This window comes from Aminobacter sp. BE322, from assembly GCF_050433525.1.
Taxonomy (GTDB): Bacteria; Pseudomonadota; Alphaproteobacteria; order Rhizobiales; family Rhizobiaceae; genus Aminobacter.
Map to the genome: position 1 here is coordinate 110,716 of NZ_JBNPXB010000004.1, position 191,939 is coordinate 302,654.

Annotated in this window: 186 protein-coding genes, 2 tRNA genes, 1 pseudogene and 1 riboswitch (1 of these 190 running past the window's edge); of the genes and pseudogenes, 102 read left to right on the plus strand and 87 right to left on the minus strand. The window is 65.6% G+C overall.

The window, feature by feature from the left end; translation table 11 throughout:
• From J2X50_RS08615 to J2X50_RS08640, 6 genes are all read left to right on the plus strand, one after another.
• Nucleotides 1-112, plus strand: partial view of a glycine betaine ABC transporter substrate-binding protein gene (locus tag J2X50_RS08615; protein ID WP_429093948.1) — the 3' end only. The gene continues 776 nt to the left of window position 1, outside the view; 112 of the gene's 888 nt are visible here — the last part of the coding sequence; its start codon lies beyond the left edge, outside the window; it ends in the stop codon at nt 110-112.
• A gap of 214 nt (nt 113-326) precedes the next feature.
• Nucleotides 327-1,331: an ornithine cyclodeaminase family protein gene (locus J2X50_RS08620; RefSeq protein WP_429093950.1), complete on the plus strand. Its 1,005-nt coding sequence runs from the start codon at nt 327-329 to the stop codon at nt 1,329-1,331.
• Between the two features lie 7 nt (nt 1,332-1,338).
• On the plus strand, nt 1,339-2,154 hold the full coding sequence (locus tag J2X50_RS08625; protein ID WP_429093952.1) for a phosphate/phosphite/phosphonate ABC transporter substrate-binding protein: 816 nt from the start codon (nt 1,339-1,341) through the stop codon (nt 2,152-2,154).
• 90 nt (nt 2,155-2,244) lie between these two features.
• Nucleotides 2,245-2,874, plus strand: a complete 630-nt coding sequence (locus J2X50_RS08630; protein ID WP_429093954.1) for an ABC transporter permease — start codon at nt 2,245-2,247, stop codon at nt 2,872-2,874.
• Entirely contained in the window at nt 2,874-3,509 is a 636-nt protein-coding gene (locus J2X50_RS08635) for an ABC transporter permease (RefSeq protein WP_429093956.1), read from the plus strand. Before J2X50_RS08630 ends, J2X50_RS08635 begins: the two co-directional genes overlap by 1 nt.
• Nucleotides 3,510-3,530: 21 nt before the next feature.
• Nucleotides 3,531-4,472, plus strand: coding sequence for an ABC transporter ATP-binding protein (locus J2X50_RS08640; RefSeq protein WP_429093958.1), 942 nt, complete (start codon nt 3,531-3,533; stop codon nt 4,470-4,472).
• Nucleotides 4,473-4,554: 82 nt separating this feature from the next.
• Here J2X50_RS08640 and J2X50_RS08645 read toward each other — a convergent pair whose 3' ends face one another.
• The 5 genes from J2X50_RS08645 to J2X50_RS08665 all read right to left on the minus strand — a co-directional run bounded on the left by J2X50_RS08645 (nt 4,555) and on the right by J2X50_RS08665 (nt 10,076).
• Nucleotides 4,555-5,475, minus strand: a complete 921-nt coding sequence (locus J2X50_RS08645) for an ABC transporter permease (protein WP_429093960.1) — start codon at nt 5,473-5,475, stop codon at nt 4,555-4,557.
• Nucleotides 5,475-6,542, minus strand: a complete 1,068-nt coding sequence (locus tag J2X50_RS08650; protein WP_429093962.1) for an ABC transporter permease — start codon at nt 6,540-6,542, stop codon at nt 5,475-5,477. Before J2X50_RS08650 ends, J2X50_RS08645 begins: the two co-directional genes overlap by 1 nt.
• The gene (locus tag J2X50_RS08655; RefSeq protein WP_429093964.1) at nt 6,526-8,070 is read right to left on the minus strand and encodes an ABC transporter ATP-binding protein; all 1,545 of its coding nucleotides are present in this window, start codon (nt 8,068-8,070) and stop codon (nt 6,526-6,528) included. The genes J2X50_RS08650 and J2X50_RS08655 overlap by 17 nt, the downstream gene beginning before the upstream one ends.
• Nucleotides 8,071-8,161: 91 nt before the next feature.
• Nucleotides 8,162-9,256, minus strand: coding sequence for a BMP family ABC transporter substrate-binding protein (locus J2X50_RS08660; RefSeq protein ID WP_429093966.1), 1,095 nt, complete (start codon nt 9,254-9,256; stop codon nt 8,162-8,164).
• A gap of 49 nt (nt 9,257-9,305) precedes the next feature.
• Nucleotides 9,306-10,076: a GntR family transcriptional regulator gene (locus J2X50_RS08665; protein WP_347967061.1), complete on the minus strand. Its 771-nt coding sequence runs from the start codon at nt 10,074-10,076 to the stop codon at nt 9,306-9,308.
• A 243-nt stretch (nt 10,077-10,319) separates the two neighbouring features.
• Here J2X50_RS08665 and J2X50_RS08670 point away from each other — a divergent pair, with 243 nt between their 5' ends.
• The 6 genes from J2X50_RS08670 (at nt 10,320) to fghA (ending at nt 16,776) form a co-directional block, all read left to right on the plus strand.
• On the plus strand, nt 10,320-11,186 hold the full coding sequence (locus J2X50_RS08670) for an aromatic ring-hydroxylating dioxygenase subunit alpha (RefSeq protein WP_429093968.1): 867 nt from the start codon (nt 10,320-10,322) through the stop codon (nt 11,184-11,186).
• Between the two features lie 26 nt (nt 11,187-11,212).
• Nucleotides 11,213-12,118: an aromatic ring-hydroxylating dioxygenase subunit alpha gene (locus tag J2X50_RS08675; RefSeq protein ID WP_429093970.1), complete on the plus strand. Its 906-nt coding sequence runs from the start codon at nt 11,213-11,215 to the stop codon at nt 12,116-12,118.
• 36 nt (nt 12,119-12,154) lie between these two features.
• Nucleotides 12,155-13,921, plus strand: a complete 1,767-nt coding sequence (locus tag J2X50_RS08680) for a Rieske 2Fe-2S domain-containing protein (RefSeq protein WP_429093972.1) — start codon at nt 12,155-12,157, stop codon at nt 13,919-13,921.
• A gap of 11 nt (nt 13,922-13,932) precedes the next feature.
• Nucleotides 13,933-14,580, plus strand: a complete 648-nt coding sequence (locus tag J2X50_RS08685) for a glutathione S-transferase family protein (RefSeq protein ID WP_429093973.1) — start codon at nt 13,933-13,935, stop codon at nt 14,578-14,580.
• Nucleotides 14,581-14,641: 61 nt separating this feature from the next.
• The gene (locus tag J2X50_RS08690) at nt 14,642-15,769 is read left to right on the plus strand and encodes an S-(hydroxymethyl)glutathione dehydrogenase/class III alcohol dehydrogenase (RefSeq protein ID WP_429093974.1); all 1,128 of its coding nucleotides are present in this window, start codon (nt 14,642-14,644) and stop codon (nt 15,767-15,769) included.
• Nucleotides 15,770-15,942: 173 nt separating this feature from the next.
• Complete coding sequence (gene fghA / locus J2X50_RS08695) at nt 15,943-16,776, plus strand: S-formylglutathione hydrolase (RefSeq protein WP_429093976.1); 834 nt, start codon at nt 15,943-15,945, stop codon at nt 16,774-16,776.
• Between the two features lie 174 nt (nt 16,777-16,950).
• On the opposite strand, the gene J2X50_RS08700 is transcribed toward fghA, so the two are convergent.
• Nucleotides 16,951-18,192, minus strand: a complete 1,242-nt coding sequence (locus J2X50_RS08700) for a porin (RefSeq protein WP_429093978.1) — start codon at nt 18,190-18,192, stop codon at nt 16,951-16,953.
• Between J2X50_RS08700 and J2X50_RS08705 the strand changes: the two genes are divergently transcribed.
• A complete protein-coding gene (locus J2X50_RS08705) occupies nt 18,140-19,111 on the plus strand; it encodes an ABC transporter permease (RefSeq protein WP_429093980.1) in 972 nt (323 codons plus the stop codon). The two genes, J2X50_RS08700 and J2X50_RS08705, sit on opposite strands and share 53 nt — an antisense overlap.
• A 49-nt stretch (nt 19,112-19,160) precedes the next feature.
• Here the strand turns inward: J2X50_RS08705 and J2X50_RS08710 are convergent, their stop codons facing one another.
• Both J2X50_RS08710 and J2X50_RS08715 read right to left on the minus strand, forming a co-directional pair.
• Nucleotides 19,161-19,922, minus strand: coding sequence for a DUF1194 domain-containing protein (locus J2X50_RS08710; RefSeq protein ID WP_429093982.1), 762 nt, complete (start codon nt 19,920-19,922; stop codon nt 19,161-19,163).
• Between the two features lie 277 nt (nt 19,923-20,199).
• Nucleotides 20,200-20,275 (minus strand) — tRNA-Ala (locus tag J2X50_RS08715).
• Nucleotides 20,276-20,555: 280 nt separating this feature from the next.
• Between J2X50_RS08715 and J2X50_RS08720 the strand changes: the two genes are divergently transcribed.
• Together J2X50_RS08720 and J2X50_RS08725 are read left to right on the plus strand one after the other, a co-directional pair.
• Nucleotides 20,556-20,846, plus strand: a complete 291-nt coding sequence (locus J2X50_RS08720; protein ID WP_429093984.1) for a YggT family protein — start codon at nt 20,556-20,558, stop codon at nt 20,844-20,846.
• Between the two features lie 11 nt (nt 20,847-20,857).
• Entirely contained in the window at nt 20,858-21,190 is a 333-nt protein-coding gene (locus J2X50_RS08725; protein ID WP_429093985.1) for a DUF167 family protein, read from the plus strand.
• Nucleotides 21,191-21,259: 69 nt separating this feature from the next.
• Here the strand turns inward: J2X50_RS08725 and ppa are convergent, their stop codons facing one another.
• From ppa to J2X50_RS08750, 5 genes are all read right to left on the minus strand, one after another.
• The gene (gene ppa / locus J2X50_RS08730; RefSeq protein ID WP_429093987.1) at nt 21,260-21,796 is read right to left on the minus strand and encodes an inorganic diphosphatase; all 537 of its coding nucleotides are present in this window, start codon (nt 21,794-21,796) and stop codon (nt 21,260-21,262) included.
• A gap of 111 nt (nt 21,797-21,907) precedes the next feature.
• Nucleotides 21,908-22,414 carry a GNAT family N-acetyltransferase gene (locus J2X50_RS08735; RefSeq protein WP_347966317.1) on the minus strand — a complete coding sequence of 169 codons (507 nt, stop codon included), beginning with the start codon at nt 22,412-22,414 and terminating at the stop codon, nt 21,908-21,910.
• A 139-nt stretch (nt 22,415-22,553) separates the two neighbouring features.
• Nucleotides 22,554-23,192, minus strand: coding sequence for a TPM domain-containing protein (locus tag J2X50_RS08740; RefSeq protein ID WP_429093990.1), 639 nt, complete (start codon nt 23,190-23,192; stop codon nt 22,554-22,556).
• A gap of 7 nt (nt 23,193-23,199) precedes the next feature.
• Nucleotides 23,200-24,063 carry a TPM domain-containing protein gene (locus J2X50_RS08745; protein ID WP_429093991.1) on the minus strand — a complete coding sequence of 288 codons (864 nt, stop codon included), beginning with the start codon at nt 24,061-24,063 and terminating at the stop codon, nt 23,200-23,202.
• A 181-nt stretch (nt 24,064-24,244) separates the two neighbouring features.
• Entirely contained in the window at nt 24,245-24,880 is a 636-nt protein-coding gene (locus tag J2X50_RS08750; RefSeq protein ID WP_429093993.1) for a LemA family protein, read from the minus strand.
• Between the two features lie 100 nt (nt 24,881-24,980).
• Here J2X50_RS08750 and J2X50_RS08755 point away from each other — a divergent pair, with 100 nt between their 5' ends.
• The 4 genes from J2X50_RS08755 to J2X50_RS08770 are packed head-to-tail and all read left to right on the plus strand — an operon-like array spanning nt 24,981 to nt 27,336.
• Nucleotides 24,981-25,238 carry a hypothetical protein gene (locus J2X50_RS08755; protein WP_429093995.1) on the plus strand — a complete coding sequence of 86 codons (258 nt, stop codon included), beginning with the start codon at nt 24,981-24,983 and terminating at the stop codon, nt 25,236-25,238.
• A gap of 4 nt (nt 25,239-25,242) precedes the next feature.
• Nucleotides 25,243-26,148, plus strand: a complete 906-nt coding sequence (pdxY, locus tag J2X50_RS08760; protein ID WP_429093997.1) for a pyridoxal kinase PdxY — start codon at nt 25,243-25,245, stop codon at nt 26,146-26,148.
• A complete protein-coding gene (locus tag J2X50_RS08765) occupies nt 26,145-26,903 on the plus strand; it encodes a DUF429 domain-containing protein (RefSeq protein WP_429093998.1) in 759 nt (252 codons plus the stop codon). The genes pdxY and J2X50_RS08765 overlap by 4 nt, the downstream gene beginning before the upstream one ends.
• Nucleotides 26,904-26,928: 25 nt before the next feature.
• Entirely contained in the window at nt 26,929-27,336 is a 408-nt protein-coding gene (locus tag J2X50_RS08770) for a nuclear transport factor 2 family protein (protein ID WP_429094000.1), read from the plus strand.
• Between the two features lie 119 nt (nt 27,337-27,455).
• Here J2X50_RS08770 and J2X50_RS08775 read toward each other — a convergent pair whose 3' ends face one another.
• Complete coding sequence (locus J2X50_RS08775) at nt 27,456-28,709, minus strand: multidrug effflux MFS transporter (RefSeq protein ID WP_429094002.1); 1,254 nt, start codon at nt 28,707-28,709, stop codon at nt 27,456-27,458.
• Complete coding sequence (locus J2X50_RS08780; protein WP_429094003.1) at nt 28,706-29,182, minus strand: MarR family winged helix-turn-helix transcriptional regulator; 477 nt, start codon at nt 29,180-29,182, stop codon at nt 28,706-28,708. Before J2X50_RS08780 ends, J2X50_RS08775 begins: the two co-directional genes overlap by 4 nt.
• A 130-nt stretch (nt 29,183-29,312) precedes the next feature.
• On the opposite strand from J2X50_RS08780, the gene J2X50_RS08785 reads away from it, so the two are divergent.
• The 3 genes from J2X50_RS08785 (at nt 29,313) to typA (ending at nt 34,474) form a co-directional block, all read left to right on the plus strand.
• Nucleotides 29,313-31,361, plus strand: coding sequence for a M3 family metallopeptidase (locus tag J2X50_RS08785; RefSeq protein ID WP_429094005.1), 2,049 nt, complete (start codon nt 29,313-29,315; stop codon nt 31,359-31,361).
• Nucleotides 31,362-31,561: 200 nt separating this feature from the next.
• Nucleotides 31,562-32,521, plus strand: a complete 960-nt coding sequence (locus J2X50_RS08790; protein WP_429094006.1) for a small ribosomal subunit Rsm22 family protein — start codon at nt 31,562-31,564, stop codon at nt 32,519-32,521.
• Between the two features lie 132 nt (nt 32,522-32,653).
• The gene (gene typA / locus J2X50_RS08795) at nt 32,654-34,474 is read left to right on the plus strand and encodes a translational GTPase TypA (protein WP_429094008.1); all 1,821 of its coding nucleotides are present in this window, start codon (nt 32,654-32,656) and stop codon (nt 34,472-34,474) included.
• 72 nt (nt 34,475-34,546) lie between these two features.
• Here typA and J2X50_RS08800 read toward each other — a convergent pair whose 3' ends face one another.
• Nucleotides 34,547-34,861, minus strand: coding sequence for a YciI family protein (locus J2X50_RS08800; RefSeq protein WP_429094010.1), 315 nt, complete (start codon nt 34,859-34,861; stop codon nt 34,547-34,549).
• Nucleotides 34,862-35,274: 413 nt separating this feature from the next.
• On the opposite strand from J2X50_RS08800, the gene J2X50_RS08805 reads away from it, so the two are divergent.
• Together J2X50_RS08805 and J2X50_RS08810 are read left to right on the plus strand one after the other, a co-directional pair.
• Complete coding sequence (locus J2X50_RS08805; RefSeq protein WP_429094012.1) at nt 35,275-40,077, plus strand: NAD-glutamate dehydrogenase; 4,803 nt, start codon at nt 35,275-35,277, stop codon at nt 40,075-40,077.
• A 117-nt stretch (nt 40,078-40,194) separates the two neighbouring features.
• Nucleotides 40,195-41,571 carry an MFS transporter gene (locus J2X50_RS08810; protein ID WP_429094013.1) on the plus strand — a complete coding sequence of 459 codons (1,377 nt, stop codon included), beginning with the start codon at nt 40,195-40,197 and terminating at the stop codon, nt 41,569-41,571.
• 36 nt (nt 41,572-41,607) lie between these two features.
• On the opposite strand, the gene purH is transcribed toward J2X50_RS08810, so the two are convergent.
• The 4 genes from purH to htpX form a co-directional block, all read right to left on the minus strand.
• On the minus strand, nt 41,608-43,224 hold the full coding sequence (gene purH / locus J2X50_RS08815; RefSeq protein ID WP_429094015.1) for a bifunctional phosphoribosylaminoimidazolecarboxamide formyltransferase/IMP cyclohydrolase: 1,617 nt from the start codon (nt 43,222-43,224) through the stop codon (nt 41,608-41,610).
• Nucleotides 43,225-43,356: 132 nt separating this feature from the next.
• On the minus strand, nt 43,357-45,087 hold the full coding sequence (locus tag J2X50_RS08820; RefSeq protein WP_429094017.1) for a heparinase II/III family protein: 1,731 nt from the start codon (nt 45,085-45,087) through the stop codon (nt 43,357-43,359).
• A gap of 102 nt (nt 45,088-45,189) precedes the next feature.
• Nucleotides 45,190-46,599: an RsmB/NOP family class I SAM-dependent RNA methyltransferase gene (locus tag J2X50_RS08825; RefSeq protein ID WP_429094019.1), complete on the minus strand. Its 1,410-nt coding sequence runs from the start codon at nt 46,597-46,599 to the stop codon at nt 45,190-45,192.
• Complete coding sequence (htpX, locus tag J2X50_RS08830; protein ID WP_347966335.1) at nt 46,590-47,600, minus strand: zinc metalloprotease HtpX; 1,011 nt, start codon at nt 47,598-47,600, stop codon at nt 46,590-46,592. The genes J2X50_RS08825 and htpX overlap by 10 nt, the downstream gene beginning before the upstream one ends.
• A 99-nt stretch (nt 47,601-47,699) precedes the next feature.
• Here htpX and J2X50_RS08835 point away from each other — a divergent pair, with 99 nt between their 5' ends.
• Nucleotides 47,700-47,912, plus strand: a complete 213-nt coding sequence (locus J2X50_RS08835; RefSeq protein WP_429094021.1) for a DUF1674 domain-containing protein — start codon at nt 47,700-47,702, stop codon at nt 47,910-47,912.
• A gap of 68 nt (nt 47,913-47,980) precedes the next feature.
• The gene (locus tag J2X50_RS08840; protein ID WP_429094023.1) at nt 47,981-48,250 is read left to right on the plus strand and encodes a PepSY domain-containing protein; all 270 of its coding nucleotides are present in this window, start codon (nt 47,981-47,983) and stop codon (nt 48,248-48,250) included.
• A 446-nt stretch (nt 48,251-48,696) separates the two neighbouring features.
• Here J2X50_RS08840 and acs read toward each other — a convergent pair whose 3' ends face one another.
• A complete protein-coding gene (acs, locus tag J2X50_RS08845) occupies nt 48,697-50,652 on the minus strand; it encodes an acetate--CoA ligase (protein WP_429094025.1) in 1,956 nt (651 codons plus the stop codon).
• Nucleotides 50,653-50,961: 309 nt separating this feature from the next.
• Here acs and J2X50_RS08850 point away from each other — a divergent pair, with 309 nt between their 5' ends.
• The 3 genes from J2X50_RS08850 to J2X50_RS08860 all read left to right on the plus strand — a co-directional run bounded on the left by J2X50_RS08850 (nt 50,962) and on the right by J2X50_RS08860 (nt 53,848).
• A complete protein-coding gene (locus J2X50_RS08850) occupies nt 50,962-51,234 on the plus strand; it encodes an usg protein (protein ID WP_429094027.1) in 273 nt (90 codons plus the stop codon).
• Between the two features lie 110 nt (nt 51,235-51,344).
• A complete protein-coding gene (locus tag J2X50_RS08855) occupies nt 51,345-52,472 on the plus strand; it encodes a phospholipase effector Tle1 domain-containing protein (protein WP_429094029.1) in 1,128 nt (375 codons plus the stop codon).
• Nucleotides 52,473-52,741: 269 nt separating this feature from the next.
• A complete protein-coding gene (locus tag J2X50_RS08860) occupies nt 52,742-53,848 on the plus strand; it encodes a branched-chain amino acid ABC transporter substrate-binding protein (protein ID WP_429094031.1) in 1,107 nt (368 codons plus the stop codon).
• Between the two features lie 71 nt (nt 53,849-53,919).
• On the opposite strand, the gene J2X50_RS08865 is transcribed toward J2X50_RS08860, so the two are convergent.
• The 3 genes from J2X50_RS08865 to J2X50_RS08875 form a co-directional block, all read right to left on the minus strand.
• On the minus strand, nt 53,920-54,321 hold the full coding sequence (locus tag J2X50_RS08865; RefSeq protein ID WP_429094033.1) for a type II toxin-antitoxin system VapC family toxin: 402 nt from the start codon (nt 54,319-54,321) through the stop codon (nt 53,920-53,922).
• Entirely contained in the window at nt 54,321-54,575 is a 255-nt protein-coding gene (locus tag J2X50_RS08870; RefSeq protein WP_429094035.1) for a type II toxin-antitoxin system Phd/YefM family antitoxin, read from the minus strand. Before J2X50_RS08870 ends, J2X50_RS08865 begins: the two co-directional genes overlap by 1 nt.
• A 79-nt stretch (nt 54,576-54,654) precedes the next feature.
• Nucleotides 54,655-55,317, minus strand: coding sequence for a YggS family pyridoxal phosphate-dependent enzyme (locus J2X50_RS08875; protein ID WP_429094037.1), 663 nt, complete (start codon nt 55,315-55,317; stop codon nt 54,655-54,657).
• 143 nt (nt 55,318-55,460) lie between these two features.
• Between J2X50_RS08875 and leuS the strand changes: the two genes are divergently transcribed.
• From leuS to J2X50_RS08890, 3 genes are read left to right on the plus strand one after another with little or no spacing between them, the layout of a single operon-like run.
• Nucleotides 55,461-58,079, plus strand: a complete 2,619-nt coding sequence (leuS, locus tag J2X50_RS08880) for a leucine--tRNA ligase (RefSeq protein ID WP_429094039.1) — start codon at nt 55,461-55,463, stop codon at nt 58,077-58,079.
• The gene (gene lptE, locus J2X50_RS08885) at nt 58,066-58,629 is read left to right on the plus strand and encodes an LPS assembly lipoprotein LptE (protein ID WP_429094041.1); all 564 of its coding nucleotides are present in this window, start codon (nt 58,066-58,068) and stop codon (nt 58,627-58,629) included. The genes leuS and lptE overlap by 14 nt, the downstream gene beginning before the upstream one ends.
• Nucleotides 58,630-58,654: 25 nt before the next feature.
• On the plus strand, nt 58,655-59,785 hold the full coding sequence (locus tag J2X50_RS08890) for an AAA family ATPase (protein WP_429094042.1): 1,131 nt from the start codon (nt 58,655-58,657) through the stop codon (nt 59,783-59,785).
• On the opposite strand, the gene J2X50_RS08895 is transcribed toward J2X50_RS08890, so the two are convergent.
• Nucleotides 59,782-60,681 (minus strand): DMT family transporter, encoded by a 900-nt coding sequence (locus J2X50_RS08895; RefSeq protein WP_429094044.1) that lies wholly within the window; start codon nt 60,679-60,681, stop codon nt 59,782-59,784. The genes J2X50_RS08890 and J2X50_RS08895 overlap by 4 nt on opposite strands.
• Nucleotides 60,682-60,812: 131 nt before the next feature.
• On the opposite strand from J2X50_RS08895, the gene J2X50_RS08900 reads away from it, so the two are divergent.
• Nucleotides 60,813-61,250, plus strand: coding sequence for an Lrp/AsnC family transcriptional regulator (locus J2X50_RS08900; protein ID WP_429094046.1), 438 nt, complete (start codon nt 60,813-60,815; stop codon nt 61,248-61,250).
• 62 nt (nt 61,251-61,312) lie between these two features.
• Here the strand turns inward: J2X50_RS08900 and fsa are convergent, their stop codons facing one another.
• Complete coding sequence (gene fsa / locus J2X50_RS08905) at nt 61,313-61,966, minus strand: fructose-6-phosphate aldolase (RefSeq protein ID WP_429094048.1); 654 nt, start codon at nt 61,964-61,966, stop codon at nt 61,313-61,315.
• Nucleotides 61,967-62,052: 86 nt separating this feature from the next.
• Between fsa and J2X50_RS08910 the strand changes: the two genes are divergently transcribed.
• Nucleotides 62,053-64,236, plus strand: a complete 2,184-nt coding sequence (locus J2X50_RS08910) for a primosomal protein N' (RefSeq protein ID WP_429094050.1) — start codon at nt 62,053-62,055, stop codon at nt 64,234-64,236.
• Nucleotide 64,237: 1 nt separating this feature from the next.
• On the opposite strand, the gene J2X50_RS08915 is transcribed toward J2X50_RS08910, so the two are convergent.
• The gene (locus J2X50_RS08915) at nt 64,238-64,804 is read right to left on the minus strand and encodes an SAM-dependent methyltransferase (RefSeq protein ID WP_429094052.1); all 567 of its coding nucleotides are present in this window, start codon (nt 64,802-64,804) and stop codon (nt 64,238-64,240) included.
• 94 nt (nt 64,805-64,898) lie between these two features.
• Here J2X50_RS08915 and J2X50_RS08920 point away from each other — a divergent pair, with 94 nt between their 5' ends.
• From J2X50_RS08920 to lepB, 8 genes are all read left to right on the plus strand, one after another.
• Nucleotides 64,899-65,294: a DUF4345 family protein gene (locus J2X50_RS08920; RefSeq protein WP_429094053.1), complete on the plus strand. Its 396-nt coding sequence runs from the start codon at nt 64,899-64,901 to the stop codon at nt 65,292-65,294.
• A gap of 238 nt (nt 65,295-65,532) precedes the next feature.
• The gene (locus tag J2X50_RS08925; protein WP_429094055.1) at nt 65,533-66,093 is read left to right on the plus strand and encodes a F0F1 ATP synthase subunit delta; all 561 of its coding nucleotides are present in this window, start codon (nt 65,533-65,535) and stop codon (nt 66,091-66,093) included.
• Complete coding sequence (gene atpA, locus J2X50_RS08930; RefSeq protein WP_340038047.1) at nt 66,093-67,622, plus strand: F0F1 ATP synthase subunit alpha; 1,530 nt, start codon at nt 66,093-66,095, stop codon at nt 67,620-67,622. Before J2X50_RS08925 ends, atpA begins: the two co-directional genes overlap by 1 nt.
• A gap of 16 nt (nt 67,623-67,638) precedes the next feature.
• Nucleotides 67,639-68,523: a F0F1 ATP synthase subunit gamma gene (locus J2X50_RS08935; RefSeq protein ID WP_429094057.1), complete on the plus strand. Its 885-nt coding sequence runs from the start codon at nt 67,639-67,641 to the stop codon at nt 68,521-68,523.
• A gap of 60 nt (nt 68,524-68,583) precedes the next feature.
• Nucleotides 68,584-70,125, plus strand: coding sequence for a F0F1 ATP synthase subunit beta (gene atpD, locus J2X50_RS08940; RefSeq protein WP_429094059.1), 1,542 nt, complete (start codon nt 68,584-68,586; stop codon nt 70,123-70,125).
• 1 nt (nt 70,126) lies between these two features.
• Nucleotides 70,127-70,366 (plus strand): hypothetical protein, encoded by a 240-nt coding sequence (locus J2X50_RS08945; protein ID WP_429094060.1) that lies wholly within the window; start codon nt 70,127-70,129, stop codon nt 70,364-70,366.
• Nucleotides 70,366-70,764 (plus strand): F0F1 ATP synthase subunit epsilon, encoded by a 399-nt coding sequence (locus J2X50_RS08950; RefSeq protein ID WP_429094062.1) that lies wholly within the window; start codon nt 70,366-70,368, stop codon nt 70,762-70,764. Before J2X50_RS08945 ends, J2X50_RS08950 begins: the two co-directional genes overlap by 1 nt.
• 85 nt (nt 70,765-70,849) lie before the next feature.
• Nucleotides 70,850-71,815: a signal peptidase I gene (gene lepB, locus J2X50_RS08955; RefSeq protein WP_429094064.1), complete on the plus strand. Its 966-nt coding sequence runs from the start codon at nt 70,850-70,852 to the stop codon at nt 71,813-71,815.
• 16 nt (nt 71,816-71,831) lie between these two features.
• On the opposite strand, the gene J2X50_RS08960 is transcribed toward lepB, so the two are convergent.
• The 3 genes from J2X50_RS08960 to J2X50_RS08970 all read right to left on the minus strand — a co-directional run bounded on the left by J2X50_RS08960 (nt 71,832) and on the right by J2X50_RS08970 (nt 74,092).
• The gene (locus J2X50_RS08960; RefSeq protein ID WP_429094066.1) at nt 71,832-72,932 is read right to left on the minus strand and encodes a CaiB/BaiF CoA transferase family protein; all 1,101 of its coding nucleotides are present in this window, start codon (nt 72,930-72,932) and stop codon (nt 71,832-71,834) included.
• Nucleotides 72,933-73,016: 84 nt separating this feature from the next.
• Nucleotides 73,017-73,487 carry a nucleoside deaminase gene (locus tag J2X50_RS08965; protein WP_429094068.1) on the minus strand — a complete coding sequence of 157 codons (471 nt, stop codon included), beginning with the start codon at nt 73,485-73,487 and terminating at the stop codon, nt 73,017-73,019.
• Nucleotides 73,488-73,498: 11 nt separating this feature from the next.
• On the minus strand, nt 73,499-74,092 hold the full coding sequence (locus tag J2X50_RS08970) for an ankyrin repeat domain-containing protein (protein WP_429094070.1): 594 nt from the start codon (nt 74,090-74,092) through the stop codon (nt 73,499-73,501).
• Nucleotides 74,093-74,747: 655 nt separating this feature from the next.
• On the opposite strand from J2X50_RS08970, the gene rfbA reads away from it, so the two are divergent.
• From rfbA to J2X50_RS09010, 8 genes are all read left to right on the plus strand, one after another.
• Nucleotides 74,748-75,629, plus strand: coding sequence for a glucose-1-phosphate thymidylyltransferase RfbA (gene rfbA / locus J2X50_RS08975; RefSeq protein ID WP_429094072.1), 882 nt, complete (start codon nt 74,748-74,750; stop codon nt 75,627-75,629).
• Nucleotides 75,622-76,185, plus strand: a complete 564-nt coding sequence (gene rfbC, locus J2X50_RS08980) for a dTDP-4-dehydrorhamnose 3,5-epimerase (RefSeq protein ID WP_429094074.1) — start codon at nt 75,622-75,624, stop codon at nt 76,183-76,185. Before rfbA ends, rfbC begins: the two co-directional genes overlap by 8 nt.
• Nucleotides 76,182-77,261 carry a dTDP-glucose 4,6-dehydratase gene (rfbB, locus tag J2X50_RS08985; protein ID WP_429094076.1) on the plus strand — a complete coding sequence of 360 codons (1,080 nt, stop codon included), beginning with the start codon at nt 76,182-76,184 and terminating at the stop codon, nt 77,259-77,261. The genes rfbC and rfbB overlap by 4 nt, the downstream gene beginning before the upstream one ends.
• On the plus strand, nt 77,258-78,160 hold the full coding sequence (rfbD, locus tag J2X50_RS08990; protein WP_429094078.1) for a dTDP-4-dehydrorhamnose reductase: 903 nt from the start codon (nt 77,258-77,260) through the stop codon (nt 78,158-78,160). Before rfbB ends, rfbD begins: the two co-directional genes overlap by 4 nt.
• Nucleotides 78,161-78,172: 12 nt before the next feature.
• Nucleotides 78,173-79,156, plus strand: coding sequence for a rhamnan synthesis F family protein (locus tag J2X50_RS08995; protein ID WP_429094080.1), 984 nt, complete (start codon nt 78,173-78,175; stop codon nt 79,154-79,156).
• A complete protein-coding gene (locus J2X50_RS09000; RefSeq protein ID WP_429094082.1) occupies nt 79,153-79,989 on the plus strand; it encodes a glycosyltransferase family 2 protein in 837 nt (278 codons plus the stop codon). Before J2X50_RS08995 ends, J2X50_RS09000 begins: the two co-directional genes overlap by 4 nt.
• Nucleotides 79,990-79,991: 2 nt before the next feature.
• On the plus strand, nt 79,992-81,251 hold the full coding sequence (locus tag J2X50_RS09005) for a glycosyltransferase WbsX family protein (RefSeq protein WP_429094084.1): 1,260 nt from the start codon (nt 79,992-79,994) through the stop codon (nt 81,249-81,251).
• A gap of 149 nt (nt 81,252-81,400) precedes the next feature.
• Nucleotides 81,401-81,640 (plus strand): hypothetical protein, encoded by a 240-nt coding sequence (locus J2X50_RS09010; protein WP_429094086.1) that lies wholly within the window; start codon nt 81,401-81,403, stop codon nt 81,638-81,640.
• 126 nt (nt 81,641-81,766) lie between these two features.
• Here J2X50_RS09010 and J2X50_RS09015 read toward each other — a convergent pair.
• Both J2X50_RS09015 and J2X50_RS09020 read right to left on the minus strand, forming a co-directional pair.
• Nucleotides 81,767-81,856, minus strand: a tRNA-Ser gene (locus J2X50_RS09015).
• A complete protein-coding gene (locus J2X50_RS09020) occupies nt 81,835-81,981 on the minus strand; it encodes a hypothetical protein (RefSeq protein WP_429094088.1) in 147 nt (48 codons plus the stop codon). Before J2X50_RS09020 ends, J2X50_RS09015 begins: the two co-directional genes overlap by 22 nt.
• Nucleotides 81,982-82,284: 303 nt before the next feature.
• On the opposite strand from J2X50_RS09020, the gene rplU reads away from it, so the two are divergent.
• From rplU to J2X50_RS09035, 3 genes are all read left to right on the plus strand, one after another.
• Nucleotides 82,285-82,716, plus strand: coding sequence for a 50S ribosomal protein L21 (gene rplU, locus J2X50_RS09025; RefSeq protein ID WP_347966367.1), 432 nt, complete (start codon nt 82,285-82,287; stop codon nt 82,714-82,716).
• A 24-nt stretch (nt 82,717-82,740) separates the two neighbouring features.
• The gene (gene rpmA, locus J2X50_RS09030; protein WP_429094090.1) at nt 82,741-83,010 is read left to right on the plus strand and encodes a 50S ribosomal protein L27; all 270 of its coding nucleotides are present in this window, start codon (nt 82,741-82,743) and stop codon (nt 83,008-83,010) included.
• Nucleotides 83,011-83,129: 119 nt separating this feature from the next.
• Complete coding sequence (locus J2X50_RS09035) at nt 83,130-83,717, plus strand: GNAT family N-acetyltransferase (RefSeq protein ID WP_429094091.1); 588 nt, start codon at nt 83,130-83,132, stop codon at nt 83,715-83,717.
• A gap of 12 nt (nt 83,718-83,729) precedes the next feature.
• Here J2X50_RS09035 and J2X50_RS09040 read toward each other — a convergent pair whose 3' ends face one another.
• Complete coding sequence (locus J2X50_RS09040; RefSeq protein ID WP_429094093.1) at nt 83,730-84,590, minus strand: endonuclease/exonuclease/phosphatase family protein; 861 nt, start codon at nt 84,588-84,590, stop codon at nt 83,730-83,732.
• 121 nt (nt 84,591-84,711) lie between these two features.
• On the opposite strand from J2X50_RS09040, the gene obgE reads away from it, so the two are divergent.
• The 4 genes from obgE to J2X50_RS09060 all read left to right on the plus strand — a co-directional run bounded on the left by obgE (nt 84,712) and on the right by J2X50_RS09060 (nt 89,111).
• Nucleotides 84,712-85,749 (plus strand): GTPase ObgE, encoded by a 1,038-nt coding sequence (gene obgE, locus J2X50_RS09045; RefSeq protein ID WP_429094094.1) that lies wholly within the window; start codon nt 84,712-84,714, stop codon nt 85,747-85,749.
• A gap of 17 nt (nt 85,750-85,766) precedes the next feature.
• Nucleotides 85,767-86,909 carry a glutamate 5-kinase gene (proB, locus tag J2X50_RS09050; protein WP_429094269.1) on the plus strand — a complete coding sequence of 381 codons (1,143 nt, stop codon included), beginning with the start codon at nt 85,767-85,769 and terminating at the stop codon, nt 86,907-86,909.
• A gap of 4 nt (nt 86,910-86,913) precedes the next feature.
• Nucleotides 86,914-88,194: a glutamate-5-semialdehyde dehydrogenase gene (locus J2X50_RS09055; RefSeq protein WP_429094095.1), complete on the plus strand. Its 1,281-nt coding sequence runs from the start codon at nt 86,914-86,916 to the stop codon at nt 88,192-88,194.
• Nucleotides 88,195-88,469: 275 nt separating this feature from the next.
• Entirely contained in the window at nt 88,470-89,111 is a 642-nt protein-coding gene (locus tag J2X50_RS09060; RefSeq protein ID WP_429094097.1) for a nicotinate-nucleotide adenylyltransferase, read from the plus strand.
• Between the two features lie 52 nt (nt 89,112-89,163).
• On the opposite strand, the gene J2X50_RS09065 is transcribed toward J2X50_RS09060, so the two are convergent.
• Nucleotides 89,164-89,994, minus strand: a complete 831-nt coding sequence (locus J2X50_RS09065) for an AraC family transcriptional regulator (RefSeq protein ID WP_429094099.1) — start codon at nt 89,992-89,994, stop codon at nt 89,164-89,166.
• 211 nt (nt 89,995-90,205) lie between these two features.
• On the opposite strand from J2X50_RS09065, the gene J2X50_RS09070 reads away from it, so the two are divergent.
• The 10 genes from J2X50_RS09070 to J2X50_RS09115 all read left to right on the plus strand — a co-directional run bounded on the left by J2X50_RS09070 (nt 90,206) and on the right by J2X50_RS09115 (nt 99,817).
• Nucleotides 90,206-91,456: an MFS transporter gene (locus tag J2X50_RS09070; protein WP_429094101.1), complete on the plus strand. Its 1,251-nt coding sequence runs from the start codon at nt 90,206-90,208 to the stop codon at nt 91,454-91,456.
• 177 nt (nt 91,457-91,633) lie between these two features.
• The gene (gene rsfS / locus J2X50_RS09075; RefSeq protein ID WP_340038112.1) at nt 91,634-92,011 is read left to right on the plus strand and encodes a ribosome silencing factor; all 378 of its coding nucleotides are present in this window, start codon (nt 91,634-91,636) and stop codon (nt 92,009-92,011) included.
• A gap of 15 nt (nt 92,012-92,026) precedes the next feature.
• Entirely contained in the window at nt 92,027-92,509 is a 483-nt protein-coding gene (gene rlmH, locus J2X50_RS09080; protein ID WP_429094103.1) for a 23S rRNA (pseudouridine(1915)-N(3))-methyltransferase RlmH, read from the plus strand.
• A gap of 145 nt (nt 92,510-92,654) precedes the next feature.
• Entirely contained in the window at nt 92,655-93,974 is a 1,320-nt protein-coding gene (locus J2X50_RS09085) for a murein hydrolase activator EnvC family protein (RefSeq protein WP_429094104.1), read from the plus strand.
• A 1-nt stretch (nt 93,975) separates the two neighbouring features.
• Nucleotides 93,976-95,304, plus strand: coding sequence for a S41 family peptidase (locus J2X50_RS09090; RefSeq protein ID WP_429094106.1), 1,329 nt, complete (start codon nt 93,976-93,978; stop codon nt 95,302-95,304).
• 108 nt (nt 95,305-95,412) lie between these two features.
• Nucleotides 95,413-96,570 carry a divergent polysaccharide deacetylase family protein gene (locus tag J2X50_RS09095; RefSeq protein WP_429094108.1) on the plus strand — a complete coding sequence of 386 codons (1,158 nt, stop codon included), beginning with the start codon at nt 95,413-95,415 and terminating at the stop codon, nt 96,568-96,570.
• Between the two features lie 6 nt (nt 96,571-96,576).
• Nucleotides 96,577-97,095, plus strand: a complete 519-nt coding sequence (locus tag J2X50_RS09100) for an RNA pyrophosphohydrolase (RefSeq protein ID WP_429094110.1) — start codon at nt 96,577-96,579, stop codon at nt 97,093-97,095.
• A 351-nt stretch (nt 97,096-97,446) separates the two neighbouring features.
• Nucleotides 97,447-97,875 carry a nucleoside diphosphate kinase regulator gene (gene rnk / locus J2X50_RS09105; RefSeq protein ID WP_429094112.1) on the plus strand — a complete coding sequence of 143 codons (429 nt, stop codon included), beginning with the start codon at nt 97,447-97,449 and terminating at the stop codon, nt 97,873-97,875.
• A 65-nt stretch (nt 97,876-97,940) separates the two neighbouring features.
• Complete coding sequence (locus J2X50_RS09110; RefSeq protein WP_429094114.1) at nt 97,941-98,483, plus strand: nucleoside-diphosphate kinase; 543 nt, start codon at nt 97,941-97,943, stop codon at nt 98,481-98,483.
• Nucleotides 98,484-98,563: 80 nt separating this feature from the next.
• Entirely contained in the window at nt 98,564-99,817 is a 1,254-nt protein-coding gene (locus J2X50_RS09115; protein ID WP_429094115.1) for a D-amino acid dehydrogenase, read from the plus strand.
• Between the two features lie 3 nt (nt 99,818-99,820).
• Here J2X50_RS09115 and J2X50_RS09120 read toward each other — a convergent pair whose 3' ends face one another.
• Nucleotides 99,821-100,210, minus strand: a complete 390-nt coding sequence (locus J2X50_RS09120; protein WP_429094117.1) for a hypothetical protein — start codon at nt 100,208-100,210, stop codon at nt 99,821-99,823.
• 60 nt (nt 100,211-100,270) lie between these two features.
• Nucleotides 100,271-101,152 carry a LysR family transcriptional regulator gene (locus J2X50_RS09125; RefSeq protein ID WP_429094118.1) on the minus strand — a complete coding sequence of 294 codons (882 nt, stop codon included), beginning with the start codon at nt 101,150-101,152 and terminating at the stop codon, nt 100,271-100,273.
• 184 nt (nt 101,153-101,336) lie between these two features.
• Here J2X50_RS09125 and J2X50_RS09130 point away from each other — a divergent pair, with 184 nt between their 5' ends.
• The 4 genes from J2X50_RS09130 (at nt 101,337) to J2X50_RS09145 (ending at nt 104,335) form a co-directional block, all read left to right on the plus strand.
• Nucleotides 101,337-102,833 carry a CoA-acylating methylmalonate-semialdehyde dehydrogenase gene (locus J2X50_RS09130; protein ID WP_429094120.1) on the plus strand — a complete coding sequence of 499 codons (1,497 nt, stop codon included), beginning with the start codon at nt 101,337-101,339 and terminating at the stop codon, nt 102,831-102,833.
• 374 nt (nt 102,834-103,207) lie between these two features.
• Entirely contained in the window at nt 103,208-103,525 is a 318-nt protein-coding gene (locus J2X50_RS09135; RefSeq protein WP_429094122.1) for a hypothetical protein, read from the plus strand.
• Between the two features lie 124 nt (nt 103,526-103,649).
• A complete protein-coding gene (locus J2X50_RS09140) occupies nt 103,650-103,889 on the plus strand; it encodes a type II toxin-antitoxin system Phd/YefM family antitoxin (protein ID WP_429094124.1) in 240 nt (79 codons plus the stop codon).
• Nucleotides 103,889-104,335, plus strand: a complete 447-nt coding sequence (locus J2X50_RS09145) for a PIN domain-containing protein (protein ID WP_429094126.1) — start codon at nt 103,889-103,891, stop codon at nt 104,333-104,335. The genes J2X50_RS09140 and J2X50_RS09145 overlap by 1 nt, the downstream gene beginning before the upstream one ends.
• 109 nt (nt 104,336-104,444) lie before the next feature.
• On the opposite strand, the gene J2X50_RS09150 is transcribed toward J2X50_RS09145, so the two are convergent.
• The gene (locus tag J2X50_RS09150) at nt 104,445-105,092 is read right to left on the minus strand and encodes a GntR family transcriptional regulator (RefSeq protein ID WP_429094128.1); all 648 of its coding nucleotides are present in this window, start codon (nt 105,090-105,092) and stop codon (nt 104,445-104,447) included.
• 829 nt (nt 105,093-105,921) lie between these two features.
• Between J2X50_RS09150 and J2X50_RS09155 the strand changes: the two genes are divergently transcribed.
• The 7 genes from J2X50_RS09155 to pyc all read left to right on the plus strand — a co-directional run bounded on the left by J2X50_RS09155 (nt 105,922) and on the right by pyc (nt 115,956).
• A complete protein-coding gene (locus J2X50_RS09155) occupies nt 105,922-106,824 on the plus strand; it encodes a branched-chain amino acid ABC transporter permease (protein WP_340038006.1) in 903 nt (300 codons plus the stop codon).
• 5 nt (nt 106,825-106,829) lie between these two features.
• The gene (gene livM / locus J2X50_RS09160) at nt 106,830-108,248 is read left to right on the plus strand and encodes a high-affinity branched-chain amino acid ABC transporter permease LivM (RefSeq protein WP_429094130.1); all 1,419 of its coding nucleotides are present in this window, start codon (nt 106,830-106,832) and stop codon (nt 108,246-108,248) included.
• Nucleotides 108,248-109,969, plus strand: a complete 1,722-nt coding sequence (locus tag J2X50_RS09165; protein WP_429094131.1) for an ATP-binding cassette domain-containing protein — start codon at nt 108,248-108,250, stop codon at nt 109,967-109,969. The genes livM and J2X50_RS09165 overlap by 1 nt, the downstream gene beginning before the upstream one ends.
• Complete coding sequence (locus J2X50_RS09170; protein WP_429094133.1) at nt 109,966-110,694, plus strand: ABC transporter ATP-binding protein; 729 nt, start codon at nt 109,966-109,968, stop codon at nt 110,692-110,694. The genes J2X50_RS09165 and J2X50_RS09170 overlap by 4 nt, the downstream gene beginning before the upstream one ends.
• A gap of 11 nt (nt 110,695-110,705) precedes the next feature.
• Nucleotides 110,706-111,053 carry a DUF6867 family protein gene (locus J2X50_RS09175; RefSeq protein ID WP_429094135.1) on the plus strand — a complete coding sequence of 116 codons (348 nt, stop codon included), beginning with the start codon at nt 110,706-110,708 and terminating at the stop codon, nt 111,051-111,053.
• 133 nt (nt 111,054-111,186) lie between these two features.
• Nucleotides 111,187-112,305: a branched-chain amino acid ABC transporter substrate-binding protein gene (locus J2X50_RS09180; protein ID WP_429094137.1), complete on the plus strand. Its 1,119-nt coding sequence runs from the start codon at nt 111,187-111,189 to the stop codon at nt 112,303-112,305.
• Nucleotides 112,306-112,497: 192 nt separating this feature from the next.
• Nucleotides 112,498-115,956, plus strand: a complete 3,459-nt coding sequence (pyc, locus tag J2X50_RS09185) for a pyruvate carboxylase (protein ID WP_429094139.1) — start codon at nt 112,498-112,500, stop codon at nt 115,954-115,956.
• 108 nt (nt 115,957-116,064) lie between these two features.
• Here the strand turns inward: pyc and J2X50_RS09190 are convergent, their stop codons facing one another.
• Nucleotides 116,065-116,913 (minus strand): hypothetical protein, encoded by an 849-nt coding sequence (locus J2X50_RS09190; protein ID WP_429094140.1) that lies wholly within the window; start codon nt 116,911-116,913, stop codon nt 116,065-116,067.
• 366 nt (nt 116,914-117,279) lie between these two features.
• Between J2X50_RS09190 and J2X50_RS09195 the strand changes: the two genes are divergently transcribed.
• Entirely contained in the window at nt 117,280-118,467 is a 1,188-nt protein-coding gene (locus J2X50_RS09195; protein ID WP_429094142.1) for an MFS transporter, read from the plus strand.
• 64 nt (nt 118,468-118,531) lie between these two features.
• Here J2X50_RS09195 and J2X50_RS09200 read toward each other — a convergent pair whose 3' ends face one another.
• The 6 genes from J2X50_RS09200 to J2X50_RS09225 form a co-directional block, all read right to left on the minus strand.
• Nucleotides 118,532-118,678, minus strand: coding sequence for a DUF3309 family protein (locus J2X50_RS09200; RefSeq protein ID WP_429094144.1), 147 nt, complete (start codon nt 118,676-118,678; stop codon nt 118,532-118,534).
• Between the two features lie 96 nt (nt 118,679-118,774).
• Nucleotides 118,775-121,933: an efflux RND transporter permease subunit gene (locus tag J2X50_RS09205; RefSeq protein ID WP_429094146.1), complete on the minus strand. Its 3,159-nt coding sequence runs from the start codon at nt 121,931-121,933 to the stop codon at nt 118,775-118,777.
• Between the two features lie 3 nt (nt 121,934-121,936).
• A complete protein-coding gene (locus J2X50_RS09210; RefSeq protein ID WP_429094148.1) occupies nt 121,937-123,067 on the minus strand; it encodes an efflux RND transporter periplasmic adaptor subunit in 1,131 nt (376 codons plus the stop codon).
• A gap of 256 nt (nt 123,068-123,323) precedes the next feature.
• Complete coding sequence (locus J2X50_RS09215) at nt 123,324-124,442, minus strand: patatin-like phospholipase family protein (protein WP_429094149.1); 1,119 nt, start codon at nt 124,440-124,442, stop codon at nt 123,324-123,326.
• A gap of 28 nt (nt 124,443-124,470) precedes the next feature.
• Nucleotides 124,471-125,253: a 3-hydroxybutyrate dehydrogenase gene (locus tag J2X50_RS09220; RefSeq protein ID WP_429094151.1), complete on the minus strand. Its 783-nt coding sequence runs from the start codon at nt 125,251-125,253 to the stop codon at nt 124,471-124,473.
• Between the two features lie 115 nt (nt 125,254-125,368).
• Nucleotides 125,369-125,950 (minus strand): hypothetical protein, encoded by a 582-nt coding sequence (locus J2X50_RS09225; protein WP_429094153.1) that lies wholly within the window; start codon nt 125,948-125,950, stop codon nt 125,369-125,371.
• A gap of 113 nt (nt 125,951-126,063) precedes the next feature.
• On the opposite strand from J2X50_RS09225, the gene J2X50_RS09230 reads away from it, so the two are divergent.
• The 3 genes from J2X50_RS09230 to J2X50_RS09240 all read left to right on the plus strand — a co-directional run bounded on the left by J2X50_RS09230 (nt 126,064) and on the right by J2X50_RS09240 (nt 129,002).
• Nucleotides 126,064-126,795, plus strand: coding sequence for a class I SAM-dependent methyltransferase (locus tag J2X50_RS09230; protein WP_429094155.1), 732 nt, complete (start codon nt 126,064-126,066; stop codon nt 126,793-126,795).
• A gap of 99 nt (nt 126,796-126,894) precedes the next feature.
• The gene (gene ispG / locus J2X50_RS09235; protein WP_429094157.1) at nt 126,895-128,148 is read left to right on the plus strand and encodes a flavodoxin-dependent (E)-4-hydroxy-3-methylbut-2-enyl-diphosphate synthase; all 1,254 of its coding nucleotides are present in this window, start codon (nt 126,895-126,897) and stop codon (nt 128,146-128,148) included.
• Nucleotides 128,149-128,150: 2 nt separating this feature from the next.
• Entirely contained in the window at nt 128,151-129,002 is an 852-nt protein-coding gene (locus tag J2X50_RS09240) for a lytic transglycosylase domain-containing protein (RefSeq protein ID WP_429094159.1), read from the plus strand.
• A gap of 6 nt (nt 129,003-129,008) precedes the next feature.
• Here J2X50_RS09240 and J2X50_RS09245 read toward each other — a convergent pair whose 3' ends face one another.
• The 4 genes from J2X50_RS09245 to J2X50_RS09260 form a co-directional block, all read right to left on the minus strand.
• A complete protein-coding gene (locus J2X50_RS09245; RefSeq protein ID WP_429094161.1) occupies nt 129,009-129,479 on the minus strand; it encodes a PTS sugar transporter subunit IIA in 471 nt (156 codons plus the stop codon).
• 2 nt (nt 129,480-129,481) lie between these two features.
• A complete protein-coding gene (locus J2X50_RS09250; protein WP_429094163.1) occupies nt 129,482-129,673 on the minus strand; it encodes a hypothetical protein in 192 nt (63 codons plus the stop codon).
• A 185-nt stretch (nt 129,674-129,858) separates the two neighbouring features.
• Nucleotides 129,859-132,186 (minus strand): response regulator, encoded by a 2,328-nt coding sequence (locus J2X50_RS09255; protein WP_429094165.1) that lies wholly within the window; start codon nt 132,184-132,186, stop codon nt 129,859-129,861.
• Nucleotides 132,187-132,303: 117 nt separating this feature from the next.
• Nucleotides 132,304-133,221, minus strand: a complete 918-nt coding sequence (locus J2X50_RS09260) for a polyprenyl synthetase family protein (RefSeq protein WP_429094167.1) — start codon at nt 133,219-133,221, stop codon at nt 132,304-132,306.
• Nucleotides 133,222-133,350: 129 nt separating this feature from the next.
• On the opposite strand from J2X50_RS09260, the gene mtgA reads away from it, so the two are divergent.
• From mtgA to J2X50_RS09275, 3 genes are all read left to right on the plus strand, one after another.
• Nucleotides 133,351-134,058, plus strand: a complete 708-nt coding sequence (gene mtgA / locus J2X50_RS09265) for a monofunctional biosynthetic peptidoglycan transglycosylase (protein ID WP_429094169.1) — start codon at nt 133,351-133,353, stop codon at nt 134,056-134,058.
• 155 nt (nt 134,059-134,213) lie between these two features.
• Nucleotides 134,214-134,396 (plus strand): 50S ribosomal protein L32, encoded by a 183-nt coding sequence (gene rpmF / locus J2X50_RS09270; protein WP_008834724.1) that lies wholly within the window; start codon nt 134,214-134,216, stop codon nt 134,394-134,396.
• 159 nt (nt 134,397-134,555) lie between these two features.
• The gene (locus tag J2X50_RS09275) at nt 134,556-134,969 is read left to right on the plus strand and encodes a hypothetical protein (protein ID WP_347966408.1); all 414 of its coding nucleotides are present in this window, start codon (nt 134,556-134,558) and stop codon (nt 134,967-134,969) included.
• Nucleotides 134,970-135,013: 44 nt separating this feature from the next.
• Here J2X50_RS09275 and J2X50_RS09280 read toward each other — a convergent pair whose 3' ends face one another.
• Both J2X50_RS09280 and phaR read right to left on the minus strand, forming a co-directional pair.
• Nucleotides 135,014-135,442: a GlcG/HbpS family heme-binding protein gene (locus J2X50_RS09280; protein WP_429094176.1), complete on the minus strand. Its 429-nt coding sequence runs from the start codon at nt 135,440-135,442 to the stop codon at nt 135,014-135,016.
• A 233-nt stretch (nt 135,443-135,675) separates the two neighbouring features.
• A complete protein-coding gene (gene phaR / locus J2X50_RS09285; protein ID WP_429094178.1) occupies nt 135,676-136,278 on the minus strand; it encodes a polyhydroxyalkanoate synthesis repressor PhaR in 603 nt (200 codons plus the stop codon).
• Between the two features lie 297 nt (nt 136,279-136,575).
• Between phaR and J2X50_RS09290 the strand changes: the two genes are divergently transcribed.
• The 4 genes from J2X50_RS09290 (at nt 136,576) to J2X50_RS09305 (ending at nt 141,455) form a co-directional block, all read left to right on the plus strand.
• Complete coding sequence (locus tag J2X50_RS09290) at nt 136,576-137,760, plus strand: acetyl-CoA C-acetyltransferase (RefSeq protein WP_429094180.1); 1,185 nt, start codon at nt 136,576-136,578, stop codon at nt 137,758-137,760.
• Nucleotides 137,761-137,856: 96 nt separating this feature from the next.
• Entirely contained in the window at nt 137,857-138,579 is a 723-nt protein-coding gene (locus J2X50_RS09295; protein ID WP_429094182.1) for a beta-ketoacyl-ACP reductase, read from the plus strand.
• Between the two features lie 361 nt (nt 138,580-138,940).
• Nucleotides 138,941-139,675 (plus strand): GntR family transcriptional regulator, encoded by a 735-nt coding sequence (locus tag J2X50_RS09300; RefSeq protein ID WP_429094183.1) that lies wholly within the window; start codon nt 138,941-138,943, stop codon nt 139,673-139,675.
• A gap of 697 nt (nt 139,676-140,372) precedes the next feature.
• Nucleotides 140,373-141,455 carry a porin gene (locus tag J2X50_RS09305; protein ID WP_429094185.1) on the plus strand — a complete coding sequence of 361 codons (1,083 nt, stop codon included), beginning with the start codon at nt 140,373-140,375 and terminating at the stop codon, nt 141,453-141,455.
• Nucleotides 141,456-141,587: 132 nt separating this feature from the next.
• On the opposite strand, the gene aqpZ is transcribed toward J2X50_RS09305, so the two are convergent.
• Nucleotides 141,588-142,277, minus strand: a complete 690-nt coding sequence (gene aqpZ / locus J2X50_RS09310; RefSeq protein WP_347966415.1) for an aquaporin Z — start codon at nt 142,275-142,277, stop codon at nt 141,588-141,590.
• A 744-nt stretch (nt 142,278-143,021) separates the two neighbouring features.
• Between aqpZ and J2X50_RS09315 the strand changes: the two genes are divergently transcribed.
• The 4 genes from J2X50_RS09315 (at nt 143,022) to J2X50_RS09330 (ending at nt 148,027) form a co-directional block, all read left to right on the plus strand.
• The gene (locus tag J2X50_RS09315) at nt 143,022-146,219 is read left to right on the plus strand and encodes a helicase-related protein (protein WP_429094187.1); all 3,198 of its coding nucleotides are present in this window, start codon (nt 143,022-143,024) and stop codon (nt 146,217-146,219) included.
• Nucleotides 146,220-146,224: 5 nt separating this feature from the next.
• Entirely contained in the window at nt 146,225-146,608 is a 384-nt protein-coding gene (locus J2X50_RS09320) for an RNA-binding S4 domain-containing protein (RefSeq protein ID WP_429094189.1), read from the plus strand.
• 147 nt (nt 146,609-146,755) lie between these two features.
• Nucleotides 146,756-147,094, plus strand: a complete 339-nt coding sequence (gene fdxA, locus J2X50_RS09325; protein ID WP_340037973.1) for a ferredoxin FdxA — start codon at nt 146,756-146,758, stop codon at nt 147,092-147,094.
• Nucleotides 147,095-147,448: 354 nt separating this feature from the next.
• Nucleotides 147,449-148,027, plus strand: a complete 579-nt coding sequence (locus J2X50_RS09330; protein WP_429094191.1) for a CarD family transcriptional regulator — start codon at nt 147,449-147,451, stop codon at nt 148,025-148,027.
• 96 nt (nt 148,028-148,123) lie between these two features.
• Here the strand turns inward: J2X50_RS09330 and J2X50_RS09335 are convergent, their stop codons facing one another.
• The 3 genes from J2X50_RS09335 to J2X50_RS09345 all read right to left on the minus strand — a co-directional run bounded on the left by J2X50_RS09335 (nt 148,124) and on the right by J2X50_RS09345 (nt 150,459).
• A complete protein-coding gene (locus tag J2X50_RS09335; RefSeq protein WP_429094192.1) occupies nt 148,124-148,891 on the minus strand; it encodes an amino acid ABC transporter ATP-binding protein in 768 nt (255 codons plus the stop codon).
• The gene (locus J2X50_RS09340; protein WP_347966421.1) at nt 148,888-149,568 is read right to left on the minus strand and encodes an amino acid ABC transporter permease; all 681 of its coding nucleotides are present in this window, start codon (nt 149,566-149,568) and stop codon (nt 148,888-148,890) included. Before J2X50_RS09340 ends, J2X50_RS09335 begins: the two co-directional genes overlap by 4 nt.
• A 117-nt stretch (nt 149,569-149,685) precedes the next feature.
• Nucleotides 149,686-150,459 (minus strand): amino acid ABC transporter substrate-binding protein, encoded by a 774-nt coding sequence (locus tag J2X50_RS09345; protein ID WP_429094194.1) that lies wholly within the window; start codon nt 150,457-150,459, stop codon nt 149,686-149,688.
• A 251-nt stretch (nt 150,460-150,710) separates the two neighbouring features.
• Between J2X50_RS09345 and J2X50_RS09350 the strand changes: the two genes are divergently transcribed.
• Nucleotides 150,711-151,580, plus strand: coding sequence for an RNA polymerase factor sigma-32 (locus J2X50_RS09350; RefSeq protein ID WP_429094196.1), 870 nt, complete (start codon nt 150,711-150,713; stop codon nt 151,578-151,580).
• Between the two features lie 3 nt (nt 151,581-151,583).
• On the opposite strand, the gene J2X50_RS09355 is transcribed toward J2X50_RS09350, so the two are convergent.
• The 4 genes from J2X50_RS09355 to thiB all read right to left on the minus strand — a co-directional run bounded on the left by J2X50_RS09355 (nt 151,584) and on the right by thiB (nt 156,817).
• Nucleotides 151,584-153,050 (minus strand): M48 family metalloprotease, encoded by a 1,467-nt coding sequence (locus J2X50_RS09355; RefSeq protein ID WP_429094198.1) that lies wholly within the window; start codon nt 153,048-153,050, stop codon nt 151,584-151,586.
• 197 nt (nt 153,051-153,247) lie between these two features.
• Nucleotides 153,248-153,973, minus strand: coding sequence for a thiamine ABC transporter ATP-binding protein (gene thiQ / locus J2X50_RS09360; RefSeq protein ID WP_429094200.1), 726 nt, complete (start codon nt 153,971-153,973; stop codon nt 153,248-153,250).
• Entirely contained in the window at nt 153,970-155,586 is a 1,617-nt protein-coding gene (thiP, locus tag J2X50_RS09365; protein ID WP_429094201.1) for a thiamine/thiamine pyrophosphate ABC transporter permease, read from the minus strand. The genes thiQ and thiP overlap by 4 nt, the downstream gene beginning before the upstream one ends.
• Before the next feature lie 226 nt (nt 155,587-155,812).
• Nucleotides 155,813-156,817, minus strand: a complete 1,005-nt coding sequence (gene thiB, locus J2X50_RS09370; RefSeq protein WP_429094203.1) for a thiamine ABC transporter substrate binding subunit — start codon at nt 156,815-156,817, stop codon at nt 155,813-155,815.
• A 44-nt stretch (nt 156,818-156,861) separates the two neighbouring features.
• A riboswitch (TPP riboswitch) is annotated at nt 156,862-156,982 on the minus strand.
• A 97-nt stretch (nt 156,983-157,079) separates the two neighbouring features.
• Between thiB and J2X50_RS09375 the strand changes: the two genes are divergently transcribed.
• Genes J2X50_RS09375 through J2X50_RS09390 form a run of 4 tightly spaced genes read left to right on the plus strand, consistent with a single transcriptional unit; the run spans nt 157,080 to nt 160,144 of the window.
• Entirely contained in the window at nt 157,080-157,724 is a 645-nt protein-coding gene (locus tag J2X50_RS09375) for a thiamine diphosphokinase (protein WP_429094205.1), read from the plus strand.
• Between the two features lie 3 nt (nt 157,725-157,727).
• Nucleotides 157,728-159,542 carry an ABC-F family ATP-binding cassette domain-containing protein gene (locus J2X50_RS09380; RefSeq protein ID WP_429094207.1) on the plus strand — a complete coding sequence of 605 codons (1,815 nt, stop codon included), beginning with the start codon at nt 157,728-157,730 and terminating at the stop codon, nt 159,540-159,542.
• A gap of 60 nt (nt 159,543-159,602) precedes the next feature.
• The gene (locus J2X50_RS09385) at nt 159,603-159,845 is read left to right on the plus strand and encodes a type II toxin-antitoxin system CcdA family antitoxin (RefSeq protein WP_429094209.1); all 243 of its coding nucleotides are present in this window, start codon (nt 159,603-159,605) and stop codon (nt 159,843-159,845) included.
• Entirely contained in the window at nt 159,845-160,144 is a 300-nt protein-coding gene (locus J2X50_RS09390) for a CcdB family protein (protein WP_429094211.1), read from the plus strand. The genes J2X50_RS09385 and J2X50_RS09390 overlap by 1 nt, the downstream gene beginning before the upstream one ends.
• A gap of 40 nt (nt 160,145-160,184) precedes the next feature.
• On the opposite strand, the gene J2X50_RS09395 is transcribed toward J2X50_RS09390, so the two are convergent.
• Both J2X50_RS09395 and J2X50_RS09400 read right to left on the minus strand, forming a co-directional pair.
• Nucleotides 160,185-161,696, minus strand: coding sequence for a hypothetical protein (locus J2X50_RS09395; RefSeq protein WP_429094213.1), 1,512 nt, complete (start codon nt 161,694-161,696; stop codon nt 160,185-160,187).
• 74 nt (nt 161,697-161,770) lie between these two features.
• Nucleotides 161,771-163,069, minus strand: a complete 1,299-nt coding sequence (locus J2X50_RS09400) for an adenylosuccinate synthase (protein WP_429094215.1) — start codon at nt 163,067-163,069, stop codon at nt 161,771-161,773.
• A gap of 196 nt (nt 163,070-163,265) precedes the next feature.
• On the opposite strand from J2X50_RS09400, the gene J2X50_RS09405 reads away from it, so the two are divergent.
• Nucleotides 163,266-164,180, plus strand: coding sequence for a DMT family transporter (locus J2X50_RS09405; protein WP_429094217.1), 915 nt, complete (start codon nt 163,266-163,268; stop codon nt 164,178-164,180).
• A gap of 79 nt (nt 164,181-164,259) precedes the next feature.
• Here the strand turns inward: J2X50_RS09405 and serA are convergent, their stop codons facing one another.
• Complete coding sequence (gene serA, locus J2X50_RS09410; protein ID WP_429094219.1) at nt 164,260-165,858, minus strand: phosphoglycerate dehydrogenase; 1,599 nt, start codon at nt 165,856-165,858, stop codon at nt 164,260-164,262.
• Nucleotides 165,859-166,036: 178 nt separating this feature from the next.
• On the minus strand, nt 166,037-167,212 hold the full coding sequence (locus J2X50_RS09415) for a phosphoserine transaminase (RefSeq protein ID WP_429094221.1): 1,176 nt from the start codon (nt 167,210-167,212) through the stop codon (nt 166,037-166,039).
• Between the two features lie 582 nt (nt 167,213-167,794).
• Between J2X50_RS09415 and J2X50_RS09420 the strand changes: the two genes are divergently transcribed.
• Nucleotides 167,795-168,451, plus strand: coding sequence for an outer membrane protein (locus J2X50_RS09420; RefSeq protein ID WP_429094223.1), 657 nt, complete (start codon nt 167,795-167,797; stop codon nt 168,449-168,451).
• 85 nt (nt 168,452-168,536) lie between these two features.
• On the opposite strand, the gene J2X50_RS09425 is transcribed toward J2X50_RS09420, so the two are convergent.
• The 24 genes and pseudogenes from J2X50_RS09425 to J2X50_RS09540 all read right to left on the minus strand — a co-directional run bounded on the left by J2X50_RS09425 (nt 168,537) and on the right by J2X50_RS09540 (nt 188,623).
• Entirely contained in the window at nt 168,537-169,376 is an 840-nt protein-coding gene (locus J2X50_RS09425; RefSeq protein ID WP_429094225.1) for an outer membrane beta-barrel protein, read from the minus strand.
• 194 nt (nt 169,377-169,570) lie between these two features.
• On the minus strand, nt 169,571-170,350 hold the full coding sequence (locus J2X50_RS09430; RefSeq protein WP_429094226.1) for an outer membrane protein: 780 nt from the start codon (nt 170,348-170,350) through the stop codon (nt 169,571-169,573).
• 211 nt (nt 170,351-170,561) lie between these two features.
• A complete protein-coding gene (gene glmM, locus J2X50_RS09435) occupies nt 170,562-171,914 on the minus strand; it encodes a phosphoglucosamine mutase (protein WP_429094228.1) in 1,353 nt (450 codons plus the stop codon).
• Nucleotides 171,915-172,045: 131 nt separating this feature from the next.
• On the minus strand, nt 172,046-172,858 hold the full coding sequence (locus tag J2X50_RS09440; RefSeq protein ID WP_429094230.1) for a hypothetical protein: 813 nt from the start codon (nt 172,856-172,858) through the stop codon (nt 172,046-172,048).
• 125 nt (nt 172,859-172,983) lie between these two features.
• A complete protein-coding gene (gene ftsH / locus J2X50_RS09445) occupies nt 172,984-174,918 on the minus strand; it encodes an ATP-dependent zinc metalloprotease FtsH (protein ID WP_429094232.1) in 1,935 nt (644 codons plus the stop codon).
• Nucleotides 174,919-175,022: 104 nt separating this feature from the next.
• On the minus strand, nt 175,023-176,375 hold the full coding sequence (tilS, locus tag J2X50_RS09450) for a tRNA lysidine(34) synthetase TilS (protein ID WP_429094234.1): 1,353 nt from the start codon (nt 176,373-176,375) through the stop codon (nt 175,023-175,025).
• Nucleotides 176,369-177,433 carry a tol-pal system protein YbgF gene (gene ybgF, locus J2X50_RS09455; RefSeq protein ID WP_429094236.1) on the minus strand — a complete coding sequence of 355 codons (1,065 nt, stop codon included), beginning with the start codon at nt 177,431-177,433 and terminating at the stop codon, nt 176,369-176,371. The genes tilS and ybgF overlap by 7 nt, the downstream gene beginning before the upstream one ends.
• A gap of 161 nt (nt 177,434-177,594) precedes the next feature.
• A complete protein-coding gene (gene pal / locus J2X50_RS09460; RefSeq protein WP_340037945.1) occupies nt 177,595-178,101 on the minus strand; it encodes a peptidoglycan-associated lipoprotein Pal in 507 nt (168 codons plus the stop codon).
• A 243-nt stretch (nt 178,102-178,344) separates the two neighbouring features.
• Nucleotides 178,345-179,622, minus strand: coding sequence for a Tol-Pal system beta propeller repeat protein TolB (gene tolB, locus J2X50_RS09465; protein ID WP_429094271.1), 1,278 nt, complete (start codon nt 179,620-179,622; stop codon nt 178,345-178,347).
• Between the two features lie 77 nt (nt 179,623-179,699).
• Entirely contained in the window at nt 179,700-180,767 is a 1,068-nt protein-coding gene (locus J2X50_RS09470) for a hypothetical protein (RefSeq protein WP_429094238.1), read from the minus strand.
• Nucleotides 180,768-180,775: 8 nt separating this feature from the next.
• Entirely contained in the window at nt 180,776-181,219 is a 444-nt protein-coding gene (tolR, locus tag J2X50_RS09475; protein WP_340037943.1) for a protein TolR, read from the minus strand.
• Between the two features lie 10 nt (nt 181,220-181,229).
• Nucleotides 181,230-181,943 carry a protein TolQ gene (gene tolQ, locus J2X50_RS09480; RefSeq protein ID WP_429094240.1) on the minus strand — a complete coding sequence of 238 codons (714 nt, stop codon included), beginning with the start codon at nt 181,941-181,943 and terminating at the stop codon, nt 181,230-181,232.
• 359 nt (nt 181,944-182,302) lie between these two features.
• On the minus strand, nt 182,303-182,776 hold the full coding sequence (gene ybgC, locus J2X50_RS09485) for a tol-pal system-associated acyl-CoA thioesterase (RefSeq protein ID WP_429094242.1): 474 nt from the start codon (nt 182,774-182,776) through the stop codon (nt 182,303-182,305).
• A gap of 118 nt (nt 182,777-182,894) precedes the next feature.
• Nucleotides 182,895-183,935, minus strand: a complete 1,041-nt coding sequence (gene ruvB / locus J2X50_RS09490; protein WP_429094244.1) for a Holliday junction branch migration DNA helicase RuvB — start codon at nt 183,933-183,935, stop codon at nt 182,895-182,897.
• The gene (locus J2X50_RS09495) at nt 183,932-184,336 is read right to left on the minus strand and encodes a PIN domain-containing protein (RefSeq protein WP_429094245.1); all 405 of its coding nucleotides are present in this window, start codon (nt 184,334-184,336) and stop codon (nt 183,932-183,934) included. Before J2X50_RS09495 ends, ruvB begins: the two co-directional genes overlap by 4 nt.
• Complete coding sequence (locus J2X50_RS09500) at nt 184,333-184,614, minus strand: AbrB/MazE/SpoVT family DNA-binding domain-containing protein (protein ID WP_429094247.1); 282 nt, start codon at nt 184,612-184,614, stop codon at nt 184,333-184,335. The genes J2X50_RS09495 and J2X50_RS09500 overlap by 4 nt, the downstream gene beginning before the upstream one ends.
• A gap of 67 nt (nt 184,615-184,681) precedes the next feature.
• Nucleotides 184,682-184,765: pseudogene (locus tag J2X50_RS09505) on the minus strand (Holliday junction branch migration protein RuvA); the annotation flags it as partial.
• A 90-nt stretch (nt 184,766-184,855) separates the two neighbouring features.
• Complete coding sequence (locus tag J2X50_RS09510) at nt 184,856-185,365, minus strand: HEPN domain-containing protein (protein WP_429094249.1); 510 nt, start codon at nt 185,363-185,365, stop codon at nt 184,856-184,858.
• A complete protein-coding gene (gene ruvA, locus J2X50_RS09515) occupies nt 185,362-185,982 on the minus strand; it encodes a Holliday junction branch migration protein RuvA (RefSeq protein ID WP_347966449.1) in 621 nt (206 codons plus the stop codon). The genes J2X50_RS09510 and ruvA overlap by 4 nt, the downstream gene beginning before the upstream one ends.
• A gap of 13 nt (nt 185,983-185,995) precedes the next feature.
• Nucleotides 185,996-186,409 (minus strand): type II toxin-antitoxin system VapC family toxin, encoded by a 414-nt coding sequence (locus J2X50_RS09520; RefSeq protein WP_429094251.1) that lies wholly within the window; start codon nt 186,407-186,409, stop codon nt 185,996-185,998.
• A complete protein-coding gene (locus J2X50_RS09525; protein ID WP_429094253.1) occupies nt 186,390-186,659 on the minus strand; it encodes an AbrB/MazE/SpoVT family DNA-binding domain-containing protein in 270 nt (89 codons plus the stop codon). Before J2X50_RS09525 ends, J2X50_RS09520 begins: the two co-directional genes overlap by 20 nt.
• Before the next feature lie 53 nt (nt 186,660-186,712).
• Nucleotides 186,713-187,234: a crossover junction endodeoxyribonuclease RuvC gene (ruvC, locus tag J2X50_RS09530; RefSeq protein ID WP_429094254.1), complete on the minus strand. Its 522-nt coding sequence runs from the start codon at nt 187,232-187,234 to the stop codon at nt 186,713-186,715.
• 86 nt (nt 187,235-187,320) lie between these two features.
• Nucleotides 187,321-187,854, minus strand: a complete 534-nt coding sequence (locus tag J2X50_RS09535) for a DUF1465 family protein (protein ID WP_429094256.1) — start codon at nt 187,852-187,854, stop codon at nt 187,321-187,323.
• Nucleotides 187,855-188,233: 379 nt separating this feature from the next.
• Nucleotides 188,234-188,623, minus strand: a complete 390-nt coding sequence (locus tag J2X50_RS09540; protein ID WP_429094258.1) for a hypothetical protein — start codon at nt 188,621-188,623, stop codon at nt 188,234-188,236.
• Between the two features lie 456 nt (nt 188,624-189,079).
• Between J2X50_RS09540 and J2X50_RS09545 the strand changes: the two genes are divergently transcribed.
• The gene (locus tag J2X50_RS09545) at nt 189,080-189,631 is read left to right on the plus strand and encodes a DUF2269 family protein (protein ID WP_429094260.1); all 552 of its coding nucleotides are present in this window, start codon (nt 189,080-189,082) and stop codon (nt 189,629-189,631) included.
• Between the two features lie 34 nt (nt 189,632-189,665).
• Here the strand turns inward: J2X50_RS09545 and J2X50_RS09550 are convergent, their stop codons facing one another.
• Nucleotides 189,666-191,303 (minus strand): acyl-CoA synthetase, encoded by a 1,638-nt coding sequence (locus J2X50_RS09550; protein WP_429094261.1) that lies wholly within the window; start codon nt 191,301-191,303, stop codon nt 189,666-189,668.
• 206 nt (nt 191,304-191,509) lie between these two features.
• Between J2X50_RS09550 and J2X50_RS09555 the strand changes: the two genes are divergently transcribed.
• Entirely contained in the window at nt 191,510-191,800 is a 291-nt protein-coding gene (locus J2X50_RS09555; protein ID WP_429094263.1) for a hypothetical protein, read from the plus strand.
• Nucleotides 191,801-191,939 lie beyond the last annotated feature (139 nt).

Here is a 191,939-nt window from a genome sequence, read left to right on the forward strand (position 1 = left end):
GAAACTCGACAACGCCACCATGCGCGCCCTCAACGCCCGCGTCGAGAACGACCGCGAGGAGCCTCGCGACGTCGCCGTGTCCTTCCTGAAGGACAAGGGCCTGCTCGACTAGGCCATGGCCCTTCTTCCGGCCGGGACACGTGCCCGGCCGGAGATGGCGCGCCGCACCGACAACCGAAAGCCGGGCAATATCCGGGCCGGGTCGTCCCCGGCCAGGCCACGGCCCTCCCTTGGGCTGCGCCCGGCCATTCCGATCCGCCTTCCCGGCGTGCCTGGGACGGCATGGAGCCCCAAGTTCCATTCGAACCGAAACGAAGAGACAGGACATGCAGGAAATCTGGATCGATTACATCAACGCCCTGGACACCAAGGCGCTGCAACTGACCAACGACGAAATCCTCGAAGCGGTGTCGGAAGCGCTGGCCGCCCAGGGGCGCGGCGAGACGGTGATCGAGCCTAGGGTTCATCTCGTTCCGGAAAGCTCCGACAAGGGCCATTTCAACGTGCTCAGGGGCTACGTGAAGCCGCTCGACTTCGCCGGCGTGAAGGTGGTGGGCGATTTCGTCGACAACTACAAGGTCGGCCTGCCCTCGGAACTCGCGGTCCTGAACCTGTTCGATCCGCGCACCGGCATGCCCAAGGCCATCATCGACGCCACGGCCATCACCGACATGCGCACCGGCGCGATCACCGCCCTCGGCGCCAAGCACCTGGCGCGCAAGGACAGCAAGATCCTGGGTCATGTCGGCGCGCGGGGCACTTCGTACTGGAACATCCGCCTGCTCGACCATCTGTTCGACTTCGACGAGATCCGGGTGCATTCGCGCCGCCCCGAGAGCCGCGAGAGCTTCGCCGCCCGCCTGTCGAAGGACCTCGGCAAGAAGATCATCGTGACCGACAACTGGGAAGACTGCCTGAAGGGCGCCGATATCATGGTCGAGGCCAGCCGCCTGCCCGAGCCCGCGCCGCTGTTCAAGACCAGCTGGGTGAAGAAGGGCGCCTTCGTGGTTCCCTACGGGACGATGAGCGCGCTGGAGTTCGATCTCACCGACATCATGGACAAGGTCGTCGTCGACGACTGGGGCCAGTGCCAGCCCGGACGCCCTTTCGGCGCGCTGCGCCGCCATGTCGACGAGGGCAAGGTGACGCTGGAGACGCTGCACGCCGAGATGGGCGAGATCGTCTGCGGCGCCAAGCCGGGCCGCGAGAGCGACGACGAGACGATCCTGTTCTGGCATCGCGGGTTGAGCAGCACGGACGTGGCCCTGGGCGCTGCGATCGTTGCCAAGGCGCAGCGCATGAATGTCGGCCAGAAACTCCGTTTTGCCTAACCCGATCATGAACGACGCCAAACTCATCGCCTGTTCGCGAATGTACAATGTCTCGGCAGGCGTCCGCGCCCGCTGGGACGATCTCTTCGCATGGCTGAGCGCTCAGGCTGGGGTGGCACTCGACATCGTCGCCCACGCCTCGCCCGCACCGCTGTCCGAACTCTGGGAACGGCCCGACATGGGGGCCGTGTTCATGTGCGGCTATCCGCTGTCGCGCTGGTGGGACGCGGAGCGTCCCACCATCCTGGCAGCACCCGTGGCGCAGGCGTCCTGGGCCGGCGGGCGTCCCTACTATGCCAGTCACATCGTGGTGGCCGCCGACGGTCCGATAAGGTCGGCCTCGGGGCTGGCGGCTGCGACCTGGGGCTGGACGGTGCGGGATTCCCAATCCGGCTACAACGCGCCGCGCGGCTTCCTCGCAGGTCTCCTGTCCGGAAAGACGCCCGAGCGGCGCACGGTCGGACCGCTGCTCAACCCCACCGGCGTAGTTGAGGCCCTGCGCAGCGGGCGCATCGAGGTCGGCGCCATCGACGCCTACGCCTACGAGCTCATGGCCATGCACGAGCCGGATACCTTGGCGGGACTGCGGATCATGGCCACGACGGAGCCGACGCCCTGTCCGCCGCTGGTCTCGTCGCCCGGGGCGCCGGCCGAAATGGTGTCCGCCCTGCGGCAGGCGCTGCTGCGGGCCCACGACCGCGAGGACGGACGCGCATTGCTGCACCAGCTCGGCCTGGCACGGTTCGAGCTTCCCGACGTGGCCGCCTACGGGATCCTTGCCGAGCGGGCGGAAGCGGTCGACCGGAGGCTTGCGGCATGGTGACGCCAGGAGCTCGCGGCAAGTGCCGCGTTAGTGAATCGGAAGAGGTAGCGAGCGGGTCCACCCAGACGCCCGACAGGTAGGAGCAACGTTTTGACTTGGGTTCCAAAGAACATCCCCCGGCTCTTCGAAGCATTGATGGAGCATTTGTATCTGGTCTTCTCCTCGGTGGGGATCGCTTTGGTGATTTCGCTTGCCGTCGGCATCTGGGCATCGAGGCGCCCGAAGACCTTCACCACCATCATTCTCGTGACGAGCATCCTTTTCGCCATCCCCAGCCTCGCCCTGTTCGCCCTGCTCATCCCCGTGATGGGCATCGGGGCGGCACCGGCGATCCTGGGTCTCGCCGCCTATTCGCTAATGATCCTGGTCCGCAATATCGGCACGGGGTTCCAGTCGATCCCGCATGAAATCCTCGAGGCGGCGCACGGCATGGGCTACGGGACCGCGCGCCGGATCTGGGAGGTCGAGTTGCCGCTTGCGATGCCCTACATCGTCGGTGGAATCCGTATCGCCGTGGTGACGGTCATCGGGATTGCGACGGTCGCCGCCTACATCAATGCCGGCGGCCTCGGCGTCATCATCTTCCAGGGTATCGACCAGCGCTTCCCCGAGAAGATCATCGCCGGCGGGCTCATGACCTCGGTCTTGGCGCTGTCCGCGGATTTTCTCCTGACTTCGCTGGAAAAGGCGCTTCGCCGCCGCAACGGGAGGCAAGCCTGATGATCGTCGTCGAAGCCTTTCAGTGGATCGCCGCAAATCTCGGGACGTTCACCAGCGCCTTCAACCGGCACATGGTGATGAGCCTGATTTCGCTTGGCATCGCGCTGGCCATCGCCCTTCCCGTGGGGATTGCCGTGGCGCGGTCGCCCCGGTCGGCCTTCGTGACGATCAACGTCGCCGGCGCCGCGCGCTCGATCCCGAGCCTCGCCATCCTGGCGGCGGCCATGCCGATCATGGGCATCGGGCTCTGGCCATCGGTGATCGCGCTCGTCGTGCTGGCCGTCCCGCCTTTGCTGCTCAACACCATCATCGGCATTCGCGAGGTCGATCCGGCCATTCTCGACGCCGCCAACGGCATGGGCATGGGGCGGGCGGAAATCCTCTGGCAGATCGAGTTGCCGCTTGCCGTCCCCTCGATCCTCTCCGGCGTCCGCACGGCGGCCATCCAGGTCATCGGCGGAGCCGCCCTTGCATCTTTCATCGGCGGAGGCGGCCTGGGCGACTTCATCAACGCCGGCATTGCCATCATGGACATGCCGCGTCTCCTCGTGGGGGCCATTCCGATCGCGTTTCTCGCGATCTTTGCGGAGCTGGCCTTCGGCTGGCTCGAACGCAGCGTTTCCTACCGGCGCTGACAGCGGAATACGGATATTGAGATGATACGAATTGAACATGTGACCAAGAACTTTGCCGGCAGCAATCGCCCGGCGGTGGACAATCTCGACCTTCACATCGAAGAGGGCACGACCGTCGCCATGATCGGCCCGTCGGGCTGCGGCAAGACGACCACCATGCGGATGATCAACTGCCTGGAAACCCCGACCCGCGGGCGGGTTCTGGTGAACGGCAACGACGTTGCCAATGCCGACCCCAAGCAGCTGCGCCGGACCATCGGCTACGTCATCCAGCAGGTCGGCCTGTTCCCGCATATGACGATCGCCCGCAACATCGCCACGGTGCCGCGCCTGCTGGGCTGGGACAAGGCGAAGACCGATCGCCGCATCGACGAGTTGCTCGAACTCGTCAGCCTCGATCCGGCCGTGATGCGCAACCGCCTGCCGCACGAGCTGTCGGGCGGCCAGCGGCAGCGCGTCGGCTTCGCCCGGGCCCTGGCGGCCGATCCGGCGATCATGCTGATGGACGAGCCCTTCGGCGCCATCGACCCGATCACCCGTGTCCGCCTGCAGGACGAGTTCCGGCAGATCCTGAAGAAGGTCAGCAAGACGGTCGTCATCGTCACGCACGACATCGACGAGGCGATCAAGATGGGCGATCGGGTCGCGATCATGCGCGACGGCCAGTTGCTGCAATACGATAGCCCCGAGGCGATCCTCGCCAATCCGGCCAGCGAGTTCGTCAAGAACTTCCTCGGGCCGGACAGGACGATCAAGCGGCTCAGCCTGATCAATGTCGCCAGCGTGATGACGGCGCCACGGGCCAACGCCGAGGGGACCCCGATCGCGCCGGAGGCCAACCTGCATGTCGCGCTGGCATCGATCCTGGACAATAACCTCCAGGGCCTGGACGTCAGGGCGCCGGACGGCACCGTCATCGGCTATCTCGACCGCGATGCCATCCTGGCCTGCCACACGCGCTGACCGGTAGCCCCGAGGGCTCCGCCATAAACGAGAACGGCCGGGCATTGCCCGGCCGTTCTCGTTGCTTGCCGGCTCTCCGGCCTCACGTTGCCGGGCGGAACGGCTTGGCCAGCGATGCCGGGAAGTGCAGCGCCAGCATCTGGCGGTTCTGCGAGATGATGACCAGCACGACGATGGTTGCGAGGTAGGGCAGGGCGGAGAGCAGTTCGGAAGGCACCGCCAGCCCCAGCGCCTGGCCCTGCAGCTGCAGGATGGTCATGCCGCCGAACAGCCAGGCACCGAGCAGCACGCGCATCGGCCGCCAGGTGGCGAAGACCACCAGCGCCAGCGAGATCCAGCCCTTGCCGGCGGTCATGTTCTCGACCCACAGCGGCGTGTAGGCAACCGACAGATAGGCGCCGGCAAGACCGGCCATCAGCCCGCCGAACATCACCGCGAGGTAGCGGATGCGGATCACCGGATAGCCGATGGCGTGCGAGGTCTCGGGCGATTCGCCGATGGTGCGCAGGATCAGCCCACCCTTGGTCCGGTACAGGAACCAGCTGATGACGAAGAACATCAGGATGGCGAAGTAGACCATCGGGTCGAAGCGGAAGAACATCGGTCCGATGACCGGGATGTCCGACAGGATCGGGATGCTGACCCGGTCCAGCGCGTCGATCGGGGCCGAGCCGAAGCCACGGCCGAGAAAGGCCGACACGCCCGAGCCGAAGATGGCGAGCGCCAGGCCGGCCGCGTACTGGTTGGTGAGGAAGGTCAGCGCCAGCACGCCGAACAGCAGCGAGGCGGCAGCCCCGCCGAGCGCCCCGGCGAGGATGGCGACCGGCATCGGCAATCCTACGATGACGGCCCAGAAGGCGAAGGCCGCCCCCATCAGCATCATGCCCTCGATGCCGAGGTTGAGGACGCCGGATTTTTCGACGACGAGCTCGCCGAGGGCGGCGAAGATCAGTGGCGTGGCGGCGATGATCGTGCCGGTGAAGATGGCGATGAAGAGGTCCATCAGGCGTGCTCCGGAATGCGGCGAAGCCGGTAGAAGATGAAGAAGTCGGCGGCGAGCAGGAAGAACAAAAGGATGCCCTGGAAGATGCGGGTCAGCGACGAGGACAGACCGAGGTTCATCTGAACCGCCTCGCCGCCGAGGAACAGCAGCGACATCAAGAGCCCGCCGAGCACGATACCGAAGGCATTGAGCCGGCCGATGAAGGCGACGATGATCGCGGCAAAGCCGTAGCCGGGCGAGATCTGCGGCGACAGCTGCCCGAGCGGGCCGGCGACCTCGGCCATGCCGGCGATGCCGGCTGCGGCCCCACCTGCAAGCAGGCCGGTCCAGACCGCCGAGCTCTCGCGGAAGCCGGCGTAGCGGGCGGCGAGCGGGGCGGCACCCGAGACCTTCATCTTGTAGCCGAGGAAGCTGCGGTCGGTGAACAGCCACATCAGCACCACCGCCACCACGGTGATGAACACCGAGGGGTTGATACGGTAGGCATAGTCGAAGGGCTCGAACATGGCGGCTGCCGGCAAAAGGGCCGTCTGCGGATAGTTGAAGCCCGCGGGGTCGCGCCACGGCCCGTGCACCAGCCACGACAGGAAGAGTGTTGCGATATAGGTCAGCATCAGCGTGACCAGGATCTCGTTGGTGTTCATCCGCGCCCTGAGGAAGGCTGGGATGGCGGCCCAGGCCATGCCGGCGGCGGCACCCGCCAGGAACATCAGCGGCAGAAGGATCGGGCTTTCCGGATTGGGATAGAACAGGCCGACCCCGCAGGCGGCGATGGCGCCGATGATGAGCTGGCCCTCGGCGCCGATGTTCCAGACATTGGCGCGGAAGCCGACGGCAAGGCCGCACGCGATCAGGATCAGCGGCGAGGCCTTGAGCAGAAGCTCCGACAGGCCGTTGATCGAGTTGACCGGGGTGATGAAGAACGCCTGCAGCGTCGTCGCCGGGTCATAACCGAGGCCCGCGAACATCAGCGAGCCGACGAACAGCGTGAGCACCGTGGCGATCACCGGGGCGGCGATGCGCATCGAGGCGGACGGTTCCGGCCTCTGTTCAATCCTGTACCGCAACTTCGCCTCTCCCGTTCGTTCCGTTGCCGCGGTCGACCCTGGTCATCAGCAGGCCGATTTCCTCGCGGTTGGTTTTTGTCCTGATCAAGGGTGGCGACACCTGGCCCTGGCAGATGACGAGCAGCCGGTCGCAGATCTCGAACAGCTCGTCGAGTTCCTCCGAAACCACCAGCACGGCAGCACCGGCGCGGCTGAGGTCGACGATGGTCTGGCGGATGAAGGCGGCCGCACCCACGTCGACGCCCCAGGTCGGCTGCGCGACGAGGAACAGCTTGGGCTGCAGGGCGATCTCGCGACCGACGATGAATTTCTGCAGATTGCCGCCCGACAGGCTCTGCGCGCTCGACTGGGGACCGCTGGCCTTGACCTTGAAGCGTTCGATGACGGCGCGGGCGAAGCCGGTCGCCTTGCCGCGATCGACCATGCCGTGGCGCACCAGCCCGCCGTGGCGGTTGGCGGTGAGCACCGCGTTCTCCCAAAGCGCATGCGGCGGCACCGCGCCGCGGCCGAGCCGCTCCTCCGGCACGAAGGCCATGCCGAGCTTGCGCCGTTCGCTGGCGTTCAGATGCGCCGCCGCCTTGCCGCCGATCTGGACCGCAAGGGCATTGGGATGGGTGCGCTCGCCGCTGAGCAGCGCGATCAGCTCGGCCTGGCCGTTGCCGGAAACGCCGGCCAGGCCGACGATTTCGCCGCCGCGCACCTCGAACGACACGTTCTTGAGCTCGACGCCATACTTGTCGCGGGCAGGGGCCGAGAGGCCGCGCACCTCGAGAACAGACTTTTCGCTCGGTGCCGACGGGGTGACATGCATTTCGGGTAGCTTCGAGCCAACCATCATGCGGGCGAGTTCGAGCGAGGTGCTCTGCTTGGGCTTTGCCGTGCCGGTCACCTTGCCGTTGCGCAGCACGGTGGCCGAGTCGCAGATCTCCTGCACCTCGTCGAGTTTGTGGCTGATGTAGACGATCGAACAGCCTTCGGCGGCAAGCTGGCGCAGCGTCTCGAACAGCTTCACCACCGCCTGCGGCGTCAGCACCGACGTCGGTTCGTCGAGGATCAGGAGCTTCGGCGCCTGCAACAGGCAGCGCACGATCTCGACGCGCTGGCGTTCGCCGACCGACAGGTCGTGCACCCGGCGGTGCGGGTCGATGGGCATGCCGTAGCGGTTGGACAGCTCGGTGATCTGGCGGGCGAGGGCGTCGAGGTCGAAGGTGCTCGACACCGAGAGCGCGATGTTCTCGACCACGGTGACGGATTCGAACAGGGCAAAGTGCTGGTAGACCATCTCGATGCCGAGCGCCCGCGAACTTGCGGGGTTGTGGGCCTCGATCAGCTTGCCGTCGCACCAGATCTCGCCGGAATCGGCCTGGGCCGCGCCGTAGATGATCTTCATCAGCGTCGACTTGCCGGCGCCGTTCTCGCCGAGCACGGCGTGGATTTCCCCGGGCATGATCGACATGGAGATGTCGTCATTCGCAACGATGCCGGGATAGCTCTTGGTGATGTTGCGCAGTTCTAGGCGCGGGGTCATAGCCGGTCCTGCCGTTTGGGTTGGACGGAGCGCAGCCGCAGGCCACCGGGGCGGATTTCCACCCCGGTGGGTACGATTGCAGGGCGGTCGGTCAGCCGAGCTTGCCGATCATTCCCTTGACGAACCAGTTCATGCCGCGGATGTCGGCATCCGCAAGCACCGATCCGGAGGCCACCTTGACGTTGCCGTCCTGGTCCTTCAGCTCGCCGGAATAAGGGTGGACCTTGCCGGCGCCGATGTCGGCCTCGAGCTGCTTGAGCTTGGCGATCACGTCGGCCGGGATCGCCTCGTTGTAGGGCGCCATCTTGACCACGCCGCCGGCGAGGCCGTCCCAGCGCGCCTCGGGCTTCCAGGTGCCGTCGGCAACGCCCCTGGCGGCGCGCAAATAGTCGCTCGACCAGTCGAGGGTGAAGGCGGTGAGCTGCTTGCCCGAGCCGAACTTGGCCATGTCGCTGGCATAGCCGATCGACCAGGCGCCGCCCTCGCCGGCGACCTGCACGCCGGTGGCGGTATCGGTCATCGAGCAGATGACGTCGCAACCCTGCGACAGCAGCGTGTTGGCCGCTTCCTTCTCCTTGCCCGGGTCGAACCAGGAATTGAGGAAGATGGCGTTGCAGGTGATGTCGGGATTGACGCTCTGGGCGCCGAGCAGGAGCGCATTGGCCGGGCCGACGATGTCGGGGATCGGGAAGCCGCCGATGAAGCCGATCTTGCCCGACTTGCTCATATGCGCGCCGGCGGCGCCGGCGACGAAGGTGCCTTCGTAGTACTTGGCCTCGAAGGTGCCGAGATTGGCGAGGTGCACGATGCCCGAGCAGTGCTCGAAGGCGACCTTGGGGAAGCGTGGCGCGACCTTCTGCATCGGCGTGCCGTGCGAGAACGAGGTGCCGAAGATCAGCTGGTTGCCCGAGGCGGCGAGTTCGCGGAACACGCGCTCGGCGTCCTGCGGCATGAAGATGTTGTCGATGACGGTGATGGCGACCTTGTCGCCGAACTCCTGCTTGATGGCCTCGACGCCGAGGCTGTGCTGCTTGGTCCAGCCGATCTCGGCGATGGGGGAGACGTAGACGACCCCGACCTTGAGCGGCTCCTGGGCGCGGGCTGCGCCAGTCAGGCCGCCAGTGGCGAGCGCGGCACCTGCCGCTCCCGAATAATGTAGAAACTTGCGTCTAGTGAGATTGAGCATGATGGTAACCCTCTGTTGGTAGATGCGGCGCCCGGCTTGTCTGCCGGGTCTATTTAGCGGCGTGGTCGTGGGCGTGCGCCCTCGCCTTGCCATTGTCTCCCGTCTTTTTTCTTGGTGCAGGCTGCGGCGCCTCGCCGGCCTTGGTGTCCAAGTAGGGCTCGAGCGCCTCGCGCGGCGTCAGCTCCGGAAATACCTGCCTGTCCATGATGTAACCGCGCACGACGCTCCGGTGATGCGCGTCGATCAGCTCCATGGCCTGCTTCAGCCGGCCCTTTTCGAGCAGTTCGATCACCCGTGCATGGTCGTCGAGAAGGTTGCAATAGTCGAAGTCGGCGGTGATCAGCGAGCGCAGCAGCGTCGTGCGGCGCACGAGTTGGGCGTGTATCTCCTGCATCACCTTGTTGCGGCTGAGCCGCACGAAGACGGTGTGGAACTCCTGGCCGAGCACGTCGGCGAGCGCGTCGTTGCCGGAGGCCACCGCCTGGCGCTGGCGCTCGACATGCTGGCGCAACTCGGCCCACCCGGCGGGGCCGAGACGGTCGCTGAGTTGGGCCGCCACGCCCTGTTCGACCAGGGTGAGCGCGTCGTAGATCTCCATCGCGTCCTGCATGCTCGGACGCGCGACGAAGGCGCCGCGATTGCGCTCGATCTGGGCGAGGCCGTCGTCGGCGAGACGGATCAGCGACTGGCGGATGACGATGCGGCTGACGTCGAATATCTCCGACAGCTCGCGCTCGCCGAGCTTGCAGCCGGGCACGAGCCGGTGATCGAGGATCGCCCGGGTCAACATGTCGGCAATCGCCTGCGAGCGGCTGCTCATGACAACTTCCTCCCCCCGCCAGCGCCTTTGGTCTGCTTGGCGGTCAGCCTCGGCTTGCATGGCGCCAGCGGCACCACTTGTCCCGGGTTACGAATTCCATATCGGTATTCAATCAATTTCGCCTGTCAATCAAAATTCTAATCTGGGTATGCAATTTCTTATTGATTGATATCCAATCCTGTGGTTCCAATGTGGCCATAACAGAGCTAGGTTCATGGGGAAGTGCTAGCCAGGGAGGGTGCGATGAGCAAATCAGCCCTTTGCAGCGACAGAGTCCTTCTTGACGATTGGCATGTGGTCGCGGACCTGACGAACCTGTCGTCGGCCGCGCCGTTCCAGACCCGGCTTCTCGGGGTCGATCTCACCATTCACTGCCGCGGCCGCTACAACAAGGAAGTGGTCCGCAACGACACCGGCGAGGTGGTCAATTCGACCAAGCGCTACGGCTTCCTCTGGGCCTGCCTCGGCAAGCCGGAGCGCGACATCGTCTTCGTGCCCGAGGCCGAGGAGGGCGACCGCTACCTGGTCACCGGCGGGTCGATCGCCGTCAGGGTGTCGGGCCTGCGGGCGGTCGAGAACTTCCTCGACATGGGACACTTTCCCTTCGTCCACACCGGCTGGCTGGGTGAAGAGCCGCATACGGAGGTTGCGCCCTACAAGGTCGAGTTGACGCCGAATGACGAACTGGTGGCGACGGAATGCAAGTTCTACCAGCCCGTCGCATCGCCGACGGCCAAGGAAGGCTTCGTCGTCGATTACGTCTACAAGGTGATCCGGCCCTATACGGTGGCGCTCTACAAGAGCAATCCGGTGCAGAAGCACCGGCTCGACGTCATCACCCTGTTCGTCCAGCCGGTCGACGAGGACAATTGCGTCGCGCACTCCTTCCTCTGCTACCTCAAGGAAGGCGTCGACGAGGCGGGGATCCGCAGCTTCATGCAGTTGATCTTCGCCCAGGACAAGCCGATCCTCGAAAACCAGGTGCCGAAGCGCCTGCCGCTCGATCCGCGCGCCGAAACGCCGATCCGGGCAGACGCCGTCGCCGTGCTCTACCGACGCTGGCTGCGCGACAAGTCGGTAACCTACGGCGCGATACCGGCGCGGATGTGAGCCGCGTCCCCATGAAGGAACCGCATATGACCAAGACGCGATGCACGGATCAGGTGATCCTCGACCTCTGGCACCCGCTGGCGGCCGTGGCCGAAGTACGGGCAGGTGTCGTCGCCGATACGGTGCTGCTCGAGGAGCGCCTCAGCTATGCAGTCGATGGCAAGGGCAATGCCGCCGTCTGGCGCGACCGCGCCGACCTCGCCGAGGGCAGCCCGGTGGACATCGCAGCCGTGGCCGACCGGCTGCCGCTGAAGCTCGCCTATGGCTACATCTGGACGTCGCTCGGCAATCCGCCGGCCGAGCTGTTCCCGATCCCGGAATTCGACGAGGCCGACCGCCGCAAGCTCAATGCCGCCACCGTCGGCGTCAACGTGTCGGCGCCAAGGGCAATCGAGAACTTCCTCGACATGGGGCATTTCCCCTATGTCCACACCGACATCCTCGGCGCCGAGCCGCATACCGAGGTGAAGGAGTACGACGTCGAGATCTCCGTCGACCGCGACGAGATCCTGGCGACGCGCTGCCGCTTCTACCAGCCGATGGCCTCGACCACCTCGGACGGTGGCGCCGACGTCGACTACATCTACCGCGTGCCGCATCCCTATTGCTCGGTGCTCTACAAATCGAGCCCGATGGACGAGAGCCGCCGCGATGTGATCGCCGTGTTCCTGCAGCCTGTCGACCAGGAGCACGTCCGCGCCCACATGATGCTGTGCATCCTCGACGAGGACAATGAGGACAAGGTCATCAAGCGCTTCCAGCAGACCATCTTCGGGCAGGACAAGCCGATCCTGGAAAACCAGTTCCCGAAGCGGCTGCCGCTCGATCCACGCGCCGAAACGCCCATCCGTGCCGACAAGTCGGCCATCGCATACCGCCGCTGGCTCAGTCAGAAGGGCGTGACCTACGGGGTCATTCCCGCCGCTACCTGAGCGTGAGCCGCGCGAAACCCAGTTCTGGAGACAACAATGCTCGATACCGCCAAGACCAGATGGCATCCCATCGCCGCGTCTTACGACCTGCCACTCCGCCATGTCTTCCACGGCCAGCTTCTCGGCCGCGAATTCGCCGTGTGGCGCGCCGACGACGGCTACATCAACGTCTGGGAAAACCGCTGCCTGCATCGCGGCGTGCGCCTTTCCATCGGCATCAATGACGGCCGCGAGCTGAAGTGCCAGTACCATGGCTGGCGCTATTCGAACCGCACCGCCGGCTGCACCTACATCCCCGCCCACCCGGCCGATGCGCCGGCCCGCACCATCACCAACCGCACCTTCGCGGCGGTCGAGCGCTACGGCCTGGTCTGGTCGGCCGAGGAGCCGCAGGGCGAAGTGCCCGAAGTGCCGGGTCTCGCCGAGGGCGAACTGCTCACCCTGCGCGGCATCCCGGTCAACGCGCCGGCTGACGTGGTCGCGGGCAGGCTCAAGGGCTACCGCTTCCAGCCGAACGGCCGGATCGACGGCAGCGACGCCAAGGTTTCGGTCGAAGCGTCGAGCGACTTTTCGGTCGCGCTGCGTGCCACGGATGGCGATGCCGCGACGCTCGCCATCTTCTTCGTCCAGCCGGTCGATTCCAACCGCTCGGTGATCCGCGGAGTGCTCGACGGCAAGGTCGAGGGCAAGGCCCGGCTGGCAGTCCTCCATCACCACAACGACCTTCTGTCGAAGCTGCGCGACATCGTCGAGCGCGAGGCCGCGCTTGAGCCGGCGCCGGCGCCGCTGGAACCGGTCATCGAACGCGTCTCGGCCGAACTCGCCGAGATGCCCGAAGAGACCAAGCACGGCCGCAAGGCAACGATCCGCGTCGAGGTGGCGAGGAAGTGGCAGGCAGCCGACGGCATCGCCGGCTTCGAGCTCAGGCCCATCAAGGGACTGTTGCCGACGTTCCAGCCGGGCGCCCACATCGACGTGCACATGCCGAACGGGCTGATCCGGCAATATTCGATCACCAACGGTCCGGGCGAGAGCGACAGCTACGTCATCGGCGTCAAGCTCGAGCGCGACTCCAAGGGCGGCTCGACCTGCATGCACGAGACGGTGCGCCAGGGCGACGTGCTGGCGATCTCGGAGCCGCGCAACAACTTCCCGCTGCGCCGCGACGCGGTGAAGACCATCTTCGTCGCCGGCGGCATCGGCATCACGCCGCTCTTGGCAATGGCCCAGGCGCTCAAAAACCAGAATCTCCGCTTCGACCTGCACTATTTCGCCCAGAACGATGCCCAGCTTGCCTTCCCCGAGAAGACGGCAAGCCTCGGCGCATCGCTCAAGCCGCATCTCGGGCTCACGCCGGAACAGACCGGCGCGCAGTTGCGCGAGATCCTCGCCGGTTACCGGCCCGACACGCATCTCTATCTCTGCGGTCCGGGCCCGATGCTGGAGGCGGCGCGCCATCTGGCGGCCGAGGCCGGCTGGCCGGAAGCGGCGGTGCATTTCGAATACTTCAAGAACACCAACGTCATCGACGACAGCTCGAGCTTCGAGGTGGCGCTGGCCCGCTCTTGCGTCACCCTCAAGGTGCCTTCGGGCAAGACCATCCTCGAGGTGATGCGCGAAGCCGGCATCGACATGCCGTCGTCCTGCGAGCAGGGCGCCTGCGGCACCTGTCTTGCGACCGTCATCGAAGGCGAGCCCGACCACCAGGACGTCTACCTCAACGATGCCGAGCGCAAGTCCGGCACGAAGATCATGACCTGCGTGTCGCGCGCCAAGTCGGCGCGGCTTGTGCTCGACCTCTAGGAGTTTCCCCGATGATCACGCTTTACGACTACGAACTGTCGGGCAACTGCTACAAGCTGCGCCTGCTGATGACCATGCTGGGCGTCGACTGGAAGACGGTGCCGATCGACTTCTACCCCGGCCGCGAGCACAAGTCGGAATGGTTCCTCAAGATCAATCCGCTCGGGCAATTGCCCGTGATTGAAGACGATGGCACGGTGTTGCGCGACGCCCAGGCGATCCTCGTCTACCTCGCCTCGAAATACGACGCGTCAGGCACCTGGTACCCGCGCGACAATCCGGCCCTGCTCGGCGAGATCAGCCAGTGGCTGGCCTTTGCAGACGGCATCACCGGCACGGCCTCAGCGGCGCGTCTTCACGATGCGCTGTTCTATGAACTCGACGTCGAGACTGCCCGGGCCGGGGCCCATCGCCTGTTCCGCATCCTCGACGAGCATCTGTGGTTCGGCGAGCAGGAGGGGCGGGAGTGGATCTGCTCGGCCGCGCATCCGACCATCGCCGACATCGCCTGCTTCCCCTACATCATGCTGTCCGAAGAGGGCGGCATACCCAGGCAGGATTATCCGGCGATCCGCCGCTGGTGCGACCGCGTCAAGCGCCTGAAGGGTTTCACCGTGATGTCGGGCGTGTTCCCGGCGGGCCCGGCCAAGGCTGCCTGATCCCGTTCAACATAATTCAGTCGGGCAGAGGCCCGGCATTCGAGACATTGGGAGTGAAAGAATGAAAACCCGCGCCGCCGTCGCCGTTGGAGCAGGCAAGCCGCTCGAGATCATGGAGGTGGACCTCGAGGGCCCGCGCGAGGGCGAGGTGCTGGTCGAGATCAAGGCGACCGGCATCTGCCACACCGACGAGTTCACCCTGTCGGGCGCCGATCCCGAAGGCATCTTCCCGGCCATCCTTGGCCATGAGGGTGCGGGCGTCGTGGTCGACGTCGGCAAGGGTGTCTCCTCGCTCAGGAAGGGCGACCACGTCATCCCGCTCTACACGCCCGAATGCCGCTCCTGCCCGTCCTGCCTCAGCCGCAAGACCAACCTCTGCACCGCGATCCGCTCGACGCAGGGGCAAGGCCTGATGCCGGACGGCACCAGCCGCTTCTCGATCGGCAAGGACAAGATCTTCCATTACATGGGCTGCTCGACGTTCTCGAACTTCACCGTGCTGCCCGAGATCGCGCTCGCCAAGGTCAACCCCGACGCCCCGTTCGACAAGATCTGCTACATCGGCTGCGGCGTGACCACCGGCATCGGCGCGGTGATCAACACCGCCAAGGTGGAGATCGGATCGACGGCGATCGTCTTCGGCCTCGGCGGCATCGGCCTCAACGTCATCCAGGGCCTGCGTCTGGCGGGTGCCGACATGATCATCGGCGTCGATCTCAACAACGACAAGAAGCAATGGGGCACCCGCTTCGGCATGACCCATTTCGTCAACCCGAAGGAGGTCGACGGCGACATCGTGCCGTATCTGGTCAACATGACCAAGCGTGGCGCCGACCAGATCGGCGGCGCCGACTACACCTTCGACTGCACCGGCAACGTCAAGGTGATGCGCCAGGCGCTCGAAAGCGCCCATCGCGGCTGGGGCGAATCGATCGTCATCGGGGTCGCGGGCGCCGGCCAGGAGATCTCGACGCGGCCGTTCCAGCTGGTCACCGGCCGCACCTGGAAGGGCACCGCCTTCGGCGGCGCGCGCGGCCGCACCGACGTGCCGAAGATCGTCGACTGGTACATGGAGGGCAAGATCCAGATCGACCCGATGATCACCCACACCCTCAAGCTCGAGGACATCAACAAGGGCTTCGACCTGATGCATGCCGGCGAGAGCATCAGAAGCGTCGTCGTCTACTAGCAGGATACGCCCTGGCTTTTCGCGGGGCCTCAAGCCTCCCAGCTTGCCCTGCGTGTTCCCAAAGCCCGGCGTCGGCCGGCGGTGCGTTCCGGGGTCTCCACAACGCCCCCGACGCGCCGCCGGCCCCTTTGCCGTTTGGCCTACTGGCCGGCTGAAATCGAAAGGCAGAACCGATGAAGACCGTTTCCACGTCGAAGTCGCATGGCGGCGTCCAGGGTGTCTATGTGCATGCGTCGGAGGCGTGTGCCTGCGACATGACGTTTGCGGTGTTCGTGCCGCCGCAGGCCAAGGACGGCCCGGTGCCGGTGCTGTGGTATCTGTCGGGCCTGACCTGCACCCACGCCAACGTCATGGACAAGGGCGAATACCGGCGGCTGGCCGCCGAACTCGGCCTGATGGTGGTCTGCCCCGACACCAGCCCGCGCGGCGAAAACATTGCCGACGAGAAGGACAACTGGCAGTTCGGCTCGGGCGCCGGCTTCTATGTCGACGCGACCCAGGCGCCGTTTGCCGCGAACTACCGCATGTACAGCTATGTCACCGAGGAACTGCCGGCGCTGATCGCCAGGAACTTCCCGGCCGACATGGCGCGTCAGGCGATCTTCGGCCATTCGATGGGCGGCCACGGCGCGCTGACGATCGCCCTGAAGCACCCGGAACGGTTCAAGAGCTGCTCGGCCTTCGCCCCCATCGCCCAGCCGTCGACGGCGGGCTGGTCGAAGCCGGCGCTGGAGAAATATCTCGGCAGCGACGAAAAAACCTGGCGCGGCTATGACACGACGCTCTTGATCGCGGACGGCAAACGCTTCCCCGAATTCCTGGTCGACCAGGGCACATCCGACGGCTTCCTCGAAGAAGGCCTGCGGCCGTGGCTGCTGGAAGAGGCGTGCACCAAGGCCGGTATCGGGCTCACCCTGCGCATGCAGGACGGCTACGACCATTCCTACAACTTCATCTCCACCTTCATGGACGATCACCTCAGGTGGCACGCCGGACGGCTGGGCTGAGGGATCTGGAGCGCTTCCGCTTTTCTTCGAATCGCGGAAACGCTCCATCTCTTTGTTTTGACGCAATTCCGGACGGAAAACCGCTGCGCACTTTTCCTGGAATTGCTCTAAACGAAAACGGCGCCCGGTGCAGGCTCCGGACGCCGTGACGGGCAGCCTGGGAGGATGCTTCCGTCAGAAATCCGCCTGGATGCGGACGAAGCCGCCGAGCGCATCGGCGTCGGCCAGGTCGAAATTGTCGTAGTAGCCGACTTCCGGTGAGACGGTCAGGCCGTCGACCACCTTCCAGGCGATGTTGGCGTCGTCGGTCTTGGCGCCGGCCATGGCCCAGAGCGAGATCCTGTCGCTGACGGTCAGGTCGAGCCTGAGCTTTCCGGTCCATTCCTCTGCGACTGAATCGTAGCCCGCGACGGCGGTCACGCTGCCCCAGTCCTGTGCGTAGGCTCCGCCGATCACGACGCGCGGCATATAGCTGTCGATGACGTCTTCACCCCAGCCGCCTTCGAGCGCGGCTGCCAGCGTCAGCCCGTTCGAGCCGGTGTAGGTGTAGCCGAGCATGGTGGTGGTGAACGGCCCGTAGCCGACGATCGCGTCGTTGGACACGGCGCCGGCATAATAGGTCTGGGTGATGAACAGCGAGTCGTTGACGCCGGCAAAGAAGCCGCCGAGCTCGATCATCGCCATCTCGATCTCGGCGCTATGGACAGCTTCGGCAGCGTCGCGCTTTTCCTGGAAATTGATGTTGGCATAGGTGCGGAACGTGCCGAACTCGGTCTCGGCCCGGGCATCGGTCTGCAGCTGGAAGCGGGCGAGCGTGTAGTAGGCGTCGCGGTCGCGGTCGCCGTCGACATCGATGCCGAAGAGCGGGCCGAAGCCGGTTTCGAGACGGAGATAACCGCCGACCCTGAGACAGGTCTCGACGAGATCAACGCCTTCTTCGCAGGCGCCCGGCAGATGCGCGCCGACATCAAGCAGCGCGTGGCCTTTGTCGAGTCCTGGTACGATCCGGGCAAGGCCGCCGAATACACCAACGCCCAGGTGGCGACCGGCGTCGACGGCATCCTGCAGCTCACCGGCAATTTCGAGGCGTGCAAGCTCAACAAGGTCTACTGCTTCGGCAGCAAGGCCGACGAGAACTACTTCGCGCCCATCGACTATGTCTACCGCCAGCTGCTGGCCAAGAAGGCAGAGGGTTTCGGTATCCTCCTGGCCTCCGAGGAACTCGAAGACCTGATGAAGCTCTGCGACCGCATCGCCGTCATCCACCGCGGCAGGATCGTCGGCGTGGTCGAACCGGCCGCGACGACCCCGCAGCATCTCGGCCTGATGATGGCCGGCCAGGCCATTCCGGGAGGTGAAGCCCGTGCACATTAAGCTCGAACAACGCCATGCCTCCAGCCTGCTCTGGCAGGGCATGTCCTATGGCCTCGCGATCATGGCGGGCTTTGCCGCCACCGCCGTGCTGCTGAAACTGTCGTCGGCCGATGTCTCCACTGCCTTCGCCGCCCTGTTGCGCGGCGCTTTCGGCAGCCAGCGTGCCGTCTTGCGCACGCTCGTCGATGCGACGCCGCTGATCCTCACCGGGCTCGCCGCACTCGTCGTCTTCCGTGCCCGCATATGGAGCATCGGCCAGGAGGGCCAGGTCTATGCGGGCGCGATGGGCGCCTACTGGGTCGCCTCTTCGCTGCCGGACGCGCCGCTTCTTGTCGTCGGACCGCTGGCGATTGCCGGCGCCATGCTCGGCGGCGCGACGATGTCCGGCATCGCGGCCGTGCTGCGCAACCGCTACGAGGTCAACGAGATATTCTCGACGGTCATGCTCAACTACATCGTCGTCTATCTGCTCTCCTGGCTCCTGGCCGGCGAACCGTGGACCGAGGCGGGCACGACCGTCGCCTACCACCAGACCCAGCTTTTGGCGCAATCGGCCTGGCTGCCGCAATTGTCGGGACCTCTTCATGCCGGCATCCTGATCGCGATTGCCGCAGCGATTGCAGACCACCTCCTGCTTGAGCGCACCTCGGCCGGCTACGACATGCGGGCGCTGGGCGCCAACCAGACGGCGCTGCGCTTCATGGGCATGGACGTGCCGCGCGTCGTGCTGGTCACCATGCTCCTTTCAGGCGCGCTTGCCGGCCTCGCCGGCGGGGTGGAACTGCTCGGCGTCCAGCAAGCTGCGGCTGCGACGGGCGCGCCAGCTGATCGAGCTCACCGACATGCCGATCACCGACATCGCCATCGCCTGCGGCTTCATCTCGCCGTCCTATTTCTCCAAGAGCTTCAAGGACCACTTCAGCGTGCTGCCGAGCCAGCTCCGCTGCTGCTGAAGCTCTGATTGGGATGCGGAGCGGCAAACGTCTCCTGGCAGTGCATCCGATGGCCGCTCACCGCGTCTCCGGCATAGCCAGCAGAGCGACCGAACCGACGCTGCCCATCGGTTTGGCCAGGCTGATCTCCTTCACCAGTTTCTGGCGCAAGGCCGACGTGTAGAGGCTCGGACTGTTTAGCGGCATGACGAAGGCATTTGGACCGCCAATGACGTTGTCGGCGAAGTAGCGGGAGAGGTCCTGCCGAACACCAAGCCGGATCTCCGGAAGCGCTATCGCGTTGATCGTGCAGCCGGCGGCGATCGCGCGCTGCCGGCTTTTGTCGACCGACAGTCCGTCGTTGTTGATGCCGTTGGCGGAGATGTCGATGATCTTGTTGGACGCGTTTCCCGCGTAGCTGTCCAAGAGCCCGACGCTCAGGTCGATGGCGAAGGAGATGGAGGTCTGGCACATGGCTTCGCAGGAAAGGCCCCTGTCGCCGCCCTTGCGGATGGCGGACGCCACGGCTTGCGCCTCTTCGGTTCCGCAGACTTTCGTCCATGGCACGACCGAGCGCATCTGGCCGTAGCTGGACCATTCGACATAGGTGATCGCGACACAGCCGGCGTGGGTGCGGGCGATGGCAGAAAGGACAGCCTGCGAAGAGATCGCTTCGGCATGACCCTCGCGCTGCATCTCGGCCGTGGCCGGATCGACCGAGCCGGAGACATCGACCGCAAACACGATGGCGGTGTCGATTTCGGTGGCAGGGGCTTCCGTGCCGCCCCAGGCCAGGACAACCGCGATCGCCAATGATCCGACAAGGGAGCTCAAGCCCATGGCCGTGCTCCTCCAAAGAGCGTTGCCTCGATGGGATGAAGGTGCGTCCAGCAATTCCTGGTGGTATGGGGGCGATGCTACACCGCGAGGCGGCCGCCCGACAGGTGGCCAAAGGAGCTAGCGCTTTTGGGGTTGGTGGCGGCGGCGATCGTCACCGTGCCTTCGAAGCCCGCTCGGCTGCTTGCAAACCCAAGCCAGATCGAACTGCGCCGTATCGCCGTAACGGATCGGCTCCATTCCGAGACGGGGCAACAAAGCAGTTTCGAGGAAATTCCGCTGGTGGAGCTGAGGGGGATCGAACCCCTGACCTCGTCATTGCGAACGACGCGCTCTCCCAGCTGAGCTACAGCCCCGTCCAGCGGATGGCGCATTTATTGGTGGTGCGGGGCGGATGTCAAGCGAGGTTTGATCCGCGACCGACTTGGCTTGTCAGGTGCGGGGAGAGGGCCCTCCGGACATCGTCCGTCTTCCCAACTCGCTGTATCTGGCAAGGTCGCGCCGGGAGCGATCGTGCGGCCGAGGGCCGGCGCCCGATACGGTACCCGGCGCCCGGTGACGAGGGGAGGCGGTTGCGGCGGGGCTTGCCGCTCAGGCGTGCAATGTCTAAATGTCGGCAATTCATTGGAGAACGGCATGCTCGCCCTCATTCAGACGATCGTCCTGGCCCTCGACCTCTATTGGTGGATCATCATCGCTTCGGCGATCTTCTCCTGGCTCTATGCCTTCAACGTGGTCAACCCGCGCAACCAGTTCGTCGGCACCATCGGCAACATGCTGTTCCGCCTCACCGAGCCGGCGCTGCGGCCGATCCGCCGCTTCATGCCCGATCTCGGCGGCCTCGACATCTCCCCGATCATCCTTTTGCTCGCCCTGTTCTTCGTCAGGCAATTCATCGTCACGACCATCGCGCCGATGGTGCTCTGACCGGGGCTACGGTGTCCGGCTTCTTCCGTGAGCGCGGCGACGGCGTCGATCTCTTCGTCAGGCTGACGCCGAGATCGGCGAAGGATGCGGTCGAAGGGGTGGAGACGGCGGCCGACGGGCGCAGCCACCTCGCCGCGCGGGTGCGCGCCGTGCCGGAGAACGGCGCGGCCAATGCGGCGCTGGAGAAGCTGCTCGCCGCGGAACTCGGGCTTCCGAAAAAGTCGGTGTCGGTCGTGGCCGGCGGCACGTCGCGGCTGAAGACCGTGCGGATCGCTGGTCTGGCCAGCGAGCTTGCCGGCAAGCTCGCCGGACTTGCGCAGGCATCCCGCCGAACGGCTGGATAGGAACCGGGCGGCACGCCGCCGACGCGCCTTCTCCGCTCGGCAGAGAAGGCGCGTGTTCGATAGGCCGTATCAGGCCTTGAGCTGCTTGGCGCGCTCGATGGCCTCGACGATCATCTTCTTGGCGTAGGCGGCATCGTGCCAGCCGCCGATCTTGACCCACTTGCCGGGCTCGAGATCCTTGTAGTGCTCGAAGAAGTGCTCGATCTGCTGGAGCGTGATCTCCGGCAGGTCGGTGTGGTTGAAGACGTTCTCGTAGCGGCGGGTCAGCTTCGGCGACGGCACGGCGATGACCTTCTCGTCCTGGCCGGCATTGTCTTCCATGACCAGCACGCCGATCGGGCGAACGTTGATGACGCAGCCGGGGATGAGCTGGCGCGTGTTGCAGACCAGCACGTCGATCGGATCGCCGTCGCCGGAGAGCGTGTGCGGCACGAAGCCGTAATTGCCCGGGTAGGTCATCGGCGTGTAGAGGAAGCGGTCAACGACCAGCGTACCGGCTTCCTTGTCCATCTCGTACTTGATGGGCTGGCCGCCGACGGGCACCTCGACGATCACGTTGACGTCTTCAGGCGGGTTCTTGCCGATCGCGATGGCATCGATGCGCATGAGGGGAAGCTCCAGATTTAAGGTGCCTCCCGATAGCCGCGTTGGGCCGCGCGTGCAATGCAATATTGATTTCGGTCGATTGCGACGAAAGGCGAGGGTGCCTCGCCAGGGTCACTCCCAGACGAAGGCGACCTTCTTCAGCGCCTTCTGGTCGAACACCTCGACGCCTTCGGCGACGTCGCGGCCGCCGGCGCCGGTGTAGAAGGCGAGCGCGTTGTCATTCTCCTCCAGCGCCCAGACCACCATGCCCTTGAGGCCATGGTCGGCGAGCCGCTGGCGTGCCGCGGCGAAGAGGCGGGTGCCGAGGCCGATGCCCTGGCACTCGGGGCGGAGGTAGAGTTCGTAGATCTCGCCCTGCTGCTTCAGCTCGCGTGCGCGGTTGCGGCCGAGCGTGGCATAGCCGGCGATCTTGCCGCCGATCTCGATGACCAGCACGGTCGCGGCGCGTCGGATGGCGTTGGCCCACCACTCGCCGCCGCGACGGTTGATCATGGCCGTCAGCGCGCGGTGCGGGATGATGCCGGCATAGGCGCCGCGCCAGGCCTCGTGATGGACCTCGGCGATGGCATCCGCGTCGCGGGGCTCGGCTTTCCTGATATCGATCGTCAGCGTGTTCATGATTTCTTAACCATAAACCGCGTCGCGATCCTTGCAAAGAGTCGACCGCTGCGGCACCCCCGCTTTCGGGGCTGCGGCTGCGCGTCGCGCCGTGGGTGAGTCCAATTGGACACACCCGGCCGCTGGGCTTGGGCCGGCTTCAGATCTCTACGAGATGGTCGTCCAATTCGTTGGCGTCGCCTTGCTGGACCGGAAAGTGCCGGGCCAGGAGGGTGCCCACGTTGGCGATGGCGGCGACGAAGCCGTCGGCGAGCCGATCGTCGCGCGCATGGCCGATGAGTTCGGCGACGATGCCGTCCCATTGGCCCTGCTCCACCTTGGCGTTGATGCCGGCGTCGGCGATGACCGCGGCGTAGCGCTCGGCGATCGAGACGAAGACGAGAACGCCGGTGCGCGCATTGGTCAGGTGGATGTTGCGGGCATAGAACTGGCGGAGCGCATTGGCGTGCGCTGAGCGCCAGAGCAGGCTGCGCGGCACCAGCCACAGCCTGAGGCCGGGGAACAGCCATATGAGCGCGCAGGCAGCCGCGGCCGCAAGAACCTGGACGATGACGAAGTGCGGCAAGCGCACCGCGATCCACCAGTATTCGAGCGCCGCTGCGGCGGCCAGGCTCACCAGCAGGATCCCCAAGGTGACGGAAAAGGCCGCGGGAAAGAAATAGCCGTCGCTGCGGCGTGCGACGACGCAATAGATCTCGCCCGATGTTTGCGATTCGGCACTGCGGATCGCCGCGGCGATGCGGTCGTGGTCGCCCGGGTTGAGGGTTGGTGCCGTCATCTCGTCCCTACCAGCTTCCCGAGGAGCCGCCGCCGCCCGACGAGCCGCCCCCGCCGGAGAAACCGCCGCCGGACGACCAGCCGCCGCCTCCGCCGCCCGACCAGCCACCGCCGCCCGAGGTCCAGCCGCCGCGCGACGACCGCGAACGTTGAGTGTAGTCGAAGGTCATGCCGAGCCATTCGTAGCGGCCTGGGCCGAGCTTGCGGCCATAGATGCGCGGCAGGATCGACGTTGCAATACCGCCGAAGAAGATCGCGGCCCAGAGCGCGAGGAAGATGAAGAAGATGATCTCGTCTTCGCTCCAGCCCGATAGGGCCGTCTGTTCGTTGCGCCTGGCCCGGGCTTCCAGCTCGGCGCCGTCGCCCTCGATCACCATGATGATGTCGTCGACGGCTTTCGTGATGCCGCCGGAGAAATCGCCGGCGCGGAAGGCCGGCACCATGGTGTTCTCGATGATGAGCTTGGTGTGCAGGTCGGTGAGCGAGCCTTCGAGGCCGTATCCCACCTCGATGCGCATGCGTCGGTCGTTGGGCGCCACGATCAGCAGCACGCCATTGTCCTCGCCGGCCTGGCCGAGCTTCCAGGCGCGGAACAGCCGATTGGCGTAAGGCTCGATCTCCTCGCCGTCGAGGCCGGGTATGGTGGCGACGACGATCTGGTCGGAGGATTTCTGCTCGAAGGCCGCGAGTTTTTGAACCAGCTCCGCCTCGGTCGACGGATCGATGATGTTGGCTTCGTCGACGACGCGGCCGGTGAGGGTGGGGAGTTCGGCGGCGAGGGCGGGGGCTGCGAACAGCAAAAGCAGGAATGCTAGAATCGCAAGGAAGTGCTTGAGCACCCCCCTCTGGCCTGCCGGCCATCTCCCCCGCAAGGGGGGAGATTGGCAGCCTTGGCCGCGGTGCTGGGCCTTCAGTCTTTGTGATGGGCGCAGGCCGTGCGTCCGCGTGATCTCCCCCCTTGCGGGGGAGATGGCCGGCAGGCCAGAGGGGGGTGTCCAGGCGCCCGCTTGCATGTTGATGTCAGCCAAATCGCTGCGACGTCAGCCTGCCCGATCACCCGCCCTGGCTCGTGCCGAAATTCACCTTGGGCGCCTGGAGCTTGTCTTCGGCGACCGTGAAGTTCTGGAACGGCTCGCTGCGGAACCAGAAGGTGTTCCACAGCATGGCCGGGAAGGTCTTGAGCGAGGTGTTGTAGACGCGGACGGTCTCGATGTAGTCGCGGCGGGCGACGGCGATGCGGTTTTCGGTGCCTTCGAGCTGCGCCTGCAGGGCGATGAAGTTCTGGTTGGCCTTGAGGTCGGGATAGTTCTCGACCACGGCGAGCAGCCGCGACAGCGCGCTGGTCAGGCCGGCCTGGTTGTCCTGGAAAGTCTTGAAGGCGTTGGGGTCGGTGAGCGTTTCGGGCGTGACCGTCACCTGGGTGGCTTTGGCGCGGGCTTCGACGACGCCTTCGAGCGTGTCCTTTTCATGCGCGGCATAGCCCTTCACCGTCTCGACCAGGTTGGGGATGAGGTCGGCACGGCGCTGGTACTGGTTCAGGACCTCGCTCCAGGCCGCCTTGGCCTGCTCTTCCTGGGTGGGAATCGTGTTGTAGCCGCAAGCCGACAAGAGCGGCAGGGCGAACAGCATGAAGATGAAAGCTGGAAGGAGGCGGAAGGCGGGAAGTGCCGACGAAGCGCGCATCTGCATGTGAATGTCCTCGACAAAGCAACTGATGGCAAAGCATTATCACAAACGCGTCAGGAGAAAACCGGGCGCAGACGGCAAAGTCGCCGGGAGACATTCGACGATGGCGTCGCCCAGAAACAGCGATGGCGAGAAGGAATCGCGCCGCATCCTCGACCGCGTGGCGCGGGAGAGCGAGGCCGGCGGCGGGGCCTTCGTCAGGCGCAAGGCCGGCGAGATGCGCGACCACCTCGGCGCCGCCGACGTCGACAGGTCCGACCGCATCGAACATATCGGCACGCGCATCGGCCGCATCCTCGGCTTCGTCCTGACCATCGGGCTGATCCTGTGGCTGGTGAATTTTCTGGTGCGGGGCGGATGACCTCATGACCGTTCGGGCCGAACAAGCCGCGCCGCGCGCGGTCATCGTCGTGTCGAGCCATGTGGCGAGGGGATCGGTCGGCAACCGCGCGGCGGTGTTCGCGCTGGAGACGCTCGGCTATCCGGTCTGGGCGGTGCCGACCGTCATCCTGCCCTGGCACCCCGGTCATGGCAGGGCCACCCGCATCGTGCCGCCGACCGAGCAGTTTGCGGCGCTGATGGCCGATCTCGAACGCGCGCCGTGGCTCGGCGAGGTGGCGGCCGTGCTGTCGGGCTATCTCGGCGAAACCGGACAGGTCGAGGCGGTGGCATCGCTGGTCAGGGCCGTGAAGGTGAGGAACGCGCAGGCGCTCTATGTCTGCGATCCCGTCATCGGCGACTCCGGCGGGCTCTACGTCGCCGAGGCGCTGGCCGCGGGTATCCGCGATACGCTTTTGCCGCTGGCCGACATCGCCACCCCCAATCGTTATGAACTGGAATGGCTGACCGGCACCTCGCTCGAGGACATGCGCGCGACGATGTCGGCGGCGCTTGCCGCACCGCCGGCGACGATGCTGGTGACGTCGGCGCCGGCGATGATGGCGAGCGGTACCGGCAACCTGCTGGTGACGGCCTCGCAGGCGATGCTGGCCGAGCACCGCATCGTCGAAAGCCCGCCCAACGGCCTGGGCGACCTGACGGCCGCGGTGTTCCTGGCGCGGCTGCTCGGCGGCCAGCCGATGGCCAAGGCGCTGCAGACGACCACGGCGTCCGTCTACGAAATCCTCGCCCGCACCTCCAGGCGCGGCGGTGACGAACTGCAGCTCGAAACCGATGCGCAGAGCCTGTCGCATCCGATGGCGCAGGTGGAGCTCAGGACGCTCATCCATCCGTCGCGGAGCCGAAAACCCGGTACGGAAACAGGCGCGTGACGGTGGCCGGCGTCGACGGCTGCAAAGCCGGCTGGATCGCGGTGATCCGATCCGACGCCGGCGTGCTGCCCGAGGCCAGGGTGTTCGCCAGTTTCGCGGGGTTGCTCGCCGCGCTGCCGGACGATGCGACCGTCGCCGTCGACATGCCGATCGGCCTTCCCGAGCTTTCGGGAAGGGGCGGTCGCGGGCCGGAGGCACTGGTGAGGCCGTTGCTTGGCGAACGGCAATCGAGCGCTTTTTCGATCCCGTCGCGGGCGGCGGTGCACGCCGATACCGCCGCGTTCACCGATCTCGACGCCTGGTATGCGGCGCACCGGCGGGCAAGCGAGGTCGCGATGCGGACTTCGTCGCCGCCTCGTGGCGTGTCGATCCAGGCCTTCGGCATATTCTCCAAGATCCGCGAGATCGACGCGCTGATGATTGCGCGGCCGGACCTGCGCGGGCGGGTGATCGAATCGCATCCCGAGGTGGCCTTCTGGAGGCTCAACGGCGAGTGCGCGATGAGCCTGCCGAAGAAGATCGGGAGCAGGGTCAACCCTGCCGGCATGGAGGAGCGCAAGGCGCTGCTGGCGCGGGTGGGACACGACCGGGCCTTCCTCGACCGGCCGCCGCCGCGGGGTGCTGCGACCGACGACTTCCTCGACGCCTGCGCGATGATGATGGTTGCCGAGCGCCACCGGCGCGGCGAAACCGGAAGCTTTCCGACCCCACCGCAGCACGATGCCCATGGCATTCCGGTGGCGATATGGGCCTGATCCCGGTTCGAGGAGGAGGCCGTCCGTGAGGACCGTGTCGAGGCTTGTCGCAGCCGCCGCCCTGCTGGTGGCCGCCCTTGCCTCCGCCCAGGGAGGCGATGTCGTGGACCGTTGGTACGAGGCGCTGCTCCAGGCCGACCGGGCGGCGCTCGCCGGCCTGCTTGCCGACAATGCCGAGATCCGTCTCGATGACGTCGGCGTTACCCAGACCAAGGCCGAATTCATTGCGTCGATGGACGAGTGGGAGACGGCCGTGGCGGGCGCCGCCATCCGCCACAAGGTCGAGGCCAGGGACGGCGACGTCACGACCGTGCTCGCCTGCTACGATTTCCCCAGCAACGAAGCGCTGATGCGGGAGACCTTCACCATCAGGGGCGAGCGGGTGGTCGCCAGCACTCAGATTGCGATCGGCGAGGACTGCAACGGCATCTAGAGCGGCGGGCATTCTGACGAATGCCATTGCGCCGCCCAGCTGCTTTTCTTAGCCGCATTTGTGCGACGCCAGACGTTTCCGTCTGGCTGCAAAATGCTCTAGCTGCCGTTGCGCGGAGGCTATTTCAGCCGCGTCAGGATGGACGGTTCGGGCAGTCGGCTCCAGCCCAACCACGACACGATCGCCATCAGGCCCATGCAGGGGATGACGGTGGCAAGTGCCGTCACCGGATCGCCGATCATCGCCGAAATCGTGCCGCCGACGAGGCCCGCGCCCATCTGGAAAAAGCCCATCATCGCGGAAGCCGCGCCGGCATTCTTGGGGAAGGGCGCAAGGGCTGCCGTCATCATCGCCGGCAGGACCATGGCGATGCCGAAGGCATAGATGCCGATTGGGCCCATGACGAGCAGGAAGGTCGGCTCGTACATGCGCAGCAGCACCGCCATCGAGATCGAGCCCAGGGCGACGAAGACCAGGCCGAACGGCACAAGGCGAGCCGCGCCGAAGCGCGGCATCAGCCGGCGCGTGATGAGCGCGCCGAGCATGAAGCTCGCCGTCTGCATCAGCATGCCTATGCCGAACTGGGTCGGCGTCAGGCCAACGCGGTCCATAAGGATGAAGGCCAGCACCGTCGCCTGGGTGTAGATGGCACCCGAAGTGCCGGCGACGACCAGGCTGCACAGGATGAAATAGGGGCTGCGCAGCAGCGACCCGTAGGAGCGGATGAGTGCGCCCGGCCGGATGCGGCTCAGGTCGCGCTGCACCGTCTCGCGCAGGGCAAAGATCGTCACCAGCATGACGACGACGCCGAGCAGCACCATGACGATGAAGATGGCGTGCCAGCCGAAGAGTTCCATCGTCATGCCGCCGAGGGTGGGCGCGATCGCCGGACCGAGCGCCAGAAGGATGCCGATCATGTTCATGATGCGGGCCGAGCGTTCGTGGGTGAAGACGTCGCGGACGACCGCGCGGGATACGGATACGCCTACTGCCGCGCCCACCCCCTGGAGGAAGCGGGCGGCGACCAGCGTCTCGATGTTGGGCGCGACCAGGGCGAGCACACTGGCGGCGAGGTAGATGGCCATGAAGGCAAGCGTGATCGGCCTTCTGCCAAAGCCGTCCGAGAGCGGTCCGCAGACCAGCTGGGCGAAGGCGAAGCCGCCGAAATAGAGCGACAGCGTCATCTTCACCGCCGCCTCGGTGGTGCCGAAGGCGTTGACGATCTCCGGCATGGCCGGTGTGAAGAGGGCAAGCGAGATCGGACCGATGGCGACCATCAGGCCGCCGATCAGCGACACGCGCCGCTCGCTCATGATCGGTTCAGGGGCCGGTTCCACTGCATCGTCCGCGGCGATTTCGGTACGCATGTTCATGCCGCAGCGCTCTCGCCGGACTGTGCCTCGGCCCGGAGCGCGAGCAGGTTTTCGCGCGAAGTCCTGAGGGCGGCGAGAACGCGCTGCCAATCGTCGGGATCGATGCCGCGTGCGGCATCGCTGCGGATGCCGGCGGCGATCGGTTCGATCCGGGCGACCACGCTGGTACCGGCCTCGGTCAGCGTCACCAGCTTGGCGCGGCGGTCGGCCGGGTCGGGCTGGCGCTCGACGTAGCCCTTGCCCTCGAGGCGGTCGATCAGCCCGCTCAGCGTCATCGCCTCGATGCCGAGGCGCTCGGCGAGGGCCGACTGGCGGATCGGGCCGGCGCGGCGAACGTTGAACAGCACCCGGCCTTCGCCGGTCGTGAGCCCGAGCCCTGCCTCGGTGGTGCGGTGATCCATTTCGGCGCGGATCAGCCGGGCGATATCGGTGACGATGAAGCCGAAGGTCTCGGTTTCGCTGCTGGCAGCCATATTAGTAAGCAATCCTTATTATATGGGTTGCTTAGTTTATCGGATGCGGCGCGTCAAGGCGGTTGCGCAGTCCCGGCCGCAGCCCTACATCGGGACGGTCCGCACCGAACGCCAATCAAGGAAGCTGTTCATGTCCGCCACGATCGATCTCGCGCGCCATCCGCTGACCCATTGGACCGGGCCGCTCGGCCTGCCCGACTTCACCAGGATCGAGGACGGCGATTTCGGGCCGGTGTTCGATGCGGCACTTGCCGCGCATGCCGCCGAGGTCGAGGCGATCGCCAACAATCCGGAACCTGCGACCATCGCCAACACGCTCGCGGCGCTGGAGCTGGCGGGCGAGGCGCTCGACCACGTGTCGGCGATCTTCTGGTGCCGCGCCGGCGCCCACACCAACGACGCGATCCAGGCGATGGAGCGCGAGATTTCACCGAAAATGGCCCGCCATTTCTCTGAAATCTCGATGAACGAGAAGCTGTTTGCCCGCATAGACGACCTCTATTCCCGCCGTGCCTCGCTCGGCCTCGATGCCGAGACGCTGAGGGTATTGGAGAAAAGCTGGAAGGGCTTCGTCCGTTCGGGTGCCAAGCTCGACCCCGAGGGCAAGAAGCGGCTGGCGGCCATCAACGAGGAAGCGGCGTCGCTCGGCGCCAGGTTCGGCCAGAACGTGCTTGCCGACGAGAAGGAGTGGGTGTTGTTCCTCGACGAGGGCGACCTCGCCGGCCTGCCGGAGTTCGTGCACGGGGCGATGGCCCAAGCTGCCGAGACGCGCGGCCAAAAGGGCAAATATGCCGTCACCCTTTCGCGCTCGATCTATGAGCCCTTCACCACCTTCTCCGAACGGCGCGACCTGCGCGAGAAGGCGTTCAAGGCGTTTGCCGGACGCGGCGAAACCGGCGGTGCGACCGACAATGGCGGCGTCGTGCGCGAGACGCTTCGCCTGCGCGCCGAGAAGGCGAAGCTCTTGGGCTACGAGAGCTATGCGGCGCTCAAGCTCGACGACACCATGGCCAAGACGCCCAAGGCGGTGATGGAGCTGCTGGAGCCGGTGTGGAACAAGGCGCGCGAGAGGGCGGCTGCCGACGAGGCCGAGCTGCAGCGCCTGGCCGCTAGCGCCGGCAGCAACGACAAGCTGGCCGCCTGGGACTGGCGCTTCTACCAGGAGAAGCTGCGCGCCGAGAAATACGCCTTCGACGAGGCGGAGCTGAAGCCCTACCTCCAGCTCGAACGCATCATCGACGCCTGCTTCGACGTCGCCACCCGCCTGTTCGGCATCACCTTCAAGGAAGTGCCCGGCATCGCCGCCTGGCATCCCGACGTGCGCGTCTTCGAGGTGTTCAACGCCGGCGGCAGCAAGCGCGGCCTGTTCCTGGCCGATTATTTCGCTCGTCCCTCGAAGCGTTCCGGCGCCTGGATGAGCTCGCTGCAGTCGGGCTACAAGCTGGGCCACGGCGCCACGCCGATCATCTACAACATCATGAACTTCGCCAAGCCGAAGGAAGGCGAGGCGGCACTGCTGTCGCTCGACGAAGCCAAGACGCTGTTCCACGAATTCGGCCACGCCCTGCACGGCATGCTGACCGACGTCACCTGGCCGTCGGTCTCGGGCACCTCGGTCAGCCGCGATTTCGTAGAGCTGCCGTCGCAGCTCTACGAGCACTGGCTGACGGTGCCGGCGGTGCTGGAGAAGCACGCGCTGCACTACAAGACCGGCAAGGCGATGCCCAAGGAGCTGCTCGACAAGATGCTGGCGGCCAAGACCTTCGGCGCCGGCTTCGCCACCGTCGAGTTCACCTCCTCGGCGCTGGTCGACATGGCCTATCACGCGCGTCCCGATGCGCCCGCGGAACCCGCCGCGTTCGAGGCGGAGACGCTGGAAAAGCTCGGCATGCCCGAGGCGATCGTCATGCGCCACCGCACGCCGCACTTCCTGCACGTGTTCTCCGGCGAGGGCTATTCGGCCGGCTATTACTCCTACATGTGGTCGGAGGTGCTCGACGCCGACGCCTTCGCGGCCTTCGAGGAAACGGGCGACGCCTTCAACGCCGACATGGCCGAGAAGCTGCGCAAGCACATCTATGCGGCCGGCGGTTCGGCCGATCCGGAAGAGCTCTACAAGGCCTTCCGCGGCAAGATGCCTTCGCCCGAAGCGATGATGGAAAAGCGCGGGCTGAACTGATCCTTGGGTTGGTAGAACGGTGGGAAATTACCCCCACCCCTACCCCTCCCCACAAGGGGGAGGGGAACTTGTCAGCGCCAGAAACGGCGGCCACCCTTCGCGGTTGGGCGATGAGGCCGGCGTCCCCTCCCCCTTGTGGGGAGGGGTAGGGGTGGGGGTATTAATGCCACCAAAAATATTGGCCGGGAGCCGGATAAAAAATGGAATTACCGGCAGCATTGCGGGCGGCGGTGGACCGGACGCTGGAAGGCGTGCCGCTCGCCGAGCTGCAGCGTGCTGCCGACACGTTGTCGCGGCGCTATCGGGCCGAGGTGCGTGACGGCCGCCTGCACCTGTCGGACGAGATGTTCGCCCGCGCCTATCTGGCGACGCGGCTGCCGGCGACCTTTGCGGCCGTCAGGGCGAGCCTCGAAAGCGCTGCCGAACTGATCCCGGATTTTGCGCCAAAGACCCTGCTCGACGTCGGCGCCGGCCCGGGCACGGCGCTTTGGGCGGCCGCCGATTGCTGGCCGTCGCTGGCTTCGGCCCGGATGCTCGAGGCCAGCGCCTCCATCCGGAAGGTCGGCGAATCCCTGTCGGCCCATGCCGGGCTCGAGAGGGTCGAGTGGACGTCGGCCGACGCCAGCAAGGCCATCGAGGCGGGAAAGGCCGATCTGGTGACGCTCGCCTATGTGCTGGACGAACTGTCGCCGGCCGAGGGGCTGGCGCTGGTGGAAAGGCTCTGGGCGGCGACTGACGGCTTGCTGGTCATCGTCGAGCCGGGCACCCCCGCCGGCTGGAAGCGCGTGATGGCCGTACGGGCGCTGCTGATCGAGCGCGGGGCGCGTCTGGTCGCTCCCTGCCCGCATTCAAAACCTTGCCCGCTCGCCGAGCCCGACTGGTGCCATTTCTCGCGCCGCGTGGCCCGTTCGCGCCTGCATCGGCTGACCAAGCGCGGCGACGTGCCGTGGGAGGACGAGAAGTACATCTTCGTCGCGGCCGCCCGCCAGCCGGCCGAATCCTTCGACGCCAGGGTGCTTGCGCCGGCCCGTGGCGGCTCGGGCAAGGTCGACCTCAAGCTTTGCCTGGCCGACGGTTCGGCCGAGCAGCGGCTCCTGACCAAGCGCGACGGCGACCTGTTCAAGCGCGCCCGCCGCGCCGGCTGGGGCGACATCTTGTAGCCTTGCCGGCGCGCATAACCTCAGCCGATTTGTCCGCCCCCCTTTCGCATTTGCGAAAAAACCTGTATGAGCCCGCCAACCCAAAAAGCGGCGCGTCGACAGGCTGTGCCGGCAACGCTCCCGAGTTATCATATGACCCTCCGCAATATCGCGATCATCGCGCACGTCGACCATGGCAAAACCACGCTCGTCGATGCGCTCCTCAAGCAGTCCGGCTCGGTCCGCGACAACCAGCGCGTCGCCGAACGCGTGATGGACTCCAACGATCTCGAAAAGGAACGCGGCATCACCATTCTGGCCAAGGCCACCTCGGTCGAATGGAAGGGCACGCGCATCAACATCGTCGACACCCCCGGCCACGCCGACTTCGGCGGTGAGGTCGAGCGCATCCTGAACATGGTGGACGGCGCCATCGTGCTGGTCGACGCCGCCGAAGGCCCGATGCCGCAGACCAAGTTCGTGGTCGGCAAGGCGCTCAAGGTCGGCCTGAAGCCGATCGTGGCGATCAACAAGATCGACCGTCCGGACGCCCGCCACCAGGAAGTCATCAACGAGGTGTTCGACCTGTTCGCAGCACTCGACGCGACCGACGAGCAGCTCGATTTCCCGATCCTCTACGGTTCGGGCCGCGATGGCTGGATGGCCGCCAATCCGGAAGGTCCGAAGGACCAGGAACTGGCGCCGCTGTTCGACCTCGTGCTCAAGCACGTCGAGGCGCCGAAGGTTGCCGAAGGTCCGTTCCGCATGATCGGCACCATCCTCGAGGCCAACCCGTTCCTCGGCCGCATCATCACCGGCCGCATCGAAGCCGGCACGCTGAAGCCGAACCAGCCGGTCAAGGTGCTGCACCATGACGGCTCGCTGCTGGAAAACGGCCGCGTCACCAAGATCCTCGCCTTCCGCGGCATCGAGCGCCAGCCGATCGAGGAAGCGCATGCGGGCGACATCGTCGCCATCGCCGGCCTGTCGAAGGGCACCGTCGCCGACACCTTCTGCGACCCCTCGATCTCGGTTCCGATGGCAGCCCAGCCGATCGATCCGCCCACCGTCACCATGTCCTTCATCGTCAACGACTCGCCGCTGGCCGGCACCGAAGGCGACAAGGTCACCAGCCGCGTCATCCGCGACCGCCTGCTCAAGGAAGCCGAGGGCAACGTCGCGCTGAAGATCGAGGAATCGGCCGACAAGGATTCGTTCTACGTGTCGGGCCGCGGCGAATTGCAGCTCGCCGTGCTGATCGAGACGATGCGCCGCGAGGGCTTCGAACTCGCCGTGTCGCGCCCGCGCGTCGTCATGCAGAAGGACGAAGCCGGCAACCTGCTCGAGCCGGTCGAGGAAGTGGTCATCGACGTCGACGAGGAGCATGCCGGCGTCGTCGTGCAGAAGATGAGCGAGCGCAAGGCCGAGATGGTCGAGCTGCGTCCCTCCGGCGGCAACCGCCAGCGCCTGGTGTTCCACGCTCCGACGCGCGGCCTGATCGGCTACCAGTCGGAACTTTTGACCGACACGCGCGGCACGGCAGTCATGAACCGCCTGTTCCACTCCTACCAGCCTTACAAGGGCGAGCTGCCCGGCCGCACCAACGGCGTGCTGATCTCCAACGAGCAGGGCGAGGCCGTGGCCTACGCGCTGTGGAACCTGGAAGACCGCGGCCCGATGGTCATCGACGCCGGCGTCAAGGTCTACCAGGGCATGATCATCGGCATCCATAGCCGCGACAACGACCTGGAAGTGAACGTGCTCAAGGGCAAGAAGCTGACCAACATCCGCGCCGCCGGCAAGGACGAGGCAGTCAAGCTGACCCCGCCGATCCGCATGACGCTGGAGCGCGCCCTGGCCTGGATCCAGGACGACGAACTGGTCGAGGTGACGCCGAAGACCATCCGCCTGCGCAAGCTCTATCTCGACCCGAACGAGCGCAAGCGCTTCGAGAAGTCGAAGGGCGCGGCATAAGCCTCGGCTCGGAAGAAATTCGAAAGGGCGCCTCCATCGGAGGCGCCCTTTTCATTTGCGGATCCGCTTCGCCTACATCTGGATGATGGGCGCGACCTCGATCGAGCCGCCGGCATCGAGGATCGGGCAGCCTTTGGCGATGCGCGCGGCATCGGCCGGATCCCTCGCGTCGATGACCGAATAGCCGCTCGCGGGATTGGCGCCGCCGTCATTGGCGACCGAACCGCCCGGCGAGACCGTCTGCGACTTGCCGACCGGCGCGCCGCCGTCGACGACGGCAGCGCCTAGGCCGGCGAACCAGTCCGTCCAGGCTTTCATCACCCGGGCGCCTTCTTCCTCGGACTGCGGCATCGAGCCGCCGTGATAGACGTAGAGAAACTTGGTCATGACCTGCCTCCCTGGCGCCGTCATGCCGGGTCTTCCGGCATCCGCCGGCGCAGCGCAACCATCCGCCCGAAGCGAGTCACGGACAAGCCCGGATTGTGCGCGTCGTGCAAATTCAGACGGGCAAGGCGTGCCGGCTTCCGCGCGGCAGACGGGGCGGTGCGATTCGCGAATCGGGTGATTGCGACCACTGGCGGGGGCGGCCGCAGCTATCGCGGCGCGATCCTGACGCTTTTGTCGGCAACCTGGCGTGGCGGCATGCCTTGCGGACGCTGCGTCAGCCTGTCGAATAGGCAGCCTCCGCCTATCGGGCAGGCATTTTTCCATACCTTTCGTCAAACCTTTGTCGCTAACGGCAGGCCTTCTGCTACGATAGTCGTAAAAGCATTTATGACGGGACGGGAGATTCTGACGTCATGGCCGCATCCGTGAAGTCCAAGGCAAAAACCGCCAAGGCCGCTTCTTCTTCGCATTCCACCAAATCCGCCAACCGGCCGCCTCAGCTTCTCGAATTGCTGCTAGCCCGCGCCCCTGCCGAGGACGTGGCCGACTACGAGCCCGGCATGCTGGAGCGCGCGGCGCAACTGGCCGAGAAGGCGGTGATGAAGCACCGCAAGGGCTCATCCGTGATCGACATCGAGACCGAGGCCGGCGTCGTGCGCCACGGCCGGCCGGTGACGGTGGTGACCGTCGTCAACGACAACATGCCGTTCCTGTTCGATTCGGTGCTCGGCGAAATCACCGACGCGGCGGGCGAGCCCGTGTTCGTCACCCATCCGGTCATCCATGTGCGCCACGGCCGCTCGAGCGTCGAAGAGATCCTGAGCGACGGCGGCGGCCACAGGGGCGACGATGCCGCCGACAAGGTCAGCGTCATCCACGTGCATATCCCGGCCCAGGGCAAGGATGCGGCGGAAGCGCTGCGCGAGCGCCTGAAGAAGCTGCTCGCCCAGGTGCGTGCCTGCGTGACGGACTGGAAGCGCATGCTGGCGCGGCTTGACCAGGCGATCTCCGAGTTCCGCTACGCGCCGATCCCGCTCGACAAGAATGCGGTGACGGAAGCCATCGCCTTCCTCGAATGGCTGCGCGACGACAATTTCACCTTCCTCGGCATGCGCGAGTTCAAATACACAGGCGGCGAGAAGAGCGGCACTCTGGAGCGGGCCGAAAAGCCGGGCCTTGGCATCCTCGCCGACCCGGACGTGCTGGTGCTGCGCCGCGACACCGTCGACGCGACCTCGACGACGCCGGAGATCCGCGCCTTCCTGCATGGCCCGGACCCGCTGATCGTGACCAAGGCCAACGCCAAGTCGGCCGTGCATCGCCGTGCCTATCTCGACTACATCGGGGTCAAGACCTACGACGCCAAGGGCCAGCTTTCGGGCGAACTGCGCATCGTCGGCCTGTTCACCTCGACCGCCTACACGCGCTCGGTGATGAAGATCCCCTACCTGCGCTCCAAGGCGGAGACGGTCATCCACAAGTCGGGCTTCGATCCCGCCGACCATTCGGGCAAGGCGCTGATCAACGTGCTCGAATCCTATCCGCGCGACGAGCTGTTCCAGGTCGCAGTGCCGACGCTGCGCAGGCATTCCGAGGCGATCCTAGGCCTGGTCGAGCGTCCCCGCGTCCGCGCTCTCGTGCGCGTCGACCAGTTCGACCGCTTCGTTTCCGTCCTCGTCTTCGTGCCGCGCGATCGCTACGATTCGGTCGTGCGCGAGAAGATCGGCGCCTATCTCAGGACGGTGTTCGAAGGCCGGCTGTCGGCCTATTACCCGGCCTTCCCCGAGGGCGGGCTGGCCCGCGTCCATTTCATCATCGGCCGTTCCGGCGGCAAGACGCCCAAGGTCGAGCAGTCGACCATCGAGGCGGCGATCCGCGACATGGTGCGCACCTGGGAGGACGGACTGCGCGAAGCGTCCGCCGAGGCCGGTTCCCCGGCATCGCTGGTCAGCCTCGCCAATCATTTCCCGCAGGACTACCAGAACAGCTTCTCGCCGGCGGCGGCACTGGTCGATGCCGAGCGGATCACGACGATCGGCGCGTCGAACCCCATCGTCATCGACTGCTACCGCGATACCGGCCAGGCGCCGGAACAGGCGTCGCTGAAGATCTATCACCATGGCGCGCCGGTGGCGCTGTCGCGGCGCGTGCCGCTGCTCGAAAACATGGGCTTCCGCGTCATCAGCGAACGCACCTTCGAGCTCGGCGAAAAGGGCGAGGACCAGATCTTCATCCACGACATGGAGCTGGAGAACGCCTACGGCCAGCCGATCGACCTCAACGACGGGGGCGCCCTGTTCGAGGAGGTGTTCCTTTCGGTCTGGAACGGCGACGCCGACAATGACGGCTACAACGCACTTGCCCAGACGGCGGGCCTGGGTTCCAACGAGATCGTCATCCTGCGCGCCTATGGCCGCTATCTGCAGCAGGCGGGCATTCCGCAGAGCCAGGATTTCATCGCGGCAGCGCTCAACCGCTATCCCGACATCGCGCGCGGGCTGCACCAACTGTTCCTTGCCCGACTCGACCCGGCGCAGGAGAAGGACGGGCTGGTCACGGCCAAGCATCTCAAGGCCAAGATCAAGGACGCGCTGGAAGGCGTGCCCAACATCGACGACGACACCATCATCCGGCGCTACGTCAACCTGATCGAGGCGTCGCTCCGCACCAACCACTTCGTCGCCGGCAAGAAGGAGCGCGGCCAGTCGCTGGCGATCAAGCTCGATTCGCGCAGCGTCGACGGACTGCCGGAACCGCGCCCGTGGCGCGAGATCTTCGTCTATGGCTCCGAGGTAGAGGGCGTGCACCTGCGCTTCGGCCCAGTCGCCCGCGGCGGCCTTCGCTGGTCGGACCGCGCCCAGGACTACCGCACCGAGGTGCTCGGCCTGGTGAAGGCGCAACAGGTCAAGAACGCCGTCATCGTGCCGGTCGGCGCCAAGGGCGGGTTCTTCCCCAAGCGCCTGCCCGTCGGCGGTAGCCGTGACGCCGTCTTCGAGGCCGGCAAGGCGGCCTACATCAACTTCGTCTCTTCGATGCTGTCGATCACCGACAATCTGGACGGCGACAAGGTGGTGCCGCCGGCCGGCGTGATACGGCGCGACGTCGACGATCCCTATTTCGTCGTGGCAGCCGACAAGGGCACGGCGACGTTCTCCGACACCGCCAATGCGATCAGCGAAGGTCACGGCTTCTGGCTCGACGACGCCTTCGCCTCGGGCGGCTCGGCCGGCTACGACCACAAGAAGATGGGCATTACCGCACGCGGCGCCTGGGAAGCGGTCAAGCGGCATTTCCGCGAGATGAATCGCGACATCCAGACCTCGCCCTTCACCGTCGTCGGCGTCGGCGACATGTCGGGCGACGTGTTCGGCAACGGCATGCTCCTGTCCGAGCAGACCCGGCTGATCGCCGCTTTCGACCACCGCGACATCTTCATCGACCCGGATCCGGACCTGGCGGCGTCGTTTGCCGAGCGCAAGCGCATGTTCGCTCTGCCGCGCTCGAGCTGGCAGGATTACGACAAGTCCAAGCTTTCGTCGGGCGGCACGATCGTGTCGCGGTCGCAAAAGTCGGTGACGCTGTCGCCGGCCGCTGCGGCTGCGATCGGGCTCGAAAAGACTACGGCCTCGCCGACCGAGATCATGAACGCCATCCTCAAGGCGCCCGTCGATCTCTTGTGGTTCGGCGGCATCGGCACCTATGTGCGGGCGATGGGCGAGACCAACCAGGAGGTCGGCGACCGCGCCAACGACGCCATTCGCGTCACCGCCGGCGAGTTGCGCGCGAAGGTGATCGGCGAGGGCGCCAATCTCGGCGCGACGCAGCGGGCGCGCATCGAGTTCGGGCTCAAGGGCGGGCGCTGCAACTCGGATGCCATCGACAATTCCGGCGGCGTGAACTCCTCCGACGTCGAGGTCAACATCAAGATCGCCCTGGCTTCCGCGATGCGGAAGGGCTCACTCCAGCGTCCTGCCCGCAACAAGCTTCTGGCCGAGATGACCGAGGAGGTCGCGGGCCTGGTGCTTGCCAACAACTACGAGCAGACGCTGGCACTGTCCCTGGCACAGCGGCGCGGGCTGCAGGACATCGCCCACCAGGGCCGGTTCATGAGCACGCTCGAAGGGCGTGGCCTGCTCGACCGCGGGGTCGAAAACCTGCCGAGTGCCGCAGCACTTGCCGAGCGCCAGGCGCGCGGCGAGCCGTTGACGCGGGCCGAACTCGGCGTACTCCTGGCCTATGCCAAGATCGTGCTGTTCTCGGACATCATCGCCAGCGACCTGCCCGACGACGCACATCTCGCGCGCGACCTCATGGGCTACTTCCCCGAGCGGATGGCGAAGAAATACGATGCCGAGATCGGCGGCCACCGGCTGCGGCGCGAGATCATCACGCGCGTGCTCGTCAACGACCTCGTCAATCGCGGCGGGCCGTCCTTCGTCAACCGCCTGCAGGAAGCCAGCGGACGGACGGCGGCAGAAGTGGCACGTGTGTTTGCGGTGGTGCGCGACGGCTTTGCGCTGCCCGCGCTCTATGCCGAGATCGATGCGCTGGACAATGTCGTCGACGGCATGACCCAGCTCGACCTCTATCAGGCCGTGAGCCGGCTCCTGTTTGCGACCAGCGGCTGGTACCTCAGGAACGAGCACGGCGATGCTCGGCTGGCGAGCCGCATCGAGGAGCTGCGGCAGGCGCGCACGGCGCTCGAGCACAAGTTCGAGGGCATGCTGCCCGGTTACACCCGCGACCGCATCCAGAGCCGGAAGGCGGGCTTTGCCGCCGCAGGCGCACCGGAAAAGCTCGCCGAGCGGCTGTCGCTGCTCGAGGTGGGCGAGCTTGTGCCCGACATCGCACTGGTGGCGAAGACCGCCGGCGCCGACATCGTCGCCGCCGCGAGGGCATTCTTCGGGGTCAGCGAGGCGTTCCGCATCCCGCGCATCGAGGATGCCGCACACGCGATCTCGACCGCCGACTACTACGAAGGCATGGCTCTGGCACGGGCGTCCGACACCATCGGCGCCGCGCGCCGCGGCATCGCGGTCGCCGCGCTGACGGGCTTCGGCAGTGCCGCCGACCCGGTGGCGGCATGGCTCGAGGCAGGCGGCGAGCGCATCGGCCGCATCCGCGAGAGGCTGCAGGCATTGACCGAGGGCGGCGACATCAGCGTGTCGCGGCTGACGGTGGCCGCCGGCCTGATGAGCGATCTCTCGGCTAGGTGACCACCTGCCCAATTGGCCTGCCGCGGTTGCCGCGGCGGGCCTCTTCGTCCAGGATCGTGCAAGCCTGCGGCGCTAGGAAGGTATCCGGCGCGGGGCGCCCACGTTCGTGGAGGGACCATGGCTGAGACGATTGTTGCCGGGCGCACGCCCCGGCGCGGCATCTGGGGCTGGATGCTGTTCGACTGGGCGGCCCAGCCCTTCTTCACAGTGGTCACGACCTTCATCTTCGGACCATATTTCGTTTCGCGCATGGCGACCGACCCGGCGATAGGGCAGGCCGCCTGGGGCTACGGCATTGCCGCTGCCGGCCTGGTCATCGCCATCCTGTCGCCGGTGCTGGGTTCGGTCGCCGACCAGACCGGCCCGCGCAAGCCATGGATCGGCTTCTTCGCCACCATCAAGATATTCAGCCTGTGCATGCTCTGGTTCGCGGCGCCCGGGTCGGCGCTGGTGCCCGTCGTGCTGCTCTTCTCGCTCGCATCGGTGGCGGCGGAGTTCTCCATCGTCTTCAACGATTCGATGATGCCGCGGCTGGTGTCGAAGGGGGAAATCGGCAAGGTTTCCAACATCGCCTGGGGCCTGGGCTATCTCGGCGGCATGATCGTGCTGATCTTCGTGGTGGCATTCCTCGCCGGCTCGCCCGATACCGGCAAGACCATCATCGGTGCCGATCCGCTGTTCGGGATCGATCCCAAGCTGGGCGAGGATGCCCGCGCCACCGGGCCGATCTCGGGGCTGTGGTACTTCATCTTCATCCTGCCGATGTTCCTGTTCACCCCCGACAGCGGCAAGGGCATGGCCATGGGGCCGGCGGTGCGCGAGGGGCTGGCGGAGCTCAAGTCGACGCTCGGCGAGGTGCGCAAGCGCAGCGGCATCTTCCGTTTCCTGATCGCGCGCATGGTCTACCAGGACGGCGTCAACGCGCTGCTGGGTCTCGGCGGCGCCTTTGCAGCTGCCATGTTCGGCTGGACCATCACCGAGATCGGCATCTACGGCATCATCCTCAACGTCATTGCCATCTTCGGCTGCCTGGTCGCCAGCCGGCTCGACACGGCGCTGGGGTCGAAGGCCGTCGTGGTGATCTCGCTGGTGCTGCTGACGCTTGCAACCATCGGCATCGTCTCGACCGGCCCCGGCTACACGCTGTTCGGTCTCTGGCAGATGCCGGGCGCCGACGGGCCCGGTCTGTTCTCCACGCCTGCGGAAAAGGCCTACATCGCCTTCGGCCTGCTCATCGGCATCGCCTTCGGCCCGGTGCAGGCTTCGTCGCGATCCTACATGGCGCGCAGCGTCTCGGCCGACGAGGCCGGCCGCTACTTCGGCATCTATGCGCTGTCGGGCCGGGCGACGAGCTTCCTCGCGCCGTTCCTGGTCGCCAGCGTGACGGCCGCGGCCGGTTCGCCGCGGCTCGGTATGGCGATGATCATCCTGTTCCTGCTCGGCGGGCTCTTGGTGCTTCTGGGCACGCCCTATCCGGCCGACGAGGTGGAGTGAGGATTACCCTCCCTACAAGGGGGGAGGGTAAGCAGTTCAATGCCTGAAGTGCCTCACGCCGGTGAAGACCATGGCGATGCCGTGCTCGTCGGCGGCGGCGATGACGTCGTCGTCGCGCATCGAGCCGCCCGGCTGGATGACGGCGGTGGCGCCGGCCTCGACGGCGGACAGCAGCCCGTCGGCGAAGGGGAAGAAGGCGTCGGAGGCGACCACGGACCCCTTGGTCAGCGGCTCGGCGAGACCGGCTGCCTCGGCGGCGTCGAGCGCCTTGCGAGCGGCGATGCGGGCCGAATCGACGCGGCTCATCTGGCCGGCGCCGACGCCGACGGTGGCGAGGTCGCGGGCATAGACGATGGCGTTCGATTTGACATGCTTGGCGACGCGGAAGGCGAACTTCAGGTCCTCCAGCTCGCGCTGGCTGGGCGCGCGCCTGGTGACGACCTTGAGGTCGAGATTGTCGACGACCGCGTTGTCGCGCGACTGCACGAGCAGGCCGCCCGCCACCGACTTGACCGCAAGCCCGGCTGCGTGCGGGTTGGGCAGGCCGCCGGTGACCAAGAGCCGCAGGTTCTTCTTGGCGGCGACGATGGCCTGTGCCTCGGGCGTGGCGTCGGGCGCGATGATGACCTCGGTGAAGATCTTGACGATCTCCTCGGCGGCCTCTGCATCGAGGATGCGGTTGAGCGCGACGATGCCGCCGAAGGCCGAGACCGGATCGCAGGCGAGCGCCTTCTCGTAGGCCTCCCGTAGCGACGCTCCCTCGGCAACGCCGCAGGGGTTGGCGTGCTTGATGATGGCGACGGCGGCGGTGCGGACCGGATCGAACTCGCCGACGAGCTCGAAGGCGGCGTCGGTGTCGTTGATGTTGTTGTAGGAGAGCTGCTTGCCCTGCAACTGGGTCGCGGTGGCGACGCCGGGACGCTTGTCGCCGCTCAGGTAGAAGCCGGCCGACTGGTGCGGGTTCTCGCCGTAGCGCATGACGCTGTCGAGGCGGCCGCCGAAGGCGCGCCAGTCGGGGTTCTCGATCTCCAGCGCATCGGCGAACCAGCCGGAAATGGCTGCGTCATAGGCGGCTGTGCGGGCGAAGGCCTTGGCGGCGAGCGTCTTGCGGAAGGCGAGCGGCAGGGCGCCGTTGTTGGCGACGACGGCTTCGAGCACCTGCTTGTAGTCGGCCGGATCGGTGACGATGGCGACATAGGCGTGGTTCTTGGCCGAGGCGCGCACCATGGCGGGACCGCCGATGTCGATGTTCTCGACGATCGAGGCGTAGTCGCCGCCTGAGTTGCGGACTTCCTCGAAGGGGTAGAGGTTCACCACCACCAGGTCGATGGGCTCGATGCCGTGCTGGGCCATGGCCGCGGCATGCTCGGGGTCGTCGCGAACGCCGAGCAGCGCGCCGTGCACCGAAGGGTGCAGGGTCTTGACGCGGCCGTCCATGATCTCCGGGAAGTTGGTGAGTTCGGAGACGTCGCGGACGGCGATGCCTTCGGCGGCGATGCTCTTGGCCGTGCCGCCGGTCGAGACCAGTTCGACGCCGATGTTGGCGAGGCTCCGGGCAAAATCGATCAGGCCCGTCTTGTCGGAGACCGACAGCAGCGCGCGGCGCACGGGTACGAGGTCGGGGGCGGGAATCTTCTTTGACACGACGGCCATGCGCGGGGCCTTTCACGGCTGGGTTGGGAAGATGCGTCTCTCGCGGGCGGCCTAGCACATGAGGCCCGGAAATCAAGGCGCGACCCTATGCTTCAGCCTGCTTTCCCGCGATGGCGGGCGCGTGAAGTCCGTTCAGCCGCGGGGGCTGTCGACCCGGTTGATGATGCGGGTGCGCGAGAACTGCCAGTGCACTTCCGAAATTTCCGAAGCCCGGAAGGACAGCACGATCTGGCGGGTGCGGCGCGGCCCGGCCAGGCCGGCGAAGAAGATCGACTCCTCGACCTCGGCCGGCACGTCGGGCGAGACGAAGACCCAGGTGTCCAGGTCGGGACCGGTCAGCACCAGTCGCTCCTTCTGGTCGCGGAAGAGCTGGACGTCGGGATGGACGTGGAAGCGGACGGTGACGGCCTCGGGGCCGTTGCGCCTCGATTGCGAACCGCCGGAACGCAGGATGCGGTCGCAGCCGGAAAGGATGCTGCCGCCGGCCGAGAGCGAGATCTCGCGCTCGTGGTGGAGGCCGAAGCGCTGGGCGTAGCCGTCGTGGCTGGCGATGAAACCCTGCAAGCCGGGCTTGTCGGTGCGCTGGCAGGGCACCGATCGCGGCCCGCCGACCAGGGGGCTGCCGAGCAGGTCGCTGAGACGCTGCGAATGCGCGAAGCTGGCCGACGAGGTGTCGTTGATGGTGACGGTCGAATGCGCGGCGGTGGCGCGGGCCAGCAGCCGGAAGTCCGCAACGCCGTAGGTGTCGATGCCGGCATTGACGATGTAGTGCTGGCGGCCGGACGACATCTCGAAGGCGAGGCAGCCCGCGTGGGCGTGGTTCGACACCTCGACCGGCGGCGGCGTGCCCGTGTCGGCGATGACGGTCGTGCCGCCCATGGACAGGCGCTCGTAGCCCGAGTGGGTGGCGTGCAGCGGCGGCGAGCCGCCGGTGTCGTCGTGGCGGAGGATCGCGGCGATGCGGTCCTGGATGGTGGCGCCCATGCCGTTGAAGCGGGCCAGGCTTCCGTCCTGGTGGCGGAAGAAGCGCAGCGCCGGCAGCATGCGGTCGACCGCGTGGATCAGTGCGGCCGGCGGCTGCTCCGCCTGGTTGGCGTAGGTGTGGCGCAACGGCAGAAGGTCGGCCAGGATCTCGAGCACCACCATGGGGTTGCGCGACACATGTCCGCCGTCGGGCAGGATCTGGCGGTCGAGTTCGTCGGCCAGGTTGCGGGTGGCCGAGCGCAGGGCGGTGGACGGCACGGGCAGCGAAAGCGCGGCGAACGCAAGGGCTACCCGCGCCCTCAGCCGGTCCTTGCCGTCGGGCATCTCGCGCGCCATGGAGCGCAGGTAGCGGATCTGCATCGCCAGGGAGCGCAGGAAGGCGCGGTAGAAGGCGAACTCCGCGCCTTGCAGCACGACGGACGAATGCTGCAGCCAGGCGATGATGCGCTTGGCCGTGGTGGCCGGCTCCCAGGCGACGCCCGCGATACGGTTGCCATGCATGGTGATCCAGTCGGAGACGAGCGCGCGGGCGTTCGCCGCAGCGAGCTCGGTGCCTGCGGCGCGCATGTGGCGCAGCCAGCGGAAGCCGTGCAGGCTGCGCTGCCAGCCGCGGTTCGGCACGTCGACGAGGAAGGGCGACTGGCCGCCGGTCTCGACCAGATGGCCCGACAGCGGGAAGCGGCCGTAGTAGATCTCGAGCGCGATCTGCGGGTCGGCCAGGCGCAGGTCGGGCGGGGCGATCAGCACGCGCTCGGGCGTGCGCCCGGAGTAGCGCCAACGATAGATCGGACCGGCGCGCAGGCGCCGGCGCGTCTTGCGCCAAAACTCCCTGGCGACGAGCGCCCAAAGGCGCGTCGTGTTGTCCGCCGCGATCGACATTTCCCTCCTGAACACCCAGGCCCGGCCACGTTAGGTGGTTTCAGAGGCGCGCGCGAGAGTGAATTTTGCGTTAACAACCGCTGGATGAATTAGCCCGGCCTTTCAGGCCGCGCGGCGGAACCGTGCGGCGAAGAAGCCATCGAGGCCCGAAATCGCCGGATTGCCGAGATCGAGCCCTGCCGGGGTGGTGCGCAAATAACCCTCGGTTGTGACGAAGGCGGAGATGCCGGGCACCTCGTCGGGCCGAATCGGGTCGAGTTCGATCCTGCCGCGGTGGTCGGCGAGGAACGCGGCGACGAGCGCCTCGCCTTCCTCCCGATCGAGCGAGCAATTGGAGAAGACGATCGTACCACCGGGCCTCACGAGCCTGACCGCGCCGTCGAGCAGCTTGCGCTGCACGGTGGCCAGCTTGGCGACGTCTTCAGGCGACTTGGTCCACAACACGTCGGGATGGCGGCGAACCGTTCCGGTGGAGGAGCAGGGCGCGTCGAGCAAGACGGCGTCGAAGGGTTCCGCCGGCTCGTAGGCGAGCAGGTCGGCATTCACCTTCTCGGCGCCGAGGCCGAGCCGATCGAGGTTGGCGGCGAGGCGGGTGAGCCGGTTCTTGGAGGCTTCGACGGCCGTCACCTTCGCTCCGGCGAGCGCGAGTTGGGCGGTCTTGCCGCCAGGGGCGGCGCAGAGGTCGGCGACGCGCTTGCCGGCGATGTCGCCGAACAGCCTGGCCGGCAAGGCTGCAGCAGCGTCCTGGACCCACCATTGGCCGTCGGCAAAGCCCGGCAGGTCCGACACCGGCCCGCCCAGCTTCTCGATGCGGACGGTGCCCGTCGGGAGCACGATGCCGCCGAAAGCCGCGGCCCATTTTTCGGGATCGGATTTGACGGTGAAGTCGACGGGCGATTCCAGCCGGTGGGCGGCCAGGATCTTGCTTGCCTGGTCCTCCCCGTAGGCTGCGACAAGCCGGGCGACGAACCATTCGGGCGCGTCGTCCGTGTCTGCCATCGCCTGCGGCAGTTCGGCATCCTTGGCGCGGGCGAGCGCCCGCAGCACGCCGTTGACGAGACCGGAAAAACGCACCGTGCGCGGGTCGGACTTGGCGTGGGTGACGGCAAGGTCGACGGCCGCGCTGTCGGGTACGTCGAGGAAAAGGATCTGCGCCGCCCCGACATGCAGGATGTGGGAAAGCGCCGTCGCATTGGCCGGCAGCGGCTTTTCCAGTCGGCGCGCGATCAGCTTCTCGATGGTCAAGCGATGGCGCAGGGCGGTGGCGAGGATGGCGCGCACGAGGCCGCGATCGCGCATGTCGAGCGCACGGAACTGCGGATGGCCGTGGTCGTGGTCGGTCAGCCCGTCGAGCGGGGTCCTGGCGTCGATGGTCGCGGCGAGCAGGCGCGCTGCCGCCATGCGCGCAGCCAGGCCGGGGGCATTGGGCGCAGTGTCCAGTCTCGGCGGTCTCTTGGTGCCGGCGTTCGGGCGATGGCGCGGGCGGCCGCGTGTCGCGTCCGTCACGACCACGGGCCTTTCGGCCCGGAGGGATTGCGGCCCCAGGGACCGGACTGGCGCGGCTGCTCGGGCTGCGGCTGCTCGGCGGGACGACCGCCCCACGGGCCGGCGTCCGAAGGCGCGGCCTGGCTCGGCTGCGGCTGGGCCTGGCGGGCTGCCGGACGGCCAGCGCCGTCCTGCGCCATCGCCTGCAGCGCGGCGATGCGATTTTCGGTGTTGGGGTGAGTGGAGAAGAGATTGTCCATGCGCTCGCCGGAAAGCGGATTGATGATGAACAGCGGCGCCATGGCGGGATTGCGCTCTGCTTCGGGATTGTGGATGCGTTCGACGTTGCGGGCGATCTTGTCAAGGGCGGATGCGAGCCAGAGCGGGTTGCCGCAGATCTCCGCGCCGCGCCGGTCGGCGGCGTATTCGCGGGTGCGGCTGATCGCCATCTGCACCAGCATGGCGGCCAACGGCGCGACGATCATCGCCACCAGCACGCCGACGAAGCCGAGCGGGTTGTTGTTGTCGCGGTTGCCGCCGAAGAAGAAAGCGAAGTTGCCGAGCATGGAGATGGCGCCGGCTAGCGTCGCGGTGATCGTCATGGTCAATGTGTCGCGGTTCTGCACATGCGCGAGTTCGTGGGCCATGACGGCGGCCACTTCCTCGCGGCCGAGACGCTGCAGCAGGCCGGTGGTCGCGGCGACCGCGGCATTGTCGGGATTGCGGCCGGTAGCAAAGGCGTTGGGCTGCGGATTGTCGATCAGGTAGACCTTGGGCATCGGCAGGCCGGCATTGGCGGCGAGCCCGCGCACGATGGCGTAGTATTCGGGCGCATTGCGCTCGTCGACCTCGACGGCGTTGTTCATGCGCAGCACCATCTTGTCGGCGTTCCAGTAGCTGAACAGGTTCATGCCCGCCGCCAGGAAGAAAGCGATGGTCATGCCGCCGCTGCCGCCGATCAGATAGCCGACGCCCATGAACAGCGCCGTCATCGTCGCCAGCAGCATCGCCGTTCGCATCATGTTCATCGTCAACTCCCGTAGCCGCGCGGGGGTGCAGATCGCGCCAGCCTTCGCTATATGATGGGAGAGGGCAGGTTCCGTTTCAATCATCTTCACAGGAATCCGATGAACGACTTCAAGCCAGAAACCGACACGGAGACGCCGGCGCCGAAGGAGCTTTCGCCTGCCGCCAAGTGCGCGCTGGCGGAGGCCGAGGCACGGCGCCAAGCCTACAGGGCACAGGAAGGCAAGGTCGCCAGGGAACTCGGCGGACGCGGCGGCCTCGAGCCGGGACGCTACGGCGACTGGGAGATCAAGGGCCTGACCAGCGACTTCTGAGCATCCGTTCGGGAACCACCGAAGGTTGTCGTTCGTTTCCCTCGCACATTGTGAAGGAGGGGAAGGCCATGACCAGATCGACAGTCCTTGCGGTGCTCATCGTGGCCCTTTTCGTGGCCACCCAGGTGCAGGCCCAGACCAAGGAGCCGCCCATCCCGCCTGAGAAATCGCTGAAGCTGTCCGAGATCATCGCCAGGATCGAGCAGCGCAGCCAGTTCCGCTATGTTTCGGAAGTGGAGTGGAACCGCGAAGGCTATTACGACGTGATCTACTACACGACGGACAAGGCCAAGGTCGAAATCAAGATCGACGTGGCGAGCGGCGAGCCGCGGCTGTAGGCGATTGCCAATCCAACGAAATAGGTAGCATTTCTTCGATTCGCGAAAACGCTCTATCTCCCTGTCTTGACGCAATCCCGGACGGAAAACCGCTTCGCACTTTTCCTGCAATTGCTATGGCGCCAAGAAGAAAGGCCGCCCTTCTTGGCGAAGGAGCGGCCTTTCCCGTGTTTCGTCCGTGGCGCGGCCCTCAGCCGTGATGCCTTGGCATCACCGACCGCACGTCATGCATAGCTCAGGAAGGCTGCTTCCCGAGAAGGCAATCCGCAGAGGCCACGTTCAGGAAAACGAAATCACTCGACATCGGATCACCTCCTTTCAGTTCGTTGAACACGGACGCAAAGGTGGGGTGCTTTTGCCGATTGCGCAAGTACCCAAAAGGCACAGGTCGCATCAATGACGAGGAAGTCCCCTCGCGCCCTTCGGCGCGAGGGGAGGGAAAGCCGTCAGGCCTTCTTGTTCTGGCGGTTGGCGACGAGGTCGTCGACCACGGCCGGATCGGCCAGCGTCGAGGTGTCGCCGAGGGCGCCGAAATCGTCTTCGGCGATCTTGCGCAGGATGCGGCGCATGATCTTGCCCGAGCGCGTCTTGGGCAGGCCCGGCGCGAACTGGATCTTGTCGGGCGAGGCGATGGCGCCGATCTCCTTGCGGACATGGGTGACGAGTTCCTTGCGCAGGTCCTCGGTCGCCTCCACGCCTGCCATCAGCGTGACGTAGCTGTAGATGCCCTGGCCCTTGATGTCGTGCGGGTAGCCGACGACCGCCGCCTCGGAAACCTTGTCGTGGCTGACCAGTGCAGACTCGACCTCGGCGGTGCCCATACGGTGGCCGGAGACATTGATGACGTCGTCGACGCGGCCGGTGATCCAGTAGAAGCCGTCGTCGTCGCGGCGGCAGCCGTCGCCAGTGAAGTACTTGCCCTTGTAGGTCGAGAAGTAGGTCTGGATGAAGCGCTCGTGGTCGCCATAGACCGTGCGCATCTGGCCCGGCCAGGAATCGGTGATGCAGAGATTGCCGTCGGCCGTGCCCTCGAGCACCTTGCCCTCGTTGTCGACCAGTTCCGGCTTGACGCCGAAGAACGGCCGCGTCGCCGAGCCGGGCTTGAGGTCGGTGGCGCCCGGCAGCGGCGTGATCAGGATGCCGCCGGTCTCGGTCTGCCACCAGGTGTCGACGATCGGCACCTTCTTCTCGCCGACGACGTCGAAATACCATTGCCAGGCCTCGGGGTTGATCGGCTCGCCGACCGAACCCAGCACGCGCAGGCTCTTGCGCGAGGTCTTCTTCACGTTCTCGTCGCCGGCGCCCATCAGGGCGCGGATGGCGGTGGGGGCGGTGTAGAAGATGTTGACCTTGTGCTTGTCGACGACGTCCCAGAAGCGCGAGGCCGACGGATAGTTCGGAACGCCCTCGAACATCAGGGTGGTGGCGCCGTTGGCGAGCGGGCCGTAGACGATGTAGCTATGGCCCGTCACCCAGCCGACATCGGCCGTGCACCAGTAGATGTCGCCGTCATGGTAGTCGAAGACGTACTGGTGGGTCATCGAGGCGTAGACGAGATAGCCGCCGGTGGTGTGCAGCACGCCCTTGGGCTTGCCGGTCGAACCCGAGGTGTAGAGGATGAACAGCGGATCCTCTGCCTTCATCTTCTCGGGCTTGCATTCAGGCTTAACCGAGCGGACCTCGTCGTGGTACCAGTGGTCGCGGCCCGGCGCCCAGCCGACCTTGCCGCCGGTGCGGCGCACCACCAGCACGTCCTTGACCAGGACATGGCTCTTGGCGGCGATGTCGATCGCCTTGTCGGTGTTCTCCTTCAGCGGAATCGTCCTGCCGCCGCGCAGACCTTCGTCGGCGGTGATGACGAAGGTCGATTCGCAGTCGACGATGCGGCCGGCGAGCGCGTCGGGCGAGAAGCCGCCGAAGACGATCGAATGGATGGCGCCGATGCGCGTGCAGGCGAGCATCGCATAGGCCGCTTCCGGGATCATCGGCATGTAGATGGTGACACGATCGCCCTTCTTGACGCCGTGCTTCTTCAGCACGTTGGCGAGGCGGCAGACGTGCTCGTAGAGATCGTTGTAGGTGATCTTCTTGTCGTCGTAGGGATTGTCGCCTTCCCAGATGATCGCTACCTGGTCGCCACGCTTCTTCAGGTGGCGGTCGATGCAATTGTAGGAGACGTTGGTCAGGCCGTCCTCGAACCACTTGATCGCCACCTTGCCGGTGAAGGAGGTGTTCTTGACCTTGGTGTAGGGCTTGAACCAGTCGATGCGCTTGCCGTGCTTGCCCCAGAACTTGTCGGGGTTCTTCACGCTGTCGGCATACCATTTCAGATAGGTGTCGTTGTCGATCAGCGCATTCTTCTTCCACGCCGGCTGGACGCGGTGGACACGGACTTCGGACATTTTTCTCCCTTCCTCCCGGAAACGATCCGGCGGCGCCTGACGGCCGGCGGACGGCGGCGTCGGAGCCGCGTTGGCGCGCATTATTATCAATTCGCGCCTCGCCACAATATTAGACCTTGGATTTGGCCGCGGTCATTCCGCAGCGGCAAATCGCCGCCGCTATATAGCTATCAGCAAGGCCCGAGGTCGAGTGCTAAACTGCTGATTTCTTGGAACTATCATATGCGATTTTCGTTGATTTAGCGGACGGTTAACCATCGCGGCGCAGGCTGTGCCGAGGAGGAGCCGTTTGACACGGAAGGGCTTGCGATGCGCGACGCTTCTGAACTGGAACTGATGCTCAAGGGCTACGGCCTGACGACGGCAGAGATATTCTACCGACTGCCCGACCATCCGCATCTGCTGCAGACCTATATCTGGCAGGACTATGACTTGGCGCCGAAGTTTCCGATCCTGTTCGGCTTCATCGAGTTCTGGCGCGCCAAGCTCGACGGCCCGCTGCACTCGGTGCACTACACCCACCGCAAGCTGATCGCGCCGAACGAATGGCGCCGGGTGGATGGCGAGCTTCTCCTGCATTAGGTCCGCGCAGTTCCGAAGACGCCCTTCGTTCAACTCATGAATTTGGCGGATATTGATATACAACTTCAAATTGTGATATAGCCCGATCGGGGTCAATCGCGGAAACCGGCATGCCTGAGTCCGCAAGCGCTTGGGTACTCATCTTCTCCGACGGGACGGGGCAGCGCGGCGTGCGCGCCGACGACGGCGCCGAGCCCGAATTCTGCAACGTCAGGCACACCAACGTGTTCCAGATGTATGCGGCGATCGACGGCCGGCCGGGCGTGTGCGCCTTCTACGATGCCGGGCTCGGCGCCCCGGAGGCGGGCACATGGGGTTGGACACGAACGCTCCGCAATCTCTGGAGCAAGGCCACAGGCTGGGGCATCACGGCCAACATCGTCGACTGCTACGAAGCCCTGATGCTCGCCTGGGAGCCGGGCATGAAGATAGGCTGCTTCGGCTTCAGCCGCGGCGCCTACACGGTTCGCTGCCTCGGCGGCGTGCTGGCGACGTGCGGGATAGCGACTTCCGACAATGGCGCCCCGGTCTCGCGGGACAAGGAGGGCGCCGGCGCCAGGCGGCGGCGCGCCATCGCCGACGAGGCGGTCGCCACATACAAGATCAAGGAAAAGCCGAAGCGGCAGGCTGCAGGTGCTGCGTTCGTCGCAAGCTACGCCGCGGCTGAGGCCACGCCCGACGTGATCGGCGTGTTCGATACGGTGAGGGCGCTCGGCCTGCCCGGCATCATGAACGTCGTGAACCCCTTCAGGCACGAGTTCCATGACAACGAACTCTCGGTGCGGATTCCCGTCGGGCTGCATGCGCTGTCCGTCGACGAGAATCGCAAGTCGTTCGCGCCGGTGCTCTGGGAGGATGTCGATGCCGCGGGCCGGGCCCGCGGGCAGGTCATCGAACAATGCTGGTTTCCCGGCGTGCACTCCGACATCGGCGGGGGATACGACGATGACGACAGGCTCTCCCACGTCAGCTTCGGCTGGATGCTCGACCGGGTGCAAGCTCTGGCTGGTCTCGACTTTCCGCTGGCCGTCGATCTCAAGGGCAAGCTGCAGGGGGCGGCTCACGACGAGCGCACGGGGTTCGGCATCTTCTGGCGGCCCGCTGAGCGAACCGTGCGGACGCAGACGGCCGACATCGATCGGCTCTGCCCGGACATCGAACAGCGCTTCGAGCACTATGTTCCGGACTACCGGCCCGAACCGCTGAGGCAGCACCCGCATGTGAAGCACTACTATTGACGTCGCGGCCGGAACTCGGCGGTTCCGGTATCCCCCTGGAATGCTGGCACAATCCAATTCCCCTCCCGGCGGTGCTGGGCCGATTGCCGTGCGGTCGTTGGCACGCTATTTGCCGCGACAGTGCGCTTTCCGGGCGGGCGCGTTCGCTCGCAGGAGGAAAGAGCGCCTTGTCAAAGTGGCAGAGCGCGCGCCGTCGTCACCTCGACGCACGCTGCTCTACAACTTCCGCCGAACCCTGTGGGCACGGCGGCTCAAAGGGAGATAACGTCATGAAATTGAAGACTTTTGCGGGCGTTTCGCTCGTCGCGATGCTTGCCTTCGCATCGGCCGCGCGCGCCGACATCACCATCGGCCTGGTGGCGCCGCTGACCGGCCCTGTGGCGGCCTATGGCGACCAGGTCAAGAACGGCGCCCAGGCGGCCGTCGATGCCATCAACGAGAAGGGCGGCATCCTCGGCGAGAAGGTGGTGCTGAAGCTCGCCGACGATGCGGGCGACCCCAAGCAGGGCGTCTCGGCCGCCAACCTGCTCGTCGGGGAGGGCGTGCAGTATGTCGTCGGCCCGGTCACCTCGGGCGTCGCCATTCCTGCTTCCGACGTGTTCGCCGAGAACGGCGTCCTGATGGTCACCCCGACCGCCACCGCGCCGGACCTCACCAACCGCGGGCTGACCAACGTGCTCCGCACCTGCGGCCGCGACGACCAGCAGGCCGAAGTCGCCGCCGCCTATGTGCTCAAGAACATGAAGGACAAGCGCGTCGCGGTGATCCACGACAAGGGCACCTACGGCAAGGGCCTGGCCGACGCCTTCAAGGCTGCGATCAACGCGGGCGGCGTGACCGAAGTGCAGTACAACTCGCTCACCCCGGGCGAGAAGGACCTCTCGGCGCTCATCACCCGCCTCAAGGCCGACAATGTCGAGGTCATCTACTTCGGCGGCTACCATCCCGAAGGCGGCCTGCTGGCGCGCCAGCTGAAGGACGGCGGCGTCAATGCGCTGATCATCGGCGGCGAGGGCCTGTCGAACACCGAGTTCTGGGCGATCGGCAACGAGGCGGCAGCCGGCACGCTGTTCACCAACGCCTCCGACGCGCTGAAGAACCCGGCCTCGGCCGACGCGGTCAAGATCCTGAAGGACAAGGGCATTCCGCCGGAGGCCTTCACGCTCAACGCCTATGCGGCGGTCGAGGTGCTCAAGGCCGGCATCGAGAAGGCCGGCAAGGCCGACGACACGGCAGCGGTCGCCACGGCGCTGAAATCGGGCGAGCCGATCACCACCGCCATCGGCAACCTCACCTACGGCGAAAGCGGTGACCTCACCTCGCCGAGCTTCTCGCTGTTCAAGTGGGAAGGCGGCAAGATCGTCGCGGCCGAGTAAGTCAAGGCGACCTGATCGAAAAGGGCCGGGGCGCAAGCTCCGGCCTTTCTCGTTCTTGCAACTGAGAGGCTCTAGAGGCTCCAGGGATTCAACAACGACACCCCGGTGTCGTCGAAATCGGCCACGTCGCGCGTCACGAGAACGAGATCGTGAACCAGCGCCGTGGCTGCGATGAGCGTGTCGGCGCTGCCTCTCGTGCGCCCTGCTGACAGTCGGCCCCATGTGAGCGCGACTTCCTCGGTAATCGGGAGGATTCGACTTGCGTTTTGATGACGCAATTCGCGCTGCCACAGTTCCAATCGCATCGCCCGCTCGGCGTCATGCTGCCTCAGCTTTACGATGCCGCGTTCAATCTCGCCGATGGTGATTACACTCAGGCTGACCGATTCCGGATCGATCGAGGCAAGCCAAGCCGTGGGCTTGGGCAGGCGCCGTTGGACATCCGAGACGATGTTGGTATCGAGCAGATACATCAGAGCTCGACATCGCGGATCATCGTGTCGGAGCGTCGCTCCACCTCCGCTGCGAACTCCTCGTCCCAACCCGGTCCGGAAAGCAGGTACTCCCCGAGAGTTTTGCGCTTGCCGACGAGCTTCTCGTACTCTTCCGTCGACAGCACGACCACGGCCGGTTCGCCGCGCACGGTAACCGTCTGCGGCCCTTCCTTCCGGGCGCGCTGGACCAGCTTGGAGAAATTGTTCTTGGCGTCCTGCAGATGCCAGTTCATCGTCGTCACCTGGCTAGCTTGGCTAGCCAGAATATAGTGCAGGACGACTGTCGGCTCAACGGCCGGTCGTGACGGAGCGCTACCGGCTGCCGAATATCGCCGAGCCGACGCGCACGCTGGTGGCGCCGAAGGCGATGGCGAGTTCGTAGTCGCCGGACATGCCCATCGACAGCTTTTCGACGCCGGCCTCGCGTGCGAGCTTGTCGAGCAGCGCGAAATGCGGGCCGGGGTTCTCGTCTGCCGGCGGTATGCACATCAGGCCTTCGATCTTCAGCCCATGGACTTCGCGGCACCGCCTGACGAAGGCGACCGCCTCGCGCGGTTCGATGCCGGCCTTCTGCGGCTCGGAGCCGGTGTTGACCTGCACGTAGAGCCTTGGCGCGCGGCCCTGGCGTTCGATTTCCCTGGCGAGCTCGGCGGCGATCTTCTCGCGGTCGACCGTCTCGATCACGTCGAACAGGGCGACTGCTTCCCTGGCCTTGTTGGACTGCAGCGGGCCGATGAGGTGCAGTTCGATGCCGGGGAATTCGGCCTTCAGCGCCGGCCACTTGCCTTGCGCTTCCTGGACGCGGTTTTCGCCGAAGACGCGCTGGCCGGCCTCGATGACGGGGCGGATGTGCTCGGCGTCGAAGGTCTTGGATACGGCAACCAGCGTTGCCGAAGCTTCAGGCCTGTTGGCCTCGCGCTCCGCCGCACCTATCTTGTGCTTCACCAGCGCTAGCTGTTCGACCGACTTTTCCATGCCGCTGGCCCTGCTGCTTTTTGCCCGCCCCCTGCCTGCCGGAGTTGACGGGTCCGGGAATCCATGATGAACACCCGACAACGATTTCCTGAACCGCGGGTTTTCGCCCCGGTCCATGCACGCTTTTAAGTGAAAAACATCCGATGGCAACCGAACGATACAATCCGCGCGCGTCCGAACCCAAATGGCAGAAGGCCTGGGCCGACGCAAAGCTCTTCGAGACGAAGAACGACGATCCGCGGCCCAAATACTACGTGCTCGAGATGTTCCCCTATCCGTCGGGGCGAATCCACATGGGTCACGTCCGCAACTACACGATGGGCGATGTCGTGGCGCGCTATCGCCGCGCCATGGGATGCAACGTGCTGCATCCGATGGGCTGGGACGCCTTCGGCATGCCGGCGGAAAACGCCGCCATGCAGAACAAGGTCCATCCCAAGGACTGGACCTACCAGAACATCGACACGATGCGCGGCCAGCTGAAGTCGATGGGCCTGTCGCTGGACTGGAGCCGCGAGTTCGCCACCTGCGACGTCGACTACTACCACCGCCAGCAGATGCTGTTCATCGACTTCGTCAAGAAGGGCCTGGTGACGCGCAAGTCGTCGAAGGTCAACTGGGACCCGGTCGACATGACCGTGCTCGCCAACGAGCAGGTCATCGACGGCCGCGGCTGGCGTTCCGGCGCACTGGTCGAGCAGCGCGAGCTGACGCAGTGGTTCTTCAAGATCACCGACTTCGCCCAGGACCTGTCGGACGCGCTGGAAGGCCTCGACGAGTGGCCCGAGAAGGTCAAGCTGATGCAGCGCAACTGGATCGGCCGGTCGGAAGGCCTGTTGATCCGCTGGCCGCTGGCCAAGGGCACGGCACCCGCCGGCGAGACCGAGCTGGAAGTCTACACGACGCGCCCGGACACGATCTTCGGCGCCTCGTTCATGGCGATCTCGGCCGACCATCCGCTGGCCAGGAAGGCAGCCGAGAACAACTCCGATCTCGCCGCTTTCATGGAAGACGTGCGCCGCATGGGCACGTCGGTCGCGGCACTCGAGACTGCCGAGAAGAAGGGCTTCGACACCGGCATCCGCGTCGTCCACCCGTTCGACGACAGCTGGACGCTGCCGGTCTATGTCGCCAACTTCGTGCTCATGGACTACGGCACGGGCGCCATCTTCGGCTGCCCGTCGGGCGACCAGCGCGACCTCGACTTCGCCAACAAATATGGCCTGCCGGTCATCCCGGTGGTGATGCCCGAGGGTGGCGACGCCACGACCTTCCAGGTAACCGAGGAGGCCTACACCGACGACGGCGTGATGATCAATTCGCGCTTCCTCGACGGCATGAAGCCCGAGGCAGCGTTTAACGACGTCGCAACGCGCCTGGAGCAGATCTCGATCGGCAACCGGCCGATGGCCGAGCGCAAGGTGCAGTTCCGCCTGCGCGACTGGGGCATTTCGCGCCAGCGCTACTGGGGCTGCCCGATCCCGATGATCCACTGCGACGATTGCGGCGTCGTGCCGGTGCCGAAGGCCGACCTGCCGGTCAAGCTGCCTGACGACATCGACTTCGACCGTCCCGGCAATCCGCTCGACCGTCACCCGACCTGGCGGAACGTTGCCTGCCCGAAATGCGGCAAGGACGCGCGCCGCGAGACAGACACGATGGACACGTTCGTCGATTCGTCGTGGTATTTCGCGCGCTTCACCGCGCCATGGGAGAACGAGCCGACCGATCCGATGGCCGCCAACGAATGGCTGCCGGTCGACCAGTATATCGGCGGCATCGAGCATGCGATCCTGCACCTGCTCTATTCGCGCTTCTTCACCCGCGCCATGCGCGAGGCCGGCCACCTGAACCTCGCCGAGCCGTTCAAGGGCCTGTTCACGCAGGGCATGGTCGTGCACGAGACCTACAAGGGTCCGAACGGCTGGGTGACGCCGGCCGAGATCAAGATCGAGGATGTCGACGGCAAGCGCCGGGCGGCGCTGCTGTCAGATGGCACGCCCATCGAGATCGGCTCGATCGAGAAGATGTCGAAGTCGAAGAAGAACGTGGTCGATCCCGACGACATCATCGCCAGCTACGGCGCCGACACGGCGCGCTGGTTCATGCTGTCGGATTCGCCGCCCGAGCGCGACGTGATCTGGACCGAGGCCGGCGTCGAAGGCGCCCACCGCTTCGTCCAGCGTGTCTGGCGCCTGGTGTCCGAATCGGCCGAGGCGCTGGCCAAGGCCGAGCCGAAGGCGGCGCATGACGGCGACGCGGCGGCAGTCTCCAAAGCGGCGCACAAGGCGCTGAAGGCGGTCGGCGAGGACATTGGCAAGCTCGCCTTCAACAAGGCCGTCGCGCGCATCTACGAGCTCAGCAACGCGCTGCAGGGGCCGCTGGCCGACGCTGCCGCCGGCAAGGCTCCGGCCGAGACGGTTTCGGCGCTGCGCGAGGCGATCGACATCCTCATCGTCATGATCGCGCCGATGATGCCGCACCTCGCCGAAGAGTGCTGGGTGGCGCTCGGCGGGAAGGGTCTCGTGGCCGATCGGCAGTGGCCGGCCTTCGATGCGGCGCTCGTCGTCGACAACGAGATCACCTATCCGGTGCAGATCAACGGCAAGAAGCGGGCGGATTTGACAATTGCCCGCGACGCAGATCAAGTGGCGGTCGAAAAAGCGGCGCTGGCTTTGGAAGCAGTGCAGAAGGCACTCGACGGCAAGGCTCCGCGCAAGGTGATCGTTGTTCCGCAGAGGATCGTCAATGTCGTTGCCTGAGGCGCGGAGAACTCCGCGTTCGTCGCGATTTGCTGCCGGGATCGCCCTGACAGCGTCGCTTGTACTGATTTCCGCCTGCACGGTTCGTCCGCTCTATTCGGACGGCCCGGCGTCGGCCGGTGTCGAAGCCGGCACGGCCACGCAGCTGGCCTCGATCAACATCAAGCCGGTCAACACCCGCTATGGCCAGGAAGTCCGCAATCAGCTGATCTTCCTGTTCAACGGCGGTGCGGGCCAGCAGGCAAGCGCGCCCTATACGATGGAGCTTTCCGTCTCGGAACTCACCGAAACGGCGCTGCTGGCACCGGTGACGGCCGAAGACGACGAGCCCACGGCGGGTACGGTCACGCTGACCGGTACCTATGTCGTCACCGAGAACCGCACCGGCAAGCGCATGGCTGCCGGCAAGCGCAACGTCTCGGCATCCTACGACCGGCCGCGCCAGGAGTTCGCCAACATGCGGGCGCAACGCGACGCTTCCAACCGGGCGGCGCGCGAACTGGCCGAGTTGCTGAGGCTGGCCATAGCCCAGGACATGTCCAGGGGCTGAGACGGGCGAAGGGCGGGATCGCTCGATGCGGTTGACGTCATTTTCGGCTGCCGGCTACCGCTCGCTGCGGTCCATCAGGCTCGACATCGGCCAGGTCTCGGTCTTCGTCGGCGAGAACGGCGTCGGCAAGTCCAACCTCTATCGCGCCCTGCAGCTCATCAAGGCTTCGGCCGAAGGCACGCTTGCCCGCGAGATCGCCGGCGAGGGTGGCATGAGTTCGGCGCTATGGTCGGGCCGGCGGCGGACCGGCCAGCAGGTCCGTGTGGTCATCGACGCCGAGTTGCTCGATGACGAAACGGCTGCGCGCTACGCCTACAAGGTCGAGATCGGCCTGCCGCCCCCGGTCTCCGCCGGCTTCGCCTTCGAACCCCACGTCAAGGAGGAGTCCCTGAGCGTCGATGCGGGCAGGCGCCCGGTCGAGATGATGTCGCGCAAGGGCCAGGCAGTCTTCGCCCGCGACGCCGACGGCCGCCGGGTCGAGCATCCCGAGCGCGTGCTGAATTCCGAGACGGCGCTGGCGCTGCTCGGCGGGGCAGGGCGCTATCCGGAGGTCGGCGACATGCGTGCCGCCGTCGGCGGCTGGCGCTTCTATCACGGCTTCCGCACCGACGCGGAGTCGCCGGCGCGGCGGGCGGCGCTCGCGACCACATCGCCGGTGCTGGACGAGGACGGCGCCAATCTGGCTGCTGTGTTCGCCACGCTCAAGCACATCCGTGGCGACACGGTCGAACTCGACCGCTGCATCGCCGAGGCGATGGGCGGGGCGCAGCTCGACGTGCCGGTGCCGGCCGAGACGGCGACCTTCGGGCTGGTGCTGCCCGAATTCCCGCAGCGCATCTTCCGCCCGCAGGAGCTTTCCGACGGGCAGATCAGGTTCCTGGCGCTCGCCGGGGCGCTGATGTCCTACCGCCTGCCGAAGCTCATCGCGCTCAACGAGCCGGAGGCGAGCCTGCATCCGCGCATGATGCCGGCGCTGGCCGACATGATCGCGGCGGCGGCCGAGCGGACGCAGGTCTGGATCGTCACCCACTCGCGCGAACTGGCGGACCTCGTGCGCAATCGCTCGGGCGCCCGTTCGATGACGGTGGTACGCAACGATGGCGCGACCAGCATCGAGGGCATGCGCATCACCGGCGAGATGCCCGACGACGACTAGCCGGCTTCCGAGCAGGTCGCTTGCCGTCGGGAAAATGTCCAGCCCAGCGTCATGGCCGCTGCAGCGAGCAGGATGGTGGCGGCACCCGCGAACTGCAGGACCTGCAGGCGCTGGCCGAAGGCGATGTAATCCGCTGCAATCGCCACCAGCGGGTAGATGAAGGATAGCGCGCCGACGAGGTTGGTCGGCAGTTTCTGGATCGCACCGTAGAGCAGGATGTACATCAGCCCGGTGTGGATGACGCCGATGGCCGCGAGCAGCGCCCAGCTGCGCGCGTCGGCCGGCGGGTGGTCGAGGCCGGCGAAGGGCGCCAGCATGACGACGCCGACCACGACCTGGATCAGCGCGATCAGGTGCGGTGGCACGCCTTTGAGCTTCTTCGCGACGATCGCGGCGATGGCGTAGAAGAAGGCGGCCCCAAGCGCGAGCAGGATGCCCCCGATATAGTCGGTACCGTCATGGGCAACGCCCGACTTGCCCTGTACGATCAGCAGCATGCCTGTGAACGCCACCAGCAGCCAGCCGAGCTTGGCAAGCGTGATGCGTTCGCCGAACAGCAGGGCGCCGAGCGCCACCAGCATGAAGGGCTGGGTGTTGTAGACGGCGGTCGCGATGGAGATCGAGGCGCGCGGGAAGGCGGCGAAGAGCAGCATCCAGTTGGCGACGATGGCCACGCCGCCCAACGCCGCATAGGCGATCTGGGTGCGGGAGATGATGTCCTTGCGGAACAGGCCGAGCGCGGCGCAGATCACGAGCAGCGTCGCCGCGCCGAAGGCGCAGCGCCAGAACACCACCGACATGACAGGTTGGCCGGAGAGGACGACGAACAGTCCGATCGTGCCCGAGATCACCATTGCCGCGGTCATCTCGACCGTACCGCGCGTCGTATCCGTCATGGCCTGCTCCTTGCTACGTCATGTGCATTATCCGCGGGGGTAGAGCTGAAAACCATGGCGTGGGGGAGCTGTTTACCCAGGTATGCCTGATAATGTAAGGTTGTTTCGGGGTTTTGCCTTCGGAGCGTGGCATGCTTGATGATATCGACCGGCGCATCGTCGAAATCCTGGTCGAGGATGCCAGGATTTCGCTGAAAGAGCTGGCCCAGCGGGTCGGCCTGTCGTCGCCGAGCGCATCGGAAAGGCTGAAGCGGCTGGAGGAGCGCGGGGTCATCCGCGGCTTCACCATAGAGGTGGACCCGACAGCGCTTGGCTACACGCTGCAGGCCATCGTCCGCATCCGGCCGCTGCCTGGCAAGCTGCATGTGGTGCAGGACCTGATTCAGCAGATCCCGCAATTCTCCGAATGCGACAAGGTGACGGGCGACGACTGCTTTATCGCCCGGCTGCACATCCGCTCGATCGACGAGCTGGACAAGATCCTCGACCAGATCACCGACAAGGCTGAAACCAACAGTTCGATCGTCAAGGCGCAGCCGGTGAAACGGCGGTTGCCGCCGCTTCGCTGAAAAGCGGGCACAAAAAAGCCGGCGCTGATGGCGCCGGCTTCTTGCTGTCTTGGCTGGAAGGATCAGCCGATCTTCTGGCCGGTCTTGGCCCAGTCGGCGAGGAACATCTCGAGGCCCTTGTCGGTCAGCGGGTGCTTGACCAGCGCCTTCAGCGTTGCCGGCGGGATGGTGGCGACGTCGGCACCGATGAGGGCGGCGCGCTTGACGTGCTCGGTCGAACGGATCGAGGCGGCAAGGATCTCGGTGTCGAAGCCGTAGTTGTCGTAGATGTGGCGGATCTCGGCGATCAGCTCCATGCCGTCGACGGCCATGTCGTCGAGACGGCCGATGAAGGGCGAGATGAAGGTGGCGCCGGCCTTGGCGGCGAGCAGCGCCTGGTTGGCCGAGAAGCACAGCGTGACGTTGACCAGGCGGCCGTCCGAGGTCAGCGCGCGGCAGGCCTTGAGGCCGTCGAGCGTCAGCGGCACCTTGATGCAGATGTTGTCGGCGATCTTCGACAGCACCGCCGCTTCCTTCATCATCTCGGAATATTCGGTGGCAGCGACTTCCGCCGAAACCGGACCATCGACGATGTCGCAGATTTCCTTGGTCACTTCGGCGATGTTGCGGCCCGACTTGAGGATCAGCGACGGGTTGGTGGTGACGCCGTCAAGCAGGCCGAGCTCGTTGAGCTCGCGGATTTCCTTGACGTCGGCGGTGTCGACGAAAAACTTCATTTCAGTCTCCTTCGTGGCGGGGCTGGGGGGGGCACCCAACGGGTCGGCCTTTGCTCTAAACCAAGTTCGGGGCAAGGTCACGCGTCATGACCGCCGATTCGCCAACAAGAAGGGCCGCACCCGTGCTCGTGCCGATGCCGGCCGAGCGGGCGTACTCCTATGCGGTGCCGGAAGGCATGGACGTCGTGCCCGGTTCGATCGTGCGCGTGCCGCTCGGGCCACGCGAAGTGGCGGGCATCGTCTGGGACGGACCGGTCGAGAGCGTCGATCCGAAGAAGCTCCGTCCGATCTCGCATGTCTTCGACTGTCCGCCCGTCAACGCCGACATGCGGCGCCTGGTCGATTGGGTGGCGCAATACACGCTCTCGCCGCCCGGCATGGTGGCGCGCATGATCCTGCGCGCGCCCGAGGCCTTCGATCCCGAGCCGTGGACGGAAGGCATCGTGCGCACCGAGGCGAGCCCGGACCGGATGACTGCGGCGCGCGAGCGCGTGCTGGAGATGGCGAGCGACGGCATGGCGTGGACGCGCTCGGGCCTGGCGCACGCCGCCGGCGTCTCGTCCACCGTGATCGACGGGCTCAAGGCGCAGGGCGTGTTCGAGACCGTGATGATCCCGCCCCGGCCGGTGGTGGCGCCGCCGGATACGTCCTACTCGGCGGCCGAGCTCGTCGGCGAGCAGCAAGCGGCGGCCAAGGATCTGCGCGAACTGGTGGCAGCCGACCGCTTCGGCGTCAGCCTGATCGACGGCGTCACCGGATCGGGCAAGACCGAGGTCTATTTCGAGGCAGTGGCGGCGGCGCTCGACAAGGGCGAGCAGGTGCTGATCCTGTTGCCGGAAATCGCGCTGACCCAGGCTTTCCTCGAACGCTTCCAGAACCGCTTTGGCACCAAGCCGGCCGAATGGCATTCGGACCTGCCGCCGCGCATGCGCGAGCGTGTCTGGCGCCAGGTGGCCGAAGGCGGTGTCCGGGTCGTCGCCGGGGCGCGCTCGGCGCTGTTCCTGCCGTTCAAGGAACTCGGCCTGATCGTCGTCGACGAGGAGCACGACCCTGCCTACAAGCAGGAGGACCGCGTCTTTTATAACGCCCGCGACATGGCCGTGGTGCGCGGCCATATCGGCGGCTTCCCGGTGGTGCTGGCATCCGCCACGCCGTCAGTCGAGAGCCGGGTCAATGCGGAGCAGGGCAAGTATCGCCGCACGGTGCTTTCGGCACGCTTCGCGGAGGCGGCGCTGCCGCATCTCGCCACCATCGACATGCGACGTTCTCCGCCGGCACGCGGCGGGTTCCTGTCGCCGGTGCTGCTCGGAAAGATGCGGGAAAATCTCGGCCGGCAGGAGCAGTCGCTGCTGTTCCTCAACCGCCGGGGTTACGCGCCATTGACGCTGTGCCGTGTCTGCGGCCATCGCTTCGGCTGCCCGGTCTGCTCGGCCTGGCTGGTCGAGCATCGTTTCCGCGGCCAGCTCGTCTGCCACCATTGCGGCCACAACGAGAAGCGCCCCGAAGCCTGCCCGGAATGCGGCACCTTCGATCACCTGGTCGCCTGCGGCCCGGGCGTCGAGCGCATCGCCGAGGAGGTGGTGCAGCATTTCCCCGATGCCCGCACCATCGTGCTGTCGTCGGACATGCTGGGCGGGGTGAAGCGGCTCAGGCTCGAACTCGAGGCCATCGCCAACGGCGAGGCCGACATCGTCATCGGCACGCAGCTGGTCGCCAAGGGCCATAACTTCCCGAACATGACGCTGGTGGGGGTGGTCGATGCCGATCTCGGCCTCGCCAATGGCGACCCGCGTGCCGCCGAGCGCACCTACCAGCTGTTGTCGCAGGTGACCGGCCGCGCCGGGCGCACCGGCAAGAAGAGCCTTGGCCTGTTGCAGACGTTCCAGCCCGACCATCCGGTGATGCGGGCGATCGTCTCCGGCGATTCGGAGGCGTTCTACGAACGCGAGATCGTCGAGCGCGAGCGCGCCGCGTTGCCGCCCTTCGGCCGGCTAGCGGGCATCATCGTCAGCGCCGCGACGCGCGCCGAGGCGGAGAGCCATGCGCGGGGGCTGCGCCGGGCCGCCAAGGCCGCTCAGGACGTTCACGTGCTCGGTCCCGCCGAGGCGCCGCTGGCGCTGGTCGGCGGGCGCCACCGCTTCCGCCTGCTGGTGCAGGCCGACCGCCGTGCCGATATTCAAGCATACATCCGCGCGATGCTGGCCGAGGGTCCCAAGGTGCGCGGTTCGGTGCGCGTGCAGGTCGACATCGACCCGCAGAGCTTCCTGTGACCTACGTGCTGGGCCTCGTGATTATCCCCAGCAGCGGCGGCTTGGACGTGGGCCCGTAGACGACTTTGTCCACCGAATAGCCGGCTGCCTTCAGCCGAACCTCTATGGCGCGCCTGATGGTGTCGATCTGGCCAGCGCTCGGCGGCTCGAAGAACAGGAACAGCCTGCCGCCGGCAGCAAGAAGAGGTTTCAGCACGGCCAACTCGCGCATCGCCTCCAGCCAGAACAGGTTGACGTTGATGGCGAAGATCTTGCCGAAGGTTCCGTTCGGGGCCGAGTAGTCGGCCAGGGTGGACTGTACGATCTCGGCCTTGCCTGCGGCGATCGCTTCCGCGTTTCGCTCGATGGCTGCGCCGACGGCGCTGTCGGAGCGGTCGAGCCCAACGATGCGGCCATCGACCAGCAATCGGGATATCTCGGCCAAGGCGACACCGCGGCCACAGCCGATTTCCAGAATGCGCTCGCCTGGGCCGATTTCCAGGTGGCCGATCGACCAGCTGATCCTCTCCGGTATCGCCATGTCCCTCTCCCGGCGTTCCCCGCGGGGAGCATAGCCGATCGCCGGCATTTCGCCAGCTACTCCTCTGGTACTGCGTGCCGGGTCGGCTATGATCCACCGGGATTCGCGGCGCGTCGGCGATGCGGAAGCCGGAGGGGGAAATATGGAGTTCGCATTTCCGTGGCCGATGAGCCAGGGCGAATGGCTGGCCTGGGGTTCGGCGGCCGTCACGCTGCTGTTCGGTGTGATCCTATTCTTCGCGCCGCGCATCGCCTTTCGTCTGCTCAGGCTCCAGCCTCGTCCCGACCATCCGGAGGCGATCGCCCAGGGGCGCGCCACCATGGCGGGGTTCTTCCTCGGCGTCGGCCTCTGCGCGATCCTGCTCGCCCAGCCATGGCTCTACATGGCGCTTGGCGTGTCCTGGCTGCTCACGGCCTTCGGGCGCATCGTGGCCATGATGTCGGACGGCGCCAACACCCCATACAACTGGGTAGCGATGGTCATCGAACTGGCGCTGGCGGCCCTACCCCTTGGGTTTGTTTTCGGCTTCTGGCCCTGAATCGGCGCCTACCCGACGTCTTCCCCGTCAAGATGCGACAATAGCGCCAGAAAGCCTGTTAGAGGACGTGTTGCGGTCCTCAAAAGCCTGTGCTAGACGGCAATCGACTTTCGGCCGGGGGGATGCGGCTGACGCGAGCTCCGGGGTCAAAAAACGCAGTAAGGTCAAAGATTTAGCTGGGTATATCACACTCGCGCCAAGAATCTTGCGGCCTGTCAGACAAGAGAAAAGACGGTCCGTGACCCAATCTTCCTCGCCAATCTCCGGTGTTGCTGAGCGCTATGCGGGTTCGCTCTTCGATCTCGCGCTCGAAGCTGGCGCCGTCGCCAAGGTCGAAGCCGACCTCGGCCGTTTCGCCGAGCTGCTCGCGGGCAGCCCCGACCTGGAGCGCCTGATCAAGAGCCCGGTCTTCTCCGGCGAAGAGCAGGAAAAGGCCATTGCGGCGATCGCCGACAAGGCCAAGATCGTCGGCCTCACCGGCAATTTCCTGCGTCTGGTCGCGCGCAACCGCCGCCTGTTCGTCCTGCCGGGCATGATCGCCGCGTTCCGCCGCGTCGCCGCCGAGCATCGTGGCGAGGTGGCGGCCGAGGTGACTTCGGCCCATGACCTGACGGCCGCCCAACTTGCCGAACTCAAGACGGCGCTGAAGGGCGTAGCTGGCAAAGATGTTGCGATCACCGTTTCGGTCGATCCCTCGCTGCTCGGCGGTCTCGTCGTGAAGATGGGTTCGCGCCAGATCGATACGTCGCTCAAAACCAAACTCAATTCGCTCAAGCTTGCACTGAAAGAGGTCGGCTGATGGACATCCGCGCCGCGGAAATCTCCGCAATTCTGAAAGACCAGATCAAGAATTTCGGCAAGGAAGCCGAAGTTTCCGAAGTCGGTCAGGTCCTGTCGGTGGGTGACGGCATCGCCCGCGTCTATGGTCTCGACAACGTCCAGGCGGGCGAGATGGTCGAGTTCCCGGGCGGCATCCGCGGCATGGCGCTGAACCTCGAAAGCGACAATGTCGGCGTCGTCATCTTCGGCAGCGACCGCGACATCAAGGAAGGCGACACCGTCAAGCGCACCGGCGCCATCGTCGACGTTCCGGTCGGTCCGGAGCTGCTCGGCCGCGTCGTCGACGCTCTCGGCAATCCGATCGACGGCAAGGGCCCGATCAAGGCCAAGGAGCGCCGCCGCGTCGACGTCAAGGCTCCCGGCATCATCCCCCGCAAGTCGGTGCACGAGCCGATGTCGACCGGTCTCAAGGCCATCGACGCGCTCATCCCCGTCGGCCGCGGCCAGCGCGAGCTGGTCATCGGCGACCGCCAGACCGGCAAGACCGCCATCATCCTCGACACCATCCTGAACCAGAAGGCGATCCACGTCGCCGGCCCGGAAAAGGAAAAGCTCTACTGCGTCTACGTCGCCGTGGGCCAGAAGCGCTCGACCGTCGCGCAGTTCGTGAAGGTGCTCGAAGAGCGCGGCGCGCTCGAATATTCGATCGTCATCGCCGCGACCGCTTCGGACGCTGCGCCGATGCAGTTCCTGGCGCCGTTCGCAGGCTGCGCCATGGGCGAATATTTCCGCGACAACGGCAAGCATGCCCTGATCGCCTATGACGACCTGTCCAAGCAGGCCGTCGCCTACCGCCAGATGTCGCTGCTGCTGCGCCGCCCGCCGGGCCGCGAAGCCTACCCGGGCGACGTCTTCTACCTGCACTCCCGCCTGCTCGAGCGCGCGGCGAAGCTCAACGACGAGAACGGCGCCGGTTCGCTGACCGCGCTCCCCGTCATCGAGACGCAGGCCAACGACGTGTCGGCCTACATCCCGACCAACGTGATCTCGATCACCGACGGCCAGATCTTCCTCGAGACCAACCTGTTCTTCCAGGGCATCCGTCCAGCCGTGAACGTCGGTCTGTCGGTGTCGCGCGTCGGTTCGTCGGCCCAGGTCAAGGCGATGAAGCAGGTCGCCGGCTCGATCAAGGGCGAGCTCGCGCAGTACCGCGAAATGGCGGCCTTCGCGCAGTTCGGTTCGGATCTCGACGCCGCCACCCAGCGTCTGCTCAACCGCGGTGCGCGCCTGACCGAGCTGCTCAAGCAGCCGCAGTTCTCGCCGCTCAAGACGGAAGAGCAGGTCGCGGTGATCTTCGCCGGCGTCAACGGCTATCTCGACAAGCTCGCCCTGAAGCAGGTCGGCAAGTTCGAGCAGGGCCTGCTGGCGCACCTGCATTCGGAAGGCAAGGACGTCCTCGACGGTATCCGTACCGAGAAGGCGCTCAGCGACGACCTGCGCGGCAAGCTCAAGGCTCACATCGACGCTTTCGCGAAAAACTTCGCCTGACACTGACGGATAAGGCATGGCCTCGCTAAAAGACCTCCGCAACCGCATCGCCTCGGTCAAGGCGACGCAGAAGATCACCAAGGCGATGCAGATGGTCGCTGCGGCGAAGCTGCGTCGTGCCCAGGAGGCCGCCGAGGCTGCGCGTCCCTACTCGCAGCGCATGGGTGCCGTTCTCGCGAACATCGCCCAGGCGGTCGGGGGCGACGGCGACGCTCCGGCACTGATGACCGGAACCGGCAAGGACGACGTGCACCTGCTCGTCGTCTGCACGGCCGAACGCGGCCTTTGTGGCGGTTTCAACAGCCAGATCTCGCGTCTGGCCCGCGACCACGTCCGCAAGCTTCAGGGCCAGGGCAAGACGGTCAAGATCATCACCGTCGGCAAGAAGGGCTACGACGTGCTGCGCCGCGACTTCGCGTCGCTGATCATCGATCGCGTCGAACTGCGCGATGCAAAGCAGGTCGGTTTCGTGCACGCCGACATGATCGCCAAGAAGGTGATCACGCTGTTCAACGAAGGCGGTTTCGACGTCTGCACGCTGTTCTACTCCGAGTTCAAGTCGGTGATCAGCCAGATCCCGACCGCGCAGCAGCTCATCCCGGCGGCGGCCGCTTCGGCCACGGCGGATGAATCGTCCGCAGGCGGCGCCATCTACGAATACGAGCCGGAGCCGAGCGAAATCCTCGGCGACCTCATTCCGCGCAATATCTCGGTGCAGATCTTCCGGGCGCTGCTGGAGAACGCGGCGGGCGAAATGGGTGCCAAGATGAGCGCGATGGACAACGCCACGCGCAACGCCGGCGACATGATCAACAGGCTGACGATCACCTACAACCGCCAGCGTCAGGCCCAGATCACCAAGGAACTGATCGAGATTATTTCGGGCGCCGAGGCGCTCTAGGCACGCGACCCCTAGGGCAGGGTTTGCGTGAAACAAGGAACGGACACAGAGGTTACATCGATGGCTAAAGCAGCTACTCCGAAAGCGGCGGCGGAAAAGGCCCCCGCAGCAAAGAAGGCGGCGCCTGCGAAGGCAGCCGCTGCCAAGGTCGAGAAGACGGCAATCGCCGCGGGTGCCAATGGCCGCGTCACGCAGGTCATCGGCGCCGTCGTCGACGTCGCTTTCGACGGCGAGCTGCCGGCCATCCTGACCGCGCTCGAGACCGACAACAGCGGCAACCGCCTGGTGCTCGAGGTTGCCCAGCACCTCGGCGAAAACACCGTGCGCTGCATCGCCATGGACACCACCGAAGGTCTGGTCCGCGGCCAGCCCGTCGCCAACACGGGTTCGCCGATCACCGTTCCTGTCGGCGACGAGACGCTCGGCCGCATCATGAACGTCATCGGCGAGCCGGTCGACGAAGCCGGCCCGGTCAAGACCAAGTCGCGCCGCGCCATCCACCAGGACGCGCCGGCCTATGTCGAGCAGTCGACGGAAGCCCAGATCCTGGTCACCGGCATCAAGGTCGTCGACCTGCTCGCTCCCTACGCACGCGGCGGCAAGATCGGCCTGTTCGGCGGCGCCGGCGTCGGCAAGACCGTTCTGATCCAGGAACTGATCAACAACGTCGCCAAGGCGCACGGCGGTTACTCGGTGTTCGCCGGCGTTGGCGAGCGCACCCGCGAGGGCAACGACCTCTATCACGAAATGATCGAGTCGGGCGTCAACAAGGACCCGCACGAGAACAACGGCTCGACCGAAGGTTCGAAGTGCGCCCTGGTGTTCGGCCAGATGAACGAGCCGCCGGGCGCCCGCGCTCGCGTCGCCCTCTCGGGCCTGACCATCGCCGAGCATTTCCGCGACCAGGGCCAGGACGTTCTGTTCTTCGTCGACAACATCTTCCGCTTCACCCAGGCGGGCTCGGAAGTGTCGGCTCTGCTCGGCCGCATTCCTTCGGCCGTGGGCTATCAGCCGACGCTGGCGACCGACATGGGCGCCATGCAGGAGCGCATCACCACCACCACCAAGGGCTCGATCACCTCGGTGCAGGCCATCTACGTGCCCGCCGACGACTTGACCGACCCGGCGCCGGCAACGTCGTTCGCGCACCTCGACGCGACGACCGTTCTCAACCGCGCGATCTCGGAAAAGGGTATCTACCCGGCCGTCGACCCGCTCGACTCGACCTCGCGCATGCTCGACCCGCTGATCGTCGGCGAAGAGCACTACTCGGTCGCCCGCCGCGTCCAGGAAATCCTCCAGCGCTACAAGTCGCTGCAGGACATCATCGCCATCCTGGGCATGGACGAGCTGTCGGAAGAGGACAAGGTCACGGTTGCCCGCGCCCGCAAGGTCGAGCGCTTCCTGTCGCAGCCGTTCTTCGTCGCCGAGGTGTTCACCGGTTCGCCGGGCCAGCTGGTTCCGCTCGAAGACACGATCAAGAGCTTCAAGGGCCTGGTCGAAGGCGAGTACGACCACCTGCCGGAAGCTGCCTTCTACATGGTCGGCGGCATCGACATGGCGATCGAGAAGGCCCAGCGCCTGGCTGCGGAAGCGGCGTAAGATGGATGAAGATGCCGACTCCGATTTCTGCTGCGACGCTCTACGAGCGGCCACGGCGGAGCTTCCCGAGCCGGCATCTCCGACCATTTATGTGTCAGAAGATGAAGTTCTGATGATGGCTGTGGGGCTCGTCGAGACCGAGGAAGGTCTGGGCTTCATGGATCAAGCAGTGGCGTACTGCCCATTCTGCGGTACCCACATTCAGGACGTGGAAGCTCTAGCCAAAGAGGCGCGGCAATAATGGCCGAATCATTCAAATTCGAACTGGTCTCGCCCGAGCGTCTGCTCGTTTCGGAGCAGGTCGAGTCTGTCGTCATCCCCGGTTCGGAAGGCGAGATGACGGTCATGGCCAATCATGCGCCGCTGATGACCACGGTCAAGCCGGGCGTCGTGACGGTCAAGACCGCCGGCGGCAAGGAAGAGCGCTACGTGGTGTTCGGCGGCTTCGCCGACATCGTGCCGGCCGGCTGCACGCTGCTCGCCGAATCGGCGACGGCGGTGAAGGACATCGACCGCGCCGAACTGCTGCGCCGCATCCAGAACGCCCGCGAGGATGTTACCGACGCCAAGGACGACGGCGCTCGTTCGAAGGCGGAAGCCTATCTGAACCACCTTTCGACGCTGGAATTGGCGATCTAAAGCTTTTCGAAGTTCATCGAAAGAAAAAGCGGGGCGTTGCCTCGCTTTTTTGCTATCTAGGTCCAAGTCATCCTTGGGGGCATAGATGGCAGACAGCATTGCTTCGCGATCAGTGTGGACAACTGCACTGATTTCGTTCGTTGGCGGCCCATTCGCCGGATTTCTTTGGATAGGGCGCGGCTTGGCGGCCATATCCTGCCTCCTGCTGATCAGCGGGCTGGGCGTTGTGCTGTTGTACATTGGCTTCCCGGTATTTCCGGGTACGCGATTGAACGAAGCTCTGGCGAGCTACTCTTCTCTCCTTGCGGGCCTTCTCTGGAGCGGGCTTGTCGTGCCATTTGCCGGGCGCTCGATACCGGACAAGTGGTATTCCCATGGCGCGTCGGTTCTATTGCTGGCTGGTGCAGTGGGCTTGGGCGTTGCCCTTGGGGTGCGGACATTCCTGTTTCAGCCACTGTCAATGGCAGCGATGAGCATGGCTCCGAACGTGGAGCAGGGCGACTATCTGCTTGCGACCAAAAATGCCTATGGCTACGGCCTCTTTATCGAGCTGGTTGACAGCTGGCCTGCAGAAGAGCGTTGGTTGGCCGAGCAGCCGCAACGTGGCGATGTCGTTATTTTCAGGTCTCCGCTCAATCTCGAGGCGGACTACATCATGAGGGTGGTGGGGCTGCCGGGCGAAACCATTCAGATGATCGACGGGGTTCTGCATATAGACAACGTACCCGCCGCCCTCGAGCCTGACGGGACCTACGAGAACGCCGAGATGTTGGATCGGCCGATTGTCCGCCAGCGCGAGACGTTGCCCAATGGCGTTTCCTACAAGGTCTTGAACATCTCCGATGACTCGATGGGGGATGATACGGCGCCGGTAAAAGTCCCGGCGGGCCAATATTTCATGCTTGGCGACAACAGGGACCTTTCTGCCGACAGCCGGTTCGAGTTAGGCACGGTTCCGTTCGACTATCTCCGAGGCAGGGCAGATCGAATATTCTGGAACGTGCTTGGAAACGACTATACCGCTCGCCAAAAGTTGGCCGCAGGGCGGTGAAGAGACGCAATCACGGTCACGCGGACTTGCCTCCCCACTTCGACAGGGCGTCGGCAAGCGCAATTGTCGTGCGCGGCCGGGCGCGCGCCTCGGTCGGCGTGGCGGAAAATCGCGGGGCAGGCGCCGGTTGCACCAGGCCGTCGAGTTCGACCAAGCTCTTGCGCGCAACGAGGTGCGGATGTTCGGCCGCTTCCCTCATGTCGAGTACCGGCGACACGCAGGCGTCGGAATGTTCGAGCAAGGCCAGCCACTCCGCTCTCGGCCGGGTGCGGAGGCGTGCCGCGATCCTCTCCCTGAGCGCCGGCCAGTTGCGCGGATCGGCGCGCAGGGCGTGCGTCTCCTCCTCCAGTCCGATTGCAGCGCGGAACAGCTCGAAGAACTGCGGTTCGATCGGCCCCACGGCAATGAAGGCGCCGTCTGAGCATTCATAGGCGCCGTAGTAGGGCGCTGCGCCATCCAGGAGGTTGGAGGCCCGCCCCGGTTGCCACCAGCCGGCCGCGGCCATGTCGTGCATCATCGCCATCAATTGGATCGCACCGTCGCAGATGGCGCAGTCGACGACCTGGCCCGCGCCGGTGCGTTGCGCCGACCAGAGTGCCGCCAGCATGCCGGCAACGAGGAACATCGAGCCGCCGCCGAAGTCGCCGACGAGATTGAGCGGCGGCAGCGGCCGTTCGGCAGGGCCGATCGCCGCGAGCGCACCGGTGATGGCAATGTAGTTGATGTCGTGGCCGGCATGGGGCGCGAGCGGGCCGGTCTGGCCCCAGCCGGTCATTCGCCCGTAGACCAGGCGCGGATTGCGATCGAGCAGCGCGTCCGGCCCGAGGCCGAGGCGCTCCATTACTCCGGGCCGGAAGCCTTCGATGAGGGCATCGGCCTCGTCGATCAGCCTTCGCACCATTTCCGCATCGTCGGGATCCTTCAGGTCGGCTTCCACCGTCGGGCGGCCGCGACCGCAGATCGGGTCTGGCGGAGCGGCCTCGGCGCCCGGTCGGGCGATGCGGATGACTTCGGCGCCCATGTCGGCGAATTGCATCGCCGCGAACGGCGCCGGCCCAAGCCCGACGAACTCCACGATGCGCAGGCCGACGAGCGGCCCCTTGGCTGGTCTCGACATCTTCGCTACTCCCTGCGGCAGAGGCTAGCGGTTCGCGAGGGAACCTGTGAAGCCTGCCGCGGGGATATCAAGCGGATTGCATGCCTAGGTTTGCGAAGATGCGGTCTTCCACTCGGCATAGAGATGCAATCCCTCGTCCGGCCGCACGGGGACATAGGCGATCTTCATCGACTGCTCGGCCACAGGTTTCGCCAGATCGGCATAGATGGCGGCGGTGGACAGGCCGAAAGGCTCGCCGTCATCGTTCGAGTAGGCATAGGCCACCTCGGCGATGCCGGCCATGCGCATCGCGGCCATGCACATCGGGCAGGGATTGCCGCTGGCATAGACCGCGCAGCCGTCGAGCCGTGGCGAGCCCAGCACCTGGCTCGCCGCCCGCACCGCGGACATCTCCGCATGTGCGGTCGGGTCGTTGGTCGAAGGCACCTCGTTGACGCCGCTGGCAATGACCTCACCGTCCTTGACGACCACGGCCCCGAACGGACGGCCGCCCCTTGCGATGTTTGCGCGCGCGAGTTCGACCGCCTCGCAGAGAAAGCGCTCCACCTTGTCCATTGCGATCCTCCTCAGCGTGCGCCGGCGGCGACCAGTATCTTCTCGATCTCCGAATAGCCGCGGTTGCGGGCATTCTGAAGCGGCGTGAGGCCGTCGCCGTCGGGGATGTTGACGTCGGCGCCGGCGTCGACCAGCAGCTTGACGATCGCAACGTGCCGCGGGCCGCCGTCGGAAAGCACGATGGCCTCCATCAGGGCCGTCCAGTTGAGATTGTTGCTGTGGTCGACGTCGACCCCCGCCTCGATCAGCGTCTGCACGGTCTCGACATGTCCCCGCTCGGAAGCCGGAATGAGCGCGGTGCCGCCGTAGCGGTTGGTGCTCTTGAGGTCCGCGCCGTTGGCCAGCGTCATGCGCAGGATTTCCAGGTGGCCGCGCGCGCCTGCATAGAGATAGGGGCTGTCGTTGATGTTGTCCTTGGCGTTGACATTGGCCCCGGCCTCGATCAGCACCTTTGCGGCCTCGACCTGGTTGGCGTGGGTGGCGATCAGCAGCGCCGTGCGGCCTGCGTCGTCCTTGGTATCGATCTTGGCACCCTTGGCCAGAAGTTGCTGAATGGAAGCGGCGTCGCCTTTTTCTGCCGCCTGATACAGTTCGCGCTCGAGCATATCCCCTCCTGCCGATGCCGGTGAAAACCACGTCAGGATGACGATCAATGCGTAAAGGAATGTAGATAGTGTCTTAGGCATCTTTGTCCTTCCTGACTCCAACTGCCGCTGTCGACGCTTGCCATGACGGCGGCTGCACAAACGCCGGCCATGCCGGCTGCGAGGTCGCTTCGCCTGCTGGCGGCCAGAGCCTGGCAACGACCTTCAAGCCAAATAGGGAGCGGCATGGCCATTTCAAAATTAAATGTCCCGATGAGATATATTTGGAATCTGAATGTCTTTCCGATGATCTCGGGCCTCTTGGTGCCGATCGATGGCGGCGGCTTCAGCGGGTCGCGTGGTGACCTGAGAGCACAGGGTGCCGGGGGGAAGGTCTGGGGGGCTTCCCGATACCCGATCGGTGGAGTCGTCACCGCGGGCGCCTTCGTCCCAAAATGGCAGGCCGCCCACAGGTTGGCATGACACCGCAATCATAACGTGCAATGATCCGGGCGGTGGAGGCCGAAAAGCTGGCTTTCTCGTCATATTACGACGTGAAATCAAATCTGTACGGGCACACGCGACGATGCATGGCGCCGCCTCAGCGTTTGACATACAGTCGCGCGAATCTCAGCCGGGCGGGGGTCAGCGGCAACTCGACATACGGAACTCGGTGGTGAAGGGCATAATCCTGGCCGGCGGAAGCGGAACCCGGCTGTATCCGGCAACGTTGGCGGTATCGAAGCAGATATTGCCCATCTACGACAAACCGATGATCTACTATCCGCTCGGCGTCCTGATGCTGGCGGGTATCAGGGACATATTGATCATCTCGACGCCACGCGACCTGCCGCAGTTCAAGCAACTGCTTGGCGACGGTTCGGCCTTCGGCGTGGCGTTTTCCTATGCCGAGCAGGCTGCGCCCAACGGCCTTGCCGAAGCCTTTGTCATCGGGCGCGACTTCATCGGCGACAGTTCGGTCGCGCTGATCCTGGGCGATAACATCTTCTATGGCGACGGGCTGTCGGAACGGTGCCGCGAGGCGGTCGCCCGCGAACGCGGCGCCTCGGTTTTCGCCTACCAGGTCGACGATCCCCAGCGTTACGGCGTGGTTGCATTCGACCGCACCAGCCGGCAAGCCCTGTCCATCGAGGAGAAGCCGGCCGAGCCACGCTCCAACTGGGCAGTGACGGGCCTTTATTTCTACGACAATTCGGTGGTCGACATCGCTTCGTCGATCAGGCCGTCGGCGCGCGGCGAGCTGGAGATCACCGACGTCAATCGGGCCTATCTCGACAGGGGCCAACTGCACGTCGTCCGCCTGGGTCGCGGCTATGCGTGGCTCGACACAGGCACCCACGACAGCCTGCACGAGGCGTCGTCCTTCGTCCGCACCATCGAGCACCGCCAGGGGATCAAGATCATGTGTCCCGAGGAGATCGGGTTCGAACTCGGCTGGCTGACCGAAGCCGAGGTCATGCAGCGGGCCGCCGTGCTGGGCAAGACGGACTACGCGCGCTATCTCGAACGTCGGGTGCGGGAGATCACGCATGGTTGAGGTGCGCAGCCTCGGCCTCGACGGGGTCCTCGAAATAGTGCCGCCCAAGTTCCAGGATGAACGGGGTTTCTTCTCCGAGACCTGGAATGCCGAAAAGCTGGCGCAAGCCGGCGTTGAAATCGACTTCGTGCAGGACAATCATTCGTATTCGGCCCCACGCGGCGTGCTGCGCGGATTGCACTTCCAGACGCCGCCCTTCGCGCAGGACAAGCTGGTGCGCGTGCTGCGCGGGTCCGTCTTCGACGTGGCGGTGGACATCCGCAAAGGTTCGCCGAGCTTCGGCCGATGGGTGGGCGTTACCCTCTCCGAAAAGAAATGGAACCAGATCCTTGTGCCGAAAGGGTTTGCCCACGGCTTCGTCACGCTCGAGCCCGACACCGAGGTGGTCTACAAGGTATCCGCGCCCTATTCGCAGCCGAACGACCGCTCGGTCCGTTTCGACGATCCGGATATTGCGATCGACTGGCCGGTTCCCGCCGCGGAGATGACCGTGTCGGCGAAAGACGGCGCGGCGCCCCGCCTCTCCGAAATCGAAACCGGATTCGTCTACCCGTGAAGCAAGAAGTTCAAACGGTTCTCGTCACAGGCGGCGCAGGCTTCATCGGCTCGGCCGTGTGCCGGCATCTGGTTGCCGGCGGCGGCTACCGGGTCGTCAATCTCGACAAGCTGACCTATGCGGGCAACCTGGCCTCGCTGCGCGACATCGAAGGTCATCCGAACTACGCCTTCCATCGGGCCGACATCTGCGACGCCGATGCGATCAGGCATATCCTCGCGACCGAGAAGGTCGACAGGATCATGCACCTGGCGGCCGAGAGCCATGTCGACCGGTCGATCGACGGGCCGATGGAGTTCGTGTCCACCAATGTCGTGGGCACGGTCAGCCTTTTGTCGGCGGCGCTCGATCATTGGCGCGGGCTGGATGCCGGGCGGCGGGAGAACTTCCGCTTCCACCATGTCTCGACCGACGAGGTGTTCGGCGACCTGCCGTTCGATTCCGGGGTGTTCAGCGAGGAGTCGCCCTATCGGCCGTCGTCGCCCTATTCGGCGTCGAAGGCGGCCTCCGACCATTTCGTCCGTGCCTGGCACGAGACCTACGGCCTGCCGGTGGTGCTCTCCAATTGCTCCAACAACTACGGTCCCTACCATTTCCCGGAGAAGCTGATCCCGCTGGTCATCGCCAATGCCCTCGACGAACGGCCGCTGCCCGTCTACGGCAAGGGCGCCAATGTGCGCGACTGGCTGTTCGTCGAAGACCATGCACGGGCGCTCGAGGCCGTCATGACCAAGGGCCAGGTCGGCGAGAGCTACAATATCGGCGGGCGTGCGGAACGCACCAATCTGGAGGTAGTGGAGACCATCTGCACGCTGCTCGATGCGCGCCGGCCTCGGAGCAACGGCAAATCCCATCTCGAACTCATAGCCTTCGTCACCGACCGTCCGGGCCATGACAGGCGCTATGCCATCGATCCCACCAAGTCGGAGCGCGAGCTCGGCTGGCGACCGCAGGAGACTTTCGAATCCGGCCTTGCCCACACGGTGGACTGGTATCTCGAAAACGGCTGGTGGTGGCGGCCGATCCGCGAGCAGCGTTTCGACGGGGCGCGTCAGGGACTGGTTGGCGCCCAGTGAAGATACTCGTCACGGGGACATCCGGCCAACTCGCGCGCGCTCTCGCGGCCCGTGCCGCGCCGGCCGGCGCCGAGATCGTTTGTGTCGGCCGGCCCGATCTCGATCTCGAAGACCCGGCAAGCTTCGCGCCAGTCCTGCAGTCGGTTGGCCCCGACCTCGTCATCAATGCTGCCGCACACACGGCGGTCGACCAGCAGGAGGGCGAGCCCGATCGTGCGTTCAGGATCAATGCCGAGGCGCCTGCCGAATTGGCGCGGCTGACGCATTTGCGGCGCATCCCTCTCGTCCAGGTCTCTACCGATTACGTCTATGACGGCAGTTCCCCGCGTCCTTATGTCGAGGCCGACCCGACCAATCCGCAAACGGTCTACGGCCGCAGCAAGCTAGCGGGAGAAGACGCCGTCCGGGCCGGCAACCCGGATCACATGGTGGTCCGGACGGCATGGGTGGTGAGCCCCTATGGCCACAATTTCGTCAAGACGATGTTGCGCCTTGGACAGACCCGCGAAAGGCTGCAGGTGGTGGCCGACCAGTTCGGCAATCCCACGGAGGCGCACGACATCGCCGACGGTCTGCTTGCCGCGGCCCTGGTCCGGCGCCGCGAAGGCCGCTTTCCGCAGGGCCTCTACCATCTCGCGGGGCAGGGGCGCGCAAGCTGGTACGAATTGGCGCGGCACGTGATGGCGACGAGCAAGGCTCTTGGCGGCCCCTGGGCCGAGGTCGAGCCGATCGGCAGCGACGCGTGGCCGGCGAAGGCGCCGCGACCGGCCAATTCGGAACTCAGTTCAGACGCCTTCCATCGCGACTTCGGCTATCGTGCGGGCGAGTGGCGGGAGAGGGTCGAAGGAGTGGTGAGGGTACTGACTCTTGGTCTCCTCGTGCTAGCTGGAGGCATTTAAGCAGTGGTTGCCTTGAATGAGATCGGGTCTGATCTATCACGCCTCGGTGTGAAGGTGGCGTTCGCGATCCACGCCTACTATCCTGATGTTTTTGAAGAAATACTATCCTATCTGGCCGATCTTCCGCTGAACAAGAAGTATTTTGTTACAACTGTCGCCGAGCATGAATATCGAATCCGCAGGGCTCTTCAGGCTTCCGGCCAGCCTTTTCAGCTGGACATCGTGACAAATCGCGGGCGCGATGTCCTGCCCTTTTGGAGGATCTATCCGGGAATTCGTACCGAGAATTTTGAATATATCATAAAAGTTCATACTAAGAAATCTCCTCATTTGAAAAATGGAAGTAAGTGGCGTGATTCTATATTGGCGAATTTGATTTCGCCGGAAGCATTTCTTGCAAATTTTATTGCCTTCAAGGACGATGCTGGATTAGGAATAATTTGCCCTGAGGGCTTCTATCTGCCAATCGAGGCGCATCTTGGTCCCAACGAGGATCGCGTTCTTTCAATCGCCTCCCGTCTCGGGCTGACCAGAAGCGAGGTCCATCAACAGGGGTTCTGTGCGGGAACGATGTTTGCTGCGCGAGTCTCCGCGCTGGATCCTTTGCTGCGCCTCAAATTTGACGATCAGGAGTTCGAGCAGGAAGCGGGTCAAGTTGACGGAACACTGGCGCATGCGTTGGAGCGTTGCATGACCCTAGGAACTGTTCGAAATTCGATGCGGGTGGCCGTCACTTCAAACCCGACTGCGACTGCTCGGTTCAACTCGGCGGCAGAATTTGCTGGGACGCTCTTTGAAGGGGCTTCGCAACCGAGGTTCCTGGCCCAAGTCAGGGAACAGGGTCGAAAGCTGGAAAGAAAAGTGCGTCACATGATACGCGGCAGGCGGCCGGCGGGGACGACCGTTGATCAGGTGAGTGTTACAAGAGACGGAGATGAGAGCGATCCAAGTTTGGCCGGCCAAGCCTTGCCGGTCCAAGGCAACGAGGCGCCATGAAATTTGACCTCGACATCATCGTCGTCACCCATGACAGCGGGGCGGTGCTGCAGGCGTTCCTGGGCAGCGTTCCCGACGTCGTCAGCGTCATCGTCGCCGACAATGCGAGTACGGACGACACCGTTGCGGTGGCGCGCGCCGCGGGGGCGAAGGTCGTCGAGATCGGTGAGAATGTCGGCTATGGCTGTGCGTGCAACATCGGGGCGGCTGCCAGCGACGCTACCTTCCTCATGTTCGCCAATCCCGACATGCGCTTCGAACCAGGCGCGATCGAGGCTTTTGTCGCAGCCGCGGCGGCATTTCCCAACGCCGCCTTCAATCCGCGCATCTATTCGGGCTCACGGCGGAGGTTCCGGAAGTGGTCGCGACTGCTGCCGGCATCACAATGCTGGCGCGGCTCTCCGCCGGATGGCGACTGCGTGATTCCGGTGTTGCACGGTTCGTGCATCTTCATGCGTCGCGATCATTTCGAGATGGTGGGCGGCTTTGACCCGAGGATCTTCCTGTTCCACGAAGATGACGATCTCAGCCTGAGGCTGCGGGAGGCTGGTGTCGAACTGCGCCTCGCCGCAGGCGCCATGGTCGACCACGCCGAGGGCAATTCGAGCCTGCGGTCGTCTCGTTCGGGCCGTATCAAGGGCGAGGCCATGGGGCGATCCTTGGTCTATGTCATGAACAAGCATCATCTGCGGCTCGATGTGCCGGCCGAGCGCCACAAGGCATGGCTGAAACTACTGGCGCCGCATGTGCTGCTCAACGGCGCGCGCCGCGAGAAACTGCTCGGCTTCCTGCACGGACTGGGGGGCGGCCCGATGGACCAGATCGGGAAATAGCCATGAAGCCGCAGTCCGGCGCACCTTGGCGCGAGCAATATTCGCTGTCCCGCTGGCTGTGGGCGGCGTTGCGCCGCATTGCGCGCCCTGGTGGCTGGCGATCGGCACGTACGGCTACTCGCGGCCTGCATGATTGGCACGTCGACAACGCGCTGGGCCGGTATCCGGCGAAGGATTTCGTGCCGATAGCCTCGGTACCTCCGCCGCCCACCGACGTTCGACTGGTCGCCTACTATCTGCCGCAGTTCCACCCTATCCTGGAGAACGATGAATGGTGGGGCAAAGGCTTCACCGAGTGGCGCAACGTTGCCCGCGCCTTTCCCGTCTACAAAGGGCATTACCAGCCTCGGTTTCCCGGAGAACTGGGCTACTATGACCTGCGCTTGCCGGAGGTGATGCGCCGGCAGGTGGAGCTTGCCAAGCTCTACGGCATTTCGGCCTTCTGCTTCCATTTCTACTGGTTCGGTGGAAAGCGGCTGCTCGAAAAGCCGCTGGATCATTTCCTTCAGGCTTCCGAGCTCGATCTGCCGTTTTGCCTGTGCTGGGCCAATGAAAGCTGGTCGCGCAGGTGGACGGGCCGCGAGCAGGACGTGCTCATGGCCCAGCGGCATTCACCGGAAGACGACATCGCCGTCATCCGCGACCTAGACAAATATTTCCGCGACCCCCGCTATCTCAGGATCGACGGAAAGCCGGTCCTGACGATCTACCGGGCCGGGCTGTTTCCGGATCTTGGGGGCACCGTTGCGCGATGGCGGGCCGAAATGGAGCGGATGGGCTACCCCGGCATCTATCTGGTTGCGACCAACGCGTTTGATTTCTCCGGTCACGCGGGTCACGGCTTGGATGCCTTGTCGGAATTTCCGCCGCATGGCGTCAGCACGCCCAACATAGAGGGGCAGCTTGCCGTCTCGCCTTCCCGGACAGGCGGCCGCATCCGCAGCTATGGCGACGTGGTGGCGGCGGAGACTGCCAAGCGGACGCCGGCTGGCGTGATCCATCCGGGCGTCATGCCTGCCTGGGACAACAGCGCGCGGCGCCCGACCTCGGCCCAGATCTATGACGGGTCGACCCCAGACCTATTCGAGGGCTGGCTCGCCCATGCCATGCGTCGCGCAGCTGCGAACCCCGCCGGTGAAAGGCTGGTTTTCGTCAATGCCTGGAACGAATGGGGCGAGGGGGCCTATCTGGAGCCCGACCTGCGATACGGCTACGCCTATCTCGATGCCTGCGCATCCGCCATCAGGGACTACGCCAAGTAGCAGCCATTGTTCGGGGCATACATCCCCCCGCGTGCCTGGCCAAATGGTGGGCCACGAGGCGCGATTGTAGCCGAGCGAGCGCCCGTGTATCATTTCGACCGCCGGTTGTCGAACGCCGCATGCCGCGGCCCGGCCTGGAGGAAACGGCCATGTTACGTGCAATTACGCTTGCATTTGCCTTGTCAATTTTCCCCGCTACCGCCTTCGCCAATTCCTGTCCGACCATCATGGCCGCAATCGATGCGGCGCTGCCGTCGGCAAAACTTTCCGAGGCCGACATGACGAAGGTCAAGGAGTTGCGCGCCCAGGGCGAATCCCTGCACCAGTCCGGCGATCACGCCGGCTCGGAAGCTGCTCTCAACGAAGCCAAGAAGTTGCTCGGCATCTAGGCGTCCCCGCCCTGAGCTCGTTTCGTGCCGTGGTTCGACCGGGTGCGCTTCGGTCGAGCCAAAAGCCTGTCCGCGCATGTGGATGAACGCGGCCCGTTTCGGGTCAGATGCGGTTTCTGGGAGAGATGGCGGAGAAGGAGGGATTCGAACCCCCGATACCCTTGCGAGTATGCCGCATTTCGAGTGCGGTGCTTTCAACCACTCAGCCACTTCTCCGCAGCGTGGTCGGCCTTGCCGGCGCGGCGCACTAGATAACGGCTGATCGCCGATCGCACAAGGCCAAATCTGCGTTTCGTCGCGGCATCTTTTGCCGCCTCGAAGAGTTGTACGGCGGAAGCCATTTCATTGCCTCCACTTACGCTGTGTGCTCCATGGGGCGAGCGCGCTCGCCTTGATCGACGGCCCGTTGCATGCGGATCACACCGAACATGCTGGAGGCGCCACAGTCGGGGCGGCCTGGCATGCGAGCGCGCTTTTGCCGCCGCTTGCCTTGACTTCGCGACAACCATCGGTTACGGGACGCCTGCATTCGGCGTGGAGGGTTCTCTGCGCCGCTTGTTTTTTGAACCCGCAACGACTGACAAAAAGACGGCCCGGACCACACAGTGATCCAACAAGGCCGACCGAACAGCGAAAGGCATAAAATGTTCGCAGTCATCAAAACGGGCGGCAAGCAGTACCGCGTCGCCGCCAATGATGTGATCAAGATCGAGAAGGTCGCCGGCGTCGCCGGTGAGACCGTGGAATTCGTCGAAGTGCTCGCCGTCGGCGAGGGCGACAAGGCCGAGATCGGCGCGCCCTTCGTGGCCGGCGCCGTGGTTACGGCGGAAGTGGTCGAGCAGGGCCGCGCCCCGACGGTCATCGCCTTCAAGAAGCGTCGTCGCCAGAACTCGCGCCGTGCTCGCGGCAACCGCCAGCATTACACGGCGGTCCGGATCGCCGAGATCCTGACGGGCGGTGCCAAGCCTTCGAAGAAGGCGGCGGCGAAGACCGAAGCGGCAGCTGAAGAAGCCGCCGAGAAGCCCGCGAAGAAGGCAGCGCCGAAAAAGGCTGCAGCCGTCGCGGAATCAGAGTAATAGAGCGACTGAAGGAGTACACCAATGGCACATAAGAAAGCTGGCGGTTCGTCGCGCAACGGTCGCGATTCTGAGTCGAAGCGCCTTGGCGTGAAGAAGTTCGGCGGCGAAGCCGTGATTGCGGGCAACATCATCATTCGTCAACGCGGCACCACCTGGCATCCCGGCGTCAACGTCGGCATGGGCAAGGATCATACCCTTTTTGCTCTCGAAGCCGGTGCCGTGTCGTTCGCCAAGAAAGCCAACGGCCGAACCTACGTGTCGGTAAACCCGATGCCGAAGGCCGCGGAGTAGCCGGTTCCGCACTACAACACCGGCGCCCCATCTCGGGAACCGGTGTCTGGCCAAGCCAGGAAAAGGATCAGGGGAGATGGGCCGCCATCTCCCCTTTTTCTTTTGCCTGGAGGACTGAAATGGTTGCCGAGAAGGAAGATTTCGAAGACGAAAGGCTGTCGATAGACTGCCCCATATTGCTGACGGAGCGGCTCGTCCTGCGTCCGCCGCACGAGGACGACATCCCCGAACTGGTGCAGCTCGCCGACAACCGCCACGTCGCCGAAATGCTGTCGCGCATGCCGCACCCCTATGGCGAGGCCGAGGCGCGCGCCTTCCTGTCGATGGCGCGGGCGCGGCGCGGCGGCGCCGTCTACGCACTGACACTTGCCGACAGCGGTGCCTTCGTCGGCTCCGCCGGGCTCAACGCCACCGACCGTGGCCTCGAACTCGGCTACTGGATCGGCGAGCCCTACTGGAAGCGCGGCTATGCCACCGAGGCTGCGCATGCGCTGGTCGATCTCGCCTTCCGGGCGACCGACGCCAACGTGCTCAACGTCTCGTGCCGGGTCATCAATCCGGCTTCGCGGCGCGTTATCCACAAGTGCGGCTTCCAGTATGCCGGCCAGGGCATGCTGAATTCGATCGTCGCCGGCCAGGTGCCGGTCGAGCGCTATCGCCTCGACCGCAAGACCTGGGCGAGCCTCAGGTCGTGGGCGCGCTTCTAAGGTGACGTTCGTTCAGGCGAGTTCGACCCATACCGGCTGGTGGTCGGAGCCGTCCGCATCGGTGTCGATGCGGACGGATTTGACCTTCGCCGCAAGGTCGGCCTGGACGAAGGCGTAGTCGATGAGGCGGGTCTTTTCCGGATGGTTCGTGTCGCTCCAGGAGACCGATCCGTCCGGAACGCCGCCTGCCAGCGCAAAGGCGTCGACGGGGTGATGGGCGACGATCTGTGCACCTTCCACCGGGTCGGGAACGCCGGTCATGACGAGGTGCTCGGGCGAGCCCGGCACCATGTTGAAGTCGCCCATGAGCACGAATTCCTCGGGGCAGGGGAGCTCGGGGAAGCCGTATTCGGCAGCACCGGTGATGGCGCCGCCTTCCATCGCAAAGGCGTAGACCCGCTCCTTGAGGTGGCGGATCTGCAGAATCCGCTCCTCCTGACTGACGTGGTCGACATGTACCGAATAGACGCGCAACGGACCGGAAGGGGCCATGATGAGCGCCTCGAGTGCCGAGCGCTGCAGGTTGCCGCGGCCGATCCGCCGGCTGCGCGGCAGAAGCAGGTTGCGCGACGCCACGATCGGCCAGCGCGACAGGACCATGTTGCCGAACTGCAGGCGCTTGTTTGCCGGCTTGCCATCGTCGCCGACCATGCCGAAGTCGATATCCATGGCGACGCCGTAGACATGGAAATAGTCGGGCAGCAGCCGTGCCAGCCCTTCGACCATGTCGGCCATGTTGTTGCGCATGAAGTTGCGGGTCACCTCCTGCAGCGCGACGATGTCGGCACCATGGACGGCGCGCGCGATGCGCTCGAGGTCGTAGCGCCCGTCGCGGCCGACGCCATATTGGGTGTTGTAGGTGACCAGCTTCATCGACTTCCCCTCAATGCGCGGCAAAGCTGTCCGCGCCCAATCCGCTCTCGCCCTTCGCCGCGCCTTGCGCTATGGCAGGTGCGCTGAAACAACCAGATAGCAGCAGAAGACGAACAGTCCGATGAAATTTCTCGATCAGGCCAAGGTTTACATCCGCTCCGGCAACGGCGGTGCGGGCGCGGTGTCGTTCCGGCGCGAAAAATTCATCGAGTTCGGAGGCCCCGATGGTGGCGACGGCGGCCGCGGCGGCGACGTCTGGCTGGAGGTGGTCGACGGGCTGAACACGCTGATCGACTATCGCTACCAGCAGCATTTCAAGGCGCAGACCGGCATCCACGGCATGGGCCGCAACATGACCGGCGCCAAGGGCGCCGACATTACGCTGAAGGTGCCCGTGGGCACCCAGGTCTATGAGGAAGACAACGAGACGCTGATCTGCGACCTGACCCAGGTCGGGCAGCGTTTCCTGCTCGCCAAGGGCGGCAACGGCGGCTTCGGCAACCAGCATTTCAAGACCTCGACCAACCAGGCGCCGCGGCGCGCCAATCCCGGCCTCGAGGGCCAGGAGATGTGGATCTGGCTCAGGCTCAAGCTGATCGCCGACGCCGGCCTGGTCGGCCTGCCCAACGCCGGCAAGTCGACCTTCCTCGCTTCCGTCACCGCGGCCAAGCCCAAGATCGCCGACTATCCGTTCACCACGCTGCATCCGGGCCTGGGCGTCGCCCGCATCGATGCGCGCGAGTTCGTCATCGCCGACATTCCCGGCCTGATCGAGGGCGCCCATGAGGGCGTCGGCATCGGCGACCGTTTCCTCGGCCATGTCGAGCGCACGCGCGTGCTGTTGCATCTCGTTTCGGCGCAGGAAGAGAACCCGGGCAAGGCCTACAAGGTCGTACGCGGCGAGCTCGAGGCCTATGGCCACGGCCTGGCCGAGAAGATCGAGGTCGTGGCGCTCAGCCAGGTCGACACGCTCGACCCGGACACGCGCAAGAAGAAGGTCGCTTCGCTGAAGCGCGCCGCCGGCCGCGCCCCGATCCTGCTTTCGGCCGTTACCCGCGAGGGCGTCGAAGAGACCCTGCGCGCGCTGATGAGCGTGGTCGAGGAAGCGCGCCAGCCAAGCGGCGACGTCGCCCCCGCCGATGCGCGCTGGATGAAGTAGGCCCGACGGACATGACCATTCCTTCGCTTCGGACCTACAAGCGCATCACCGTCAAGATCGGCTCGGCGTTGCTGGTCGACCGTTCGACCGGCCTCAAGCGTGACTGGCTGGCCTCGATGGCCGACGATATCGCCACCCTAACCGAGACTGGCGCGGACGTGCTGGTCGTCTCGTCGGGTGCCATCGCGCTCGGCCGCACCATCCTCGGCCTCGGCAAGCGGGCGCTGAAGCTCGAGGAGAGCCAGGCAGCCGCCGCCGTCGGCCAGATCGAGCTCGCCGGCGCCTGGTCGGATGCGCTCGGCCGCAAGGGGCTCAAGTCGGGCCAGATCCTGGTGACGCTCGGCGATACCGAGGAGCGCCGGCGCTACCTCAATGCGCGGGCGACCATCTCGACGCTGCTCAAGATGAAGGCAGTGCCGGTCATCAACGAGAACGACACGGTAGCCACCACCGAAATCCGCTACGGCGACAACGACCGTCTGGCCGCCCGCATGGCGACGATGATGGGGGCCGACCTCCTGGTGCTGCTCTCCGACATCGACGGGCTCTACACCGCCCCGCCGGCACACGACCCGAACGCGAAGTTCATTCCCGTCGTCGACCGCATCACGCCCGACATCGAGGCGATGGCCGGGGCTGCGGCTTCCGAGCTGTCGCGCGGCGGCATGCGCACCAAGCTCGACGCCGGCAAGATCGCGACCGCATCGGGCACGGCTATGATCATCACCGCCGGCACGCGGCTGTCGCCGCTGATGGCGATCGAGCGCGGCGAACGCGCCACCTACTTCCGCCCGAGCGGCAATCCGGTGAAGGGCTACAAGACCTGGATCGCCGGCCAGTTGGAGCCGGCCGGGCGACTGACCGTCGATGCCGGTGCGGTGGGCGCGCTGCTGTCCGGCAAGTCGCTGCTGCCCGCCGGCGTCAGGCTGGTCAGCGGCAATTTCTCGCGCGGTGACACGGTGGCGATCCTGTCGCCCGAGGGCCGCGAGATCGCGCGCGGGCTGGTTGCCTATGACGCAGCGGATGCCGTAAGGATCGCAGGGCTGAAGTCGACGGAGATCGAGACAGTGCTCGGCTACGAGGCGCGTTCGGCGATGATCCACCGCGACGACCTGGTCGTCAGCCACGCGGACGCGGTGCCGGCGCAGGCGGAAGGGTGAGGATATGCTGAAGGCGCACGAGAGCCAGGACACGGCGCGGCTGATGGCCGAGATCGGCCGCAGGGCCCGGGCCGCCGCGCGCCCACTCGCAGTCGCCAGCGCCGAGCGCAAGCATGCCGCCCTGATCGGCATGGCCGACGCGATCCTGCGCCGTGAGCACGAGATCCTCGACGCCAACGCCATCGACGTGAAGAACGGCGAGGAGGCGGGGCTGAGCGGCTCGTTCATGGACCGGCTGAAGCTGACGCCCGGCCGCATCCGCGACATGGCCGACGGCATCCGGGCGATCGCCGATCTCAGGGATCCCGTCGGCGAGATCATCGCCGAGTGGGACCGCCCCAACGGCCTGCACATCGAGCGCGTGCGCACCCCGCTCGGCGTCATCGGCGTGATCTACGAGAGCCGTCCCAACGTGACGGCGGATGCCGGTGCGCTGTGCCTGAAGGCCGGCAACGCGGTGATCCTGCGCGGTGGTTCGGATTCGCTCAATTCGTCGCTTGCGATCCATTCCTGCCTGGTCGAGGGCCTGAAGTCGGCAAACCTGCCCAAGGATGCGATCCAGCTGGTGCCGGTGGCCGACCGCGCCGCCGTCGGCGAGATGCTAAAGGGCCTGGCAGGCAACATCGACGTGATCGTGCCGCGCGGCGGCAAGAGCCTGGTCGAGCGCGTGCAGAACGAGGCGCGGGTGCCGGTGTTCGCCCATCTCGAGGGCATCTGCCATCTCTACATCGACAAGTCGGCCAAGCTCGACATGGCGGTGGCCATCGCCGTCAACGCCAAGATGCGCCGGACCGGCATCTGCGGCGCGGCGGAGACGCTGCTGATCGACCGTGCGGTTGCCTCGTCCCATCTGGTGCCGGTGCTGGAAGCGCTGCGTGCGGCAGGGTGCGAAATCCACGCCGACGAGGACGTGCTGGCGGCCTTTGCCGACGCAAAGCCCGCTACCGAGGCCGACTGGTCGACCGAATATCTCGACGCCATCATCTCGGCCAAGCTGGTCGATGGCATTTCGGGCGCCATCGAGCATATCGAGACGTTTTCCTCGCACCACACCGAGGCGATCGTCGCCGAGGACGCCAAGGCGGTGGAGCGCTTCTTCAACGAGATCGACTCGGCGATCCTCTTGCACAACGCCTCGACGCAGTTCGCCGACGGCGGCGAGTTCGGCATGGGTGCCGAGATCGGCATCGCCACCGGCAAGATGCATGCGCGCGGGCCGGTCGGGGTCGAGCAACTGACCTCGTTCAAGTACCGCGTGCGCGGCAGCGGCCAGCTCAGGCCGTGACGACAAGCATCGGGTCGGTGTGACGGCTTTGCGCGCAATCACCCCCCTCTGCCCAACCGGGCATCCCCCCCTCAAGGGGAGGGCAATCGGCTATGGATGTTTGGATAGGCTGCGGTGGCCGTGTACCCCCACCCCTAACCCCTCCCCACAAGGGGGAGGGGGACGAGTTCGCCATCGTGTTGGCCAAGATGATCGAAGATTGGCGCTGGACGGTCGTGTCGTGAGGTTCCCCTCCCCCTTGTGGGGAGGGGTTAGGGGCGGGGGTGCCTAGCACTATGCTCTCCCCTTCCAGTCCACCAGTTCCCCAGAAATACCTGCGCATGCCGCATGCGATGAAGGGCATGCAGGTCGGGCTGTTCGGCGGGTCGTTCAATCCGCCGCATGCGGGCCACGGCCTCGTCGCCGAGATCGCCATGCGTCGGCTGCAGCTCGACCAGCTGTGGTGGATGGTCACCCCCGGCAACCCGCTGAAGAGCACGCGGGAGCTCGCGCCGCTCGCCAGGCGCATCGAGTTGTCGGAGCAGGTGGCCAAGGATCCGCGCGTCAAGGTCACGGCCTTCGAGGCGAGCCATCACGTGCGCTACACCGCCGACACTCTGGCGCTGATCAAGGCGCGCAATCCGGGCGTCGATTTCGTCTGGATCATGGGCGCCGACAACCTGCGCGACTTCCACCGCTGGCAGCGCTGGCGCCAGATCGTCATGACCTTCCCGATCGCGGTCATCGACCGGCCCGGGGCGACGCTGTCGTTCCTGTCGTCGGTCGTCGCCAAGACCTTCGACCATGCCCGCGTCGACGAGGGCGACGCGCCGCGGCTGGCGCGGATGAAGGCCCCGGCCTGGACCTTCATCCACGGGCCGCGTTCGCTGCTGTCGTCGACGGCGCTGAGGAACGGGACGGCCAAGGAAAAATCCTAGTGATTTGCGCAACTCCAGACGGAAAACCGCGGCACACTTCCTTGGAATTGCGCTAGCTCTTGACCGGAATCCAGAGCTTGTAGCCGCCATAACCGGTCACCGGGTCGAAGCTCTTGGGATAGAGCTCGAAATTGGGGCCGTCGGCGGCCTGATGTCCCGATGTCGGCAGCCACTTGTTCCACACCGTGTTGGTGATGCGGCGGATCATCGAGATGTGGTCGGTGGTGGCGAACACGGCATAGCGCTGCGGCGGGATGCGCAGGCGGCTGAATTCCGGCGTCAACTCCGAGAAATCGGAGACCTCGACACCGGCTATGAACTCGAAGCTGTCGTCGTCGAAGTTGCAGCAGACGCCATAGCCGGTCATGCCCTTCTGGCCCGGCACGTTGCCGAAATGCGGTCCGAAGCGCTGCCAGAGCGAGGGGATGGCGTGGCTCGTCTCGCAGGTGTAGCGCTCGCCGAAGCCGGCCACGAGCAGCGCGTCGCGGTCGACGAAGCGCGGCTGGGCGAGATTGTCGACAAAGGATTCGTCCATCTTGATGGGCTCCACGATTTGAGGCTGGGGCACGGTGCCGTTCGCGCGCACCTGCTCGGGTGTGATCCCGAAGCGGTCGCGGAAGGCCCGGGTGAATGCCTCATGCGAGCCGTAGCCGGCGTCGAGCGCGACCGCCAGGATGTCGGGCGCGCCGTCGGCCAGTATGCCGGCCGCCTGCGTCAGGCGGCGGGCGCGGACATAACCCATGACCGAGCGGCCGGTGGCGGCACCGAAGGCACGGGACATATGGAAGCGCGAGACCCCGCCTATGGCGGCGACCTCGTCGAGCCCGATGTCCCCGGCATAGTGGCTTTCGATGAACCAGATGGCTTTCTGAACGGGGGTCATTGGCGTTTCCGGCATGAGGACGCCCCCGATATGCCTGCTGGCGGGACGTCCCGTTTGATCGTGCTTGCTGCTCAGCGCTTTTTTGCGCCGCTGTCGATGGCGAAAACGCTATCCGCCCGCTTTTGATCCAGCCCGCTCTATTGGCCAAGCCAGCACGGCCCATGTCGCAATTGCGGCTGCGCAAGGGCTGCTGGCAGGCGAAACTCGCCGGATGGATCAGCGCGACGACGTGACAGCTGCGGACGAGGGGGGCGAGCGGACGCCGGCAATCGCCGTCGCCGGCGTGATTGCGGCGATGGCGCTGGTCGCCGTCGGCAACGGCCTGATGTTCGGCTACATCCCCGTCAGCCTTGGCGCCGCGGGCTATGCCCCGACCTGGGCCGGCTCGATCCTCACCGGCCTCTCCGCCGGCGGGCTCGCCGGTTGCCTGCTCACCGGCACGCTGGTGCGCCGGGTCGGCCATGCCCGCGCCTATCTGGTGTTCTCGGCGCTCATCGTGCTGTCCAACGCGGTGATCGGCGCCGGCATCTATCCGCTCGTCTGGATCGGCGCGCGGGCGCTCTACGGCTTCGCCATATGCGGCATGTTCATCGTCGCCCAGAGCTGGCTCAACGATGCCGTCGGCAACGACATACGCGGGCGGGTCATGGCGATCTTCTACGTCGCCTATGTCGTCGGCCTGGGCGGCGGCTCGTTCCTCTTGCGTTTCGTCGACATCTCCAATGCCGAAGCGCCGCTGCTCGGCATCGCCTTCAATGCGATCTCGATCCTGCCCGTCGGGCTCACGCGCCTGCGCCAGCCGCCTGCGCCGCGGGCCGCCTCGGTGGCGCTGGCGCGTGCCTGGCGCATTTCGCCCGTCGGCGTCGCCGGCATGCTGGCGGTGGGCGGGCTATCGATGATGATCGCCGGCTTTGCCCCCATCCATGCGACGGCGATCGGGCTCGACCAGCAGGAGGTGGCGACGCTCCTGTTTGCCATGCCGCTGGGCACGCTTCTGTTCCAGATCCCCTTCGGCTGGATTTCCGACCGCACCGACCGGCGGTTCGTGCTGGTGGCGGCCAGCCTGCTCGTGGTCGTCGCAGGCCTCGCGGCAAGCCGCTTCGACGGCAGTGCCCTGCCGATCATGGTCGCGATCTACATCGTCTGGAGCGGTGCGAGCGAGTCGATCTACTCGCTTGCCAATGCGCATGCCTCCGACCGCGCCAGCAAGGACGATCTCGTGGCGCTGTCGAGCAGCATGCTGTTTGCCTGGTCGCTTTCGGGTTTCGTAGTGCCCGGCATCGGCACGCTCCTGACGGCGGCCTACGGAACCCAGGCGTTCATGTATGTGGCGATCGTTATTGCCGCCGCCTACTCCGCCTTCGTGCTCTGGCGCCTGCGTACCAGCCGTGCAGTGCCTGCGGGCGAGGCGGGCACGTTTTCGCCCATGGCGGCGCAGGTGCCCCCGTCCATCGACCCTTAGCCGACGTTGCGGGCCGGATCCGATGTCGCGCAATCAGGCCGCATGTCGGCCTTTGTCTTGAAACTGTCGCCCAACTCTGCCTATCTAAATGGTGTCACTCTGAGTTTGGGGTGATTTGGTTGTTCTTGTCGGAAAGGAAAGACACTGAGAACAGCACTGCGGAAGAAGGCGGAAATCCTGCCTTCGCCGGCCGGGATAAGCGAGATTGACGCTGTCTCCCGCGCCCTCAAGACGGTCCTTGACAGTCTGGAAGACTCCAAGGCCGAAAACATCGTCTCCATCGACATTCAGGGCAAGTCCAGCCTGGGCGACTACATGGTCGTTGCCTCGGGCCGGTCGCACCGTCACGTCGCGGCGGTCTCCGACCACCTGCTCAAGGCGCTCAAGGATGCCGGCTTCGGCAATGCGCGCGTCGAGGGCTTGTCCGGCGCCGACTGGGTGCTCGTCGACACAGGCGATGTGATCGTCCACGTCTTCCGTCCCGAAATCCGCGAGTTCTACAACATCGAAAAGATGTGGCAGGCGCCGGATCTCGAGGAAGAAACGGTTCACTGAGCCGTCACGTCGGGGATGAAGGTCTGGATACATGCCGTGGGCCGGATGAAAGCCGGCCCCGAGAAGGAACTCGCCGACCGCTATCTCGACCGCTTTGCCAAGAGCGGCGGGTCGCTTGGCCTCGATTTCGGGGGCGTGACCGAGATTGCCGAGAGCCGGGCGCGCGACGTCGACGAACGCCGCCGCGAGGAAGCCGACAGGCTGAGGTCGCAACTTGCCGCGGGCACGGCGCTGATCCTCCTCGACGAGCGCGGCAAGAACCTGTCGTCCCAGCAATTTTCCGACCAGATCGCCGCGCTCCGCGACAGCGGCCAGCGCGGGCTGATGATCGCCATCGGCGGCCCGGACGGCCATGACGAGGCGCTGCGCAACGATGCCCGCCTGCTGATCTCGTTTGGCGCCGCCACCTGGCCGCACCAGATGGTGCGCATCATGCTTGGCGAGCAGCTCTACCGCGCCTCGACCATACTTTCGGGACACCCCTACCACCGCGCATGATCGCTTGCGACAGGCTCCCGAGCGCCCGCAAATTCGACAAAATGGCCGGCCAATCGTCGCCTCTCGCGGCAATGCCCGGCGTTATGGTTGATGGTTCGTTAACGATGCCGCCGCTAAGGTCGCGAGCTTAAAACCGGATCATCTGATGGCGCGGAAATTTCCCCTGAAGGCGTGGCGCAGGCCATGCCGCGGCGTGCTCGCCGCGGCGCTGATCGCGCTCGCCTCGGGCGCCGCATGGGCGCAGGTCGGTCCACCCCTGCCGGACCCCGACCGGACGCGGTCCGAACTCGAGGCGGTTGCCCGCGACATCCAGGTGTCTGCCGACCGGCGCGAGAAGCTGTCGGCCGAGATCGCCCAGATGAAGAAGGACTATGCTTCGATCACGGCAGCACTCATCCAGTCGGCCAAGACCGAGCGCAAGCTCGCGCAGGATATCGAGGACATCGCCGGCAAGGTCGATGGCCTGAAGGAGCAGGAGTCGGGCATCCGCAACTCGCTCACCCTGCGCCGCGGCGTGCTGGCCGAGGTGCTGGGCGCGCTGCAGCGCATGGGGCTCAACCCGCCGCCGGCGATCCTGGTCAAGCCGGAGGACGCACTGTCGTCAGTGCGCAGCGCGATCCTGCTCGGGGCTGTGGTGCCGGAACTGCGCTCCGAGACCGAAATCCTCATGGCCGACCTCAAGGAGCTGACGCGGGTGGTCACCTCGATCGAGGCCGAGCGCGACCGCCTCAAGACGGCGATGACCGCGCAGGCGGGCGAGAAGGAGCGCCTCGACCTGCTCCTGGCCGCCAAGGAGCGGCTGCGGGGTGAATCCGAGACCGCTCTCGCCGAGGAGACGAAGAAGGCTGCCGAACTGGCCGCGCGGTCGGAAAGTCTCAAAGATTTGATCGCCGCCCTCGACAAGCAGGCATCGAAGAAGGCGGCCACCGCCGAGGCCGGGCGCAAGGCTGCAGAGGCGACAGCAGGAAAGACCAACGAGCCGGTCGTGCCTGAGGTGCCGGAAGCCAACCAACTCGTTGCTTCCGCTCCGTTTTCCGTGCTGCAGGGACAGATCGCGCTGCCGGTCACGGGACGCATAAAGCGCCGGTTCGGGACGGACGACGGTAGCGGCGGAACCATGTACGGGGACATGGTTGCGACACAATCGGGCGCCATCGTGACGGCTCCGGCGGATGGAAGTGTTCTTTATGCGGGGCCTTTCCGCTCCTATGGTCAACTCTTGATCCTCAATGCCGGCGACGGCTATCATGTCGTTCTGGCGGGGATGAGCAGAATCAGCGTCGCGCCGGGTCAGTCCGTTCTTGCAGGCGAGCCGATCGGTGCGATGGGAGAGGCGAGGGTGGCGAGCACCTCTGCCTCGGGAAATGCGAATGCGACGCCGGAGCTGTATGTAGAGTTCCGCAAGGATGGAAAACCCGTCGATCCGGCCCCGTGGTGGGCGGACCGCACCTCTGGAAGGACGTGAAATGATGCGTAAACTGTCGCTTCTGCTTGCCGGAGCGCTGATGGGTGCCTCAGCGATGAGCCTCGTTTACGGCGCGCCCGGTTCGACGGCGAACGCTGCAGGCTCCGAAACCTACCGCCAACTCGCCATCTTCGGCGACATCTTCGAACGCGTGCGCGGCCAGTACGTGACCCCGCCGGACGAGAAGGCGCTGATCGAGAATGCCATCAACGGCATGCTGACCTCGCTCGACCCGCACTCGTCCTATCTCAACGCCGAAGCCGCCAAGGATATGCGCGTCCAGACCAAGGGTGAGTTCGGCGGCCTCGGCATCGAGGTGACCATGGAGAACGAGCTGGTCAAGGTCATCACCCCGATCGACGACACGCCCGCCGCCAAGGCCGGCGTGCTTGCGGGCGACTACATCTCCAAGATCGACGACGTGGAAGTTCGCGGCATGACGCTGAACGACGCGGTCGAGAAGATGCGCGGCCTGGTCAACACCTCGATCAAGCTGACGATCCTGCGCGAGGGCGCCGACAAGCCGATCGAGCTGTCGATCAAGCGCGACATCATCAAGGTCAAGGCGGTCAAGTTCCGCGTCGAGAACGACGTCGGCTACATGAAGATCACGTCCTTCACCGAAAAGACCTATGACGACCTGCAGGATGCCATCAAGCAGATCGAGAAGCAGATCCCCGCGGATAAGCTCAAGGGCTTCGTGCTCGACCTGCGCCTCAACCCCGGCGGCCTGCTCGACCAGGCGGTGAGCGTGTCCGACACCTTCCTCGACCGTGGCGAGATCGTCTCGACCCGCGGCCGCGACCCGAAGGACATCACCCGGTTCGATGCACGCAGCGGCGACGACATCGGCGGCAAGCCGCTGATCGTCCTGGTCAACGGCGGTTCGGCGAGCGCCTCGGAGATCGTCGCGGGTGCGCTGCAGGATCATCGCCGCGCGACCGTCGTGGGCACGCAATCCTTCGGCAAGGGCTCGGTGCAGACCATCATCCCGCTGGCCGAGAACGGCGCGCTGCGCCTGACCACGGCGCTCTACTACACGCCGTCGGGCAAATCGATCCAGGGCAAGGGCATCACGCCCGACGTCAAGGTCGACCAGCCGCTGCCGGCGGACCTGCAGGGACGCGACGTGACCCGCGGCGAGTCGGCACTCAAGGGCCACATCAAGGGCGCGGAAGAGAGCGACCAGGGTTCGGGTTCGGCAGCCTACGTGCCGCCGGAGCCCAAGGACGACATCCAGCTCAACTACGCGCTGGACCTGCTTCGCGGCATCAAGACCGATCCGTCCTTCCCGCCCAATCCCGAGAAGGCAGTGATGAACAACCAGTAGGGCCCGCCGGCGAAAGGCTGGCCTGCTCGACCAGGCAATGCAATGCTGCCGGGACCGCAAGGTTCCGGCAGTTTGATTCGGGGGCCGGCTTCGGCCGCAGGATACGGCGTGGTGCAGATCGACAAGGACATCGACCGTCCGCTCGGGCAGGGGCTGCGTCCGCCTTCGGACACGCGGCGCGCGCCCGTGCTGCGCAAGGGAGCGGTTGTCGCCGGCCTGTGTGCCGCCGCGGTCGCCGCCGTGTCGGTCATGATAGCGCTGCGCGAGCAGCCGTTTCGCATTCCCGAGACCGCGGCCGTCGTCCAGCCCGAGCCCGCGCCCATCGCCGCGAAACCCGAAGTGGAATCCAAGCCGCCGGCCACCGGTCGCGGCGACGGTCCGGCCATCATCAAGGTGAACCCGCCGGCAGGCGAAAGCGGCGTCGTCGTCATCCGCGATCCGTCTGCGGTCGGGCAGAACCTCAGGGTCGCGCATCTGCCCGACCAGGCCCTGGTCGAGGACAGCCCGACGGGACCGCTGCCGGTTCGTGCTGCCGACGGCCGCCGCCCCTTTGACGTCTACGCGCGGGCCTGGTCGGGCGCGCGCGGCGCCAGGATCGCGATCGTCATCGGCGGGCTCGGCCTGTCGCAGACCGGAACGCAGGAAGCGATCGGCAAGCTGCCGCCCGAGATCACGCTTGGCTTCGCGCCGCAGGGCAACAGCCTCGGTCGCTGGATGCAGGCGGCGCGGCGCGAGGGCCACGAGATCGTCATGCAGGTTCCGCTCGAGCCTTTCGATTTTCCGAACGTCAATCCCGGCCGCAACACGCTCAAGGTTGATGCCAGCACGGACGAAAACCTGAAGAACCTGCGCTGGGTGCTGTCGCGCACGACCAACTACACTGCGGTCATGAACTACATGGGCGCGCGGTTCTCGACGAGTCCAGAGGCGATGGGCGTGATGATGGCGGAACTCGGCAAGCGCGGCATAGGCTATCTCGACGACGGCTCCTCGGCGCGCAGCCTGGCGCCCGAGACGGCGCTCAAGAACGGTGTGCCGTTCGCCGCGGGCGATGCGATCATCGACGCCGTGCAGGAGCGCGGCGCGATCCTGGACAGGCTCGACGAACTGGAGCGGACGGCGCGCGCCAAGGGGTTCGCCGTCGGCACCGGCAATGCCTTTGGGCTTACCGTCGACGCCGTGGCAGCGTGGGCCAGCGAAGTGCGCAGGCGCGGCATCGAGATCGTGCCGATCTCCGCCGTCGCCAGCGACCCCGAACGAGGATAGCAATACATGCCGAAGAACAAGGTCGACCCGCGGGACCTGCCCTACCGTCCCTGTGTCGGGATCATGGTGCTGAATGTCCGGGGGCTTGTCTGGGCCGGCCGGCGCATCGCCGAGCCCGACAGCGAGCTGTCGAACACCGACCAGCTCTGGCAGATGCCCCAGGGCGGCATCGACAAGGGCGAGGAGCCCTATCCGGCAGCCATGCGCGAACTCTACGAGGAGACCGGCATGCGCAGCGTGTCGCTGCTCGCCGAAGCGCCCGACTGGATCAACTACGATCTGCCGGAACATCTGATCGGGGTCGCGCTCAAGGGCAAGTACCGCGGCCAGACGCAGAAATGGTTCGCGTTCCGCTTCGACGGCGACGAGAACGAGATCGCCATCGACCCGCCTCCCGGTGGGCATTCGGCCGAGTTCGACCGCTGGGCATGGAAGCCGATGCGCGAACTGCCGGAGCTGATCGTGCCTTTCAAGCGCAAGGTCTACGAGGAGGTGGTCTCCGCGTTCAGGCACCTCGTTCCATGACGGGCTTCTCGCGCGTCGTTCGTATAACCATTTGACGGACAATCGTTCTTTCAGCGTCTGGGCCGGCGACCAAGCGCCACCCTTGACAAGCGATGCCCGGTCGGCAACCCTTTGGCGATGTGCAATTTCGCTCACATCGGCAGCTTTGCCCTGTTTCGGGTCTGCCCCATCGCGGGATCCTAGCCCCGGCTCGGTCGCCATGCGACGTCCGGGCCTTAGGGGCATTTTCTCCAACGCATAAGATCATTTGCACCTGACCGCTTCGCGGTCCGGTCTGAACACACACACATCCGCGTTGGCGGATGACTGGTCGCGCGCATTCCCGCAAGCAGCGCTGGCCGGACGAAATTCATGAGGTCTGCATTGCGCCAGAACATCAAGCAGCGCCGCGAGCACAATATCGTGGTGAGCGAAAACGACTACGCCCGGCTGACCGGCCTTGCCGAATCGAGCCTCGACCGCCTGCCCGAGATCGCCGAAGAACTGTTGTCCGAAATGGACCGCGCCAAGGTGACGCCGCTCAGCCGCATCCCGGCCACCGTCATCCGCATGGGTTCGAAGGTGACGTTCCGCAGCGGCGACGGCGAGGTCAAGACGGTGACGCTGGTCTATCCCGGCAAGGCCGACATCGCCGAAGGCAAGATTTCGATCCTCACCCCCGTCGGCGCGGCCCTCATCGGCCTGCGTGAAGGCCAGTCGGTCGCCTGGACGTCGCGCGACGGTCGCCGGCTCGAGTTCGAGATCGTCTCCGTCGAGGCGCCGCGCGACGACGCCAACTGAGAAGCTTCCCGATTTCCCGAACGTTGCAGGCGCAGAGCCGATGGCCGCGCCCGTGGAGATGCGTCATGACCCGATGTCAGCTGACGACCAAGGACTTTGCCATCGTCAAGACGATGCTCGACCGCCTGGCCTGGTCCGGCGGTCCGCTCGTCGACCTGTTGCGCCGCAAGCTCGCTTCGGCACAGGTGGTGTTTTCGAATGAAGCCGATCCCGACGTGGTGACGCTGAACAGCCGCGTGATCTTCACCGTCGATGGTGGCGCGCGCCATACGCGCGTCGTCACGCAGGGCGCTACGGACGGGATGGTAGGCCTGACCATGCCGATCACGGTGCCGCGCGGGCTGGCGCTGCTCGGATTGCGCAAGGGGCAGTCGATCGTCGTCGACTGCGGCCGTGGTGCCGCCGAGACCATCCATGTCGCCGACATCCTCTACCAGCCAGAGGCGGCGCGGCCTGAGACGGCCACACACGAACCCAGTGCTGCGATGGCGGGTCGCCGCTTCCCGGTGCTGGTGTTCAGCGCCGACGAGCGGCAGCCACTTGGCGTGCGGCAAAAAATCCGGCACATCTCGGACAGTGGCGACGATCCCGGGCCTTCCGCCGCCTGAGGCCGCGCCAACCGCGGCGTCGGCTTGCGGGGTTCGGACATGCGCATGGAGACCGATGCCATGCGCCTACTGGGGGCGCAATGAGGGTTGTGGTTATCGGCGGCGGCGTGATCGGGGTCACGACCGCCTACTACCTCGCCGAGGCCGGGCATGAGGTGGTCGTCTTCGACCGTCAGAAAGGCCCGGCCCAGGAGACCAGCTACGCCAATGCGGGCGAGATTTCGTCCGGTTATGCATCGCCACTGGCCGCGCCCGGCGTGCCGCTCAAGGCACTCAAATGGCTGTTCACCAAGGACGGCCCGTTCGTCTTCCGCCCGAAATTCGATCCCAAATATTGGCTCTGGCTGGCCAGGATGCTGGGCAACTGCACGGCAGAGCGCTACGCGGCCAACAAGGCGCTGATGATGCCGCTGGCCGAATACAGCCGCGACATGCTGCGCGTGCTGCGCGAGGCGACCGGCATTTCCTACGACGAGGGCAGCCACGGCACGCTGCAGCTGTTTCGTGCCCAGGAACAGTTCGATCGCGCCGCCGCCGACGTTGCGATGCTCGACAGGTTCCAGGTGCCTTACGAAATTCTCGATGCCGAGGGCTGCATCGCCGCCGAGCCGGGATTGGCCGGCGCGCGCGACAGGATCGCCGGCGGCCTGCGCCTGCCCGACGACGAGACCGGCGATTGCCGGCTGTTCACGGAACGGCTGGTGGACCTCGCGGCGAAGCGCGGCGTCACCTTCAGGTTCAACAGCCGGATTTTTCACTTCGACATGGAGGGCGGCAAGGTGGTGCGGGCCGCCGCCTCCGGCGGAATGGGCGATGCCGATGCCTTCGTTCTCGCGACCGGCAGCTACACCGAGCGCTTCATGCGCAAGCTGAAGCAGCGCGTGCCGATCTATCCGCTGAAAGGGTATTCGCTGACGGTTCCGATCGCCGACGAAGGTGCCGCGCCTGCGTCGACGGTGATCGACGAAACCTACAAGGTCGCAATCACCCGGCTCGGCCGCCGCATCCGGGTCGGCGGGCTGGCGGAATTGTCGGGTTTCGACCTGACCCTTCGCGAACAGGCCCGGGCGCAGCTGGAGCGGTCGCTGCGCGAACTGTTCGGGGTCGGCGACCTGCGCGAGGCGAGCTATTGGTGCGGGCTGAGGCCGATGACGCCCGACGGGCCGCCGGTCATCGGCAGGACGAAAATCCCGAACGTCTACGTCAATGCCGGCCACGGCATGCTGGGCTGGACCATGGCCTGCGGCTCGGCCAAGGTCATGGCCGACCTGATCTCCGGCCGCGAGCCGGAGATCGACGCGAGCGGGCTGGGGCCGCAGCGCTACTGGTCCTGAGGATCAGGCCACCTTCCTCAGCGACCGCGGCGCTTCCGCCGACTGGTACATCGAGATGGTGTGGCCATCGGGATCGGCAATGTCGGCCGACCAGCCGCCCGGAAGTTCGTAGACGAAGCGGTGCGGCAGTCCTTGCCTGTCCGCAGCTTCGCAGGTCGAGACCGCGAAAGGCTGCTCGCGCCGGCGCCGCCGAATGGCTGTTCGCGCATCGAAGGCGGCCCCGTGCCGCAAGGCTCCTTCCAGCCAGCGCCGGTTCTCGGGCTTGTTGAGGTCGGTTCGGCCGGCCTCAACGGCTGCGACGAGCACGGTCTGCAGCAGGTCCTCCGCCTCGTCGGCTCGGCGCGAGGCGCGCCTGGCCTGGCGCAGCAGTTCGGTACAGGGGCGGGGCAGCAAGCCAACCTCCTCACATCGGCGCGGCAAAGTTAGCGGATGCGTGAGATTGTCGGAAGAGCCTCAGACGAACAGCGCCCGCTCGCGCTCCACCGCCTTGGTGATGAAGCCCGCCACGGTCTGGATGCGGCGCAGCGGCCGGACGGACTCGTGATAGACCAGCCAGTAGGCGCGCCGGATGGGCGCGATCGCCGTCACCGGCACGACCTCCGGGACGGTGCGGGCGATGAAGGTGTGGAGGATGCCGATGCCTGCCCCCGAGCGTACGGCCTCGACCTGGCCGAGGGCCGACGAGATCGAGAAGGCCGATTCCCAGGTCGGGCTGAACTCCGCCGCGTAATCGAGCGAAGGGCTGACGACCAGATCGGGCACGTAGCCGATCAGGCGGTGATTGGACAGGTCGATCCGTCCCGTAGGCAGGCCGTTCTGCTCGACATAGGCGCGCGAGGCGAACAGCCCCAGCGAATAGTCGACCAGCTTCACCGCCACGAGGCGCCCCTCGCTCGGGCGCTCGGTGGTGATGGCGATGTCGGCTTCGCGGCGCGACAGCGAGAATGTGCGGGGCACCGGCACGAGCTGGATCTTGAGGTCGGCGTGCTGGGTGGTGAGGGCGCCGAGCCGCTGCGCCAGGAAGGCGACGCCGAAGCCGTCGGGCGCGCCGATGCGTACCGTGCCGGCCACCTCGTCGCCCTCGCCGGCGATCTCGGCGCGGGCGGTCAGCATGTCGGCTTCCATGCGTTCGGCGATCTCGAGGAACCGCTCGCCCGCGGGCGTCAGTTCGCTGCCGGTGGTCAGGCGCCGGAAGAGCTTGGTCTTCAGCGCGTCCTCGAGGGCCGCGACCCGGCGCGAAACCGTGGCGTGGTTGAGCTCAAGCCGCCGCGCCGCGCCGAGGATCTGGCCGGTGCGCGCGACGGCGAGGAAGATGCGGACGTCATCCCAGTTCATGCGGCCTCCGTCGACATGGATGCTTCTCCTCCGGCATGGGTCGGCAAATTCTACTATGCACGAAATCGCATTCAATGCGACTTAGGGCTATAATTCATGCACAACGGTTGCGTTTGCCCTCGCGTTGCAAAGGCCGTCGCAAAGCGGGACAATGGGCCACCAACAAGGAAATGGGAGAGAGCAGATGGTCGATTACGGTCATTTCATCGGCGGCAAGCGTGTCGCCGGAACCAGCGGGCGCAAGCAGGACGTGATGCAGCCGATGGACGGCACGGTGCGCGCCACCGTCGCACTCGCCTCGGCGCAGGAACTGCGCGCCGCCGTCGAGAACGCCAAGGCGGCACAGCCGGCCTGGGCGGCAACCAATCCGCAGCGCCGCGTGCGCGTGCTGATGCGCTTCCTCGAACTGGTCAACAAGGAATACGACGCCCTCGCCGAACTGCTGGCCCGCGAGCACGGCAAGACCATCGCCGACGCCAAGGGCGACATCCAGCGCGGCCTCGAAGTGGTCGAGGTCTGCATCGGCGCCCCGCACATGATGAAGGGCGAGTTCACCGACGGCGCCGGCCCCGGCATCGACGTCTACTCGATGCGCCAGCCGCTCGGCGTCGTCGCCGGCATCACCCCGTTCAACTTCCCGGCCATGATCCCGCTGTGGAAGATCGCGCCGGCAATCGCCTGCGGCAACGCCTTCATCCTGAAGCCGTCCGAGCGCGATCCGGGCGTGCCGCTGCGCATCGCCGAACTGTTCATCGAAGCCGGCCTTCCCGCCGGCATCCTCAATGTCGTCAACGGCGACAAGGAAGTGGTCGACGCCATCCTCGACGATCCGGACATCAAGGCCATCGGCTTCGTCGGCTCGACCCCGATCGCGCATTACATCTACTCGCGCGGCACCGCGTCCGGTAAGCGCGTGCAGTGCTTCGGCGGCGCCAAGAACCACATGATCATCATGCCCGACGCCGACATGGACCAGACCGTCGACGCGCTCATCGGCGCCGGCTACGGCTCGGCGGGCGAGCGCTGCATGGCGATCTCGGTCGCGGTTCCGGTCGGCAACGACACTGCCAACCGGCTGATGGACAAGCTGATCCCGCGCGTCGAAAGCCTGAAGGTCGGCCCGTCGACCGACTCCTCGGCCGACTTCGGCCCCGTCGTCACCCGCGAGGCGCTGGAGCGCATCAAGGGTTACGTCGACATCGGCGTGAAGGAAGGCGCCAAGCTCGTCGTCGACGGCCGCGGCTTCAAGATGCAGGGCTACGAGAACGGCTTCTACATGGGCGGCTGCCTGTTCGACAACGTGACGCCGGAAATGCGCATCTACAAGGAAGAGATTTTCGGGCCGGTCCTGTCGGTGGTGCGTGCGCCGACCTACGAGAACGCCATCAAGCTCGCCAACGACCACGAGATGGGCAACGGCGTCGCCATCTTCACCCGCGACGGCGATGCGGCCCGCGACTTCGCCTCGCGCGTCCAGGTCGGCATGGTCGGCGTCAACGTGCCGATCCCGGTGCCGATCGCCTACTACACCTTCGGCGGCTGGAAGGCGTCGTCCTTCGGCGACCTCAACCAGCACGGCCCGGATGCATTCCGCTTCTACACCAAGACCAAGACGGTCACCTCGCGCTGGCCGTCGGGCGTCAAGGACGGTGCGGAGTTCGTCATCCCGACGATGAACTAGGCCGACGGTTCCCTGTTTGCGCGTCCTCGCCGCGATGCGGCTGCGGGCGCGCGGCGGGGCATCAAGGACGGCGCCGAGTTCGTCATCCCGACGATGAACTGAGACCCGCCACGAACCGAGACCTGCCACGAGGTCTTCAAGAGACAACGGCCCGGACGATCGTCCGGGCCGTTTTTGCGTGGGGCTTGTGGCGCGTTCGCGAACTCACCATATCGATTCATGTAGGAACGCGATGGCGCGTTCCCGGACGACAGACCGGAAACCAGAAAGGAGCGACGCGATGAAGACGTCGGGCCCGGCCTGGAGCGCTCCGGCACCTTGAGGCTGCCCATATGCCTCCCTTTGCCGGATCGCGAAGGCGAAGGAGGTGCCACATGGCACGCTATTTTTCGTTTCGATGGATGAGGATTGCCGCCGTCGCCCTCGTGGCGATGGTGGGTGCGAACACGGCACAGGCGCAATTCGTCTGCAGCGACCACGACGACCTGGTGGCGCGGCTGGCCGAAGCGTTTCAGGAGAAGCGCATCGGCTACGGCCTGGCCGGCGACGCGGCGATCATCGAAGTCTTCGTGTCGGCGAGCGGCACCTGGACGATGCTGATGACCGACGTCAGGGGTCGGAGCTGCATTGTCGCGGCCGGCGATGGCTGGGAGAGCATCGGGGCTGTGACAGTCACTGGGCGTGGGGCATAGCTGGATCGGCCCCGGCATCTTCGGCGCCACTGCGACCTGTGCAGTGGCGTGTCGGATTGGTCGGCCTTGAACATCGGAGGCTGCCGAGATAAAGTAGTGTAATTTACTACAATATGGTGCTGGAATGGACGAGACGATTTCGGCCGCCGATGCAAACCGTGAATTCTCCCGCCTCCTGCGCGAAGTTCGCGACGGCAACAGCTTCCTGGTGACCAGCCATGGGCGCCCGGTCGCGCGCATGGTGCCCGCCACACAACCCGGCCCCTTTCAGAACACTGCCAAGCAGCTTCTGCTGGATCGATTGCGTCGACAGCCTGCCGTCAACGCCGGGCGCTGGAAGCGTGAAGAGCTTTACGACGGCTGATGCGGCTCGCACTGGACACCAACATCCTGGCCTATGCCGAAGGTGTCAACGGCGCCGCGCATGCGGCCAGGGCAGTCGGCCTCCTTGCACGCGTCCCGGAAGATGAAACCGTGGTGCCGGTCCAGGCCCTGGGCGAACTCTTCACCGTGCTGGTGCGCAAGGCAGGCAGAAGCCCATCCGAGGCCCGCGATGCGATCCTGCAGTGGCGTGATACGTTTACCGTCGCGGACACCACGGCTGAAGTTCTGCTCAAGGCAGCGGAAGTGGCCACCGATCACCGCCTGAGCATCTGGGATGCCGTCATGCTTGGCGCCGCTTCCAGCGCCGGCTGCCGGCTGCTGCTGTCCGAGGACATGCAGGACGGCTTCACATGGGCAGGGGTGACGGTGGTCAATCCGTTCGCGGACCAACCGAATCCGCTGTTGGCGGCGATGCTCAAGCCATAAGTCTGGCCTAGAGCGCTTCCGCTTTTCTTCGAATCGCGGAAACGCTCTATCTCTTTGTTTTGACGCAATTCCGGACGGAAAACCGCTGCGCACTTTTCCTGGAATTGCTTTAGCGTGTCGCGGCCGCCTCGGCATGGCCGCGCAGCAGCGACATCAGCCGCTCGGCCTCGGCGGCGGCGCCGTCCTCGTCGTGCTCGAGGATCGACCGGATGAGCGCCACATGGTGTTCGGCCGAGGCGGCGAGGCCGGCCTCGCGCTGGTAGCGGAACCAGAATCGGCGGCTGTGGGTCTGCAGCGGGGCGGCGAGGCGCGCCGCGAAGCCGTTGTCGGCGGCCAGCGCCAGCGCCTCGTCGATCGCCTTGTCCGCGGCGAGGAAGGCAAGCACATCGGCTGCGATCACCGCCTTCTGCATGGCGAGCGCCGCTTCATGGAACTGGCTGGCGGCGTCGCGGGTGACGAAACGTGCGGCCGAGCGCGCCAGCACCACCTCGACGCCGCGGCGCGCATCGAGCACCCGAAGCCAGTCGCCGGGGTGCAGGGGCACGATCGCCAGTCCGGCCCGTGGCCTGATCTCGACCAGCCCCTCCCAGGCAAGGCGCTGGATCGCCTCGCGCACCGGCGTGCGGCCGAGGCCCAGCCGCTCGATCAGCGTGCCTTCGGTGGCGATGCTGCCGGGGGCCAGCTCGAGGGTCACGATCAGCCGTTCCAGCTCGCGGTGGGCGCGTGTCGCGGCCGGTTCCAGTTTCTCAGCCGCCATGATCGAATCCATTGAAAGAAAAATGATATATTTTTGATATATCAGAATAGAATCCGGAGGGATAGCATTGGCTTTGGAATGATATATTACAAATATATCAAGCCTACACAGTCAAATGGAGCGCTGCGCGCCCCGCCGATCGAGGCCGGACGAGGCGGCCTGGTACCGTTCGATCGGCACGGACCGATGCTGGCGGATGCCCGGGAATCGGGCTGATGAAGACGACGGTAGAGATCACCGGCGGACAGTGTCCGCTCGACGTCGCCCCATCGTGTCCAGGGCATCACGCTGGTGGAAGTGCTCCGCGCCGGCAGTGCCTTCATCTGTCGTTGGCAGGCTGTCCAAGGGCGGCTCGAAGCGAGGTCGAGCTGGCTGCCGGGCCGGAGGCATGCCGTCGCTCGGAGGCTGGGCATGCATGGCGGACCGAGCACGGCCTTGATCGACAAGCCGCGATCTGCCTGCCCTTGGGTCATAGTAAAATAGTCGAATTCTGGGCATCGGGAGCGGCCGTTATGTCTAGACAATCTTAGGAGGGATATCGGCAAAGCGACGCAAGGAGTTGTTGCGGTTGGGCAGTTCGGCGCTACATTCTTCGACAGTGGCGCGCAAAGTTGCCGGAATCGGCAAGGACATTGCGTTGAGCCAATGTTAGGTTCGCGATGGTCCAGGGCCTGGACAGCATAAAAACATGGGTGGCCGCAAAGGCCGTCCGACAAGGCGCAACGGTGCTGAAAAATCACGTTGCAATCCAGGCTCGAAACTTTAGGACTAGGGGAAATACGAAAAGGAACGCGGGCATGGCGCGACGTTCCAGGGGAGCTGCATTCATATGCAATATTTCGTCCAGCAGATGGTCAATGGGCTGACGCTGGGGTCCATCTATGGCCTCATCGCCATCGGCTACACGATGGTCTACGGCATCATCGGCATGATCAATTTCGCCCATGGCGACATCTTCATGCTCGGGGCCTTCGTCGCCCTGATCGTGTTCCTGATCCTCACCGCGATGTTCTATTCGGTGCCCGTGGTCGTGGCCCTGCTCATCATGATGGTCGTGGCGATGCTGATGACCAGCCTCTACAACTGGACCATCGAGAAGGTGGCCTACCGGCCGCTGCGCGGGTCGTTCCGGCTGGCGCCGCTGATCACTGCCATCGGCATGTCGATCGCGCTGTCGAACTTCGTGCAGGTGACGCAAGGGCCGCGCAACAAGCCGATCCCGCCGATGGTCAGCCAGGTCTACAATGTCGGCGGCATCTCGATCTCGCTGAAGCAGATCATCATCGTCATCGTCACCGTCTCGCTGCTGGCGCTGTTCTGGTACCTGGTCAACAAGACCTCGCTCGGCCGCGCCCAGCGCGCCTGCGAGCAGGACCGCAAGATGGCGGCACTCCTCGGCATCGACGTCGACCGCACCATTTCCATCACCTTCATCATGGGCGCTGCCCTTGCCGCCGTCGCAGGCACGCTGTTCCTGATGTATTATGGCGTCGTCGCCTTCTCCGACGGCTTCGTGCCGGGCGTCAAAGCCTTCACCGCAGCAGTTCTGGGCGGCATCGGGTCGTTGCCGGGCGCCATGCTTGGCGGTCTGATGATCGGCTTCATCGAAAGCATGTGGTCGGCCTATTTCTCCATCGACTACAAGGACGTCGCGGCGTTCTCGATCCTTGCCATCGTGCTCATCTTCCTCCCCTCCGGCATCCTCGGCCGGCCTGAAGTCGAGAAGGTCTGAGAAACATGGCCAATATCGCCCAAGCCACACGCGAAGATACCGCCACCCCGATCCAGCGCGGCCTTCGCGAGGCGCTCCTTGCCGGCGCCATATCCTTCGGCCTGTTCTTCCTCTTCATCGGCCTCAAGACCGACCAGAACATCCGCAACGAGCTGATCCTGGTCCAGCGCTGGGGCACGCTCGCCATCATCGTCGGGCTGGTGATGCTTGGCCGCTTCGTCATGACGGCCTTCGTCCGGCCGGCCATCGAGCGTCGCAAGGCCGAGCGCGCCAAGGCGGCACCGGTGGCCGAGGAGGCGGGCTTCGTTCGCAAGAACTTTTCCAAGATCGGTATCGGCGTGCTGCTGGTCTACCCGATCGTCGTCGTCCTCTTGCTTACGTTGATCAACGGCTCGCTTGCCGGAGGTTTCCAGGGCTCGCTCAAGTGGGTCGACAATTTCGGCATCCAGATCCTGATCTACGTGATGCTGGCCTGGGGGCTGAACATCGTCGTCGGTCTCGCCGGCCTGCTCGATCTGGGTTACGTGGCTTTCTATGCAGTGGGCGCCTATGCCTATGCGCTGCTCGCCACCCAGCTCGGCTGGTCGTTCTGGATCCTGCTGCCGGTTGCCGGCATCATGTCCGCCTTCTGGGGCGTCATGCTGGGCTTCCCGGTGCTGCGCCTGCGCGGCGACTACCTGGCCATCGTGACGCTGGCCTTCGGCGAGATCATCCGCCTGGTGCTGATCAACTGGCGTGAAGTGACCAACGGCGCCGCCGGCGTCTCCGGCATCCCGAAGGTCAGCTTCTTCGGCCTGATGTCGTTCAACGTCTCCGACCCGAACTACATCGCCAAGGTGCTCGGCATCGCCCAGTCCGGCGCCTACTACAAGATCTTCCTCTACTACCTGATCCTTGGACTTGCGCTGCTGACGGCCTTCGTCACCATCCGCCTGCGCCGCATGCCGGTGGGGCGTGCCTGGGAGGCGCTGCGCGAGGACGAGATCGCCTGCCGCTCGCTCGGCATCAACACCACGACGACCAAGCTGACGGCCTTTGCCACGGGCGCCATGTTCGGCGGGTTCGCCGGCTCGTTCTTCGCCGCCCGCCAGGGCTTCGTCAGCCCCGAGTCCTTCGTCTTCATCGAGTCGGCCATCATCCTGGCCATCGTCGTGCTCGGCGGCATGGGCTCGCTGGTGGGCATCGCGGTCGCCGCGGCGGTGATGATCGGCGGCACCGAAATCCTGCGCGAGATGGAGTTCCTGAAGCTCGTCTTCGGTTCGGACTTCACGCCCGAGCTCTACCGCATGCTGCTGTTCGGCATGGCCATGGTGGTCGTGATGCTGTGGAAGCCGCGAGGTTTCGTCGGCAGTCGAGAACCCAGCGCCTTCCTGCATGAGCGAAAGGCCGTTTCCGGCGCCTTCACCAAGGAAGGTCACGGCTGATGAACGCGAGCGTTTCCATGAACAAGCCGATCCTCGAGGTCGAACATCTGTCGATGAAATTCGGCGGCCTGGTCGCCATCGGCGACCTGTCCTTCGAAGCCAAGCGCGGCGAGATCACCGCGCTGATCGGGCCGAACGGCGCCGGCAAGACCACCGTCTTCAACTGCATCACCGGCTTCTACAAGCCGACCGAGGGCATGATCCGCTTCAACGGCCGCGAGGGCGGGGAATTCCTGCTCGAGCGCATGCCGGACTTTCAGATCACGGCCAAGGCCAAGGTGGCGCGCACGTTCCAGAACATCCGCCTGTTCTCGGGCATGACCCTGCTCGAAAACCTCTTGGTGGCGCAGCACAACAAGCTGATGAAGGCCTCGGGCTACACGGTGATGGGGCTGCTCGGCCTCGGCGGCTATCGCAAGGCCTCGGCCGAGTCGATCGACCTTGCCAAGCACTGGCTGGAGAAGGCCGACCTGATCGATCGTGCAGACGACCCGGCCGGTGATCTGCCCTATGGCGCGCAGCGCCGGCTCGAGATCGCGCGAGCCATGTGCACGGGCCCCGAACTGCTCTGCCTCGACGAGCCGGCGGCGGGCCTCAACCCCAAGGAGTCGCTGGCGCTCAACACGCTGCTCAACGACATCAGGGACAATACGGGCACGTCGATCCTGCTCATCGAGCACGACATGTCGGTGGTCATGCAGATCTCCGACCACGTGGTGGTGCTGGAGTACGGCCGCAAGATCTCGGACGGCGATCCGCTTTCCGTCAGGACCGACCCCAAGGTCATCGCCGCCTATCTCGGCGTCGACGACGAGGAGGTCGGCGAGGTGCTGGTCGAGGTCGGCGACGAGCAGGTCATCGAGGAACTCGAGGGCGTGCCGGATCCGGCCCATGGTCCCAACACATCCGCCTCGATGATGGCCGGCCCGGTCAGCGAGACCGTCGTTCATACCGACGGCCATGGCGAGATCGTGCCGGTCTCCAGGGCTGCCTCGAAAGCGGCGCAGGTAGAGGCACTGGCCACCAAATCGGCAAAGCCTGCCGCGGCCAAGGCGGAAAAAGCTCCGGCCGTCGGACTGATGTCGGCGCCGGCCGCGAAGCCTACGAAAGCTGCTCCCAAGGCAGTTGCAGCCAAGGCGGCAAAACCTGCGGCGGCCAAGCCGGCTGTCGCCAAGGAGCCGGTCAAGCCAGCTGCCAAGGCCGCACCGGTTCAGGCTCCGAAGAAGCAAGCTGCCAAGGCCGAAGCGGCGAAGGCCGCTCCCGCGCCCAAGGCTGTGGCAAAGGCGCCAGCGAAGGCCGCTTCGTCAGCCAAGCCTGCGACTGCGCCCGCGAAGCCGGCAGCCAAGCCTGCCAAGGCCGCTGCAGTGCCAGCGGCGAAGCCTGCGAAGGCAGCGGCCAAACCGGCGGCAGCCAAGCCGGCGGCAGCCAAGCCTGCCGCGCCCAGGACGATTGCCAACACGCTGTCCGCGCCGCGCGGCGGCGTCGCCGACCGGCTGATCGACATCAAGGGCATCGGGCCGGTCAACGAGAAGAAGCTCAACGAGCACGGCATCTTCCATTTCGACCAGATCGGGGCGTGGAAGAAGGCCGACATCGCGGCGGCCGAGGCCTATCTGGCCTTCGACGGCCGCATCGAGCGGGAAGACTGGGTGGGGCAGGCCAAGGCGCTGGCGCGTGAAGCGGCCAAGCCGGCGAAAGCCAAGCGCGGAGGTGGCAAGTGACGGCGAAGACCTTGCTCGACATCAGGGGCGTCGAGACCTACTACGGCAATATCCGCGCGCTCAACGGCGTCAACGTGTCGGTCAACGAGGGTGAGATCGTCGCGCTCATCGGTGCCAACGGCGCCGGCAAGTCGACCCTGATGATGACCATCTTCGGCAGTCCCAGGGCGCGCCGCGGCACCATCAACTTCGCCGGCACCGACATCACCGAAATGCCGACGCACGAGATCGCCAGGCTGCGCATCGCGCAGTCGCCGGAAGGCCGGCGCATCTTCCCGCGCATGACGGTGATGGAAAACCTGCAGATGGGCGCGAGCCTCGACAACCTCAAATATTACAACGAGGACGTCGAGAAGGTGTTCGCCCTGTTCCCGCGGCTCAAGGAGCGCATCGGCCAGCGCGGCGGCACGCTGTCGGGCGGCGAGCAGCAGATGCTGTCGATCGGCCGCGCACTGATGGCGCGACCGAAGCTGCTCTTGCTGGACGAGCCTTCGCTGGGTCTCGCGCCGCTGATCGTCAAGCAGATCTTCGACGCCATCCGCGAGCTCAACCGCACGCAGGGGCTCACCGTGTTCCTCGTCGAGCAGAACGCCTTCGGCGCGCTCAAGCTCGCCACGCGCGGCTATGTCATGGTCAACGGCGTCGTCACCATGAGCGGCACCGGCAAGGACCTTCTCGCCGATCCCGAAGTTCGCGCCGCCTATCTCGAAGGCGGCCGCCACTAGGAGTGAGCATCATGCAGGGCATTCTCTACGAGGAAGCCTCGATCTGGCAGTTCTTCTTCGTCACCTGCCTGCTGGGCGGTTGGGCGGCCTGGATGACCGGCCGCGCCTGCGCCCAGACCTGGCGGACCTTCGGCAAGCTGGTGCTCTACATCCTCGGATTGGGCATCGGCATCCGCTTCATTCACCATGCGCTGTTCGGCGGCACGATGTTCTCGCTGCAATACTACGTGGTCGACACCATCGTGCTGCTCATTTTCGCAACGCTTGGCTATAAATATACGCGCACCAACCAGATGGTGAAGCAATACCATTGGCTTTATGAAAAGGCCTCGCCTCTTTCTTGGAGGCCAAAGTCCTGAGGGGTCACCACACGCCGATTCGCCATGAATCGGCGTGACAACTGCCGGAAAATCGGCAAACTCACCTTTCTGCGATATGGGTGGGCATCGCATGAAAGAACATCCACGCCCACTCAAAAATGGGAGTGTTTCAATGAAAAAATCACTTTTGTCGGCAGTTGCGCTGACCGCGCTCGTGGCGTTCAGCGGCAGCGCATGGGCCGAAATCATCATCGGCGTCGCTGGTCCGATCACCGGTCCCAACGCCGCTTTCGGAGCGCAACTCCAGAAGGGCGCTGAGCAGGCCGCGGCGGACATCAATGCGGCCGGTGGCATCAATGGCGAGCAGGTCAAGGTCGTCGTCGGCGACGACGTCTCCGACCCGAAGCAGGGCATCTCGGTGGCCAACAAGTTCGTCGCCGATGGCGTGAAGTTCGTGGTCGGCCACTTCAACTCGGGCGTTTCGATCCCGGCCTCGGAAGTCTACGCCGAGAACGGCATCCTCGAGATCACTCCGGCTGCGACCAACCCGAAGTTCACCGAGCGCGGCCTGTGGAACACCTTCCGCACCTGCGGCCGTGACGACCAGCAGGGTGGCATCGCCGGCGCCTATCTGGCTTCGAAGTTCAAGGACGCCAAGATCGCCGTCATCCATGACAAGACACCTTACGGCCAGGGCCTCGCCGACGAGACCAAGAAGGCGATGAACGCTGCAGGCGTCACCGAAGTCATGTATGAAGGCGTCAACGTCGGCGACAAGGACTTCTCGGCGCTGATCGCCAAGATGAAGGAAGCCGGCGTCTCGATCATCTACTGGGGCGGCCTCCACACCGAAGCCGGCCTGATCATCCGCCAGTCGGCTGACCAGGGCCTCAAGGCCAAGCTGGTTTCGGGCGACGGTATCGTCTCCAACGAGCTCGCCTCGATCGCCGGTGACGCCGTCGAAGGCACGCTCAACACCTTCGGTCCGGACCCGCGCCTGATCCCCGAGAACAAGGACCTGGTCGAGAAGTTCCGCTCGCAGGGCTTCGAGCCTGAAGCCTACACGCTCTATTCCTACGCTGCCATGCAGGTGATCGCCGGTGCGGCGAAGGCCGCCAACTCGGTTGATCCGCAGGAAGTGGCGAAGGCGATGAAGGAGAAGGGTCCGTTCAAGACCGCTCTCGGCGACATCTCCTATGACGAAAAGGGCGATCCGAAGCTGCCCGGCTACGTCATGTACGAGTGGAAGAAGGGCGAGGACGGCAAGTACACCTACGTCCAGCAGCAGTAAGCTCCTGCTTCCCTGAATGCGACAATGCCCGGCGCTCTGCGCCGGGCATTTTTTATTTGCCGGCGGGCAAGATCAGGCACCCTGACCCTGGGGAATTTAAATCGGTTTAATGGTGCGTATTTTTGGTTGCGCTGCAGCATAATCGCGCTAATCATTCGCCGCCCCTGAAATTCCGGAGCCTGGAGAGTTTACGTGCCGATCAGCAAGATCCTCGTCGCCAACCGATCCGAAATCGCCATCCGCGTGTTCCGCGCGGCAAACGAACTGGGGCTCAAAACCGTGGCGATCTGGGCGGAAGAGGACAAATATTCGCTGCATCGCTTCAAGGCCGACGAAAGCTATCAGGTCGGCCGCGGCCCCTGGCTTTCCAAGGACATGGGGCCGATCGAGAGCTATCTGTCGATCGACGAGATCATGCGCGTTGCCAAGCTGTCGGGAGCCGACGCCATCCACCCCGGCTACGGGCTTCTGTCGGAAAGCCCTGAATTCGCCGAGGCCTGCGCTGCCAACGGCATCACCTTCATCGGGCCGAAGCCGGAGACGATGCGCCGCCTCGGCAACAAGGTCGCGGCGCGCAACCTCGCCATCGAGGTCGGCGTGCCGGTGGTGCCTGCCACCGACCCGTTGCCCGACGACATGGAGGCGGTGAAGAAGCTCGCCGCCGCGATCGGCTACCCCGTCATGCTCAAGGCATCCTGGGGCGGCGGCGGCCGCGGCATGCGCGCCATCCGCAGCGAGGCCGACCTCGTCCGCGAGGTGATGGAAGGCAAGCGCGAGGCCAAGGCCGCGTTCGGCAAGGACGAGGTCTATCTCGAGAAGCTGATCGAGCGCGCCCGCCACGTCGAGGTGCAGATCCTCGGCGACACTCACGGCAACGCCGTGCATCTGTTCGAGCGCGATTGCTCGATCCAGCGCCGCAACCAGAAGGTCGTCGAGCGCGCTCCGGCGCCCTACCTGTCCGACGCGCTCCGCCAGGAGCTGTGCGGCTATGCGCTGAAGATCGCGCGCGAAACCAGCTATATCGGCGCCGGCACGGTCGAGTTCCTGCAGGACGCCGACACCGGCAAGTTCTATTTCATCGAGGTCAATCCGCGCATCCAGGTCGAGCACACCGTCACCGAGCAGGTGACCGGCATCGACATCGTCAAGGCGCAGATCCACATCCTCGACGGCTTTGCCATCGGCACGCCGGCATCGGGCGTGCCGGCTCAGGCCGACATCAGGCTCAATGGCCACGCGCTGCAGTGCCGCATCACCACCGAGGATCCGGAGCAGAACTTCATCCCGGATTACGGCCGCATCACCGCCTATCGCGGCGCCACCGGCTTCGGTATCCGCCTCGACGGCGGCACGGCCTATTCGGGTGCGGTCATCACCCGCTTCTACGATCCGCTGCTCGAGAAGGTCACCGCCTGGGCGCCGACCGCCGACGAGGCGATCGCCCGCATGCACCGGGCGCTGCGCGAGTTCCGCATCCGCGGCGTGGCGACGAACCTCACCTTCCTCGAAGCGATCATCACGCATCCGGCCTTCCACGACAATTCCTACACGACCCGGTTCATCGACTCGACGCCGGAGCTGTTCGCCCAGGTCAAGCGCCAGGACCGCGCCACCAAGCTGCTCAACTATCTCGCCGACGTGACCGTCAACGGCCACCCCGAGACGCGCGGTCGCGCGGTGCCCAACCCGGAGGCCGCGGCACCCGTCGTGCCTTGGTTCACCGGCGCGATCCCCGATGGCACCATGCAGAAGCTCGACGATCTCGGGCCCGAGAAGTTCGCGGCCTGGATGCGCGCGCAGAAGCAGGTGCTGATTACCGACACGACGATGCGCGACGGCCACCAGTCGCTGCTGGCCACCCGCATGCGCACGCATGACATAGCCAAGATCGCCGGCACCTATGCGCGGGCATTGCCGCAACTGCTGTCGCTCGAATGCTGGGGCGGCGCCACCTTCGACGTCGCCATGCGCTTCCTCACCGAGGATCCGTGGGAGCGGCTGGACAAGGTGCGCCGCGCCGCGCCCAACATCCTGCTGCAGATGCTGCTGCGCGGGGCCAACGGCGTCGGCTACACCAACTATCCGGACAACGTCGTCCAGCACTTCGTCCGCCAGGCGGCGGCCGGGGGAATCGACCTCTTCCGCGTCTTCGACTGCCTGAACTGGGTCGAGAACATGCGCGTTTCGATGGACGCCGTGGGCGCCGAGGGCAAGCTCTGCGAAGCGGCTATGTGCTATACCGGCGACATCCTCGACCCGAACCGCGCCAAGTACGACCTGAAATATTACGTCGGGCTCGCCAAGGAACTCGAGGCGGCCGGCGCCCATATCATCGCCGTCAAGGATATGGCCGGGCTGCTCAAGCCGGCAGCGGCGCGGGCGCTGTTCAAGGCGCTGCGGGAAGCCACCGATCTGCCGATCCACTTCCATACGCACGATACCTCGGGCCTCTCGGGTGCCACGGTGCTGGCGGCGGTCGAAAGCGGCGTCGATGCCGTCGATGCGGCGATGGACGCCTTCTCCGGCAACACCTCGCAGCCATGCCTGGGCTCGATCGTCGAGGCGCTGCGCGGTTCGGACCGCGACCCCGGCCTCGATCCCGAATGGATCCGCCGCATCTCGTTCTATTGGGAGGCCGTGCGCAACCAGTATGCTGCGTTCGAGAGCGACCTGAAGGGGCCTGCCTCGGAAGTCTATCTCCACGAGATGCCGGGCGGCCAGTTCACCAACCTCAAGGAGCAGGCGCGCTCGCTCGGCCTCGAAACCCGCTGGCACGAGGTGGCGCAGGCCTATCACGACGTCAACCTGATGTTCGGCGACATCGTCAAGGTCACGCCTTCGTCGAAGGTGGTGGGCGACATGGCGCTGATGATGGTGAGCCAGGAACTCACCGTCGCCGACGTCGAGAATCCGGCCAAGGACATCGCGTTCCCGGACTCCGTCGTGTCGATGCTGCGCGGCGATCTCGGCCAGTCGCCCGGCGGCTGGCCGGCGGCGCTGCAGAAGAAGGCGCTGAAGGGCGAGACGCCGATCGCCGTGCGCCCCGGCTCGCTGCTGAAGCAGGCCGACCTCAAGGCCGGTCGCAAGGACATCGAGGCCAAGCTGGGGCGCAAGCTCTCGGAGGACGAGTTCGCCTCGTGGCTGATGTATCCCAAGGTGTTCACCGACTTCGCCGGCGCCCAGGAAACCTACGGCCCGGTCAGCGTGCTGCCGACGCCGACCTATTTCTACGGCATGAAGCCGGAGGACGAGGTCTTCGTCGACATCGAGAAAGGCAAGACGCTGGTCATCCGCTGCCTCGCCGTCGGCGATGTCGACGAGAAGGGCATGGTCACCGTGTTCTTCGAGCTCAACGGCCAGCCGCGCCGCGTCAAGGTGCCGGACCGGGCGCATGGCGCGTCCGCCTCCAAGGCGCGCCGCAAGGCCGAGGCCGGCAACGACGCCCATGTCGGTGCGCCGATGCCGGGCGTGGTCTCGACGCTCGCGGTCTCGGCCGGCCAGCCGGTCAAGGCCGGCGACGTGCTTTTGTCCATCGAGGCGATGAAGATGGAAACGGCGCTGCATGCCGAGCGCGACGGCACGATCGCCGAAGTGCTGGTGCGCGCCGGCGACCAGATCGACGCCAAGGATCTGCTCGTCGTCTACGGCTGATGCGCGGTTACGGCTGATGCGCGGTTGCGTTCGGCCGGCTGTTAGCATCCCCTCACTGGTTCGCCCCTTCGACAGGCTCGGGGCGAACTGCATCCAGCTTCCAGGGGCTCAGAACAGTCCCTGGCCGGCCTTCGCCTCTTCGGCCACGCTGCGGCGGATGAGACTTTTGTACATGTAGCCGCGCTGGTCCTTGTAGACGACCGTGCACCAGTTGCAGCCGGTCTCGGCCTCGATCGCCGCATTTGCCGGCACGACGGCGATCACCTTGGCCTCGTCGACAGGTCCGTCGCGCAGATTGGCATATTTGACGACCTTGGCCGGCTGCAGGTCAGGCAACGGTCCATCTGCAGGATTGGCCTCTGCCTCTGCAGACTGCGTGCCGATCATGCCCGTGGTCTGCTCGAGCATGGCCACTTCCGCCTCGGTCTCGGCCACGTCGACGTCGATGGAGCCGCGCAGCCCTTCGGGCGCCATCGCGGTAGCCTCGGACGGCTGGCTGGTTTCGAGCAACGGCTCGGCTGCGCTCGATCCGCGCTCGTCCGGTCCGGCCGTTGCGGCTGCGTCCACGCTCTCGAAACGCGCCGTCACCGCGGACACCGGGGCCGCCGCAAGCCGAGCCGGGTCGAACTGCTTGCCGGCCGCAGCCGTGCCGCCCGAGGCAGTTGGGGCTGGCGAGGGTGCGGGCGCGGGCTTTGCAACGGATACCGATGCCTTCGAGCCGGTTGTCTGCGGCAATTTGGGGTGGGGCACGGCAGCGGTCTGGGTCGGGTCCGGCGTGGGATCGCTCCCGATCACCGCGCCGGCTACGACGATTGCAAGCGCCGCCACGCCGCCACCGGCGACGATCTTGGCAAGAAGGGGCGACATGCCGAACTGAGGCACAAGCCGGCGGGCACGGCGGACGTGACCGCCGAGCTGGTCTGAAATTCCGGCAAGCCGGAGTGCGGGGGTATTCATGGCACAGGACTCCACACTGGTGCGACCCGGCCACCAGCCGGCATCGACCCCCCAACCCGTAACGGCATGCAAGGTGCTGAACGCGCAAGCGGATGGTGTTGCCTGTCCCCGCCGCAGTTCCTCAGACGTTCGCCTACATGCGCTATTCGACGGAATTCGGGCAGTCGTTAACTTTTGTTACCGGTCTGGCCCAATGGTTGCGGGGACGCTTGCCTTGACCGGGAATTAAATCGATTTAAGGATTGTCTCCGATGGCGATGCAACTCGCCCGGGGATCGCTCGATCCCTATCACCTTCGAACCCAGGCACGGGCCGCCGGCTGAAGACGATTTCGGTCGCCATGTGCATGTGCTAGGAGCGCGCTCCATGAATGCCTTGAATGCCGATGCCAAACCCGCCTGGGCCCGCTGGGCCGTCGCTGCGGCCTTCTTCATCAACGGTTTCGTCACCGGAAGCTGGGCGCCGCAGATCCCGCTGCTCTTGTCCCGTCTCGGCATCTCCGAGTTCGTGCTCGGCCTGCTGATCCTCGTATTCGGGCTCGGCGCGCTGACGGCGATGCCCTTCTCGGGCTACCTGATGTCCAAGCGGGGGTCGCGGCCGGTGGTCATCGGCTTCGCCTGGGTCGTGGCGTTCGCGCTGCTGCTCGTGGCGCTGGCGCCCAACGTCTGGCTGGCCGCGGCAACGATGTTCATCTTCGGCGGGTCGATCGGCGCCATGGACGTCGCCATGAACGCCAATGCAGTCGCGGTCGAGAAGAAGCTGTCGCGGGCGATCATGTCGTCGTCGCACGGTTTCTGGAGCCTCGGCGGCTTCGTCGGCGGCGCGCTCGGCGGCATCGTGATCCAGAATTTCGGCCATCTCGTCCATGCCGGCATGGTCACGGCCGCGGCCGCGGCCATGACGGCGGTCGCGCTGCGCGGCCTGATCGCGGAAGACAAGCCGGTGGCGCACGAGCACCAGCATTTCCGGCTGCCGCGGATGCCGACCATCTATCTCGTCGGCATCATGGCGCTGTTTTCCATGGTCCCGGAAGGCGCCGTCCTCGACTGGGCGGCGCTCTACCTCAAGCAGGAACTGGGCGCCGACATCGCCACGGCCGGCTTCGCCTTCGCCGCCTTCTCGGGGATCATGGCGCTGATGCGTTTCCTCGGCGACGGCGTGCGCAACCGCTTCGGCGCGGTGAACACGCTGCGGGTCTCCGCGCTGCTCGCGGCAACCGGCATGCTGGCCGCAGGCTTCGCGCCGAACCCGTGGATTGCCATCGCCGCCTTCGCGATCTGCGGCCTTGGCGTCGCCAACATGGTGCCGATCGCTTTTTCTGCCGCCGGCAACCAGCCCGGCGTACCGCCCGGCATCGGCATGAGCGTCGTCACGACCATGGGCTATTCGGGCATCCTGGTGGCACCCTCGGCGATCGGCTTCGTTGCCCAGTTCACCGGCTTCGCACCGATCTTCGTAACCCTGTCGGGGCTGCTGGTCGTCGTCTGCCTGATGGCCAGCCTTGCGCGGCATGCCGACTTCAGGGCGGTGGCTCAACCGGCTCCGGCCGAATAGAGCTTCGGTTCCTCGCGGTAAGGCTCCGGCGCGACTTTTCCTGGAATTGCTCCGGCTCGAACCGTCAGATCCTTCCCAACAGCAGCAACACCAGCAGCACGACGAGCAATATGCCGACGATGCCCGACGGTCCGTAGCCCCAGTTGCGGGAGTGCGGCCAGGCGGGCACCGCGCCGATCAGGATGATGAGGAGCAGGGTGGTGAGGGTCATCTCGTCCTGCCTCGTCTTGTGATTGCGTCGAGGGTTGAACGCAAAAGGCCGCCCGGGCGTTCCGGGCGGCCTTCTTGTGGGGGGCCGTCGGCGTGCCTACTCGGCAGCCTTCGGAAATGCCGTGGCGGGTTCGCCTGCCGCCGGTGCGGCCTGCTCTTCCTGCTTCTTGCCGCGGCGGAACAGCCGGCTGATCCAGCCGCGCTGGCCCGGCTTGCGCTTTTCGCGCGTGAACACCATCAGCATCGCCGGCGTCACCACCAGCGTCAGCACGGTGGCGAAGGACAGGCCGAACACGATGGCCGACGACAGCGCGATCCACCACTGGGTCGAGGGCGCGTTGATGGTCGTTTCCTGGTGGAATATCTCCAGGCCGAGGCCGAAGGCGATCGGCGCCACGCCCAGGATCGCCGACAGGGCCGTCAGCACCACCGGCCGGGCACGCTCGCGGCAGGTCTGCAGCACGGCGTCGAGCTTGCTCCAGCCTTCATCGCGCAAGCGGTCATAGGTGTCGATCAGCACGATGTTGTTGTTCACCACGACGCCGGCCAGCGCGATCATGCCGATGCCCGACATGACGATCACGAAGGCCTGGCCGGTGAGCAGCATGCCGAGCAGTGCGCCGACGGTTGCCATCACCACGCAGGTCAGCACCAGCACCACGCTGGTGAACTTGTTGAACTGCGCGAGCAGCACGATGAAGATCAGGAAGATCGCCGCGCCGAAGGCGTTGCTCAGGAAGGCGCTGGCTTCGGCGCTGTCCTCGTTGGAGCCGGCCAGCTTCCAGTCGATGCCGGGCTGCGCCATGTCCTTGACGACCTGGCTGACCTCGCCCTGGACTGCCGCGACCTGGAAGCCGGAAGCGACGTTGCCCGAAATGGTGATCGTGCGCTTGCCGTCGATGCGGTTCAGCACGCCGACCGTGGGCTCGGGCTTGCGCGACACGAAGTTCGAGATCGGCACCGAACCTTGCGGGGTGACGATGCGCAGCTGGTCGAGCGCCGAAAGCGTGCGGCGGTCTTCCGGCAGCCGCAGCCTGATGTCGACTGCGTCGTCGGCGCCGGCCGGACGATAGTCGGTGAGCTTGAGGCCCGTGGTGACCAGCTGGACCACAGTGCCGACCGCCGTCGGGCTGACCCCGTACTGCGCGGCCTTCGAGCGGTCGACCTCGAGCGCCCAGTCGATGCCGGGAGGGGGCAGGCCGTCGGAGACGTCGATGACGCCGGGCACCTTGGTGACGGCCGCCGCGACCTTCTTGGCGTAGTCGTTGAGCCCGGTCGGGTCGACGGCCGACAGCTGCACCTGGATCGCCTTGCCGCTGGGCGGGCCCGCGTCGGGCACGCGCACCTCGACGTCGACGCCAGGGATGCCGGCCATCACCGTGCGCAGCTCGTCGAGGATGACATGCGCCGACTTGCGTTCGCGCCAGTCGATGAACTCGTACTGGATCACGCCGACGACGTCCTCGGGAATGTCCTGGCCGCCGCGCGACTTGCCGGAGCGGGTATAGACCGACTTGATGCCTGGCCAGCCGAGGATCCGGTTCTCGGCCTCGCGCGTGGCGGCGTCCATCTCGTCGAGCGAGAGGTTGCCGCGTGCGTGCACGTAGAGCAGGCCGTAGTCCGGCTCGACCGTCGGGAAGAACTCCACGCCGTTGCCGAACTTCACGTAGGAATAGAAGCCGCCGGCGAGCAGCGCGAGGGTGAGCACCAGCGCCGTGATCGGATAGTGCACGGCCTTCTTGACGACGGCCATATAGGCGCCGTCCTTGAGATGCTCCTCCTCATGGACCGGAGCCTTGGCGAAGATCGCTCCGAGCGTGGGTGCGAAGATCAGCGCATAGGCCATCGACGCCGCCAGCGTGACGATCAGCGTGATCGGCAGGTACTTCATGAAGTCGCCGATGATGCCGGGCCAGAACAGCAGCGGCGAAAAGGCGGCGATGCGGGTCATGGTGGCGGCGATCACCGGGCCGGCCATGCGCTTGGCGGCCAGTTCGAACGCTTCCTCCTTGGGCATGCCCTCGGACATGCGGCGTTCGGCGAACTCGGTCACGATGATGGCGTCGTCCACCAGCATGCCGACCGCCAGGATCAGGCTGAACAGCACGATCATGTTGATCGTGTAGCCCATCAGCGCCAGCGCCAGGATGCCCATCAGGAACGATGACGGGATGGCGAGGCCGATCAGCAGCGATGCCCTGCCCGACAGCGCGTAGAGGATGACGATGAAGACCAGGATGACCGCGATCAGCACGTGGTTCTGGAGGTCGGATAGAAGCTGGTTGACGAAGACCGACTTGTCCTGGGTGTAGGTGACCTTCAGCCCCGGCGGGGCGTTCTTCACGAACGCATCCGCGACCGCCTTGGCGCCTTCGATGGTCTCGACGATGTTGGCGCCGATGCGCTTCTTGACCTCGATCGCGATCGCCGGCTTGCCGTCGAGACGGGTGATGGTCTCGGCGTCCTTGAAGGTCGAGCGGACGGTCGCCAGGTCCTGCACGCGCACAACCGCGTTCGGCGTCGCGACGACGGGCAGCCGCGCCACGTCCTCGGGCGTTTCGATCAGGGCCGGCACCTTGACTGCGTACTTGCCTTCGCTGCCCTCGATCGCGCCGGCGGCGACGAGACTGTTGGACTGCCCGATGCCCTGGATCATCTGGTCGAGCTGCAGCCCGTAGGACGACAGCTTGACCGGGTCGATGATCGCTTCGACGAGTTCGTCGCGCGAGCCCTGCAGCGTACCTTCCAGCACGCCGGGCACTTCCTCGATCTGGTCACGCAGCTGCTTGGCCGCTGCAGTCAGCGCGCGTTCCGGCACGTCACCGGAAAGCGTGACGACGAGGACCGGGAACTCCGAGAGGTTGACCTCGTTGACGGTCGGTTCCTCGACGCCGGCCGGCAGGTCGCGCTTGGCGTCCTGCACCTTGTTGCGCGTGTCGATCAGCGCGTCGCCCAGGTCCACCGACGGGTCGAACTCGACGATGACGTTGGCGCCGCCCTGATAGGCGTTCGACTTCATCTCCTTGAGCCCTTTCAGGCTCTTGAGCTGGGATTCGACGGGGCGCAGCAACAGCCGTTCGGCGTCCTCAGGGGAGATGCCCTGATAGACGAGGCTCACATACATGATCGGAATGGCGACGTCCGGCTCGGCTTCCTTGGGGACCGCGCGGTACGCGAGCGTACCGGCGATCACCAGGAATATCAGTACCGATAGGGTCAGCCGCGAATTGCGGATCGCAAGCTTGACGATATCCATGGGTCACTGGGTCCCGGTTGCGTCTACGACGAGCTTCTTGACCATCGCCTCGTTGGCGGGCTGCGCCTGCACCTCGTCGCCTTCCCTGACCAGGTCCTGGCCGGCGACGATGATCCGTGCGTCGGCCGGAATGCCGCCGAGCAAGAGGCCCTTCTGCGTGTCGTCCACGAGGTCGATCGGGAAGAACACCACCTTCGAGGCGCTGTCGACGGCGCGAATCCCGAGATCGCCGTTCTCGCCCAATGTCACCACCGAACGCGGCAGCATCACGGCATCGACCGGCTTGGCGCGAATGGTGATCTCGGCGGTCATGCCGGCCGGGATCGTGCCGTCGGAGTTGGGGATCGCGATCTCGACCGGGAAGGTGCGGGTCTGGGCGGTGGCGTCGCGGCTGACATAGCGCAGCTTGCCCTTCACCACGTCGCCGTTGACCAGCTGCACCTCGGCTTCGTCGCCGATCTTGATGTAGCGCAGGTCGCGCTCGCTGATCTCGCCCTTGGCCAGGATCGGATCGAGGCTGAGGATGGTGGCGATTTCGGCGCCCTGCATCACCGAGCTTCCGAGCTCGACCTTGACGCGGTCGACGACGCCGTCGAACGGCGCCTTGACCTGGTTGCGCGCGAGCTCGGCTTCGGCCGCCTGCTGCTGGGAAAGCGCGGTCTGGTAGTTCGACCAGGCGCTGTCCGCCTGCAGTTTGGCCACCGAGCCGGTCTTGGTGAGCTTCTGCGCCGCTTCCCATTCGGCCTTGCGCTGGTCGAGCACGGCCTTCGCCGTGTCGACGGCCGCGGCCTTCTCCTCCGCGTCCAGCATCAGGATGAGGTCGCCCTGCTTGATGTGGTCGCCCTGTTTGACGGGCAATTCGGCAATGATGCCGGCGGCGCGGGTGGCGAGCGTGGCCCGCTTGTCCGCTTCGGTCTGCCCCGACAGGCGGATGGCACGGGCGTGATTGACGCGCGGCGGCGCAATTACCGCAACCTGGCGCGGCGGAGCCTTGGGCTGCTCGGCCTGGGCCGGCTTCTGTTCGGGCGCCGTCTGTGCGCTGCCCACCGAGGAGAATTTGCCGGTGCCCATCCAGGCCGCGAAGCCGACGAGCACGACCAAGGCTGCAAGCTTATGGAACCTAATCTTCGACATCGTCGCTATCCGTTAGGGACGGCTGCGGCTCACCGCCATCTTGCTTGGCACGTCGACCCGATATGGGGGCGTGCCACACCGCGTTCAATCCGTCATGGGGGCAGAGTGACGGAAGCGCCGTCTTCTACAACAAATGTGCAACGCAAAATAGTCAGAAAAAGTAATGGAAAGATCATGCTGACAAAACTGGCAGGAGTTGTCAGCGCGCGGCCGCCGGATTGGCGCGAAACGGCGGTTTCGCGGTCTGGTTGTGCCGTCAGGCCGCCGCCGGCTTGGGTCGCGTTGCCAAAAATTCGCGCACCCGCCGCCCCATCGTCGGGCCGCGCATCGGCTTGTAGCCGTCGTCGAGCTCGCCCGACAGATCGAGCGTAGCCGTCTTGCCCACCGAATCAAAGTTGTCTTCGAGCCAGTCGCTCGCAGCGTCCCTGCCGAGATCGCGCAAGTATTCGAGGAACGCCCATTCGGCGTTTATCTTCGAGGAGGCGGAAAGATCCTTGAAGGCTTCGTCGGCATCGATGCGATGCATGCGGATGTCGCGGAATTCGCCATGCGGCAGGCGCCCGACGGCGATCAGTTCCTTGACGAAGGCGATCGCCCGGAATTCACGCAGCAGGCCGGCATTGAAGGTGATCTCGTCGATGCGGTTCTGGATCTCGTTGGCGGTTCGAGGCGTCTGCTCGCGCACCACCGGGTTGATCTGGACGAGCAGCACGTCCTCGGTGTCATTGGCCTTGAAGAAGGGATAGATCGCCGGATTGCCGCCATAGCCCCCGTCCCAATAGGGCACGCCCTTGATCTCGACCGCCTGGAATATCTGCGGCAGGCAGGCCGAGGCCATCACCGTGTCGAGATCGATCTCGCCGTCGCTGAAGACGCGCAACTGGCCCGTCTCCACATTGGTCGCCGAGATGAACAGGTCGATCGCCGTGCAGGCGCGGACGTTGCCGAAGTCGATCTCCTCGGCCACCACGTCGCGCAACGGGTTGAGATTCATCGGATTGGCGAGATAGGGCGAGAATACCCGCGACATGGTGTCGAACCAGATGTAGCCGGGCGTGTTCTCGATCGACCAGTTGCCCCACAGCACGTCCCAGGGCGAGCGCTGGACCGGGCTGAAGCGGCCCTTGCGCGCGACCGCCCGCCAGAAATCCTCGAGCTTCTGGCGGGCGCCGTCGCGCCCGCCGCGTACCCAGCCATCGGCGAGGGCGACGGCGTTCATCGCGCCCGCGCTGGTCCCCGACACGGCCCTGATGTCGAGCCTGCCGTCCTCGAGCAGCCGATCGAGCACGCCCCAGGAGAAGGCTCCGTGCGAGCCTCCGCCCTGCAGCGCGACGTTGATCGGCTTGGTTTGATCCGCCTTGCCGTTGCCGTTCATGCGTTCGTCCAGTCTTTGGCCCGATCGATTATTGCGCGGTCCAGCCGCCGTCGACCGAGATGTTCGTGCCGTTGATCTGTGCCGCAGCCGGCGAGGCGAGGAAGACGGCGGTGGCCGCGACCTGCTCGACCGTCACGAATTCCTTGGTCGGCTGGCGGTCCAGCATGACCTCGCGAACCACGGTGTCGCGGTCCATGTCGTGCGCCTTCATCTGGTCGGGGATCTGCGCCTCGACCAGCGGGGTCAGCACGTAGCCCGGGCAGATCGCGTTGCAGGTGATGTTCTCGCGCGCCACTTCCAGCGCCACGGTCTTGGTCAGGCCCATGATGCCATGCTTGGCCGAGACATAGGCGGACTTGTAGGGCGAGGCGACGAGGCCATGGGCCGACGCGACGTTGATGATGCGGCCGCCGCCGCGCTTCTTCATCAGCGGGATGGCTGCGGCGATGGTGTGGAAGGCCGAGGTCAGGTTGATGGCGATGATCGCATCCCACTTGTCGATCGGGAACTCCTCGACCGGCGCGACGTGCTGGATGCCGGCGTTGTTGACCAGGACGTCGACCGATCCGAATTCCTTTTCTGCCTTGGCGACCAGTGCGCGGCATTCCGCGGCCTTGGACATGTCGGCCCGGATGTAGACGACTTCGGCCTTGTGCTCCCTGGAGAGCTTTTCGGCAAGCGCGTGGTCGGCGGGCGTGTCGGAGAAGGAGTTGATGACCACGTTCAGGCCTTGCCTCGCAAATGCCTCGGCGATGGCGAGGCCGATGCCCGAGGTCGAGCCGGTGACGATGGCGGTCTTGCGCGTGCTCATTTGAAGTCCTTCCAGGTCGTTTGATGTTGCGCTGCAACATATATGTCCTGTGCGGCGCAATAAAAGCACCGCAGGCGCACGCTTTCGTGAAATCGTCGTGGGGGTTCGCGAATTTCTACCAGCTGTCGTAGGCCGGGCACTCGGCATCCGGCAGGCGCGACAGCAGGAGCCGCTTGTCGTCCTTGCCCGGCGTCAGCTCGATTGAATCCGCCTCGTCCTCGCCGCAGCCGAGCGTCATGCGCAGGCGGCCCAAACTTTCGAGATCGACCAGAACCTTGCCACCGTCCGTACGTTTGACGTTGACGCCGCCGCCGTCGCATTCGACGCCGCAGAAGATGTCCCCGCCCTCGGCGTTCGTGCATTCGCCCATCGCCGTCAGGGACTGCTTCTGGCCGCGCAGCTTGGCCAGGATCTCAAAATAGTAGTTGCGCTGGCCCTTGGGCGAAAACTCGTCCGGTTCGTGGATGTAGTAGGCGATGCGGAACTCCATCTCCGTGACCTGCTGTCTCGGATGGGCGCCGAGATGAGCTTGGTCATATTGCCGCCGGAAGCAGGCACGCGCGCCGGCGGTCGGTGGCGCGAAGCTGGCGAGTTCGCCTTCCTTGCCGGGCTCGACGGGCTGGGCGGCCAATTCGGCGGCCTGGAACAGGCCGGACAGCAAGGCGAGCGTGGCTGCGCAGTTGCGAAACTTGTTCATGGCATCCCCCCTGGAACCCTGATGATAGCGCAACCGTTGCGCCTGTTAAGCAGGCTGCGCAGACCGGGCGCCTCGATTGACATCGAGGATGCGGTTGGCCACTCATCGCGGCCATGCCGGACATCAGCTACTCAGATCCCCGCCTTGCCGCCGTCTACGATGCGCTCAATCCCGCCGGCGCGGACACGGCCTTCTATCTCGATATGGCGGGAAGCGAGCCGAAGGTCATTCTCGACATGGGCTGCGGCACCGGAGCGCTCGCCGTCGAACTGGCGCGGCGCGGCCACCGGGTTACCGGGGCTGACCCGGCCGCCGGCATGATGGCCGTCGCCCGCAGCCGCGCCGGCGGCGACGAGGTCGACTGGGTCGAAAGCGACGCTGCAAGCCTGGATGTCCCGGCACGTTTCGACCGGATCTTCATGACCGGCCATGTCTTCCAGGTCTTCCTGGCCGACGAAGCGATCGTCGCGGTCCTTCGCAACCTGCGCCGGCACCTTGCGTCCAACGGCCGCCTCGTCTTCGAAACGCGCAATCCCGCGGCCCGCGACTGGGAAGGGTGGACGCCTGCCGAAACCGCCTCGACCGTCGAAGTGGCCGGCATCGGCCGGGTCGAGGTCCACTATGACGTCACCGCCGTCCATGGCCAACTCGTCCGCTACGAGACCCATTTCGACTTCGGCGGCGGCGACAAGGTCGTGGCGCCGAGCGTCCTGCGGTTCGTCGAGCGGGACCAACTGGCGGCGCTGCTCGCCGAAGCGGGCTTCGCCAGGGTGGAGTGGTACGGCGACTGGGACCGGTCGCCCGTGCTGCGGACCAGCCCCGAACTCATCGTCGTCGCCGGCTAGCGTTGCTTGTCACTTGGCGGGCGCGACCAGCTACGATATTGACATCGCGCACCGCGCGCGCCACCTCAGTCGCGAATGTCTCGAGATAAAAGGCCGTCCATGTCCGGCTACTTTTCTTCCCCCTTTCCCCGTCGCAAGTCGGTTGCCGTCGATGTCGGCGGCGTGAGCGTCGGCGGCTCCGCACCCGTCGTGGTGCAGTCGATGACCAACACCGACACCGCCGACATCGACAAGACGGTCGCCCAGGTGGCGGCGCTGCATCGCGCCGGATCGGAGATCGTGCGCATCACCGTCGATCGGGACGAGAGTGCGGCGGCCGTGCCGCACATCCGCGACCGCCTGGCGCGGGTCGGCATCAACGTGCCGCTCGTCGGCGATTTCCACTATATCGGCCACAAGCTTCTCGCCGATCATCCGGCCTGCGCCGAAGCGCTGGCCAAATACCGCATCAATCCGGGCAATGTCGGCTTCAAGGACAAGAAGGACAAGCAGTTCGCCGACATCGTCGAGATGGCGATCCGCCACGACAAGCCGGTGCGCATCGGCGTTAACTGGGGCTCGCTCGACCAGGAGCTGCTCACCCGGCTGATGGACCAGAACCAGGAGAACGGCTCGCCGCTCACCGCCAACCAGGTGATGCGCGAGGCGATCGTGCAGTCGGCGCTGCTCTCGGCCGATCTCGCCGAAGAGATCGGGCTTTCGCGCGACAAGATCATCCTGTCGGCCAAGGTCAGCCAGGTGCAGGACCTGATCGCGGTCTACACCATGCTCGCCACCCGCTCCGACCATGCCTTGCATCTCGGCCTCACCGAGGCAGGCATGGGCTCCAAGGGCATCGTTGCCTCCTCGGCGGCCATGGGCATCCTCCTGCAGCAGGGCATCGGCGACACCATCCGCATCTCGCTGACACCGGAGCCCAACGGCGACCGCACCCGCGAGGTGCAGGTGGCGCAGGAACTGCTCCAGACCATGGGCTTCCGCCAGTTCGTGCCGATCGTGGCGGCCTGCCCCGGCTGCGGGCGGACGACGTCGACCGTGTTCCAGGAACTGGCCCAGACCATCCAGGAAGACCTGCGCAAGAACATGCCGGTGTGGCGCGAGAAATATCCGGGCGTGGAAGAGCTGAAGGTCGCGGTCATGGGCTGCATCGTCAACGGCCCCGGCGAATCCAAGCATGCCGACATCGGCATCTCGCTGCCCGGTACCGGCGAAACGCCGTCGGCGCCGGTCTTCATCGACGGCAAGAAGGCTGCCACCCTGCGCGGCCCCTCGATCGCCGCCGATTTCGAGAAGATGGTCGCCGACTACATCGACCAGCGCTTCGGGCGCGGCGGCAGGGCCGCAGCCGAATAGCAATGCGGCGCCTGGCTGGGGCAGGGCTGGCTTGCCTCGTCACGCTGGCGCTTGCTGCGCCAGCACTCGCCGATCCGCCGCGCTCCCGCAAGCGGGATCATGTCGCCCGCGTCTGCGACCTGATCGATACCCACGCCCGGCGCCAAGGCCTGCCGAGCGAGTTCTTCGCCCGACTGATCTGGAAGGAGAGCCGCTTCGACCCCGGTGCGGTCAGCCCGGCGGGCGCCGAGGGCATCGCCCAGTTCATGCCCGGCACCGCGGCCATGCGCGGTCTGGCCGACCCCTTCGACATCGAGCAGGCCATCCCCGCGTCGGCCCGCTATCTGGGCGAACTCAAGGCCGGCTTCGGCAATCTCGGCCTGGCGGCGGCAGCCTACAATGCCGGCGAGAACCGCGTCGCGCGCTGGCTTTCCTCCGGCGGTTTCCTGCCGCTCGAGACCGAGGACTACGTGCTCGACATCATGGGCGAGCCCGCCGACAATTTTTCCGACCGGGCCCATGCCGGCATCAACCGGCCGCTCGATCCGAAGGCACCCTTCATGGATGCCTGCCGCAACCTGCCGGTCATCATGGCGGCGACCGTCGCCATGGCCAGCGTGCATGTGAAGCCCTGGGGCATCCAGGTCGCCGGCAATTTCCGCCGCGCCGCGGCGATCAAGCAATGGCAGCGGCTCAAGGGGCGATTCCCGGCGCTGGCCGACTACGACCCCGTGGTCAGCCGCGTCCGCACGCCGATGGGCCGGCGCGGGGTCTATGCGGTGAGGATCGGCGCCGACGATCGCGGCGAGGCGGGCGACATCTGCCGGAAGCTGCGCGGCAGCGGCGGTTCCTGCATCGTCGTCAGGAACCGCTGAGCCCGCTCATGCCACCGCGGCCTGCCGGATTTTCCCCTCCGTGAGCAGGCGATAGAGGCTTTCGGCATCGGCTGCCTTGCGCAGCCCTGCGACAGCTTCACCGTCGCGCAGCAGGCGAGCGATCCTTGCCAGCACGTTGAGATGTTCCTGGGGCGAGGCCTCGGGCATCAGCAGCAGCACGACCAGGTCGACGGCCTGGCCGTCGATCGCCTCGAACGGGCAGGGCGCGTCCAGCCGGGCGAACAGTCCGAACGGCCGCTTGAGCCCGCGCATCTTGGCATGCGGAATGGCGACGCCGAGGCCGAGCCCGGTCGAGCCCAGCTTCTCGCGCGCCGACAGTACCGAGACGATCTCGCCGGCCTGAATGCCGACGCGCCGAGAGGCAAGCACGGCGAGATCCTTGAGCAGCCGCGTCTTGCCTTCCGGTCTAAGGTCGAGGACCACGTCCTCGACCGAGATCACGTCGCAAATATCCATGGTCAGGTGGACAGCATGCTGGCGAGCGCCAGTCCGCCGAGCAGCACGCCGGTGACGAAGAAGAGCCGCGTGAACATGAATGGCTCGGTCTGGGCTATCGGCGCGTGGTCGTTCGCCGGTTTTCTGGCGGGACGGGTGGTCGTTTCGGGCATGTCGGCACCGGCCATCCGGTGCGGCAGATGAGTGCGCAGCATCGCAGTCTTCCTTTGCTATGCGCCGGGCGGCCGTGCCGCATCCAGTCGCTCCGGGAAGCTAGAAGCGAGCGCATCAGGATTCGAGACAGGCCGGACGGCAAAGAAATAAGGAAGTCATATGTGCTGCCACACCGGCGAGGGTGGGGCAGGCAGGCTGCCGTTGCCGGGTTCCGGTCCCCGGCCTGTCAGGCGGAGCGGACCAGTTCGGCGCTCTCGCTCAGCCAGGTGCCGATCTTCGCGCCCAGCTTGTCCGGGGACACGGGCTTGGGCAGGTAGTCGTCCATGCCGGCGTCGAGGCATTTCTCCCTGTCGCCCTTGAGCGCATGGGCGGTGACGCCGATGATCGGCGTGCGCGTGCCGCCGGCTGATTCCTCGGTGCGGATGGCGCGTGTCGCCTCGTAGCCGTTCATCTCGGGCATCGAGACGTCCATCAGGATCAGTTTCGGCCTGAACGTGCGGTACATCTCGACCGCCGTGCGGCCGTTGCCGGCGATGCGATGGCTGAGGCCGAGCCCGGAAAGGATCTGACCGAAGACCAGTTGGTTGACCTCGTTGTCCTCGGCCACCAGCACGTCGAGCGTGCCGCCCTGCAGCGGGGCCACCGCGGGTGGGGCGAGCGGCGGCTGCACCGGCCCGCGGATGACGGTGAAGGCCGGCTGCGGTTCCTGCCTGGCGGGTTCGCGCCGGAACAACGTCCGCCCGGTCCGTGCGCGTGCCTTCTGGACGGCGGCGATGACAGTGCCGAGCAGCACGGCCGAGCGCGCCGGCTTGGTGAGGTGGGCGGCGATGCCGAAATCGAGCACCATTCGGCTGAAGTCGACCTGGTCGACCGAAGTCAGAAGCACGACGGGGATCGAAGAAGTCCTGCTGTCGGAGGCGATCGCCTTGGCCACGTCGGCACCGTTCATGCCCGGCATCTGGTAGTCGAGGATGATGCAGTCGACGCTGGCGCCGAGCTGGGCCGCCCTGTCGAGGAAGGCCAGCCCCATGGCGCCGCTTTCGGCGGCCGCACAGTCGAAGCTCCAGCTTCTGAGCTGCTCGAGCAGGATCTCGCGATTGACCGGATTGTCGTCGATGACCAGCACGCGTGCGCCGGTGACGTCGACCGGCACGCCGTCGCCGCTGTCCTGCGCCGCATGGGCGGGCAGCACGGCGGTGAACCAGAACGCCGATCCCTTGCCGAGTTCGCTCTCGACGCCGATATGGCCGCCCATCAGGTCCACCAGGCGGGCCGCGATCGCGAGTCCCAGGCCGGTGCCCTCATGGCGCCTGGTCGAGCTGCCGTCGACCTGGGCGAACTTCTCGAACACGCTTTGCAGCTTGTCGGCGGGGATGCCGATGCCGGTGTCCTCGACGCGGACCTTGAGCACGACCGTGTCGGCCACCAGCTCGCCCGAGACGTCGACCAGGACATGGCCGCGCTCGGTGAACTTGACCGCGTTTCCCACCATGTTGGTGACGATCTGGCGGAAGCGGCCGGCGTCGCCGACGACGTGGGTCGGCAGCCGCGGGTCGATGCGGACGATCAGCTCCAGGTTCTTTTCGGCGACGCGCGCCGACATCAGCGTGGCCACGTCCTCGACCGCCTCGCCGATATGGAACGGGGCGACGTCGAGCGTCAGCTGCCCGGCATTGATCTTCGAGAAGTCGAGCACGTCGTTGATGATGGTCAGAAGCGCGTTGCCCGACTTGACGATGACGTCGGTGAAGGTCCTCTGGCGCGGCGTAAGCTCGGTCCGGGCCAGAAGCTCCGCCATGCCGAGCACGCCGTTCATCGGGGTGCGGATCTCGTGGCTCATATTGGCGAGGAATTCCGACTTGGCGCGGTCGGCGGCTTCGGCCTTGGCCAGCGATGCCGCGCTTTCGGCGAAGGCGCGGCGAATGGCGTGCTCCATCGGCCGGAATATCCAGACGGCAACGCCGCCGATCACCAGCATCATCAGGGCGCTCGCCGTCATCAGCAGCTTGTCGCTGCGGGCTTCGGCCGTGCGACGTTCCGCTTCCATCGCGCCGCGCGCCCGCACCAGCATGGGCTGGGCGAAAAGGTCGTTCTGGTTGCGGATCTCGCGATAGCTCCATTCGTCCGAGCTTTGGGCGGCGGCCAGCGCGCCCAGATTGCGTACGATGTCGCGCGCCGACCAGAACAGGTCGCCGTTGACAGATGCGCTGTCGAGTTCGGTCAGGGATTTTTTCGACAGGCTGGGGCGCACCCTCAGGATCGCGCCGGTCAGGGACTCGATACCGGAATTCAGCCGTGCCGCATGGTTGCGTGCCGCGCTTGCCAGCGAGTCACGCGTGTCGGCGCGCCAGGCAGTCGTGGTCGTCTCGGCAAAGGCCGTCGCGTTGCGCAGTTCGCGCGAAAAGGCCAGCAGGTCAGCGGCAATGGTGTCGACCTCGCGGCGGAAGGCATTGCCCTGGCTGAAGGCGTACATGACGGCGGCGGATGTGAGGGCGAAGATCAGAAGGCCAGTAAGATATCTGATCCGTACGGAGCGGATGAATAGTTCCGGCATGCGCGACCCCTGACACATACGCACATTTTTTATGGGTCGGAATAAACAATATTAACATTAAGAGTTTCTGACCCGCGCGGCGCACCCGCGAAGGTTGTCCAGGCGGACGGAAATGTTTCAACTGTTGCGGTCGGCGACGAAACTTGCGGCCGCCTTGAGCATCGCCGCGCGTTCGCCGAACGGCTCGAGCAGGGCGTGCGCCTGCGCCACCAGCCCCGCCAACTGGGCGCGCGCCCAGTCGGCGCCGTGAAGGGCAACCAGCGTCGCCTTGCCGGCGGCGGCGTCCTTGTTGGTTGCCTTTCCCATCGTGCCGGCATCGGCGGTGAGGTCGAGCAGGTCGTCGGCCAGCTGGAAGGCGAGGCCGACAGCCGAGCCGAACTCCGCCAGGCGTTCGCGCTCGCCGGCCGGCGCCCCGGCGATCACCGCGCCGGCCTCGCAGGCGAAGCGGATCAGCGCGCCGGTCTTCATGGCCTGCAGGCGGATGATGCCTGCCTCGTCGGGCTTGTTGCGCTCGGCGTCGAGGTCGAGCGCCTGGCCGCCCACCATGCCGCCCGGTCCGGCGGCGCGGGCGAGCGCCAGCACCAGCGCCGCGCGGCGCTGCGGCGGAAGCTGCGTCGCCTCGTCGGCGACGATGTCGAAGGCATAGGTCAGGAGGCCGTCCCCGGCGAGAATGGCCGTCGCCTCGTCGAAGGCCCTGTGGACGGTCGGCTGGCCGCGGCGGACATCGTCGTCGTCCATGGCGGGCAGGTCGTCATGGATCAGCGAGTAGCAGTGCACGCATTCGAGCGCGGTGGCGACGCGCATCGCCGCATCGCCGTCGGCATCGAAGAGTGCCGCACTTTCGAGCACCAGGAACGGGCGCAGCCGCTTGCCGCCGTTGAGCGCGCCGTGGCGCATCGCCGCCATCAGGTGCTCGGGCCGGTCGATCTCTCCCGGCAGGAGGCGTTCGCCCAGAATCTGGCGGAGCATCCCTTCCACGGCGTCGGCACGCTCGCGAAGCGCGGTTTCGAACATGAGATTGGCGTCTATCGTCATGGCGGCGAGCGGTAGCGGACAGTCTGGCGTTGCGCAAGAAGCCAAGCGCCTTTATGCCGAAAGGGCTGACAGGCAGGGGCGGGCGGATTGGCGGAACCGATCACAGAGCCGGAAACCGAAGGACTGGAGATGGGAGCACGACGCGGGTTCTTCGCGCGTGGAGGCCTGCGTCGCCTGGTGCGGCTGGGCGCGCTGGCGGTTGCCGTGATGGCGGCGCTGCCCGTCGTCCTGACGGTCCTCTATTTGCCGCCATTCGTGCGTCCCATCTCGACACTGATGATCAAGGATCTCGTCACCCTGCAGGGATACGACCGGCAATGGGTGCCGCTCGACGACATCGCCCCGGTGCTGGCCCATTCGGTCATCATGTCGGAGGACGGCCAGTTTTGCGCACATCGCGGCGTGGACCTCGGCGAACTCAGGGGCGTCATCAGCGACGCGCTCGAAGGCGAGGCGACCCGCGGCGCTTCGACGATCCCCATGCAGACCGTGAAGAACCTGTACCTGTGGAACGGCCGCTCGTTCCTGAGGAAGGTGGTCGAACTGCCGCTGGCGATCTACTTCGACGCGCTGATGCCGAAGCGCCGGATCATGGAAATCTACCTCAACATCGCCGAGTGGGGGCCCAACATCTACGGGGTCGAGGCCGCGTCCCAGTATTATTTCGGCCGTTCGGCGAAGGAACTCACCCGCCGCCAGGCCGCCCTGCTCGCCGTGACGCTGCCCAACCCCGCGGCACGCAACCCGGCCAGGCCGGGGGGCGGCCTCAGGCGGCTCGCCTCGGTCATCGAACGCCGTGCCGCCCGCGCCGGCGCCTATGTGCAGTGCCTGGACTGAGGCGCATGTGCGCCGGCTGAAAAAAGAGTCGGTTCGGGCTGGTCAAGCTGGCTTCCGCCGTGTATAGGCTCGCCGACTTTCTCATATTCCGGCCTTGGATGCGGCCCTTTCACGAGGGCGGACAGGGTCACTTGACCGATTAGTGGAGTGTATCCATGGCTGTTCCGAAACGAAAAACCTCCCCGTCCAAGCGCGGCATGCGCCGCTCGGCCGACGCCCTGAAGGCCCCGACTTATGTCGAGGACAAGAACTCGGGCGAAATGCGCCGTCCGCACCACATCGACCTGAAGACCGGCATGTATCGCGGCCGCCAGGTTCTGACGCCGAAGGAAAGCTGAGACCAGCTTTTCCGCGTCGAGCGCAATTGCGAAAGGACCGGCACGCGCCGGTCCTTTCTTTATGCGTGCCGATTGCATGCGGGGGGCGACGAAAGCGCTTGACCTCGGGGCGAACCGGGATTCTACAGGATGCCGGCGCAACGCGGAGACCTTGCAGCAATGCTCGCTGGCATCCCCCTCCTGATCATTCCGTTCATCCTGTTCAATGCCGGGCTCGCCGGGCTGTTCGGTACGGGCCCCGCCGGCGATCCCTGGGCGACGGAGATATTGTCGCTGGGCATGATGTCGGGCGGCGTCTTCGGGCTGACGCTCGGCGACCTTTTGATCGTCATCGCGCTGCTTCTGTTCTTCGTGGAAATCGTCAAGGCGACGCGCACGTCGAATGCGTCGGTGGTCGACCATCTCCTGTCGACCTTCGTCTTCGTCGCCTTCCTGGTCGAGTTCCTGCTGGTGCGCGGAGCCGCGCACTCGGTCTTCTTCGTGCTGATGGTGATTTCGCTGCTCGACGTCCTGGCCGGCTTCTCGGTCTCGCTCCGTTCGGCCAGCCGGGACGTTACCTTCGGCCGCGATTGAAGCGCCGTGCGCTCGTGGCGCGCGCGAAGGCCCCCCTTTCGACGCTAGACTTTGGCGACGAAGCCGGCGGCCTCGATGCCGGCCATGGCGGCAAGCTCGTCATTGTCCGACGTGTCGCCCGAGATGCCGACCGCACCGAGCACATTGCCGTCACGGTCGCGGATCAGCACGCCGCCCGGCACCGGTACGATCTTGCCCCCGGATACCGCCGACAGACCCTGGAAGAAATGCGGCCGCTCGACCGCCGCAGCGCCGAGTGCGCGCGAACTCGAGCCGACGGCCAGGGCGCCATAGGCCTTGCCGGATGCGACTTCGGCACGGATGAAGGGTGAGCCGTCCTGCCGCTGGAAGGCGAGCAGATGGCCGCCGGCGTCGAGAACGGCGACGCCCAGCGGCTTGAAGCCCTTCTGGGCGCCCAATTCGAGCGCGGTGGCGATGATGGCGTTGGCCTTGGCCAGCGTCAGTTCGGTCATGGCGGGTTCCTCCTGATTTGCCCGCCCCAGCAAACACGCTCTGCAGCCCCAGGAAAACCCTGCGTCAGGTTGAATATCTCTCGCCTAAAAGGGTAGGGCGGGGACGGGTACTCCGGGACCAACCGAGTTGCGACGTAAGCCCGACGAGGCCCCGTCGCCTCCGGCAGCACCCCGGCCCTGCTTCCTTCGCAATGACTGGAGAATGCGATCCGCCCGAAGGGCGGGCCGGCTGCTCATCCCATCGAATCGATCTTCCGCTGCATCGCGGCGATCTGCTCCTTGAGCTCTTTCAGCTCGTCCGATTTCTCCGGCGCTTCCTTCTTGGCGGGTTCGGCGGCAGTGCCGCCGGCCGGGGGGGGCGGGAAGGGCGTGAACATGCGCATCGCGTTCTGGAACAGCTCCATGTTGCGGCGCGTCTGCTCTTCCAGCGCCTTCATCATGGGCGGCGCCTTCATCATGTCCATGGGCGACTTGCCGAAGGTCTGCTTCATCTGCTCGCGGAAGCGTTCCTGCTCCTTTGCGAAGGCGATCATCGACTGCTCGAGAAAGCTCGGCACCACCATCTGCATCTGGTCGCCATAGAAGGAGATCAGCTGCCGCAGGAACGGGATCGGCAGCATGTTCTGCCCATCCTTGTTCTCCAGCTCGAAGATGATCTGGGTGAGCACCGGATGGGTTATGTCCTCGCCGGTCTTGGCATCCTGCACGGTGAATTCCTCGCCCTTCTTGACCATTTCGGCCAAGTCTTCGAGCGTCACGTAAGTGCTCGTGCCGGTATTGTAGAGACGCCGGTTGGCGTATTTCTTGATAACGACCGGCTCGCCTTTGGCAGGCATCAGCATCCTCCCCCGGAAGACCGGAATGCCATGTAAGCAGCCGGTAACATTTTCGCCTGGGTGTCAGGATAAGCGCAAAGCGCCGGCAATTCCAAGCGCTTTGTGCAGTGCAAGAACGCGAGCGGCGCCAATGCCGGCAAAAATTGCTGCGCAGCATTGCTGCACCGCAAGCGCAGCATCCGCCTCGCGCCGCCTTTTTCCGGTTTGACTCGGGTCCTGGAACGGGCAAGAAAAGTCGGGAGAGCAATGTCTTCCACGCTCACAAGCCTATTCGATTCACGAAGTCTGGAGAGAACCATGTCCGCCTCGTCCTCCATCGTCGTCGCCAGCGCGGCCCGCACCGCGGTCGGCTCGTTCAATGGCGCCTTTGCCAATACGCCGGCCCACGAGCTCGGTGCCATCGCCGTCAAGGAGGCCCTGGCGCGCGCGGGCGTCGATCCCAAGGAGGTCGACGAGGTGATCCTCGGTCAGATCCTGACGGCAGGTGCCGGCCAGAACCCGGCCCGCCAGGCGGCCATGGCCGCCGGCATCCCGCAGGAAGCCACCGCCTGGGGCCTCAACCAGCTCTGCGGTTCGGGCCTGCGCACCATCGCCATCGGCATGCAGCAGATCGCCATGGGCGACGCCAAGGTCATCGTCGCCGGCGGCCAGGAATCGATGTCGATGGCGCCGCACTGCCAGCATCTGCGCGGCGGCGTCAAGATGGGCGACTTCAAGATGATCGACACGATGATCAAGGACGGCCTGACCGACGCCTTCTACGGCTATCACATGGGCAACACGGCCGAGAACGTCGCCCGCCAGTGGCAGCTGACCCGCGAAGAGCAGGACAGGTTCGCCGTCGCCTCGCAGAACAAGGCCGAAGCCGCCCAGGTCGCCGGCAAGTTCAAGGACGAGATCGTGCCCGTCACCATCAAGGGCAAGAAGGGCGACACCATCGTCGACCAGGACGAATATATCCGCCATGGCGCCACGCTCGATTCGGTGGCCAAGCTACGGCCGGCCTTCGACAAGGAGGGCACCGTCACCGCCGGCAACGCCTCGGGTATCAATGACGGTGCTGCCGCCGTCGTGCTGATGACCGAAGCCGAGGCGGCCCGTCGCGGCATCACGCCGCTGGTCCGTATCGTCTCGTGGGCGACCGCCGGCGTCGACCCGCAGATCATGGGCACGGGCCCGATCCCGGCCTCGCGCAGGGCGCTGGAAAAGGCCGGCTGGTCGGTCGCCGACCTCGACCTGGTCGAGGCCAACGAGGCCTTCGCGGCGCAGGCCTGCGCGGTCAACAAGGACATGGGCTGGGATCCGTCGATCGTGAACGTCAACGGCGGCGCCATCGCCATCGGCCACCCGGTCGGCGCCTCGGGCGCCCGCATCTTCAACACGCTGGTCTACGAGATGCGCCGCCGCAGCGCGCGGAAGGGTCTCGCGACCCTCTGCATAGGCGGCGGCATGGGCGTCGCGATGTGTGTCGAGGCGATGTAAATCAGAGATGCGAGAGGGCGGCCAAAGTGCCGCCCTCTTCGTCTTCAAGTGCCCGTCACAAGGGCAAGTCATCCAAGCAGCAGAAAGGGGAAACGCATGGGTAAGGTCGCACTCGTCACCGGCGGATCGCGCGGCATAGGTGCCGCGATTTCGATCGCGCTGAAAAACGCGGGCTACTCGGTCGCTGCCAACTATGCCGGCAACGACGAGGCCGCGCAGAAGTTCAAGGCGGAGACCGGTATTCCGGTCTACAAGTGGTCGGTTGCCGACTACGACGCGTGCGAGGCCGGCATCAGGCAGGTGGAGGCCGATCTCGGCCCGGTCTCGGTGCTGGTCAACAATGCCGGCATCACGCGCGACTCGATGTTCCACAAGATGACGCGCGAGCAGTGGCGCGAGGTGATCGACACCAACCTGCACGGCGTCTTCAACATGACCCATCCGCTGTGGAGCGGCATGCGCGACCGCAAGTTCGGCCGCGTCATCACCATCTCCTCGATCAACGGCCAGAAGGGCCAGGCCGGCCAGGCCAACTATTCGGCCTCGAAGGCGGGCGACATCGGCTTCACCAAGGCGCTGGCGCAGGAAGGCGCGCGCGCCGGCATCACCGTCAACGTGATCTGCCCAGGCTACATCGCCACCGAAATGGTGATGGCGGTTCCCGAGAAGGTGCGCGAATCGATCATCGCCCAGATCCCGGTCGGCCGCCTCGGCGAACCCGAGGAGATCGCGCGCTGCGTGGTGTTCCTGGCCTCCGACGAGTCGGGCTTCGTCACCGGCGCGACCCTGACCGCCAATGGCGGGCAGTATTTCGTCTGATTGCCCGGTCAGAGCTTGCGAAATAAGTGAAACGGCGCCGTGAGGCGCCGTTTTGCATCGCAGCAGGTGTCGAACAAAATTTTAAGCTTGCCGCAAGTTCTGCGCTATAGCTGGTGGAATTGGACGATATTCGATTCAAGTGACGCTTTGGGGGGAGTTCCAGGCGGCAGGTGGGCTTCACGGGGAGGGGCAGGCGGAGAAGCCGTGCGGCCCGTGAAATACAGGTCGGGCACGTGTGCGGTCGGGGTGAGGGCGGCGCCATTCGCAATGGTGCACGACGGATGCCCGGCAACGTGTGGAAAGGCTTGGCCCTCGCGCCGCTACTGGCTAGGCTCCATCTGAGCTGTCCAAAGGAGCCTGCATGCCTGCCCGCTACCTATCCCCGGCCATCAGCGATCAGGATGCATTGGCCCTGGTCGTGGTTCCTTTGGTTGGAGCGGAAGCCACCATCTACAACGACTTGTGGAATGCGGTGATCAACCAATCGCTGCGGCCGGGCGACAAGCTCGAAGAAGTCGCCATGAGCGAGATCTACGGCGTCAGCCGCACCGTCATTCGCAAAGTCCTGGTCATCATGGAACAGGAAGGTGCCGTTTCGCTTCCCCTGAACCGTGGTGCCTATGTCGCCCTGCCGTCGCCTCGCGATGCACTTGAGCTGTGCGAAGCGGTGGGCTCGACGTGCACCTACATCGTCGGCAAGCTGGCAGACCAGCCGCAGATCATCACCACCGAGCAGCGAGGGAAACTGGCGCTGCATGTCCAGGCCGAAACGGAGGCCGCAGAGCTTCACACCATCCGGCGCCTGCACATGGAGCACGCCATACTGCTCGCCCTGATCTACGGCAATCTGGTGCTGGCAACGCAACTCGAGCGCGCGGCGTCGCGGCTCGCGCTGGCGCTGTCCGCCTACCAGGGGGTGACGGGCAACATCTCGACCGTGCAATATACCGCTGCCCTCAACCAGATGATCTTCGACGGCAGGAAGGAAGAAGCCCTGCTGACCGTCAATGCCGCCATCGAGCGGGCGCGAAAGTCGATGCGCTTCGCCGTGGCCACGGGCAGCGTCGACCTCAAGGCCATTCTCGGCCGAGGCTGAATTCGGCCTGTTCATCCGGCCAATCCATCCGCAAATACGGGCAACCGTCATCTGGCGTCCCAGCCCAGTGCGCGAGGGCAGCGGCCCTCGACGCGTGATGCCGCGTGATTGATCTGAGATGGTCTTGAAACAGTCGTCGCGGCTGGCGACGTTTGACGCGGTGTGCCGGCCGCGTTGCGGTCGCTCGCTGCCGCTGAATCCTCTTCTTGTCATGATCCCTGTGGCTCTTGATGCAGGCTCATTGAGCCAGAAACGAGAGTTGGCGCATAGGGGAGCTCCGTGAGCGCGGAAGAATCCATGCCGCCCTCAATGCATATTGGCAGGGAAGTCAATCTACATTGAGGGAAACATGACTGGATGTCAGACCAAAAATCGGTCGTCTTGATCAGGAACATTTTTGCCGCGCGAAGTCACCTCACAAAAAAGTTATGCCAAAACATGTTGTTAGAAAGTCCTATTCGTGACTGTCGCACAAAGTTGGCTCAGCGACTCAAAATTGTGACATTTTTGGCACGGGTCTCGATCAAGTGGGATGAGGCGGCCAATCTGAATGCGATTTCTGCATTGATTGACGTCTCTTCATGAGGCATTGGCGATTTAGAAATTAATACATTTCGATGTATTTTTTTCCGGCATCAGATTTCTGATGGCGAAAATCTAAACGGCCTGGCGCCGCGCATCACATGAGGAATTGAAAATGAACATTAAGAGCCTTCTTCTCGGCTCCGCTGCGGCCCTGGTCGCCGTCTCCGGCGCTCGTGCAGCGGACGCTGTCGTCGTCGCTGACCCGGAGCCCGCTGAATATGTCCGCGTCTGCGACGTCTACGGCGCCGGCTTCTTCTACATCCCCGGCACCGAGACCTGCCTGAAGGTCGGCGGCCTCGTTCGCTACGAGATCGGCTTCACCGATCTGGACGACGGCTGGAACAAGGTTGCCAAGGCTCGTCTGCAGTTCGACGCCCGTTCGGAAACCGAGTACGGCACGTTCCGTCGCTATATCGAATTCGAAGCCCGCGCCGGCGGCGGCGGTTTCGATGAAGACGGCGTCTTCCACAACCCGGACGAGAGCGGCACCTCGCTGCGTCACGCCTTCTTCGAACTCGGCGGCCTGCTCGTCGGTCACACCGACACGCTGTTCGACGGCGACCTGTCGGGTGAGTTCGACAACGGCGGCGGTGAGCGTATCAACCAGATCCGCTACACCTACGATGCCGGCAATGGCGTTGCCGTCTCGCTCAGCCTGGAAGAAGAGTCGGAGAACTACGACTACGTTCCGCTCGTCGTCGGTAAGGTGTCGATTGCTCAGGGCTGGGGCTCGGTCGCCCTGTTCGCCGGCTATGACAACGCCTTCGAAGAGTTCGCCCTCAAGGGTATGGCCACCATCAAGGCGACCGACGCACTCTCCGTCGAGATGCTTGCGTTCTACGAATCCGGCCCGACCTACTGGAGCGTCAGCGGCCTTCCGGGCATCCTGCCCGAGATCGAGGGCACGCCTTACTTCGGCTACGAATGGTCGGTTGCTGCTTACCTGAAGTACCAGGTCAACCAGAAGCTGGCCCTCGGCTTCGGCGGTCAGTACTTCGGCAACGCGCATTCGTGGACTGCCGTCGACGGCGACAAGGCCAACGACTGGGCCATCGGTGCGGTTGTCGACTACAACATCGTCGAGAACCTCGATGCCAAGCTCGCCATCAACTACAATGACGGCGACACCTTCGAGGCCCTCAACAACGGCGACGGCGTGTTCAGCGGCTTCCTGCGTCTCGACGCAGCGTTCTAATCGAAGCTGGCGAACAAAAAGAGGCCCGCAGTCGCGAGACTGCGGGCCTTTTTCATTGCCGGATGCCGACACGCGGCAGCGCGGCAACAGGTCAGCGGCGGGCGGCCTCGGGCCGATTCCGCCTGCGATCGCTCATTCCGTTTCGAACAGCGCCTTGTGGGTGATGCCGGCAAGGATCGCCCCGACGATCGGTGCGACCCAGAACAGCCAGAGCTGCTGCAGCGCCACTCCGCCGACGAACAGCGCCGGGCCGGTCGAGCGGGCCGGGTTGACCGAGGTGTTGGTGACCGGGATCGAGATCAGGTGGATCAGCGTCAGCGCCAGGCCGATGGCGATCGGCGCAAAACCCTTGGGTACGCGGCCATGGGTCGAGCCGAGGATGATCATCAGGAACATGAAGGTCAGCACGACCTCGATGACCAGCGCCGAGGACAGGCCGTATTTGCCGGGCGAGGCATCGCCATAGCCGTTGGTGGCGAAGCCGCCGATGCCGGCGAAGTCGGCCTTGCCGCTGACGATTAGGTAGAGCGCCGCCGAGGCCAGGATCGCGCCGAGCACCTGGGCGACCACATAGGGGATCAGGTCCTTGGCGTCGAAACGGCCGCCGACCAGGAGGCCGACCGACACGGCCGGATTGAAGTGGCCCCCCGAAATGCCGCCCACGGCATAGGCCATGGTGAGTACGGTCAGGCCGAATGCAAACGCTACGCCGAGAAACCCGATGCCGAGGTCGGGGAACGCAGCCGCAAGGACTGCGCTGCCGCAGCCGCCGAAGACAAGCCAGAATGTGCCGAGGAACTCGGCGAGCAGACGTTTGGACATGATGTCATTCCCTCCAGTGTCGCGCGCCTGCGCGGTGCGCCGCATTTTCCGGAGGGGCCCGTCTGGCAACCCCCGCCGCACAGACTCAACGCCGGCATGGAGACATGGCCTGACCAGTCGCGCAACGGGTGAGGTTCCAGTAAGGTCATGCAATCACAGATATTTTCGCTGGACCACGGTTGTGCCGGATTGGCACGCAGAGGTTAACGAACCTTGTGCGGCATTGTGGGCAAGCTTGTGCATGGTCTGTGCATAATCGGTGGATATGTGGCTGCACCCACAATATCTAGTGGAGAACGAACCGGGAAACTTCCCCGGTCAGCGATTCGTCGCCAGTTCGTTCCGCATTTGGTTCAAATCTTAACGAAATGGCGGTTGCGGGCCCGGCCGGCGTTAACGCCAAGGTAGGAAAGGTCAATGATTTCATTATTTTGATTCAGCGGGCGCGCTCCGCTGCCGCGACCGGCCGGCAAAAGTTAAGGAGTCTGGTGGCGATGTGCGGAATGTTCACTTTAGTGAATCTGCATGTGGTGCGGCTTGTGTTGCCCACCTCAATATGTTGGGGTGAACAAAACCTGAATCATCCGGAGTCAGCGATTCGTCGCTGATTCGTTCCAGACTCGTTCCAACCGTTAAATCGGAACATTCCGCTTTCGCTTTGGCGCGCAAATCCCTATGTGTCCACTCGGCGCCGCGGGCGCCGCAACGCCAGGCCGACCCTGGCGCCGAGGGCGGTTCCTAGAAATGAATGTTCACTCCAGGCAGAACGATCCGCTGATCCTGTCAGGCCGCGACGTCACCGCGGTTCTCGGGCCCACCAATACCGGCAAGACCCATCTCGCCATCGAGCGGATGATCTCGCATGAGAGCGGGGTGATCGGGCTGCCGCTGCGCTTGCTCGCCCGCGAGGTCTACGGCCGCATCTGCGAGAAGGTCGGCGCGCACAAGGTGGCGCTCATCACCGGCGAGGAGAAGATCGTTCCGGCCGGCGCGAAATACTCCGTCTGCACGGTCGAGGCGATGCCGCGGCAGACCGACGCCGCCTTCGTCGCCATCGACGAGGTCCAGCTCGCCGGCGATCTCGAGCGCGGCCATATATTCACCGACCGTATCCTTCACCTGCGCGGCAGGCAGGAGACGCTGCTGCTCGGTGCGGGGACCATGCAGGGCATCCTGCAGAAGCTGCTGAAGGGCGTATCCGTGGTCACCCGGCCGCGCCTGTCTCACCTTGCCTATGCCGGCTCGAAGAAGCTGACCCGGCTGCCGCGCCGCTCGGCCATCGTCGCCTTCTCTGCCGACGAGGTCTACGGCATCGCCGAGCTGATCCGGCGCCAGCAGGGCGGGGCTGCGGTCGTGCTCGGCGCGCTCAGCCCCCGCACCCGCAACGCCCAGGTGGCGCTGTTCCAGTCCGGCGACGTCGATTACCTGATCGCCACCGATGCCATCGGCATGGGGCTCAACCTCGACGTCGACCATGTCGCCTTCGCCCAGAACCGCAAGTTCGATGGCTATCAGTATCGCCAGCTCACCGCCGCCGAGCTCGGCCAGATCGCCGGCCGCGCCGGCCGCCATTTGCGCGACGGCACCTTCGGCGTGACCGGCCAAGTCGACCCGCTCGACGAGGAACTGATCGAAAAGATCGAAGGACATGACTTCGAACCGGTGAAGGTGCTGCAGTGGCGCACCGCCACCTTCGATTTCGCGAGCCTCGACGCGCTCAAGCGGTCGATCGACACCGTCGCGCCGGTCGAGGGGCTGACGCGCGCCCTGCCGGCGGTGGACGCGCAGGCGCTCGAGCACCTGTCGCGCGACCCCGCCATCCGATCGCTGGCCACCAGCCGTGAGCGCGTCGCGCTTCTGTGGGAAGCCTGCGCGCTGCCCGACTATCGCAAGATAGCGCCCGCCCAGCATGCCGATCTCATCGCCTCGATGTATGACGATCTCGTCCGGCTCGGGCATGTCGACGAGACCTACATGGCCGAGCAGGTCCGTCGCGCCGACTCCACCGAGGGCGACATCGACACGCTTTCGCACCGGATCGCCCAGATCCGCACCTGGACTTTCGTCTCCAACCGCCCCGGCTGGCTTGCCGATCCGGCACACTGGCAGGAAAAAACGCGCGACATCGAGGACAGATTGTCGGATGCGCTGCATGAACGGTTGACGAAACGCTTTGTAGACCGCAGGACTTCCGTCCTCATGCGCCGCCTTAGAGAAAACACCATGCTTGAAGCCGAAATCAGCCCGTCCGGAACCGTCCTCGTCGAAGGCCACCACGTCGGCGAACTGCAAGGGTTCCGCTTCACAGCCGACCAAAGCGCCGGCGGCGAGGATGCCAAGGCCGTGCGCACGGCGGCGCAGAAGGCGCTGGCGACGGAATTCGAGACCCGGGCCGAGCGTTTTGCCGCATCGCCCAATGGCGACATCGCGCTGGGGTCGGATGGCGTCCTGCGCTGGATCGGCGCGCCGGTCGGCACGCTGGTCGAGGGCGAGGACCCGCTCAAGCCGCGCGTCGTGCTGCTCGCCGACGAGCAACTGACCGGTCCTGCGCGCGACAAGGTCGCGGCGCGCGCCGAGCGCTTCGTCAACTTCCAGGTCGAGCTGCTGCTCAAGCCGCTGGTCGACCTCAAGTCGGCCGAGCAGCTGTCCGGCATCGGCCGCGGCATCGCCTTCCGGCTCGTCGAGAACTTCGGCCTCATCAACCGCCGCGACATCGCCGAGGACGTGAAGTCGCTCGACCAGGAGGGCCGCGCCGCGCTGCGCCGCCTCGGCGTGCGCTTCGGCGCCTACCATGTCTTCGTGCCGGCGCTGATCAAGCCGGCGCCCGCCGGGCTCGTCACCCTGCTCTGGGCGCTCAAGAACGAGGGCAAGGACAAGCCGGGCTTCGGCGACGTCGTCCACGCGCTGGCCGCCGGGCGCACCTCGGTCGTCATCGACCCGGCCTTCGACAAGGCGTTCTACAGGCTTGCCGGCTTCCGCAACCTCGGGCGCCGCGCTGTGCGCGTCGACATCCTCGAGCGCCTCGCCGACCTCATCCGCCCGGCGCTGGCCTGGCGGCAGGGCGCCGGCGCGCGCCCCGACGGAGCCTATGACGGCAGCTCGTTCATCGTGACGCCGCAGATGATGTCGATCCTCGGCGCCACCGGCGACGACATGGAAGAGATACTCAAGGGCCTCGGCTATCGCGCCGAACCCAAGCCGGCCGCCGAGGTCAAGGACAAGCTCGAGACGATCGACACTGCCGCGCGCGAGGCGGCAGCCCAGGCCATGGCAGCCAAGGCGGCAGCCGCCGCGGAAGCCGCGGCCGGTGAGGCGGTAGAGGTGTCGATGGAGGCATTTGCCGAAACTGCCGATGCCGCGCAGGCGCCGGACGCCGGACATACGCCGGAAGCCGCTGCCGAGCAGGTGGAAGTCGCTGCCGAGCCGGTTGCCGAGGTGACGGCCGAGCCGGTCGCCGCGGCCGAGGCTGAAGCCGAGCCCGAAGCAGCCCCGGTCGATGCCCCTGCTGCCGAGGCAGCACCGGTCGAGACCGTTGCGGCGGAAGCATCGGAAGCGGCGGAGGAGCCCAAGCCCATCCTGTTGTGGCGCCAGGCACGTTTCGAACACCGTCCGCGCAACCATCGCCAGGATAACCGTCCGCGCGGCGGCCAGCGCGACCAGCGCAACGGCCAGGCGGCGCGCGGCGGCGAGGCCAACCGTGGCGGCGAAGCCAATCGCGGCGGAAATGGCGGCGAGGGCAGGGAACGTCCCCGTTTCGACCGCAAGCCGGGCGGCAAGCCGCATGGCGAGCGCGAAAGGCATGGCGGCGAGCGGCCCGACAAGGGCGGCTTCAAGGGCAAGCCTGCATTCCAGCAGAAGCCGCGCGAGGAGCGTCCGGCGCGGATCGATCCCGACTCGCCCTTCGCCAAGCTCGCGGCGCTGCGCGACCAGCTCAAGAAGTAGCAACCTTGGCCGGCGAGGGAAGACAGCGCATCGACAAGTGGCTGTTCTTCTCGCGTGCGGTCAAGTCGCGCTCGCTGGCGGCCAAGCTGGTGCAGACAGGCGGGGTCCGCCTCAATGGCCGCAAGCTCGACCAGGCATCCGACATCGTCAAGACGGGCGACGTGCTGACCATCGCGCTCGACCGCCGCATCCTGGTCTACAAGGTGCTGTCGGCGGGCGTTCGCCGCGGTCCGGCCGAGGAGGCGCGGCTGCTCTACGAGGATCTCTCGCCCGAGCCGACGCCCAAGGACCAGGCACCGCCCGACGCGCGCGCGCCGTTGCGCGATGCCGGCAGCGGCCGCCCGACCAAGCGGGAACGCAGGGCCATCGACCGGCTGCGGGGCGACTGAGGCGGTTGCGCGCGGGCGGAGCGCAAAGATGAGAAAGCCGTTCCGCCAGGGGCCGTCTGCGCGGAATGGCCGCCCTTGCAACGTCCCGGCAAAGGGGTTACCTCACCGACAAAGTTCGCCCGTACGGGAAGTCCCGGAGCCTGCCGCATGACCTATGTCGTCACCGACAATTGCATCAAGTGCAAGTACACCGACTGCGTCGAGGTCTGTCCGGTCGACTGTTTCTACGAAGGCGAGAACATGCTCGTCATCCATCCCGACGAATGCATCGACTGTGGCGTCTGCGAACCCGAATGCCCGGCCGACGCCATCAAGCCGGACACCGAGCCGGGCTTGGAGAAGTGGCTCCAGGTCAACACCGAATATGCCAGCAAGTGGCCGAACCTGACGGTCAAGAAGCCCGAACTGCCCGAGGCCAAGGAGTTCGACGGCGTCGAAGGCAAGTTCGAGAAGTACTTCTCGGCTGAGCCGGGCGAAGGCAACTGAGGGCTGCGCCGGGGCCCTGCCCTACAGCGTGTAGTTTCCGTGGCGCGCTTGTCTCTTGACGCGGCAGTCTCTTCGCGTATGCAGCAAAATCTTGATTCTTCCGACTTTTTGTGTTAGAGGTGCGGCAACATGCCGGTGACACAACGTCGATCTATGGCGCGAAGCCTAATTCACTGAAAGGTGACAACCTCAATCCGGGCCAGAGAAATCTGGGCCGGCAGTCGCATTTGCGAGTGCCCGGTTCAATCTCTCGGATTGGGGGTCGATTTTGCGTGCGGCACAAGGTCGCGCTTGGCGACCGCCCCTTAAAGCCGGCCTCGGCGGGCCGGCGCCACAAGAAGGAGTTCAGGGCGTATGGCAACTTCCATCCCGCAGAAGAAATCCGCAGCACGTCACGGTTTCAAGACCGGTGAGTTCATCGTCTATCCGGCGCACGGCGTCGGCCAGATCGTCTCCATCGACGAGCAGGAAGTGGCGGGACACAAGCTCGAGCTGTTCGTAATCGACTTCCAGAAGGACAAGATGCGCCTCAAGGTGCCGGTCGCCAAGGCGACCTCGATCGGCATGCGCAAGCTCTCCGAGACCGACTATGTCGACCGCGCGCTGAAGGTCGTGCAGGGCCGCGCCCGCGTCAAGCGCACCATGTGGTCGCGCCGCGCCCAGGAATATGATGCGAAGATCAATTCCGGCGATCTCATCTCCATCTCGGAAGTCGTGCGCGACCTCTACCGTGCCGACAACCAGCCGGAGCAGTCCTATTCCGAGCGCCAGCTCTACGAAGCCGCGCTCGACCGCATGGCGCGCGAGATCGCGGCCGTCAACCGCATGTCGGAGACCGAGGCCGTTCGTCTCATCGAGACCAACCTCAACAAGGGCCCCAAGCGCGGGGCCAAGGCCGACAACGAAGAGGCCGAACAGGAAGAGGCGGCCTGATCGGGCGTATCATCCCAGGTTACGAAAAACCCGGCCTCGGCCGGGTTTTTTTGTTGCCGCCATGCCGGCGCCGTTGCGGTATCCAGGCGAAAATCCTCAGCCCTCGCCGCCATCGCCATGCTGGTGGGTGATCGAGGCGATGAAGCGCCTGGTGCGCTGGTGCCTGGGATTGCCGAACACTTCGGCGGCCGGGCCTTCCTCGACGATCGCGCCGGCTTCGAGGAACACCACCTTCTGCGCGATCTTGGAGGCGAGGCGCAGGTCGTGGGTCGCCATCACCATGGTCGTGCCTTCGCTGGCGAGCTGGCCAAGCACGTCGACCACCTCCTGCGCCAGTTCGGGGTCGAGTGCGGAGGTCGGCTCGTCGCAGAGCAGCACCTTCGGCGAGGGCGCCAGCGCCCGGGCGATGGCCACGCGCTGCTGCTGGCCGCCCGACAGGGTCGCCGGCCAGGCATCGGCCTTGTGGGCCATGCCGACCTTCTCCAGCAGCGCCGCGGCGCGTTCGCGGGCCTTGGCCTCCGGCCATTTCAACACCGTCACCAGGCCTTCCATGACGTTCTCGATCGCAGTGCGATGCGGAAACAGCTGGAAGTTCTGGAACACCATGCCGGTCTGCCGGCGCAGCTTCTGGACGGCCTTGGTCGAGGCGCGCATGCCGGGCTTGAATTCTATGGCGTCGTCGCCGACGCGCACCGTCCCCGATGTCGGGATCTCCAGGAGGTTGATGCAGCGCAAAAGCGTGCTCTTGCCGCCGCCCGAGGGGCCGACGAGCGCGGTCACGCTGCCTTCGCGGATGTCGACCGACACGTCCTTGATGACCGTGTTGTCGCCGAAGCGCTTGACGATGTTCGAAAGGCCGATCATGAGCGCGCCTCCAGGAAGCCGCCGTAGCGGTTGAGCCGCTTCTCGAGCCGGACCTGCAGGGTCGAAAGCACCGAGCTCATGGCAAGATAGAGCAGTGCTGCCTCGACATAGAGGATCAGCGGCTCGTAGGTGGTGGCGACGATGCGCTGGGCCGCCTGGAACATCTCGGGCACCGTGATTGCGGCCGCAAGCGAGGTGTCCTTGACCAGCGAGATGAAGGTGTTGGAGAGCGGCGGCACCGCCACGCGCGCTGCCTGCGGCAGGATCGTGCGCCGCATCGCCTGCGTCCAGGTCATGCCGATCGAATAGGCCGCCTCCCACTGGCCTTTCGGCACGGAGGTGATGACGGCGCGGATGATCTCGGACGAATAGGCGCCGATGTTGAGGGTGAAGCCGATCAGGGCCGCCGGAAAGGCGTCGAGCACGATACCGACGCTGGGCAGGCCGTAGAAGATCAGGAACAGCTGCACAAGGAGCGGCGTGCCGCGGATGATCCAGACGTAGAAGCGGACGATGGCCGTAAGCGGGGCGGGACCGAACAGGCGCAGAAGCGCTGCCCCCAGGCCGACTGCCAGGCCGAGAACGAAGGAAAGCAGCGTAAGGGGTGCGGTGAAGACCAGGGCGGCCCACAGAAGCGGGCCGAGCGAGTCCAGCATCAATTGAAGCCAGTGGGGCAAGGCGAAGGCTCTTTCCATAGCGACGAGCCCGGAAAATCGCAGATTTTCCGGGCGAGTTCATGCGGAAAATGGAAGGCGGGGCGGACGCCGGTCGGCTGCCCGCCCCTGAGGGAGTGCTTACTGCGAGACGTCCGTGCCGAAATAGGTCTCGGAGATCTTCTTGTAGGTGCCGTCGGCCTTGATGTCGGCGAGCGCCTTGTTGATGGCCGCGACCAGCTCCGGGTCGCCCTTGCGGACGATCACGCCGGAGAAGTCGGCCTTCGCCTCCTCGGCCACGATCTTCACGTCGGCGTCGGGCTTCTGCTTCTTGAAGTCGTAGAAGGACAGGCTGTCGTTGATGGTGGCGTCGGCGCGGCCGTTCAGCACCAGCTGGATCGACTGGTCGAAGCCGTCGGTGCCGACGAGCTCGGCGCCGTTCGTCTCGGCGATCTTGCCGAAGTTGCTGGTCAGCGACTGGGCCGACTTCTTGCCCTTGAGGTCGGCGAAGCCCTTGATCTCGGAATTGTCGCCGCGGACGATCAGCACCGCCTTGGAGGCGATGTAGGGCTCGGAGAAGTCGTACTTCGCCTGGCGTGCCTCGGTGATGCCGACCTGGTTGATGACGGCGTCGTAGCGGTTGGCGTCGAGGCCGGCGATCAGGCCGTCCCACTTGCCCTCGAGGAATTCCGCCTTCACGCCGAGGCGCTTGGCGATCTCCTTGCCGATCTCGACGTCGAAGCCGACCAGCGCGCCCGAGGCGTCGTGGTAGGTGAAGGGCGCATAGGTGCCCTCGGTGCCGATCTTGAACACGCCTGCGGCCTTGATCTGGTCGAGGTTCTCGCCGGCGTGACCGGCGAGGACGGCTGCGAGCTGGAGCGTTGCTGCGAGGGCCAGCGATTTCAGCGACTTCATTTTCTGTGATCCCGATTTTCTTGCCCGGCCTTGTTTGCCGGGCGCGTTGTGATGAGGCGCAATCTGTCAGAAGCCAGGAAACGGCATAAGGAATGAAATTTCAATTATACTTATCTCTTAGAATGGAATTGCTGCAATCCCGGCGCATCGCCGCGACCGTGGAACATTGGCCCCGATGTCGCGTTTATGGCTCTGCGGGGCGGGTCGGGTTGCGCTCCGCGCCTTGGCAGCGCGATCCGAGAGAGCAGGGCATGGCTATGGACAGGGCAGGCCTCGCCGGCGAACAGATGATGCTGAAGGCTGCATCGCGCGCGCCTTACCTGGATCGCATGGAGGAACGCGATCTGGCCTTCCGCTGGAAAGAGCAGCACGACCAGGATGCCTTGAACCGCATCACCACCGCTCACATGCGCCTCGTCATCGCCATGGCAGTGAAGTTTCGCCGCTACGGCCTGCCGCTCAGCGATCTGATCCAGGAGGGGCATGTCGGCCTGCTGGAAGCGGCGGCGCGTTTCGAGCCGGAGCGTGACGTGCGCTTCTCCACCTATGCCACCTGGTGGATCAGGGCTTCGATGCAGGACTACATCCTCCGCAACTGGTCGATCGTCAGGGGCGGCACGAGTTCGGCCCAGAAATCCCTGTTCTTCAATCTCCGCAGGATGCGCGCGCGGCTCGCCCAGGGCGGCGGGCTGCTCGGCGGCTCCTCGGCCTATCACGAGATCTCGGTGGCCCTCGGCGTGTCGGAGGCCGACGTCGCCACGATGGACATGCGCCTGTCGGTGCCCGATGCCTCCCTCAATGCCCCGCTCAACGACGACATGGACGCCGGGGAGCGCATGGACCTGCTGGTTTCGGACGAGCCGCTCCCGGACGAGCTGGTCTGCGAGGCGATCGACATCGAGCGGCGCTCCGGCTGGCTGCGCGATGCGCTGGGCGTGCTCAATGCGCGCGAGCTTCAGATCATCGAGGAGCGCCGGCTGAGCGAGGAGGGGGCCACCCTCGAGCAGCTTGGAACCACGCTCGGCATTTCCAAGGAGCGCGTCCGGCAGATCGAGACGCGCGCGCTGGAGAAGCTGAAATCGGCGCTGGTCAAGCAGAACGTCGATTTCGTCGGTGCCTGAAGCCTACCTGTCCGTGACGATCTTGACCTTGTCGCCGGCCGAAACGGTGGCGCCGGGACCAAGGGCGTTGAGCACGCGGAACAGGTCGAGCTTGCGGTCGACGCCGACCATGCTCGCGGCAAGCGACCCCATGGTCTGGCCCGGCTGAACCGTGACGACACGGATGCGCAGCGGCTTGAGCGCGGCCTTCTCCGCGGCAGTCATCACATGGAAGCTGGAGCTTACCGTACGCGCGATGGCGTCGAGCTGCGTGCTGGCTGTCGGCGCCGCCGTCAGCAGGCGATAGACCTGCGTCTCGGCCCGGATGACGACGATGTCGAATTGCCAGCCCTCGGCGCTGGCGCGCGCAAAGGCCGCTTCGTTGCCGTTGATGGTCTGTGCCTGCACACTGGCGGGATCGAGGCCCGCCACCCAGCCGCTGCGGATGTAGTCCGTCAGCGACATGTTGTTGATGCTTACGCCGTCGAACCGGATGGCGATGTTACCCGGACCGGTCGCGGTGACGGCGGCGGCCGTGTTGTCGATGATGAAGCCCTGCGGCACCGCAAAGGATATGCCGAGCTTGGGATGGAGGAAGTTGGTGCCGCGCACATAGCCTTCTTCCGGCGTATCGCCGAACAGCAGGCCGTCGATGCCGGCCAGGAAGGAGTCGCGGTCGCGCCGGCCGATGCCCGGCGCCCCGAACTGGCGCGCGTGGCGCTGGGCGAGATCGATGCGCTGCGGCGCGTTGGGGTGGCTGGCAAGAAAGTCGAGGCTGGCGTCGGTGGCGCCGCTGACGGAGCGGAAGTCGCTGTAGGACGCCATCGACTGCAGGAAGCGGCCGGCGGCGAACGGATCGTAGCCGGCCTGCCCGCTGGTCTTGATGCCGATGCCGTCGGCCTCCAGCTCCTGGTTGCGCGAGAACTGGGCGAGACGGAGCTTGCCGCGGATGAGTGCCGCCTTGGCCGTCGGACTTTCGCCGAGCACGTCGGTCACGACCTTGGTCGCCAGCACTTCCTCGGCTTCCTTCTGTTGGCGCTGGACCCCGTGATTGGCAGTCACGTGGCCCATCTCATGCGAGATCACGGCGGCGAGCTCGGCCGAATCGTTGGCGAGCGCCAGCAGGCCGCGGGTCACGTACAGATAGCCGCCCGGCAGCGCGAAGGCATTGACGTTGGGCGAGTTGAGGATGGTGATGCGGTAGGTCTGGTTCGGATTGGCCGAAGCCGTGGTCAGGCTGCCGACCACCTTCGCCACCATGCGCTCCAGCTTCGGGTCGGAATACTCGCCGCCATAGGTGGCGAGGATGCGCGGATGCTGGGCCTTGGCGATCTCGGCGAACTTGTCGTTGCGCGAGACGTTGTCGACCGTCACGGGGTTGTTCGAAGGCTGGAAGCCGGACTCGCGGACGTCGGCCGGATTGAGCACCTGGCACCCGGCGACGAGCGCCGTCAGCGCGACCGCGAGGGCAAGTCGCGAGCGGCGTGACATGGGCTTCTCGGTGGGGCCGTGGCGGCGGATAGGCAGGGCAGCTTCCTTTCGGTGGTCTGGGCAGCGGCGAAGCATTACCCGACGGTATTGGGTGGACCTAGCCACACTCACCATGCCGAGACAATAAGGCGCGGTTGGTCATTGTGGCGATTTGACCGTAAATTATGTCCGCTTCCGGGCAAATTCCCGTGATCAAGTCAGTCACGTTCGGCACCGATATAGCGCCGGAACGCCTCTGGTCCAGAATTGTCGAAGAAATCAACGGCTTTGCCGCTCGCTGCGACCATGCCTGCTTCGACGAAAACCATGTTTTTGGCCAGTTTTCGCGCGTCTTCGGGTTGGTGTGTCACAAAAAGCACGGTCATCGGCCGTTCTTCATGCACGCCCGCGAGCAGGTCGAGCATCTCGTCGCGCAGCGCTGGTCCAAGCGAGGCGAACGGTTCATCCAGGAGCAGAACCGGCCGGTCGCGCACCAGGACGCGAGCCAGCGCGACACGCTGGCGTTCGCCGCCGGACAGTTCCCGCGGCAGCCGATTCGCCATGCCGGAGAGGCCGACGCGCGTCAGCGCCTCCTGTACGTCTTCTCGGTCTGAAGCCGTGAGCTTGAGCGAAGGCGAGCGGCCCAGCCCGACATTGCTGGCGACGTCGAGATGGGCGAAGAGGTTGTTCTCCTGGAACACCATCGAGACCGGTCGCCCGGAAGGCGGCGCGGCGGTCACGTCTGCTGCGCCGATCAGCACCCGCCCTTCCCGCGGCTCTTCGAAGCCTGCGACCAGATTGAGCAGGGTCGACTTGCCGGCGCCGCTCGGTCCCATGATCGCGGTGATCTCGCCGGCGGCGAAGGCCGCGTCGAAGCGCACCATGGTTTCCGCGTAGCTGAATACCACCCGGTCGAGCCGCACCGCCTCGCCTGTCGCCGTCATCGCGAAGTCTCCTTGCCGAGCCGGTCGGCGAGCATCACCAGGACCAGGCACAGAAGCCCGAGCATCAGCGCCAGGCCGGCCGCGTCGGCCGTGCGGTAGCTGCCCATGCGGGCTAGCAGAAGATAGGGCAGGGTCTGCACCGCGTCGCTGCCGAACAGCGCGATCACGCCGAGGTCGCCCAGCGACAATGCTGCGGCGAAGGCGAAGGCGGTGGCGAGCGGCCGCCGCAGCACCGGCCAGTCGATCAGGCGCAGGCGGCTCCAGCCGGCGATGCCCAGTTGGGCGCACAGCCTTTCGTGGCGCTCGGCGGCGGCATCGTGGGCCGGGCGGATGGCGCGCACGGCGAACGGCATAGCCATCACCGCATTGACGGTCACGACCATGACCGGCGCGAGCGCGAAGACGTCGACGCCCTGCCGCACCAGCACGAACCAGCCGGCTCCGACGACGACCGGCGGCACCACCAGCACGAGGCCGGCGCCGGTATCGGTCATCTTCTCGAGCAGCGGTCGCTTGTCGCCTGCTCGGGCGGCGGCAAGCGCGTGCCGCGCCATGACCAGCGAGAGGGAAAGTGCGCAGGCCAGCGTCGCCGAGAGCGTGGCGAAGACCAGGCTGGTGAGCGTGGCGCGATGCACGGCCGCCTCGCCGGCGAGCCGGCCGAGGTCAGCCTCCAGTCCTGAGGCGACGGTGGCCAGCATCGGTCCGCCGACGAAACCCAGTGCAGCGAGGATGACGACGCCGTTCAGGATTCTCTCGCCGGTGCGGACATCGACATAGCTGCGCCGCGCCACCGAAAGGTTGGCGTCGCCCGTCGTGTTGGCCCCGAGCTTCATCAGCAGGGCTACCACCGCCGCCGTCAGCGCGATCTGCAGCAGCGTCAGCGCCACCGCCCGCGCGGGGTCGAAGTCGAAGCGCAGTGCCTGGTAGATCGCGACCTCGAGGGTGGTTGCGGCGGGGCCGCCGCCGAGCGTGAGCACGATGGTGAAGGAGGTGATGCAGAGCATGAACACCAGTCCGGCGATGCCGGGCAGGGCCGCGCGCATCGCCGGCCACTCGATCAGCCGAAAGCTTGCGCGCGCGCCCATGCCGAGCTGGCTCGCCAGCCGCCACTGGTCGGCGGGAACGGTCTGCAGTGCTTCGAGCAGCAGCCGCGTCGCCAGAGGCAGGTTGAAGAAGACATGCGCGACGAGGACGCCGGAAAGCCCGTAGATGCCGGGCCATGTGCCTCCGCCCAGCGCACCGAGAGGGGCGGCGAAATAGCCGGCGCGGCCGTAGAGCGTGAGGATGCCGAGGGCCGCGACGATCGCCGGCAACGCCAGCGGCACGGCGAACAGGCGCAGGATCAGCCCGCGGCCGGGAAATTCTGGGTGTCGTGCCAGAGCCCGGGCGACCAGGATCGCCGGTCCGACCGAAAGCAGCATCGACAGCAGGGCCTGCCACAGCGTGAAGCGAGCCACGCGGAGGAGATAGGAATCGAAAGCGGCATAGGCGCCCTCGGGGTTGCGCCAGGCTTCGACGCCGAGGCCGACAAAGGCACCGCCGATCAGCAGGCCGATGGCCGCGAGCGCGATGATGCCGGTGGCGATACGGGGGTCGCGACGGCTTATCTGCATGATGGGCCGCAAAGCCGGCCGGGGTTGAGCCTTGTCATACCCCCCTCTGGCCTGCCGGCCATCTCCCCCACAAGGGGGGAGATTGGCAGCTTCAACGCCCGCCCACTTTCGCCAGCCATGACAGTTGGCGCAGGCCATGCCACAGCCAATCTCCCCCCTTGTGGGGGAGATGGCCGGCAGGCCAGAGGGGGGTGTTGAAGCGCGGCCACGTTCCAGCCTTACGAGCTTACCTGCTCATCACGCCGAGCCACTCGTCGACCCAGGCCTTGCGGTTGGCGGCGACTTCGTCGGCGCTGAAGATGAGCGTCTTCGACGGCTTCACCAGTCTGTCGAAGGCGGGGTTGAGCGGCTTGTCGGTCTTGCCCGCCGGCAGCATCCAGTTGGTCTCCGGCACCACGTCCTGGAAGCCGGGCCCGGTCATGAAGGCCATGAACTTTTCCGACAGCGGGTTCTTGGCGCCCGTGGTGGTGATGCCGGCGACCTCGATCTGGAGATAGTGGCCTTCCTCGAAGGATGCGGCCTGGTAGCGCTCGGTGTTCTCGGCGACCATGTGGTAGGCGGGCGACGTCGTGTAGGACAGCACCATCGGCGCCTCGCCCTTGGTGAACAGGCCATAGGCCTCGCTCCAGCCCGGGGTGACGGTCAGGACGCGGCCCTTGAGCTTGGCCCAGGCCTCGGGTGCCTTGTCGCCATAGACCGACTTGACCCAGAGCAGCAGGCCGAGGCCCGGCGTCGAGGTGCGCGGATCCTGGATGGCGATCTTTTCCTCGGGATTGCCCTCGACCAGCTCCTTCAGGCTCTTGGGCGGGGTCTTCAGCTTCTCGGTGTCGTAGACCACGGCGAAGTAGCCGTAATCGTAGGGCACGAAGGTGTCGTCCTTCCAGTCGCCCGGCACCTTGATGTCGTCGCCGACGGTGCCGTGCGGCACGAACAGGCCGGTCGCCTTGGCCTCGGCGGTCAGGTTGGTGTCGAGGCCGAGCACGATGTCGGCCTTGGTCGAGGCCCCTTCGAGCTTGACGCGGTTGAGCAGCGCCACGCCGTCGGCCACCGAGACGAAATCGACCGTGCAGGCGCATTCGGCCTCGAAGGCCTTCTTCACCTGCGGGCCGGGGCCCCATTCGGCGGTGAAGCTCTCGTAGGTGTAGATGGTGAGCTTGTCTTCGGCCAAAGCCGGGAAAGCAGAGGCGGCAAGCGCCAGGGCGGATGTCAGCGACAGGATCAGCGAGCGCATCGGCGCCTCCTTCATTGGTGTTGAAAGGGAATTTGAAGCGCCGGGCGTCCGAAGCATCTAATCCCTCCGCCGGTACAAACCGGATCAGGTTCGGCGGGTTGGCCGGAACTTTCCATGCCTCTCAGCCGGCCCGCTTGCGCGCGACAGGCACCCCGTTAGAGCGATCCAAGAAATAGAGCCGGCGAAGGGGTGGTGCAAGCGCAAGTTTCAGGCATGCGCGGCGGCCTTCCGTTTCGGCTGCCGGGCTGGTAATGGCCACGGCATGAGCCGGTTCACCATCCTCCTCGGCGGCGAGGTCTTTCGCACGCCGCGCCTCGACAACCAGGTCGCGGGCAGCCGCGTGATCGCGGCCGATTCCGGCATCCGCCATGCGGCCGTGCTCGACCTGGTCCCGGAACTCTGGCTGGGCGACTTCGATTCCGTGCCGGCCGATCTCGATGCCCGCCTGGCCGGCCTGCCGCGCGAGACCTTTCCGGCCGACAAGGACAAGACCGACGGCGAGTTGGCCATCGCCGCGGCACTTGATCGTGGCGCCACCTCGCTGGTTCTCGCCGGCGCCTTTGGCGGCCCGCGCGCCGACCATGCCTTCCTGCATCTGGCGCTGGCGCTCAGGCTTGCGGAAGCCGGTACGGAGGTGCTGCTCACCAGCGGCCGCCAGGAGGGCGTGCCTTTGCTCCCCGGTGCCGCCGACTTCGACTATGAAAATGGCACGTTGTTTTCCGTGCTCGCCTTCTCCGCGCTCTCCGGCCTCTCCGAAGAGGGCGCCAAATGGCCTCTCGACAAGGTCGAGGTGCCGTTCGGTTCCTCGCTGACCTTGTCGAACGAAGTTCGCGGGCGGCTCAGCATATCGCTGGCCGACGGACGCGCCTTGCTTCTCGCACATCCCTTTCCCGCCTCGGAATTCTGAAAAATGGCGCCACCGCTCCTCAATCTCGACGGCATCCGCCTGACCTTCGGCGGCGTGCCGCTGCTCGACGGGGCGGCGCTCTCCGCCTCGGCCGGTGACAAGATCGCGCTCGTCGGCCGCAACGGTTCGGGCAAGTCGACGCTGCTCAAGATCGCCGCAGGCCTGGTCGAGCCGACCGACGGCGAGGTGTTCCGCCAGCCTTCGGCGACCATCCGCTATCTGCCGCAGGCGCCCGACATGGACGGTTTTGCCAGCGTCCGCGCCTATGTCGAGGCAGGCTTGGGACCGGCCGACGACCCGCATCGCGCCACCTACCTGCTCGATCACCTCGGCCTCACCGGCGAGGAGCGGCCCGGCGACCTTTCCGGCGGCGAGGCGCGCCGCGCAGCACTCGCCCGCGTCATGGCGCCGGAGCCGGACATCGTGCTGCTCGACGAGCCGACCAACCATCTCGACCTCTCGGTCATCGAGTGGCTGGAAGAAGAACTCATCCGCACCTCCTCGGCGCTGATCCTGATTTCGCACGACCGCCGTTTCCTCGAACGCGTCAGCCGCAACACCGTCTGGCTCGATCGCGGCCAGACGCGCCGGCTCGACCGCGGTTTCGCCCACTTCGAGGAATGGCGCGACCAGATCCTCGAGGAGGAGGAGCGCGAGCAGCACAAGCTCGGCCGCCAGATCGTGCGCGAGGAGCACTGGCTGCGCTACGGGGTGACCGCCAGGCGCAAGCGCAACATGCGCCGGCTCGGCGAGCTGCAGTCGATGCGCCAGCGCTTCCGCAGCCATCGCGGCGCCGAAGGCGTGGCCACCATGGTGGCGAGCGATGCCGCCGAATCCGGCAAGCTGGTCATCGAGGCCAAGAATATCGACAAGAGCTTCGGCGAGCTTTCGGTGGTCAAGGGGTTCTCGGCCCGCATCCAGCGTGGCGACCGCGTCGGCCTCGTCGGCCCGAACGGCGCCGGCAAGACGACGCTGCTCAAGATGCTGACCGGGGAGATGGAGCCCGATGCCGGCAGCGTCCGGCTCGGCGTCAATCTCGAGATCGCGACCCTCGACCAGAAGCGCGAGGCGGTCGATCCGAACGAGACGCTGACGAGCTATCTCACCGACGGGCGCGGCGAGAACCTCGTCATCAACGGCGAGCAGCGCCACGTCGTCTCCTACATGAAGGACTTCCTGTTCAAGCCCGAGCAGGCTCGCACGCCGGTGCGCGAGCTTTCCGGCGGCGAGCGCGCCCGGCTGATCCTGGCGCGCGTGCTGGCGCGCCCGGCGAACCTTTTGGTGCTCGACGAGCCGACCAACGACCTCGACATGGAAACGCTGGAACTGCTGCAGGAACTCGTCGCGGGGTTTGCCGGCACCGTCATCCTGGTCAGCCACGACCGCGATTTCCTCGACCGCACGGTGACCAGCATCATCGCGCCCGACGGCGACGGCAAATGGATCGAATATGCCGGCGGCTATTCCGACATGCTGGCGCAGCGCGGCGTGGCCAGGCTCGAGGACCGCAAGGCGCGCAAGCCGAATGCCGAGCCGTCGGGCGGCTCCCGGCCGGCGGCGGACGCCCCCAAGGCGGCGGCCAGGAAGCTCTCCTTCAAGCAGAAGTTCGCGCTCGACAACCTGCCCAAGAAGATCGAGGCGGTGACGGCATCGATCTCGCGGCTGGAGAACCAGATCGCCGACCCGGCCTTCTACGAACGCGACCCCAATGGCTTCCAGAAGACCATAGCGGCCCTCGACAAGGAGCGCGTGTCGCTGGCTGCGCTTGAGGAGGAATGGCTCGAGCTGGAGATGCTGCGCGAGGAGCTCGAAGGCTAAGGCCTGATTGCGACGAATGGCCCATGCGCATATGTTATGCGCATGGATCGAGGTGCTGCCATGCTTCAAAAGGCTCCCAAGCCCGTTCGCAAGCCGACGAACGTGACCATCGATGCCGCCCTGGTCGAAGAAGCCAAGGCGCTCGGCATCAACATATCGCAACTGGCCGAGGAGGCCTTGGCGAAGGCCGTCTCCGAGGAAAAGTCGCGGCGGTGGAAGATCGAGAACCAAGCTACGTTGGATGCTTGGAACGACTATGTCGACAAGAATGGGTTGCCTCTGGCCAAATACCGGTTGTTCTGATGGCCAGGTACCACCTGTTCGCTGGTCCGTATGACGGCAGTTATCTGCTCGACGTGCAGTCGGACCTGCTCGACCACCTGAAATCACGAGTAGTGGTGCCGCTGTTGCCTGCGGAAGACGCTCCGCCACCGGTCAGGAAGCTCAATCCGGTTTTCGATATCGATGGCCGAAAGCTGGTCATGGCTACACACCTCATCGGTGCTGTCGCGGTTTCCGAATTAGGAGAGGCGCGCGCCAATCTGGGCGAGCGCCATGACCAGATTATTGACGCCCTGGACATGCTGTTCCAGGGCTTCTGACGCGGACAGCGTCCTTCAGGGCCAATCGGCTCAGGCGGCCCTAGCCTGCCGCCTTGGCCTCCCAGGCCTTCATCGCTTCCTCGAACGCCTTGTCGCCCGGAATGCCCTTTTCCATGGTGAAGAGGGCGCGGCGGCCGGATTTGTAGACCACCGGCACGTCGATCCAGCTGCGGCGACGCAGCAGGTTCAGATTGGTGTCCATCTCGGCCTTGGTGTCGTTGAGCGCGACGAGGAAGAAGCCGTCGGCGATCTTGGCCGGGATGCCCAGGAGCGGGCTTCCCGCGTCCTGCTCGGAGCTCTTCAGCGCCACGCGCAGGATGTTCTCGATGCCGCCGCCCTCGAAGCCGTCGGGCGTCAGGAAGATCATCTCGAGTATATGGCTCGCCGGCAACGTCTTGTCGGCGTTGCGGCGGATGGTCATGCGCAGCTGGATGTCCTTGCCGGGGATCGTCGCCTCGGCGCGGATCGCGGGCTCCGGCGGCAGGTCGCCGCCGGGCGATTCCTGCACCACCGACCAGACCACCGAGCCGGGCTCGGCCGATCCCTGGGCCACGTTGGTGCGCTCCTCGTAGAAGATCGCCTTCTGGCCCACTGCAACCTGGGCGTTCTCGGTTGCCGCGGGCGCCGGATTGGCACCGGCCGCTTCGGCCGGCGCGGGCGCCGCCGGCGTCGGCGCGGGCGTTGCCTCGGGAGCCGTGGACGGCGCCTGGGTCAGCGCGGCGACGGAGGTGCCTTCGCCGATGCTGCTGCCGCCGCCGGCGGGACCCGGGTCGACTTCCTTGCCATCCGACGTCAGCCGCTGGGTGAGCTTGACCTGCCCGTCTTCAGCCGCCGGTTCGGCGTTCTGCTCGCCATTGGCGGGAGCCGGCGCCGCCGCCTCGTTTGCAGCCGGCGCGGGCGCGGCAGGCTTGTCGCTGCCGGAACCGATCAGCGCGTCGCGGTTCGACCACAGGGCGTAACCGCCGCCGCCGACCACCGCGACGGCCAGCACGGCCGCGATCAGGCCGCCGCCGATGCGGCGGCGCGGCTTCTGCCTGAATTTCTGGAACGGATCGGCATCGCTCTCCGGCGCATCGAAGTCATCGTCGCGAGCGGCTTCCGGCGTCTCGTCATACTGGTCGTCGTCGGCCAGGAATTCCGGCGGCGGGGCGCTTGGCCGCTGCTGCGGCGCGACCGAAGCCGCAGGGCGCGGCGGCGCCACGGGAGCGGGCGCGGGAGCCGGCGCCGGCGCAGCCGGTGCGGCCATGGCGGCCGGCTGGGCATGAACCGGCTTGTTCCTGTTGCGGTCGATGGAGGAGAAGACGTTCTCGAGTTCGGCCAGCGGGTCGTCGTAAGTCGGCTTCGGGCCGTACTCCGCCTCCACGGTCGCGATGGCGTCCTCAAGTGTCTTCTTCTGGCGGTCGGCGACGCTTTGCGGCGGCGGCGGGTTGATGGCGGCAAGCTTGGCCGAAATCGTCGCGCGGGCCTTGTCGTACACCCGCGCACGCATGGCCGGCGTCGTCTCGCCCATGCCGTCCAGCGTCTTCTTCAGAACCGCTACGAAGTCTGCCATGCTCTCGTCGACCTATCTGTTCATCCTCGGGCCGCGTCTCCGCCTGACATTGCGGCCCGCCGGGGTGTCAATAACTAGTCTTCAAACGGATCGGTCACAAGTATGGTGTCGTCCCGTTCGGGGCTGGTGGAAAGCAGCGCCACCGGAGCGCCGATCAGCTCCTCGATGTGGCGGACATACTTCACCGCCTGCGCCGGCAAGTCGTTCCAGCTGCGTGCGCCCGCCGTCGTGCCCTTCCAGCCTTCGAGCGTCTCGTACACCGGCTCGACGCGCGCCTGCGCGCCCTGGCTGGCCGGCAGGTAGTCGATCAGCTCGCCGTCGAGCTTGTAGCCGGTGCAGACCTTGATCTCGTCGAGGCCGTCGAGCACGTCCAGCTTGGTCAGCGCGATGCCCTTGATGCCGTTGACAGCGACCGCCTGGCGCACCAGCACGGCGTCGAACCAGCCGCAGCGGCGCTTGCGGCCCGTCACCACGCCGAACTCATGGCCGCGCGTGCCGAGGAATTCGCCGACCTCGTTCTGCTGCTCGGTCGGGAACGGGCCTTCGCCGACGCGGGTGGTGTAGGCCTTGGTGATGCCGAGCACGTAGTGGATCGATCCCGGTCCCATGCCCGAGCCCGCCGCCGCCTGGCCGGCGACGGTGTTGGACGAGGTGACGAAGGGATAGGTACCATGGTCGATGTCGAGCAGCGTGCCCTGTGCGCCCTCGAACAGGATGCGCTCGCCGGCACGCCGCTTGTCGTCCAGCACCTTCCAGACGCGGTCCATATAGGGCAGCACCTTGTCGGCGACCGAGGTCAGCTCGGCCATGATGGCTTCGTGGGTCACCTCTGGATGTCCGAGGCCGCGACGCATCGCATTGTGGTGCGTCAGCAGCCGGTCGACCTTGAGGGGCAGGGTGTCCAAATCCGCCAAGTCCATCACCCGCACCGCACGGCGTCCCACCTTGTCTTCATAGGCGGGGCCGATGCCGCGGCGGGTCGTGCCAATCTTCGTGCCCGAATTGGAGGCGGCGTCCTCGCGGAAACCATCCAGCTCGCGATGCAGCGACAGGATAAGCGCGGTGTTTTCGGCTATTTTCAGGCGATCCGGGCCGATCTCGACGCCCTGGGCGCGGATCTTTTCCAGCTCAGCCACGAAGGCGTGCGGATCGAAGACCACGCCGTTGCCGATGATCGAGAGCTTGCCTTCACGCACGACGCCGGAAGGCAGCAGCGACAGCTTGTAGACCTTGCCGTCGACCACCAGCGTATGGCCGGCGTTGTGTCCGCCCTGGAAACGGACGACCACGTCGGCGCGCTCCGACAGCCAGTCCACGATCTTGCCCTTGCCTTCGTCGCCCCATTGCGAGCCGACGACCACCACATTGGCCATGGTTCTTTCCTTCCGGTTTCGCGGGGAAGCCGCGAACAGTTCAAAATGACAGGCCTCTATAGCGCCAAGCAATTGGATGCGCGACCATTCTTTTGCCCTCCGAGGCATAACAAAATGCTGCTTTGGACGCATTTACTTGGCCCTTCGGCGCACTTACGCCGAACGTGCCAATTCCTGCCGCCGAAGGCGCGACCGAATGCATCGAAATGCCTACGTCCTGTTGCTGTTGACCGCCTTGTTCTGGGGCGGCAACTCCGTCGCTGGCAAGCTGGCCGTCGGGCATGTCTCGCCGATGCTGCTGACGGCGCTGCGCTGGGGCATCGCCGCCGTCATCCTCGGCGCCATCGGCTGGCGGCGACTCAGGCTCGACTGGCCAGCCGTGCGCAGGCATCTGCCGCTGCTCACCTTGCTCGGGGCGCTCGGCTTCACGGTCTTCAACGCCGCGCTCTACTCCGCCCTCAACTTCACCACGGCGATCAACACCAGCATCGAGCAGGCAGGCATACCGATGTTCATCTTCGCCGCCAACTTCCTGCTCTTCCGCATCAAGGTCGCGATCGCCCAGGTCTTTGGCTTCGTGCTGTCGCTGACCGGCATCGCGCTCACCGCCAGCCATGGCGATCTTACGACGCTGCTCATGCTCGACGTGAATTTCGGCGACACGCTCATGCTGATCGCGGTGCTGGTCTACAGCGCCTATACGGTCGCCCTGCGCTTCAAGCCGGAAATCCACTGGCAGAGCCTGATGATCGTCCTGACCGGATCGGCCTTCGTCATGTCGATCCCGTTCGCGCTGTGGGAGATGAATACCGGCCGGCTGATCCTGCCGGATGCGACGGGCTGGCTGCTCACCGGCTACATCGTGCTGTTCCCCTCGACCATCGCGCAGATCTTCTACATCCGCGGTGTCGAGCTGATCGGCGCCAACCGTGCCGGGCTGTTCATCAACATGGTGCCGATTTTCGGCACCATCCTTTCGGTCCTCATCATCGGCGAGGACTTCCAGCTCTACCACGCGATCGCCTTCACGCTGGTGCTCGGCGGCATCTGGATCGCCGAGCACAGCGGCCGCAAGATGGCGCTGGAACCGCAGAACACCAATCCGGGCTGAGCTGTCGAAAGGCCAAAGAAAAAGGCGCAGCCAAGCCGCGCCCTCTTCAGCCTTGGGAGGCTATGCTTTTGGCCTTCGCTCAGAAGCCGTTGACGTCGAACTGCAGGCGCCTGGCCGAGTCGATCGACTTGTGCGCGCGTACCTTGGCCAGCACGTCCTCGGGGAACGGCGCGTCGAGATAGAGCAGGGCGATGGCGTCGCCGCCCGGATGGTCGCGGCCGAGGGAGAAGTTGGCGATGTTGACGCCGTTCTCACCGCAGACGGTGCCGAGCAGACCGATGATGCCGGGCGCATCCGCATTGGTGGTGTAGAGCATGTGCTGACCCACCTCGGCGTCGAGGTTGATGCCCTTGATCTGGATGAAGCGCGGCTTGCCGTCGGAGAAGCAGGTGCCGGCGATCGAGCGGGTCATGTGCTCGGTCTTGACGGTCAGCTTGATGTAGCCGTCGAACACGCCCGACTTGTCGCGCTTGACCTCGGCGACGATGATGCCGCGCTCCTTCACCATGATCGGCGCGGAGACCATGTTGACGTCCGCGACCTGCGGCCGGATCAGGCCGGCAAGTGCGGCGCTGATCAGCGCCTTGGTGTTCAGCTGCGCCGTCGAGCCGTCGAACAGGATCTCGACCTCGGTAATGGGGTCTTCCGTCACCTGGCCGACAAAGGCGCCGAGCACTTCGGCGAGCTTGACGAAGGGCTTGAGCCGCGGGGCTTCCTCGGCGGTGATCGAGGGCATGTTGATGGCGTTGGTGACCGCACCCTTGGTCAGGTAGTCCGACATCTGTTCGGCTACCTGGAGGGCTACGTTCTCCTGCGCCTCCGAGGTCGAGGCGCCGAGATGCGGCGTGCAGACCACGTTCTCCATGTTGAACAGCTCGTTCTGGTCGGCCGGCTCGACCTCGAACACGTCGACGCCGGCGCCTGCCACCTTGCCGCTCTTCAGCGCGGCGATCAGATCCTTCTCGACCACCAGGCCGCCGCGGGCGCAGTTGATGATGCGCACGCCGTTCTTCATCTTGGCGATCGCCGCGGCGTCGATGATGTTGCGCGTCTTGTCGGTCAGCGGCGTGTGCAGCGTGATGAAGTCAGCGCGGGCAAGCAGCTCGTCGAGCTCGACCTTCTCGACGCCCAATTCCTCGGCGCGATGCTCCGACAGGAACGGGTCGAAGGCCACGACATGCATCTTGAGGCCGACGGCGCGGGTGGCGACGATCGAGCCGATGTTGCCGCAGCCGATCAGGCCGAGCGTCTTGCCGGTGATCTCGACGCCCATGAAGCGGTTCTTCTCCCACTTGCCGGCATGCGTCGAGGCATTGGCCTCGGGGATCTGGCGGGCAACGGCGAACATCAGCGCGATGGCGTGCTCGGCGGTGGTGATCGAATTGCCGAACGGCGTGTTCATGACGATGATACCGCGGCGCGAGGCGGCCGGGATGTCGACATTGTCGACGCCGATGCCGGCGCGGCCGATGACCTTGAGATTGGTCGCGGCCGCAATCAGCTTCTCGGTCACCTTGGTGGCCGAGCGGATGGCGAGGCCGTCATACTGGCCGATGACTTCGAGCAGCTTTTCCTTGTCCTTGCCGAGATCGGGCAGGTAGTCGACTTCGACGCCGCGGTCCTTGAAGATCTGGACGGCGGTGGTGGAGAGTTTGTCGGAAACGAGAACGCGGGGCATGGGCAAATCCTCTTGCGATTGGCCTGCCTCCCTTGAGGGGAGGGTGGTCGCCTGGCGACCGGGTGAAGTTGTCGAGGCCGGGTGGGCCTTTGAATTCTTGGGAATGGGGAGCGGGTGGACAGGACCCACCCGGCTCACTTCGTTGCCACCCTCCCCTCATGGGGGAGGGAGTGCGGCGTCAGGCTGCGGCCTTGAGCGCGGCCTTCTGATTGGCGAAGGCCCAGTCGAGCCACGGCATCAGGGCTTCGAGATCGGACGCCTCGACGGTAGCGCCCGTCCAGATGCGCAGGCCGGGGGGCGCATCGCGATAGGCGCCGATGTCGAAGGCGACGCCTTCCTTCTCCAGCGCCGAGACCATTGCCTTGGCGAAAGCCGCCTGGCCGTCCTTGTCGAGTGCCGCCACGTCCGGGTCGACGATCGACAGGCAGACGGAGGTGTTCGAGCGCGTTTCCGGCACGACGGCCAGGTGACCCAGCCAGGGCGATTTCTCGACGAAACGGTCGATGACGGCGAAGTTGGCGTCTGCGCGGGCGACCAGCGCGTCCAGCCCGCCCAGGCCCTTCGCCCAGACGAGCCCGTCGATGTAGTCCTCGACGCAGAGCATCGACGGCGTGTTGATGGTCTCGCCCTTGAAGATGCCCTCGATCAGCTTGCCGTTCGAGGTCATGCGGAAGATCTTCGGCAGCGGCCAGGCCGGCTTGTAGGTCTCGAGCCGCTCGACGGCGCGAGGGCTCAGGATCAGCATGCCGTGCGCGCCTTCGCCGCCCAGCACCTTCTGCCAGGAGTAGGTGACGACATCGAGCTTCCGGAAGTCGAGGTCCTGTGCGAATGCGGCCGAAGTGGCGTCGCAGATGGTCAGGCCCTTGCGGTCGGCGGGGATGAAGTCGCCATTGGCGACGCGCACGCCCGAGGTGGTGCCGTTCCAGGTGAAGACCACGTCACGGTCGAAATCGACCTTGGAGAGATCCGGCAACTCGCCATAGGCGGCTTCGAACTTGCGCACGTCGGCGAGCTTGAGCTGCTTGACCACGTCGGTGATCCAGCCGGCGCCGAAGCTTTCCCAGGCGACCATGTCGACGCCGCGCTCGCCGAGCAGCGACCAGAGCGCCATCTCGACGGCGCCCGTGTCGGAGGCCGGAACGATGCCGATGCGGTAGTCGGCGGGAACCTGGAGCACTTCGCGCGTCAGCTCGATCGCCTGCTCGAGCTTGGCTTTGCCGATCTTGGCGCGGTGCGAGCGGCCCAAAGGCGCGTCGGCGAGCGCCTGGAGCGACCAGCCGGGACGTTTTGCGCAGGGACCTGAGGAGAAATTGGGATTTGCCGGACGGAGTCCGGGCTTGGCGACGATCGTCATCGTGGTTCTATCCTTCCAGATAGTTGGCCCCTCGTTGGGGAGGGGTGGCCCACGGACGGCGATACAGAAACTGGCCCGGAATCGCAATAGGCAATGTGACGCAAGGTGACATCTGCGCCTGCGTGCCGCATGCCGAAATGGCATTTCCCGCGTACCGCCGCCGCCAAGCGGCAAACTTGCGTGGCACTGGAGGCCACTGCCGTCCGTGTCGCCATCGCAACAGGCGTGGGGAAACGCGCTTCCGGGCTGGGACGCCTCGTTGCGCCTTGGCCCCGGCTGATGCCGGGGCTCTTGTTGTGGGCGGCCGGTAGGCGACAGCGCCAAGCCCGGACAGGGCGGCATCCCATCGCGTCCGAATCGTCAGCCGCATTTGTCTCGTCGAAAATTCTTTGAATTCTCCAATGTACCAGATATTAGCTTCCTTTTCATCTGCGTATGCTGACATGGCGCTCGACATATTCCTGTATAGGTTGTGATAGGATTGCAACATTGACCGCAATTATGCGATGCAAGGTTGTATTTGAGGCTGATGCCACCCCCGTTCGTGCTATCTTTCAAGCAATGGAAGTAATGGAGCGGGATATGAAGAAGATAATCTTGGTGTCGGTCTTGACGCTGCTTGCAGGTACGGCATATGCCGCCGATGCGGTGGTAGAACCGGAGGCGGCGCCGGTCGCGGAACTGACGCCGGCCTTCGTCTGGAGCGGCGGCTATGTCGGCCTTCAGGGCGGCTACGGCTGGACGGATGTCGATGTGGATGTGGACTTCGACCCCGGCTTTTCGGATTCGTTCGATGCCAATGGCGGGGTCGCCGGCCTGTATGCCGGCTACAACTTCCAGTCCGGCAGCTTCGTCGGCGGCATCGAGGCCGACATCAACAAGGCGTGGATCGACGAGACGGCCTTGGTCGGCCCGATCGAGGCGGATACCGAGCTCGACTGGTTCGGCTCGATCCGCGGCCGCGCCGGCTTCGCCTTCGACAGGGCGCTTGTCTTCGGCACGGCCGGCGTCGCCTTCGCCAGCGCCTCCGCCGACGTGCTGGGCGAGAGCTACGATCTGAATTATACGGGCTGGACGATTGGTGGCGGCGCCGAATATGCCGTGACCGACAACATCACGCTGCGTGGCGAATACCGCTACTATGATTTCGGCAGCGACGACTTCGATGTCGGTCCCGTCAACGTCGAAGCCGATCTCAGGATGCACGCGATCTCGTTCGGCGCGGCCTACAAGTTCTGATCCGCGGTCACGGCGCAGAAACGAAAAGACCCCGGCGGATCGCCGGGGTCTTTTCGTGTTTGCAGACAGTCGCGGTTCGCGCCGGTCACCAGATCTCGTAGCGCAGGCCGACCTTGATCTCGTGCTGGTCGAGGCCGCCGTCCTTGCCCTGGATGCCCCTGGCGCCTGCCGCGGAATCGGTGGCGTTCCAGCCGAACATGTCGCCGCCGTCGATGCGGCGGTACTTGTAGCCCAGGTCGACCTTCAGGTTCTGCGACAGGTCGTAGGCGACACCGGCCATGAGCGCGTAGGTGAAGCGCCAGTCCTTGGCGCCGCCGCGCGTGTCGGTGGCCGGTGGCGCTACGGGGCAGACGGCTCCGCCGCCGTCCACGCAGTAGTTGGTGCTGCCGAGATCGGACCAGCTGACATAGGAGTAGCCGGCGCCGGCGCCGACATAGGGCGTGAAGCCGACATAGGTGCCGAGATCGGCATAGGCATTGGCCATGATGCTGATGGCCGACATTTCGGCGCTGTCCTCGCTGCGGCAGGTGGTGCCCGCCGGGCCGCCGCAGGGCGTGGTGCTCGACGTCGTGCCGGAGAAGTCGGCGCGGAAGCCGTCGACCGTCACGTCGCCGCGGAAGTAGTCGGTGAAGCGATAGCCGACGCCGCCGCCAAAGGTGAACTCGCCGTCAAGGTCTTCGCTGTCGAAGGATGCGCTGCCATAGGTCGACGGCGCGGTGAAGGTGCGGTAGCTGGCCGAGCCGGCGCTGGTCGAAAGGGCATAGCCGATGTCACCGCGCAGGTACCAGCCGGAGCCGACTTCGACCGGGACGTATTCCGGCGCCTCTTCGACGACGATCGGCGGATCGTAGTCGGCGGCCGTGGCAGCCAGCGGCCAGAGCGTCATCGCCGCAAGCGCCAGTGCCGCGCGATATTTGAGCATCATGGGTGCATTCTCCCGAAATGGCGCCGGTGTTGCCCGTGATTCCAGCCGCCGTCGGGAGTATTGTTAACCATAGTGGTTAAGTCGCAGTTAAGGATAACGATTGGTTAGCAGGCCCATCGCTCCGACTTAAAAACGAAACCGCCCGGCGCGTGGGCCGGGCGGTTCGAAGGGCTTCGGTGGATGGTCTGGTCAGCCTAGTTCAGCGAGTAACGGACGCCGAGCTTGAGGTCGTGCGAGGCGATGTTCTTGAACGTGATGCCGGGGAGCGAGGGCTCCGCCGGATCGAAGTTGTAGAGGGTGCCGGTACGCGCGTCGCCGAGGTTGACGTAGCTGTAGCCCAGGTCGATGGTCATGCGTTCGGTGGCTTGAATGCCGATACCGGCGTGCAGGGCCCAGGCGAAGTTCCACTTCGAGGTGGTGTTGGCGTAGCCGCCGCCGCCGTTGATTTCATTGACGTCGCGGAAGTTCGAGATGGTGTTGCGCGAGGCGCCGATGCCGGCGCCGACATAGGGCGTGATGCCGCTGAAGGTACCCAGGTCCGCGTAGGCGTTGGCCAGGAACAGCCATTCCGACTTCTTGCCGCTGTAGTCGTTGGTGTAGGTGGTGGGTGGCGCGCCGGTCCACGTCACCCGGTCGAGCGCATTGAAGTCGGCCGCGCCGCGATATTCGACGCCGATGTCGCCGCGCAGGTAGTCGTTGAACTTGTAGCCGATGCCCACGCCCATGATCGGGGCGGACGAGAAGTCTCCCTCGTCGAGCCAGGTGTGGTCGATGATGCCGGGATTCTGAAAGGCCTCCGATTCCAGCCTGTCGAGGAATTGGTTGCTCATGCCGATGTTGCCGCGCAGGTACCAGCCGCCATAGGACGGCTGCTCGACCTCGATGACGGGCTCGACCGGGTCTGCCGCGAATGCCGGGGCCGCGACGCCCACCAACAGCGCGGCGACAAATGCCTTTGTTCCAAAGTTGTGCATGATGAATACCCTATACTTACGGACCCGCTACGTGCCCGACCATGACTAACCGGCGTGGATAATGCTTGGTATAGGTTAAGGCCGGCTTAACCCTGCCGATTAACCACGAATGCTTGGCGGCAACTTTGCCGGCGCAAGTCGAGCGCAGCCCGGCGCGCACAAAAAAGCCCGCTCGCGGCGGGCTTTCTTGATGCGGCAAGAATTGGTTCGGTCAGGCGGCCGAGCGGCTCTCGGCAATGACGCCGACGATGTCGTTGACGACGGTTTCGACCAGCTGCGGGTCGTCGCCTTCGGCCATGACGCGGATCAGCGGCTCGGTGCCCGAGGGGCGGATGACGAGCCGGCCCGACGTGCCGAGCCGGTTGCGAGCCTCCTCGATGGCAGCCATCACCGGGGCTTCCTCCAGCGGCTTGCCGCCCGAGAAGCGCACGTTCTTGAGCAGTTGCGGCACCGGCTCGAAGGTGCGGCTGAGCTCGCTCATCGGCTTGCCCGAGCGCTTGATGCAGGCCAGCACCTGGAGTGCCGCCACCAGGCCGTCGCCGGTGGTGGAGAAGTCGGACAGCACGATATGGCCGGACTGCTCGCCGCCGATGTTCAGGCCGTGCGCGCGCATGTGCTCGACCACGTAGCGGTCGCCCACCTTGGTGCGGTGCAGTTCGAGGTTCATGCCGCCGAGGAAGCGTTCGAGCCCGAGGTTGGACATGACGGTCGCCACCAGGCCGCCGCCGGCGAGGCGGCCGCTCTGCTGCCACGACTGGGCGATCAGCGCCATGATCTGGTCGCCGTCGACGATGGTGCCGTTCTCGTCGACGATGACCACGCGGTCGGCGTCGCCGTCGAGCGCGATGCCGATGTCGGCGCGCACCTCGTGCACCTTCTTCTGCAGCCCGGCCGGATGGGTCGAGCCGCACTCATGGTTGATGTTGAAGCCGTTGGGCTCGACATTGATCGAGATCACCTCGGCGCCGAGTTCCCACAGCACGGCGGGCGCCACCTTATAGGCGGCGCCGTTGGCGCAGTCGACGACGATGCGCAGGCCGGCGAGCGACATGGAGCGGGGCAGGGTGCGCTTGGCGAATTCGATGTAGCGATCATGCACGCCGTCGACCCGCTTGGCGCGGCCGAGCCCGTCGGAATCGGCGAGCAGCGCCGTCACGTCATCGTCGAGCATCGCCTCGATGCGCTGCTCGATCTCGTCTGAGAGCTTGTAGCTGTCGGGGCCGAACAGTTTTATGCCGTTGTCGTGATAGGGGTTGTGCGACGCCGAGATCATCACCCCGATGTCGGCGCGCAGCGAGCGCACCAGCATGGCGACCGCGGGCGTCGGGATCGGGCCGAGCAGGAACACGTCCATGCCGGCGGCGCAGAGGCCGGAGACCAGCGCGTTCTCGATCATGTAGCCGGAAAGGCGCGTGTCCTTGCCGACGACGACGCGATGGCGATGGCTGCCGCGCTGGAACGAAAGCCCGGCGGCCATGCCGACCTTCATGGCGACTTCCGCCGTCATCGGAAATTTGTTGGCCCGGCCGCGAATGCCGTCGGTGCCGAAATAGCGTCCTGCCATCTTGCCTGTCCCCGTGGTGTCCACCCGTTTTTGCTTTGCCACAGTTGCCACCCGGAAAAACATCACTTTTGGTGATTTTATGTCATAAAACCTTAGAAAATGGTTGGGGTTTTGGCGCTCTTGGGTCGAGGTCAGCCGCCGTCGCGCTCTGACGGATCACAGCGGCTAGCCAAGGTGCGCATGAAAAACGTGACGCAATTCAGAATGTGCTGTGCCTCAGCGTCCGTATAAAAAGACTCTACGTGCATGGTACTATTTCGCCAGGGATTTCTAATGGCGTCGAGCGAGGCGTAAAGCGCTTCGAACGCAGCGCCATCACTGTTAGGCAGGCGTACCCTTGGCGGAAAGAGAGTATCTATTCTTTCTTTTATCTTCGAGAGAATAAGGCCCCAATTGCGATCTGCCGGCTTGATTGGATCTGGAATGTCAAGAATTCCCGATATCTTTTGAATGCCGATTTCAAGAATCCTCATAGAATGAAAGACGCTTGCGGTGGGGCGTTGCAAAGCTAGGCACTTTGCGGCCTCCTCCAATTCGCGCGCCGCATCTGGAAAGAATGTAAGAATATCCCATCCGACAAGCTGGTTTGCATCAGAAAAGAGGAACTTTTGACTTCTGTTTAGGATCACAAATGAAACCAGTTGGCATTCATCCCGAAGCCGACTTTCGACGTCTTCAATAGTGTCACGAATGTCGCCCATCGTTACATTTAGCAGTGGGTCATTCAGACGGATTTTCATGCGTCCTGCAGCCATTGCTGCGACTTCGGCGCCGACGAACAGGGTTGCGTCCTCAAGATCCTGGAAATTTGACGCCAGCATTGTCCGGATCGTTTCCACGACCATTTCGGTTCTGCCGCTTTCGTCAAATTGGTCGATTACAGTTTTTACACGTCGCACCTCTCCCATTGTGTCCAAGAACTTGGCGGCATTCAACTCAAGCATAGGTTAAGTCTCGCGCTTTGGAGAACGAAGCAATCAAGCATCACTATACACTGCGAGTCTCAAAGCAAAAACGCCGCGGAGTTCCCCCGCGGCGTTTTGCATTCCACCAATAGTCCTGACCCCGGTCAGTTCGACGGCTGGGGTTCCATGCCGCCTTCGGGCTCTTCGCCCTTCTTCTTGCCGCGGGTCGAGCCGGCCTTCGGCACGGCCGAGCCGCGCGAGGTCGGGGTGTCGTCGCCGAGATCGCGCGAGGGCTTGTTGCCGGCGATCAGTTGCTTGATCTCCTCGCCCGACAGCGTCTCGTATTCGAGCAGGCCCTCGGCGAGCGCGATCCAGTCCTTCTTCTTCTTGGTCAGGATGGAACGGGCGCTCGTATAGGCGTCGTCGATCAGGCGGCGCACTTCGGCGTCGATGATCTGCGCGGTCTCCTCGGAGACGTTCTGGGTGCGCGCCACCGAGTGGCCGAGGAACACCTCTTCCTGGTTCTCGCCATAGGCGACCTGGCCGAGCTTGTCGGAGAAGCCCCAGCGGGTGACCATGGCGCGCGCCAGCTTGGTCGCCTGCTCGATGTCGGAGGAGGCGCCCGAGGTGATGTTCTCCTTGCCGAACTTGATCTCCTCGGCGACGCGGCCGCCCATCATGATGGCGAGGCGCGAGACCATGTACTTGTAGCTCATCGAGTAGCGGTCGCCCTCGGGCAGCTGCATGACCATGCCGAGCGCGCGGCCGCGCGGGATGATGGTCGCCTTGTGCAGCGGGTCGGCCGCCGGCACGTTGAGGGCCAGGATGGCGTGGCCGGCCTCGTGATAGGCGGTCAGCTCCTTCTCGGCCTGGGTCATGGCCGAGGAGCGGCGCTCCGCGCCCATCATGATCTTGTCCTTGGCGTCCTCGAATTCGGCCATGGTGACCAGCCGCTTGTTGCGGCGGGCGGCCATCAGCGCCGCCTCGTTGACGAGGTTCATCAGGTCGGCGCCCGAGAAGCCCGGGGTGCCGCGCGCCACCGTCTTGAGGTCGACGTTGGGAGCCAGCGGCACGTTGCGGACATGCACCTTGAGGATCTTCTCGCGGCCGACGATGTCGGGGTTCGGCACCACGACCTGGCGGTCGAAGCGGCCCGGACGCAAGAGCGCGGGGTCGAGGACGTCGGGACGGTTGGTCGCGGCGATCAGGATGATCGACTCGTTGGCCTCGAAGCCGTCCATCTCGACCAGCAGCTGGTTCAGCGTCTGCTCGCGCTCGTCGTTGCCGCCGCCGAGGCCGGCGCCGCGATGGCGGCCGACCGCGTCGATTTCGTCGATGAAGATGATGCAGGGCGCGTTCTTCTTGGCCTGGTCGAACATGTCGCGGACGCGGCTGGCGCCGACGCCGACGAACATCTCGACGAAGTCCGAGCCGGAGATGGTGAAGAACGGCACGTTGGCTTCGCCGGCGATGGCGCGGGCGAGCAGCGTCTTGCCGGTGCCGGGAGGGCCGACGAGCAGCACGCCGCGCGGGATCTTGCCGCCGAGGCGCTGGAACTTCTGCGGGTCGCGCAGGAACTCGACGATCTCTTCAAGGTCTTCCTTGGCCTCGTCGACGCCGGCGACGTCCTGGAAGGTGACGCGGCCATGCGCCTCGGTCAGCAGCTTGGCCTTGGACTTGCCGAAGCCCATGGCGCGGCCGGAGCCCGACTGCATCTGGCGCATGAAGAAGATCCACACGCCGAGGATCAGGATCATGGGCAGCCACGAGAGCAGCACGCTGAAGATCGAGCCGGAACCGTCGTTCTCGGGACGGGCGTTGATGGTGACGTTCTTCTCCTCGAGCCGCGACACCAGCGTCGGGTCGCCGGGCGAGTAGGTCTGGAAGCCGGTCGAATTGTCGATATAGGTGCCGCTGATGCGGTCGCCGGCGATCGTCACCGTCTTGATACGGCCTGACGAAAGCTCCTGCAGGAACTGCGAATAGGCTACTTCGCTCGACGCGCCGCGGGTCTGCGGGGTCTGGAACAGATTGAACAGGGCGATGAGCAGAACGGCTATGATCGCCCACAGCGCGAAGTTGCGATAATTCGGATTCATCGAATGTCCCGTCGGCGTCCAGGGTGAACGCACTTGGTGAGAGTAAGCTTGCCCCTAACATAGGGACGGGCTGCCACATTGCCAAGCGCGTCCCTAAGTCTCGGTTAAGCTCCGACGCCATTGTGGCTGCGGCATGGCGGGGCCGGAACCACAGTCGCGCCGAGCAATTTTGCGACCGCGCGGGCGACCTCGAGATCGAAGCCCGGCAGGAAGCGCGACCATGGGGCCGCAAGCGGCAAGGCTTCGGGTGCGGCGACCCTGCCGACAAGCTCTTCGCCGCGCCACAGGGCCGGTTCCGCCGCGAGCGCAGACCTTGCAAGGCTTTCGGGAGCATCGCCCGCTTCGACGGCGCGTTTTGCGGCCGCGCTGCCGAGCGGCGCTAGCGTATGTTGGCCGAGATCGAGCCGGGCGGCGATGCGGTAGCGGCCGTCCCAGGTGCCACCGCGCTGCGGTGCCGGGGCGGGCAGGCCGCGCGCCTCGCGCAGCAGGAAAATGCCCGTTCGGCGGGCGTCGATCAGCGCGCGCGACAATGTGGCGCGGCGGGGTTTTTCCTGCCGTCCGGCCTCCGCCAGCCGCACATGCAGGCCGGTTGCCCGCCGCTCGTCCGGCAGCTGCGACGTGCCGCCGGCGACGGCGGCCAGGATGCGCAGGGCATAGACGGCGGCCTCCTTGTCGGCGGCGGTCGGGAAGGCGGGATCGAGGCGGATCAGCCCGGGCCCGGCCCGGCTCGCATGTCGGTCGATCAGCTGCGCCGCCCGCCGGCCGAGATCGGCGCGCGCCGCCCCGGCCTGTCGCGCTTCGGCAAGAGTCGCTTCGATGCGGCCTTCGTCGTCCCTGAGCGTGCTGCGCAGGCGCGGGCGCTCATAGCTTTCGTTGACATTGGTCGGGTCGTCCAGCCAGCCGATGGCTTGCGCCCGCAGCGCCTCGCGCAGCCGCTCGCGCCGAACGCCGAGAAGCGGGCGCAGAATCCAGATGTTGCCGTCGAACAACGTCGCGGCCGCCATGCCGGCGCTGCCGCGGCCGGCGCCGCGCGCCGCGCGCATCAGCACCGTCTCGGCCTGGTCGTCGGCCGTATGGCCCGTCACGATGACGGCTGCGCCGGCTTCGCGTGCCGCCTGCGCCAGAAGCTCGTAGCGCGCATCGCGCGCCGCGGCCGGCACACCGCTCGCGGGCTTGTCACCGGTCCAGACCATGGTGCGGTGGTCGATGCCGCGGGCGGCGCAGAATTGGGCGACCTGATCGGCCTCGGCACCCGAGCCCGGGCGCAACCCATGGTCGACGGTGACGGCAAGCAGCCGCGCCGAGGGCGCGTGCAGGTCGAGGTGGGATTTGAGAAGGACGAGGAGGGCGGTGGAATCGCTGCCGCCGGAGACCGCTGCGACGACCGCGCGCTGCGCGGCGAAGTCGAATTCGGAGAAATTGCGGAGAAGGTCGGCTTCGATCACCGGCGTCAGCACGCGGCGAGAGCCCGTTCCTGCTTGACCCGTTCCTTGATGGCGCCGGAGGCGTTCGGGTAGCGCTTGCCGATCTCGTTGAAGGTGGCGCAGGCGACGTCGCGCTGCTTGAGGCCGACCAGCGAGATGCCGAGCTTGAGCATCATCTCGGGAGCCTTCTTGGACTTCGGATATTCCTTGCTGGCGCTGAGGAAGGTCTCCGCCGCGTCGCGGTACTTCTTCTGGCCGAGCTGCGCTTCGCCGAGCCAGAAGCGCGCGTCGGCCGTCTTGGGGTCGGCCGGGAAGCGGGAGATGTGGTCGCGGAATCCCTGCTCGGCCGTGCTGTAGTCGCCCGACAGCACGAACTGGTAGGAATTGCGGTAGAGTTCGTCCGGATCGTCGGTCGCGGGCAGGGCGGCGACATCCGTGCCGGTGGAGTCGCCGGCGGCCGGTGCTGCTGGCTGCACCGCAGGCGCGGGCGCGGTCTCGACATGTTCGTTGGCGGAGCCGGAAACCACGTTGCCGTTGGCGTCGACGGTGATGGTGCCGAAGGTCCGCGGCGGCGCGCCGGTGCCCGGGGCGGCCTGGCCGGGCTCGCCCGTGCCCTGCTCCACGATCACTTCCCCGCCGGTCTGGTCGTCGCCCGCTGCGGGCGACGCCGTGCCGGCCGCCTGCTGCGACTGGCTGGGTCGAGGCGCCGCGGGCGCCTCGACGATGGAGCTGTTGGAATTGCCGGAGGCGTCGGACTTCTTCTGCTGCCCGCCGGTGCCCTCGAGCTCCTGGAAGCGGAACTCGTTGTCTTCCTGCATCTTCCGCAACTGCTCCTGCATCTGCAGGATCTGGAAGTTCAGTTCCTCGAGCGAGCCGTTGAGCTTGCGGATCTGCTCTTCGAGGGCGGTGACGCGCGGATCGCCCGCCTGGGCGAGCTGCATCGTGCCTTCGTTGCTCTGGCTCTTGCTGCCGAACACGCCCGGCAGGCCGATCTTGGGAAGGTCGATGCCGATGCCGTCGCGCGCATGCGCCGCGGCCCCGGTTAAGAGAAGGAGGGCAAGTGTGCCGCTCAGGATCGATCGAAAATGCATTAGCCTCTCGCCGTGGAACCGAAATGATTGCTTCGCGCCGATGCGCCCGCATCATTTATCAGGACGCGAGACTTCGGCCAAATTTTGTTTCGGCAGCCGGGCAAAACAAAAGGCGGCCCGCAGGCCGCCTTTCAAGTTCAGGTGTTGCAGTCTTGCCGCTATCAGCTGCCGGCGCCCGAAAGCGTCGTCACGGCGCGGCGGTTCTGCGACCAGCAGGAGATGTCGTCGCAGACGGCGACGGGGCGTTCCTTGCCGTAGGAGATGGTCTTGATGCGGTTGGCGGCGACGCCCTGCGAGGCGAGGTAGTCGCGGGTCGCGGCGGCGCGGCGGGCGCCGAGTGCGAGGTTGTACTCGCGGGTGCCGCGCTCGTCGGCATGGCCTTCGACGACGATCGCGTACTGGCGATACTGGTTCAGCCACTGTGCCTGGCGGGCGAGGATGCCCTGCGCGTCGGCGCGGATCGACGAGGAGTCGGTGTCGAAGAAGATGCGGTCGCCGACGTTGACGGTGAAGTCCTGGCTCGAGCCGGGTGTGGCCGCGCCGGCGCCGCCGAGGCCGAGGTCGGCGGCACTGTTGGGGCTCTTCTTCGAGGCGCAGCCGGCGATTGCCATGGTGGCGACGAGGGCCACGACGACGGGGTTAGTTGCAAATTTTGCGATACGGCGCATGCCGCCTCTCCTTCGCATTCGAGTGATTTCGTTGAACGTCCAGTAACCACGTTGCAGTTAATGGCCATTCAAGAAACATGGTTAAAAATTCGTTGCCGTCAGCCTATGCGTCCCCGCGCCGCGACACCGTCGTAGCAATTTCGCCGCGCAGCCTAGGCCGAAATACGGCGGAAAGGCGGCATCATTGCTCAAATGATGCCGCCTGTTTCGATTGGTCGCGCTCTGGCGGCAGGGTTAGCGGTCTCAATCGAGCAGGGGCGACCAGGCCGGGTCGGACGCGAAGCCCTGGGTCGGGATCGCCTGCTCGTTGCGACCGGTCAGGTCGATCGAGAAGAGCCTCGGACCACCGCCGCCGGGAGCGTCGCGGAAGAACATCAGCACGCGGCCGTTCGGTGCCCAGGTCGGGCCTTCCTGCTGGAAGCCGGTCGACAGGATGCGCTCGCCCGAACCGTCGGTCTTCATCACGCCGATCTGGAACTGGCCGCCCGACTGCTTGGTGAAGGCGATCAGGTCGCCGCGCGGCGACCACACCGGCGTCGAGTAGCTGCCGCCGCCGAAGGAGATGCGCGTCTGGCCCGAACCGTCGGCACCCATGACGTAGATCTGCGGCTGGCCGCCGCGGTCGGAGGTGAAGACGACCTTGGACCCGTCGGGCGCATAGGACGGCGAGGTGTCGATGGCGCTGGAGTTGGTGAGGCGCGTGGTCGTGCGGCTGCGCAGATCCATCGAGAAGATGTTCGAATTGCCGTCGTCACGCATCAAGCTCATGATCACGCGCTGGCCGTCGGGCGAGAAGCGCGGGGCAAACGTCATGCCGGGGAAATTGCCGACGAGTTCGCGCTGGCCGGTCTCGATCTGCAGCAGGTAGACCTGCGGCTGACCGCTCTCGTAGGACATGTAGGTGATTTCCTGGCGCGTCGGCGAGAAGCGCGGGGTCATCGCAATCGCGCGGCCGTCCGACAGGTAGCGCACATTGGCGCCGTCCTGGTCCATGATCGCCAGGCGCTTCTTGCGCTGCTGCTTGGAGCCGGATTCGTCGATGAACACGACGCGGGTGTCGAAATAGCCCTTCTCGCCGGTCAGCCGCTCATAGATCGCGTCGGCGATGATGTGGGCGATGCGGCGCGAATTGGCCTTGTTGGCGAAGAACTGCTCGCCGGCCAGCTGCTGTCCGGCAAAGGTGTCCCACAGCCGGAACTCTGCCCTCAGCCTGCCGTCGGCCTCCTGGCTGACGCGGCCCGTCACCAGCGCCTGGGCGTTGATCACCTTCCAGTCCTCGAAGCGCGGCGCGACGTCCGGATTGGAGATCTTCTCGATGAAAGCACCCTTGTCGATCGGCGCGAACAGGCCCGAGCGCTGCAGGTCGGCAGCGACGATGCCGGCAATCTCGGCGCCGAGCGCGTCGCCCGACAGGAAGTCGGTGATCGCGATCGGCAGCGGCTCGATATTGCCCTTGTTGACGTCGATCTCGACCAGCGCGCGCGCAGGCAGGGTTGCGAATGCGGTCATGCCGCTCGCCATGGCGCCGATCAGAAGGATCGCTTTGATGAATTGCTTCATTAGACAGGCCTCTTCAGTTCCGGATGAGCGGGCGGCGCTCAGAACATTTCGCTTGGATCGAAATTGACGATGACATCCGCCCAGGCTTCGTATTTGTCGGCGGGCAGGTTGTAGGGCGCGCACTGCAGCACCGCGCGGCGCGCCGATTCGGCGGCGGCGCGTTCGATGCCGGCGGAGCCGCCGCCGGAGATGATTTCCGGACGGCCTTCGATCTCGCCGCTCTGGCTCAGCTTGAACTGGATCGACACGCGCAGGTTCTGGGCGTCGGCGGCGCCCGCCGGCACGTTCCAGCAGCGCTGGATTGCCCCGCGCAATGCGTCCATCTCGCTCTGGCTCAGCTTCGAGCCGCCGGTATCCTTCTTGCCGCCCAGCGACGCCTGCTCGGTCGAACGCTTGGCGCCGCCACCCGACGGCTTCTCCTTGTTGAGCAGTGCTGCGACCTCGTCGGCGTCGAACTGCTTTTCCTCGGACTTCGGCTTGGCTGAAGCCTGCTGGGTCTGCTTGTCTTCCTGCTTGCGGTCGGGCGTCTTGGCCGTCTGCGCCTGCGGCGGCTTGGGCTTCGCCTCCGGCGCCGGCGCATTTTCAGGCAGCTTCACGGCTTCCGCCTCGGCCTGGTCGGAGACGATCGTCTCGGCCACCGGGTCCGGCTTCACTTCCTGCTTGGGCTGCGGCTCGGGCGTCACCTCGGTCGCCGGCACCGGCGCCGGCTTCTGCTCGGCCTGCTTCACCGGCTCGGGCTTCGGCTTCTCCACGGGGGTGGGCTTCAGCTCGGGCTTGGGCGAGGGCGGCGGCGCGCCGGTCGTCTCGACCTGCTTCTTGGTCGGTTCGGGCGTCGGCGGCTTGTCGCTGTCGATCTGGTTGTCGCCGACATTCTGCGCATCGGCGACGATGTCGGGCCGCTTGGTCGGGGTCGGGGCCGGCTTCTCGTTGGCCGGCGCCTTCTTGTCGCCCTTCTGGATCTGGGTGATCGATTCCACCGGCACGATGTCGACCGGCAGCGCCTCGACGTCGGCGACCTCCAGAGCCGAGGGCGCGGACAGCGAGAACAGGCCGAAGCCCAGCACCGCTGCATGCAGGACCACAGATGTCGCGAGGCCGGTCTTCATTTTTCGGACTACTGGTCCTGTTCCTGCAGCGTGACGAGGCCGATGTTGCGGAAGCCGGCGGCGGAAATGCGCGCCATCACCTGCATCACGGTGCCGTAGTCGGCGGTCTTGTCGCCGCGCACGTAGATGCGCTCCTCATAGCCGGTCTTGGCGATGGCCTCGAGTTTCGGCACGACTTCCTCGATCGCGAGCTCGGTTTCCTGCAGGTAGATCTGGCCGCCCTGGTTGACCGAGACGGTGATCGGCTGGGTATCGGAATTGAGCGCCTTGGCCTGCGTTTCCGGCAGGTCGATCGGCACGCCCACAGTCATCATCGGTGCGGCCACCATGAAGATGATGAGCAGCACCAGCATGACGTCGACCAGTGGGGTGACGTTGATCTCGGACACCAGCGTATGGCGGCGTCCCCGCCGCCCGCGTCCGCCGCCACCTGCGCCAACTGACATTCCCATGATCTACTCCTCAGGCTGCCCGCTGCGCGACTTTTTCATCGATTTGGCGCGACAGTATGGCGGAGAACTCGTCGGCGAAGCCCTCCATGCGCGCGGCGATCTTGCCGGCATCGGATGACAGCTTGTTGTAGGCGATGACGGCGGGAATGGCGGCGAGCAGGCCGATGGCCGTTGCCAGGAGCGCCTCGGCGATGCCGGGGGCGACGACGGCGAGATTGGTCGACTTCGAACCGGCGATCGCCTGGAACGAGGTCATGATGCCGACCACGGTGCCGAACAGGCCGATGAAAGGGGCGGCCGAACCGATGGTGGCGAGGAAGCCGAGGCGGCCTTCGAGCCGCTCCATCTCGCGCGTCAGCGCCAGGTCCATCGCCTTGTCGATGCGGGTCTGCAGGCCGAGCGGCGACTTCGCGCCCTTCTCGAAGCTCTTCTTCCACTCGCGCATGGCGGCGACGAAGATCGCGCTCATGCCCGTGGTCTTGCGGTCCGACAGGTTGCGGTATAGCTCCTCGAGCGACTGGCCAGACCAGAAGATCTGCTCGAAGCGGTTCAGCGCCGCGCGCATGCGGTTGTAGGAGATCACCTTGTCGATGACGATGGCCCAGGTCCAGACCGAGGCGCCGAGCAGGCCGAGCATCACCAGCTTGACGACCCAGCCGGCCTGCCAGAACAACGCCCAAATCGACAATTCTGCGCCGGTCTGGGCGAGAGGTAGGTTTTCCATCTTGAAACAGTCCTTAAGATTTCCGGGCCTGGCTACTCGACCTGCTTGGAGCTCCGGACGCGGCTACGCCGAGGCGGCGTCGACATCGCTGTCCCAAGTTCAAAACAGGCTCATGGCTAGCCCATGCGCATCATCCCATTTGGTCCGTTCGCGCGAAGCTTCCGGAAGTGCCCCAAATGCGCCTTTCGCGGCCTTTTCGGAGCGAAATTTGGTGAAAGGAAGGCCGCACCGAAATCCTTACGACTTTCACTTGGCCCTTAATGGACCGTTATGGTTAAGGATGGGTTAGGATATGCCGCGCTGCGGCATGACTCTGCGGCAGCTTGCGGGTTGGTGGCCGGAATTGCTTGGGAACGTCTTCAGCGTCCGCCCTGCGGCATGAAGGCGGCGATCCATTCCTTGGGAAAGCGCCTCGGGCGGCCATTCTCGCCGATGATCGCCGCCTCGACGCGCGCCTCGACCAGCACTTCGTCGCCGCGCTTGAGCTTTTGGGCCATGGTGATGCGCGCGCCCGAAATTTCCTCGGTGCTGGTGTCCACGGTGAGGATGTCGTCGATCCTTGCCGGGCCGCGGAAGTCGATCTCCATGCGGCGCACCACCCAGACGATCTTCTCGCCGTGCTTGCCGTCATGCAGTTCGGTGTGGTGTACGCCGGCGAGGCGCAGGAAATCCGAGCGGCCGCGCTCGAAGAATTCGAGGTAGCGGGCGTGGTAGACGACGCCGGAAAAGTCGGTGTCGGCGTAATAGACCCGCGCCATCAGCCGATGACCGAAGGGCGTCAGCGCCCCGGAAAGCCCGGCGGCAAGCACGTCCTGTTCAGCATGATTGGGCATCGATGGTCCTTCTTCCGGTTCGCGGGCGCTGTCCGCTTGCGACCGATGACAGGCATGGACGCGCCGATCAAGGGCTCTGCCGCCATCGCCATGTTGCGGCAGGCGGCACCGTCTCGCGTCAGTCCTCTTCCTGGAACAGGTTGATCTGCTGGACGGCCAGGTCGCGCGGCATGTCGAGCCCGAGATGCTTCCAGGCATTGGCGGTCAGCATGCGCCCGCGCGGCGTGCGCTGGATGAAACCCTGCTGGATCAGGTAGGGCTCGATGATGTCCTCGATCGCGTCGCGCGGCTCGGAGAGGCCCGCGGCGATGGTCTCGATGCCGACGGGGCCGCCGCCGAAATTCAACGCGATCATCGTCAGGTAGCGCCGGTCGAGCTGGTCGAGGCCGAGCGAATCGACCTCGAGCCGCGACAGCGCCTCGTCGGCGATGCGGCGGTCGACCGGACCGGATCCGGCAACGGCGGCGAAGTCGCGCACGCGGCGCAAGAGGCGTCCGGCGATGCGCGGCGTGCCGCGGGCGCGGCGGGCGATCTCGATGGCGCCGTCGTCGGCGAGCGGCATGCCGAGGATGCGTGCGCCGCGGCGAACGATCAGCTCGAGTTCCTCGACCGTATAGAAGTTGAGCCGCGTCGGGATGCCGAAGCGGTCGCGCAGCGGATTGGTGAGCAGGCCGAGCCGCGTGGTCGCGGCGACCAGCGTGAACTTGGCGAGGTCGATCTTCACCGAGCGCGCCGCCGGGCCCTCGCCGATGATCAGGTCGAGCTGGTAGTCCTCCATCGCCGGGTAGAGGATTTCCTCGACGGCGGGGTTCAGCCGGTGGATCTCGTCGATGAACAGCACGTCGCGTTCCTCGAGATTGGTCAGCAGTGCTGCGAGATCGCCGGCCTTGGCGATGACCGGGCCCGAGGTCGAGCGGAAGTTGACGCCGAGTTCGCGCGCCATGATCTGCGCGAGCGTCGTCTTGCCCAGGCCGGGCGGACCGACGAACAGCACGTGATCGAGCGCCTCGCCGCGCTGCTTGGCCGCCTCGATGAATATCTTGAGGTTGGCGCGCGCCGCAGCCTGGCCGACAAAGTCGTCCAAAGTCTGCGGACGCAGGCTGGCATCGGCGTCCTCGCCGCGCTTTTCCGGAGTGATGAGGCGGGTGGGCGTGTTCACGTAAGCAGTTCCATGGAGGGGATCGATTTGGCGGCCGACTGGTCGAAGGTGACGGTTCGGGAGCAGCCGAGCTGCAGATTGTGTTCGGCGATGAGCGCGTCGGCAAAGTCCACCTGTGGCGCGTTGGCACGCTCTAGTGCACGGACGATCGCGTCGAAGTCCTCGAAGGCCAAGCTCTTGATCTTGAGCAACCGGTGTATCGCCGCAAGCGTCTGCTCCTTCGATTGCCTGTAGCGTGACATCAGGGCCCAACTGAACTCGACCAACACGATCAGGCTGACGAAACCGGGATCGTCTTCGCTCAAGCCGTTGCCGAACGCGAGGGCCTTTGCCCGCTGGTTCGGATCGTCGTTCAGCACCATGCGCAGCAGGATGTTGGTGTCGAGGCCGACCTGGGTCACGCTGCGTCCTCGTCCGTGATCGCTTGCTCGCCGAGCGCATGCCTGCCGACGGCTTCACGTACCGCGGCGTCGATCTCCTCCAGCGTTGCCGGCCCACCGGGCGGCTCGCCGAGGAAGCCGGCCAGATCTGCGAAGGTCAGGTTGCGCGGCGTGCCGACCAAATGATTGTCGACGACCGTCCAGGCGATGGTGTCGCCCGGCTTCAGCGTCAGGGCGTCGCGAACCTCCTTCGGGATCGTGAGCTGGCCCTTCGAGGTCAAGGTGGCTTCGCCGCCCATGTGCCTTACTCCCAGCGAGAATCCTTACATTTCAAATATAGTAAGGAAGGAGGAAATCGACAACCAGTCACCGCGCCAGCTCCTTCAAGCCGAAGCGGATCAGCTTGGAGGAAGCTGCGTTCTCACCTGCCGTCTTCATTGCCGCCACCACCACGCCTGGCCGACGAAATCGTCCAAGGTCTGCGGACGCAGGCTGTTGTCGGCATCCTCGCCACGCTTGTCGGGGGAGGTGAGGTGGGGGCTATTGGCTACCAAGTCTTGCCTCAATCTGCTTCAGTTCCACTTCCGGCCAAGCCCAGTGTGGATCCGGCTCAAAATGCCCCCAATTGCGCTCGTAAATGCTGATTAGCTCGGGCTGGATACGACGAACTTCCCGGTAACATTCGATGAATGCTCGGCGTGGGGTGTCAAAGTCTCCGATCAAGAAGTCTCGTTCGTAGGGGTAACGCCAGTCAATGAAATAGGTGTCGATCTCCGCTGCACGCTTGTGCAGCGTTGGCAATTTGCTGCGAACTTCATCAGGAAGCTTAGCGACGAGCTCAGCTAGGCCGTGGCCCCGACTAGACGCCTTCCCAAGGGAAAGAATGAGCTTCAGTGCGATTTCAACTGAAAGCGCATAGCTCACGATGCGTGGCGCATTCACACTGTGGGTGCCATAGGGACCAAACCTGAGATCGGGCGCACATCGCTCGCCCGTCAGAAAGAAGGCTGTCGCAGTATCAAGCATTCTTTGGTAGTCAATCGCGCTCACCGCGCCAGCTCCTTCAGGCCGAAGCGGATCAGCTTGGACGAGTCGGCGCCTTCGCCGGCCGTCTTCATCGCAGCGGCCACGGCATTGGCGGCGATGTCGCGGGAGTAGCCGAGGTTGACCAGCGCCGACACGGCGTCGGCGACAGGGGCGGGGGCCACGCCTTCGCCCAGTTCCTGCTTGAGGCCGATGGTGCCCGAGGCCGCGCCGGCATAGGCCGGCGCCTTGTTCTTGAGCTCCGTGACGATGCGCTCGGCGACCTTCTTGCCGACGCCCGGCGCACGGCTCACCATGGCGATGTCGCGCAGCGCGATCGCGTTGGCGAGGTCGGCCGGGGCCAGCGTCGACAGCACTGCCAGCGCCACCTTGGCGCCGACGCCCTGGACGTTGTTCTGCAGCAGGCGGAACCACTCGCGCTCCAGCTCCGACTGGAAGCCGTAGAGCCGGATCATGTCCTCGCGCACATAGGTCTCGATGTGGAGAACGGCTGCCTCGCCGGGCCCAGACAGCGAAGCCAGCGTGCGCGCCGAGCAATAGGCGACGTAGCCCACGCCATGGACGTCGAGCACGCAGTAGTCCTCGCCGATTTCGTCGACGGTGCCCTTCAACTTGCCGATCATTTGGTGCGTCCCGTCATGGATGGGTATCAGGTGCGATGATGTCGAGGTCGGGGAAATAGCCACGATAGCGCGTGGCGTCGCGGGTCAACAGCCGGTGCCCCGCCACCTGCGCATGCGCCCCGATCAGGAAATCGGGCAGGGTGCGGTCGCGGCTGCCGCCATTCTGGCGATATGCCAGATGCGCCTTGCCTGCGGCGAAAGCGGCCTCATAGGGAATTTGCGCCTTGTGGATCGCGAGGCCTTCCAGCGATTCCGCCAGATCCGCTTCCGTCCTAAAGCGAACGGATATTTCCGACCAGATGACCGGATTGACGACAAGAGCGCCGACGCTTCCTTCCCGCACCAGACAGCTTCGCGACCAGGCGCTCGCCGGGCCGCCCTGGAACATGTCCAGGAAAATGTTGGAATCAACGAGGACCGAGGTCATCGCGCGGCCCCCTCAGCCACTCCATATATTCGTCTGTCGTCATGCCGCCGAGGTCGATCGTCCCGGCCACCTTGTCCGCCCAGGCACTGATGGCCTTTGCCCGACGCTGCCGCGCCTCGTCGTCCTCGAGTGCCACAAGCGTGACAACGTCGCCGGAAACGACAAAATCCACCTCCGAGCCGGGCTCGATGCCGAGCCGGTCGCGGATCTCCTTGGGGATCGTCACCTGGCCTTTAGTGGTCACACGCATGGTAATACCTCGTAGGTATTACTTATCTGCCGCGTGAGAACAAGTCAAGAACATCAGGCCTGGACAGCTGCTAGTTCGGCGAGCCTGTAGGCCGGGCTCTGGCGGTGGTGCGCATGGCAGATGGCGATCGCCAGCGCGTCTGCGGCGTCGGCGGTGTCGAAGCCGGCCTTGGGCAGCAGCACCTTGACCATCATGGCGATCTGCTTCTTGTCGCCGTGGCCGACGCCGATCACCGCCTTCTTGACGGCGTTGGGCGAATATTCGGCGACCGCCAGTCCGGCGCGGGCCGGCACCAGCATGGCGATGCCGCGCGCCTGGCCGAGCTTCAGCGTGGCGGTTGCGTCCTTGTTTACGAAAGTCGCCTCGACCGCGGCCTCGTGCGGCATCTCGCGATGGATCACGTCGGCGAGGCCGTCATGCAACTGGCACAGCCGGCTGGCGAGCGCCGCCTTGTCGTCGGAGCGCACCGTGCCGGCGGCAACGAAGCGCAGCGAATTGCCGAGCGATTCGATGATGCCCCAGCCGGTGCGCCTGAGCCCCGGGTCGATGCCTATGATGCGAATCGTCTCTCTCATCCGCGAACTCTATCGTCACGGAGGCAAGACGCCAGACAAATGTGAACAAACCGGAAACAATCCCCGTCAAGCGTCGGGGAACCGCGTCAGTTGCGGGCGAAGGCGGTGTTGAGCAGGTTGATCTGGTCGGAGACCGGATTGCTGCGGCGCATTGCCTGAACCGGCATCACGGTGGCGCCCGTCCCGTAGATCTCCTCGTCCATGCGCCGGACCAGCGCTTGCAGCCGCAGCGAGCGGCGCACGAGGTCGACGAAATCGGCGGGCAGCTCGTTCCAGCCGGCGGCATCGTCATGAGCGGAGGCGGTGTCCAGCCTGACCTTGGATTTTTCCGAGGCCACCTGGTCGCGGGTCATCTCGCCGGAATTGGCCGCCCGCTGCAGCAGCAACCAGGAGGCGATCTGCATCAGCCGTGTCGTCAACCGCATCGATTCGGCGGCATAGAGGGTTGCGGCAAGCCGCGACAGCTTCTTGGCCTCGACCCGGCCGGCGCCGTCGAGATATTCGGCCGCGCGCTCCACCAGCCCCATGCCCTCGTTGTAGAGGGGCTTGAAGGAGGGCGAAAAAACCCGCCGCTCGGCGAGCTTTATGGTGTTCGCGCTTTCCCTCGAAGGCTCGTTCATTACTGGTACCCTGCATCCCTGGCTCGCGGCCCGCCCGTCTCCAGCGACGGATTCTGCGCGCGCCTGCTCCTAATACGCCAAGCCCGTTGAAAATGCGCTTCCGCTCGTCTGAACGCAAGCGCATGTTTAACAAAGGGTTAACGCCACGGTTGGCCGGCAACTCCCCCGCACCTCGCGGCGCGAAAAAAAAGAGCCGCGGAAATGCGCGGCTCTCAGGAGTTTAACAGGGAGGCGTCAAACAAAGTGGCTCCAACCACTCGGTAAGAATCCAGATCACTGGATGCCCACAGTAAAACACCGGAATGCTTAATGGAGGCTTAAGGCTGGCGCCCAATTGTCCCGCACTGTCCCGGCACGGCACAGTGCCCGGCACGATCCCCTAGTTTGCCGGCTGCGACTTCCAGACGGTCGGCAGCGCGATGAACACGAACAGGAACATCGCCGCGTAGAAGCCCATCGACGAAGCCGCGACCACCGGTTCGATCGCCGGGTTGCCGCCGAGCAGGAAGAACAGGCCGACGAGCAGGCCGATGCCGCTCACCGCCGTCAGCCAGAAATGCACCGTCGCCAGCGCCTTGCCGCGGGCTGCCGGGAACAGGTGGTAGAAGAAGGCAAAGACCGACGACATCAGCCAGCCCGCCACCATGGTATGGGCGTGCACCGGCATCTGGCTGTGATCCTGGCTGATCGACATGTACAGCCCAAGTGCCATGCCGGCGAGTGCGTAGATGACGGCGAGCGTGAAGAAATTCCGTGCGACCCCTTGCATACCTTTGCTCCGATTGCCTTTTCCCCCCGCAGGGAATGGGTTGTTGAATGGGCGGACCGCGGCAAGCGGCCGGTACCGGCGCATTTGCACCGGCGATGTTTCCGCCGCATGCCGCGCGATCCGGCGGCTTGCTTCCGATGGTTACACTGGGGTTGGCGAGCCGGCCGTTTCCTCCCCACGGCCTGCTAGAGCCGCACCGCGGACTGGGCGGCGCGGTCAAGCATAGCATGACCCGGGCGGCCTTTGCCCCCGATCCGTGGGGAATGGGGCTGCCAAGAGTGGAATTCCACGGATTTCCGCGCCCGCGCGCGGCCCGAATACGGCCCGGAAACAAGGACGGCCTTCCGCCGACACACTGCCGAAACAGCCCCGGTGCTATCTGCCGCCGCCGAAAATCAGCGGTGCCTGAAGTGGCGGCCCGCCTCTTCGGCCAACCGGATGGAAAGGTTCGGAACGATGGATTTCTATTCAGTGGTGAAGTTCCTGCACGTCGTGGCGGCCATCGTCTGGGTCGGCGGCGGCTTTGCGCTCATGCTGCTTGCGGTGCGCGCCGACCGTGCCGGCGACACCCACGGCATGCTGCAGGTCATGCGCTCGGTCGGCGAACTCGGCAACAGGCTGTTCATGCCGGCCTCGCTGGCCACGCTGCTGCTCGGGCTCGTCATGTGCTGGTTCTGGGTCGGTTTCGCCGACCTCTGGATCATCATCGGCCTCGCCGGCTATGCGGCCACCTTCCTGATCGGCACGCTGGTGTTCAAGCCGACGGCCGACCGCATGGCCGCGCTCATCGCCCGCGACGGCGTCACGCCAGCCGTGCTGGACAACGGCCGCCGCATCCTCAAGGTGGCGCGTTTCGACTACGCGGTGATGCTGGTCATCGTCGCCGACATGGTGCTCAAGCCGACGCCATCCGACATGCCTGTCCTGCTGGCGATGGCCGCAGTGTTCGGGCTCGGCCTGTGGTCCGCCTTCGACGGGCTGCGTCCGGCTCAGGCTGCCGCCGCCTGAACGAAAATGCGGCGCCCGTCGGGCGCCGCCGTCACTAACCCTTGGCCATGTCGCGCAGGCGGAACTTCTGGATCTTGCCGGTCGAGGTTTTCGGGATCTCGGCGAAGATCACCGCCTTCGGCACCTTGAAGCGGGCGAGCAGCGAGCGGCAATGCTCGACGATCTCGGCCTCGGTCGCCGCCTTGCCCGGCTTCAGCTCGACATAGGCCACCGGCACCTCGCCCCACTTGTCGTCGGCGCGGGCGACCACGCCGCACGAAGCCACGGCAGGGTGCTTATAGAGCGCGTCCTCGACCTCGATGGACGAGATGTTCTCGCCGCCCGAGATGATGATGTCCTTGGAGCGGTCCTTGATCTGGATGTAGCCGTCCGGATGCATCACGCCGAGGTCGCCCGAATGGAACCAGCCGCCGGCGAAGGCCTCGTCGGTGGCTTGTGCGTTCTTGAGGTAGCCCTTCATGACGATGTTGCCGCGGAACATGACCTCGCCGATGGTCTCGCCGTCGGCGGCCGTCTTCTCCATCGTCTGAGGGTTCATCACCGTCAGGTCCTCGAGCGCGGCATAGCGCACGCCCTGGCGCGCCTTCCTGGCGGTGCGCGCACCCTTGTCGAGGCCGTCCCATTCCCCATGCCATTCGTTGACCACGGCGGGACCATAGGTTTCTGTGAGACCATAGAGGTGGGTGACGGCGAAGCCCGCGTCGGCCATGCCCGAAAGCACCGCCTCGGGCGGCGGGGCGGCCGCCGTGTTGAAGGTCACCGTCTGCGGGAACTCGCGCTTGTCCTCGTCCCTGGCGTTGATCAGCAGCGACATGACGATCGGCGCGCCGCAGAGATGGGTGACGCCGTGGTCGGCGATGGCATCGTACATCTGCCTGGCGCGCACCCAGCGCAGGCAGACATGCGTGCCCGCCTGCACGGCAAGCGTCCACGGGAAGCACCAGCCGTTGCAGTGGAACATCGGCAGCGTCCAGAGATAGACGCAGTGCTTGCCCATGCCGGCGTGGATGGTGTTGGTGTAGGCCATCAGGGCGGCGCCCCGGTGATGGTAGACCACGCCCTTGGGATTGCCGGTGGTGCCAGAGGTATAGTTGAGCGAGATCGCGTCCCACTCGTCGTCGGGCATGGACCAGGCGAAGGTCTCGCTGCCCGAGGCGACGAAGGCCTCGTAGTCGAGGCTGCCGATGCGCTCGCCCTTGGGGTAGGGGGCGTCCTCGGGATATTCCAGGTCGTCATAGTCGATCACCAGCGGCTTCACCTTGGCGCGCGCCAGCGCCTCCCGCATCACGCCGGAGAATTCGCGGTCGACGATCAGGAGCCTGGTCTCGGCATGGTCGAGCTGGAAGGCGATGATAGCCGCGTCCAGCCGCGTGTTGAGCGAATGCAGTACCGCCCTGGTCATCGGCACGCCGAAATGCGCCTCGAGCATCGGCGGGGTGTTGGAGAGCATCACCGTCACCGTGTCGCCCTTGCCGATGCCCTTGGCGGCAAGGGCCGAGGCCAGCTTCAGCGATCGTTGCCACAGTTCGCGATAGGTGAGGCGCTGGCTGCCGTGGATCACCGCGACATGGTCGGGAAAGGTCTTGGCCGCCCGCTCCAGGAAGCTCAGCGGTGTCAGCGGTTGGTGATTGGCGGGGTTCTTGTCGAGTCCATTATCATATTTGCCCACCATTTGCGTTCCTTGTCCTAGCTCGATCCGCACCTGATATTTAACACAGATTGTGTGACCGCCCTCACGAATCGAAGCACAAGGCACTGAGATCAAAGTGCGATTGGGATCTGGCTACAACCATAGTGCGAAATGCTGTATGCTGGTGGGCGAGGCTGCAATGAGCCAATCACAAGTGCATGGCGCGCAAGGTATGTTAGGATGCACAGATGAAATCTTCGAATTTGACCCCTGGAAAGATCGACACGTTCCTGAATTCGCTGCCCCAGGATCGCGAGCGTAAGTCTCTTTTGCGGGTCCTGTCGGAAGTCAATGGCCTGGCCCGGCCAGAAGAAGTCTATCGGGCTGTCGCGTCCCGCCGACCGTTGACTGCGGAACAGATGTCGCAAACAATTAAGCAAGCAATTATTGACGGGCTTGTTGACGTGCAGGGGGAGGGTCCGTCGACAAGAATAGGAATTACACCGTTCGGCCGTAAGATCGCTGTGGATTTCGAGTGATTTTGCCGCTCTGACACGGCGACCATAAAACCGCACGGAGGTTTTCAGAGTCCGTTTGGAAAGTCAGGGATGGGCATTCCGGCGTAGGAGGTTGCCGCCCATGGCGACGAGGATCATGGCCTGGGAGACGTCAATCCGC

Bases quoted from the DNA above. Each gene is read 5' to 3' on its own strand.
- J2X50_RS08635 (WP_429093956.1), top strand. From the start codon at position 2,874: ATGATCGTCGTCGAAGCCTTTCAGTGGATCGCCGCAAATCTCGGGACG.
- J2X50_RS09215 (WP_429094149.1), bottom strand. From the start codon at position 124,442: ATGAACGGCAACGGCAAGGCGGATCAAACCAAGCCGATCAACGTCGCG.
- J2X50_RS09425 (WP_429094225.1), bottom strand. From the start codon at position 169,376: ATGATGCTCAAATATCGCGCGGCACTGGCGCTTGCGGCGATGACGCTC.
- J2X50_RS09470 (WP_429094238.1), bottom strand. From the start codon at position 180,767: ATGAAGACCGGCCTCGCGACATCTGTGGTCCTGCATGCAGCGGTGCTG.
- J2X50_RS09225 (WP_429094153.1), bottom strand. From the start codon at position 125,950: ATGAACAAGTTTCGCAACTGCGCAGCCACGCTCGCCTTGCTGTCCGGC.
- J2X50_RS09380 (WP_429094207.1), top strand. From the start codon at position 157,728: ATGGCGCCACCGCTCCTCAATCTCGACGGCATCCGCCTGACCTTCGGC.
- J2X50_RS09315 (WP_429094187.1), top strand. From the start codon at position 143,022: ATGAATGTTCACTCCAGGCAGAACGATCCGCTGATCCTGTCAGGCCGC.
- J2X50_RS09035 (WP_429094091.1), top strand. From the start codon at position 83,130: ATGGTTGCCGAGAAGGAAGATTTCGAAGACGAAAGGCTGTCGATAGAC.
- J2X50_RS09140 (WP_429094124.1), top strand. From the start codon at position 103,650: ATGGACGAGACGATTTCGGCCGCCGATGCAAACCGTGAATTCTCCCGC.
- J2X50_RS09000 (WP_429094082.1), top strand. From the start codon at position 79,153: ATGAAATTTGACCTCGACATCATCGTCGTCACCCATGACAGCGGGGCG.
- J2X50_RS09055 (WP_429094095.1), top strand. From the start codon at position 86,914: ATGCTGAAGGCGCACGAGAGCCAGGACACGGCGCGGCTGATGGCCGAG.
- ruvA (WP_347966449.1), bottom strand. From the start codon at position 185,982: ATGATCGGCAAGTTGAAGGGCACCGTCGACGAAATCGGCGAGGACTAC.
- J2X50_RS09260 (WP_429094167.1), bottom strand. From the start codon at position 133,221: ATGACGATAGACGCCAATCTCATGTTCGAAACCGCGCTTCGCGAGCGT.
- J2X50_RS08920 (WP_429094053.1), top strand. From the start codon at position 64,899: ATGGAGTTCGCATTTCCGTGGCCGATGAGCCAGGGCGAATGGCTGGCC.
- J2X50_RS09330 (WP_429094191.1), top strand. From the start codon at position 147,449: ATGGCAACTTCCATCCCGCAGAAGAAATCCGCAGCACGTCACGGTTTC.
- J2X50_RS08640 (WP_429093958.1), top strand. From the start codon at position 3,531: ATGATACGAATTGAACATGTGACCAAGAACTTTGCCGGCAGCAATCGC.
- J2X50_RS09525 (WP_429094253.1), bottom strand. From the start codon at position 186,659: ATGCGTGTGACCACTAAAGGCCAGGTGACGATCCCCAAGGAGATCCGC.
- rplU (WP_347966367.1), top strand. From the start codon at position 82,285: ATGTTCGCAGTCATCAAAACGGGCGGCAAGCAGTACCGCGTCGCCGCC.
- J2X50_RS09090 (WP_429094106.1), top strand. From the start codon at position 93,976: ATGATGCGTAAACTGTCGCTTCTGCTTGCCGGAGCGCTGATGGGTGCC.
- fdxA (WP_340037973.1), top strand. From the start codon at position 146,756: ATGACCTATGTCGTCACCGACAATTGCATCAAGTGCAAGTACACCGAC.
- J2X50_RS08805 (WP_429094012.1), top strand. From the start codon at position 35,275: ATGGCCGCATCCGTGAAGTCCAAGGCAAAAACCGCCAAGGCCGCTTCT.
- J2X50_RS08895 (WP_429094044.1), bottom strand. From the start codon at position 60,681: ATGACGGATACGACGCGCGGTACGGTCGAGATGACCGCGGCAATGGTG.
- J2X50_RS08775 (WP_429094002.1), bottom strand. From the start codon at position 28,709: ATGAACATGCGTACCGAAATCGCCGCGGACGATGCAGTGGAACCGGCC.
- ppa (WP_429093987.1), bottom strand. From the start codon at position 21,796: ATGCGCATCGATGCCATCGCGATCGGCAAGAACCCGCCTGAAGACGTC.
- J2X50_RS08875 (WP_429094037.1), bottom strand. From the start codon at position 55,317: ATGGAAAAGTCGGTCGAACAGCTAGCGCTGGTGAAGCACAAGATAGGT.
- ispG (WP_429094157.1), top strand. From the start codon at position 126,895: ATGTCCGGCTACTTTTCTTCCCCCTTTCCCCGTCGCAAGTCGGTTGCC.
- J2X50_RS09295 (WP_429094182.1), top strand. From the start codon at position 137,857: ATGGGTAAGGTCGCACTCGTCACCGGCGGATCGCGCGGCATAGGTGCC.
- tolB (WP_429094271.1), bottom strand. From the start codon at position 179,622: ATGGCGAGCGGCATGACCGCATTCGCAACCCTGCCTGCGCGCGCGCTG.
- J2X50_RS09400 (WP_429094215.1), bottom strand. From the start codon at position 163,069: ATGGCCAATGTGGTGGTCGTCGGCTCGCAATGGGGCGACGAAGGCAAG.
- thiP (WP_429094201.1), bottom strand. From the start codon at position 155,586: ATGCAGATAAGCCGTCGCGACCCCCGTATCGCCACCGGCATCATCGCG.
- J2X50_RS08740 (WP_429093990.1), bottom strand. From the start codon at position 23,192: ATGACGGCACCAACCCTCAACCCGGGCGACCACGACCGCATCGCCGCG.
- J2X50_RS08700 (WP_429093978.1), bottom strand. From the start codon at position 18,192: ATGCCCTGCCAGAGCAGGCTGGAGGCATGGCGTTGTTCGAGCTTAATG.
- J2X50_RS08785 (WP_429094005.1), top strand. From the start codon at position 29,313: ATGTCCGCCACGATCGATCTCGCGCGCCATCCGCTGACCCATTGGACC.
- J2X50_RS09150 (WP_429094128.1), bottom strand. From the start codon at position 105,092: ATGGCGGCTGAGAAACTGGAACCGGCCGCGACACGCGCCCACCGCGAG.
- J2X50_RS09240 (WP_429094159.1), top strand. From the start codon at position 128,151: ATGCGGCGCCTGGCTGGGGCAGGGCTGGCTTGCCTCGTCACGCTGGCG.
- J2X50_RS09305 (WP_429094185.1), top strand. From the start codon at position 140,373: ATGAACATTAAGAGCCTTCTTCTCGGCTCCGCTGCGGCCCTGGTCGCC.
- atpD (WP_429094059.1), top strand. From the start codon at position 68,584: ATGGCTAAAGCAGCTACTCCGAAAGCGGCGGCGGAAAAGGCCCCCGCA.
- J2X50_RS09520 (WP_429094251.1), bottom strand. From the start codon at position 186,409: ATGACCTCGGTCCTCGTTGATTCCAACATTTTCCTGGACATGTTCCAG.
- J2X50_RS09155 (WP_340038006.1), top strand. From the start codon at position 105,922: ATGCAATATTTCGTCCAGCAGATGGTCAATGGGCTGACGCTGGGGTCC.
- J2X50_RS09540 (WP_429094258.1), bottom strand. From the start codon at position 188,623: ATGCAAGGGGTCGCACGGAATTTCTTCACGCTCGCCGTCATCTACGCA.
- J2X50_RS08860 (WP_429094031.1), top strand. From the start codon at position 52,742: ATGAAATTGAAGACTTTTGCGGGCGTTTCGCTCGTCGCGATGCTTGCC.
- thiQ (WP_429094200.1), bottom strand. From the start codon at position 153,973: ATGACGGCGACAGGCGAGGCGGTGCGGCTCGACCGGGTGGTATTCAGC.
- glmM (WP_429094228.1), bottom strand. From the start codon at position 171,914: ATGGCAGGACGCTATTTCGGCACCGACGGCATTCGCGGCCGGGCCAAC.
- J2X50_RS08625 (WP_429093952.1), top strand. From the start codon at position 1,339: ATGAACGACGCCAAACTCATCGCCTGTTCGCGAATGTACAATGTCTCG.
- J2X50_RS09110 (WP_429094114.1), top strand. From the start codon at position 97,941: ATGACCCGATGTCAGCTGACGACCAAGGACTTTGCCATCGTCAAGACG.
- J2X50_RS09375 (WP_429094205.1), top strand. From the start codon at position 157,080: ATGAGCCGGTTCACCATCCTCCTCGGCGGCGAGGTCTTTCGCACGCCG.
- J2X50_RS08835 (WP_429094021.1), top strand. From the start codon at position 47,700: ATGAACGACTTCAAGCCAGAAACCGACACGGAGACGCCGGCGCCGAAG.
- J2X50_RS09020 (WP_429094088.1), bottom strand. From the start codon at position 81,981: ATGGCTTCCGCCGTACAACTCTTCGAGGCGGCAAAAGATGCCGCGACG.
- J2X50_RS09130 (WP_429094120.1), top strand. From the start codon at position 101,337: ATGGTCGATTACGGTCATTTCATCGGCGGCAAGCGTGTCGCCGGAACC.
- J2X50_RS08720 (WP_429093984.1), top strand. From the start codon at position 20,556: ATGCTCGCCCTCATTCAGACGATCGTCCTGGCCCTCGACCTCTATTGG.
- J2X50_RS09210 (WP_429094148.1), bottom strand. From the start codon at position 123,067: ATGTCGAAGATTAGGTTCCATAAGCTTGCAGCCTTGGTCGTGCTCGTC.
- J2X50_RS08685 (WP_429093973.1), top strand. From the start codon at position 13,933: ATGATCACGCTTTACGACTACGAACTGTCGGGCAACTGCTACAAGCTG.
- J2X50_RS09175 (WP_429094135.1), top strand. From the start codon at position 110,706: ATGCAGGGCATTCTCTACGAGGAAGCCTCGATCTGGCAGTTCTTCTTC.
- J2X50_RS09555 (WP_429094263.1), top strand. From the start codon at position 191,510: ATGAAATCTTCGAATTTGACCCCTGGAAAGATCGACACGTTCCTGAAT.
- J2X50_RS08810 (WP_429094013.1), top strand. From the start codon at position 40,195: ATGGCTGAGACGATTGTTGCCGGGCGCACGCCCCGGCGCGGCATCTGG.
- lepB (WP_429094064.1), top strand. From the start codon at position 70,850: ATGGCAGACAGCATTGCTTCGCGATCAGTGTGGACAACTGCACTGATT.
- J2X50_RS08620 (WP_429093950.1), top strand. From the start codon at position 327: ATGCAGGAAATCTGGATCGATTACATCAACGCCCTGGACACCAAGGCG.
- J2X50_RS08935 (WP_429094057.1), top strand. From the start codon at position 67,639: ATGGCCTCGCTAAAAGACCTCCGCAACCGCATCGCCTCGGTCAAGGCG.
- typA (WP_429094008.1), top strand. From the start codon at position 32,654: ATGACCCTCCGCAATATCGCGATCATCGCGCACGTCGACCATGGCAAA.
- J2X50_RS09065 (WP_429094099.1), bottom strand. From the start codon at position 89,994: ATGACCCCCGTTCAGAAAGCCATCTGGTTCATCGAAAGCCACTATGCC.
- rnk (WP_429094112.1), top strand. From the start codon at position 97,447: ATGAGGTCTGCATTGCGCCAGAACATCAAGCAGCGCCGCGAGCACAAT.
- J2X50_RS09250 (WP_429094163.1), bottom strand. From the start codon at position 129,673: ATGCTGCGCACTCATCTGCCGCACCGGATGGCCGGTGCCGACATGCCC.
- pdxY (WP_429093997.1), top strand. From the start codon at position 25,243: ATGACCGTTCGGGCCGAACAAGCCGCGCCGCGCGCGGTCATCGTCGTG.
- J2X50_RS09350 (WP_429094196.1), top strand. From the start codon at position 150,711: ATGGCTATGGACAGGGCAGGCCTCGCCGGCGAACAGATGATGCTGAAG.
- J2X50_RS08790 (WP_429094006.1), top strand. From the start codon at position 31,562: ATGGAATTACCGGCAGCATTGCGGGCGGCGGTGGACCGGACGCTGGAA.
- J2X50_RS08780 (WP_429094003.1), bottom strand. From the start codon at position 29,182: ATGGCTGCCAGCAGCGAAACCGAGACCTTCGGCTTCATCGTCACCGAT.
- J2X50_RS08710 (WP_429093982.1), bottom strand. From the start codon at position 19,922: ATGGGCTTGAGCTCCCTTGTCGGATCATTGGCGATCGCGGTTGTCCTG.
- J2X50_RS09390 (WP_429094211.1), top strand. From the start codon at position 159,845: ATGGCCAGGTACCACCTGTTCGCTGGTCCGTATGACGGCAGTTATCTG.
- J2X50_RS09070 (WP_429094101.1), top strand. From the start codon at position 90,206: ATGGATCAGCGCGACGACGTGACAGCTGCGGACGAGGGGGGCGAGCGG.
- J2X50_RS08950 (WP_429094062.1), top strand. From the start codon at position 70,366: ATGGCCGAATCATTCAAATTCGAACTGGTCTCGCCCGAGCGTCTGCTC.
- J2X50_RS09385 (WP_429094209.1), top strand. From the start codon at position 159,603: ATGCTTCAAAAGGCTCCCAAGCCCGTTCGCAAGCCGACGAACGTGACC.
- J2X50_RS09165 (WP_429094131.1), top strand. From the start codon at position 108,248: ATGAACGCGAGCGTTTCCATGAACAAGCCGATCCTCGAGGTCGAACAT.
- J2X50_RS08865 (WP_429094033.1), bottom strand. From the start codon at position 54,321: ATGTATCTGCTCGATACCAACATCGTCTCGGATGTCCAACGGCGCCTG.
- J2X50_RS08820 (WP_429094017.1), bottom strand. From the start codon at position 45,087: ATGTCGATCGCGGCGGACAACACGACGCGCCTTTGGGCGCTCGTCGCC.
- htpX (WP_347966335.1), bottom strand. From the start codon at position 47,600: ATGAACATGATGCGAACGGCGATGCTGCTGGCGACGATGACGGCGCTG.
- rfbC (WP_429094074.1), top strand. From the start codon at position 75,622: ATGGTTGAGGTGCGCAGCCTCGGCCTCGACGGGGTCCTCGAAATAGTG.
- J2X50_RS08850 (WP_429094027.1), top strand. From the start codon at position 50,962: ATGCGCGACGCTTCTGAACTGGAACTGATGCTCAAGGGCTACGGCCTG.
- J2X50_RS08965 (WP_429094068.1), bottom strand. From the start codon at position 73,487: ATGGACAAGGTGGAGCGCTTTCTCTGCGAGGCGGTCGAACTCGCGCGC.
- J2X50_RS08840 (WP_429094023.1), top strand. From the start codon at position 47,981: ATGACCAGATCGACAGTCCTTGCGGTGCTCATCGTGGCCCTTTTCGTG.
- J2X50_RS08970 (WP_429094070.1), bottom strand. From the start codon at position 74,092: ATGCTCGAGCGCGAACTGTATCAGGCGGCAGAAAAAGGCGACGCCGCT.
- J2X50_RS08660 (WP_429093966.1), bottom strand. From the start codon at position 9,256: ATGCTCAATCTCACTAGACGCAAGTTTCTACATTATTCGGGAGCGGCA.
- J2X50_RS09430 (WP_429094226.1), bottom strand. From the start codon at position 170,350: ATGCACAACTTTGGAACAAAGGCATTTGTCGCCGCGCTGTTGGTGGGC.
- J2X50_RS09200 (WP_429094144.1), bottom strand. From the start codon at position 118,678: ATGACCCTCACCACCCTGCTCCTCATCATCCTGATCGGCGCGGTGCCC.
- J2X50_RS09190 (WP_429094140.1), bottom strand. From the start codon at position 116,913: ATGAATACCCCCGCACTCCGGCTTGCCGGAATTTCAGACCAGCTCGGC.
- J2X50_RS09300 (WP_429094183.1), top strand. From the start codon at position 138,941: ATGCCTGCCCGCTACCTATCCCCGGCCATCAGCGATCAGGATGCATTG.
- J2X50_RS08690 (WP_429093974.1), top strand. From the start codon at position 14,642: ATGAAAACCCGCGCCGCCGTCGCCGTTGGAGCAGGCAAGCCGCTCGAG.
- J2X50_RS09440 (WP_429094230.1), bottom strand. From the start codon at position 172,858: ATGCTTGAGTTGAATGCCGCCAAGTTCTTGGACACAATGGGAGAGGTG.
- J2X50_RS09010 (WP_429094086.1), top strand. From the start codon at position 81,401: ATGTTACGTGCAATTACGCTTGCATTTGCCTTGTCAATTTTCCCCGCT.
- J2X50_RS09195 (WP_429094142.1), top strand. From the start codon at position 117,280: ATGAATGCCTTGAATGCCGATGCCAAACCCGCCTGGGCCCGCTGGGCC.
- J2X50_RS09220 (WP_429094151.1), bottom strand. From the start codon at position 125,253: ATGAGCACGCGCAAGACCGCCATCGTCACCGGCTCGACCTCGGGCATC.
- J2X50_RS08915 (WP_429094052.1), bottom strand. From the start codon at position 64,804: ATGCCGGCGATCGGCTATGCTCCCCGCGGGGAACGCCGGGAGAGGGAC.
- J2X50_RS08670 (WP_429093968.1), top strand. From the start codon at position 10,320: ATGAGCAAATCAGCCCTTTGCAGCGACAGAGTCCTTCTTGACGATTGG.
- acs (WP_429094025.1), bottom strand. From the start codon at position 50,652: ATGTCCGAAGTCCGTGTCCACCGCGTCCAGCCGGCGTGGAAGAAGAAT.
- J2X50_RS08910 (WP_429094050.1), top strand. From the start codon at position 62,053: ATGACCGCCGATTCGCCAACAAGAAGGGCCGCACCCGTGCTCGTGCCG.
- J2X50_RS09180 (WP_429094137.1), top strand. From the start codon at position 111,187: ATGAAAAAATCACTTTTGTCGGCAGTTGCGCTGACCGCGCTCGTGGCG.
- J2X50_RS09415 (WP_429094221.1), bottom strand. From the start codon at position 167,212: ATGACGATCGTCGCCAAGCCCGGACTCCGTCCGGCAAATCCCAATTTC.
- J2X50_RS09395 (WP_429094213.1), bottom strand. From the start codon at position 161,696: ATGGCAGACTTCGTAGCGGTTCTGAAGAAGACGCTGGACGGCATGGGC.
- J2X50_RS09355 (WP_429094198.1), bottom strand. From the start codon at position 153,050: ATGTCACGCCGCTCGCGACTTGCCCTCGCGGTCGCGCTGACGGCGCTC.
- fghA (WP_429093976.1), top strand. From the start codon at position 15,943: ATGAAGACCGTTTCCACGTCGAAGTCGCATGGCGGCGTCCAGGGTGTC.
- J2X50_RS08680 (WP_429093972.1), top strand. From the start codon at position 12,155: ATGCTCGATACCGCCAAGACCAGATGGCATCCCATCGCCGCGTCTTAC.
- tolQ (WP_429094240.1), bottom strand. From the start codon at position 181,943: ATGGAAAACCTACCTCTCGCCCAGACCGGCGCAGAATTGTCGATTTGG.
- J2X50_RS08665 (WP_347967061.1), bottom strand. From the start codon at position 10,076: ATGAGCAGCCGCTCGCAGGCGATTGCCGACATGTTGACCCGGGCGATC.
- J2X50_RS09230 (WP_429094155.1), top strand. From the start codon at position 126,064: ATGCCGGACATCAGCTACTCAGATCCCCGCCTTGCCGCCGTCTACGAT.
- pal (WP_340037945.1), bottom strand. From the start codon at position 178,101: ATGCGCCGTATCGCAAAATTTGCAACTAACCCCGTCGTCGTGGCCCTC.
- ybgC (WP_429094242.1), bottom strand. From the start codon at position 182,776: ATGCCCAATCATGCTGAACAGGACGTGCTTGCCGCCGGGCTTTCCGGG.
- J2X50_RS09040 (WP_429094093.1), bottom strand. From the start codon at position 84,590: ATGAAGCTGGTCACCTACAACACCCAATATGGCGTCGGCCGCGACGGG.
- J2X50_RS09125 (WP_429094118.1), bottom strand. From the start codon at position 101,152: ATGAACTGGGATGACGTCCGCATCTTCCTCGCCGTCGCGCGCACCGGC.
- J2X50_RS08890 (WP_429094042.1), top strand. From the start codon at position 58,655: ATGCGGTTGACGTCATTTTCGGCTGCCGGCTACCGCTCGCTGCGGTCC.
- J2X50_RS09280 (WP_429094176.1), bottom strand. From the start codon at position 135,442: ATGACCGAACTGACGCTGGCCAAGGCCAACGCCATCATCGCCACCGCG.
- J2X50_RS08900 (WP_429094046.1), top strand. From the start codon at position 60,813: ATGCTTGATGATATCGACCGGCGCATCGTCGAAATCCTGGTCGAGGAT.
- obgE (WP_429094094.1), top strand. From the start codon at position 84,712: ATGAAATTTCTCGATCAGGCCAAGGTTTACATCCGCTCCGGCAACGGC.
- rpmF (WP_008834724.1), top strand. From the start codon at position 134,214: ATGGCTGTTCCGAAACGAAAAACCTCCCCGTCCAAGCGCGGCATGCGC.
- J2X50_RS09420 (WP_429094223.1), top strand. From the start codon at position 167,795: ATGAAGAAGATAATCTTGGTGTCGGTCTTGACGCTGCTTGCAGGTACG.
- J2X50_RS09205 (WP_429094146.1), bottom strand. From the start codon at position 121,933: ATGGATATCGTCAAGCTTGCGATCCGCAATTCGCGGCTGACCCTATCG.
- lptE (WP_429094041.1), top strand. From the start codon at position 58,066: ATGTCGTTGCCTGAGGCGCGGAGAACTCCGCGTTCGTCGCGATTTGCT.
- leuS (WP_429094039.1), top strand. From the start codon at position 55,461: ATGGCAACCGAACGATACAATCCGCGCGCGTCCGAACCCAAATGGCAG.
- J2X50_RS08735 (WP_347966317.1), bottom strand. From the start codon at position 22,414: ATGAACACGCTGACGATCGATATCAGGAAAGCCGAGCCCCGCGACGCG.
- J2X50_RS09500 (WP_429094247.1), bottom strand. From the start codon at position 184,614: ATGGGCGGCGAAGCCACCTTGACCTCGAAGGGCCAGCTCACGATCCCG.
- ybgF (WP_429094236.1), bottom strand. From the start codon at position 177,433: ATGCATTTTCGATCGATCCTGAGCGGCACACTTGCCCTCCTTCTCTTA.
- J2X50_RS08855 (WP_429094029.1), top strand. From the start codon at position 51,345: ATGCCTGAGTCCGCAAGCGCTTGGGTACTCATCTTCTCCGACGGGACG.
- J2X50_RS08675 (WP_429093970.1), top strand. From the start codon at position 11,213: ATGACCAAGACGCGATGCACGGATCAGGTGATCCTCGACCTCTGGCAC.
- J2X50_RS09255 (WP_429094165.1), bottom strand. From the start codon at position 132,186: ATGCCGGAACTATTCATCCGCTCCGTACGGATCAGATATCTTACTGGC.
- J2X50_RS08645 (WP_429093960.1), bottom strand. From the start codon at position 5,475: ATGGACCTCTTCATCGCCATCTTCACCGGCACGATCATCGCCGCCACG.
- tolR (WP_340037943.1), bottom strand. From the start codon at position 181,219: ATGGGAATGTCAGTTGGCGCAGGTGGCGGCGGACGCGGGCGGCGGGGA.
- purH (WP_429094015.1), bottom strand. From the start codon at position 43,224: ATGGCCGTCGTGTCAAAGAAGATTCCCGCCCCCGACCTCGTACCCGTG.
- thiB (WP_429094203.1), bottom strand. From the start codon at position 156,817: ATGCGCTCGCTGATCCTGTCGCTGACATCCGCCCTGGCGCTTGCCGCC.
- livM (WP_429094130.1), top strand. From the start codon at position 106,830: ATGGCCAATATCGCCCAAGCCACACGCGAAGATACCGCCACCCCGATC.
- fsa (WP_429094048.1), bottom strand. From the start codon at position 61,966: ATGAAGTTTTTCGTCGACACCGCCGACGTCAAGGAAATCCGCGAGCTC.
- J2X50_RS09115 (WP_429094115.1), top strand. From the start codon at position 98,564: ATGAGGGTTGTGGTTATCGGCGGCGGCGTGATCGGGGTCACGACCGCC.
- aqpZ (WP_347966415.1), bottom strand. From the start codon at position 142,277: ATGTCCAAACGTCTGCTCGCCGAGTTCCTCGGCACATTCTGGCTTGTC.
- rpmA (WP_429094090.1), top strand. From the start codon at position 82,741: ATGGCACATAAGAAAGCTGGCGGTTCGTCGCGCAACGGTCGCGATTCT.
- J2X50_RS09545 (WP_429094260.1), top strand. From the start codon at position 189,080: ATGGATTTCTATTCAGTGGTGAAGTTCCTGCACGTCGTGGCGGCCATC.
- J2X50_RS09290 (WP_429094180.1), top strand. From the start codon at position 136,576: ATGTCCGCCTCGTCCTCCATCGTCGTCGCCAGCGCGGCCCGCACCGCG.
- serA (WP_429094219.1), bottom strand. From the start codon at position 165,858: ATGCCCCGCGTTCTCGTTTCCGACAAACTCTCCACCACCGCCGTCCAG.
- J2X50_RS09245 (WP_429094161.1), bottom strand. From the start codon at position 129,479: ATGGATATTTGCGACGTGATCTCGGTCGAGGACGTGGTCCTCGACCTT.
- J2X50_RS09085 (WP_429094104.1), top strand. From the start codon at position 92,655: ATGGCGCGGAAATTTCCCCTGAAGGCGTGGCGCAGGCCATGCCGCGGC.
- J2X50_RS09005 (WP_429094084.1), top strand. From the start codon at position 79,992: ATGAAGCCGCAGTCCGGCGCACCTTGGCGCGAGCAATATTCGCTGTCC.
- J2X50_RS09100 (WP_429094110.1), top strand. From the start codon at position 96,577: ATGCCGAAGAACAAGGTCGACCCGCGGGACCTGCCCTACCGTCCCTGT.
- J2X50_RS08755 (WP_429093995.1), top strand. From the start codon at position 24,981: ATGGCGTCGCCCAGAAACAGCGATGGCGAGAAGGAATCGCGCCGCATC.
- J2X50_RS09335 (WP_429094192.1), bottom strand. From the start codon at position 148,891: ATGATCGGCCTTTCGAACATCGTCAAGCGCTTCGGCGACAACACGGTC.
- ruvC (WP_429094254.1), bottom strand. From the start codon at position 187,234: ATGAGAGAGACGATTCGCATCATAGGCATCGACCCGGGGCTCAGGCGC.
- J2X50_RS08945 (WP_429094060.1), top strand. From the start codon at position 70,127: ATGGATGAAGATGCCGACTCCGATTTCTGCTGCGACGCTCTACGAGCG.
- ftsH (WP_429094232.1), bottom strand. From the start codon at position 174,918: ATGAATCCGAATTATCGCAACTTCGCGCTGTGGGCGATCATAGCCGTT.
- J2X50_RS08800 (WP_429094010.1), bottom strand. From the start codon at position 34,861: ATGACCAAGTTTCTCTACGTCTATCACGGCGGCTCGATGCCGCAGTCC.
- atpA (WP_340038047.1), top strand. From the start codon at position 66,093: ATGGACATCCGCGCCGCGGAAATCTCCGCAATTCTGAAAGACCAGATC.
- rlmH (WP_429094103.1), top strand. From the start codon at position 92,027: ATGAAGGTCTGGATACATGCCGTGGGCCGGATGAAAGCCGGCCCCGAG.
- J2X50_RS09550 (WP_429094261.1), bottom strand. From the start codon at position 191,303: ATGGTGGGCAAATATGATAATGGACTCGACAAGAACCCCGCCAATCAC.
- J2X50_RS09405 (WP_429094217.1), top strand. From the start codon at position 163,266: ATGCATCGAAATGCCTACGTCCTGTTGCTGTTGACCGCCTTGTTCTGG.
- J2X50_RS09535 (WP_429094256.1), bottom strand. From the start codon at position 187,854: ATGAACGAGCCTTCGAGGGAAAGCGCGAACACCATAAAGCTCGCCGAG.
- J2X50_RS09275 (WP_347966408.1), top strand. From the start codon at position 134,556: ATGCTCGCTGGCATCCCCCTCCTGATCATTCCGTTCATCCTGTTCAAT.
- J2X50_RS09145 (WP_429094126.1), top strand. From the start codon at position 103,889: ATGCGGCTCGCACTGGACACCAACATCCTGGCCTATGCCGAAGGTGTC.
- J2X50_RS08960 (WP_429094066.1), bottom strand. From the start codon at position 72,932: ATGTCGAGACCAGCCAAGGGGCCGCTCGTCGGCCTGCGCATCGTGGAG.
- J2X50_RS08655 (WP_429093964.1), bottom strand. From the start codon at position 8,070: ATGACCCCGCGCCTAGAACTGCGCAACATCACCAAGAGCTATCCCGGC.
- J2X50_RS08750 (WP_429093993.1), bottom strand. From the start codon at position 24,880: ATGCAGATGCGCGCTTCGTCGGCACTTCCCGCCTTCCGCCTCCTTCCA.
- J2X50_RS09135 (WP_429094122.1), top strand. From the start codon at position 103,208: ATGGCACGCTATTTTTCGTTTCGATGGATGAGGATTGCCGCCGTCGCC.
- J2X50_RS09345 (WP_429094194.1), bottom strand. From the start codon at position 150,459: ATGAAGTCGCTGAAATCGCTGGCCCTCGCAGCAACGCTCCAGCTCGCA.
- J2X50_RS08870 (WP_429094035.1), bottom strand. From the start codon at position 54,575: ATGAACTGGCATCTGCAGGACGCCAAGAACAATTTCTCCAAGCTGGTC.
- J2X50_RS09060 (WP_429094097.1), top strand. From the start codon at position 88,470: ATGCTCTCCCCTTCCAGTCCACCAGTTCCCCAGAAATACCTGCGCATG.
- phaR (WP_429094178.1), bottom strand. From the start codon at position 136,278: ATGCCTGCCAAAGGCGAGCCGGTCGTTATCAAGAAATACGCCAACCGG.
- mtgA (WP_429094169.1), top strand. From the start codon at position 133,351: ATGGGAGCACGACGCGGGTTCTTCGCGCGTGGAGGCCTGCGTCGCCTG.